At 71.0% G+C, this 227,618-nt stretch carries 205 protein-coding genes, 10 pseudogenes and 2 riboswitches (2 of these 217 running past the window's edge); of the genes and pseudogenes, 125 read left to right on the top strand and 90 right to left on the bottom strand.

Annotated elements, in window-relative coordinates; genetic code table 11:
* A protein-coding gene (locus SSP29_RS05825; RefSeq protein ID WP_089099358.1) for a hypothetical protein crosses the window boundary here: on the top strand, positions 1–659 show its 3' portion. The gene continues 619 nt to the left of window position 1, outside the view; the window shows 659 of its 1,278 coding nt (coding positions 620–1,278); its start codon lies off the left edge, out of view; the stop codon is at positions 657–659.
* Positions 660–974: 315 nt separating this feature from the next.
* Positions 975–1,514: a DoxX family protein gene (locus SSP29_RS05820; protein ID WP_089099357.1), complete on the top strand. Its 540-nt coding sequence runs from the start codon at positions 975–977 to the stop codon at positions 1,512–1,514.
* 39 nt (positions 1,515–1,553) lie between these two features.
* On the opposite strand, the gene SSP29_RS05815 is transcribed toward SSP29_RS05820, so the two are convergent.
* The gene (locus SSP29_RS05815; RefSeq protein WP_089099356.1) at positions 1,554–1,763 is read right to left on the bottom strand and encodes a hypothetical protein; all 210 of its coding nucleotides are present in this window, start codon (positions 1,761–1,763) and stop codon (positions 1,554–1,556) included.
* Complete coding sequence (locus tag SSP29_RS05810; RefSeq protein WP_089099355.1) at positions 1,750–3,174, bottom strand: PspC domain-containing protein; 1,425 nt, start codon at positions 3,172–3,174, stop codon at positions 1,750–1,752. The genes SSP29_RS05815 and SSP29_RS05810 overlap by 14 nt, the downstream gene beginning before the upstream one ends.
* A gap of 268 nt (positions 3,175–3,442) precedes the next feature.
* Here SSP29_RS05810 and SSP29_RS05805 point away from each other — a divergent pair, with 268 nt between their 5' ends.
* Together SSP29_RS05805 and SSP29_RS05800 are read left to right on the top strand one after the other, a co-directional pair.
* Positions 3,443–4,735, top strand: coding sequence for an ATP-binding protein (locus SSP29_RS05805; protein ID WP_089099823.1), 1,293 nt, complete (start codon positions 3,443–3,445; stop codon positions 4,733–4,735).
* A complete protein-coding gene (locus tag SSP29_RS05800; protein WP_089099354.1) occupies positions 4,732–5,469 on the top strand; it encodes a LuxR C-terminal-related transcriptional regulator in 738 nt (245 codons plus the stop codon). The genes SSP29_RS05805 and SSP29_RS05800 overlap by 4 nt, the downstream gene beginning before the upstream one ends.
* A gap of 68 nt (positions 5,470–5,537) precedes the next feature.
* Here SSP29_RS05800 and SSP29_RS05795 read toward each other — a convergent pair whose 3' ends face one another.
* Complete coding sequence (locus SSP29_RS05795) at positions 5,538–6,596, bottom strand: C40 family peptidase (RefSeq protein WP_089099353.1); 1,059 nt, start codon at positions 6,594–6,596, stop codon at positions 5,538–5,540.
* A 457-nt stretch (positions 6,597–7,053) separates the two neighbouring features.
* Here SSP29_RS05795 and SSP29_RS05790 point away from each other — a divergent pair, with 457 nt between their 5' ends.
* Complete coding sequence (locus SSP29_RS05790; protein WP_089099352.1) at positions 7,054–7,407, top strand: hypothetical protein; 354 nt, start codon at positions 7,054–7,056, stop codon at positions 7,405–7,407.
* A 12-nt stretch (positions 7,408–7,419) separates the two neighbouring features.
* Here the strand turns inward: SSP29_RS05790 and SSP29_RS05785 are convergent, their stop codons facing one another.
* The gene (locus SSP29_RS05785; protein WP_089099351.1) at positions 7,420–8,388 is read right to left on the bottom strand and encodes a tellurite resistance/C4-dicarboxylate transporter family protein; all 969 of its coding nucleotides are present in this window, start codon (positions 8,386–8,388) and stop codon (positions 7,420–7,422) included.
* Between the two features lie 317 nt (positions 8,389–8,705).
* Positions 8,706–9,863, bottom strand: coding sequence for a C40 family peptidase (locus tag SSP29_RS05780; RefSeq protein WP_089099350.1), 1,158 nt, complete (start codon positions 9,861–9,863; stop codon positions 8,706–8,708).
* 8 nt (positions 9,864–9,871) lie between these two features.
* Positions 9,872–10,031, bottom strand: a riboswitch (cyclic di-AMP (ydaO/yuaA leader).
* A gap of 327 nt (positions 10,032–10,358) precedes the next feature.
* Here SSP29_RS05780 and pcrA point away from each other — a divergent pair.
* Positions 10,359–12,851: a DNA helicase PcrA gene (pcrA, locus tag SSP29_RS05775; protein WP_089099349.1), complete on the top strand. Its 2,493-nt coding sequence runs from the start codon at positions 10,359–10,361 to the stop codon at positions 12,849–12,851.
* 42 nt (positions 12,852–12,893) lie between these two features.
* On the opposite strand, the gene SSP29_RS05770 is transcribed toward pcrA, so the two are convergent.
* Both SSP29_RS05770 and SSP29_RS05765 read right to left on the bottom strand, forming a co-directional pair.
* A complete protein-coding gene (locus SSP29_RS05770) occupies positions 12,894–14,345 on the bottom strand; it encodes a M23 family metallopeptidase (RefSeq protein ID WP_089099348.1) in 1,452 nt (483 codons plus the stop codon).
* A gap of 230 nt (positions 14,346–14,575) precedes the next feature.
* Positions 14,576–15,439 carry an esterase/lipase family protein gene (locus tag SSP29_RS05765; RefSeq protein ID WP_089099347.1) on the bottom strand — a complete coding sequence of 288 codons (864 nt, stop codon included), beginning with the start codon at positions 15,437–15,439 and terminating at the stop codon, positions 14,576–14,578.
* A gap of 325 nt (positions 15,440–15,764) precedes the next feature.
* Here SSP29_RS05765 and icmB point away from each other — a divergent pair, with 325 nt between their 5' ends.
* Positions 15,765–16,181, top strand: a complete 417-nt coding sequence (icmB, locus tag SSP29_RS05760) for a coenzyme B12-dependent isobutyryl CoA mutase small subunit (RefSeq protein ID WP_089099346.1) — start codon at positions 15,765–15,767, stop codon at positions 16,179–16,181.
* 139 nt (positions 16,182–16,320) lie between these two features.
* Here icmB and SSP29_RS05755 read toward each other — a convergent pair whose 3' ends face one another.
* Positions 16,321–17,913, bottom strand: a complete 1,593-nt coding sequence (locus SSP29_RS05755) for a DUF5691 domain-containing protein (RefSeq protein WP_089099345.1) — start codon at positions 17,911–17,913, stop codon at positions 16,321–16,323.
* A 94-nt stretch (positions 17,914–18,007) separates the two neighbouring features.
* Positions 18,008–19,363, bottom strand: coding sequence for an SWIM zinc finger family protein (locus SSP29_RS05750; protein ID WP_089099344.1), 1,356 nt, complete (start codon positions 19,361–19,363; stop codon positions 18,008–18,010).
* Between the two features lie 132 nt (positions 19,364–19,495).
* Here SSP29_RS05750 and SSP29_RS05745 point away from each other — a divergent pair, with 132 nt between their 5' ends.
* The 7 genes from SSP29_RS05745 to sucD all read left to right on the top strand — a co-directional run bounded on the left by SSP29_RS05745 (position 19,496) and on the right by sucD (position 28,397).
* On the top strand, positions 19,496–20,614 hold the full coding sequence (locus SSP29_RS05745; protein WP_089099343.1) for an ATP-binding protein: 1,119 nt from the start codon (positions 19,496–19,498) through the stop codon (positions 20,612–20,614).
* Entirely contained in the window at positions 20,611–23,133 is a 2,523-nt protein-coding gene (locus SSP29_RS05740) for a DUF5682 family protein (protein WP_089099342.1), read from the top strand. Before SSP29_RS05745 ends, SSP29_RS05740 begins: the two co-directional genes overlap by 4 nt.
* Entirely contained in the window at positions 23,130–24,320 is a 1,191-nt protein-coding gene (locus tag SSP29_RS05735) for a VWA domain-containing protein (RefSeq protein WP_089099341.1), read from the top strand. Before SSP29_RS05740 ends, SSP29_RS05735 begins: the two co-directional genes overlap by 4 nt.
* Before the next feature lie 239 nt (positions 24,321–24,559).
* Positions 24,560–25,369 (top strand): hypothetical protein, encoded by an 810-nt coding sequence (locus SSP29_RS05730; protein WP_145968855.1) that lies wholly within the window; start codon positions 24,560–24,562, stop codon positions 25,367–25,369.
* Between the two features lie 210 nt (positions 25,370–25,579).
* Positions 25,580–25,891 (top strand): hypothetical protein, encoded by a 312-nt coding sequence (locus SSP29_RS05725; protein ID WP_089099339.1) that lies wholly within the window; start codon positions 25,580–25,582, stop codon positions 25,889–25,891.
* A 412-nt stretch (positions 25,892–26,303) separates the two neighbouring features.
* Positions 26,304–27,485 (top strand): ADP-forming succinate--CoA ligase subunit beta, encoded by a 1,182-nt coding sequence (sucC, locus tag SSP29_RS05720; protein WP_089099338.1) that lies wholly within the window; start codon positions 26,304–26,306, stop codon positions 27,483–27,485.
* A 27-nt stretch (positions 27,486–27,512) separates the two neighbouring features.
* Positions 27,513–28,397, top strand: a complete 885-nt coding sequence (gene sucD, locus SSP29_RS05715; protein WP_089099337.1) for a succinate--CoA ligase subunit alpha — start codon at positions 27,513–27,515, stop codon at positions 28,395–28,397.
* 248 nt (positions 28,398–28,645) lie between these two features.
* On the opposite strand, the gene SSP29_RS05710 is transcribed toward sucD, so the two are convergent.
* A complete protein-coding gene (locus SSP29_RS05710; RefSeq protein WP_089099336.1) occupies positions 28,646–29,491 on the bottom strand; it encodes an RNA polymerase sigma factor in 846 nt (281 codons plus the stop codon).
* 96 nt (positions 29,492–29,587) lie between these two features.
* On the opposite strand from SSP29_RS05710, the gene SSP29_RS05705 reads away from it, so the two are divergent.
* Positions 29,588–31,312: a cell division protein PerM gene (locus SSP29_RS05705; protein WP_089099335.1), complete on the top strand. Its 1,725-nt coding sequence runs from the start codon at positions 29,588–29,590 to the stop codon at positions 31,310–31,312.
* Positions 31,313–31,328: 16 nt separating this feature from the next.
* On the opposite strand, the gene SSP29_RS05700 is transcribed toward SSP29_RS05705, so the two are convergent.
* Positions 31,329–32,072, bottom strand: a complete 744-nt coding sequence (locus tag SSP29_RS05700; RefSeq protein WP_089099334.1) for a hypothetical protein — start codon at positions 32,070–32,072, stop codon at positions 31,329–31,331.
* 402 nt (positions 32,073–32,474) lie between these two features.
* Here SSP29_RS05700 and purN point away from each other — a divergent pair, with 402 nt between their 5' ends.
* Together purN and purH are read left to right on the top strand one after the other, a co-directional pair.
* Positions 32,475–33,104 (top strand): phosphoribosylglycinamide formyltransferase, encoded by a 630-nt coding sequence (gene purN / locus SSP29_RS05695; protein WP_089099333.1) that lies wholly within the window; start codon positions 32,475–32,477, stop codon positions 33,102–33,104.
* Complete coding sequence (purH, locus tag SSP29_RS05690) at positions 33,101–34,672, top strand: bifunctional phosphoribosylaminoimidazolecarboxamide formyltransferase/IMP cyclohydrolase (protein WP_089099332.1); 1,572 nt, start codon at positions 33,101–33,103, stop codon at positions 34,670–34,672. Before purN ends, purH begins: the two co-directional genes overlap by 4 nt.
* A gap of 77 nt (positions 34,673–34,749) precedes the next feature.
* Here purH and SSP29_RS05685 read toward each other — a convergent pair whose 3' ends face one another.
* A complete protein-coding gene (locus SSP29_RS05685; protein WP_089099331.1) occupies positions 34,750–35,358 on the bottom strand; it encodes an RDD family protein in 609 nt (202 codons plus the stop codon).
* A gap of 229 nt (positions 35,359–35,587) precedes the next feature.
* On the opposite strand from SSP29_RS05685, the gene SSP29_RS05680 reads away from it, so the two are divergent.
* The 7 genes from SSP29_RS05680 (at position 35,588) to SSP29_RS05650 (ending at position 42,810) form a co-directional block, all read left to right on the top strand.
* Positions 35,588–36,442: a bifunctional methylenetetrahydrofolate dehydrogenase/methenyltetrahydrofolate cyclohydrolase gene (locus SSP29_RS05680; RefSeq protein WP_089099330.1), complete on the top strand. Its 855-nt coding sequence runs from the start codon at positions 35,588–35,590 to the stop codon at positions 36,440–36,442.
* Positions 36,432–36,860, top strand: a complete 429-nt coding sequence (locus tag SSP29_RS05675) for a DUF3017 domain-containing protein (protein ID WP_089099329.1) — start codon at positions 36,432–36,434, stop codon at positions 36,858–36,860. The genes SSP29_RS05680 and SSP29_RS05675 overlap by 11 nt, the downstream gene beginning before the upstream one ends.
* A gap of 508 nt (positions 36,861–37,368) precedes the next feature.
* Positions 37,369–38,532 (top strand): sensor histidine kinase, encoded by a 1,164-nt coding sequence (locus SSP29_RS05670; RefSeq protein WP_089099328.1) that lies wholly within the window; start codon positions 37,369–37,371, stop codon positions 38,530–38,532.
* Entirely contained in the window at positions 38,529–39,206 is a 678-nt protein-coding gene (locus tag SSP29_RS05665; protein WP_089099327.1) for a response regulator, read from the top strand. The genes SSP29_RS05670 and SSP29_RS05665 overlap by 4 nt, the downstream gene beginning before the upstream one ends.
* A 356-nt stretch (positions 39,207–39,562) precedes the next feature.
* Positions 39,563–40,033, top strand: coding sequence for a helix-turn-helix domain-containing protein (locus SSP29_RS05660; RefSeq protein ID WP_089099326.1), 471 nt, complete (start codon positions 39,563–39,565; stop codon positions 40,031–40,033).
* Positions 40,034–40,380: 347 nt separating this feature from the next.
* Positions 40,381–41,415 (top strand): helix-turn-helix domain-containing protein, encoded by a 1,035-nt coding sequence (locus tag SSP29_RS05655; protein WP_089099325.1) that lies wholly within the window; start codon positions 40,381–40,383, stop codon positions 41,413–41,415.
* A 405-nt stretch (positions 41,416–41,820) separates the two neighbouring features.
* The gene (locus SSP29_RS05650; protein WP_089099324.1) at positions 41,821–42,810 is read left to right on the top strand and encodes a malate dehydrogenase; all 990 of its coding nucleotides are present in this window, start codon (positions 41,821–41,823) and stop codon (positions 42,808–42,810) included.
* 66 nt (positions 42,811–42,876) lie between these two features.
* On the opposite strand, the gene SSP29_RS05645 is transcribed toward SSP29_RS05650, so the two are convergent.
* Positions 42,877–43,563 (bottom strand): siderophore-interacting protein, encoded by a 687-nt coding sequence (locus SSP29_RS05645; protein WP_089099323.1) that lies wholly within the window; start codon positions 43,561–43,563, stop codon positions 42,877–42,879.
* Between the two features lie 39 nt (positions 43,564–43,602).
* Positions 43,603–45,006 carry an MFS transporter gene (locus tag SSP29_RS05640; protein ID WP_089099322.1) on the bottom strand — a complete coding sequence of 468 codons (1,404 nt, stop codon included), beginning with the start codon at positions 45,004–45,006 and terminating at the stop codon, positions 43,603–43,605.
* Positions 45,007–45,107: 101 nt separating this feature from the next.
* Between SSP29_RS05640 and SSP29_RS05635 the strand changes: the two genes are divergently transcribed.
* The 9 genes and pseudogenes from SSP29_RS05635 to SSP29_RS05600 all read left to right on the top strand — a co-directional run bounded on the left by SSP29_RS05635 (position 45,108) and on the right by SSP29_RS05600 (position 55,547).
* Complete coding sequence (locus SSP29_RS05635; protein WP_089099321.1) at positions 45,108–46,031, top strand: LysR family transcriptional regulator; 924 nt, start codon at positions 45,108–45,110, stop codon at positions 46,029–46,031.
* Between the two features lie 52 nt (positions 46,032–46,083).
* Positions 46,084–46,644: a mycothiol transferase gene (locus SSP29_RS05630; protein WP_089099320.1), complete on the top strand. Its 561-nt coding sequence runs from the start codon at positions 46,084–46,086 to the stop codon at positions 46,642–46,644.
* A 207-nt stretch (positions 46,645–46,851) separates the two neighbouring features.
* Entirely contained in the window at positions 46,852–47,031 is a 180-nt protein-coding gene (locus SSP29_RS52455) for a hypothetical protein (protein WP_145968854.1), read from the top strand.
* Positions 47,032–47,053: 22 nt separating this feature from the next.
* Positions 47,054–47,764, top strand: coding sequence for a DUF2637 domain-containing protein (locus SSP29_RS05625; RefSeq protein WP_089099319.1), 711 nt, complete (start codon positions 47,054–47,056; stop codon positions 47,762–47,764).
* Positions 47,765–47,937: 173 nt separating this feature from the next.
* Positions 47,938–49,449, top strand: coding sequence for an aldehyde dehydrogenase family protein (locus SSP29_RS05620; protein WP_089099318.1), 1,512 nt, complete (start codon positions 47,938–47,940; stop codon positions 49,447–49,449).
* 80 nt (positions 49,450–49,529) lie between these two features.
* Positions 49,530–51,053, top strand: coding sequence for a GMC family oxidoreductase (locus SSP29_RS05615; RefSeq protein ID WP_089099317.1), 1,524 nt, complete (start codon positions 49,530–49,532; stop codon positions 51,051–51,053).
* Positions 51,053–52,102, top strand: a pseudogene (locus SSP29_RS55045) (quaternary amine ABC transporter ATP-binding protein); the annotation flags it as partial. The gene SSP29_RS05615 and the pseudogene SSP29_RS55045, both read left to right, overlap by 1 nt.
* 557 nt (positions 52,103–52,659) lie before the next feature.
* Entirely contained in the window at positions 52,660–54,594 is a 1,935-nt protein-coding gene (locus SSP29_RS05605) for an ABC transporter permease (protein ID WP_089099316.1), read from the top strand.
* A gap of 2 nt (positions 54,595–54,596) precedes the next feature.
* Positions 54,597–55,547 carry an ABC transporter substrate-binding protein gene (locus SSP29_RS05600; protein ID WP_089099315.1) on the top strand — a complete coding sequence of 317 codons (951 nt, stop codon included), beginning with the start codon at positions 54,597–54,599 and terminating at the stop codon, positions 55,545–55,547.
* Positions 55,548–55,640: 93 nt separating this feature from the next.
* Here the strand turns inward: SSP29_RS05600 and SSP29_RS05595 are convergent, their stop codons facing one another.
* Together SSP29_RS05595 and SSP29_RS05590 are read right to left on the bottom strand one after the other, a co-directional pair.
* On the bottom strand, positions 55,641–56,351 hold the full coding sequence (locus tag SSP29_RS05595; RefSeq protein ID WP_089099314.1) for an isocitrate lyase/PEP mutase family protein: 711 nt from the start codon (positions 56,349–56,351) through the stop codon (positions 55,641–55,643).
* Positions 56,348–56,845, bottom strand: a complete 498-nt coding sequence (locus SSP29_RS05590) for a carboxymuconolactone decarboxylase family protein (protein WP_089099313.1) — start codon at positions 56,843–56,845, stop codon at positions 56,348–56,350. The genes SSP29_RS05595 and SSP29_RS05590 overlap by 4 nt, the downstream gene beginning before the upstream one ends.
* 47 nt (positions 56,846–56,892) lie before the next feature.
* Here SSP29_RS05590 and pdxR point away from each other — a divergent pair, with 47 nt between their 5' ends.
* On the top strand, positions 56,893–58,329 hold the full coding sequence (pdxR, locus tag SSP29_RS05585) for a MocR-like pyridoxine biosynthesis transcription factor PdxR (RefSeq protein WP_089099312.1): 1,437 nt from the start codon (positions 56,893–56,895) through the stop codon (positions 58,327–58,329).
* 64 nt (positions 58,330–58,393) lie between these two features.
* The gene (locus SSP29_RS05580; protein WP_089099311.1) at positions 58,394–58,879 is read left to right on the top strand and encodes a carboxymuconolactone decarboxylase family protein; all 486 of its coding nucleotides are present in this window, start codon (positions 58,394–58,396) and stop codon (positions 58,877–58,879) included.
* 180 nt (positions 58,880–59,059) lie between these two features.
* On the opposite strand, the gene SSP29_RS05575 is transcribed toward SSP29_RS05580, so the two are convergent.
* From SSP29_RS05575 to SSP29_RS05550, 6 genes are read right to left on the bottom strand one after another with little or no spacing between them, the layout of a single operon-like run.
* Positions 59,060–59,854: an aminotransferase class IV gene (locus SSP29_RS05575; protein WP_089099310.1), complete on the bottom strand. Its 795-nt coding sequence runs from the start codon at positions 59,852–59,854 to the stop codon at positions 59,060–59,062.
* A 25-nt stretch (positions 59,855–59,879) separates the two neighbouring features.
* Positions 59,880–61,097 carry an FAD-dependent monooxygenase gene (locus SSP29_RS05570; protein WP_089099309.1) on the bottom strand — a complete coding sequence of 406 codons (1,218 nt, stop codon included), beginning with the start codon at positions 61,095–61,097 and terminating at the stop codon, positions 59,880–59,882.
* Positions 61,094–62,644, bottom strand: coding sequence for a class I adenylate-forming enzyme family protein (locus SSP29_RS05565; protein ID WP_089099308.1), 1,551 nt, complete (start codon positions 62,642–62,644; stop codon positions 61,094–61,096). Before SSP29_RS05565 ends, SSP29_RS05570 begins: the two co-directional genes overlap by 4 nt.
* 38 nt (positions 62,645–62,682) lie before the next feature.
* Positions 62,683–64,191, bottom strand: a complete 1,509-nt coding sequence (locus tag SSP29_RS05560; RefSeq protein WP_089099307.1) for a benzoate-CoA ligase family protein — start codon at positions 64,189–64,191, stop codon at positions 62,683–62,685.
* The gene (gene pabB, locus SSP29_RS05555) at positions 64,188–66,452 is read right to left on the bottom strand and encodes an aminodeoxychorismate synthase component I (protein ID WP_089099306.1); all 2,265 of its coding nucleotides are present in this window, start codon (positions 66,450–66,452) and stop codon (positions 64,188–64,190) included. Before pabB ends, SSP29_RS05560 begins: the two co-directional genes overlap by 4 nt.
* A gap of 30 nt (positions 66,453–66,482) precedes the next feature.
* Positions 66,483–67,070, bottom strand: coding sequence for a putative antibiotic biosynthesis monooxygenase (locus tag SSP29_RS05550; RefSeq protein ID WP_089099305.1), 588 nt, complete (start codon positions 67,068–67,070; stop codon positions 66,483–66,485).
* A gap of 207 nt (positions 67,071–67,277) precedes the next feature.
* Here SSP29_RS05550 and SSP29_RS05545 point away from each other — a divergent pair, with 207 nt between their 5' ends.
* A complete protein-coding gene (locus SSP29_RS05545) occupies positions 67,278–68,066 on the top strand; it encodes a DUF3050 domain-containing protein (RefSeq protein ID WP_089099304.1) in 789 nt (262 codons plus the stop codon).
* Between the two features lie 32 nt (positions 68,067–68,098).
* Here the strand turns inward: SSP29_RS05545 and SSP29_RS05540 are convergent, their stop codons facing one another.
* A complete protein-coding gene (locus SSP29_RS05540) occupies positions 68,099–68,968 on the bottom strand; it encodes an alpha/beta fold hydrolase (RefSeq protein WP_089099303.1) in 870 nt (289 codons plus the stop codon).
* A 144-nt stretch (positions 68,969–69,112) separates the two neighbouring features.
* Between SSP29_RS05540 and SSP29_RS05535 the strand changes: the two genes are divergently transcribed.
* On the top strand, positions 69,113–69,637 hold the full coding sequence (locus SSP29_RS05535) for a CGNR zinc finger domain-containing protein (protein ID WP_245883015.1): 525 nt from the start codon (positions 69,113–69,115) through the stop codon (positions 69,635–69,637).
* 30 nt (positions 69,638–69,667) lie between these two features.
* Here SSP29_RS05535 and SSP29_RS05530 read toward each other — a convergent pair whose 3' ends face one another.
* The gene (locus SSP29_RS05530) at positions 69,668–70,495 is read right to left on the bottom strand and encodes a DMT family transporter (RefSeq protein ID WP_089099302.1); all 828 of its coding nucleotides are present in this window, start codon (positions 70,493–70,495) and stop codon (positions 69,668–69,670) included.
* Positions 70,496–70,648: 153 nt separating this feature from the next.
* Positions 70,649–71,587 (bottom strand): annotated as a pseudogene (locus SSP29_RS05525) (hydrolase); the annotation flags it as partial.
* A gap of 312 nt (positions 71,588–71,899) precedes the next feature.
* On the opposite strand from SSP29_RS05525, the gene SSP29_RS05520 reads away from it, so the two are divergent.
* Positions 71,900–72,244: a hypothetical protein gene (locus SSP29_RS05520; RefSeq protein WP_089099300.1), complete on the top strand. Its 345-nt coding sequence runs from the start codon at positions 71,900–71,902 to the stop codon at positions 72,242–72,244.
* A gap of 139 nt (positions 72,245–72,383) precedes the next feature.
* Here SSP29_RS05520 and rocD read toward each other — a convergent pair whose 3' ends face one another.
* Positions 72,384–73,589, bottom strand: coding sequence for an ornithine--oxo-acid transaminase (gene rocD / locus SSP29_RS05515; RefSeq protein ID WP_089099299.1), 1,206 nt, complete (start codon positions 73,587–73,589; stop codon positions 72,384–72,386).
* Positions 73,590–73,693: 104 nt separating this feature from the next.
* A riboswitch (ZMP/ZTP riboswitch) is annotated at positions 73,694–73,784 on the top strand.
* A 32-nt stretch (positions 73,785–73,816) separates the two neighbouring features.
* Here rocD and SSP29_RS05510 point away from each other — a divergent pair.
* The 3 genes from SSP29_RS05510 to SSP29_RS05500 all read left to right on the top strand — a co-directional run bounded on the left by SSP29_RS05510 (position 73,817) and on the right by SSP29_RS05500 (position 77,140).
* On the top strand, positions 73,817–75,271 hold the full coding sequence (locus tag SSP29_RS05510) for a glycine hydroxymethyltransferase (protein WP_089099298.1): 1,455 nt from the start codon (positions 73,817–73,819) through the stop codon (positions 75,269–75,271).
* 146 nt (positions 75,272–75,417) lie between these two features.
* On the top strand, positions 75,418–76,431 hold the full coding sequence (gene trpS / locus SSP29_RS05505; protein WP_089099821.1) for a tryptophan--tRNA ligase: 1,014 nt from the start codon (positions 75,418–75,420) through the stop codon (positions 76,429–76,431).
* Between the two features lie 130 nt (positions 76,432–76,561).
* Complete coding sequence (locus SSP29_RS05500; RefSeq protein WP_089099297.1) at positions 76,562–77,140, top strand: 2'-5' RNA ligase family protein; 579 nt, start codon at positions 76,562–76,564, stop codon at positions 77,138–77,140.
* 96 nt (positions 77,141–77,236) lie between these two features.
* On the opposite strand, the gene dprE2 is transcribed toward SSP29_RS05500, so the two are convergent.
* Positions 77,237–77,992, bottom strand: a complete 756-nt coding sequence (gene dprE2, locus SSP29_RS05495; RefSeq protein ID WP_089099296.1) for a decaprenylphospho-beta-D-erythro-pentofuranosid-2-ulose 2-reductase — start codon at positions 77,990–77,992, stop codon at positions 77,237–77,239.
* A 37-nt stretch (positions 77,993–78,029) separates the two neighbouring features.
* Positions 78,030–79,421 (bottom strand): decaprenylphosphoryl-beta-D-ribose oxidase, encoded by a 1,392-nt coding sequence (gene dprE1, locus SSP29_RS05490; protein WP_089099295.1) that lies wholly within the window; start codon positions 79,419–79,421, stop codon positions 78,030–78,032.
* Between the two features lie 150 nt (positions 79,422–79,571).
* Here dprE1 and SSP29_RS05485 point away from each other — a divergent pair, with 150 nt between their 5' ends.
* The 4 genes from SSP29_RS05485 to SSP29_RS05470 are packed head-to-tail and all read left to right on the top strand — an operon-like array spanning position 79,572 to position 82,412.
* Positions 79,572–80,069: a phosphatase PAP2 family protein gene (locus SSP29_RS05485; protein ID WP_150133600.1), complete on the top strand. Its 498-nt coding sequence runs from the start codon at positions 79,572–79,574 to the stop codon at positions 80,067–80,069.
* A gap of 56 nt (positions 80,070–80,125) precedes the next feature.
* Positions 80,126–81,097: a decaprenyl-phosphate phosphoribosyltransferase gene (locus SSP29_RS05480; protein WP_438363780.1), complete on the top strand. Its 972-nt coding sequence runs from the start codon at positions 80,126–80,128 to the stop codon at positions 81,095–81,097.
* Positions 81,094–81,519 carry a GtrA family protein gene (locus tag SSP29_RS05475; protein WP_089099293.1) on the top strand — a complete coding sequence of 142 codons (426 nt, stop codon included), beginning with the start codon at positions 81,094–81,096 and terminating at the stop codon, positions 81,517–81,519. The genes SSP29_RS05480 and SSP29_RS05475 overlap by 4 nt, the downstream gene beginning before the upstream one ends.
* Positions 81,507–82,412: a YihY/virulence factor BrkB family protein gene (locus SSP29_RS05470; RefSeq protein ID WP_089099292.1), complete on the top strand. Its 906-nt coding sequence runs from the start codon at positions 81,507–81,509 to the stop codon at positions 82,410–82,412. Before SSP29_RS05475 ends, SSP29_RS05470 begins: the two co-directional genes overlap by 13 nt.
* Here SSP29_RS05470 and SSP29_RS05465 read toward each other — a convergent pair.
* Positions 82,360–83,622 carry a D-alanyl-D-alanine carboxypeptidase family protein gene (locus SSP29_RS05465; protein WP_368669232.1) on the bottom strand — a complete coding sequence of 421 codons (1,263 nt, stop codon included), beginning with the start codon at positions 83,620–83,622 and terminating at the stop codon, positions 82,360–82,362. The two genes, SSP29_RS05470 and SSP29_RS05465, sit on opposite strands and share 53 nt — an antisense overlap.
* A gap of 91 nt (positions 83,623–83,713) precedes the next feature.
* On the opposite strand from SSP29_RS05465, the gene SSP29_RS59560 reads away from it, so the two are divergent.
* The gene (locus SSP29_RS59560) at positions 83,714–83,953 is read left to right on the top strand and encodes an SCO4848 family membrane protein (RefSeq protein WP_089099820.1); all 240 of its coding nucleotides are present in this window, start codon (positions 83,714–83,716) and stop codon (positions 83,951–83,953) included.
* A gap of 28 nt (positions 83,954–83,981) precedes the next feature.
* Positions 83,982–84,868: pseudogene (locus tag SSP29_RS05455) on the top strand (metallophosphoesterase); the annotation flags it as partial.
* A 248-nt stretch (positions 84,869–85,116) separates the two neighbouring features.
* Here SSP29_RS05455 and SSP29_RS05450 read toward each other — a convergent pair.
* Entirely contained in the window at positions 85,117–85,677 is a 561-nt protein-coding gene (locus tag SSP29_RS05450) for an NAD(P)H-dependent oxidoreductase (protein ID WP_089099291.1), read from the bottom strand.
* A gap of 85 nt (positions 85,678–85,762) precedes the next feature.
* A complete protein-coding gene (locus SSP29_RS05445) occupies positions 85,763–86,533 on the bottom strand; it encodes an SDR family NAD(P)-dependent oxidoreductase (RefSeq protein ID WP_167449853.1) in 771 nt (256 codons plus the stop codon).
* 235 nt (positions 86,534–86,768) lie between these two features.
* On the opposite strand from SSP29_RS05445, the gene SSP29_RS05440 reads away from it, so the two are divergent.
* Positions 86,769–87,215, top strand: coding sequence for a winged helix-turn-helix transcriptional regulator (locus SSP29_RS05440; protein ID WP_089099289.1), 447 nt, complete (start codon positions 86,769–86,771; stop codon positions 87,213–87,215).
* Positions 87,216–87,367: 152 nt separating this feature from the next.
* Here the strand turns inward: SSP29_RS05440 and SSP29_RS05435 are convergent, their stop codons facing one another.
* Both SSP29_RS05435 and SSP29_RS05430 read right to left on the bottom strand, forming a co-directional pair.
* The gene (locus SSP29_RS05435) at positions 87,368–88,360 is read right to left on the bottom strand and encodes an aldo/keto reductase (RefSeq protein ID WP_089099288.1); all 993 of its coding nucleotides are present in this window, start codon (positions 88,358–88,360) and stop codon (positions 87,368–87,370) included.
* Entirely contained in the window at positions 88,357–88,752 is a 396-nt protein-coding gene (locus SSP29_RS05430) for a MerR family transcriptional regulator (RefSeq protein ID WP_150133596.1), read from the bottom strand. The genes SSP29_RS05435 and SSP29_RS05430 overlap by 4 nt, the downstream gene beginning before the upstream one ends.
* 722 nt (positions 88,753–89,474) lie before the next feature.
* On the opposite strand from SSP29_RS05430, the gene SSP29_RS05425 reads away from it, so the two are divergent.
* The 5 genes and pseudogenes from SSP29_RS05425 (at position 89,475) to SSP29_RS05395 (ending at position 95,027) form a co-directional block, all read left to right on the top strand.
* Positions 89,475–89,681: a hypothetical protein gene (locus SSP29_RS05425; RefSeq protein WP_089099286.1), complete on the top strand. Its 207-nt coding sequence runs from the start codon at positions 89,475–89,477 to the stop codon at positions 89,679–89,681.
* Between the two features lie 1,044 nt (positions 89,682–90,725).
* Complete coding sequence (locus tag SSP29_RS05415; RefSeq protein ID WP_089099284.1) at positions 90,726–91,727, top strand: chitinase; 1,002 nt, start codon at positions 90,726–90,728, stop codon at positions 91,725–91,727.
* A gap of 582 nt (positions 91,728–92,309) precedes the next feature.
* Positions 92,310–92,789: pseudogene (locus SSP29_RS05405) on the top strand (metallophosphoesterase); the annotation flags it as partial.
* Positions 92,790–93,010: 221 nt separating this feature from the next.
* Positions 93,011–94,567, top strand: coding sequence for an ABC transporter substrate-binding protein (locus SSP29_RS05400; protein ID WP_089099282.1), 1,557 nt, complete (start codon positions 93,011–93,013; stop codon positions 94,565–94,567).
* Between the two features lie 58 nt (positions 94,568–94,625).
* Positions 94,626–95,027: an ATP-binding protein gene (locus SSP29_RS05395; protein WP_089099281.1), complete on the top strand. Its 402-nt coding sequence runs from the start codon at positions 94,626–94,628 to the stop codon at positions 95,025–95,027.
* Between the two features lie 162 nt (positions 95,028–95,189).
* On the opposite strand, the gene SSP29_RS05390 is transcribed toward SSP29_RS05395, so the two are convergent.
* The gene (locus SSP29_RS05390) at positions 95,190–96,623 is read right to left on the bottom strand and encodes a sensor histidine kinase (RefSeq protein WP_089099280.1); all 1,434 of its coding nucleotides are present in this window, start codon (positions 96,621–96,623) and stop codon (positions 95,190–95,192) included.
* A complete protein-coding gene (locus SSP29_RS05385; RefSeq protein ID WP_089099279.1) occupies positions 96,620–97,309 on the bottom strand; it encodes a response regulator transcription factor in 690 nt (229 codons plus the stop codon). The genes SSP29_RS05390 and SSP29_RS05385 overlap by 4 nt, the downstream gene beginning before the upstream one ends.
* A gap of 175 nt (positions 97,310–97,484) precedes the next feature.
* On the opposite strand from SSP29_RS05385, the gene SSP29_RS05380 reads away from it, so the two are divergent.
* A complete protein-coding gene (locus SSP29_RS05380; RefSeq protein WP_089099817.1) occupies positions 97,485–99,893 on the top strand; it encodes an MMPL family transporter in 2,409 nt (802 codons plus the stop codon).
* Here the strand turns inward: SSP29_RS05380 and SSP29_RS05375 are convergent.
* From SSP29_RS05375 to SSP29_RS05355, 5 genes are all read right to left on the bottom strand, one after another.
* A complete protein-coding gene (locus tag SSP29_RS05375; protein WP_089099278.1) occupies positions 99,886–100,503 on the bottom strand; it encodes a Uma2 family endonuclease in 618 nt (205 codons plus the stop codon). The genes SSP29_RS05380 and SSP29_RS05375 overlap by 8 nt on opposite strands.
* Before the next feature lie 89 nt (positions 100,504–100,592).
* Positions 100,593–101,333, bottom strand: a complete 741-nt coding sequence (locus SSP29_RS05370) for a TetR family transcriptional regulator (RefSeq protein WP_089099277.1) — start codon at positions 101,331–101,333, stop codon at positions 100,593–100,595.
* 9 nt (positions 101,334–101,342) lie between these two features.
* Positions 101,343–101,837: a thiol-disulfide oxidoreductase DCC family protein gene (locus tag SSP29_RS55035; RefSeq protein WP_089099276.1), complete on the bottom strand. Its 495-nt coding sequence runs from the start codon at positions 101,835–101,837 to the stop codon at positions 101,343–101,345.
* Positions 101,834–102,241: a hypothetical protein gene (locus SSP29_RS55030; RefSeq protein WP_089099275.1), complete on the bottom strand. Its 408-nt coding sequence runs from the start codon at positions 102,239–102,241 to the stop codon at positions 101,834–101,836. The genes SSP29_RS55035 and SSP29_RS55030 overlap by 4 nt, the downstream gene beginning before the upstream one ends.
* Positions 102,242–102,335: 94 nt before the next feature.
* Positions 102,336–102,746, bottom strand: coding sequence for a VOC family protein (locus SSP29_RS05355; RefSeq protein ID WP_089099274.1), 411 nt, complete (start codon positions 102,744–102,746; stop codon positions 102,336–102,338).
* Positions 102,747–102,877: 131 nt separating this feature from the next.
* Between SSP29_RS05355 and SSP29_RS05350 the strand changes: the two genes are divergently transcribed.
* Complete coding sequence (locus SSP29_RS05350; RefSeq protein WP_089099273.1) at positions 102,878–103,318, top strand: hypothetical protein; 441 nt, start codon at positions 102,878–102,880, stop codon at positions 103,316–103,318.
* Between the two features lie 69 nt (positions 103,319–103,387).
* On the opposite strand, the gene SSP29_RS05345 is transcribed toward SSP29_RS05350, so the two are convergent.
* The 5 genes from SSP29_RS05345 to SSP29_RS55025 all read right to left on the bottom strand — a co-directional run bounded on the left by SSP29_RS05345 (position 103,388) and on the right by SSP29_RS55025 (position 107,562).
* Positions 103,388–104,152: a succinate dehydrogenase iron-sulfur subunit gene (locus SSP29_RS05345; RefSeq protein WP_089099272.1), complete on the bottom strand. Its 765-nt coding sequence runs from the start codon at positions 104,150–104,152 to the stop codon at positions 103,388–103,390.
* Entirely contained in the window at positions 104,152–105,906 is a 1,755-nt protein-coding gene (sdhA, locus tag SSP29_RS05340) for a succinate dehydrogenase flavoprotein subunit (RefSeq protein WP_089099271.1), read from the bottom strand. Before sdhA ends, SSP29_RS05345 begins: the two co-directional genes overlap by 1 nt.
* Positions 105,907–105,930: 24 nt before the next feature.
* Entirely contained in the window at positions 105,931–106,413 is a 483-nt protein-coding gene (locus SSP29_RS05335) for a succinate dehydrogenase hydrophobic membrane anchor subunit (protein WP_089099270.1), read from the bottom strand.
* 5 nt (positions 106,414–106,418) lie between these two features.
* Positions 106,419–106,799, bottom strand: a complete 381-nt coding sequence (sdhC, locus tag SSP29_RS05330) for a succinate dehydrogenase, cytochrome b556 subunit (RefSeq protein WP_071659649.1) — start codon at positions 106,797–106,799, stop codon at positions 106,419–106,421.
* A 190-nt stretch (positions 106,800–106,989) separates the two neighbouring features.
* Entirely contained in the window at positions 106,990–107,562 is a 573-nt protein-coding gene (locus SSP29_RS55025) for a 2-oxo-4-hydroxy-4-carboxy-5-ureidoimidazoline decarboxylase (protein WP_089099269.1), read from the bottom strand.
* A gap of 164 nt (positions 107,563–107,726) precedes the next feature.
* Between SSP29_RS55025 and SSP29_RS05320 the strand changes: the two genes are divergently transcribed.
* The 6 genes from SSP29_RS05320 to SSP29_RS05295 all read left to right on the top strand — a co-directional run bounded on the left by SSP29_RS05320 (position 107,727) and on the right by SSP29_RS05295 (position 113,599).
* Positions 107,727–109,391 (top strand): beta-N-acetylhexosaminidase, encoded by a 1,665-nt coding sequence (locus SSP29_RS05320; RefSeq protein WP_089099268.1) that lies wholly within the window; start codon positions 107,727–107,729, stop codon positions 109,389–109,391.
* Between the two features lie 106 nt (positions 109,392–109,497).
* A complete protein-coding gene (locus SSP29_RS05315; protein WP_089099267.1) occupies positions 109,498–110,262 on the top strand; it encodes a DUF4328 domain-containing protein in 765 nt (254 codons plus the stop codon).
* A 78-nt stretch (positions 110,263–110,340) separates the two neighbouring features.
* A complete protein-coding gene (locus tag SSP29_RS05310; RefSeq protein ID WP_089099266.1) occupies positions 110,341–110,826 on the top strand; it encodes a hypothetical protein in 486 nt (161 codons plus the stop codon).
* A gap of 88 nt (positions 110,827–110,914) precedes the next feature.
* Positions 110,915–111,508 carry a hypothetical protein gene (locus SSP29_RS05305; RefSeq protein WP_089099265.1) on the top strand — a complete coding sequence of 198 codons (594 nt, stop codon included), beginning with the start codon at positions 110,915–110,917 and terminating at the stop codon, positions 111,506–111,508.
* Between the two features lie 104 nt (positions 111,509–111,612).
* Positions 111,613–112,032, top strand: coding sequence for a hypothetical protein (locus tag SSP29_RS05300; RefSeq protein WP_150133590.1), 420 nt, complete (start codon positions 111,613–111,615; stop codon positions 112,030–112,032).
* A gap of 94 nt (positions 112,033–112,126) precedes the next feature.
* On the top strand, positions 112,127–113,599 hold the full coding sequence (locus SSP29_RS05295) for a DHA2 family efflux MFS transporter permease subunit (RefSeq protein ID WP_089099264.1): 1,473 nt from the start codon (positions 112,127–112,129) through the stop codon (positions 113,597–113,599).
* A 1-nt stretch (position 113,600) separates the two neighbouring features.
* Here the strand turns inward: SSP29_RS05295 and SSP29_RS05290 are convergent, their stop codons facing one another.
* Positions 113,601–115,865: a peptidoglycan recognition protein family protein gene (locus SSP29_RS05290; RefSeq protein ID WP_089099263.1), complete on the bottom strand. Its 2,265-nt coding sequence runs from the start codon at positions 115,863–115,865 to the stop codon at positions 113,601–113,603.
* 702 nt (positions 115,866–116,567) lie between these two features.
* Between SSP29_RS05290 and SSP29_RS05285 the strand changes: the two genes are divergently transcribed.
* From SSP29_RS05285 to SSP29_RS05275, 3 genes are all read left to right on the top strand, one after another.
* The gene (locus tag SSP29_RS05285) at positions 116,568–118,073 is read left to right on the top strand and encodes an AAA family ATPase (protein ID WP_089099262.1); all 1,506 of its coding nucleotides are present in this window, start codon (positions 116,568–116,570) and stop codon (positions 118,071–118,073) included.
* A 431-nt stretch (positions 118,074–118,504) separates the two neighbouring features.
* The gene (locus tag SSP29_RS05280) at positions 118,505–119,401 is read left to right on the top strand and encodes an S-4TM family putative pore-forming effector (RefSeq protein WP_089099261.1); all 897 of its coding nucleotides are present in this window, start codon (positions 118,505–118,507) and stop codon (positions 119,399–119,401) included.
* The gene (locus SSP29_RS05275) at positions 119,398–123,009 is read left to right on the top strand and encodes an AAA family ATPase (protein ID WP_089099260.1); all 3,612 of its coding nucleotides are present in this window, start codon (positions 119,398–119,400) and stop codon (positions 123,007–123,009) included. The genes SSP29_RS05280 and SSP29_RS05275 overlap by 4 nt, the downstream gene beginning before the upstream one ends.
* On the opposite strand, the gene SSP29_RS05270 is transcribed toward SSP29_RS05275, so the two are convergent.
* Positions 123,006–123,581, bottom strand: coding sequence for a helix-turn-helix domain-containing protein (locus SSP29_RS05270; protein ID WP_150133588.1), 576 nt, complete (start codon positions 123,579–123,581; stop codon positions 123,006–123,008). The two genes, SSP29_RS05275 and SSP29_RS05270, sit on opposite strands and share 4 nt — an antisense overlap.
* 210 nt (positions 123,582–123,791) lie before the next feature.
* Between SSP29_RS05270 and SSP29_RS52450 the strand changes: the two genes are divergently transcribed.
* From SSP29_RS52450 to SSP29_RS05260, 3 genes are all read left to right on the top strand, one after another.
* Positions 123,792–124,049, top strand: coding sequence for a hypothetical protein (locus tag SSP29_RS52450; RefSeq protein WP_145968852.1), 258 nt, complete (start codon positions 123,792–123,794; stop codon positions 124,047–124,049).
* A 723-nt stretch (positions 124,050–124,772) separates the two neighbouring features.
* Complete coding sequence (locus tag SSP29_RS05265) at positions 124,773–125,435, top strand: RNA polymerase sigma factor (RefSeq protein WP_089099258.1); 663 nt, start codon at positions 124,773–124,775, stop codon at positions 125,433–125,435.
* On the top strand, positions 125,435–126,514 hold the full coding sequence (locus tag SSP29_RS05260) for a hypothetical protein (RefSeq protein WP_089099257.1): 1,080 nt from the start codon (positions 125,435–125,437) through the stop codon (positions 126,512–126,514). The genes SSP29_RS05265 and SSP29_RS05260 overlap by 1 nt, the downstream gene beginning before the upstream one ends.
* 225 nt (positions 126,515–126,739) lie before the next feature.
* Here the strand turns inward: SSP29_RS05260 and SSP29_RS05255 are convergent, their stop codons facing one another.
* On the bottom strand, positions 126,740–127,579 hold the full coding sequence (locus SSP29_RS05255; RefSeq protein ID WP_089099256.1) for a L,D-transpeptidase family protein: 840 nt from the start codon (positions 127,577–127,579) through the stop codon (positions 126,740–126,742).
* A gap of 114 nt (positions 127,580–127,693) precedes the next feature.
* On the opposite strand from SSP29_RS05255, the gene SSP29_RS05250 reads away from it, so the two are divergent.
* Both SSP29_RS05250 and leuE read left to right on the top strand, forming a co-directional pair.
* Entirely contained in the window at positions 127,694–129,274 is a 1,581-nt protein-coding gene (locus tag SSP29_RS05250) for an acyl-CoA mutase large subunit family protein (protein WP_089099255.1), read from the top strand.
* 48 nt (positions 129,275–129,322) lie between these two features.
* On the top strand, positions 129,323–129,976 hold the full coding sequence (leuE, locus tag SSP29_RS05245) for a leucine efflux protein LeuE (protein WP_089099254.1): 654 nt from the start codon (positions 129,323–129,325) through the stop codon (positions 129,974–129,976).
* Positions 129,977–130,003: 27 nt separating this feature from the next.
* On the opposite strand, the gene SSP29_RS05240 is transcribed toward leuE, so the two are convergent.
* Positions 130,004–130,525: a PadR family transcriptional regulator gene (locus SSP29_RS05240; RefSeq protein ID WP_089099253.1), complete on the bottom strand. Its 522-nt coding sequence runs from the start codon at positions 130,523–130,525 to the stop codon at positions 130,004–130,006.
* Between the two features lie 115 nt (positions 130,526–130,640).
* On the opposite strand from SSP29_RS05240, the gene SSP29_RS05235 reads away from it, so the two are divergent.
* Both SSP29_RS05235 and SSP29_RS05230 read left to right on the top strand, forming a co-directional pair.
* Entirely contained in the window at positions 130,641–131,192 is a 552-nt protein-coding gene (locus SSP29_RS05235) for a hypothetical protein (RefSeq protein WP_089099252.1), read from the top strand.
* Between the two features lie 53 nt (positions 131,193–131,245).
* Positions 131,246–131,941, top strand: a complete 696-nt coding sequence (locus tag SSP29_RS05230; protein ID WP_089099251.1) for a TMEM175 family protein — start codon at positions 131,246–131,248, stop codon at positions 131,939–131,941.
* Between the two features lie 107 nt (positions 131,942–132,048).
* On the opposite strand, the gene SSP29_RS05225 is transcribed toward SSP29_RS05230, so the two are convergent.
* Positions 132,049–133,437, bottom strand: a complete 1,389-nt coding sequence (locus SSP29_RS05225; RefSeq protein WP_089099250.1) for an FAD-dependent monooxygenase — start codon at positions 133,435–133,437, stop codon at positions 132,049–132,051.
* A 71-nt stretch (positions 133,438–133,508) separates the two neighbouring features.
* On the opposite strand from SSP29_RS05225, the gene SSP29_RS05220 reads away from it, so the two are divergent.
* Positions 133,509–134,153 (top strand): TetR/AcrR family transcriptional regulator C-terminal domain-containing protein, encoded by a 645-nt coding sequence (locus tag SSP29_RS05220; RefSeq protein ID WP_089099249.1) that lies wholly within the window; start codon positions 133,509–133,511, stop codon positions 134,151–134,153.
* Between the two features lie 331 nt (positions 134,154–134,484).
* Here the strand turns inward: SSP29_RS05220 and SSP29_RS52445 are convergent, their stop codons facing one another.
* From SSP29_RS52445 to SSP29_RS61685, 3 genes are all read right to left on the bottom strand, one after another.
* Complete coding sequence (locus SSP29_RS52445) at positions 134,485–134,826, bottom strand: hypothetical protein (protein WP_145968851.1); 342 nt, start codon at positions 134,824–134,826, stop codon at positions 134,485–134,487.
* Positions 134,827–135,588: 762 nt separating this feature from the next.
* Positions 135,589–136,083: a zinc ribbon domain-containing protein gene (locus SSP29_RS61690; RefSeq protein WP_497589607.1), complete on the bottom strand. Its 495-nt coding sequence runs from the start codon at positions 136,081–136,083 to the stop codon at positions 135,589–135,591.
* A gap of 124 nt (positions 136,084–136,207) precedes the next feature.
* A complete protein-coding gene (locus tag SSP29_RS61685) occupies positions 136,208–136,567 on the bottom strand; it encodes a hypothetical protein (RefSeq protein ID WP_150133582.1) in 360 nt (119 codons plus the stop codon).
* Between SSP29_RS61685 and SSP29_RS61520 the strand changes: the two are divergent.
* The 3 pseudogenes from SSP29_RS61520 to tnpA all read left to right on the top strand — a co-directional run.
* A pseudogene (locus SSP29_RS61520) lies at positions 136,536–136,628 on the top strand (IS200/IS605 family transposase); the annotation flags it as partial. The gene SSP29_RS61685 and the pseudogene SSP29_RS61520 sit on opposite strands and share 32 nt — an antisense overlap.
* Positions 136,629–136,692: 64 nt before the next feature.
* Positions 136,693–137,752, top strand: a pseudogene (locus tag SSP29_RS61515) (IS630 family transposase).
* 37 nt (positions 137,753–137,789) lie between these two features.
* A pseudogene (gene tnpA / locus SSP29_RS55005) lies at positions 137,790–137,990 on the top strand (IS200/IS605 family transposase); the annotation flags it as partial.
* A 323-nt stretch (positions 137,991–138,313) separates the two neighbouring features.
* Here tnpA and SSP29_RS05190 read toward each other — a convergent pair.
* Complete coding sequence (locus SSP29_RS05190; protein WP_089099248.1) at positions 138,314–139,426, bottom strand: acyltransferase family protein; 1,113 nt, start codon at positions 139,424–139,426, stop codon at positions 138,314–138,316.
* A gap of 263 nt (positions 139,427–139,689) precedes the next feature.
* Between SSP29_RS05190 and SSP29_RS05185 the strand changes: the two genes are divergently transcribed.
* Both SSP29_RS05185 and SSP29_RS05180 read left to right on the top strand, forming a co-directional pair.
* On the top strand, positions 139,690–141,150 hold the full coding sequence (locus SSP29_RS05185) for a glycosyltransferase family 29 protein (RefSeq protein WP_089099247.1): 1,461 nt from the start codon (positions 139,690–139,692) through the stop codon (positions 141,148–141,150).
* Positions 141,147–143,465 carry a glycosyltransferase gene (locus SSP29_RS05180; RefSeq protein ID WP_089099246.1) on the top strand — a complete coding sequence of 773 codons (2,319 nt, stop codon included), beginning with the start codon at positions 141,147–141,149 and terminating at the stop codon, positions 143,463–143,465. The genes SSP29_RS05185 and SSP29_RS05180 overlap by 4 nt, the downstream gene beginning before the upstream one ends.
* Positions 143,466–143,593: 128 nt before the next feature.
* Here the strand turns inward: SSP29_RS05180 and SSP29_RS05175 are convergent, their stop codons facing one another.
* Both SSP29_RS05175 and SSP29_RS05170 read right to left on the bottom strand, forming a co-directional pair.
* Complete coding sequence (locus SSP29_RS05175) at positions 143,594–144,928, bottom strand: alpha-2,8-polysialyltransferase family protein (RefSeq protein ID WP_089099245.1); 1,335 nt, start codon at positions 144,926–144,928, stop codon at positions 143,594–143,596.
* A complete protein-coding gene (locus SSP29_RS05170; RefSeq protein ID WP_089099244.1) occupies positions 144,925–145,902 on the bottom strand; it encodes a glycosyltransferase family 2 protein in 978 nt (325 codons plus the stop codon). Before SSP29_RS05170 ends, SSP29_RS05175 begins: the two co-directional genes overlap by 4 nt.
* Before the next feature lie 198 nt (positions 145,903–146,100).
* Between SSP29_RS05170 and SSP29_RS05165 the strand changes: the two genes are divergently transcribed.
* The 4 genes from SSP29_RS05165 (at position 146,101) to SSP29_RS05150 (ending at position 150,901) form a co-directional block, all read left to right on the top strand.
* Positions 146,101–147,441: a DUF6716 putative glycosyltransferase gene (locus SSP29_RS05165; RefSeq protein WP_089099243.1), complete on the top strand. Its 1,341-nt coding sequence runs from the start codon at positions 146,101–146,103 to the stop codon at positions 147,439–147,441.
* Positions 147,442–147,509: 68 nt separating this feature from the next.
* Positions 147,510–148,772 carry an acylneuraminate cytidylyltransferase gene (locus SSP29_RS05160; protein WP_089099242.1) on the top strand — a complete coding sequence of 421 codons (1,263 nt, stop codon included), beginning with the start codon at positions 147,510–147,512 and terminating at the stop codon, positions 148,770–148,772.
* Positions 148,773–148,787: 15 nt separating this feature from the next.
* Positions 148,788–149,723, top strand: a complete 936-nt coding sequence (locus SSP29_RS05155) for an N-acetylneuraminate synthase family protein (RefSeq protein WP_089099241.1) — start codon at positions 148,788–148,790, stop codon at positions 149,721–149,723.
* Between the two features lie 38 nt (positions 149,724–149,761).
* The gene (locus SSP29_RS05150) at positions 149,762–150,901 is read left to right on the top strand and encodes a hypothetical protein (RefSeq protein ID WP_089099240.1); all 1,140 of its coding nucleotides are present in this window, start codon (positions 149,762–149,764) and stop codon (positions 150,899–150,901) included.
* Between the two features lie 145 nt (positions 150,902–151,046).
* On the opposite strand, the gene SSP29_RS05145 is transcribed toward SSP29_RS05150, so the two are convergent.
* The 3 genes from SSP29_RS05145 to SSP29_RS05135 form a co-directional block, all read right to left on the bottom strand.
* Positions 151,047–152,507 carry an aldehyde dehydrogenase family protein gene (locus tag SSP29_RS05145; protein WP_089099239.1) on the bottom strand — a complete coding sequence of 487 codons (1,461 nt, stop codon included), beginning with the start codon at positions 152,505–152,507 and terminating at the stop codon, positions 151,047–151,049.
* Positions 152,504–154,135 carry a thiamine pyrophosphate-dependent enzyme gene (locus tag SSP29_RS05140; protein WP_089099238.1) on the bottom strand — a complete coding sequence of 544 codons (1,632 nt, stop codon included), beginning with the start codon at positions 154,133–154,135 and terminating at the stop codon, positions 152,504–152,506. The genes SSP29_RS05145 and SSP29_RS05140 overlap by 4 nt, the downstream gene beginning before the upstream one ends.
* A gap of 89 nt (positions 154,136–154,224) precedes the next feature.
* Positions 154,225–155,712 carry an MFS transporter gene (locus SSP29_RS05135; protein ID WP_089099237.1) on the bottom strand — a complete coding sequence of 496 codons (1,488 nt, stop codon included), beginning with the start codon at positions 155,710–155,712 and terminating at the stop codon, positions 154,225–154,227.
* Between the two features lie 100 nt (positions 155,713–155,812).
* On the opposite strand from SSP29_RS05135, the gene SSP29_RS05130 reads away from it, so the two are divergent.
* On the top strand, positions 155,813–156,598 hold the full coding sequence (locus SSP29_RS05130; protein WP_089099236.1) for an IclR family transcriptional regulator: 786 nt from the start codon (positions 155,813–155,815) through the stop codon (positions 156,596–156,598).
* Between the two features lie 27 nt (positions 156,599–156,625).
* Here SSP29_RS05130 and SSP29_RS05125 read toward each other — a convergent pair whose 3' ends face one another.
* The 3 genes from SSP29_RS05125 to SSP29_RS05115 form a co-directional block, all read right to left on the bottom strand.
* Positions 156,626–157,615 (bottom strand): NAD(P)-dependent alcohol dehydrogenase, encoded by a 990-nt coding sequence (locus SSP29_RS05125; protein ID WP_089099235.1) that lies wholly within the window; start codon positions 157,613–157,615, stop codon positions 156,626–156,628.
* Positions 157,616–157,749: 134 nt separating this feature from the next.
* Positions 157,750–158,445, bottom strand: coding sequence for a TetR/AcrR family transcriptional regulator C-terminal domain-containing protein (locus SSP29_RS05120; RefSeq protein WP_089099815.1), 696 nt, complete (start codon positions 158,443–158,445; stop codon positions 157,750–157,752).
* A gap of 65 nt (positions 158,446–158,510) precedes the next feature.
* Positions 158,511–159,524, bottom strand: a complete 1,014-nt coding sequence (locus tag SSP29_RS05115) for an aldo/keto reductase (protein WP_089099234.1) — start codon at positions 159,522–159,524, stop codon at positions 158,511–158,513.
* Between the two features lie 87 nt (positions 159,525–159,611).
* Here SSP29_RS05115 and SSP29_RS05110 point away from each other — a divergent pair, with 87 nt between their 5' ends.
* From SSP29_RS05110 to SSP29_RS05085, 6 genes are all read left to right on the top strand, one after another.
* On the top strand, positions 159,612–160,505 hold the full coding sequence (locus tag SSP29_RS05110; RefSeq protein ID WP_089099233.1) for an AraC family transcriptional regulator: 894 nt from the start codon (positions 159,612–159,614) through the stop codon (positions 160,503–160,505).
* Positions 160,506–160,595: 90 nt separating this feature from the next.
* Positions 160,596–161,102: a carboxymuconolactone decarboxylase family protein gene (locus tag SSP29_RS05105; protein ID WP_089099232.1), complete on the top strand. Its 507-nt coding sequence runs from the start codon at positions 160,596–160,598 to the stop codon at positions 161,100–161,102.
* Between the two features lie 180 nt (positions 161,103–161,282).
* The gene (locus tag SSP29_RS05100; protein WP_245883014.1) at positions 161,283–162,416 is read left to right on the top strand and encodes an SPFH domain-containing protein; all 1,134 of its coding nucleotides are present in this window, start codon (positions 161,283–161,285) and stop codon (positions 162,414–162,416) included.
* A gap of 15 nt (positions 162,417–162,431) precedes the next feature.
* Positions 162,432–163,514 carry a TFIIB-type zinc ribbon-containing protein gene (locus SSP29_RS05095; RefSeq protein WP_089099230.1) on the top strand — a complete coding sequence of 361 codons (1,083 nt, stop codon included), beginning with the start codon at positions 162,432–162,434 and terminating at the stop codon, positions 163,512–163,514.
* Positions 163,515–163,578: 64 nt separating this feature from the next.
* Positions 163,579–164,430: an SCO6745 family protein gene (locus tag SSP29_RS05090; RefSeq protein ID WP_150133574.1), complete on the top strand. Its 852-nt coding sequence runs from the start codon at positions 163,579–163,581 to the stop codon at positions 164,428–164,430.
* Positions 164,431–164,551: 121 nt separating this feature from the next.
* Positions 164,552–164,869, top strand: coding sequence for a hypothetical protein (locus tag SSP29_RS05085; RefSeq protein ID WP_089099229.1), 318 nt, complete (start codon positions 164,552–164,554; stop codon positions 164,867–164,869).
* A gap of 111 nt (positions 164,870–164,980) precedes the next feature.
* Here the strand turns inward: SSP29_RS05085 and SSP29_RS05080 are convergent, their stop codons facing one another.
* On the bottom strand, positions 164,981–165,253 hold the full coding sequence (locus SSP29_RS05080) for a DUF397 domain-containing protein (protein ID WP_089099228.1): 273 nt from the start codon (positions 165,251–165,253) through the stop codon (positions 164,981–164,983).
* Positions 165,253–166,095: a helix-turn-helix domain-containing protein gene (locus tag SSP29_RS05075; RefSeq protein WP_089099227.1), complete on the bottom strand. Its 843-nt coding sequence runs from the start codon at positions 166,093–166,095 to the stop codon at positions 165,253–165,255. Before SSP29_RS05075 ends, SSP29_RS05080 begins: the two co-directional genes overlap by 1 nt.
* A gap of 193 nt (positions 166,096–166,288) precedes the next feature.
* Between SSP29_RS05075 and SSP29_RS05070 the strand changes: the two genes are divergently transcribed.
* The 3 genes and pseudogenes from SSP29_RS05070 to SSP29_RS05060 all read left to right on the top strand — a co-directional run bounded on the left by SSP29_RS05070 (position 166,289) and on the right by SSP29_RS05060 (position 168,212).
* A complete protein-coding gene (locus tag SSP29_RS05070) occupies positions 166,289–166,696 on the top strand; it encodes an ATP-binding protein (RefSeq protein ID WP_089099226.1) in 408 nt (135 codons plus the stop codon).
* Positions 166,696–167,028 (top strand): annotated as a pseudogene (locus tag SSP29_RS55000) (hypothetical protein); the annotation flags it as partial. The gene SSP29_RS05070 and the pseudogene SSP29_RS55000, both read left to right, overlap by 1 nt.
* A 95-nt stretch (positions 167,029–167,123) precedes the next feature.
* Complete coding sequence (locus tag SSP29_RS05060; protein ID WP_089099225.1) at positions 167,124–168,212, top strand: glutamate--cysteine ligase 2; 1,089 nt, start codon at positions 167,124–167,126, stop codon at positions 168,210–168,212.
* Positions 168,213–168,510: 298 nt separating this feature from the next.
* Here the strand turns inward: SSP29_RS05060 and SSP29_RS05055 are convergent, their stop codons facing one another.
* Positions 168,511–169,167: a class I SAM-dependent DNA methyltransferase gene (locus SSP29_RS05055; RefSeq protein ID WP_089099224.1), complete on the bottom strand. Its 657-nt coding sequence runs from the start codon at positions 169,165–169,167 to the stop codon at positions 168,511–168,513.
* A 271-nt stretch (positions 169,168–169,438) separates the two neighbouring features.
* Here SSP29_RS05055 and SSP29_RS05050 point away from each other — a divergent pair, with 271 nt between their 5' ends.
* The 9 genes from SSP29_RS05050 (at position 169,439) to SSP29_RS05010 (ending at position 180,223) form a co-directional block, all read left to right on the top strand.
* Positions 169,439–170,656 (top strand): M20 family metallopeptidase, encoded by a 1,218-nt coding sequence (locus SSP29_RS05050; RefSeq protein ID WP_089099223.1) that lies wholly within the window; start codon positions 169,439–169,441, stop codon positions 170,654–170,656.
* A 347-nt stretch (positions 170,657–171,003) separates the two neighbouring features.
* A complete protein-coding gene (locus SSP29_RS05045; protein WP_089099222.1) occupies positions 171,004–172,035 on the top strand; it encodes a BMP family lipoprotein in 1,032 nt (343 codons plus the stop codon).
* Positions 172,036–172,313: 278 nt separating this feature from the next.
* A complete protein-coding gene (locus SSP29_RS05040; protein WP_089099221.1) occupies positions 172,314–173,363 on the top strand; it encodes a BMP family lipoprotein in 1,050 nt (349 codons plus the stop codon).
* A gap of 329 nt (positions 173,364–173,692) precedes the next feature.
* Positions 173,693–175,411: an ABC transporter ATP-binding protein gene (locus SSP29_RS05035; RefSeq protein WP_089099220.1), complete on the top strand. Its 1,719-nt coding sequence runs from the start codon at positions 173,693–173,695 to the stop codon at positions 175,409–175,411.
* Positions 175,408–176,529, top strand: a complete 1,122-nt coding sequence (locus SSP29_RS05030; RefSeq protein ID WP_089099219.1) for an ABC transporter permease — start codon at positions 175,408–175,410, stop codon at positions 176,527–176,529. Before SSP29_RS05035 ends, SSP29_RS05030 begins: the two co-directional genes overlap by 4 nt.
* Entirely contained in the window at positions 176,529–177,791 is a 1,263-nt protein-coding gene (locus SSP29_RS05025) for an ABC transporter permease (RefSeq protein WP_089099218.1), read from the top strand. Before SSP29_RS05030 ends, SSP29_RS05025 begins: the two co-directional genes overlap by 1 nt.
* The gene (locus SSP29_RS05020) at positions 177,788–178,192 is read left to right on the top strand and encodes a cytidine deaminase (RefSeq protein ID WP_089099217.1); all 405 of its coding nucleotides are present in this window, start codon (positions 177,788–177,790) and stop codon (positions 178,190–178,192) included. Before SSP29_RS05025 ends, SSP29_RS05020 begins: the two co-directional genes overlap by 4 nt.
* A 73-nt stretch (positions 178,193–178,265) precedes the next feature.
* Positions 178,266–179,543, top strand: a complete 1,278-nt coding sequence (locus SSP29_RS05015) for a thymidine phosphorylase (RefSeq protein WP_089099813.1) — start codon at positions 178,266–178,268, stop codon at positions 179,541–179,543.
* A gap of 95 nt (positions 179,544–179,638) precedes the next feature.
* Positions 179,639–180,223: a Uma2 family endonuclease gene (locus SSP29_RS05010; protein ID WP_089099216.1), complete on the top strand. Its 585-nt coding sequence runs from the start codon at positions 179,639–179,641 to the stop codon at positions 180,221–180,223.
* A gap of 10 nt (positions 180,224–180,233) precedes the next feature.
* On the opposite strand, the pseudogene SSP29_RS05005 reads toward SSP29_RS05010, so the two are convergent.
* Positions 180,234–180,503, bottom strand: a pseudogene (locus SSP29_RS05005) (AEC family transporter); the annotation flags it as partial.
* 185 nt (positions 180,504–180,688) lie between these two features.
* Here SSP29_RS05005 and SSP29_RS05000 point away from each other — a divergent pair.
* Entirely contained in the window at positions 180,689–181,042 is a 354-nt protein-coding gene (locus SSP29_RS05000; protein ID WP_123060323.1) for an STAS domain-containing protein, read from the top strand.
* On the opposite strand, the gene SSP29_RS04995 is transcribed toward SSP29_RS05000, so the two are convergent.
* On the bottom strand, positions 180,926–181,939 hold the full coding sequence (locus SSP29_RS04995; protein WP_089099215.1) for a sigma-70 family RNA polymerase sigma factor: 1,014 nt from the start codon (positions 181,937–181,939) through the stop codon (positions 180,926–180,928). The two genes, SSP29_RS05000 and SSP29_RS04995, sit on opposite strands and share 117 nt — an antisense overlap.
* Positions 181,940–182,197: 258 nt before the next feature.
* Entirely contained in the window at positions 182,198–183,466 is a 1,269-nt protein-coding gene (locus SSP29_RS04990) for an MFS transporter (protein ID WP_089099214.1), read from the bottom strand.
* 63 nt (positions 183,467–183,529) lie between these two features.
* Between SSP29_RS04990 and SSP29_RS04985 the strand changes: the two genes are divergently transcribed.
* Positions 183,530–184,480, top strand: coding sequence for a LysR family transcriptional regulator (locus SSP29_RS04985; RefSeq protein WP_089099213.1), 951 nt, complete (start codon positions 183,530–183,532; stop codon positions 184,478–184,480).
* 228 nt (positions 184,481–184,708) lie between these two features.
* Here SSP29_RS04985 and SSP29_RS54990 read toward each other — a convergent pair whose 3' ends face one another.
* Positions 184,709–185,473 (bottom strand): prolyl oligopeptidase family serine peptidase, encoded by a 765-nt coding sequence (locus tag SSP29_RS54990; protein ID WP_089099212.1) that lies wholly within the window; start codon positions 185,471–185,473, stop codon positions 184,709–184,711.
* A gap of 123 nt (positions 185,474–185,596) precedes the next feature.
* Between SSP29_RS54990 and SSP29_RS54985 the strand changes: the two genes are divergently transcribed.
* Both SSP29_RS54985 and SSP29_RS04970 read left to right on the top strand, forming a co-directional pair.
* Entirely contained in the window at positions 185,597–186,754 is a 1,158-nt protein-coding gene (locus SSP29_RS54985; protein ID WP_089099211.1) for an adenosine deaminase, read from the top strand.
* 152 nt (positions 186,755–186,906) lie between these two features.
* Entirely contained in the window at positions 186,907–187,260 is a 354-nt protein-coding gene (locus SSP29_RS04970) for an ATP-binding protein (RefSeq protein WP_089099210.1), read from the top strand.
* 81 nt (positions 187,261–187,341) lie between these two features.
* Here SSP29_RS04970 and SSP29_RS04965 read toward each other — a convergent pair whose 3' ends face one another.
* The 5 genes from SSP29_RS04965 to afsQ1 all read right to left on the bottom strand — a co-directional run bounded on the left by SSP29_RS04965 (position 187,342) and on the right by afsQ1 (position 191,306).
* The gene (locus SSP29_RS04965) at positions 187,342–187,539 is read right to left on the bottom strand and encodes a PspC domain-containing protein (RefSeq protein ID WP_089099209.1); all 198 of its coding nucleotides are present in this window, start codon (positions 187,537–187,539) and stop codon (positions 187,342–187,344) included.
* Between the two features lie 95 nt (positions 187,540–187,634).
* Positions 187,635–188,186: a VanZ family protein gene (locus SSP29_RS04960; RefSeq protein WP_089099208.1), complete on the bottom strand. Its 552-nt coding sequence runs from the start codon at positions 188,184–188,186 to the stop codon at positions 187,635–187,637.
* 257 nt (positions 188,187–188,443) lie between these two features.
* A complete protein-coding gene (locus SSP29_RS04955; RefSeq protein WP_089099207.1) occupies positions 188,444–189,076 on the bottom strand; it encodes a hypothetical protein in 633 nt (210 codons plus the stop codon).
* Positions 189,076–190,632: an ATP-binding protein gene (locus tag SSP29_RS04950; RefSeq protein ID WP_089099206.1), complete on the bottom strand. Its 1,557-nt coding sequence runs from the start codon at positions 190,630–190,632 to the stop codon at positions 189,076–189,078. The genes SSP29_RS04955 and SSP29_RS04950 overlap by 1 nt, the downstream gene beginning before the upstream one ends.
* On the bottom strand, positions 190,629–191,306 hold the full coding sequence (afsQ1, locus tag SSP29_RS04945; protein WP_174855921.1) for a two-component system response regulator AfsQ1: 678 nt from the start codon (positions 191,304–191,306) through the stop codon (positions 190,629–190,631). The genes SSP29_RS04950 and afsQ1 overlap by 4 nt, the downstream gene beginning before the upstream one ends.
* 248 nt (positions 191,307–191,554) lie before the next feature.
* Here afsQ1 and SSP29_RS04940 point away from each other — a divergent pair, with 248 nt between their 5' ends.
* Complete coding sequence (locus SSP29_RS04940; RefSeq protein WP_089099204.1) at positions 191,555–192,292, top strand: SigE family RNA polymerase sigma factor; 738 nt, start codon at positions 191,555–191,557, stop codon at positions 192,290–192,292.
* 253 nt (positions 192,293–192,545) lie between these two features.
* Here the strand turns inward: SSP29_RS04940 and SSP29_RS04935 are convergent, their stop codons facing one another.
* Positions 192,546–193,184, bottom strand: coding sequence for a uridine kinase family protein (locus SSP29_RS04935; protein WP_150133563.1), 639 nt, complete (start codon positions 193,182–193,184; stop codon positions 192,546–192,548).
* 127 nt (positions 193,185–193,311) lie between these two features.
* Here SSP29_RS04935 and SSP29_RS04930 point away from each other — a divergent pair, with 127 nt between their 5' ends.
* Positions 193,312–193,713, top strand: a complete 402-nt coding sequence (locus tag SSP29_RS04930; protein ID WP_089099203.1) for a hypothetical protein — start codon at positions 193,312–193,314, stop codon at positions 193,711–193,713.
* A 101-nt stretch (positions 193,714–193,814) separates the two neighbouring features.
* Here the strand turns inward: SSP29_RS04930 and SSP29_RS04925 are convergent, their stop codons facing one another.
* From SSP29_RS04925 to deoC, 3 genes are read right to left on the bottom strand one after another with little or no spacing between them, the layout of a single operon-like run.
* Positions 193,815–194,720 carry an aldehyde dehydrogenase family protein gene (locus tag SSP29_RS04925; RefSeq protein ID WP_089099202.1) on the bottom strand — a complete coding sequence of 302 codons (906 nt, stop codon included), beginning with the start codon at positions 194,718–194,720 and terminating at the stop codon, positions 193,815–193,817.
* Positions 194,721–196,178 (bottom strand): aldehyde dehydrogenase family protein, encoded by a 1,458-nt coding sequence (locus SSP29_RS04920; protein WP_089099201.1) that lies wholly within the window; start codon positions 196,176–196,178, stop codon positions 194,721–194,723.
* A 20-nt stretch (positions 196,179–196,198) separates the two neighbouring features.
* On the bottom strand, positions 196,199–197,155 hold the full coding sequence (gene deoC / locus SSP29_RS04915) for a deoxyribose-phosphate aldolase (RefSeq protein WP_089099200.1): 957 nt from the start codon (positions 197,153–197,155) through the stop codon (positions 196,199–196,201).
* A gap of 216 nt (positions 197,156–197,371) precedes the next feature.
* Here deoC and SSP29_RS04910 point away from each other — a divergent pair, with 216 nt between their 5' ends.
* The 3 genes from SSP29_RS04910 to SSP29_RS04900 all read left to right on the top strand — a co-directional run bounded on the left by SSP29_RS04910 (position 197,372) and on the right by SSP29_RS04900 (position 199,556).
* Complete coding sequence (locus SSP29_RS04910) at positions 197,372–198,049, top strand: PH domain-containing protein (RefSeq protein WP_089099199.1); 678 nt, start codon at positions 197,372–197,374, stop codon at positions 198,047–198,049.
* 256 nt (positions 198,050–198,305) lie between these two features.
* Complete coding sequence (locus SSP29_RS54975; RefSeq protein ID WP_089099198.1) at positions 198,306–199,052, top strand: phosphotransferase family protein; 747 nt, start codon at positions 198,306–198,308, stop codon at positions 199,050–199,052.
* Between the two features lie 75 nt (positions 199,053–199,127).
* Positions 199,128–199,556: a DUF3592 domain-containing protein gene (locus SSP29_RS04900; protein ID WP_089099197.1), complete on the top strand. Its 429-nt coding sequence runs from the start codon at positions 199,128–199,130 to the stop codon at positions 199,554–199,556.
* A gap of 35 nt (positions 199,557–199,591) precedes the next feature.
* Here SSP29_RS04900 and SSP29_RS61680 read toward each other — a convergent pair.
* Positions 199,592–199,699 (bottom strand): annotated as a pseudogene (locus SSP29_RS61680) (Lrp/AsnC family transcriptional regulator); the annotation flags it as partial.
* Between the two features lie 148 nt (positions 199,700–199,847).
* Here SSP29_RS61680 and SSP29_RS04890 point away from each other — a divergent pair.
* On the top strand, positions 199,848–200,474 hold the full coding sequence (locus SSP29_RS04890) for a TetR/AcrR family transcriptional regulator (RefSeq protein ID WP_089099196.1): 627 nt from the start codon (positions 199,848–199,850) through the stop codon (positions 200,472–200,474).
* Here the strand turns inward: SSP29_RS04890 and SSP29_RS04885 are convergent.
* Positions 200,461–201,225, bottom strand: a complete 765-nt coding sequence (locus SSP29_RS04885) for an SDR family NAD(P)-dependent oxidoreductase (protein ID WP_150133559.1) — start codon at positions 201,223–201,225, stop codon at positions 200,461–200,463. The two genes, SSP29_RS04890 and SSP29_RS04885, sit on opposite strands and share 14 nt — an antisense overlap.
* Positions 201,226–201,341: 116 nt before the next feature.
* Positions 201,342–201,842, bottom strand: coding sequence for a hypothetical protein (locus tag SSP29_RS04880; protein ID WP_089099195.1), 501 nt, complete (start codon positions 201,840–201,842; stop codon positions 201,342–201,344).
* A 111-nt stretch (positions 201,843–201,953) separates the two neighbouring features.
* On the opposite strand from SSP29_RS04880, the gene SSP29_RS04875 reads away from it, so the two are divergent.
* Entirely contained in the window at positions 201,954–202,595 is a 642-nt protein-coding gene (locus SSP29_RS04875) for a nucleotidyltransferase domain-containing protein (protein ID WP_089099810.1), read from the top strand.
* A 21-nt stretch (positions 202,596–202,616) separates the two neighbouring features.
* On the opposite strand, the gene SSP29_RS04870 is transcribed toward SSP29_RS04875, so the two are convergent.
* Both SSP29_RS04870 and SSP29_RS04865 read right to left on the bottom strand, forming a co-directional pair.
* Positions 202,617–202,799: a DUF397 domain-containing protein gene (locus tag SSP29_RS04870; protein ID WP_089099194.1), complete on the bottom strand. Its 183-nt coding sequence runs from the start codon at positions 202,797–202,799 to the stop codon at positions 202,617–202,619.
* Between the two features lie 10 nt (positions 202,800–202,809).
* Entirely contained in the window at positions 202,810–203,661 is an 852-nt protein-coding gene (locus SSP29_RS04865; RefSeq protein ID WP_089099193.1) for a helix-turn-helix domain-containing protein, read from the bottom strand.
* Positions 203,662–203,896: 235 nt separating this feature from the next.
* On the opposite strand from SSP29_RS04865, the gene SSP29_RS04860 reads away from it, so the two are divergent.
* Positions 203,897–204,352 (top strand): ATP-binding protein, encoded by a 456-nt coding sequence (locus tag SSP29_RS04860; protein ID WP_089099192.1) that lies wholly within the window; start codon positions 203,897–203,899, stop codon positions 204,350–204,352.
* 58 nt (positions 204,353–204,410) lie between these two features.
* Here SSP29_RS04860 and SSP29_RS54965 read toward each other — a convergent pair whose 3' ends face one another.
* A complete protein-coding gene (locus SSP29_RS54965; protein ID WP_089099191.1) occupies positions 204,411–204,743 on the bottom strand; it encodes an ArsR/SmtB family transcription factor in 333 nt (110 codons plus the stop codon).
* A gap of 103 nt (positions 204,744–204,846) precedes the next feature.
* On the opposite strand from SSP29_RS54965, the gene SSP29_RS04850 reads away from it, so the two are divergent.
* The 11 genes from SSP29_RS04850 (at position 204,847) to SSP29_RS04800 (ending at position 218,993) form a co-directional block, all read left to right on the top strand.
* A complete protein-coding gene (locus SSP29_RS04850) occupies positions 204,847–205,821 on the top strand; it encodes a quinone oxidoreductase family protein (protein ID WP_089099190.1) in 975 nt (324 codons plus the stop codon).
* 319 nt (positions 205,822–206,140) lie between these two features.
* Positions 206,141–206,485, top strand: a complete 345-nt coding sequence (locus tag SSP29_RS04845; RefSeq protein ID WP_145968850.1) for a hypothetical protein — start codon at positions 206,141–206,143, stop codon at positions 206,483–206,485.
* A gap of 153 nt (positions 206,486–206,638) precedes the next feature.
* On the top strand, positions 206,639–207,688 hold the full coding sequence (pstC, locus tag SSP29_RS04840) for a phosphate ABC transporter permease subunit PstC (protein ID WP_245883013.1): 1,050 nt from the start codon (positions 206,639–206,641) through the stop codon (positions 207,686–207,688).
* Positions 207,689–207,750: 62 nt separating this feature from the next.
* Positions 207,751–209,049: a phosphate ABC transporter permease PstA gene (gene pstA, locus SSP29_RS04835; RefSeq protein WP_089099187.1), complete on the top strand. Its 1,299-nt coding sequence runs from the start codon at positions 207,751–207,753 to the stop codon at positions 209,047–209,049.
* Positions 209,046–210,752, top strand: a complete 1,707-nt coding sequence (gene pstS / locus SSP29_RS04830; RefSeq protein ID WP_218036893.1) for a phosphate ABC transporter substrate-binding protein PstS — start codon at positions 209,046–209,048, stop codon at positions 210,750–210,752. The genes pstA and pstS overlap by 4 nt, the downstream gene beginning before the upstream one ends.
* Positions 210,752–213,232 (top strand): hypothetical protein, encoded by a 2,481-nt coding sequence (locus SSP29_RS58330; protein WP_150133555.1) that lies wholly within the window; start codon positions 210,752–210,754, stop codon positions 213,230–213,232. The genes pstS and SSP29_RS58330 overlap by 1 nt, the downstream gene beginning before the upstream one ends.
* Before the next feature lie 245 nt (positions 213,233–213,477).
* A complete protein-coding gene (locus SSP29_RS04820) occupies positions 213,478–214,461 on the top strand; it encodes a substrate-binding domain-containing protein (protein ID WP_167449851.1) in 984 nt (327 codons plus the stop codon).
* Between the two features lie 104 nt (positions 214,462–214,565).
* Positions 214,566–216,242, top strand: coding sequence for an Ig-like domain repeat protein (locus SSP29_RS04815; RefSeq protein WP_089099184.1), 1,677 nt, complete (start codon positions 214,566–214,568; stop codon positions 216,240–216,242).
* A gap of 120 nt (positions 216,243–216,362) precedes the next feature.
* On the top strand, positions 216,363–217,325 hold the full coding sequence (locus tag SSP29_RS04810; RefSeq protein WP_089099183.1) for a sortase: 963 nt from the start codon (positions 216,363–216,365) through the stop codon (positions 217,323–217,325).
* A 34-nt stretch (positions 217,326–217,359) separates the two neighbouring features.
* The gene (locus SSP29_RS04805; protein ID WP_089099182.1) at positions 217,360–218,220 is read left to right on the top strand and encodes a phosphate ABC transporter ATP-binding protein; all 861 of its coding nucleotides are present in this window, start codon (positions 217,360–217,362) and stop codon (positions 218,218–218,220) included.
* 236 nt (positions 218,221–218,456) lie between these two features.
* Positions 218,457–218,993, top strand: a complete 537-nt coding sequence (locus SSP29_RS04800; protein ID WP_145968849.1) for a hypothetical protein — start codon at positions 218,457–218,459, stop codon at positions 218,991–218,993.
* 4 nt (positions 218,994–218,997) lie between these two features.
* Here SSP29_RS04800 and SSP29_RS04795 read toward each other — a convergent pair whose 3' ends face one another.
* From SSP29_RS04795 to SSP29_RS04780, 4 genes are all read right to left on the bottom strand, one after another.
* Positions 218,998–220,185 carry a putative hexosyltransferase gene (locus tag SSP29_RS04795; RefSeq protein ID WP_089099180.1) on the bottom strand — a complete coding sequence of 396 codons (1,188 nt, stop codon included), beginning with the start codon at positions 220,183–220,185 and terminating at the stop codon, positions 218,998–219,000.
* A gap of 234 nt (positions 220,186–220,419) precedes the next feature.
* Complete coding sequence (locus SSP29_RS04790; protein ID WP_089099179.1) at positions 220,420–222,051, bottom strand: phospho-sugar mutase; 1,632 nt, start codon at positions 222,049–222,051, stop codon at positions 220,420–220,422.
* A 353-nt stretch (positions 222,052–222,404) separates the two neighbouring features.
* Positions 222,405–223,229: a purine-nucleoside phosphorylase gene (locus tag SSP29_RS04785; protein WP_089099808.1), complete on the bottom strand. Its 825-nt coding sequence runs from the start codon at positions 223,227–223,229 to the stop codon at positions 222,405–222,407.
* Between the two features lie 143 nt (positions 223,230–223,372).
* Complete coding sequence (locus SSP29_RS04780; RefSeq protein ID WP_089099178.1) at positions 223,373–223,813, bottom strand: gamma-glutamylcyclotransferase family protein; 441 nt, start codon at positions 223,811–223,813, stop codon at positions 223,373–223,375.
* 96 nt (positions 223,814–223,909) lie between these two features.
* On the opposite strand from SSP29_RS04780, the gene SSP29_RS04775 reads away from it, so the two are divergent.
* Positions 223,910–225,358 carry an NAD(P)H-quinone dehydrogenase gene (locus tag SSP29_RS04775; protein WP_089099177.1) on the top strand — a complete coding sequence of 483 codons (1,449 nt, stop codon included), beginning with the start codon at positions 223,910–223,912 and terminating at the stop codon, positions 225,356–225,358.
* Positions 225,359–225,523: 165 nt separating this feature from the next.
* The gene (locus SSP29_RS04770; RefSeq protein WP_089099176.1) at positions 225,524–226,492 is read left to right on the top strand and encodes a DeoR/GlpR family DNA-binding transcription regulator; all 969 of its coding nucleotides are present in this window, start codon (positions 225,524–225,526) and stop codon (positions 226,490–226,492) included.
* 96 nt (positions 226,493–226,588) lie between these two features.
* On the opposite strand, the gene SSP29_RS04765 is transcribed toward SSP29_RS04770, so the two are convergent.
* On the bottom strand, positions 226,589–227,128 hold the full coding sequence (locus tag SSP29_RS04765) for a TetR/AcrR family transcriptional regulator (protein WP_089099175.1): 540 nt from the start codon (positions 227,126–227,128) through the stop codon (positions 226,589–226,591).
* A 71-nt stretch (positions 227,129–227,199) separates the two neighbouring features.
* On the bottom strand, positions 227,200–227,618 hold the 3' portion of the coding sequence (locus SSP29_RS04760; protein WP_089099174.1) for an acetyl/propionyl/methylcrotonyl-CoA carboxylase subunit alpha. The gene runs 1,354 nt beyond the window's last position; 419 of the gene's 1,773 nt are visible here — the last part of the coding sequence; its start codon lies off the right edge, out of view — the gene reads right to left on this strand; its stop codon occupies positions 227,200–227,202.

Raw genomic sequence — 227,618 nt, 5'->3', positions numbered from 1 at the left:
CCCGTGGCGCCGGTGCGGTGACCGTCCTCGCCGTGGTCTGCGGCATCGCGGTCCTGGTGCGCCGGGTGGTCGGCCTGCGCATCGTGGGCCAGCGTCTGCAGAAGGTGCGCGCCCACCGCCCCCGCGCCGCCGACCTGCTCACCGACGACGCCGGCCGCGGCACCTTCGCCGACATCCAGTACGTCGTCATCAGCGCCGTCGCCCTGCTCTTCGCCGCCGTACGGCTCGCCCGCCGCCCCGACCAGCTCCCCGACCTGCCCTGGGGCCTCGCGACGGTGGTCCTGATCTCCGCCGCGACCTACCTTGCCGGCAAGTACGCCGAGGGCGGCCGCCCGGTGATCCTCTCCGTCGTCCGGGCCCGCGAGGCCGGTGACCTGGACGCTCCGATCCGCACCGGCGACGACATCGAGATCCGCGGCACCGGCTTCGTCCCGCCCGGCGCCCAGACCGCCGACCGCCTCTCCCGCATGGTCGTCCGTATCGGCGCCGTCAACGTCCACGTCCCCCTGGTCCCCGTCACCGGCGGCTTCAGCAACCCCACGGACCACGTCCTCACCGTCCCGGTCCCGGCCGACGTGGAGCCCGGCTGGGTCGAGGTCCAGGTGGTGACGGCGGCCGGAGTGGCGACCAACCGGTGCGCGGTCGAGGTGACGGAGTGACCGGACCGGCCGACGAGCCGACGCCCTGTCGCGACTGAGCCGCCGACGACCCGACACCCCCCGTGAGTGGCTGAACCGCCGGGGGTGACGGATCGCCCGTCTCCGTCGTCCCCCCGTCACCTCTTCGGGCCTCCCGGACCGGAACCGGTCGAGTCCACTTCTGACCCTTCTTGCCCTCCTTTCTCCCCCTTCCCTGGTGTCTGGGTCCGGCCGAAATTCGGAAAAACGTCCGGGAGAGGGTTGAGCGGGCCGGGGTTGTCGTACGTATGGTCTGTTGAGGGGCCTGGGCACAGCGGCGAGAGGCGGCTACTGGCGATGACTCACGGCATTCGTTCGGACACGCACCCCCCGTATCTCGACGGCGACCGCGGACTGCGGGACACCGCCACCCGGTACGCCCTCCTTCCCTTGCGGATCTTCCTGGGCGTCACCTTCATCTACGCCGGCCTGGACAAGCTGACCGACAGCGCCTTCCTGAAATCCGGCGGGTCCGGGTCCATCGGCGACACCATGCGCGCGGTCCGTGACTCCGCCGCGATCCCGGCCCTGGTCGACCTGGCCCTGAAGAACCCCGTCGGCTTCGGCACCGCGATCGCCATCGGCGAGCTGGCCGTGGGCCTCGGCACCCTCTTCGGCCTCCTGGCCCGCCTGGCCGCGCTCGGCGGCGCGCTGATCTCGCTCAGCCTCTGGCTGACCATCAGCTGGGCCAACTCCCCGTACTACTACGGCAACGACCTCGCCTACCTGATGGCCTGGCTGCCCCTGGTCCTCGCCGGCGCCCCCTACCTCTCCCTGGACGCGATGCTCCGCGCCCGACGCCGACACCGCTCCGCACGGGCCTCACTGGGCCTCTAGGGCCTGTCGTTTGGATCATGCCGGCGTCCGGCTCGGCTCCTAGCTTTCCGGTGTACCGCGGCGCCTGCGTATCGCCCGGGTCAGGGCCGCGGTCACCCCTGCCAGGAAGAGGCCGGCCACCATCACCGGGATGACCGCGAACCACTCGGTGTCCCACCAGCCGCCCGCGTCTCCGGCGTAGGCGATCCCCGCCGCCGTCAGGAAGACACCGACGACCAGCCGTCCGGGCTGGAACTCATGCCGCAGCACGGGTCACCTCCACCTGTCCCGCGCCGACCTGGAGATCCAGGTCCAGCGTCCCCGCGTTCTTCGCTCCGCTCGTCGGCGGCAGCGTCACGTCCTTGTGCTTGCCCGGCTCCACGTCCACGTCCTTCTTGTCGTCCCCCGGCAACTGGATGTCGCCCACCCCCACGTCGATGCTCATCCGCACGGTCGCGTCCGTCGGCACGACGATCTTCAGCTGCCCGGCGCCCACCTCGGCCGATGTCGACACCGTCTGCCCCTCGGCGATGCGTATGTGTGTCAGGTCCAGCGTGGCCACGCCCGTCCCGAGGTCGTAGGCCGCCGACACCTCCGCCGCCGTGGCCGGGGTCCAGGACATCCGCCTCCAGTGGGTGCTGATGTCGGACGGCAGGGCCGTCGCGACCGCCAGCAGGGCCGCCGTGAGCAGTGCCAGGAACAGCGAGCCGGCCCCCGTGCGCCCCAGGAACGAGCTGAGTGCCGTCCCCAGCCCGAACACGATCAGCGCGCAGGCCAGACCGGTCTGCAGGCTGGTGCCCAGCGGGTGCGTGTCCCACGTCAGGCCCGTGCCCAGGCCGCCCGCCACCAGAGCGAACAGGAAGATCCAGCCGCCGATCCAGCGCGGTCCGCGCGGCTTCGGGGGCGGGCTCTGCCGGGCGCGGGTGTCCTGGCCGTGGACCCACGGGGTGCTCAGCCGGAAGTCGAGTCCCGGGGCGTCCCGGCCGCGGGCGTCGCCCGGGCCCCACAGATAGCCGGTACCTCCGACATGCGTGCCGTCCTTGACGATCGGGTCGCGCCACCACGAGGGGTACGAGATCTGGATCGGCGGTGCCTGGGCCTCCGGCGGGGCGTCGGCGACGGCCTGGGCGGACAGCGGGTCGGGGTCGGGGGCGCCGCGCCGCCGCGACCAGTACCCGGCACCGGCCAGCAGCAGGGAGAGGACGACGGCGAACGCCAGCACCTGGCCGTTCCCGATCATGGTCAGCAGCACCCCGCAGCCGATCAGCGCGAACAGCACGGCCGCCAGGGCCTGCCCGTCGACCCGGCCGGTCAGCAGCTTGCGGACCTCGTTCTCCTCGTCGTCCTCGTACGGCACGAAGAGCCAGGCGAAGCCGTAGAAGAGGAGGCCGATGCCGCCGGTCGCGGCCAGCACGGCCAGGGTGATGCGGAAGATCACCGGGTCCAGGTCGGTGTGGCGCCCGAGCCCCGCGCACACGCCCGCGATCATCTTGTGCCGGCGGTCGCGCCGGAACCGCGGGGAGGCCGCGTCGACGGCCTCCGCACCGGCGCCGGCGGCGCCGGCCCCCGTCGCGGCCGTCTCCGTCGCGGCGGGCGCGGCATCCGACGGCCCGGTGCCCGCAGCGGGCCGCGGGCCGGGGCCGGGTCCCGGACCCGTCGCGGCGTGCTCGTGATCAGTCATGAGTCAATGGTGACCGCCGGGCCGCCGCAGCGGCAGTCGGGATGACCCTGGCCGAACCCTGAAATCGGCCCCGAGGCCGGGCCGGGAAGCGTTCGAACGGCGCCGCGGCGACGGAGACCCGGGCCTGCGCCGCAGGAGAACCGGCAGGAGAACCGGCAGGAGGACGCGCAGGAGAACGAGGAGTCGGCGCGGGGAAACCGGAAGATCAGGGGAGTCTCGGGGGCCGACCCTGATGCTCCGCAACTCCGGGCGTGTGAACATCGATGGCATGCCGGAAGCCGCAGCAGTGCCCCTCGACGACCCGCGGCCGCCGCGCAAGCTCTACCGAAGCAGCGACGGCCGCTGGCTCGGCGGAGTGGCGCGGGGCCTCGCCGGGCATCTCGGCCTGCCCGTGGTCTGGGTGCGGCTCGTCTTCGTCGGCCTGTTCATGGCCAACGGCCTCGGCGCGCTGCTGTACGCCGCGTTCTGGTTCTTCGTACCCCTCGGCGTCGGCGGGGTCGGCGGCCAGAAGCCGCCGTCCCTGGTCGCCACCGAGACCTTGGCGGACGGCCGCCGCAGACTCGTCGCCCGCAAACCGGACCGGGGCCAGATCGTCGCCCTGCTCCTCATGGTCGTCGTGTCCATGGTGTTCGTGGGCAGTGTCAACCTGACCGGCGGCGCCAAGGCCTATCTCCTTCCCACGGTCCTGGTCGCAGCCGGTGTCGCCCTGGTCTGGCGCCAGGCGGACAACGCCCGCCGGGCCCGCTGGGTCGAGGTCGGCAGCCGGCGCCGTACGCTCACCCTGCTGCGCGCGGGCGTCGGTGTCCTGCTCGTCACCGCGGGCGTCTCGGGCGTCTTCGTCATGCAGGGCTCCGCCGCACACATCGGCGCGGTGCTCCAGGCGGCCCTCGCCGTGCTCGTCGGCATCACGCTGCTCGCCGGGCCGTATCTCGTGCGGATGACCCAGGACCTCTCCGAGGAGCGGCTGATGCGCATCCGCGCCCAGGAGCGCGCCGAGGTCGCCGCCCATGTCCACGACTCCGTGCTGCACACCCTCACCCTGATCCAGCGCAACGCGGAGAACGCGGGCGAGGTGCGCCGCCTCGCCCGTGCCCAGGAGCGCGACCTGCGCACCTGGCTCTACAAACCCGAGGGCACCGGCAAGGACGAGGCCGACGAGCCCACCACCCTCGCCGACGCGGTCCGGCGCAACGCGGCGGAGGTGGAGGACAAGCACGGCGTCCCCATCGAGGTGGTGGTGGTCGGCGACTGCCCGCTCGACGAACGGACGGGGGCGCAGATGCAGGCCGCGCGCGAGGCGATGGTCAACGCGGCCAAGTACGGTGGCGACGGCGGCGCCGTCCAGGTCTACGCCGAAGTCGAGGGCAGGACGGTCTTCGTGTCCGTCCGCGACCGTGGTCCCGGCTTCGACCTCGACTCGATACCCGCCGACCGCATGGGTGTCAGAGAATCGGTCATCGGCCGCATGGAGCGCCACGGCGGCACCGCACGGCTGCGGTCCGTGCCGGGCGGCGGCACGGAGGTCGAGCTGGAGATGGAGAGGGCGGAGAAGACGTCATGAGCGACGCGACCGAGGCGAACGGCCCGGCGAACGGCCCGGCGAACGGTCCGGCGGAAGGCGCGGACAAGGCCGGGCGTCGGGTGCGTGTGGTCCTCGTCGACGACCACCGGATGTTCCGGACGGGCGTCCAGGCCGAGATCGGCCAGACCGAGCAGACCGGCGTCGAGGTGGTCGGCGAGGCCGCCGACGTCGACCAGGCGGTCTCGGTGATCACCGCGACCCGGCCCGAGGTGGTCCTCCTCGACGTGCACCTGCCGGGCGGCGGCGGGGTCGAGGTGCTGCGCAGGTGCGCCCCGTTGATGGCGGACGCCGAGCAGCCGGTGCGCTTCCTCGCGCTGTCCGTCTCGGACGCGGCCGAGGACGTGATCGGCGTGATCCGGGGCGGTGCCCGCGGCTACGTCACCAAGACGATCACCGGCACCGACCTGGTCGACTCGATCTTCCGGGTCCAGGAGGGCGACGCCGTCTTCTCGCCACGGCTCGCGGGGTTCGTCCTGGACGCCTTCGCCTCCACCGACGCCCCGCCGGTCGACGAGGACCTCGACCGCCTCACCCAGCGCGAGCGCGAGGTCCTGCGCCTCATCGCGCGCGGCTACGCCTACAAGGAGATCGCCAAGCAGCTGTTCATCTCCGTCAAGACGGTCGAGTCCCATGTGTCGGCGGTCCTGCGGAAGCTGCAGCTGTCGAACCGGCACGAGCTGACCCGCTGGGCGACGGCGCGTCGCCTGGTCTGATGCGGGCCCCGAGGGGCCTGCGTTCACCGAGACCCGCCGGTGGCGGTGGCGGTGGCGGTGGCGGGGGCTCACACGACCCGTGTCGCCCCCGCGAACGGCATCTCGTCGATCGGGGCGATCCGCACCGGCGCCGACGGGTTGGGCGCGTGGATCATCTGGCCGTTGCCGATGTAGATGCCGACGTGGCTGATGCCGGAGTAGAAGAACACCAGGTCGCCCGGCTGGAGTTCGGAGCGGGAGACGCGGTGGCCGGCGTCGATCTGGGCATAGGTGGTGCGGGGGATGGAGACGCCGGCGGAGCGGTAGGCGGCCTGGGCGAGGCCCGAGCAGTCGAAGGCGTCGGGGCCGGTCGCGCCCCAGACGTAGGGGCTGCCGAGCTTCGAGTAGGCGTACGCGACGGCGGCCGCGGCACGGGAGTCGGGGGCGGCGACGCTGCCGGCGGTCAGGGGGGCGCGGCCGTCCGACGCCGAGCGTGAGGCGCGTCCGGTGCCGTCGTCCGCCGTGACCGCCGCCCGCTGCCCCGGCGGCAGCTGTGACAGCAGCTGCCGGGCCTCGCCGAGCTTGCCGTTGACGGCGGTCTTCTGCCGCTTCAGCTCGGCCTGCCGGGACCGCAGCGAGGTCAGCTCCACATGCGCCGTGCCGCGCAGCTGCTCGATCTCCCGCAGCTGCCGGCGCACCCGCGCCACCGCTCCGGCCTGCCGGTCGCCGACCCGCTCGGCGAGTGCCGCGTCGTCCAGGTACCGGTCGGGGTCGCTGGACAGCGCCAGCTGCCAGGCCGGATCGATGCCACCGTCGCGGTACTGCGCGGCCGCTGTCGAACCGAGCGCGTCCCGGGCGGAGTTGAGCTTCTCCTGCGCGCGGGCGGTCTCGTCCTGCAGCGACTTCAGTCGTCGCTCGGCCGTGTCGGCCTTGTCCTTCGCTCCGTCGTACTTCTGGGTGGCCGCCTCGGCCTCCTGGTACAGCTGGTCCACCTTGGCCTTCACCTGCGCCGGTGTCAGTTGCGGCTCGGCGTTTCCGATCCCTTCGAAAGCCGTCGCGGTGGCCGCGCCCGCCAGGGCGAGGGTGACGGCCGTGCGGGCCGTGTTGCCGCTGAGCGAGCGCTGTCGGGGCTTGCGGTGCGCTGCCACCTGGACTGTCCCGTCCTTTCGTACGACCGCCGTCCCGTCCGTCCGAACGCCGGGAGGGCGCCCGTACGGCCGCGGGGGAGTGCGGATTGCGCGTCCGGCGGCGGCCCGCACAGGGGGAACGGGCCGCCGCCGGACCTTCTCGGCGGAGGTGTCCGACTGCCGCCCCTGGCCCGGGCGGCGGTGGGGAGTCGGTCACCTGGGGGAGGACGCTAGGCCCGCGTGTGTCGGCTCGGTAACGCGATGCGCGGAATTGGCGTGACCGGATCGTTACCCGGTGAAATGTGACCGGGATTCCGGTCCGGAGCCGTCGGCTTCTCGGGGCGGGATGACCGAAGAGGCCGTTCCGGGGCTGACGGGGGACGCGGGGTGCTATGGGGTGCATATATGCGGTGCGGCGGGCGCCGAGGGAGGGGCCGGTGCCCGGTGCCCCGTACGGCCCTGATTAGGCTCCGGGGTCATGGGCGTACTCATCCATCTCTTTGTCGGCCTGCACATCATCGGCATCGCCGCGCTCCTCGGCGGCTTCCTCACCCAGATGAAGGCGATGGGCCAGGGCACGGCCCGGTTCGTCCCCGGGATGCTGCACGGCGCGTTCACCATGCTCGCGACCGGCGTGATCCTGGTCGGTCTCAACGAGGCCGACGACCACCACGTCAACACCATCAAGATCGGAGTGAAGCTCGCCCTGCTGATCGTGATCCTCGGGCTCGTCTACGTGAAACGGGACGACGAGAAGGTGGAGAAGGGCGTCTTCGGGCTGGTGGGGCTGCTCACGGTGGCGAACATCTTCATCGCCGTCCTGTGGACCTGATCCCCGGCGTCCTCAGCGGGTCTTCCTGAGGCCGGCACGGGCGGCCGCCGCCGCGCCGGCGGCCACCGTCAGCCAGGCCGCCACCGTGACCCACACCAGCACCCGCCCCGGCCACTTCAACCACGGGCCGCCGACGGCGGCCGCGACCGAGAGCGTCGCCGTCGCCGTCATCCCCATCGGGAACACCGTCGCCCAGCGGCGCACGTCGTAACGGAGCCGGGGCCACGCCGCCTCCGCGGCCAGCAGGACGACGTACCAGGCCAGGTCCAGGACCAGCAACGCCACCGTCACCGTGCGCAGGACACCGCGGTCGTCGTCGTTCCACAGGTACAGCCGCGCACTGTCTGCGGCCAGCAGACCCGCCCCGGCCAGCGCGGAGATCGCGAGCGCACCGCCCGCCACCCACTGGTCACCGGGCCCCTCGGCGATCTGCCGCCACTCGAACCGGGGCACGGCGAGCCCGTACATCGCCAGCCCCAGCCAGAAGAGGACCAGCGAGAGGTGGGCGAGCCACGCCGTCGTCACGGCCGCCGCCAGCGTCGCTCCCAGTACGGCCAGGCCCTGCGTGGCCACACAGGCCAGGAACACCGCGCCGGGCATCCGCGGCTTCCAGTGCCGCACGACGAGGACCAGCAGCGGCGGCCACAGCACCGCCGACAGCGCCAGCACAGCCTCGGCGAGGGTCTGCCACCCGAGCGCCGAGAACCGCGTCCCCAGCACCGTCGTCGCGGCCACGGCGGTGAGCGCGCCCGGCGTCCGCGCCTCCGCCGCCCACCGCCGGCGATCGAGCGCCAGCCGTACGACGAAGTCCGCGGCCAGCCCCGCCCACATCACGCAGGCCGGCACCAGCGTCACCCGGGACAGGGTCTCCGCCCCCGCCAGGTGCAGTCCCACCGACATGATGGCGGTGGCCATCACAGCCGCTCCGGCCGCCGGCGGACGCTGCGCCCACCAGGCGCGGAGGGGGGAAATACCGGACATGCCGCTGATGCTAGGGAGGGCCGACCGCAGCACGAACGGGCCACGCGCGCGTGCAGCCCGAAAAGCCCGCGGTCGCGGGACAGGGGCGCGAGCGCGCGCCGCTCGGGCTCGGTGAGGTGCGAGGGGGCGTGGCGAGAAGGGCGGGGGCGCGTATGGGGGGATGTGCTCGGTGGTGCTCAGAGTGCTGGGGGCGTGAGGGGAGTGGTCCGAGGCGCGTGAGGAGGGGGATGCGCGAGGTGGTGCTCGGATCGTTGGGGTGAGGGCAGGTGTGGGGGAGTGCTCGGGGGCGCCTGGAGGGGGGCGGGCATCCCCGTGGGTCAGGCCGGGCGTACCACGCTGTGGATGATCGACTCGCCGCCGTAGTAGATCGACTCCTCCCGGACGTACGCGCCGGGCTTGGGGGCGTGGATCATCATGCCGTTGCCGATGTAGATGCCTACGTGGCTGACGTCGTCGTAGAAGAAGACCAGGTCGCCGGGTCGGGCGTCGGCGAGGGAGACGGTGGTGCCGGCGTTCACCTGGTCGTAGGTGGTGCGCGGCAGGGAGACGCCCGCGGCCTTCCAGGCGGCCTGGGAGAGCCCGGAGCAGTCGTAGGAGCCGGGGCCGGTGGCGCCCCACACGTACGGCTTGCCGATCTGCGCGCGGGCGAAGGCGATGGCCTTGGCGGCCTTGGTGGCGTAGGCGGAGGAAGAACTGGAGGAGGAGCCGGAGGAGGAGCCGCTCGACGTCGAGGACGACGAGGACGACGAGGCCTCCTGGTCGGCGGCCGCGGCCTGCTGCTTCGCCAGCTCCGCCGCCTTGCGGGCCGCCGCTTCCTCCTGCTGCTTCTCGATCGCCGCCAGCCGGGCCTTCTCCGCGGCCGTCAGCTGCGACAGCAGCTCCCGCGCGGAGGCCAGCTTCGTCTGGACGGTGGTCTTCGCGGTCTTGAGGTCGTCCTGCGTCTCGGTGAGCGTTTCGAGGCTTCGGGCGGCCTCCTGACGCTTCTTCATGGTCGCGGACTGCTGTGTGACGTAGTCGTCGACCGCGTCCTTCTCGCGCGAGGTCAGCCGGCTCATCAGCTGCGTCTGGTCGAAGTAGTCCTGCGGAGTGTCCGCGAGCAGGAAGGTCGCCGTGTCGGGGGCGTCGGCCCCGGTCCGGTACTGGGCCGCGGCGAACGAACCCAGCTCCTCACGCGCTTTGTTCAGCCGGTCCGTGCGCTCGGCGACGTCGTCGAGCAGGGTGTCGACCTGCTTGCGCTGCTTGCCGGTGCGCTCCTTGGCCGCGTTGTACTTCTCGGTCGCCGACTCCGCCTGCCGGTAGAGGGCGTCGACCTTCTTCTCCACCTCCTCCAGGCTCGGCTTGCCGTCCGCGGAGGGTGCGGCCTCGGCCGTCTGGGAGAACAGGGCCACGGAGGTGAGGGCGGCGGTGGCCAGCGCGGGGGTGCGTATGCCCGCCGCGCGCGTTCCTGAGGGCCGGGACTTGCGGTGCGACGCCAACTGAGGCGACTCCTTCCAATGTTCCGCCTACCGAGTTAGCTGTCGGGTTCGGGCGGGTGGTTCGGAAGGGTTGCCCTACGGTCCGCTCCCCGGAGGGGAGTCGGAACCGATTCACCCCGGGATCGGTGTGGGTCCCCGGCTCCGGATGCGCGTCGGCGCCCCGGACTCGGCGGAGGCCGTGCGGCCCGGCGTTGTTCGCCGGTGGAGGTCGTACGGCCTGCCCGGCACGCTAACCAACTCGTGTGGCGTCTGTGAAGGTTGATGTGCGATATGCCCGATACATTTTCGTGACCTTGTTGTTGGGGCTTGTTCAGGTGGGGCTATCTGGGATGGTATGGGTGACTTGTCCGGAAGGGGGCCCGTGGTTCGCGGTGGGTGCTCGCGCGTCCGTGGTGTGCGTCGGCCTGCCGTGACGGAGTGGATCTGTCCGGTTACCCGGGCGAGTTTTCGGGGCGGCGGCCGGTTGTCGGTGGGGCGCCCTAGACTCGGAGAGCGATGAGCAGCCTCTTTGACGACAGCTTCCTGGCGAACCTCCAGGCCCCCCGCGGCCATGACGAGGAACCTCCGCCACCGCCCGAGGACGAGCACGCTCCGGAGCCGATTCCGGACGATCTGTTCGGCGGGAAGTTCGACGTGCCCCCGGACCGGGACGCCTACTACCGCGACGGCGCCGCCCGCCCGGCCCTGGACCCGGCCGCCCTCCTGGACGGGCTGAACGAGAACCAGCGGGCGGCCGTCGTGCACGCAGGCTCCCCGCTGCTCATCGTGGCCGGCGCCGGTTCCGGCAAGACCCGGGTGCTCACCCACCGCATCGCCCACCTGCTCGGCGCGCGCCAGGTGCACCCGGGCCAGATCCTCGCGATCACCTTCACCAACAAGGCCGCGGGCGAGATGAAGGAGCGGGTCGAGCACCTCGTCGGCCCGCGCGCCAACGCGATGTGGGTGATGACCTTCCACAGCGCGTGCGTGCGGATCCTCCGGCGGGAGAGCAAGAAGCTCGGCTTCACCTCCTCCTTCTCGATCTACGACGCGGCCGACTCCAAGCGCCTGATGGCCCTGGTCTGCCGCGACCTGGACCTCGACCCGAAGCGCTACCCGCCGAAGTCCTTCAGCGCCAAGATCAGCAACCTGAAGAACGAGCTGATCGACGAGGAGGACTTCGCCGCCCAGGCCACTGGGGGCACCTCCCAGACGGAGTCTGGGGGAGGCTTCGAGAAGACCCTCGCCCAGGCCTACGCCATGTACCAGTCGCGGCTGCGCGAGGCGAACGCCCTCGACTTCGACGACCTGATCATGACGACGGTCAACCTGCTGCGCGCCTTCCCGGACGTCGCCGAGCACTACCGCCGCCGCTTCCGGCACGTCCTGGTCGACGAGTACCAGGACACCAACCACGCCCAGTACGCCCTCGTACGCGAACTGGTCGGCACCGGCGAGCCTGACCTGCCCCCCGCCGAGCTCTGTGTCGTCGGTGACGCCGACCAGTCGATCTACGCCTTCCGGGGCGCGACGATCCGCAACATCCTCCAGTTCGAGGAGGACTACCCGAACGCGACGACGATCCTCCTTGAGCAGAACTACCGCTCCACACAGACGATCCTCTCCGCCGCCAACGCGGTCATCGAGCGCAACGAGTCCCGCCGCCCGAAGAACCTGTGGACCAATGCGGGCGCGGGCGCGCAGATCACCGGCTACGTCGCCGACACCGAGCACGACGAGGCGCAGTTCGTCGCCGAGGAGATAGACCGTCTGACGGACGCGGGCGAGGCGAAGGCCGGCGATGTCGCCGTCTTCTACCGCACCAACGCGCAGTCCCGTGTCTTCGAGGAGATCTTCATCCGCGTCGGCCTGCCCTACAAGGTCGTGGGCGGAGTCCGCTTCTATGAGCGCAAGGAGGTCCGGGACGTCCTGGCCTACCTGCGGGTGCTGGCCAACCCGGAGGACTCCGTCCCGCTCCGGCGCATCCTCAACGTCCCCAAGCGCGGTATCGGCGACCGCGCGGAGGCGATGATCGACGCCCTCGCCCAGCGCGAGAAGATCAGCTTCCCGCAGGCGCTCAAGCGCGTCGACGAGGCGTACGGCATGGCCGCGCGGTCGACGAACGCGGTCAAGCGGTTCAACACGCTGATGGAGGACCTCCGTACGGTCGTGGAGTCCGGCGCCGGACCGGCCACGGTTCTGGAGGCGATCTACGAACGCACCGGGTACCTGGCCGAGTTGCAGAACTCGACGGACCCGCAGGACGAGACCCGCATCGAGAACCTCCAGGAACTCGCCTCCGTGGCGCTGGAGTTCGAGCAGGACTCCGGCGAGGGCGAGGGCGAGCAGCCGGCCGGGCTCGCCGCCTTCCTGGAGCGGGTGGCCCTGGTCGCCGACTCCGACCAGATCCCCGACGAGGACGAGAACGGCGACGGCGTCATCACCCTGATGACCCTGCACACCGCCAAGGGCCTCGAATTCCCGGTGGTGTTCCTGACCGGCATGGAGGACGGCGTCTTCCCGCACATGCGCGCCCTCGGCCAGACCAAGGAACTGGAGGAGGAGCGGCGGCTCGCCTACGTCGGCATCACGCGCGCGCGGGAGCGGCTGTACCTCACCCGTTCGTCGATGCGCAGCGCCTGGGGCCAGCCGTCGTACAACCCGCCCTCGCGCTTCCTGGAGGAGATCCCGGGCGCGTATCTGGAGTGGAAGCGGACCGGGGCGATGGCGCCGGTCTCCGCCGGGCCCGCGGCGGGTGTGGCCGCCTCGCTCTCCTCGACCCGCTCGCGCTCCTCGGCCTCGGGTGCGTCCGGCTTCGCCACCCGGCGGAGCGCGGAGAAGCCGGTGGTCTCGGTGGCCGTCGGCGACCGCGTCACCCACGACCAGTTCGGCCTCGGCACGGTCGTCGCGGTGAAGGGCACGGGCGGGAACGCGGAGGCGACGATCGACTTCGGCGACGCCAAGCCGAAGCGGCTGCTGCTGCGGTACGCGCCGGTGGAGAAGCTGTAGTACCGGGCCCCGCTGCGGCGGGGCCCGCCGGTATCGGCCTGGTCAGGTCGGGTCGAGCCCGTGGCTGCGCAGCCACGGCAGCGGGTCTATGGCGGCGCCTCCGGCCGGCCTCACCTCGAAGTGCAGGTGCGGACCGGTCGAGTTGCCCGAGTTCCCGGAGTACGCGATCGGATCGCCGGCCTTCACGGTCGTACCGGCGGCGACACGGTACGACGAGAGGTGGCAGTACCACGTCTCCGTGCCGTCCTTCGCCGTCACGATCATCATGTTGCCGTAGGCGCTGTTCCACTTGGTGGAGACGACGCCGTCGGTCGCGGCCATCACCGTCGTGCCGTAGGAGACGGGGAAGTCGATGCCCGTGTGGACGGACATCCAGTTCACGCCGGCCTGGCCGAAGTAGGCGCTGAGCCCTCTCTGCGTGACCGGCAGCACGTACTTCGGGCGCAGCCGCTCCTTGCGGGCCGCCTCGGCCGCGGCCTTCTTCTTCTCGGACTCCTGCTGGGCCTTGAGGTCGATGCGCTCCTGCGTCCGGCTGGCCCGGTCGGCGAAGTCGTCGGCACCCGCCGAGAGCGTCCGCAGCTGGGCGTCCAGCTTGCTGTTGGCGGCGGACGGTTTCACCGACTGGGCGTCGGAGGCGGAGGCCGTGGTGTCCTTGCCGTCGTCGGTCAGGCTGCCGACGGAGGCGGCCGCGATCCCGGCGACCCCCATCACACACACCGAGGGCACGGCGACGGTCAGCAGCGCGGACCGCTTGGGAGGCGTACGGCGGCGGGAACGCGCCCCCGCGCGGGTCGTCGCCGACGGCGTGACCGGGGTGGCCGGGGTGACCTCTTCCTGGTCGTCCAGCAGTGGCGTTACTTCAGGCAGTTCGCCGGTCCCGGTCAGCTCCCCGTGGTCCGGGAAGTTCTCCGTGGACTCCTCGAACTCGCCGAGCTCCTCGTAGGGGAGCTGCTCGAACATCTGGGTCGCCGACTCGTCGGAGGAGCCGGCGGTCTGTACCGGGGTGCCGTCGGAGTTCCACTGCGTGGCGTCGTACACGCCGGTGTCGAACGCCTGGGTGCCCCACTCCCACTGCTGGGTCGCACCGGCCATGGCCGGCTGGTCGGGCTGGAGCCAGGCGTTCGCGTCCCAGTGGCCGCCGGTGTCGGCGACCGTCTCCTGCGCCGGTGCCGGGACGGTCCACGCGGTGCTGTCGTAGGCGCCGGAGTCGTAGGCGGCGTGGTGCTGGGCCGCGTACGGGTCGTAGTTCAGCGTCTGGCCGCCGGCCGTCTGCCACTGCGTGGCGTCGTACGCGCCGGAGGCCTGGCCCTCGCCCGGGAGGCTGCCGAAGAGCGGGTCGCTGTGGAACGAGGCGCCGGTGGCGGTGTGGTCGCCGTACGTGGTGAAGCCGCCGTACTGGGCTTCCTGGGTGCCGTACGGCGCGTAGTGCGCCGGATCGGCGTCGGAAGCCGGGGCCGGGGTGGTCATGGTCCCCGACGGGTGACGGTCGTTCACCAACTTCTCTTTCGCCTCGACAACAGGGGCTGCCAGAGCAGTGCGGCGACTGTACCCGGCGGTATACGGGCGCGACAATCTTCAACAGGTTTCGCTGTTTCGGGAAACGGGCATTCGGCCGTGTTTCGGGGGACGACGGGCGCGGGTTTGGCCTTGTGTTCGAGGAGTGTTCGAGCGAGGGTGGGGCCAAATGGGCTCTGCCGAACGGTCCTCGCCCGCCCGGTTCGCCCTCAGGCCACCGTCAGACCGCCCGCGATCCGCTCCTCCGCATGTGTTTCGTCGAGGGCCTGCCGTATGCCGGACGCGATCGCCGGGTGGACGGGCAGGGCGAGGTGACCGATCCCGGTCACCCGCACGTTCGTCGCCATGAGGTCCGGGTGGTCGATACGGGCCGTCTCCACCGGCTCCATCACCGAGTCGAGGTCGCTCCAGAAGCTCACGAACCGGGTACGGCAGCCGGGTGCGGGCCTGGTCAGCTCCTCGATCACCTCCGAACCGGGGCGCATCTGCCGCACGATCGGGTGCGCGTCCGCGAGCGGCACCACCCGGGTGCCGGAGTGCGGGGTGCCGAGCGTCACCAGGGTGCGGACGCGCAGGTCGCCGCCGAGGCGCTGGACGTAGTAGCGCGCGATCAGCCCGCCGAGGCTGTGCCCGACGATGTCGACCCGACCGCTGCCGGTGCGCTCGCAGATCTCCTCTATGTGCCGGCCGAGCAGTTCGGCGGCGGTGCGGATGTCGCAGGTCAGCGGCGAGTAGTTGAGCGACTCGACGCGCTGGCCGCCGTGCTGGGCGAGGGTGCGGCGCAGCAGGACGAAGACCGAGCGGTTGTCGATGAAGCCGTGCAGCAGCACGACCGGCGGAGCCGGCCGGACCGGCAGCCGGACCGTGCCGTCAGGCTCCGCGGACGGTGCCGGCGGTGCGGGCGGGCGGCGCTCCGGGGTGAGGCCCGTCGGGTAGAGCAGGAGATGCCCGGCCAGGATCGCGGCCTCCAGGGCGGTCGACTTCAGGAAGGCCAGCGACAGGCCGGTGAGACTGCTGGGCAGGAGGCGGCGGCAGAACGGAAGAAAAGGGTCCAGTACCTCGGTGACCTTCATCGGCCGACCTCCTGTCGGCACGCCGAGGACAGCTCCGTCCCCCGTGTGCCCTCATGGGGAGGCCGGGCGGAGGCGGCGGAGGTGGCCGAGTACGACGACTTGCCGCGTCGCGTGCCCGTACCGTCCCCGCGGACCACGCTGCGGCTCCCTGACGTGTCCCGCTGTGTGTGATTTCCCCCTCTGTAACCTCCGCGAAACTGCCGGTTGCGGGATGCTGGAGATAACGTTCGTTCACTCGAGACGGGTGGCGGAACGCGCCGAATGTGCGGTACTTCTCGGTACGGATGGATGTTGGCGTGTTCGTTGCATGGTCATGGAGGCAGTGATGGGTGTGGCAGCCGGCCCGATCCGTGTGGTGGTGGCCAAACCGGGGCTCGACGGCCACGACCGCGGAGCCAAGGTCATCGCGCGGGCGCTGCGCGACGCGGGCATGGAGGTCATCTACACCGGGCTCCACCAGACGCCGGAGCAGATCGTCGACACGGCCATCCAGGAGGACGCCGACGCCATCGGCCTCTCCATCCTCTCCGGCGCCCACAACACCCTGTTCGCCGCGGTCATCGACCTCCTCAAGCAGCGCGATGCCGAGGACATCCTCGTCTTCGGCGGCGGCATCATCCCCGAGGACGACATCGCCCCCCTCAAGGAGAAGGGCGTCGCCGCGATCTTCACGCCGGGGGCGACGATGGCGTCGATCGTGGAGTGGGTGCGGGAGAACGTCCGGCAGCCGACTGGGGCGTAGGCCGCGTTCGCGGGGTGCCGGCTTTGGGGGTGCGGGTCGGGTGTGGGCTGCGGCGCCGTCGTGGCTGGTCGCGCCCACGCGGCGGAGCCGCATATCGGCACAGCCCCGCGCCCCTTTCGGGGCGCCTCTCGGGCGCCCCTTACGGGGCGGGTGGGTTCAGCTCTGTGAGCATTGCTGCTCGTAGTCTCAGTGTTGTCACCAGGCGCTGGAACGCCTCCGCCCAGTAGCCGCCGGCTCCCGGTGACGCGTCCTCCCGTTCGTCCGGTACCGCCAGGAGCGCGTCCAGTCGGCCGGCTTCCGCGGGATCCAGGCAGCGCTCGGCCAGGCCCATCACCCCGCTGAAGCTCCAGGGGTAACTCCCCGCATCACGGGCGATGTTGAGGGCGTCCACCACGGACCGGCCGAGCGACGCCGACCACGGTACGGCGCACACGCCGAGCAGCTGGAACGCTTCTGACAGGCCGTGCGCCGCGATGAAGCCCGCCACCCAGCCGGCCCGCTCCGGGCCCTCCAGCGTGCCCAGCAGCTTGGCCCGCTCGGCGAGGGACACCGCGCCAGGACCGCCCGCCTCCGGTGCCGCCGGAACCCCGAGCAGCGCTCTCGCCCACTCGGCGTCCCGCTGCCGTACGGCGGCCCGGCACCAGGCCGCGTGCAGCTCGCCCTGCCAGCCGTCCGCCACCGGCAGCGCCACGATCTCCCCGGGCGTACGGCCGCCCAGCCGCGCCGGCCAGGTGGAGAGCGGGGTCGCCTCCACCAACTGCCCCAGCCACCACGACCGTTCCCCCCGCCCGGCCGGGGGTTTGGCCACCACCCCGTCGCGCTCCATCCCCGGGTCGCACTCCGGCGGTGCCTCCACCGCGATCGCCGGGCCGTCCCCGGTGTGGTCGACCGCCACGCACGATCCGGCCCGCGCCGCCATCCGCCCGGCGAGTGCCGAGCCTGGCAGCGCGGACAGCAGCTCCGCCGCCGTCGTCCGCACGTTACGGCTCCGGTCCGACAGCGCCTGCTCCAGGAACGGCTCGTCCCCGGCGGCCAGTCCCGAGCGCAGCGAGTCCAGGAACATCAGCCGGTCCTCGGCCCGCTCCGTCGCCCAGGTCCCGGCCAGCAGCTCGCGTGCCGCCTCGGGCGCCCGGGCCCGTAGCGCGGCCAGCAACGCGACCCGCTCGGCGAACAGCCCCTCCTGCCACAGCCGCTGTATCGCGTCGGTGTCCTCGGGGCCGGGCAGGTCCGCGCCGCCGCCCGGGGCCGCGCGCAGGGCGAACCGCCAGTCCTGGTTGAGCCGGGCCAGCCACAGGGCGCGCGGTCCGGCGAAGGCCAGCGCGGCGGGCCGCAGGTCGGTACGGCCCCGGGCCGCGTCCAGCAGTGCGGGCAGCGTCTGCGGGGGTGCGGCGAACCCGCGTGCGTTGGCCGCCGCGAGCCACTGCGGCAGCAGCTCCATCAGGTCGGGCGAGGTGCCCCGGCGGCTGCCGGCCGCGATGCCGGGACGGTCGGAGAGCAGCATCGCCAGCCGGCGGGCCGCGGCGGCCGGCAGCGCGGGACGCAGGTCCTCGGCGGCCGGTTCGGGGCGGGGCTCGGCCGGTGCCGGACGCAGCCCGGCCCGCCGTCGCACGGTCGCCACGGCCGCCTCGTCCAGCAGGGCCGCCGGAGCGTCCCGGCCCGGTCCGCCGGTCGCCGGCGGACGCCGGTCCGTGCCCAGCAGAGCCGTGGTGACGAGATCCTCCCAAGTGCTCACGGGGTTCCCCTTCCGTTTCCCTGAGTTCCGCGAGTTCCGCGAGCCGGTTCGGGTGCGGTGCGGTGGTGCCGGGTCGGTTCGGGTGCCGGCCGGGTCAGCACAGCGGTACCGCCTCGCCCGCTGTCTGAGGCCAGGCCGTCAGCGGGGTGAAGCCGCGGTGGCCGCACTCGCCGAAGACCGTGACCGGGGCGCCGCCCGAGAGCGCGGCCAGCCGCCACAGCCCCGGCCCCGAACGGGCGGCGGGAGCGAGCGGCAGCGCGGACTCGCCCTCGGCGTCCGCCAGTTGCCAGGAGTCGCCGTCCCGGACCGGCACCACCCGGGCCAGCGTCACCGGCACCGAATCCAGCCACGGGTCCTCGCGCAGCGCCTCCCCGTACCGGGCCACCGCCTGCGCCGTCGGCACGCCCGGCGGCCGTGTCGACAGGGGCGCGGGTGCGGCGAACCGCTCACCCAGCGCCGCCCGGTGCTGCCCCGCGCCCGGATAGGCGGACAGCTCCGCCTCCAGGGCGAGGCCGACCGGCAGCGCCAGCTCGGGGGCGCGGCCGGCCGCGCCGTAGGAGAGGAGCAGTGCCGTACGGCCCGAGTCGGCGCCGTGCAGCCAGATCCGGCGGGTCGTCAGCTTCGCGTCCGCCGTGTCGTACTGGGCGAGGACCAGCCAGCGGTCGCGCACCGGCGGGCCGTCCGCCGGGGCGGGCAGGCCGACACGGGAGCGGACCGTGGCCGCGAGGCCCGCCGGGAGCCGGTCCCGGCGCAGCCAGCCCTGGACGAGGAGGTGCAGCAGCGCACACTCCTCAAGGAGCCGCACCGGCCAGCCCGGACCCGAGCCCGGTATCGCCCCCAACTCCCGTACCCGTGCGGCCAGTCCGGGGGCCTGGGCGTCGACCATGCGGGCCGCCGTCTCCTCCCACAGTCCGTACCCCGCCTGTTCGGCCGCGGCCAGGCCGCCGCGCAGCAGGTCGGACAGGCGCTGCTCCAGCTCCGTGGCACCCGCCGTGACCCGCGCGGCCCGCTTCTCCGCCCGCCGCCGGGCCCCCTCCGGATCAGCGGCGGCCGGGGAACTCCCGCCGTCCGCCGGCCGTTTGTCCTCCGCGCGCCTGCGCCGGCCCGCGATCCACTGCTCGGCCCAGTCCGGCGGCTGCCGCACCGCCGGCACGGAGTCGTCCTCGCCCGCCCAGAGCAGGAGCAGTCCGAGGGCGTGCTTGCAGGGGAACTTCCGGCTCGGGCAACTGCACTTGTAGGCGGGACCCGCCGGGTCGGCGATGTCCACGATCGTCTGGTACGGCTTGCTGCCGCTGCCCTTGCACAGTCCCCATACCGTCCCCTCCTCACAACTCCCGGCCCCGGACCACGGCCCGGCCGCTCCGAGTTTGCTTCCCGCTTTGCGTGACGCGGCGTCAGGCGCCAAGGCCAGCACCTGGTCCGCACTCCAGCGCACCCCCTGCTGAGTCATGTCATCGAAGGTAGATCCCGCCACTGACAATCACCCCGACGAGCGTGTTTGTGCAGGTCAGAGCGATTGTCAGTGGCGTGGTGCACGGTGGACACCAGATCCGAACCGGCCGAGCTGGAGGGGGCCTCAGCCATGACTGTGTCCGTGGAACCGACCGACCCGACGACCATCGAGAGTGCGCTGCGACCGCACGCCGAGCACGCCTTCGCGGCCGAACTGGCGGCGCTGGCCGCGCAGGACGACCGGCCGCGCCCGGCCCGCTGGAAGATGTCGCCGTGGGCGGTCGCCACCTATCTGCTCGGCGGCACACTGCCGGACGGCACGGTGATCACACCGAAGTACGTCGGTCCGCGCCGCATCGTCGAGGTCGCCGTCACCACCCTCGCCACCGACCGCGCCCTGCTCCTGCTCGGCGTGCCCGGCACCGCCAAGACCTGGGTCTCCGAGCACCTGGCGGCCGCCGTCAGCGGCGACTCGACCCTGCTGGTGCAGGGCACGGCCGGCACCCCTGAGGAGGCCATCCGCTACGGCTGGAACTACGCGCAGCTGCTGGCCCACGGCCCGAGCCGGGACGCCCTCGTGCCGAGCCCGGTCATGCGGGCCATGGCGGAGGGGATGACGGCGAGAGTCGAGGAGCTGACCCGGATCCCCGCCGACGTGCAGGACACACTGATCACGATCCTGTCCGAGAAGACCCTGCCCGTTCCCGAGCTCGGCCAGGAGGTGCAGGCGGTCCGCGGCTTCAACCTGATCGCCACCGCCAACGACCGCGACCGGGGTGTCAACGACCTCTCCAGCGCCCTGCGCCGCCGCTTCAACACCGTGGTGCTGCCGCTGCCGGAGAGCCCGGACGCCGAGGTCGACATCGTCGCCCGCCGCGTCGACCAGCTCGGCCGCTCCCTGGACCTGCCGGCCGTGCCCGACGGCATCGAGGAGATCCGCCGGGTCGTCACCGTCTTCCGCGAGCTGCGCGACGGCGTCACCGCCGACGGCCGCACCAAGCTCAAGTCGCCGAGCGGCACGCTCTCCACGGCCGAGGCGATCTCCGTCGTCACGGGCGGCCTCGCCCTGGCGGCCCACTTCGGGGACGGCGTGCTGCGGGCCGGCGACGTCGCGGCCGGCATCCTCGGGGCCGTCGTCCGCGACCCGGCCGCCGACCGGGTCATCTGGCAGGAGTACCTGGAGACGGTCGTCCGCGAGCGGGACGGCTGGAAGGACTTCTACCGCGCCTGCCGAGAGGTGAGCGCATGAGCGACGACACGGCGTGGCGGCGGTCGCCCGGCCCCGGGCCGCTGCTGCTCGGGGTACGGCACCACGGGCCCGGCTCCGCGCGGGCGGTGCGGGCCGCGCTGGACGCCGCCCGGCCGCGGGCCGTGCTGATCGAGGGACCGCCCGAGGCCGACGCGCTCATCCCGCTGGCCGCCGACCCGGAGATGCGGCCACCGGTCGCGCTCCTCGCGCACGCCGTGGACGAGCCCGGCCGCTCCGCGTTCTGGCCGCTGGCCGACTTCAGCCCCGAGTGGGTGGCGGTCCGCTGGGCCCTGGAGCACGAGGTCCCGGCCCGCTTCATCGACCTGCCGGCCACGCACACGCTGGCCTGGGGGAGGGAGGAAGGGGAAGCGGTCGCGATCCCCGGCACAGAGCCCGACGAGCCCGGCGCCGGGCGGCAGGAGCCCGATGCAGCCGAAGAGCCCGACGGCAGGGGGCGGAAGCCCGACGCGGCAGACGAGTCGCCCACCGACCGGCAGTTGCGCGTCGACCCCCTCGCCGCCCTCGCCGAGGCCGCCGGTTACGACGATCCCGAGCGTTGGTGGGAGGACGTCGTCGAGCACCGGGGCGGGACCGGGGAGCGGGACGTGTTCGCGCCGTTCGCCGCGGTGGAGGAGGCGATGGGGGCGCTGCGGGAGACATACGGGGCCGGCGGCCGCGACCGGGATCCCGTGCGGGAGGCCCATATGCGCCAGCGACTGCGCGCCGCGCAGCGGGAGTTCGGGGAGCGGGTCGCGGTGGTGTGCGGGGCGTGGCACGTGCCGGCGCTGCGCGCGAAGACCACCGTCGCCGCCGACCGGGAGCTGCTGAAGGGGCTGCCCAAGGTCAGGACGGACATGACCTGGGTGCCGTGGACGAACCGCCGGCTGGCCCGGGCGAGCGGATACGGCGCCGGCGTCGACTCGCCGGGCTGGTACGGACATCTGTTCCGCGCCCCGGACCGGCCGGTGGAGCGGTGGCTCACCAAGGTGGCCGGACTGCTGCGCGAGGAGGACCGGATCGTCTCCTCGGCCCATGTCATCGAAGCGGTACGGCTGGCCGAGACGCTGGCCGTGATGCGCGGCCGCCCGCTGCCCGGCCTCGGCGAGACCACCGACGCGGTGCGGGCGGTGCTGTGCGAGGGCTCGGACGTCCCGCTGGCGCTGGTGCACGACCGGCTGGTGGTCGGGGACGTGCTGGGGGAGGTGCCGGAGGCGGCGCCCGCGGTGCCGTTGCAGCGGGACCTGGTCCGGGAGCAGCGCCGGCTCAGGCTCAAGCCGGAGGCGCTGGAGCGGGAGCTGGAGCTCGACCTGCGCAAGGACACCGACGCCGGGCGCAGCCGGCTGCTGCACCGGCTGCGGCTGCTCGGCATCGACTGGGGCGAGCCGGCCGAGTCACGGGGGAGCACGGGCACGTTCCGGGAGACGTGGCGGCTGCGCTGGGAGCCGGAGCTGTCGGTGCGGGTGGCCGAGGCCGGGGTGTGGGGGACGACCGTCGAGGGCGCGGCGACGGCCAGGGCCGAGGCCGACGCGGAGCACGCGAGTGCCCTCGCCGATGTCACGGGGCTCGCCGAGCACTGCCTGCTCGCCGGGTTGCCGGACGCACTGCCGGTGGTGATGCGGGCGCTCGCCGACCGGGCCGCGCTGGACACGGACGTCGGCCATCTCGCCCAGGCCCTGCCGGCCCTGGTCCGCTCCCTGCGCTACGGCGACGTCCGGGGCACCGACACCCGCGCGCTCGCCGAGGTCGCCGCGGGCCTCGCCGAGCGGGTCTTCGTCGGGCTCCCACCGGCCTGCGCCGCCCTCGACGCGGACGCGGCGGAGGAGATGCGGGGCCATGTGGACGCGGTGCACACGGCGGTGGGGCTGCTCGGCGAGACGGCGCCGCAGACGCAGACCGCGGCGGCATCGGCGGACGGCACCGGTGTCCTGTCCCCTTCCGGCCAGTCCCCTTCCGGCCACCGTGACCTGCGGCGCCGCTGGCGGGCCGTGCTGCGCACGCTGTCCGGGCGGGAGACCGTGCCCGGGGTGCTGCGCGGGCGGGCCGTGCGGATTCTGCTGGACGAGGGGGAGCTGGGGCCGGAGGAGGTGGCGCGGCTGATGGGGCTGGTGCTCTCGCCGGGGACCCCGCCGGCGGACGCGGCCGCCTGGATCGAGGGGTTCGTGGGCGGCAGCGGCGGGGGCGGGATGCTGCTGGTGCACGACGAGCGGCTGCTCGGCCTGGTCGACTCCTGGCTGACCGGGGTGCCGGCGGAGGCGTTCACGGACGTGCTGCCGCTGCTGCGGCGGACGTTCTCGGTGTACGAGCCGGGGGTGCGCCGGACGATCGGCGAACTGGTGCGCCGCGGGCCGGGGGAGCGGCTCCAGGGGGGAGCGGCGCAGACCGGCGGGACACCGGGCTTCGGTGCCGAGGCGGACGCCGGGCGCGCCGACGCCGTGCTGCCGGTGCTGCGCCTGCTGCTCGGCCTCGATGTGCTCGATGTACTCGATGCGGACAATGACCTTGTGGGGGCGGGGAGATGACCACGGACGTGACGGACACCGGCACCGGCGCCGAAACCGGCGGTCCCGCGCGGGAGCGGCTGCGGCGGTGGCGGCTGGTGCTCGGGGGCGAGGCCGCCGACGGCACCGGGTGCGCCCTGTCGGGCCGGGACGCGGCGATGGACGGGACGCTGGCCGCGCTGTACGGGAAAGGGGACAGACCGCAGTCGGGGCGGGAGCGTTCGGCGGGGCTCGGCGCGTCGGCGCCGTCGGTGGCGCGCTGGCTCGGGGACATCCGGACCTACTTCCCGTCCTCCGTCGTCCAGGTCATGCAGCGTGACGCCATCGACCGGCTGGGGCTGGCCTCGCTGCTGCTCGAACCGGAGATGCTGGAGGCGGTGGAGGCGGACGTGCACCTGGTCGGCACCCTGCTCTCGCTCAACAAGGCGATGCCGGAGACGACGAAGGAGACGGCACGGGCGGTCGTGCGCAAGGTCGTCGAGGACCTGGAGAAGCGGCTGGCCACCCGCACCCGGGCCACCCTCACCGGCGCCCTCGACCGCAGCGCCCGCATCAACCGGCCGCGCCACCACGACATCGACTGGAACCGCACCATCGCGGCCAACCTCAAGCACTACCTGCCGGAGTACCGGACGATCGTGCCGGAGCGGCTGATCGGGTACGGGCGGGCGTCGCAGTCGGTGAAGAAGGAGGTGGTGCTCTGCATCGACCAGTCCGGGTCGATGGCCGCGTCGGTGGTGTACGCCTCGGTGTTCGGGGCGGTGCTGGCGTCCATGCGGTCGATCGACACCCGGCTCGTCGTCTTCGACACCGCGGTGGTCGACCTCACCGACCAGCTGGACGACCCGGTGGACGTCCTGTTCGGCACCCAGCTCGGCGGCGGTACGGACATCAACCGGGCGCTGGCGTACTGCCAGTCGCAGATCACCCGGCCTGCGGAGACCGTCGTCGTTCTCATCAGCGACCTCTACGAGGGCGGGATACGGAACGAGATGCTGAAGCGGGTCGCGGCGATGAAGGCGTCGGGGGTGCAGTTCGTGGCGCTGCTGGCACTGTCGGACGAGGGGGCGCCGGCCTACGACCGGGAGCACGCGGCCGCGCTCGCGGCGCTGGGGGCACCGGCGTTCGCCTGCACGCCCGATCTCTTCCCCGAGGTGATGGCGGCGGCGATCGAGAAGCGGCCGATTCCGGTGCCGGACACCGTGTGATGCCGCGCCCGGGGGGGGGTGACTTGTCGACTCGGCGATGTCCGGCACCGGCCACCAAAACGGACATGACTGTCCATCGGTAACGGGGGCTTGCGCAACCTCGGGAGTCCCGTGCAAGGATCGAAGTCTCCACGGCTCTTTCACCGGCCTTCACGCCGTTGGGCCCCCTCTGCTCTGTTCCGCCGCACGGGAGGATCCTCCCCGTCTTGACCTCGCCAGCAGTTGTGTCCGGTGCCGTCGTGCGCGTGTTGCGCACGGCGCCGGAACGGCGTGCGCTGCAACTGGCGCTGCTGGTCGGCGGACTCCTCGCGCTCGGCTTCCTCTGCGGGCAGCAGGCGCAGGCGGCCGAGGGGGTGCCTTCGACTCCGTCGTTGACGTCGGTCGTGCCCCAGAAGGCGTCGCCGCGGGATGCGGTGACGCCCCATCGGGTGCCGGTGACGCCGGTGGTGGCCGGCGTCCACGAGGTCGTCCGGTCCGTGACCGACACGGTGGCCGCGACCGTGAACTCTCCCGTCACCTCGGCCCTGACCGAGACGCTCACCGAGACGGTGCGGCAGGTGACGGAGCTGCCCGTGGTTCTGGTGGTTCAGGTGCCGGAGCTTCCCGTCGTCTCCGAGCCACCGGTCGATTCGGCACCGACACCGGCACCGGTGACGTCGGCGCCCGGCCCCGCGCAGCCGCGGACGCCGGTCACGCACAACGCCGGGCACGGCAAGTCCCGCACGGAAAAGAAAGCGGCGGCGACCACCGTCGTGTCGTACGGGCCGCGGAGCACCGCCGTGGCCTTCGCGCCCGGCACGGCGGCACACACCGGCGGCCACCGTGCCGCCCGCGCCGCCGACGTTCCCACCCGCCCCGCGCCCACCGGAGACCCGGACGGCGCGCTGGGCAAGTCGGCGGTCGACGCCGGCCCCTCCCGGCACGGTGACGCGTACGCCGTGACCTTCACGGACCGGGTGCCGCTCAGGCTCGCGCCCGGTGCCGCCGCGCGTCTCGACGCGGCCGGGACCCCGGACAGATACCGGGACATCCCCCTGTTCCCCGGCTAGGACCGGCGACCCCCTTCCCCGCCACAGACCTGTCGCGCGGGGGCGGAACAGGTCTGCCCACCCGTCCGGACCCCGGAGGAACCCCTCCCTCGGCTCCTCCTCCGAGCCCCTTCCGGACGGCGATGTCCCCAGCCGCGCTTCCGGCACCCCCCGGAAGCCTCCCGGCTCCGCGTCCCGAACGCACCGGAGCCCCGAAGGACTGACGTACGTATGAACAAGAACATCCGCCGCTCCGTCTTCACACCCGCCGCCGGACCGGAGGCCGCCACCGGCCAGGCAGGCCGCACCGCCACCGCCGAGATCCGGGCCGCCGAGGCCATCTACGGCGCCCGGGCAGCCCGCGCGGCAAAGGCAAGGGAGAGGGAAAGGGCGAAGGAAAGGACGAGGGAGAGCACCGCCTCCCCGGCTGCCCCCGGGGACGGCGTCGACCACCTGTTCGGCCCCCTTCCCTCCTTCGTTCCCGAGGCCGTGAGCCCGGAGTGCGTCGGCGGTCCGCAGGACGCCGGGACGTACTCCGTCTGACTCCGGGGGGTGGTCGCCCGGACGGCCGAACGCCGTCGGTCCGGCCGGTCTGCCACCCCCCGGTACGGGCGGCCGGTCCCCGTGGGGCGGGGACCGGCCGCCCATCCCCGAGAGGGGCCTGAGGCCTCACCGGGCCAACCCCAGCCCGGTGAGGCCTCGCACATCGCACGCAAGACGGCACGCCGTGCCACGAGAACCCGGGATACCCGGCATCATGTGACAGGTATCACCGCTCAGGTGTGACTCCCGATTTAGAGACCCCCAGCGAGCGGCGATAATCTGCGAGACGGACATGCCGCGCGCTCGGACACCGTGTGCGCCCCCCTTGTGACACACGCGGACGTCACGTTGCCCTTCGCGGCACGCCCACGCATCCAACGAACCGCGAGATCACTGATAGGGACGGAAGCGCGTGGACCTGTTCGAGTACCAGGCGAGGGACCTCTTCGCCAAGCACGATGTACCGGTGCTGGCCGGTGAAGTCATCGACACGCCTGAGGCGGCGCGCGCGATCACCGAGCGGCTGGGCGGCAAGTCCGTCGTCAAGGCGCAGGTGAAGGTCGGTGGCCGCGGCAAGGCCGGTGGCGTCAAGCTGGCCGCCTCCGCGGACGAGGCCGTCGCCCGGGCGACGGACATCCTCGGCATGGACATCAAGGGCCACACGGTCCACAAGGTGATGATCGCCGAGACCGCCCCGGAGATCCTCGAGGAGTACTACGTCTCCTTCCTCCTCGACCGTGCCAACCGCACCTTCCTCTCCATCGCCTCCGTCGAGGGCGGCATGGAGATCGAGGAGGTGGCGGCCACCCGCCCCGACGCCGTGGCCCAGACCCCGATCGACGCGATCGACGGTGTGGACCTGGCCAAGGCCAAGGAGATCGTCGCCGCGGCGAAGTTCCCGGCCGAGGTCGCCGACAAGGTCGCCGACGTGCTGGTCACGCTGTGGGACACCTTCATCAAGGAGGACGCCCTCCTCGTCGAGGTGAACCCGCTGGCGAAGGTCGCCTCCGGTGACGTCATCGCCCTGGACGGCAAGGTGTCGCTGGACGACAACGCCGAGTTCCGCCACGCGGACTGGGCGGAGCTCCACGACAAGGCCGCGGCCAACCCGCTCGAGGCCGCCGCCAAGGAGAAGAACCTCAACTACGTCAAGCTCGACGGCGAGGTCGGCATCATCGGCAACGGCGCGGGTCTCGTCATGAGCACCCTGGACGTCGTGGCGTACGCCGGTGAGAAGCACGGCGGCGTCAAGCCCGCCAACTTCCTCGACATCGGCGGCGGCGCCTCCGCCCAGGTCATGGCCAACGGCCTGGAGATCATCCTCGGCGACCCCGACGTCAAGTCGGTCTTCGTCAACGTCTTCGGTGGCATCACCGCCTGCGACGAGGTCGCCAACGGCATCGTGCAGGCCCTGAAGCTTCTGGAGGACCGCGGCGAGGACGTCTCCAAGCCGCTCGTCGTCCGCCTCGACGGCAACAACGCCGAGCTGGGCCGCAAGATCCTCACCGACGCCAACCACCCGCTGGTGCAGCGCGTCGACACCATGGACGGCGCCGCCGACAAGGCCGCCGAGCTGGCAAACGCCGCCAAGTAAGCACTCAGGACGAGGACACAACACACCATGGCTATCTGGCTCAACAAGGACAGCAAGGTCATCGTCCAGGGCATGACCGGCGCCACGGGCATGAAGCACACCAAGCTCATGCTGGCCGACGGCACCAACGTCGTGGGCGGCGTGAACCCGCGCAAGGCGGGACAGAAGGTCGACTTCGACGGTACCGAGGTACCGGTCTTCGGCACGGTCAAGGAGGCCATCGAGGCCACCGGCGCCAACGTCTCCGTCATCTTCGTGCCGGAGAAGTTCACCAAGGACGCGGTCGTCGAGGCCATCGACGCCGAGATCCCGCTGGCCGTCGTGATCACCGAGGGCATCGCCGTGCACGACTCGGCGTCGTTCTGGGCGTACGCCGGCAAGAAGGGCAACAAGACCCGGATCATCGGCCCGAACTGCCCCGGCATCATCACCGTCGGCCAGTCCAACGTCGGCATCATCCCGGGCGACATCACCAAGCCGGGCCGTATCGGCCTGGTCTCGAAGTCCGGCACGCTGACGTACCAGATGATGTACGAGCTCCGGGACATCGGCTTCTCGACCGCCGTCGGCATCGGTGGCGACCCGATCATCGGCACCACGCACATCGACGCGCTCGCCGCGTTCGAGGCCGACCCCGACACCGACCTGATCGTGATGATCGGTGAGATCGGTGGCGACGCCGAGGAGCGGGCCGCCGACTTCATCGCGAAGAACGTGACCAAGCCGGTCGTCGGCTACGTCGCGGGCTTCACCGCGCCCGAGGGCAAGACGATGGGCCACGCCGGCGCCATCGTCTCCGGTTCGTCCGGTACCGCCCAGGCGAAGAAGGAGGCCCTGGAGGCCGCGGGCGTCAAGGTCGGCAAGACCCCGACCGAGACGGCGAAGCTGGCGCGCGAGATCCTCGCCGGCTGAACAACGCCATAGAGGTACGCCGGTAGGCCCGTCCCCGGGGTGGGGGCGGGCCTACCGACGTTTGCGCCGGCCACGCTGGATGGGTGCCTCCCCCAGAGGGGGGACCCCCAGCGCCCACCCGTGCCGCCTGGGGGCACCTCCCAGGCCCTTGAGGCACTGGGGGAGGCACGACTGCCCGCGGCTGAGGCGCCCCTTCAGGGGCGCGGGGAACTGCGCGACCAGCCCCCACCCACCCGCACCCGAACGCGCTACCTCGCCACCGGCACCAGTCTCTCCGGTCCGTTCTCGGCAGACTTCCGCAGCTTCGCCTGCAGTGACCGCTCCCCGGCGGACAGCGGTCCCAGTCCCACCTCCGCCGGGACCCCGCTGATCGCCTGGGCCGGACCGATCGGTGCCTCGTAGTGCGTCGGCGCCGTCCGCAACGTGAGGGTCGTCGCCGCGATGATCGCCGCCGTGAAGGCGAGCGCGGACCGGGTCCAGAAACGGGTCTGCCGTTCGGCGTAGGTCCGCACCGTGGGCGGCGGCTGGGCCGCCCGCAGCCGCTCCGTGGAGGCCAGTTCGGCGAGCCGGCGGTTCAGCGCGGCGGGGTCGGCGAGTTCCGGCACCCGGTCGGCGACCAGCCGCCGCGCGCGGGTCAGCCGGTTGGCCGCCGCCGGTGTGCTCGCCTCCGTCTCCGCCGCGGTCTCCGGCAGGTCGAGGCCGACGCCGTCGTACAACAGCAGCGTGCGGCGGTACGTCGACGGCAGTTTCAGCAGTGCCTCCAGGAGCGCGCGGTCGGCCGCGTCGGCCGGCGGGGGTTCGGGGTGGCGGTGGCGCAGGCGGAAGCGGTGCCAGGGGGAGAGCGCGCACTCGTGCGCCACCGCCCGCACCCAGCCGGCCGGGTCCCGGTCGCGGGCCACCTGCGGCCAGTTCTGCCAGGCGAGTTGGAAGGCCCGCTCGACCGCCTCCTGCGCCAGCTCCCGGCGGCCGGTGAGCAGGTAGGTCTGCCGTACCAGGGCCGGGGCGCAGAACGCGTAGAGCGCGTCGAAGGCCTGAGCGGGCGTCAGAGCGGTGGACGGTCCGGCCTCGTCGGTACGGGCAGAGCTCTGCGTCATCGGGCGCACCTCCCTATGAAAAAGCACATAAACATATATTGAGCGACACTTCGGCTGTTCGCCGGTTACGACGGGAAAGCGCGTGTCGTTGGGAGCATGGCGGTCGTGATTCGGATGACCGCCCGCCGACCGTCGTTGCCGTCCCGCCGACCGTCGTTGTCGCCTCTGCTCAGCCGATTGCGCGACCGTTCCCCAGGACTGGCCGCCGGCCTGGCGGCCGGCGCGCTCGCTGCCGGGCTCGGGCTGGGCGCGTTCGCCGTCCTGGCGATCGCGCTGTGGGTCAGCTCGCCGTACCCCGACAGCGGTCCGGGCGGCGCGCTGCACGTCGCGGCGGCGCTGTGGCTGCTCGCCCACGGCGTCGAACTGGTCCGCACCGACACGCTGTCGGCGGTACCGGCTCCCGTCGGGGTGACGCCGTTGCTGCTGCCCGCCCTGCCGGCGCTGCTGGTGTACCGGGGCGCGCGGGACGCGGTGGACGCGCCACACGGCGACGACGCCGGCGTACCGCCGCCGGTCCGCGCCCGTACCGCATGGACCGGGGTCGTCGTCGGCTACCTCGGCATCGGCGGCTGTGCCGCTCTCTACGCGTCCGGCGGCGAACTGCGGCCCCAGTGGGCATGGGTGGCGGTGTGTCTGCCGCTGCTCGCGACGGCCGCGGCGGGCGCCGGGGTGTGGACGGCATACGGCCGTCCGCGTGAACCACTGCTGACAATGGTGCCGGTGCTGCCCGCGGCGGCACGCCGGCTGCTGCTCGGGCACGACACGCGGGTGCGGTGGGGTACGGCCGTCCGCGCGTCCCTGGCCGGGACGGCCGTGTTCTTCGGGGGCGGCACGCTGCTGCTCGCGGTGTCACTGGTGGGGCACGGCGGCGCGGCCCGGTCGTCGTTCCTCCAGCTGACGGAGGGCTGGTCGGGCCGGTGCGCGGTCCTGCTCCTGTGCGTCTCGCTGATCCCGAACGCGGCGGTGTGGTCGGCGTCGTACGCCGCGGGCCCCGGCTTCGCGCTCGGCGCCGGGCATCTTGTGAACCCCCTGGCCTCGGATCCGGCACCGCTGCTCCCGCCCTTCCCGCTGCTGGCGGCGGTGCCGCAGCACGGTCCCGGAACTCCGGCGAACTGGCCGGCCGGGGTGGTGCCGGTGGCGGCCGGGGTGACGGTGGCGTGGTTCGTGGCGGCGAGGGCGGCCAGGCGGCGCTGGTCGGCCGGGCGCACGGCCAAGGTGGTGGCACTGGCGGCGCTGCTGTGCGCGCTGCTGCTCGCGGCGCTCGCCGAGCTGGCCGGCGGCCCGCTGGGCGTCGGCGCGCTCACCCGCTTCGGCCCGGTCTGGTGGCAGACGGGCATGGCGACCGGCGGCTGGCTGCTCGCGGTGGGCGTTCCGGGAGCCCTGGGGCTGCGGGCCTGGCGGAGGGAGGGCGCCGCCTCGCTCGCCGCATGGCTGGGCTTCGCGAGGAGAGAGCCGGGGGAGGAGCACACCGCCGAGAAGCGGAGGAAGCGGAGGAAGCAGGGGACACAGGGGAAGCAGGGAAAGCGAGGGGCGCAGAGCAAGCAGAGGAAGCAGGGGAGCCACCCGCCGTCGGCCGCGGCTCCGGCCTCGCTGTCGACCCCGACCCCGGCCTCGGCCCAGGTCGTGGTGGTCGGGCTGCCGCCCGATCAGGGCGACGGCGACAGGTCCGAGCGGTACGAGGCGCTGCCGGCCGAGCCGCACGAGGTGCTGCCCGGGGACCCGCTGCCCGGATTCTGGGAGGACGAGGCGGCCCGCAGGGCCCGCTGGACGGCGTTGCGGAAGCCGTCCGAACCGGCCGCCGAGGACACCGACGGCCCCTGACCCTCCGGTCGTGCCGTCAGCTGTTCCCGCTCCCCAGCACGTTGCGCAGCTCCTGCGGCAGCAGGTGGTCGCAGGACTGCTTGGCCTCGTTGGTGAGGGCGTCCGAGACACAGGTGTAGTAGTCGCGGTAGACCATCTGAGCCGTGAAGTTCGCCGCCACCAGGGCCAGCGCCAGGGACGCCGTGACCAGGCCGCTGATCGCCGCCGTCGTCTGGGGGCGGCCGGTGGTGGCCTCGTCGGGGGTGCGGGGCTTGGCGCGGAGCGCGCTGATGCCCCAGTAGACGGCCAGGACACCGAGCAGCAGCGCCACGTACGGCCAGCTGAAGAGCGCGAAGAGGAAGGCCCACATGCCGCACAGCAGGGCGTACCGCGCCCGCCGCTGGGCCGGGTCGGTCGGGTCCCAGCGCATGCCGGGGCCGCCGGGCCCGCCGGGCCCGCCCTGACCGCCGCCGCTCGGGCCGCCGTCGGGACGCTCGCCGAACCCGCCGGGCTGCCGGCCGGGCTGGCGGTCGCTCCACTGGCTGCCCCAGGGCGCCCCCTGATCGTCGTCACCGGCCGGGCGGCGCGGCCGCCAGGGCGTGTCCGGCGTGCCCTCCGGCGGCGGGGCGAAGGGGTTGTCGTCCTGCTGGTCGCCCTTCGGCCGGTCCGAGGGCGCGTCCGGCGGTGACGCCGGCCGCTCCCGTAGCAGCACGGCAGAACGCGTCCCCCCCAGTACCGACTGCGGGGGGAGCATACGAAGTCCCAGGCTGCGGTCCGGCATCAAGTGAGCGTCTTCCCCTAGATCAAGATGAACAGAACAGAGCTGATGGATCGACTGAATACGACTGGATACGGCTGGATACGAATGGATTCGGCTGGACAGGACTCGATACGGCTGGATACGGCGGCTGGCTGCGGGTGATCGGCACAGCAGCCGAAACGACTGCCTGTTCCGTGAACGCGCCGTATCCCGGACGCGTTCCCGCCTCGGTACCTCCCAGACGCTACCTTCCGGCCACGCCCCCGTCCCGTGGGGGCCGCCCGGTGTGCCGGTATCGTTGCTGACGGTCGGCCGCTTCGTAGACTTCCCCGTATCCCGGGGCGCGAAGCACTCGTACGAATGTACAAAGCGGGTACGAGTCCGGCCGCCGTACCGACGCTCCCCCGAGAAAGGGCCCCCACCGTGGCCGCCAAGCCCGTGGCCAAGCGCCTCGTCGTGCTGGTCTCCGGATCCGGCACCAACCTCCAGGCGCTCCTGGACGCGATCGCCGAGAACGGCGTCGAGGCCTACGGCGCCGAGGTCGTCGCCGTGGGCGCCGACCGTGCCGGCATCGAGGGGCTCGCGCGTGCCGAGCGGGCCGGGATCCCGACGTTCGTGACCAGGGTGAAGGACTTCGGGAACCGGGAGGAGTGGGACCGGGCGCTGGCCGACGCCGTGGCCGCCCACGCACCCGACCTCGTCGTCTCCGCCGGGTTCATGAAGATCGTCGGCAAGGAGTTCCTGGCGCGGTTCGGGGGGCGGACCGTCAACACGCATCCCGCCCTGCTGCCTAGTTTCCCCGGGGCCCACGGCGTACGGGACGCGCTCGCGTACGGCGCCAGGGTCACCGGCTGCACCGTCCACTTCGTCGACGACGGCGTCGACACCGGGCCGATCATCGCTCAGGGCGTGGTGGAGGTCCGGGACGAGGACGACGAGAGCGCTCTGCACGAGCGCATCAAGGACGTCGAGCGAAGGCTGCTCGTCGAGGTCGTGGGGCGGATCGCCCGCAACGGCTATCGCATTGAGGGACGAAAGGTAGTTATCCAGTGACCGCCACCGCCGAGAGCAACAAGCGGCCCATCCGGCGCGCGCTCGTCAGCGTCTACGACAAGACCGGGCTCGAAGAGCTCGCCCGCGGACTGCACGAGGCCGGTGTCGCGCTCGTCTCCACCGGCTCCACCGCCTCCCGTATCGCCGCCGCCGGCGTCCCCGTCACCAAGGTCGAGGAGCTCACCGGCTTCCCGGAGTGCCTGGACGGCCGGGTCAAGACCCTGCACCCCAGGGTGCACGCCGGCATCCTCGCCGACCTGCGCCTGGAGGACCATCGGCGGCAGCTCGAAGAGCTCGGCGTCGAGCCGTTCGACCTCGTGGTCAGCAACCTCTATCCGTTCCGCGAGACCGTCGCCTCCGGCGCCACGCCCGACGAGTGCGTCGAGCAGATCGACATCGGCGGCCCCTCCATGGTCCGCGCCGCCGCCAAGAACCACCCCTCGGTCGCGATCGTCACCAGCCCCGCGCGGTACGCCGACGTTCTCAAGGCCGTCGCCGAGGGCGGCTTCGACCTCGCCACCCGCAAGCGGCTCGCCGCCGAGGCCTTCCAGCACACCGCGTCGTACGACGTGGCGGTCGCGAGCTGGTTCGCCTCCGAGTACGCGCCCGTGGACGAGTCGCAGTTCCCCGACTTCCTCGGTGCCACCTGGGAGCGCGAGAACACCCTGCGCTACGGCGAGAACCCGCACCAGCCTGCCGCCCTCTACGTCGACGCCAGCGGTGGCGGCCTCGCCAAGGCCGAGCAGCTGCACGGCAAGGAGATGTCGTACAACAACTACACGGACACGGACGCCGCGCGTCGTGCCGCGTACGACCACGACGAGCCGTGCGTCGCGATCATCAAGCACGCCAACCCCTGTGGCATCGCGGTCGGTTCGGACGTCGCCGAGGCGCACCGCAAGGCGCACGCCTGTGACCCGCTGTCGGCGTTCGGCGGGGTCATCGCCGTCAACCGGCCGGTGAGCAAGGAGATGGCCGAGCAGGTCGCGGAGATCTTCACCGAGGTCATCGTCGCGCCCGACTACGAGGAGGGGGCTCTCGAGGCCCTCGCCAAGAAGAAGAACATCCGGGTGCTGAGGGCGCCGGGCGCCCCCGCCAACCCGGTCGAGGTCAAGCCCGTCGACGGCGGCGTCCTGCTCCAGGTCACCGACCGCCTCCAGGCCGACGGCGACGACCCGGCCAACTGGACCCTCGCGACCGGCGAGGCGCTCAGCCCGGAGGAACTGGCCGAGCTCGCGTTCGCCTGGAAGGCCTGCCGGGCCGTGAAGTCCAACGCCATCCTGCTCGCCAAGGACGGCGCCTCGGTCGGCGTCGGCATGGGCCAGGTCAACCGCGTCGACTCCTGCAAACTCGCCATCGCGCGGGCCGGTGAGGAGCGGGCGCGCGGTTCCTATGCCGCGTCGGACGCCTACTTCCCGTTCCCGGACAACATCGACGTCCTGAGCGCGGCCGGGATCAAGGCGATTGTGCAGCCCGGAGGATCGATCCGGGATGAACTCGTCGTCGAGGCCGCGAAGAAGGCGGGCGTGACGATGTACTTCACCGGCACGCGGCACTTCTTCCACTGAGCCGTCGCACGGAGAACGCAGACACCAGGGCCGTGTCCCCGACGCGGGGACACGGCCCTTGGAGTACCGGCGAACGCTCAGTTGCTGCGGATCACGATCGTGCCGCAGACCTTGTCGGCGAACGTCTGGCGCTTGGAGTCCCACGCCGGCCACAGCCAGCCCAGGTAGCAGGCGAGGCTGTCCAGGATGTGCGCGATACGGCGCACGAACGCCATGCCGACGCCGATCGGCTGGCCGGTGGCCTCCTTGACCAGGCGGATGCCCAGCGCCTTCTTCCCGACCGTCTGGCCGGTGCGGCCCTCCATGATCAGCTGCCAGATGGCGACACCGAGGACGGCGAGGAGGCCGATCGCCCGGATCGCCCCGTTGTTCCGGCCGACGATCACCAGGATGTACGGCACCAGGAAGACCAGACCGTCGACGATGGTGCCACCGAAGCGCTGACCCCAGTTCGCGTAGGGCGGAGTCGCGCCGTACCCCTGCTGCGGGTAGCCGTAGCCGCCCTGCTGGGGGTAGCCGGGCTGCTGCGGGTAGCCCGGCTGCTGGGGGTAGCCGTAGCCCTGCTGCGGCGGCACGCCCTGCGGGGCCTGCTGGTAGCCGGGCTGCTGCGGGTATCCGTAGCCGGGCTGACCCTGCTGCGGGTCCTGCGGCTGACCATAGGGGTTGTTGGGCGAGCCGAAACTCATGACGCGTTTCCTCCGTTGGACCTGCGGGGACGACGCGGACAAGGACGGAGGTACGTCATGATCTGAGCGGTTTGCCCCCCACCGGACCGCGATACTGCGCCGCTCATCGTTTAGTACGGGCGTGTTGTTGTCCACCCCGATTCGCGATGTGTTGTGCAAGTGCAACATCATTGATCATGACCGCACACCCGACTGGAACCGGGAGACCGGCATCCGCGAGGATGGAGCCATGACCGCCCAGATTCTCGATGGCAAGGCCACCGCAGCCGCGATCAAGTCCGATCTGACCGCCCGCGTGGCGGCGCTGAAGGAGAAGGGCGTCACGCCCGGCCTCGGCACGATCCTCGTCGGGGACGACCCCGGCAGCCAGAAGTACGTCGCCGGCAAGCACCGCGACTGCGCGCAGGTCGGCATCGCCTCCATCCAGCGCGAACTCCCGGCCACCGCGACCCAGGAGGAGATCGAGGCGGTCGTCCGCGAGCTCAACGACGACCCCGCCTGCACCGGCTACATCGTCCAGCTCCCGCTGCCCAAGGGCATCGACGAGAACCGCATCCTGGAACTGATGGACCCGCACAAGGACGCGGACGGCCTGCACCCGATGAACCTCGGCCGGCTGGTGCTCGGCGAGCCGGCGCCGCTGCCCTGCACCCCCAACGGCGTGCTCACCCTGCTGCGCCGCCACGGCGTCGAGATCAAGGGCGCCGAGGTCGTGGTCGTCGGCCGCGGCGTGACCATCGGGCGCCCGATGCCGCTGCTCCTCACCCGGCGCAGCGAGAACGCGACGGTCACGCAGTGCCACACCGGTACGCGCGATCTCGCCTCGCACCTCAAGCGCGCCGACATCATCGTCGCCGCCGCCGGTTCCCCGCACCTGATCCGTCCCGAGGACGTCAAGCCGGGCGCGGCCGTCCTCGACGTCGGCGTCTCCCGCAACGCCGAGGGCAAGATCGTCGGCGATGTGCACCCCGGGGTCGCCGAGGTCGCCGGATGGATCTCCCCGAACCCCGGCGGTGTCGGGCCGATGACCCGGGCCCAGCTGCTCGTCAACGTGGTCGAGGCGGCGGAGCGCAGTGTCGGCTGACGGCGGTCACGAGCGGGGCGCGGGGCGCCGGGCGACCCGGCGCTTCCCGCTGTTCACCCGGGACACGGCACGCCCCGAAGGGGGCGGCAGGGCCGCGTCGGGGGATCTGCCGGCGCCGGCCCGGCAGTGGCCGATGCTGGTCGTGCTGGCGGCCGTCGGGGTGGGGCTGCTGCTGACCTCGCTGGACCAGTTCCGGATCGGCGCGCTGCTGATCGGGGCGGCGCTGCTGGCCGGGGCGGTGATGCGGTGGATACTGCCGAGCGTGGGGATGCTCGCGGTCCGGTCGCGGTTCACGGACATCGCGACGTACGGGGTGCTGGGGCTGGCGATCGTGCTGCTGGCGTTGATGGCGCAGCCGAAGCCGTGGCTGGTCATCCCCTATCTGAAGGACACGCTGCATTTCACGATGAAGAGCTGAGGATTCGTTGTCGGCTGCGGGTGCGCTGTGGCCGTTCGCGCAGTTCCCCGCGCCCCTGTCGGGGCGCTGATGTCACCGGTGCTTGAAATGGGCCAGCCTCTTCCCCGGTGAGTGCGGGTGCGGGCTCGTGGGGCTGGGCGCGCCCACGCGGCGGTAGCCGCACATGCGACACAGCCCCGCGCCCCTGTCGGGGCGCTGATGTCACCGGTGCTTGAAATGGGCCAGCCTCTTCCCCGGTGAGTGCGGGTGCGGGCTCGTGGGGCTGGGCGCGCCCACGCGGCGGTAGCCGCACATGCGACACAGCCCCGCGCCCCTGTCGGGGCGCTGATGTCACCGGTGCTTGAAATGGGCCCGCACCTCCCCCGGTGGGTGCGGGCCTCCTCCCCCGGTTCGAAGGTAGGGGGCCGGCTTCGTCCGCGAATCCCACTCCCGGTTGAACCTCCTACAACTTCCGCGGTACGTCCGGCGATTGACTCGCCCTCCCCGGGCCCCGGGCTACGCTGCGGCGATGCGACTGCGGAACCCGCCCCCACTCGCCGTCGACACGCTGATCGCGTGCATGACGGTCGTGATGGCCGTGTTGCTGGGGCGGGAGTCGCCCACGCAGGGGTGGCCGCAGCCGGACGCGCGGGCGTATGCGCTGATCGGGCTGGCACAGCTGCCCGTCGCCCTGCGCGGGCGGTGGCCGGTCGCGGTCTTCGCCGTCATGCAGGGTGCCTCGATCGTCTACGTCAGCCTCGGCTTCTGGCCCGTGGTGTGCACCTTCGGCTCCATGCTGGCGCTGTACACGATCGCGTCGGTACGGCCGGTCCGGGTCGCCGTCGGCTGCGCGGCCTGCATGACCGGCATGTGGCTGTACGCGGGGATCGTCACCGACGACTCCTCGATGCCGTCGGTCGTCATGCAGGCACTGCTGTACTGCTCGGTGCTGGTCTGGTTCGGGCATCTCGCACAGCGGTCCGCCGCGCTCACCCGGCATCTGCGGGCCGAGCAGACCGAGCGGGCACGGCGGGCGGTGGTCGAGGAACGCGGGCGGATCGCACGGGAGTTGCACGACGTCGTCGCCCATCACATGTCGGTGATCTCCGTGCAGGCGGGGCTCGCCAGATTCGTCTTCGAGTCCGATCCGGCGAAGGCGCGCGGGGCGCTCGGCACCATCGCCGACACCAGCGGGGAGGCCCTGGACGAGCTGCGGCGCATGCTCCAGGTGCTCAGGGACGAGGATCCGCACGCCGCCGAGCGCGCTCCCATGCCGACCCTGGCGCGCCTGGTCGAGCTCGTCGAGAGGGTGCGGGCCGGCGGGCTGCCCGTCGAGTTCGTGGTCGAGGGGGACCCCCGGCCGCTGCCGCCCGGCGTGGAGCTGTGCGCCTACCGCGTCGTCCAGGAGGCGCTCACCAACGTCCTCAAGCACGCCGGCCGCGCCCACGCGCTCGTGCTGCTCCGGTACGGGACGAACGAGCTGACCGTGTCCGTCCGCGACGACGGAGAGGGGGTGAATCCGGACAGAGTGCGAACGGGCGCCGGACATGGCTTGATTGGCATGCGGGAGCGGGCCAAGCTCTACGGCGGGACGATCAGCGTCGGCCCACGCTCCGAGGGCGGCTTCGCGGTCGAGCTGACCCTGCCGACATCGGCCGCACTCGCACGGCGGGGGGACGACCGTACCGGATGACCAGAGTGCTCGTGGTCGACGACCAGTTCCTCATCCGCGCGGGCCTGGTGGGCCTGCTGGAGGCCGCCCCCGGGTTCGAGGTGGCCGGCGAGGCGGGGGACGGTGCGGAGGCGGTGCGGCTGGCCGCCGAGACCCGGCCCGACGTCGTCCTCATGGACATCCGGATGCCGGGGGTCAACGGCATCGAGGCCACCGAGCGCATCCTCGCCCGGGCGGAGGGCCCCGCACCCCGCATCCTCGTCCTCACCACCTTCGACCTTGACGAGTACGTGTACGGCGCGCTGCGCGCCGGCGCCTCCGGGTTTCTCCTCAAGGACTCCGGCCCCGAACGGCTGCTGGCCGCGGTCACCGCGGTGGCCGGCGGTGACGCCCTGTTCGCGCCCAGCGTCACCCGGCGCCTGGTCGAGGCCTTCGCCCACCGGCACGGCCCCGGCCCCGACGCCGGACCGCCGCCCGACCTCGACGTGCTGACCTCCCGCGAGGTCGAGGTCCTCAAGCTCACCGCGCGGGGGCTGTCCAACCTGGAGATCGCCGACCGCCTCTACATCAGCGAGGCGACCGTGAAGACGCACCTCAACCGCACCATGACCAAGCTCGACCTGGGCAGCCGGGCGCAGGCGGTGGTGGTGGCGTACGAGACGGGGCTGGTGACCCCGGGCGGACCGGCGAACTGACCGGCGACCCGCCCGGCGGGAAGCGTCCGACGTGATCTGACCGACGTGATCTGTCCGACCGGATCTGTCCGACCGGATCTGCCCGGCGGGACCTAACCGACCGGACCCGTCCGCCGGATCTGTCCGAAAGGCGGCCCGTCCCCTCCCCCGAGCAGGACGGACCGCCGTCCGGAATCAGCCTTCCCACCGTGCCGCGGCTGTTCAACGGCTGTCCGTCGGCGGTGGCAGAGATGTGACAGTTCCGCCACGGGCCGCCCGTACTGCCACAGCCTGCGGGAACCGTCGGGACGCCCGCCGTCGTCACCCGCTCTGAACTGGCAACAAACTGGCAACGAGGCAGGCCGTGGAGGTGTGTGATGGGCGGCTGGCAGCCGCTGCCGGAGGGGCTCCCGCCGGAGGTGCGGCACTTCGTGGAGCAGCTGCGGCTCCTCAAGGACGACACCGGTCTCAGCCTGGTCGCGCTGGGCGCCCGCACCGCGTACAGCAAGTCCTCCTGGCAGCGCTATCTCAACGCCGTGCAGCCGCCGCCCCGTCAGGCCGTCGTCGCACTGTGCCGGGTCGCGGGCCTGGCCGGCGCCGACGCCGAACGGCACGCCGTGCGCTGGGAACTCGCCGTCCAGGCCTGGCCGCGCCCCGCGACCGCGCCGGACCGCCCGGCGGGCGCGGGGGAGGCGGAGGGGTACGAGGACGACCCGACCCTCCCGTGGTGGGACCGGCCGGAGCCGGACCCGGCGCCCCGCCCGCACGGCCGACTGCTGCTGTACGCGGTCCTGCTGCTGCTCGTGCTGCTCCTGGTGGCGGTCGTCGGCGCCGTGGCTCTCGGGTGAGCTGAGCGCCCTGTGGCCTGCGAGGTCACGGCTGGATGACCGGTGTGTCGATGTGTTGACAAGTTCGCGGATATGTCACGAAGCCGACTCACAGCCGGGCTAACGTGTCCAATCTGGACGAGTCGGCGGCCCGTTGGACCGTACGGCGGCCGGCGTGCAACGGTGCATGCCGGACGGGTCGATGCTCCTGTGCGCCCCCTGCTCGGGGACTGTCCGCCGGGGCCGCCGCATCCCGGTGGGTAGCCAGAACGGGGACCCGGCGCGGGGCACCGCGCAGGGGGGAAACGCGGAGGAAGACACGGCACCGAACCGGGGGAAAGAGGACCGGGGGAAAGAGGGGGGAAGCAATGCCTCGTTGGAAAGCCCTGCCGGATGAACTCGATCCGCAGGTCAAGGAGTTCGCGACCCAGCTGCGGCGGCTCGTGGACCGCGGCGGGCTGAGCGTCGCGGCGCTGTCCGACCGCACCGGCTACGCCAAGACGTCCTGGGAGCGCTATCTCAACGGCCGTCTGCTGGCGCCCAAGGGCGCGGTCGTCGCGCTCGCCGAGGTCACCGACACCGATCCCGTCCACCTCACGACCATGTGGGAGCTGGCCGAACGGGCCTGGAGCCGTTCGGAGATGCGGCACGACATGACCATGGAGGCGATCCGGATCTCCCAGGCGCGGGCCGCGCTGGGGGAGTTCGGGGCGCCGCCGGCCACGTCCGCGACCGCCGCCGGCGGCAAGGCGCCGCGCCGGGCGGGCAGCGCCGTGGCGATGCCGGGGATCGCCGGGCCGGCGGGCGTCTCGCCCACCATCCCGCCCCAGCCGACGGCGCCCGACGCGAACCGCCGCGAGGGCACGGGCTCCCGCGGCCCGGCCGCGCCCCCGGCCCCGCCCGGCGGCGGCAGGCGGCGGCTGACGATGTTCCTCGCCGGGGTCGTCGGCGTGGTCGTGGTCATCGCCGCGGTCCTCTTCCTCACCGGAGGCGACGGCGGCGGGAAGAAGAACCAGGGCAACGGCGCCGCGGCCACCCCCTCCACCGGCACCAGCAGCCACCTCCCGGCCGGGGTGAAGTGCGCGGGCGCCGGGTGCACCGGCAAGGACGCGGAGGCCATGGGGTGCAGCGGCGACCTCGTGACCACCGCCAAGACCGTCGCGGTCGGCGCGACCACCCTGGAGGTCCGCTACAGCAGGACCTGCGGCGCCGCGTGGGGCCGTATCACCGGGGCCGCCCAGGGCGACTCGGTCCGGGTCACGGCCGGGACCACCACGGAGCGCGGCTCCATCACGGCCACCGGCGACACGATCGCGTACACGCCGATGGTGGCGGTGCGGGACGCGGCACAGGCGAAGGCGTGCGCGACGCTGGCCTCGGGGCAGCAGGGGTGCACGACGTAGAAAGCGTGACCAGAACAGCCCGTCCGGCGACCGAGGACGAGACCGAAGGCCGACAGCGGGGGGCGGGGGCGGCAGCCCCCGGACCTCGCGGCAACGCCGGCCGGCGAAGAAACCGGCGGAACACAGGAATGCCGGCCTCCTTCCTGGGCACGCGAGGTGTATCCCCCCACGGGAGTCCGGAAACCGGTACCCCCGAGTGGCGGCCGCCCTGTCCACCCTCTCCCGGACAGGCGGCCGCCTCTTTTGTGGGGTGAGCCACACGGACCCCTCGACCTCCGGCATCCTTGATGCGCGATAGCCTGACCGGTGGATCTCTTGATACCAAGAGATCGATCATTTGTACGTCCGCACCCCAGGGCACCCAGGGCAAGGACGCCCACCGCCAGCTGTCATACGGAGAACGCCATGACCCGCACTCCCGTGAACGTCACCGTCACCGGCGCGGCCGGCCAGATCGGTTACGCCCTGCTCTTCCGCATCGCCTCCGGCCAGCTGCTCGGCGCGGACGTGCCGGTCCGGCTCCGCCTCCTGGAGATCACCCCCGCGCTCAAGGCCGCCGAGGGCACCGCCATGGAGCTCGACGACTGCGCCTTCCCGCTCCTTGAGGGCATCGACATCTCCGACGACCCGAACGTCGCCTTCGACGGCGCCAACGTCGCCCTCCTGGTCGGCGCCCGCCCCCGCACCAAGGGCATGGAGCGCGGTGACCTCCTGGAGGCCAACGGCGGCATCTTCAAGCCGCAGGGCAAGGCCATCAACGACCACGCCGCGGACGACATCAAGGTCCTGGTCGTCGGCAACCCGGCCAACACCAACGCGCTGATCGCCCAGGCCGCCGCGCCGGACGTACCGGCCGAGCGCTTCACCGCGATGACCCGCCTCGACCACAACCGCGCGCTGACCCAGCTCGCGAAGAAGACGGGCTCGACGGTCGCCGACATCAAGCGCCTGACCATCTGGGGCAACCACTCCGCCACCCAGTACCCCGACATCTTCCACGCCACGGTCGCCGGCAAGAACGCCGCCGAGGTCGTGGGCGACGAGAAGTGGCTGGCCGAGGAGTTCATCCCGACCGTCGCCAAGCGCGGCGCGGCCATCATCGAGGCCCGCGGTGCCTCCTCCGCGGCCTCTGCCGCCAACGCCGCCGTCGACCACGTGCACACCTGGGTCAACGGCACCGCCGACGGCGACTGGACCTCCATGGGCATCCCGTCGGACGGTTCCTACGGCGTCCCGGAGGGCCTGATCTCCTCCTTCCCGGTCACCACCAAGGACGGCGTCTACGAGATCGTCCAGGGCCTGGAGATCAGCGAGTTCTCCCGCGCCCGCATCGACGCGTCGGTGCAGGAGCTGGCGGAGGAGCGCGACGCGGTCCGCGCCCTCGGCCTCATCTGAGCCCCCCGCACCCCACGGGCCCCGTTCCGGACTCCTCCGGAACGGGGCCCGTTGCCGTCTGCGGAGTCACTCCATCCCGCGCTTGCCCGGCGTCCAGAACGGCTTGGTGAGGACCGCACGCCGGTCCCATCCCGCCTCCTGGACCAGCACCTTCCGCACCGCCTGCACGGCCCGCGCCTCCCCGGCGACGTAGGCGACCCCGCCGGGTTCGGGAGCGAGCCGGCGTACCGCCTCCGGCAGCGAGGTCCCGGCCCTGAGCACCCAGTCGAGGCGCTCCGCGTGGGGGAGGGGCAGCCGGTCCGCGGCCGTCTCCGTCTCGACGCACCCGGAGATCCGGGCCTCCTCGGGCAGCGCCGCGAGCATCGCGCCGAAGGCGACCGCGGCCGTCTCGTCGCCGACGAAGACGTGGTGGGCGGCGTCGGGGCGCAGCGTGAAGGTGCCCTCGGGCCTGCGCAGCCGTACCGGCTCGCCCGCCTCGACGGTCCGGCCCCACCGGGCGCCCGGCCCGCCCTCGGAGTGGTCGAGGACGCACAACTCGACGACGCCGGAAGGGTCGTAGCGCCAGACCGAGTACGTCCGCAGGGTCAGGCCGGTGACCAGGACCCGGACCTGCTGGCCGGGCCGGACGTCGAGGCCGGCGAGCTGCTCGCCGTCGATGCGCAGGCGGCGCATGCGGGCGGTGATCTGCTCGGCCTCGGTGACGGTGCCGCGCAGGGTCAGCAGGTCGAGGACGGGGTTCAGGAGGGCGGGCATCGGGGGCTCCTCAACGGGCCGTAGTGTGCGGGGAGTTGCTCAGGCGTCGGTAGAACGCGATAGTACGCGTTCCGAGTTGGACGCGATAGAGCGTGTCGGGGTGCGGCGGCCGTAACCGGCCACCACGAGCGCCGTCGCCGCGAGGACCAGCAGCGCGACGGTACGCAGGGCCGGGCCCATCCCGGAGGCGAGGTCGCCGTGCGCGGACAGGATCGTGCCGGTGACCGCGACCCCGAGGGCCGCGCCGGTCTCGCGGGCCGTGGTGCCGAGCCCGGAGCCGAGGCCCGCCTGGTGGGGCGGGAGCGAGCTGACCACGCCGAGGGTGAGGGCGGGCATGGACAGACCGGTGCCCGCCGAGATGACCAGCAGCCAGCAGGCGTACGTCCAGTACGGCGTGGCCGCGTCGACGGTGGACGCGCCGAGCAGCCCGAGGCCGATCAGGGTGAGCCCGGCGCCGACGACCGCGCGCGGGTGGCCCGCCCAGCGGGCGGCGAGCCTCGGGACCAGGGCCATGCCGATCGTCAGCGGCATGATCGCGACGCCGGTGACGGCCGCGTCGTAGCCCTTGACGCCCTGCAGGTACTGCGAGTTGACGAAGAAGAGGGAGAAGAGGCCGAAGAAGCCGGCCGCCGTGCCGAGGGACGCCGAGCGCAGCCGGGCGGAGGCGAAGACGCGGGGGTCGAAGAGGGGGCGCGGCGAGCGCAGGGCGTGCGCGGTGAAGAGGGCGGTCAGTACGGCGCCCGCCGCGAAGGAGCCGAGGATGGGCGCCGACGTCCAGCCGTAGGTGGTGCCCTCGATGATGCCGAACAGCACCGCCACCAGGCCCGCCGTGAGGAGCAGAGTGCCGAGCGGGTCGAGGTTGCTGTGCGCGGAGCGTTCGGTGCGCGGGGTGACGACGGCGACGGCCAGGGCGAACAGCGCGGCCAGCGGGACCATGGCGGCGAACAGGGCCCGCCAGGACAGGAACTGGCCGACCAGGCCGCCGCCCAGGTTGCCGGCCGCGCCGCCCAGGCCCAGTGCCAGGGTCCAGGAGGCGAGGGCGCGGGCGCGCCGCTCGGGCGCGGACAGGTGGACCAGGATCGACAGGGTGGCCGGGGTGATCAGGGCGGCTCCGGCGCCGGACAGGCCGCGGCCCGCTATCAGTACGGCGGGGTCCGGCGCGAGTGCGCTGGTGGCCGCGCCCGCCGCGAACAGGGCGAGCCCCGCGAGCAGGGCGCCCTTGCGGCCGTACCGGTCGCCGAGCGCGCCGGCCGGGATGAGCAGGGCCGCGAAGGCGATGACATAGGCGTCGACGGTCCACAGGATCTCGCTGTGCGAGGGATGCAGGGCCGACGCGGCCAGTTCGGGGATGAGGAGGTTGATGGCGGCGACCATGCTCTGCGCGACCAGCACGCAGGCGCACAGCACGAGCAGGACAGGGCGTTTCAGGGCGTGCGCGGGCACGGCTCCTCCCGGGGAGCTGGTGGGTGGTGTGGGATGCCCTGTCACCGTAGGGTCGGCGCTGACCTGCTTTCCAGTGCAACCTTTGCAAGGGACGACTGCGTATGACGCAATCCACCGGTTCCCCCGGCAGCCTCGACCTGAATCTGCTGGTCGCGCTGGACGTCCTCCTCGAAGAGCAGAGCGTGCAGGGGGCCGCGCGGCGGCTGCATCTGTCCGAACCGGCCATGAGCCGTACCCTCGGCCGGATCCGCAGAGCCCTCGGCGACCCGGTGCTGGTGCGGGCCGGACGCGGGATGGTGCCGACCCCGCACGCACTGGCCGTGCGCGCCGAGGTGAGCGCGGTGGTGGAGCGGGCGCGGGCGCTGTTCGCGCCGGGCCGGGACACCGATCTGCGCACCGTCTCCCGGACGTTCACGATCATCGGCTCCGACGCGATCGCCGGCACCCAGGCCGCCACCCTCTTCGCCCGGGCCGCCGCGGAGGCGCCCGGCATCCGCATCCGCTTCCTCGCCGAGGCCCACGTGGACCTGCCGTACCTGCGGCAGGGCACGGCCGATCTGGAGGTCGGGGCGATCGACACCACCGCGCCCGAGGTGCGGGTGGAGCAGCTCCACGAGGACCGCATGCTCGGCGTCGTACGGTCCGGACACCCGCTGCTGGCCGGCGATCTGACGCCCGAGCGGTACGCGACCGCGGCCGGTCACCTGAACGTCTCGCGGCGCGGCAAGCTGCACGGCCCCGTCGACGCCGCGTTGGCCGAACTCGGCCTGGAACGCGATGTGGTGGGGACCGTCGGCACCTTCCCGGCCTCCCTCTTCGTGCTGCGCGACTCCGACCTGATCGGCCTGATCAGCTCCTGGGGAGTCCCGCTGGCCACCGCCCTGGGCCTCGCCACCTTCGAAGTCCCCCTGCCGCTGCCGCCGATCCCCCTCGGCCTGGCCTGGCACCCGCGCCACGACGCCGACCCCGCACACGCCTGGCTGCGGCGCTGCGTAAGGGAGTTGCTGGCCGCCAACGGGAACTGAACGACCAGCGGTTCGGGGGCCGTTGTCAGTGGCGGGTCGTAGCTTTAGGGGCATGACTGATGACACCCGGTCGGCCGTCTGGTGGGAACCGCCCGTCGCCGGAACGGAACTCGACACCCTGATCGGATCCCTGGAGCGGCAGCGGCGCACCTTCGCCTGGAAGAGCGAGGGGCTCGACGGGGCGGCGCTCGGACATCGGCTCGCGCCCTCCGCGCTCACCCTCGGCGGGCTGCTGAAGCACCTCGCCCTGGTGGAGGACCAGTACTTCACCGTGCGGCTGCTGGGCGAGAAGCTCCCCGCCCCGTGGGACGCGGTGGACTGGGACGCCGAGCCCGACTGGGAGTGGGGATCGGCCGCCGCCGACAGCCCCGAGGAGCTGTACGGGCTGTGGGAGGCGGCGGTGGCCCGGTCCCGGGCCGCGATACGGCGGGCGGCGGCCGACGGGGACGCCGGTGCCCTGATCGCGTACACCTCCCGCAGCGGCGCGCGGCCCAGCCTGCGCCGGCTGCTGGCCGACATGATCGAGGAGTACGCCCGGCACGTCGGACAGGCCGACCTGATCCGGGAGTCGATCGACGGACGCGTGGGAGAGGACCCGCCGGCCGACTTCTGACCTGCGGCGTCCTCCTCACCGGCTCCCGCGCCCCGGCCGCCGCACCGGTCAGATCGTCATTCATCTAATTCCGCTATTCACGGAGCGTGATCCCGCGCATATTCACAATTTATTCAATTGTAAATCGGTAGGTATTCTATAACTTCTCTTCCGGGTGACTAAATTCCCCCGAACGCTCCAACTCCCGCCCCGTGTGACGGTCGTTAGGTGACCGTGACGCGATTGGACTGGTGCGCAGCCGAAGATCATCCGACAACCGTGCTGCGTTGGCCCGGTGGTATGGATATCACCTCATGCTCGGACCTGCTCGATGATTTCCTGACGAGAATCAATGCGATGGAAAAAGAATATAGGCGGACCCTGGCGGATCTGTACGCAGCGTTCTGAGACAGGGTGCGGAGGTTAATCGATGGACGGGATTCAGCACGACCCGGGTCCGGGGTTCTACGACCACACCGGCTTCTACGACCATCCCGGTCTCTATGACCACGCCTGGGGTGTCCCGGAGTCGGACGTCGCACCGAACGACTGGGACCCGGTCGAGGAGCTGGCGCAGATACTGTCCGCACCGACCGCTGCGGCCGCGGCCCCCACCCTGGTGGACGTGCCGTCCCAGCGCCGGGGCAGCCGCCGGCGGGTCCGGCACGGCTCCCACCTGCTCGACGGCGGCCGGAGCGTCACCCACATCACGCTCCTGATCGTGGCGGTCTCACTGTGCGCGGTGTCCATGCTGGCCTGGTCCGTCTGCTACTCCTATGCGCAGCTGCGCGGCATCGCCTCGTCGGTGCTCCCCGGGGGGCTGGCGCGGTACTGGCCGCTGACGGTCTACGGCCCGTGGTTCGTGGCGGCGCTGTCCGTCCTGCGGGCCACCGCGCAGCGCCGGAGCGCGCGGCGGTCCTGGTGTGTCGTGCTGGTCGCCTCCGTCGTGGCGGTGGGGCTGTGCATCAGCCACTCCTCGCATGCACTGCTGTCCTTAGTGATCTTCGGGATTCCGCCCGTCACCGCCCTGGTCTGTTTCTGGGAGCTCGTGGGGCAGATCTCGACCAAGGGCCGGCCCCGGCACGCCATGCCCGCCGAATCGGCGAGCGCCGCGCCCTCATCTGAGCGCGGCCGCATGTGACCGCCCTTCGTAGGGTGTTTTGTTCCGTTCTGTCCGACTGTTCAGTGACGCCGCACACTTTCGGCCGACGATTGCGCATGCAATCCGAGGCCGAGGGCAGGCGTCGGCAGTCCCCGAGTGTGACCTGTATGTCACCCAGGGGCACCGAACAGGAACGGAAGGCAATACCGATCATGGCGGACAGCACGGCACGAGCGACCATTCATGCCGGAGGCGAGTGGCTGGCAGCCGCCTCCGGCGCAACGCGCGAGATCATCGACCCCGCGGACGGCCTGCCCTTCGCTGTGGTCGCCGAGGGCGACGAGAAGGACGCGGAGGCGGCGGTGGCCGCCGCCCGGCGCGCCTTCGACACCGGCGACTGGCCCCGGACCCCCGTCGCCGAGCGCGCCGCCCTGCTCCGCCGGGTGGCCGACCTCCTCGTACGCGATCGCGAACAGCTCGGGCTCCTGGAGAGCCGGGACGCGGGCAAGACCGCCGAGGAGGGCCGCGTCGACATCGACTGTGTCGCCGACGCCTTCCGCTACTTCGCCGACCTGGTGGCGGCGGAGGGCGCGGGCCGGGTGGTCGACGCGGGCTCGGCCGACATCCACAGTGTCGTCGTATCCGAACCGGTGGGCGTCTGCGCGTTGATCACGCCCTGGAACTACCCCCTCCTCCAGGCGAGTTGGAAGATCGCCCCGGCGCTCGCGGCCGGCAACACGTTCGTGGTCAAGCCGAGCGAGCTGACCCCGCTGACGACGGTCGCGCTGATCGGACTGCTGGCCGAGGCCGGGCTGCCCGCCGGGGCCGCCAACCTCGTCACCGGCCCCGGCCACACCGTCGGCGCCCGCCTCTGCGGGCACCCCGACGTCGACCTGGTCTCCTTCACCGGTGGCCTGGCCAGCGGGGTCAAGGTGGCGCAGGCGGCCGCCGTGTCGGTCAAGAAGGTCGCCCTCGAACTGGGCGGCAAGAACCCCAACGTCGTCTTCGCCGACGCCTGCGCCACGCAGGAGGGCTTCGACACCGCCGTGGACCAGGCCCTGAACGCCGCGTTCATCCACAGCGGCCAGGTCTGCTCGGCCGGCGCCCGGCTGATCGTCGAGGAGCCGGTGCGGGAGCGGTTCGTCGCCGAACTCGCCCGCCGGGCGGCCGGGATCCGGCTCGGCCGGGGCACCGCGGACGGCGTCGAGTGCGGCCCGCTCGTCTCCGCGCAGCAGCGCGCCAAGGTCGAGGCGTACGTGGCGTCGGCGCTGGCGGAGGGTGCGGTGCTGCGCGCGGGCGGCAAGCGCCCCGAACCGTCCGCCGACCGCCCCGCCACCGGCTACTTCTACGAGCCCACCGTCCTCGACCAGTGCCACCGCGAGATGAGGGCCGTACGCGAGGAGGTCTTCGGCCCGGTCCTCACCGTCGAGACGTTCCGCACCGAGGACGAGGCGGTCGCCCTCGCCAACGACACCGAGTACGGCCTCGCCGGCGCGGTGTGGAGCACGGATGCCGGGAAGGCCCGCCGGGTCGCGGGGCGGCTGCGGCACGGCACCGTCTGGATCAACGACTACCACCCCTACCTCCCGCAGGCGGAGTGGGGCGGCTTCGGAAAGAGCGGGACCGGCCGCGAGCTGGGGCCCGCCGGGCTCGCCGAGTACCGCGAGACCAAGCACGTCTACCAGAACCTCGCGCCGAGGCCGGTGCGCTGGTTCGCCGGCTGAGCCGCTCCGTAGCCCGTCCGAAGTCCATCCGACCGTCGGCGCGAGAAGCCTTCGCAGTAAGCCCTTTGGAGCACCCCCCCATGTCCCACCACACCTACGACTACGTCGTCATCGGCGGCGGAACCGCCGGTTCCGTCATAGCCTCCCGCCTCACCGAGAACCCGGACGTCACCGTCGCCGTCATCGAGGGCGGGCCCAGTGACGTGGGCCGCGACGACGTCCTCACCCTGCGCCGCTGGACGGGCCTGCTCGGCGGCGAGCTGGACTACGACTACCCGACCACCGAACAGCCGCGCGGCAACTCCCACATCCGGCACAGCCGCGCCCGGGTGCTGGGCGGCTGCTCCAGCCACAACACCCTCATCGCCTTCAAGCCGCTGCCCTCCGACTGGGACGAGTGGGAGGAAGCCGGCGCCAAGGGCTGGGGCGCGGTGCCGATGGAGGCCTACTACGCCCGCCTCCTCAACAACATCGTTCCGGTCCACGAGAAGGACCGGAACGCCGTCGCCCGCGACTTCGTCGACGCGGCCCAGGAGGCGCTGGGCGTCCCGCGCGTGGAGGGCTTCAACCGCAGGCCGTTCACCGAGGGCGTCGGCTTCTTCGACCTCGCCTACCACCCCGAGACCAACAAGCGGTCCAGCGCGTCGGTGGCCTACCTCCACCCGGTGCTGGACGAGCGCCCCAACCTGACGATCCTGCTGGAGACCTGGGCGTACCGGCTGGAGCTGGACGGCACCCGCGCCGAGGGCGTGCACGTCCGCACCAAGGACGGCGAGGAGCTGCTGATACGGGCCCGGAACGAGGTCGTCCTGTGCGCCGGCGCCGTCGACTCCCCGCGCCTGCTGCTCCATTCGGGCATAGGCCCGGCCCAGGACCTCGAAGCCCTCGGCATCCCGGTCGCGCACGACCTTCCGGGCGTCGGCGAGAACCTCCTCGACCACCCCGAGTCGGTGATCGTCTGGGAGACGCACGGCCCGATCCCGGAGAACTCCGCGATGGACTCCGACGCGGGTCTCTTCGTCCACCGCGACCCCGCACACGCGGGCCCTGACCTGATGTTCCACTTCTACCAGGTCCCGTTCACGGACAACCCCGAGCGCCTCGGCTACGAACGCCCCGCGCACGGCGTCTCGATGACCCCGAACATCCCCAAGCCCCGCAGCCGCGGCCGCCTCTGCCTGACCAGCGCCGACCCGTCCGTGAAGCCCGCGCTCGACTTCCGCTACTTCACCGACGAGGACGACTACGACGGCCGCACCCTCGTCGACGGCATCCGCATCGCCCGCGAGATCGCGAAGACCGAGCCGCTGGCGGGCTGGCTGAAGCGCGAGGTGTGCCCGGGCCCGGAGATCCTCGGCGACGCCGAGCTCAGCGAGTACGCCCGCAAGGTCGCCCACACGGTCTACCACCCGGCGGGCACCTGCCGGATGGGCGCGGCCGACGACCGACTGGCCGTGGTGGACCCGGAGTTGCGGATCCGCGGCCTGGACGGCATCCGGGTCGCCGACGCCTCTGTCTTCCCGGCCATGCCGGCGGTGAACCCGATGATCGGGGTGCTGATGGTCGGCGAGAAAGCCGTGGACCTGCTGAAGGGCGGTGCGTGATGAGTAGTACGACCCCTGTCTTCTCCGTCGGCGGCCTGTGGAAGGTCTTCGGCCCCAAGGCCGAACGCGTCCCGGCGGACCCCGGACTGACCGGCCTGCCCGCGGCCGAACTCCGCACCCGCACCGGCTGCACGGCCGCGGTCCGCGACGTCTCCTTCGACGTCCGCAAGGGCGAGGTCTTCGTGGTGATGGGCCTGTCCGGCTCCGGGAAGTCGACCCTGGTCCGCTGCCTGACCCGGCTCATCGAGCCGACGGCCGGCCGGATCGCCATCGACGGCGAGGACGTCCGGGCGATGGACAAGGGCCGGCTGCGGGAGCTGCGCCGGCACCGGGCCGCGATGGTCTTCCAGCACTTCGGGCTCCTCCCGCACCGCTCCGTGCTCGACAACGTGGCGTACGGCCTGGAGATCCAGGGCGTGCGCAGGTCCGAGCGGCGCGCGCGGGCCGCCGAGGTCGTCGCCAAGGTCGGCCTGGAGGGCATGGAGCAGCGCCGCCCCGGCCAGCTGTCCGGTGGCCAGCGGCAACGTGTCGGCCTCGCCCGGGCGTTGGCCGTCGACCCCGAGGTCCTCCTCTTCGACGAGCCGTTCAGCGCGCTGGATCCGCTGATCCGGCGGGACATGCAGGATGAGGTGGTCCGCCTGCACCGCGAGGAGGGCCGCACGATGGTCTTCATCACCCACGACCTCTCCGAGGCGCTGAAAATCGGCGACCGCATCGCCCTGATGCGGGACGGCCGGGTGGTCCAGCTGGGCACCCCGGAGGAGATCGTCGGCTCCCCGGCCGACGACTACGTCCGGGAGTTCGTCCGGGACGTGCCGCGCGAGCAGGTCCTGACGGTCCGCGCCGCCATGCGGGCGCCCGGGGGGATCGGGGAGACCGGTCCCGAGGTCAGCCCGGAAGCGACGGTCGCCGAGGCGATCGACGTGGTCGCGGCGGCCGGTGTCCCGGCGCGGGTCGTGGAGGACGACCGGTGCGTCGGCATGGTCGACGCGGACACGCTGCTCGGCGTGGTGGCGAAGGGGGGTACGGGCGCTACTTCGGCCGCGGGCGGTCGTGGGCCGGTCGCGCAGTTCCCCGCGCCCCTGGGTGGGGATGCGCAGCGTTCGCTGGAAGGTCCCGCAGCCGGGGGCGGTCCTTCGGCCGCGGGCGGTCGTGGGCCGGTCGCGCAGTTCCCCGCGCCCCTGGGTGGGGATGCGCAGCGTTCGCTGGAAGGTCCCGCAGCCGGGGGCGGTCCTTCGGCCGCGGGCGGTCGTGGGCCGGTCGCGCAGTTCCCCGCGCCCCTGGGTGGGGATGCGCAGCCCTCGCAGGAAGGCACCCCAGCCGCCGACACCGCCCGAGCCACGGGCGTCGCCGACACCGCCCGAGCCACGGGCGTCGCCGACACCGCCCCAGCCACGGGCGTCGCCGACACCGCCCGAGCCACGGGCGTCGCCGACACCGCCCGAGCCACGGGCGTCGCCGACACCGCCCCAGCCACGGGCGTCGCTGACACCGACTCAGCCGCGGGCAGTCGTGCCGCTGGGGCGGCACGGGTGGGCGCGGCGGCACCCCGCGGGCGCGGGCAAGTGAAACCCCCTGCCGCGCGCACCAGTCCGGAGGGCGTCTGATGGCAACGATCACTGTCCCGAGCCCTCGTCGAGTGGCGCTCCCCACCAGCCGAGCCGCCCGCAAGCTCCTCACCCTGGCCGTGGCCGCCGCGATCCTCGTCCCCCTCGCCAACTCCCGCGGGGCGTCCGCCGCCTGGCCCCACCACCTCACCGTCGGCCTCGCCTCCCCCCTCTCCTCCGCCAGCAACTGGGTCATCGACAACCGCGACACCCACCCCCTCTTCCTCTACTTCTTCGGCTACATCAGCAACGCCGTCGTCCTCACCGTCCGCGCCGTCTACCTCGCCCTCCTCGCCGCGGGCTGGCCCGGTGTCACCGTGCTCGCCGCCGCCGTCGCCCATCGCGTCGCGGGGACCAGGCTCGCCGTCGCAACGGCCGCCGCCTTCCTCGCCTGCGGTGCCCTCGGCATGTGGGTGCCGACGATGCAGACCCTCGCGCTGATGGTCGTGGCCGTGCTCGCGTCCGTCGCGGTCGGTTTCGTCCTCGGCCTCGGTGCCGGTCTCTCCGACCGGCTGCACCGCGCCCTGCGCCCGGTCCTCGACACCATGCAGGTGCTGCCCGCCTTCGCCTACCTCCTCCCCGTCGTCCTGGTCTTCGGCATCGGCGTCCCCGCGGCCGTCCTCGCCACCGTCGTCTACGCCGCCCCGCCCATGGCCCGGCTCACCGCCCTCGGCCTGCGCGGCGCCGACCCCGAAGTCCTGGAGGCCGTGGAGTCGTTGGGGGCCACGAGCCGGCAGCGACTGCTGACCGCCCGTCTTCCGCTGGCCCGCAGGGAACTCCTCCTCGGCCTCAACCAGACGATCATGATGGCGTTGTCGATGGCGGTCATCGCCTCCGTGATCGGCGCCGGCGGCCTCGGCGACCGCGTCTACCAGGCGCTCGCCTCGGTCGACGTCGGCGCGGCCCTCGCCGCCGGTATCCCGATCGTGCTCCTCGCGGTCGTCCTGGACCGCATCACCGCGGCGGCGGGCGACCGCGGCGACACCCGGCAGGCTCCCGTCGGCCTCCTGTACGCCCTCGCCGCCACCGTCGCCGTCGCGCTCGCCGCCCGGCTCCTCGGCCGCCTCGACTGGCCCGCCGCCTGGACCCTGGACTTCGCCGAACCGGTCAACCGCGCCGTCGACTGGATGACCGCCCACCTGTACTCGGGCGTGCCGGTCGTCGGCGGTACGGCGGACTGGGCGGGGCACTTCACCACCTGGGTCCTCGACCCTCTCCGGGACGGGCTGCAGTGGCTGCCCTGGTGGGCGGTGCTGCTGGTCGTCGCCGCCCTGGCCTGGCTGATCGGCACCTGGCGCACCGCGCTCACCGCCGTCCTCGCGATGGCCGCGATCGGCGTGCTGGGGGTGTGGGAGCCGGCGCTGGACACGCTGTCCCAGGTGCTCGCGGCTGTCGCCGTGACGCTCGTGCTCGGCTTCGCGACCGGCGTCGCCGCCGCCCGCAGCGACCGGGTAGAGCGCGCGCTGCGGCCCGTCCTGGACGTCTTCCAGACCATGCCGCAGTTCGTGTACCTGATCCCGGTCGTCGCGTTGTTCGGCGTCGGCCGGGCGCCCGCCGTGGCCGCCGCCGTCGTCTACGCGCTGCCGGCCGTCGTACGGATCACCGCGCAGGGGCTGCGCCAGGTGGACCCGGCCGCCCTGGAGTCCGCGCGCTCGCTCGGCGCGACCGGGCGCCAGCAGCTGTGGCAGGTCCAGCTCCCGCTCGCCCGGCCCGCGCTGCTGCTCGCCCTCAACCAGGGTGTGGTGCTCGTCCTCGCCGTCGTCATCATCGGCGGGCTGGTGGGCGGTGGCGCCCTCGGCTACGACGTCGCCCTCGGTCTCGCCCAGGGCGACCTGGCCACCGGGCTGGTCGCCGGTGCCGCCATCGTCTGCCTGGGGCTGATGCTCGACCGGGTCACCCAGCCCACGGAACGCCGTACGGGGAAGGGAGCGTGACCATGCGCCGCATCACGATCACGGCCGCCTCCGCACTGCTGGTCCTCGCGACCGGGTGCGGTGCCGCCGACATGACCAAGCAGGCCTCGCCGTTCGCCGACGCGCGGGGGGCGAAGACCGTGACCCTGTCCGTGCAGTCCTGGGTCGGCGCGCAGTCCGATGTCGCCGTCGCCCAGTACATCCTGGAGCACAAGCTGGGCTATCGCGTCGACACCGTGCAGGTCGACGAGGTACCCGCGTGGGACGCGCTCAGCCAGGGACGCGTCGACGCGATCCTGGAGGACTGGGGGCACCCGGACCAGGAGAAGCGGTACGTCGAGGAGAAGAAGACCATCAGCCGCGCGGGGGACCTCGGGGTCACCGGGCACATCGGGTGGTTCGTGCCGACCTATCTCGTCAGGCAGCACCCGGACATCACGGACTGGAAGAACCTGAACAAGTACGCCTCCCTCTTCCGCACCGCGGAGAGCGGCGGCAAGGGGCAGCTGCTCGACGGCTCGCCGTCGTACGTCACCAACGACAAGGCGCTGGTCAGCAACCTGAAGCTGGACTACCAGGTCGTCTTCGCCGGTTCCGAGGCCGCCCAGATCACCCAGATCAAGCAGTTCGCCAAGGAGAAGAAGCCCTTCCTGACGTACTGGTACGCGCCGCAGTGGCTGTTCAAGAAGGTGCCCATGACGGAGGTGCGGCTCCCGGCGTACCAGGAGGGCTGCGACGCCGACGCGGGCAAGGTCGCCTGCGCCTATCCGCACACCCCGCTGCAGAAGTACCTCAACACCGGCTTCGCGCACAGCGGCGGCCGGGCCGCGGCCTTCCTGAAGAAGTTCCGGTGGACGACCGAGGACCAGGACCAGGTCTCCCTGCTGATCGCCGACCGGAAGCTGAGCCCTCAGGAGGCCGCGAAGACGTGGGTGGAGAGCCATCCGTCGGTGTGGAAGAAGTGGCTCTCCTAGGCCAGGCCCTCCTGGACCAGGACCTGCTGGACCAGGACCTGCTGGACCAGGACCTGCTGGACCAGGACCTGCTGGACCAGGACCTGCTGGATCCTAGGCCAGTACCTGTTGGACCGACCGCAGTGCCAGCCGCAGCAGTCCCGGGCCGAACGTGATCCTCGTGGCGCCGAGTTCGCCGAGCTCGGCGGGCGCGGGGCTCGCGCCGTCCGGGCGGGCGTACATGTTCAGCGGGCCCTCGACACCGGAGCGGAGGAGGGGGAGTACGGCGGTCGGGGCCTCGATCGGGTAGACGCAGTCGGCGCCGGCCGCCACGTACAGCGCGGCCCGCTCGATCGTCCGGTCGGGGTCGGCGACCCCGCGTGCGAAGGTGTCGACGCGGGCGTTGAGGAAGAGCCGGTCACCGGCCGCCGAACGGACCTCGGCGAGCCACTCGGCGTGCTCGTGCGGGTCCTTGAGGACGCCCCCGGCGGAGTCCTCCAGGTTGCAGCCGACCGCCCCGGCCTCCAGCAGCCGCTCGACCAGCTCCTTCGGCGCCAGCCCGTAGCCGTCCTCCACGTCCGCGGACACCGGCACCTCAACGGCCCGCGTGATCCGCGCGACCGCCGCGAACATCTCCGCCGCCGGGGTCTCGCCGTCCGCGTACCCCAGACTCGCCGCGACCCCGGCGCTGGGCGTCGCCAGCGCCGGGAAACCGGCCGCCACCAGGGCCCGGGCGCTCGCCGCGTCCCACGGGCCGGGCAGGACCAGAGGGTCACCGGGCGGGCGCCCGTGATGCAGGGCCCGGAAGGCGTCGGCCTTGCTCACCCGTGCTGCCCCGGCGTGTAGTGCCCGGGGACCATCCGGGTCGTCACGGCGAACCGGTTCCAGGAGTTGATCACGATGATCGAGGCGATCAGCTGCGTCAGCTGCACCTCGTCGAACTGCTTGGCGGCCCGCTCGTAGACCTCGTCCGGCACGAAGCCGTCGGTCAGCACGGTGACCGCCTCGGTCAGCTCGATCGCCGCGATCTCCTGCTCGGTGTAGAAGTGCTTCGACTCCTCCCACGCGCTGAGCTGAACGATGCGCTGGATGCTCTCGCCCGCCGCGAGCGCGTCCTTGGTGTGCATGTCGAGGCAGTACGCACAGTGGTTGAGCTGCGAGGCGCGGATCTTCACCAGCTCGAACAGCTTGGCGTCCAGCCCCTTACGAGCGGCCCCGTCCAACCGGACCATCGCCTTGTAGACCTCGGGCGCGTGCTGGGCCCAGGGGAGGCGGGGGGTGTGCTCGGGGGCGTACTCGGCGTTTTCCTGATTGCTCATGATGCCGACACTAGGTGCCAGGCAGCCCAGGGGTATGGTCCATTTCCATGGAGAAAACGTGGGCCACTCGGGCTGCCCGGGCCACTCTGGGCATCGATCTCCACCTGGAGCCGGCCGCCGGTCCGGGCCTGCGCCGGGGCCTGACCGACGCCCTGCGCGAGGCCGTGCGCAGCGGCCGGCTGCTCCCCGGCACCCGGCTGCCCTCCTCCCGCTCGCTCGCCGCCGACCTGGCCATCGCCCGCAACACCGTCGCCGACGCCTATGCCGACCTGGTCGCCGAGGGCTGGCTCACCGCCCGGCAGGGCTCCGGCACCCGGGTCGCGACGGGCGTGGTGCCGGTGCGGCAGGCGGAGACCCCCGCGGGTACGTCCGCCCACCGGCCCGCCTACGACCTGCGGGCCGGCTTCCCCGACGTCTCCGCCTTCCCGCGCACCGAGTGGCTCAGGGCCGCCCGCCGCGCCCTCACCGCCGCACCCAACGAGGCCTTCGGCTACGGCGATCCACGCGGCCGCGCCGAACTGCGCACCGCGCTCGCCGCCTACCTCGCCCGCGCCCGGGGGGTCCGCGCCGACCCCGAACGCATCGTGATCTGCGCCGGGTTCGCACACGGCCTGAGCCTGCTCGGCCGGCTGCTGCGGGACCGCGGGGCGGACACGGTCGCCGTGGAGTCGTACGGCCTCGACGAGCACTGGCAGCTGCTGACGGCGGCCGGTCTCCGCCAGGTCCCGCTGCCCTTCGACGAACTCGGCACGGACACCCGGGAGTTGACCCAGGGGTCGGCCGCCGTACTGCTGACCCCCTCCCACCAGTTCCCGATGGGCGTACCGCTGCACCACGACCGGCGGGCGGCCGTCGTGGAGTGGGCGCGGCGCACCGGCGGCCTGGTCCTGGAGGACGACTACGACGGCGAGTTCCGCTACGACCGCCGGCCCGTCGGCGCCCTCCAGGGCCTCGCCCCCGACGAGGTGGTCTACCTGGGCACCGCCAGCAAGTCCCTGGCGCCGGGGCTGCGGCTGGCCTGGATGGTGCTGCCGCCGGCCGTGGCCCGGGAGGTCACGGCGGCCAAGGGCGGCGTGGACACCTGCGGGGCGCTGGACCAGCTGACGCTGGCCGAGTTCATCGTCTCCGGCGCCTACGACCGCCACGTCCGCGCGGCCCGCTCCCGCTACCGGCGGCGCCGGGACGCCCTCGTCCGGGCCCTCGCCGAGCGCGCCCCGGCGATCCGGGTCACCGGCATCGCGGCGGGCCTGCACGTTGTGCTGCGGCTGCCGCCCGGTACCCAACGCCGGGTGATCCGCGCCGCCGAGGCCCGAGGCCTCGCCGTCGAGGGACTCGTCCCGCGTCACCGCCACCCCGAGGCCGCCGTCGAGGCCCCGGACGCCCTCGTCCTCGGCTACGGCACCCCGCCCGACCACGCCTGGTCGGGAGCGCTGGACATCCTGTGCGCGGTGCTGTCCGACCCGGCTGTGACCGGCGTCGCCTGAATTCCCCGGCAACGGCTCCCGTGATCGGCCCCCGTAATTCAATTACGGAGGCTAGAGTCTTCTTATGAGCAATGGCGATCAGATTTCCCGCGTGGCCCTCAAGAAAATCACCCCGGACGTCTCCTCGGCCATGGGTTCCCTGCATGCCGCCGCCGTCGCCGCGGCCCAGGACGCCAAGGTCGAACCGGAAATCCTCGAACTCGTCAGAATACGCGCCTCCCAGCTGAACGGCTGCGCGTTCTGCCTCGACATGCACACGAAGGACGCTCGCGCGCAGGGCGAGACCGAGCAGCGCATCTACGCCCTGAACGCGTGGCGGGAGACCCCCTTCTTCACCGAACGGGAGCGTGCCGCACTGGCGTTGACCGAGGCGGTCACCCTTGTCGCCGACGGTCACGTACCGGACGACGTCTACGCGGAGGCCGCCGGGGTCTTCGACGAGGCCCAGCTGGCGGCGCTCGTCTGGGCGGCGACCGTCATCAACGCGTACAACCGGATCGCCATTGCGACGCGGATGGTGCCGGGGGCTTATCAGCCCAAGCGGAATTAAGGGGCGGGCCGAAAAGAAGAAACCTCATGTCCGGCCCGGCGAAATAATGCCGGGCCGGTTTTGATTGGCGTTGCGTTGGGCCGGTAGTTTTTCGGCTGCGGGTGCGTGGGGGCTGGTCGCGCCCACGCGGCGGAGCCGCATATCGATACAGCCCCGCGCCCCTAAAAGAAGGGGCGCTACTCAGCCGCTTCTCTCCAGAGGCTCCAGTGCCTCCCCGTCCAGCCACTCCCGCCACTCCGGCGCCCGTGCCGCCGCGCCGATCCCCGTCGGCCCTCCCACCCAACGCGTCACCGGTCTGAGCCCGTGCAGGGAGTTCACCAGCCACACCTCGCGGTCCGCCAGTTCGGCGAGGGTCCGTTCGCGGTGGGCTACGCGGATGCCGGTGCGCTCCGCGCGCTCCTGGATCAGGGCGAGGGTCACCCCGGGGAGCACCGGCAGCCGAGGCGGTGGCAGGCACAGGGTGTCGTTCTCCCACCAGAGGACGCTCGTGGTGGCCGCCTCAAGGACCACTCCGGACGGCCCCACCAGCACCGCCTCCTGGGCCCCCGCCTCGACCGCCCGCGCCCGCAGCCGGGCCAGGGTGTCCAGGTCGGGGCCCTTGCGGCGGGGCAGGATACGCGGGTCGGGCTGGCCGACCGCCCAGACCTCGACCTCCGAGCCGAGCGGCGGCGCGTGCCGCAGCCGCAACCTCACGTGGTGGGGCGTGAGCTCGACGCGGGGGAACCACTCGCCGGTGCGGGGCAGCGCGGCCGTCATGTCCCGCCAGAACTCCAGCAGCTGGTACGCCGGCGGCCCGTCGCACTCGCCGCAGGACCGCACGAAGCGGTCCCGGTGCCGGTCCAGGCCGCGCACCCTGCCGTCCCGCACCAGCCAGGAGTCCGCGACCAGCAGCGGTTCGTCCGCGTCCGCGACGGGCCGCAGCCCGGCACGCGGCGACCACGTCAGCAGGCCTTCGGCCACGGCCGGTGGTGTCATGACTCCTCCTTCTCCCTCGCCGCGCTCAGTATTTCCGGCCCGCCAGCGCCGGTGCCCCGCCCCGCGGTCCGTACGGCGCGTGCTCCAGCCAGGATCCGCAGGACGGCAGGACCGGTGCCAGCGCCGCCGCCGCGCGCTGCCGCAGCCGTACGATCCGCCGCCGGGGCCGCAGATGGTCCAGGGCGGCCCCCGCCGCCTCGCTGTTGAAAAGCGCGGCGGCCCGCCGTACCGCCGCGAAGTCCGCCACCGTGCCCTGCGCGACCGCATCTGCCGCCGCTGCCGCGACCGCATCTGCCGCCGCTGCCGCGACCGCATCTGCCGCCGCTGCCGCGTCGGCGATTCCGCTGTTCATGCCCCGCGCCCCGAAGGGCGGGAACAGATGCGCGGCCTCCCCGGCGAGCAGCACCCGCCGGTGCGGGTCGGTGAAGGAGGCCGCGACCTTGCGCAGGAAGCGGTACGTCGACACCCACAGGATCCGGTCCGCATACCCCTCGCCCACCACCCCGGGCAGCCAGCGGCGGACGGCGTCCTCGGTGCCGTACTCCTCCGTCCGGTCGTCCGCGTGGCACTGGAGGTCCACCTGGAAGCCCCCGGTGAACGGCACCCGCAGCACGGTGCGGCCGCCGACGGCGGGGTGCTCGTAGTGGAAGACCCGTTCGAGGGGCAGTTCGGCGCCCGGCCGGTCCGCCACGTCGACGACCACGTGGAAGCCCTCGCCGTGCGTGCCCTCCATGGGGATGCCGAGCCCGGCCCGGACGGCGGACCGGGCGCCGTCCGCCGCGATCACGTACCCGCACGTCAGCTCCCGGCCGTCCGCGCAGCTCAGCGACACGTCCGTGGCGGTGGTGCGGACGCCGATCACGCGCGCGTTCCACGCGAACTCCACGCCCGCCGCCGCGCACGCCTCCCGCAGGAACCGTTCGGTGTCCACCTGGCGCAGGCTGGTGAAGGGCGGCCGGCCGGACGGGGGCGGAAAGGTGCGGGAGTACACCTCCCGCCCCCGGTACAGGGTCCGTCGGGTGTGCCAGGTCCGGCCGTACGAGGTGATCTGCTCGGCGAGTCCCGGCCGCATCCCGTCGAGCAGCGCGAGGGTCTCGCGGTGCACGAACAGGGCCCGGCTGCCCGGCCGTTCGCGGTCCTCGGGGTCGGCTTCGAGGAGCAGCACCGGCAGTCCGTGCGCCCGCAGCGCGAGCGCCGCCGACAGGCCCACAGGACCGGCGCCGACCACGACGACCGGGGTCACGCGCGGACACCCGCCGCCAGCATCCGGGTGATCTCCACCCGCTTCACCTTCCAGGTCGCCGTCATCGGCAGCTCCTCGAACCGCCACTGCCGGGGCTCCGCCATCGCGGGCAGGTCGGCGGTCGCCTGCCGCCAGCGCTCCGGGTCCAGCGGCCGTTCCCCGCGCACGCACACCACCGGGACCGGCTCCCGGTCCGCGCCCGGCACGATGACCACCTCACGCAGCTCCTCCAGCCGGTCCATGAGGGTGTCCTCGACCTCCAGGTTGCTGTGCACGGAGTCGATCCGGTCGATCTCCCGGTCGATCAGGTACAGCGCGCCCAGCCGGTTCCGGTACCCCATGTCGCCCATCTGCCACCACTCGCCGTCCAGCTGCCGCTCGTACTGCTCGCGGGCGCCGAGGTAGGTGAGGATGCGGCCCCGGGTGCGGGCCTCGATCCGGCCGGGGGTGCCGGGCGCGGCCGGCAGGCCGTCGGGGCCGGTGACCCGCACGCGGGTGAAGCCGGGGATCCCGATGCCGACCCGCCGCCCGTCGGCGCGGGCCACGCTCCGCCGCGTGAACCACTGGAAGGCGACCGGCCCGGTCTCGCTCTGCCCGTACAACTGGAGCAGCCACGGGCTGCGGCGCTTCGAGGCGTCGAGCAGCCGTCGTACCGTGCGCGGGTGGATGGCGTCGAACGTCGAGCCGTACGACTTCACGCGCGACAGCGGGGCGCCGGGCGCTTCGGCCAGTTCCTCCCAGAGCACGAAGGTGTTGGGGTGGGTCTCGACGATGCCGGGGCGGTGCCGGGCCAGCATCGGGCCGACCTTCGCCGGGTCCGGGTCGGTGATCAGCAGCAGCGGGCTGCCGTAGTGCAGCAGCACGCCGAGCAGGTGGTAGAAGCGGGAGTGCACGAAGGACATGTGCAGGGCCGCGACCTCGCCGCGGGTGGGCCGGCCCATCGCCTGCTGCGGGACCAGGCGGTTCCACATGGTCTGCGGGCAGTGCACGGCGAGTTTGGGGACGCCGGTGGTGCCGGAGCTGTGGGTGATCAGGGCGGGTTCGCGCGGGTGCAGCCGGATCGCCGGCGGGACCTTGGCACCAGTGTGCTCGGTCAGGGACACCACGCCGGGCACGCTGTCCACGGTGAGCGTCTGCCGGACCAGGCCTCTGACCTCCAGGTCCGCCAGTTTCGCCCCGTCCGTGACCAGCCACGGCTGCTGCAGTCTGGTGAGCAGCTTGCCGATCGTCTCGCCGGCCAGCGCGGGGGAGAGCAGCACGGGCACCGCGCCGATCCGGGAGACCGCGCAGGTCAGCAGCACGATGTCGACGTTGTCGGTCTTGTGCACGACGACCTGCTCGGCGGGCCGCACCCCGGCTGCCCACAGCCGTGCCGACAACTCCTCGACCGCGTCGGCCAGTTCCGGGTAGCTGAGGCGGACGCCGAGGTCCGGGTGGGTGTCCAGGGGCCGGTCCAGGGTGACGAACACCCCGCCGTGCCGGTCGGCCGCCCGCCGGAAGAGCGGGCCGAGGTAGAACCCGCGGTCGCCGATGAGGGACTCCTGCATGGGGACGTTCCTTTCAGTCGGGTCGGTCGGGGCCGGGGTCACCACGCGCCCCGGCGGACCAGATGGCGGCGGAGCTTCCCGGTCGGGGTGCGGGGCAGGGAGGGCAGGAGGCTGACGCTGCGGGGGACCTTGAAGGCCGCCAGGTGCTCCCGGGCCAGCGCCAGCAGCTCGTCCTGGAGCCCGGTCGGCGCCGGGGTGGCGGCGGGGACGACGAAGGCCCGCAGCCGCCCGGTGCCGGTCGCGTCCGGGACCGCCGCCACCGCGACCTCGCGCACCGCCGGATGGGTGCGCAGCACGGCCTCCACCTCCAGCGGGGAGACGGTGATCCCGCCGACCATCTCCAGGTCGTCGGTGCGGCCCAGATGCCGGTAGGCGCCGTCGGGTTCGCGGACCGCCCGGTCACGGGTGTTCAGCCAGCCGCCGACCAGGGTGCGCGCGGTCTCCTCGGGCCGGTTGAGGTAGCCGGGCGTCACCGTCGGCCCGCGCACCCACAGCTCGCCCTCGTGGCCGTCCGGCACCGGACGCCCGTCACGGTCGCGCAGCTCCACCTCGAAGCCGGGGACGGGACGGCCGACGGTACCGGGGTGGTGGTGGCCGAGGCTGTTGGCGCAGAAGGCGTGCCCGGCCTCGGTGGAGCCGATCTGCTCAAGGACCGGCGCGCCCAGCAGCTCGGTGACCCGCTCCCCGAGCCCGTCCGGCAGGCCCTCGCCCGCCGACACGGCGGCCCGTACCGAGGCGAAGCACGCCCGGTGCCCGGTGCCCCGGTCGGCGACCAGCGCCGCGTACGCGGACGGCACCGAGTACAGCAGGGTCACCCGGTGCCGGGCGACCAGCTCGTCCACGGCGGCGGGCGCCGGGCGCCGGTCCACCAGGACCGCGCTCGACCCCGAGAACAGCGGGAAGACGAACGCGTTCCCGAAGCCGTAGGCGAAGTACAGCTTGGACACCGACAGGGTGACGTCGTCCGGGGTGACGCCGAGCAGCCGCCGCCCGATCAGGTCGTGGTACGCGGCCGGGTGGGCGTGGGTGTGGACGACACCCTTGGGGCGGCCGGTGGTGCCGGACGTGTACTGGACATACAGCGGGCTGTCCGCGTCGACCGGGTGCGCGGGCGCCGGTTCCGCGGCCGGGGCGAGTGCGAGGAACTGGTCGGCGCCGAGCCGGGGACGGTTGGCGAAACGGTCCTCCACGCCCGGTCCCGTCAGGCAGAGCACCGCCTCCGTGTCGGCGGCCATGAACGCGTGGTCGGCCGCGGGCAGTTCGGGGTTGACCAGGACGGCCACGGCACCGAGCCGGGCGACCGCGAGAAAGGCCACCACCCAGGCGATCCCGTCCGGCAGCGCGAGCACCACCCGGTCGCCGGGGGCCACCCCCTGCGCGGCGAGGACGGTGGCGGCCCGCGCCCCGAGGTCGTGCACCTCGCCGTGGGTCCAGGCGCGGTGGCCCTGGTGGAAGGCGGGACGGTCCTGCCAGCCGTGCCGCCCGGAGAGGTCGGCGACACGGGAGGCGAGGTTGGCGGTGGCGGTGAGGGCGGGTGCCTGGGTCATCGGGCGGCCTCCTCAACGGCGTCCGCCGCGGCCGGCGCCGTGTGCCCCCGCAGGGCCCGCATCTGCGCGGCCGTCTTCAGGAGCATCTCGTCGTACTCGGCGGCCGGGTCGGAGTCCAGGACGATCGCCCCGCCCGCGCCCAGCTGCATCCGGCCGCCCGCGATCACGGCCGTACGGATGACGATGTTCAGGTCCGCGCCGCCGCTGCACCCGAGGTAGCCGAGCGCCCCCGAGTACACGCCCCGGGCCTCGGTCTCCAGCGTGTCGATGATCTCCATCGTGCGCAGCTTCGGGGCGCCGGTCATCGACCCGCCCGGGAAGCAGGCGCGCACGCAGTCCACGGCGTCCGTCCCGGCCCGCAGCCGCCCGGTCACGGTGGAGACCAGCTGGTGCACGGTCGCGTACGACTCGGTGGCCATGAGGCGGGGGACCCGGACGGTTCCGGTACGGCAGACCCGGCCCAGGTCGTTGCGGAGCAGGTCGACGATCATCAGGTTCTCGGCACGGGTCTTGGCGTCCGTCGCCAGCGCGTCCCGCAGCCGCTCGTCCTCGAACGGCGTCGCCCCGCGCGGCGCGGTCCCCTTGACGGGCCTCGCCTCGGCCACCCCGTCCCGGGTGATCCGCAGGAACCGCTCCGGCGAGGAACCGGCCACGTCCAGGTCGCCGAAGCGCAGGAAGGCCGCGTACGGCGCCGGGTTGACGCGGCGCAGCTCCCGGTAGAAGGCGTACGGGTCGGGCGGGGCGGGCAGCCGGGCCGCGTCGGTCAGGCAGACCTCGTAGCTGGTGCCGGCCCGCAGCTCCCGCCCGCAGGTCTCGATGTCGGCGAGGTAGGCGGCCCGGTCGCGCACCAGCCACGGCTCGGCGGCCTCCAGGTCCGGCTCCCCGGCGGCGGGCGGGGCCTGCCGGGGCGCGGCCGGTGCCAGGAAACTGAGCTGGGCCAGCGTGTCCGCCAGCCAGTCCGCGGCCGCCCGCGCGGCCTGCGGGGTGTCCTCCGCCAGGCAGACCGCGTAGGTGACGTCCTCCTCGTGGTCCACGGCGATCAGCCGGTCGACGAACAGCCAGCAGGCGTCCGGGGTTTCGGCGCGATGCCGGTTCGGGGAGCCGCAGTCGGCCTTGGTCTCGTAGCCGAAGTAGCCGACATAGCCGCCGGTGAAGTCGAAGGGCAGCCCGTCCGCGTCCACCCGGCGGCTGCTCAACTGCCGTTTCAGATAGTCGAAGACGCTCGCGGACACCTTGCGCGCCGGCCGTCCGGCCCGCTCGACCGCACACCGTCCGGCCGTGACGTCGTACCGCACGAACTCGGCGAGCGGGCCGCTGTCGTCGCCCAGGAAGGAGAAGCGCGAGCGGCCCTCCTCGACGAGGGAGCTGTCCAGCCAGAACGCGCGGGGCGAGGCGGCGAAGAGGCGGGTGAAGGCGGCCTCCGTGTCGACGGCGCCGGCGACCTGGCGGGTGTGCAGGCGGTAGGCGGGCACGTCGCCGGGCCGCGGCCGGGGGATCGCCGTGCCGGTGCCGGTGCCGGTGCCGGAACCGGGCCGGGGCCCCGCCGTCCGGGCCGGGTGCCTCGAACGGGAGACGGCAGCCGGGACCCCGGACCCGGCCGCGCCCGCCGCGCCCGTCGCGGACCGCGGCCGGGGGATCGCCGCCTCGGCCGGCGGGACGGCGGTGTTCTTGGTACGTGCTCTGCGGGCCCGGCGGGCGGTCAGGTTGCGGAAGTTCACCAGCATGCGGTGGCCGTACTCGGTGAGCACCGACTCGGGGTGGAACTGCACGCCCCACAGCGGCCGTTCGCGGTGCCGCAGCCCCATCAGGACGCCGTCCTCGGCCCAGGCGGTGGCCTCCAGGGCGGCCGGCAGCGGCTCCTGCACCGCGAGGGAGTGGTAGCGGACGGCGGTGAAGTCCTGGGTCAGCCCCTCGAAGAGGTCCCGCCCGTCGTGCCGCACCCTGGTCAGGTGCCCGTGCCGCGGCTGCGGGGCGGGCACCACCCGGGCCCGCTCCCCGAGCGCGATGCCCTGGTGGCCCAGGCACACCCCGAGGACGGGGACCGTGGCCTCGGCGATCATCCGGGCGCTGATGCCGAAGTCACGGCCGTCGCCCGGATGCCCCGGCCCCGGAGACACCACCATGTTGTCGAACCCCGCGAGAGCGGGCGGCGCCGGCTCGTCATTGCGGATCACCACCGGTTCCTCGCCGTTGACCTCGGCGATCAGCTGGAACAGGTTGTAGGTGTACGAGTCGTAATTGTCGATGAGCAGGGTCTTCACCCGCCCACCTCCCTCGGGTCGTTCCCGGGCCTATGCGGCCCGTCGTTTGTGCCGCCCGCGCAGCGCCTGGAGCGGGGGATACAGCCATTTCTTGAAGAAACGCTGTAGTCGCGGCATGAGAATCCACGTGACAAGCGCTGTCACGCAGAGGCAGAGCACCAGAGTGCGAATGAGCGGATTGACGCCGCCGAGATAGGGCAGCACGATCAGGTTGAACATCAGGACCGGCGGAAACACCGCGCTCATGTTGATGAACCACAGTTTCCATTTCGCCGGCGGGGTCGGCGGCGGCGGTGCGGGCGGCGGCCCGGTCAGCGAGTCGAACCACGCCTTCGACCCCCGTACGCTACGACGTCCGGTGGGCCGGGCTATGCCGTCCGCGCGGATCTCCCACTCTCCGCGATCCGGGGAGTTCTCCCAGGCCAGCGCAGAGTCTTCGGTGGCGAAGCGATACACGACATGCCATTCCGCCTCCTGGTCGACTAGGACGCCGCCACCGAGGAACCCCGGCCGGCGGGCGCTCGCGCCCAGCATGGCCCACCCCCACGAATGGAAGTCGGCCTCGCGACCCGGCATCACGTGATAGGCCACGGTGACGGTGACGGGATTACTGGTCACGGTGTCCTTTACGGAATGGACACATGTCGCGTTCAAAGATTCAACGAGTTTTTTGTGTCCGGATCGTAACTCTTTATAGCGCTTTCTATGGGCTTGCCGTGGTCTGCCGTCGGCTACTTCTGGTAACTCCTCCGTAATTCCGGAAAGTGCTTGCCGGGTCGGCCGTGAAAGTTGCACGATCGCCGTCCCAGAACGAAGGAGGACGCCATGTCGAGGTACGTCTGGAATTTGACCGATGAGGGTCGACAGGCAATCGATCAAGCGCGTTCCGTGATCGAATCGGCGCGAAAAGAAGTGACCGCGCACCCGCTTTACCAGCGAATATCCGACCGGGAAGGCCTGGCCGCCTTCATGGCCCACCACGTGTTCGCGGTCTGGGACTTCATGTCCCTGCTCAAGTCGCTCCAGCGGGAGCTGACCTGCGTAGACGTCCCCTGGGTGCCCCGCGGCTCCGCGGTGGCCCGCCGGCTCATCAACGACATCGTGCTGGTCGAGGAGAGCGACGCCCTGAACGGCGGCTTCACCAGCCACTTCGAGCTGTACCGCGCGGCCATGACCGAGGCCGCGGCCGACACCGCCCCCGTCGACACCTTCGTCGCGCTTCTCGCCGAGGGCCACGACGTGCCGGCGGCCCTGCGGGTGGCCCGGGTCCCCGCCCCGGCGGCCGAGTTCGTGCGCACGACCTTCGGCATCATCGCCGACCGCCCGCTGCACTGCCGGGCCGCCGCCTTCGCCTTCTCCCGCGAGGACCTGATCCCGGACATGTTCGACCAGGTCGTCAGGGAGGAGGGCACCGACCGCTTCCCGCTCTTCCGGGACTACCTCGCCCGCCACATCGAGGTCGACGGCGAGGAGCACACCCCCATGGCCCTCCAGATGGTCGCCGACCTGTGCGGCACCGACGACCGGCGCTGGCACGAGGCCACCGAGACCGTCCTCGTCGCCCTGGAGGCCAGGTCCCGGCTGTGGGACGGGATCGTGACGGCCATGGGGTGAGTGCGCGCGGGGGCGGGGCCGCGCTCCGGGTGTCAGGCGAGGGCGCGGCCGAGGAAGTCGCGGATGTGCCCGGTGATGGTGCCGAGGTGGCTCTCCAGGGCGAAGTGGCCGGTGTCGAGGAGGTGGATCTCGGCGTCGGGCAGGTCCTGGCGGAACGCCTCCGCGCCCTCGGGGCCGAAGATCCCGTCGCCCGCGCCCCAGACCGCCAGCAGCGGGACCTGGGAGTCGCGGAAGTACTGATGGACCCGCGGGTAGAGGTCCACGTTGGCGGGGTAGTCGCGGAAGAGCCCGAGCTGGACCTCGTCGTTGCCCGGGCGGTCAAGCAGTGCCTGGTCATGAACCCAGTTGTCGGGGCTGACCAGGGTCGGGTCGGCGACTCCGTTGAGGTACTGCCAGCGGGTGCTCTCGACGCTCAGCGCGCCCCGCATCGGCGCCTCCGTCTCCGGCCCCGGGTTCGCGGCGTAGGCGAAGACGGCGGTCCAGAACGGCTTGACGAACCCCTCTTCGTAGGCGTTGCCGTTCTGCGTGATGATCGCGCTGACGCGGTCCGGTGCCCGGAGGGCGAGCCGCCAGCCGATGGGGGCGCCGTAGTCCTGCACGTACATGGCGAACCGGTCGACAGCCAGGTGCCGGAGCAGGCCGGAGGTGACGTCGGTGAGGGCGTTGAAGGTGTAGGGGAAGTCCCGCAGGGCGGGCATCGCGGACTGGCCGAACCCGATGTGGTCGGGGGCGATCACGTGATAGCGGTCGGCGAGCGCCGGGACGAGGCCGCGGAACATGTGCGAGCTGGTCGGGAAGCCGTGCAGGAGGACGACCACGGGTGCCTTCGGGTCGCCGGCCTCCCGGTAGAAGACCTCCAGGCCGTCGACGGTGGCGGTGCGGTGGTGGACTGCGATCTCCATCTTCCTAACCCTTCTGTCGATCCTGGGCGGTTATATATCCAGTCGAGCACGCCGTGTCTAACCTGTCAAGGCGGGTGAAGAGGTTAGGTGCGAGGCGGCTCGTGTAACCTGTCAAATGAATCGATACGGTTAGGAGGGGTGACGGTGGCCGACCCCGAACAGCGGGACCAGCAGGAGGCGTTGCTGCTGGAGCTCCTCAACAGCACGCCGGTGGTCAACGGCGTCGCCGAGGACCGGCTGGCGGACCCGGGGGAGGCCCGGTCCTGGCAGCGGGCGCACGGCGGCAGCGGAACCGCGGCCGAACTGCGCACTCTCGTGGCCGCTCGCGACGCCCTTCAGGAGGTGGTGCGCGGTACCCGGCCCGCCACTTCGCTGGCGCCGCTGCTGGAAGACGTCGTCTCCCGCCCGCGCCTCTCGCCGTCGGGGGTCTCATGGCAGCTGGACGCACCCGCGGAACGCCGGATGGCGGCGGCGGCGATCATGGCGTGGAGCGCGGTGCAGGAGACGATGCCCGGCCGGCTGCGGCCGTGCGCCAACCCGGAGTGCCGGCTGTTCCTCGTCGACCGCAGCAGGACCAACAAGGCCCGCTGGTGTTCGATGGCCGTGTGCGGCAACCGCATGAAGGCGAGACGCCACTACCAGCGCACCCGTGACGCCGTGGCCGACTGACGCCCCGGCGGCCTGGACGCGGCCGACCGCTCACCCTTCCTCGGCCGTGACCGGCGCCTCCCCGAACCGGCCCAGCGCCAGCGCCCCCGCCACCGCCACCGCGAAACCGAGCACCGCGAGCCAGGCCAGCCCTTCGCGCGTGCGGTCCCCGAGCCACACCACCCCCACCGCCGCCGGGCCGAGCGTCTCGCCGATGACCATGCCGGCCGTCGCCGTGGTCACCGAGCCCCGCTGGAGGGCCGAGGTCAGCAGCATGAAGGCGCCGCCGCCCCCGATCAGCAGCGCATAGGTCGCGGGGTTGGCGAGCAGCTCGGCCGGCCGCAGCGTGTCGATCAGCCGCACCGACACCTCCACCACCCCGAACCCGAACCCCGCCCCGAGGCCCAGGACCAGCGCCCGCCCCCTCCCGGTCAGCCGCCCGCCGGCCAGGCCGAGGAGCAGTACCCCCACGGCCGTCCCCAGCATCACCCACTTCAACGTCATGGTCCCGGCCCGGTCCCCCTCCGGCCCCGACGCCAGCCCCAGCATCGCGAGCCCCGCGCACACCACTCCCACCGCGGCCCACTCCATCCCGCTCAGCCGCACCCGCAGCAGCCGCGCCGCGACCACCGCCGTCACGGCGAGGCTCGACGCCAGGGCCGCGCTCACCGCGTAGATGGGGAGCGACCGCAGCGCGAGGATCTGGAACACGAACCCGAGCCCGTCCAGCCCCAGCCCGACGACATACCGCCACTGCCGCACGGCCCGCAGCAGCAGCGCGGCCTCCCCGCCGGCGCCGTCACCGGCCGCGCGCGCGGCCATCGCCTGCAGGACCGTCGCCGTACCGAAGCAGATCGCGGCCGCGAGGGCACACACCATTCCGAAGAGCACAAAGGGACTGTAGGCGAGGGGAGCATGCGGTGATCGGGAGGGGAGTAAGAGAAGCGGGCCCGGGGCGACCCCGGACCCGCTCCTTCCCTTTGTGCCCCCGTGCCCCCGTGCCCGTGGGCCCCTCGGCCCTCTCGGACGTCAGCTCGCGCCGGCCAGCCAGGCGGTGGCGTTGAGGGCGAGGGCGGCGTTGGTGGCGCCGGTGTCGTTCCAGCCGTCGTACAGCGTGTTGCCGGACTGGCCGGTGCCGTCGTCGATCGGGGAGCTGTCGCCCCAGAACGCGACCCGCCCGCTGCCGAACGTCGACGTCAGGAAGAAGGCTCCGGTGTTCCCGGAGTAACCGCTGCGGTACACCAGGCCCTTGACGGCGGAGTTGTCGGAGGGCTTGAGCGTCGCCGTCGTCCCGTTGGCGATCAGGCTCTTGGTGACGGTTCCGAAGCCGCCGTGCAGCACCGCGTTGCTGCTGTCGCTGATGGCGGCCGGGTAGCCGGAGCTGATGTTCAGCGAGTCGATGGAGAAGCCGAACGGGTCGGTCGAGTCCACGCTGTTGTTGGTCATCAGGTCGTTGAGGATCTCGACCGCGTCGTACCCGTCGCTGTTGCGGTCGGCCCCGGTGTGGTCGGAGATCATGAACAGCCCGCCGCCGGCCTTCACGAAGTTCATGATCGCGGTCTTCTCGGCGGTCGTGAACAGCGTGTTCGGCTCCGGCAGCACGAGCGCGTTGAACTTCGACAGGTCGGTGGTCGACGAACCCCCGTAGGTGAGGGCACTGGTCGCGGTCTTCAGGCTGTAGTTGCCGGTCTTCTGCAGGGCGATGCCCCACGACGACAGCGCGCCCGTCCAGTCCTTGTCGGAGGACGGGGAGGAGTTCTGGGAGAGCGGGTCGGGCTTGCTGGTGGAGATGATCCAGTCCGCGTTGCCGGCCTCCTCGGCGTGGCCGTCGTCGAACAGGACCTTGTAGGTGGTGGCCGCGTGGGCGGGGGTCGCGGCGCTGGTGGCCTGGACGGCGGCACCGGCGGTGAGCAGGCCGAGCACGGCCAGGGCCGTGGTGAGTTTGCGGCGCGGGATGGCGAAGCCGGGCATCTGTCATTCCTCCATCGGTGGGGGGTGCGAGAGGGATGGCGGTGCGGGTGGTGCGTCACGAGTCGTTCTGCGCGCGTAGAGAGAAACGCGGTTCTGCGGGGTAGGACTTGTTCTGCGCGCGTAGAGTCCGAAGTTGATCGTTCACCTGAGGACAGCTGGACGGTACCGGCGGGACGCGGTGCGCCGACAGGATCCCCGCGGCTTCACATGATTTTCTTACCTGGACATGACAAGTCGGCGGCTTCCGGCGGTGGCTCGAAACCGCTCGTCTAAGCTGTCGCCGGACATCGCACCGCACGGGGGAGCGCGAACATGGCAGACGCACGCCGGCAACTGCGCTCGGGCACGGTCGTCCTCGGCGGTATGGGCCTGCTGGCCGCCGCCCTGACCGCCTGCTCCTCCGACCCCGACAAGCGCTGCGTCGACCGCGACAGCTACACCGCCGCCAAGGGCTACCAGGTCGTCTCCGACAAGAACTGCACCTCCGTCAAGTCCGCCGTCAATGCGGGCTACTACTACGGCGGCAAGAAGAAGGGCGGCTGGGTCGGCGGCGGCTCCTTCACCAAGCCGCGCAGCGGTTCGGGCGGCTCCGCCGGTGGTGGCCACAGCGTCAAGCGGGGCGGCTTCGGCGGCGGCCACGGCAGCTCCGGCGGCTGACCGCGCCGTGGAACGCCGTACGACCGAACCCCGCCCCGACTGGCAGCGGACCGTCGAGGAGCAGGGGCTGATCTACCCCCTCACCCGCCACCCCGACGGCACCCACCGGCCCGCAGCCGACTACGCACCGGTCCGCCCGCTACGCGCTCAGCACCTCCCACAACTGCTCCACCCCCCACTCCAGATCCTCCTCCTCCACCACCAGCGGCGGAGCCACCCGCACCGTCACCCCGTGCGTGTCCTTCACCAGCACCCCCCGCTCCATCAGCCGCTCCGAGACCGCCCGCCCCGACCCCACCTCCGGATCCACGTCCACCCCCGCCCACAGCCCCCGCCCCCGCACCGCCGTCACCTGCCCGCTCCCGGTCATCTCCGCCAGCCGCCGGTGCAGCAGCTCCCCCAGCTCGGCCGCCCGCTCCTGGAACTCCCCGGTCCGCAGCATCGCGATCACCTCCAGTGCCACCGCGCAGGCCAGTGGATTCCCCCCGAAGGTCGAGCCGTGCTCCCCGGGCCGGAACACCCCGAGCACCTCCGCGCTCGCCACCACCGCCGACACCGGCAGCACCCCGCCCCCGAGCGCCTTCCCGAGCACGTACACATCCGGTACGACCCCCTCGTGCTCGCACGCGAACGTCCGTCCGGTCCGGCCCAGCCCCGACTGGATCTCGTCGGCGACGAACAGCACGTTCCGCTCCCGGGTCAGCTCCCGAACCCCCGCCAGATAGCCCGCCGGCGGCACGATGACCCCCGACTCGCCCTGGATCGGCTCCAGCAGCACCGCGACGGTGTTCTCGGTCACCGCGCCGCGCATCGCGGTCAGGTCGCCGTACGGCACGATCTCGAACCCCGGGGTGTACGGCCCGAAGTCCGCCCGCGCCTCCGGATCCGTGGAGAAGCTGATCACGGTCGTCGTACGCCCGTGGAAGTTCCCGCCCGCCACCACGACCTTCGCCATCTCCGCCGGTACGCCCTTGACCCGGTACCCCCACTTCCGGGCGGTCTTCACCGCCGTCTCCACGGCCTCCACCCCCGTGTTCATCGGCAGCACCATCTCCATCCCGCACAGCTCGGCCAGCTGGGTGCAGAACGCGGCGAACCGGTCGTGGTGGAAGGCCCGGGACGTCAGTGTCACCCGCTCCAGCTGCGCCTTCGCCGCGGCGACCAGACGCGGGTGGCCGTGCCCGAAGTTCAGCGCCGAGTAGCCGGCCAGGAAGTCCAGGTACCGGCGGCCCCCGACGTCCGTCATCCAGGCGCCGTCGGCCGTCGCGATCACCACCGGCAGCGGGTGGTAGTTGTGCGCGCTGTGCGCGTCGGCGGCGGCGATGAGGGCTTCCGCAGTGGTCACGGCGACTCCAGGGGACGCGGTGGGAATGCCCCCTTTCCTACCCTCTGCTCCTGCCCGACTGGTGGACGCCACGGCCCTCGGGCCCGGCGTGCCCGGTAATGTGATCCACGGGCCGTGACTGGCGCGCTGGGATGGGACCGACCATCGGGGAGCGGCCCGCGTCGTGACCGAGTGCCGTGCGCCTGGGCCGAACCGTGAATGCCGAACGCCATGTCCGGAGGTCCCGAATGTCTGACACGTCTGCGCCCCTGTCCACCGAGTCCAAGGCCTACCGCGCCGCCCTCGACGTGATCCGCGCGGTCGAGCCGCGCGTCGCGGACGCCATCGGCCAGGAGGTCGCCGACCAGCGCGAGATGCTCAAGCTGATCGCCTCCGAGAACTACGCCTCCCCGGCGACCCTGCTCGCGATGGGCAACTGGTTCAGCGACAAGTACGCCGAGGGCACCGTCGGCCGCCGCTTCTACGCCGGCTGCCGCAACGTCGACACCGTCGAGGCGCTCGCCGCCGAGCACGCCCGCGAGCTGTTCGGCGCGCAGCACGCCTACGTCCAGCCGCACTCCGGCATCGACGCCAACCTGGTCGCCTTCTGGGCCGTCCTCGCCGACCGCGTCGAGGTCCCCTTCCTGGCGAAGGCCGGCGCCCGCCAGGTCAACGACCTCTCCGAGGCCGACTGGGCCGAGCTGCGCCAGGCCTTCGGCAACCAGCGGATGCTCGGCATGTCCCTGGACGCGGGCGGCCACCTCACCCACGGCTTCCGCCCCAACATCTCCGGCAAGATGTTCGACCAGCGCTCCTACGGCACCGACCCGGCCACCGGCCTGATCGACTACGACGCGCTGCGCGCCCAGGCCCGTGACTTCAAGCCGCTGATCCTCGTCGCGGGCTACTCGGCGTACCCCCGGCTGGTGAACTTCCGGATCATGCGGGAGATCGCCGACGAGGTCGGCGCGACCCTCATGGTCGACATGGCGCACTTCGCGGGCCTGGTCGCCGGCAAGGTCCTGACCGGCGACTTCGATCCGGTCCCGCACGCCCAGATCGTGACCACGACCACCCACAAGTCGCTGCGCGGCCCGCGCGGCGGCATGGTCCTGTGCGACGACTCCCTCAAGGACCAGGTCGACCGCGGCTGCCCGATGGTCCTCGGCGGCCCCCTCCCGCACGTCATGGCCGCCAAGGCCGTCGCCCTCTCCGAGGCCCGGCAGCCCGCCTTCCAGGACTACGCCCAGCGCATCGTCGACAACTCGCGCGCGCTGGCCGAGGGCCTGATGCGCCGGGGCGCCACCCTGGTCACCGGCGGCACCGACAACCACCTCAACCTGATCGACGTCGAGACGTCGTACGGCCTCACCGGCCGCCAGGCCGAGACCGCCCTCCTCGACTCCGGCATCGTCACCAACCGCAACGCGATCCCCGCCGACCCGAACGGTGCCTGGTACACCTCCGGCATCCGCATCGGCACCCCGGCGCTCACCACCCGTGGCCTCGGTACGGCCGAGATGGACGAGGTCGCAGGCCTGATCGACCGCGTCCTGACGGCGACCGAGCCGGGCACCACGAAGTCGGGCGCCGCGTCGAAGGCCTCCCACGTCCTGGACGAGAAGGTCTCGACGGAGATCGCCCAGCGCGCGACGGACCTGGTCGCCGGCTTCCCGCTGTACCCGGAGATCGACCTCGGCTGATCGACACCGGTCAGGGGCAGCGCCCCTGAAAGGGGCGCGGGGAACTGCGCGACAAGCCCCCACCGGGCCCGCAGTCCCCCGCGCTCCGAAACCACCCCACCCCTCACGGGCCGACCACCCCCTCCCCCTCTGAGAGAATGGTGAACATGGCCTCTGACCGACCCCGCGTGCTCTCCGGCATCCAGCCCACCGCCGGCTCGTTCCACCTGGGCAACTACCTCGGCGCCGTCCGCCAGTGGGTAGCCCTCCAGGAGTCCCACGACGCCTTCTACATGGTCGTGGACCTGCACGCGATCACGGTCCCGCAGGACCCCGCGGACCTGCGCGCCAACACCCGGCTCGCCACCGCCCAGCTGCTCGCGGCCGGCCTGGACCCGGACCGCTGCACCCTCTTCGTGCAGAGCCATGTCCCCGAGCACGCCCAGCTCGCCTGGGTCATGAACTGCCTCACCGGCTTCGGCGAGGCCAGCCGGATGACCCAGTTCAAGGACAAGGCGGCCAAGCAGGGCGCGGACCGCGCGAGCGTCGGCCTGTTCACGTACCCCATCCTCCAGGTCGCCGACATCCTGCTCTACCAGGCCAACGAGGTCCCCGTCGGCGAGGACCAGCGCCAGCACGTCGAGCTCACCCGCGACCTCGCCGAGCGCTTCAACGGCCGCTTCGGCGCGACCTTCACCATCCCGAAGCCGTACATCCTCAAGGAGACGGCGAAGATCTACGACCTCCAGGACCCGTCGATCAAGATGAGCAAGTCGGCGTCCACGCCGAAGGGCCTCATCAACCTCCTCGACGACCCGAAGGCGACCGCGAAGAAGGTCAAGAGCGCGGTCACCGACACGGAGACGGTGATCCGCTACGACGCCGAGAACAAGCCGGGCGTCTCCAACCTCCTCACCATCCACTCCACCCTCACCGGCAAGTCGATCGCCGAGCTGGAGCAGGAGTACGAGGGCAAGATGTACGGCGCGCTCAAGACGGACCTCGCCGAGATCATGGTCGACTTCGTCACCCCGTTCCGGGAGCGCACCCAGCAGTACCTGGACGACTCGGAGACCCTCGACTCGATCCTGGCCAAGGGCGCGGAGAAGGCCCGTGCCGTCGCGGCCGAGACCCTGGCCCAGGCCTACGACAGGGTCGGTTTCCTGCCCGCCAAGCACTGAGCGAAGCGAAGCGCTGCACATCACTTCGGCCACGGCTGCCCGCGAGGCGGCCGTGGCCGTACAGTCGATAGCCGGACGCCCGGGTACGAACCCGACATGCGTCCGCCCACCACGACCGACGGGAGATGACGTGGGGACCGTAACGATCGGCGTGTCGATCGCGGTCCCGGAGCCTCATGGCAGCCTGCTCCAGGAGCGGCGCGCGGGCTTCGGCGACGCCGCGGCCCACGGCATCCCCACGCACGTCACGCTGTTGCCTCCGGCGGAGATCGCCGAAGGGTCGCTGGCCGCTGTGGAAGCCCACCTGAGCGAGGTCGCCGCGGTCGGCCGGCCGTTCCCGATGCGGCTGTGCGGTACGGGTACGTTCCGGCCGCTGTCGCCGGTGGTCTATGTCAGGGTCGTCCGGGGGGCCGAGGACTGTGCCTGGCTCCAGGCACGGGTGCGGGACGAGGCGGGGCCGCTCGCCAGGGAACTGCAGTTCCCGTACCACCCGCATGTGACTGTCGCTCATGGGATCGACGAGGCCGCGATGGACCGGGCGTTCGCCGAGCTTGCGGACTACGAGGCCGAGTGGCCCTGTACCGGGTTCGCGTTGTACGAGCAGGGTGCGGACGGTGTGTGGCGGAAGCTGCGTGACTACGTCTTCGGGGGCTCTGTTGTTCCGCCTCAGGTGGGGCATGTGGAGCGGGGGAGCATCGCCAGTCGGTAGCTGCGGGTCGTGTGTGGTTGCTCGCGCAGTTCCTCCCCCAGCCTTCGGCCGGGGGTACCCCCAGCGCCCCTGACGGGGCGCCACAGCTGGCCGGAACTAGATCGGCAGCCTTCTGAAGACCGACCGCGGCGCGTGCCTCAGCGCCGACATGACCACCCTCAACGCCCCCGGCACCCACACCACCTCCGAGCGCCTGCGCAGCCCCACCTCGATCGCCGTCGCGACCGCCTCCGGGGTGGTGGCGAGCGGGGCTTCCTCCAGGCCTCTGGTCATCTTCGACCGCACGAACCCCGGCCGTACGACCATGACGTGCACGCCCGTGCCGTGCAGGGCGTCGCCCAGCCCCTGGGTGAACGCGTCCAGGCCCGCCTTGCTGGAGCCGTAGATGAAGTTGGAGCGGCGGGCGCGTTCACCGGCGACCGAGGAGAGGACGACCAGGGAGCCGTGGCCCTGCGCCTGCAAGGCCCTCGCGCTGACCAGGCCCGCCGAGACGGCGCCGGTGTAGTTGGTCTGGGCGACGCGCACGGCGTTCACCGGTTCGCGTTCGTCGGTCGCCTGGTCGCCGAGGATGCCGAAGGCGAGCAGGACCAGGTCGACGTCGCCGTTGGCGAAGACCTTGCCGAGGGCCGTCTCGTGGGACTCGGGGTCGAGCGCGTCGAAGGGGACGGTGTGGACGTCGGGTCCGAGGGCGCGCAGCTGCTCGGCGGCCTGTTCGAGGGCGGGGGAGGGGCGGCCGGCCAGCCAGACCGTGCGGGTGCGGCGGGCGATCAGCCGGCGCGCGGTGGCCAGCGCGATCTCCGACGTACCGCCGAGGACGAGCAGGGACTGGGGCATTCCGAAGGCGTCCTTCACTGCGACTCCTGAGGTCTGGAGGAGGTCTGGAGGAGGTCTAGAGACCGAGACGGCGGGACAGGTCGGAGACGAAGACTCCGCGTGGGTCCAGCTCCGCGCGCAGGGCGCGGAAGTCGGGGAGCCGTGGGTACATCGCGGTGAGCAGGTCGGGGCGGAGCCGGGCGTCCTTGGCGAGGTAGACGCGGCCGCCGGCGCCCGCGACCTCCTCGTCCAGTTCGTCGAGGAAGGCGGAGAGGCCGGGCAGCGCGGCGGGGATGTCGAGGGCGAGGGTCCAGCCGGGCACCGGGAAGGAGAGCCAGCCGGGGTCGGCGTCGCCGAAGCGTTTGAGGACGGCGAGGAAGGACGGGCAGCGGCGTTCGGAGATCCGGGCCACGATCCGGCGCAGGGCGGCCTCCTGGCCGTGTCCGACGGCGAACTGGTACTGGACGAAGCCGGCCCGGCCGTAGACGCGGTTCCAGTGCGGGACGCCGTCCAGGGGGTGGAAGAAGGATGAGATGCGCTGGAGTTGGCCGACGCGGGCGCGGGGCGCCTTGCGGTACCAGAGCTCGTTGAAGAGGCCTACGGTGGTGCGGCCCAGGAGACCGTCGGGGACGTGGGCGGGGGCGGGTGGGAGGGTGCGGGGGCGGAAGGCGAGGGGGGCGCGCCCGGCGCGGGTGCCCTTGCCGAGCGCTTCCCGGGGCGCGTGGTCGCCGCGGGTGAGCACCGCGCGCCCGGTCGCCGCCCCGCGCGCCAGCAGGTCGATCCAGGCGACCGAGTAGCGGTAGCGGTGGTCGGTGGCGGTCAGACGGGCCATTAGGTCGTCGAGGTCGGTGGCGCGTTCGGTGTCGACGGACATGTACGACGTCTCGACGGGGAGGAGGCGGACGGTCGCCGTGAGGATCACTCCGGTCAGACCCATGCCGCCGGCCGTCGCGTCGAACAGCGGGGTGCCGCGGCTCACCGTGCGGACCTGGCCGTCGGCGGTGAGGAGTTCGAAGGACAGCACGTGACGGGAGAACGATCCCGAGACATGGTGGTTCTTGCCGTGGATGTCGGCGCCGATCGCGCCGCCCACCGTCACCTGCCGGGTCCCCGGGGTCACCGGGACGAACCAGCCGAGCGGCAGCAGCACCTCCATCAGGCGGTGCAACGAGACCCCGGCGTCGCACAGCACGGTGCCGCCGTCCGCGTCGATGGCGTGGATGCGGTCGAGGCCCGTCATGTCGAGCACGGCACCGCCGGCGTTCTGCGCCGCGTCGCCGTAGGCCCGCCCGAGGCCCCGCGCGATACCGCCGCGCGCCCCGCAGGTCCGGATCGCGTTCGCCGCCTCCTGATAGGTCCGGGGGCGGATCAGGCGGGCGGCGGTGGGGGCGGTGCGGCCCCAGCCGGTGACGGCGACGGTGGTCTCGGGCGCGGCGGGACCTGCGGGCCCTTCAGGCTTTCCAGGCATAGGGACGACCGTATCGCTGCCGTATGGGTGTTATGCGAGCTATAGGTTATTGGTTACGGAAGATCACCTGACTCCCCGAAACGGGTGATTATCGGAATGTCGCTCAATATGGTCGTAGCTTTGGCGGGGTGAAGGTGAACAGTGAGTCCAATGGACGACATGGACCACCGGATCCTCTCCGCACTGCACGCCTGCGGCGCCGATCCACGCGTCGCGTCGGCCGCGCGCGGTCTCTCCCTCGCCGGTGAGCACGGCGCGCTCTGGCTCGCGGCGGGCCTCGCCGGTGCCGCCGTGGACGGCGCGCGGCGCGGCGCCTGGTTGCGCGGCACGGCGCTCGTCGCGGGCGCGCACCTGGGCAGCATGGGCGTCAAACGGGTCGTGCGCCGGGCGCGCCCCGCGCATGTCCGGCCCCGGATGCGCACCGCGGGCGGGCACTCCTTCCCCAGCTCGCACGCCACCTCCGCCGCGGCCGCCGCCGTCGCCTTCGGGGCGCTCGGCGTGCCCGCCCTCGGGCCCCTCGCTGCCGCCATGTGCCTGTCCCGGCTGGTCGTCGGCGTGCACTTCCCGACGGACGTGGCGGCGGGCGCGGCCCTGGGGGCGCTCACGGCCCGCGCCGGGGCGCGCTGGATGAGCGGAGGCGTGGCGTGACCGAGACCGCACAGGCCGCAGCCGAGGGCGTTGCCGAGACGGCGCAAGGGAAGGGGCTGGCCGAGGGCGTTGCTGAAACGACTCTGCACGAGCAGCGCGCCCGCACCGCACGGCCGCCCGCGCCGCCCCGGGCCCCCGTCACCCTCCCCGGCGTCCTGCGCGGCCTGCTGAAGACCACCCGCCCCAAGCAGTGGGTCAAGAACACCCTCGTCATCGCCGCCCCGGCCGCCGCCGGCCGGCTCTTCTCGATGCCCTCGCTCCTCCGCCTCGGCCTGACCTTCGCCCTCTTCACGGCCTGCGCCGCCGCCGTCTACCTGATCAACGACGCCCGGGACGCCGAGGCCGACCGCGCCCACCCCGTCAAGTGCCGCCGCCCGGTCGCCGCCGGTCAGGTCCCGGTCCCCGTCGCCTACGCCGTGGGCGGCGTCCTCGCGGTCCTGGGCCCGCTGCTCGCGGCCCGGCTGACCCCGCCGCTCGTCCCCGTCCTGCTGACCGCCTACCTGGGCATGCAACTGGCGTACTGCGTAGCCCTGAAGCACGTCCTCGTCGTCGACCTCGTCGTCGTCACCACCGGCTTCCTGATGCGGGCGATGATCGGCGGGGTCGCCCTGGGCATCCCGCTGTCCCGCTGGTTCCTGATCACCACCGGCTTCGGCGCGCTCTTCATGGTGGCGGCCAAGCGCTACTCCGAGGCCGTGCAGATGGCCGGGAAGGCGGGCGCCACGCGCGCGCTGCTCACCGAGTACACCACCGGCTACCTCCGCTTCGTCTGGCAGCTGGCCGCCGGAGTCGCCGTCCTCGCCTACTGCCTGTGGGCCCTGGAGGGCCACCGCGGGCCCGCCGCCGGCCTGCTGCCCTGGCGCCAGCTGTCCATGGTCGCCTTCATCCTGGCGATCCTGCGGTACGCCGTCTTCGCCGACCGGGGCACCGCCGGCGAACCCGAGGACGTCGTCCTGGGCGACCGCGCCCTCGCCCTGATCGGCCTGGCCTGGCTGGCGATGTACGGCCTCGCCGTGGCGCACTGGTGAGCACGGACCGGCGCGAGCTGATCGGCTTCGCCGCCGTCGGTCTGCTCGCCTACACCGCCGACCTCGGCCTCTTCAGCTGGCTGCGCGGTCCGGCCGCCCTCGACCCGCTCACCGCCAAGTCCCTGTCCTTCGTGGCGGGCTGCACGGTCGCCTACCTCGGCAACGCCTGCGGCACCTACCGTCACGCGCGTGCAACCGGGGTGCGCCCCTACGCCGTCTTCGTCGCCGTGAACCTCGCCGGCGCCCTGGTCCAGCTGATCTGCCTCGCGGTCAGCCACTACGGACTCGGGCTCACCTCGCAGCGCGCCGACACCGTCTCCGGCACGGTCGTCGGGATGGCGCTGGCCACGATCCTGCGCTTCTGGGGTACCCGTACATTGGTGTTCCGCGGAGGGGGCAGAGTCGGATCATGGACTGGCTGAGAAGACTCCCCGTCGTCGGCCCGCTCGTGGGCTGGCTCATGACCACGCACGTGTGGCGGTCGTACGAGCGGCTCGACCGGGTGAAGTGGTCCCGGCTGGCGGCCGCCATGACCTTCATCAGCTTCATCTCGATCTTCCCGCTGCTGACCGTGGGCGCCGCGATCGGGGCTGCCACGCTCAGCGAGTCGCGGCAGCAGGACCTCCAGAAGAAGATCGCCGACCAGGTGCCCGGCATCTCCGACCAGCTGGACATCCACTCCCTGGTCCAGAACGCCGGCACGGTCGGCCTGATCGCCGGCGCCGTCCTGCTGTTCACCGGCATCAACTGGGTCGGCCAGATGCGGGACTGCCTGCGCGCGGTGTGGCAGCTGCCCGACAAGGACCAGAACCCGATCCTCGCCAAGGCCAAGGACGGCGTGATCCTGATCGGCTTCGGCGGCGCCGTGCTCGTCACGATCGCCGTGTCCACGATCGCCTCGGCGGCGGTCGGCTGGGCCGCCGGGCAGCTCGGCATAGCCCAACACAGCTGGGGCAGCCTCCTGCTCCGTGTCGCCGCGTTCGTCGTCGCCGTGACGGCCGACTTCCTGCTCCTGCTCTACGTCCTCACCCTGCTGCCCGGCGTAGAACCGCCGCGCCGCCGCCTGCTGGTCGCGGCCCTGATCGGCGCCGTCGGTTTCGAACTCCTCAAGCTCCTGCTCAGCGGCTACATCCAGGGCGTCGCCGGGAAGAGCATGTACGGCGCGTTCGGCGTCCCGGTGGCCCTGCTGCTGTGGATCAACTTCACGGCCAGGATCGTCCTGTACTGCGCCGCCTGGACGGCGGAGGAGAGCAGCACCGAGTTCAGGGACGAGTCCGTCGGCGCACCAGATCCGGCAGCGGCCAACGGCGGTTGACCAGGAACGCCGCGCCCAGCAGCAGCACCAGCGCCCCGCCCGTGATCGCCAGCGCGACCCCGATCCCGCCGGAGCCGTTGGCGGAGGAGGCGGCCACCGGCTTCGAGCTCGCGCCGTCGTCCTTCCCGACGGCGGTGGCCCGCGGCGTGGCACTGGAGCCCACGGCCCCCTTGGGCGGCACCAGCTCACCCACCGGAGTCACCTTGCCGGCCGCCTGGAAACCCCAGTCGAACAGCCTGGCGGTCTCCTTGTAGACCTCGTTGTGCTCCTTCTTCTCCGGGTTCATCACGGTGACCAGCAGCACCCTGCCGTCGCGCTCGGCGACCCCGGTGAAGGTGGCGCCCGCGTTGGTGGTGTTGCCGTTCTTCACGCCCGCGATGCCCTGGTACACCGGGATGTCGGTGTCACCGCTCAGCAGCCGGTTGGTGTTCTGGATCTCGAAGGACCCACGGACCGACTTGCCCTTCGCGTTCTTCGTCGTGTCGCCCGGGAAACTGGCCCGCACGGTCGAGCAGTACTCCCGGAAGTCCTTCTTCTGCAGTCCGGAACGCGCGAACAGCGACAGGTCGTACGCCGACGACACCTGCCCCGGCTGGTCGTACCCGTCCGGAGTCACCACATGGGTGTCCAGCGCCTGGAGCTCGTCGGCGTGGTCTTGCATGTCCCGGACGGTCTGCTCGACCCCGCCGTTCATCGCGGACAGCACATGCACGGCGTCGTTGCCGGAGCGCAGGAACACGCCGAGCCAGAGGTCGTGGACCGTGTAGGTCTGGCCCTCCTTTATCCCGACCATGCTGGAACCGGCGCCGATGCCCGCGAGGTCGGCCGACACCACCTGGTGCGGGGTCGACTTCGGGAACCGGGGCAGCACGGTGTCCGCGAAGAGCATCTTCAGGGTGCTCGCCGGGGGCAGCCGCCAGTGCGCGTTGTGCGCGGCGAGCACCTCGCCCGACTCGGCGTCGGAGACGATCCAGGAGCGCCCCGTGATGTCCTTCGGCAGCACCGGCACCCCGGCGGCCAGGTTCACCTGGGTACCGGGGTGCCCCAGCCGGGTACCGCCCACCGTCGACATGTCCGCCGGGGGAGTGGCCGACGGAGTCGTCGAGGGGGTCGGCGCGGCGAGCGCGGCCGGCGCGGTGAGCGACAGGGACATCAGGGCGGCGGAGGTGACCAGCAGAACACGGCTGGCCTTCGGCTTCGGAGCGGGCACGGACGAGAACGTACCTGCCCCGGAGGGCGAAGTCCCGTCACCGACCCCACCCCGGAACCGGAACCGGACAGGGGACAGAGATACTGAACGCATGAAGCTCAGCCGTCCGGTCTCCTGGTTCCTGCTCGTGTTCGGGGTGTGGAGCTGGTTCATCTGGATCACTTTCGTCAAGAACCTCGTCAAGGACGGCAGCGGACTGGCCTTCGACAACGGCCATCCCACGGCGTACTTCTGGATCCACCTGACGCTCGCCGTCGTGTCCTTCGTATTGGGGACGGTCATCGGGGTCATCGGGTTGCGCGGAGTCCGCGCACTGCGCCGCACGTCATAGCAACGGCAGAGGAAGAGGAGACGGCAGGGTGATCATCGTCTTCGGGTTTCTCGCCCTGGCCGTGGTGACGGCTCTGTACTGGTACCTGTGGCGCCGCCTGGTGCGCGACACGACCACGGGGTGGGGCCTGCCGCGCCAACTGGGCACCACATTGTTCGTCGTCGGCCCGGTCCTGATGTTCGCGGCCCTGTTCGCAGAGGTGGGCCACGCCCCGTTCGTGCTCCAGCGCGCCCTCGCCTGGCCCGGCTTCCTGTGGATGGTCCTGTCCCTGTACCTGCTGCTGGCGGTGGTCGCGGGGGAGGCGGTACGACCGCTGCTGACCCGCATCCTGCAACGCCGTGCAGCGGGGCGCCCCGAACCGGAGCACGCCGAATCAGAGCGCCCCGAACGTGAGCGCCCCGAAAGGGGCGCGGGGCTGTATTCGATTTGCGGCCACCGCCGCGTGGGCGCGACCAGCCCAGACGGCGAGCAACTGTCCCCACAAACCGAACCACACCTGAAACAACTCACCCGCACCCAAAATCCCACCTCCACCCCCACCCCGGCTCCCTCCCGCTGCCTCTTCGTCTCCCGCGTCGTCGGCGGCGCAGCCGCAACCGCCGCCACAGCCACCGTCGGCTACGGCACCTACGGCGTCCTCCGCGGCCCGCGCGTGAAACGCGTCACCGTTCCCCTGGCCAAACTCCCCCGCGCCGCCCACGGTTACCGCGTCGCCGTCGTGAGCGACATCCACCTGGGCCCCATCCTCGGCCGCGGCTTCGCGCAGCGGGTCGTCGACACGATCAACGCCACCCAGCCCGACCTGATCGCGGTGGTCGGCGACCTCGTCGACGGCAGCGTGAAGGACCTCGGCCCCGCGGCCGCCCCCCTGGCAAGCTGTCGGCACGCCACGGCAGCTACTTCGTCACCGGGAACCAAGCTTAAGAATACTGCGCAGCCCCACCCCCAACTATGGGGCGGGGCTGGAGAGTTGCCTGGTTGGTGCGGCGTTTGGCCATCGGTGCGGAGAGGGGACTGCTGAGGAACTGCTAGCCCCCAGCGGTCGTACGCGTTCCCTCGCCGCCCGTGTGCCCTGTGTACGTATCACGCCGGGTGGAAGGCCGTCCCCGCCTTCCACCCGGCACCGGAACGCCTCCGCTCGAAGCGTGCCGGGGACAAGGGGCTCAGGACGAGGGGGCCTCGATGCCGGCGGCGAGGGCGCTGAGCACCTGCCTGAGCCGTGCGACGGCTTCGGTGTCGTCGGCGGGGTGGGTCTCGGCGAAGCGGGTCACCGAGCCGGGTATCGCGAGTTTGGCGTCCTCCAGGACGGTGGCGCCGGCGATACCGGCGGACTTGCGGGCGTCGTCCTGGGCCCACACGCCGCCGTACTGACCGAAGGCGGTGCCGACGACGGCGGTCGGCGAACCAGTCAGGGCGCCGGCGCCGAACGGGCGGGACAGCCAGTCGATGGCGTTCTTCAGCACGGCGGGCATGGTGCCGTTGTACTCGGGGGTGACGAGCAGGAAGGCGTCGGCGCGCGCGGCGGTCTCGCGCAGGCGAGTAGCAGCGGCGGGGCGGTGCTCGTCGGTGTCGATGTCCTCGTTGTAGAAGGGCACCTCGGCCAGGCCCTCGTAAAGGGTGACCTCGACGCCCTCCGGGGCGTGCTTGGCGGCGGCCTCGGCGAGCTGGCGGTTGTGCGAGCCGGAGCGCAGGCTTCCGACGAGGGCGAGGATGTGGACGGACATGGGTTCTCCAGACGTGGGAATGCCGAGGGGGACAAACAGGTATCGCGCGAAGGGTGCGGATCTCGGTGCGCGGCGGCGGGCGTCGCTACTCGCGCATGGTCACGCCGCCGTCCACCGACAGGATCTGGCCGGTGATCCAGCTGGCCTCCGCGGACAGCAGGAAGACGATCATGGAGGCCAGGTCCTCGGGCTCGCCGAGCCGGGGGAGCGCGGTCTTCTCCAGCAGGGCCTCGCGGACCTCGGGGGGCGTGCCGGTGCGGACGTTCTCGGTGAGGACGACCCCGGGGGCTACGGCGTTGACCCGGATGTTCTTCCGGCCCCACTCATGCGCGGTGTGACGGGTGAGCGCGTGCAGGGCGATCTTGGACGAGGCGTACGCGGTGAGCCATGCCTCGCGCTGCCATGCCGCCAGGGAGGAGACGTTGACGATCGAGCCGCCGCCCGCGGCGACCAGCGCGGGCAGGCTCTCGCGGATCACGAGTCCGGTGCCGGTGACGTTGATCCGCATCATGTCGGCCCACACCTCGGGGTCCATGGTGTCCACGCCCTGGTCGCGGGCCATGAGGTCCGCGCTGACGGCGGCGGCGACGTTGGCGACGCCGTCGAGCCGGCCGAAGTGGTCGGTGGTCCGGGCGACCAGGGAGGCGATGGAAGCCTCGTCCCGGAGATCGAACGGGACGGTGAGCAGCCGGTCGGCGGCGTCCGCCGCCTGGGCGCGGGTCCGCGCGAGCTTGTCGGGATTGGTGCCGGCCGCGGTCACCCGGGCGCCTTCGGCCAGCAGCCGCCGCACGGTGACCGCGCCGATGCCGGATCCGCCGCCGGTGACGATGAAGACCTTGTCCTTGAGCCCTTCCATGGCTGGGCACATCCTTTTCGCTAGTGGGGGTGCGGCGCTGGTGCGGCAGGCGTGAACAGTGCCGGAGCGACGGGGCGGGAATACGCTGGAAGTGCCCGGCGGTTGCCGCCCTGTGCGCAGAGCGACCGCTTTGACCAGTGCTTTGGCACCTGGCGCGGAGCCCACTGTGCAGGAATGCGGCGAACGTTACAAAAGGCATGTCTATGTTCCCGAGGAACATCGGAAGGGCGTCTCCATGAGTGACGACGAGAGCCGGGTGGCTTCCGCCGGGACGCGGGCGAACGTACTGCGCCTCTCGGGCCCGTGCGCGCGCTGGGACGAGCGGGACGCGGACTTCATCCGCGAGACCCTCGACCTGGTGGGCGACAAGTGGAGCATGCTGGTCATCGGCGCTCTGGCCGCCGGCGACGCCCGCTACTCGGACCTCGACACCGAGATCCCCGCCGTTTCCCGGCGCATGCTCACCCTCACCCTCAAGCGCCTCCAGCGCAGCGGGCTGGTCGACCGTACCGCCCATGCGGAGGTGCCGCCCCGCGTCGAGTACTCCCTCACCGGCCTCGGCGCTTCCCTGCTCTCGGCCGTTGAATACCTGGCCGCCTGGAGCTCGGAACATCACACCGAGATCCGACGCCACCAGGACACGTACGACAGGAGCGCCACAGAAGGCAGGCGACCGGCGTGAGGCGGAGTGGATCCCGACCCATGCGTTGCCGGTGCAGCTCAAGCGCCAGGCCATTCGCCGCGGTGTCTTCAAGTCGGGGACGCCCGAGTTTCAGACAAGCCCTGTGAGGGATCCCGGCTCACGCGAGCCGGGCCCCTTCGAACGGGCGTGGACTACCGGTTGATGCGGCTCATGTCGGCGTACCGGTCGCCGACCGGCGCCGCTACCTCGGACAGCTGCTCCAGCTGCTCGGCCGAGAGCACCAGTTCGTCCGCCACCACGTTCTGCTCCAGGTTGGCGACCCGGCGCGTACCGGGTATGGGCGCGATGTCGTCGCCCTGCGCGAGCAGCCACGCGAGCGCAACCTGGGCGGGCGTCGCGCCGAGCTGCCTGGCGACGTCGTCCACCTGCTCCACGATCCGGATGTTCGCCTCCAGGTTGTCCTCCTCGAAGCGCGGGTTGGACCGGCGCCAGTCTTCGGCGTCGAGCTGGTCGAGCGAGCGGATCGTGCCGGTGAGAAAACCACGGCCGAGCGGCGAGTAGGGCACGAAGCCGATGCCGAGCTCGCGCACGGTGGGGAGCACTTCGGCCTCGGGGTCGCGCGTCCACAGCGAGTACTCGGTCTGCAGGGCGGCCACGGGGTGCACGGCGTGCGCACGCCGGATGGTGGCGGGCGCCGCCTCCGACAGCCCGTAGTGGCGGATCTTGCCTTCCGCGATCAGCTCGGAGAGCGTCCCGACCGTGTCCTCGATCGGCGTCTCCGGGTCTATCCGGTGCTGGTAGTAGAGGTCGATGTAGTCGGTGTTCAGACGTCGCAGCGAGCCCTCGACCGCCCGCCGCACATTCTCGGGGGTGCCGTTCAGCCCGAGGACCGGCAGCCCGTTCTCCTCGGGCACGAGGTGGTTGATCTGACCGAACTTGGTGGCGATGACCACCTCGTCCCGGTGGCCGGCGAACGCCTTGGCGAGCAGTTCCTCGTTCGTGTACGGACCGTAGATCTCGGCCGTGTCGAAATAGGTGACGCCCAGCTCCATGGCGCGATGGATCGTGGCGATCGACCCGGACTCGTCGGTGCCGGCGCCGGTGTAGCCCCCGGACATACCCATGCAGCCGAGGCCCAGACGCGAGACTTCGAGCGCCTCGGATCCCAGGGTGATCTTCTTCATGCGGACAGCCTTTCCTGATAAATGCCGATCTTGTGATTGATGGCGGCGAGGCTCGCCGTCACCTCTTCGAGCTGGCGCTCGACGTTCATCCGGTGGACGAGCAGCAGGTCGAGCCGTTCCGCGGTGCTGTCGTCGCCCTGGCGGGCGAGTTCGACGTATTCGCGGATCTTGGCGATGGGCATCGAGGTCATGCGCAGCTTGGTGAGAAAGGTGACCCAGTTGAGGTCGGCCTCGGTGTACCGGCGATGCGTCGACGACGCCCGGTCGACGGGCGCGAACATGAGCCCTTCGCGCTCGTAGTAGCGCAGCGTGTGCGTCGAGAGTCCAGTGCGTTCGGCGACGTCGGAAATCGACATCGTGCCCGCGTGCTCGCCCCCTGCTGATTCGGTCATATCAGCCACCGTAGGACTTAAACCACGCTCTAAGTCAATCGGTCTGTATTAGGAACATCAAAGTCACTGTGGCGCCATCGAGGGAGCCGTGCCGCGTCCACCGAATCCGCCATCGACCTCTTGTTTTGGCGGCGACGCCCGGCTTCCGCGATGGCGGATTGTGAGGGTGGGTCGCCAATGAGGAGCAGGGGATTCCTGCCGTTCTGTCGAACAATGATTCGACGCCTCGTTTGCGGAGCAGATCCCGGATGCCCGCAACCCAGAGTCACCTCGGCGCCGGCCGACCGGGCATCGGCATCTCCAGCCGTTCGGCGGGAAGTCGGCTCGACCGGTGCATGCCCCCGAGCTTCTTCGGCGGGGGCTTGAGCGTCTCGGGCCGACGGCACACCGCGGCGAAGGGCCTCGGGAAGTTCTGGAGCCACCGACGGTCAGATCCCGACCGGGAACCAGGCTTAAGAATACTCGCGGTCCTCACCCCCCAACTAGGTGTCACAACTGAGGAGTTGGCTGTTCAGTGCTGCTTGCGGGGCCGGTATTTTGACCGCTCGTACCGTCTGGCTCAACTCTCCGGGCTTGGGCATGGTTCGCGCCCGTTGCTTGGGTCTGGTGGCGGTCGGTCGTAGGCACGGAGGGGCTGCTGCACTTCACTGCTGCACGGCACCCCGGGAAGGTCTGCCTGGACGGGACAGCATGACGGCCGGCGCTTGCGTGATCATGAGCAAATGGAATCGTGGACGATCAAACACTTCTCGCAGGCCAACCCAGCGGGAACCGGGCAGGATGACGTGCCTGCGCTGCTCCGTAGAGTCGCAGACTCGATCGAAAGCCTTGGCTTGGTTCAGGTTCAGGATCTCGTCATGCATACGGAGATCACTGCGGACGGCGATCGGCCGAGTCTTACGGTCTACTTCCACGACGCCGAAGACTGATCCGGGCTGTACACGGACGCTTTGCATGTCGTCCGCTTCCTTATCAGGTCGATCACCCGGGATTACCGACGTCGACCAACCGGGCCAGAGCCTCGGCCGATCGTCTACTGGAGTCTGACGTCGACCACTGCTGTTCGCGCTTGTTGGTGTCAGCCACTTGGTGTCAGCCGACGCGCGCAGTCTTGACAAGCGCGGCCATTTTCTCCGCCCTGCCGGGGACCGCCCCCGTCATCTCCGGCGACTCCTGTGAGAATGCCGCGACGGTGACGCCAGTCATGAGGCGGGGGGAGGAGGAACGGCGTGCTTCTCTGTGGGGTGCTCACACTGATCGCGGGCGGCGCTTTCATCGTGGTGGCCTGTGGCTATCGAGGCGTGGACATCTGGGTGTGGGACTGGGCAGACGTGACCTTTTCACCGCGTTACAGGACGCGATGGGGGTCGCCCTGGAAGAGCCTTGAACGCATGAGACTGCAGCTCGGATTCATGGGAGTCGCGTTGGTGATCCTCGGACTGGTGACCGTGACGCGCTGAGAGCGCGGTAGCGGTCGACCCTCTGCTTTTCGTCCGCGCGTCAGGCTTACCGCCGCCTGCTCGCCCTCCTCTTCCTCGACCCACCACCTCCCCCAGCTCCCATCCCGTCCGCCGTCGACCCACACACCGTGGAGCGGGCGTGGTTCATGGCGTCCAGGTGGAGCGCGCCACTGTACGAACGCCCTGTACGCCATTGGCCCAGGGCGCGCTCACCCGACGCGACAGCCAGGCCCTCGGACTGCCCACCACCAGCCCACCAGCCCGAAACGTCTGCCACCTGCGCTGACGAGCCGTCACGAAGATCGAGGCCAATGCGCACTTGCCTCAACGAGGCGGCGATCAGCACTCGTTGCCGGGGCGGTCGGCTACGGAAATTTCTACGGCAGGCTTGACCGCGGCATTGGTCTAGGCCTTACCTTGGTGACGCTCGCCACTGTTCACGTGAACAGAACTTGTTCATCTACGTGAACTCTCTCCCTCGTCAGCTCGTGCCGCGCTGCATCTGGAGGACCCATGCGTCGAATCAGCCGATACGTGCTGGGCATTGCCGCCACGCTCAGCACTACGGTCGCTGTCCTTGCCGCCCCGGCATCTGCCGCCCCGGCCGTAGCCAACCCGGGCCCTGGCTTCCCTGCTCGGTACTCGGCGCCTTACGCGGAAACATGGAACTCCCCGTCGGCGCTCGCCAACGCCCGCAACGCCACGGGGCAGAAGTACTTCACCCTGGCCTTTGTCATCGCCGGGAGCGGCTGCACCGCAACCTTCAACGGTGACACGTCCATCACCGACGCCTCCTGGACCTCCGCCATCAACTCGCTGCGCGCGGCGGGCGGAGACGTCATCGTTTCCTTCGGAGGTGCTTCAGGGACGGAACTGGGTGCTGCCTGTACCTCGGTCTCCTCTCTCAAGGCCCAGTACAAGCGGGTGGTGGACAACCTCAACCTCACCCGCATCGACCTCGACATCGAAGGCTCGACACTCGACAACACCGCTGCCAACGACCGGCGGAACAAGGCTCTCGCGCAATTGCAGAGCGATTACGCGGCAGCGGGACGCCATCTCGACGTCCAATACACGCTCCCCGTCAATCCCACCGGCCTGGAGCAGAACTCCATCTCGCTGCTCAACAATGCGAAGAGCAACGGGCTGACCGTGAACCTCGTCAACATCATGACGATGGACTACGGATCGGCCATGGACATGGGCAAGGCCGCAACCGATGCGGCAACTGCTCTGCACACCCAGCTCGGCAAGATCTGGACGACCAAGACCTCCGCGCAGCTGTGGGCCATGGAGGGAAACACTCCGATGATCGGGGTCAACGACACCCAGTCCGAAGTGTTCTCCACCGCCAACGCGTCCACGCTCGCCAACTTCGCAGCCTCCAAGGGCATCCAGGAGCTCTCCTTCTGGTCGTTGGGCCGGGACAAGGCCTGCTCGTCCAACGGGCAGCTCTCCGACAGCTGCAGTGGCACCTCCCAGAGCTCCTACCAGTTCACCCGCACCCTCCGATGACCCGCGGCTCACCAGCCCCTCAGAAGCCGTATCTCAACCGACCTTGGAACGTGTGGGGCGAACGGAGTTCCTGGTCGCGTGATCTTCCGGCGGTACGCGCATGAAAGCAGGGCCTCCTGGCAGCTCGGGGGTGCAACCCCATTCCGAGCGGTTCCCGGAGGCCCTGTTGTCGTTCTTGTATGCGCCTGAGCCCGCCTGTCTCAACTCGCCCGCTGTGTCATGCGATTGCCCCTCGTCGCACGGATCTGCCGTACGTGTCCTTTGTGTGTGCTACCCATTGGTGCTTGGGCGTTCAGCCCGTGCCAGGGGAAGGGCAGCCGACCGCGCAAGATGGCTACAGCTCCTGACCCGAAGGTTACGAGCCATGCGATGGCAATACGGATCCAGTCGATAATGTCCGCCAACGCCTCGCCGTCGCTCGCGGACGGTGCACCGCCGTCCAGGAGCCTGAGCGCCCCCGCCCGAGGCCGGCTCTGTCGTCCGGTAACCCGTCCGTATGGTCTGGGCGGGCACGCAGGGCTGCGTACCTGCTGGGCTGGCGGCACACCGTGGCGAAGGGCCTCAGGAAGGTTTCGAACCGTCGGCGGTCAGTTCCCGACCGGGAACCACGAGTACTTCTCCGGCGCCCGGCAGTGGGTCGAGGAGGTCCGCACCCTCGGCCTGCACCCCCTGGAGAACGCCCGCATCGAACTGGCCGGGTTCGACCTCGCCGGAGTGAACGACATCGCCGGCGAAAGCACAGGCCAGGGCCCGGATTTCGACCGTGCCCTGGCCGGCCGCGACCCGGCCCGCGCCTGCGTGCTCCTCGCCCATCAGCCCGTCCAGATCCACGAGGCCGTCCGTCACCACGTCGACCTCCAGCTCTCCGGCCACACCCACGGCGGCCAGCTCTGGCCGGGCAACTTCATCGCGGCGGCGGCCAACCCGACCGTCGCCGGTCTGGACCGCTACGGCGACACCCAGTTGTACGTCTCCCGGGGCGCCGGCGCCTGGGGTCCGCCCACCCGGGTGGGCGCCCCGTCGGACATCACGGTCATCGAACTGGCGTCGAAACAGGCCTGACCGAAACCGCCTCGCACTCCGCTCGCACTCGCTGTGGAGGAGCTGTGAAATCCGGCGGAAACAAGCCCTCGGTAAGTTCTTCCTCATCTAGTCAGATCACTCTTCCCCCACATGAAACACCTGTGATTAGGTGAGCCGCGTCACTTAGGGGAGTGGCATTTGCGGAGGGCCTGGGTAGGGCCTGGAGCGGACCCGTGCTGGTCCTGGGGAGGGCACCAACCATGCGATCTGTTCGCATGCGGATTCTCGTGACACTTGTCGTCCTGGCGGTCGTGGGAATCGGCGGCTGGCAGTTGCTGCCGTCGCAGCAGAACAAGAACAAGACGATCACCGTCGGCACGACCGACGCCGTCACCTCGCTCGACCCGGCCGGCGCCTACGACGCCGGTTCCTGGGCGCTGTTCAACAATGTCTTCCAGACACTGCTGACCTTCGAGCCCAGCGGTGTCCAGCCGGTCCCGGACGCCGCCAAGAGCTGTGACTTCACGGACTCCGGCCTCCGGACGTACCGCTGCGTGATGCGCGACGGGATCACCTTCCCGAGCGGCAGGGAGATGACCGCCGAGGACGTGAAGTACTCCTTCGACCGGGTCAAGAAGATCAACTCCGATGTCGGCCCGGCTTCCCTGCTCTCGACGCTCGGCTCGGTGACCGCCTCCGGCAAGACCGTCACCTTCCACCTGTCGTCCCCGGACGCGACGTTCCCGTTCAAGGTGGCCACCGGCGCCGGCGCGATCGTCGACAAGGACAAGTACCCGGCGGACAAGCTGCGCACCGACAACTCGGTGGACGGCACCGGCCCCTACACCCTGACGTCGTACACGAAGGACAAGCAGGCCATCCTGCGGCCCAACGGCGACTACAAGGGTGAGCTGAGCGGCACCGGCCGCCCCATCGAGCTGGACTACTACGCCGACTCGGCCAAGCTCGCCAGCGCGTACAAGGCCAAGCAGATCGACGTGGCGACCCGGACGCTGCCGCCCGGCATGGTCTCCAAGCTCTCGCCGAGCGACCCCAACCAGCGCGTCCTGAAGGCGGACAGCTCCGAGACCCGCAACCTGTACCTGAACACCCGCAAGAGCTCGCCCCTGCACGACGTACTGGTCCGCCGGGCCCTCGCCTGGCTGATCAACCGCGAGGACCTGGCCTCGACCGTGTACGACGGCACGGTGTCGCCGCTGTACTCGCTGATCCCGGCCGGCCTCACCGGCCACACCACGTCCTTCTTCGACACCTACCCGACCCAGAGCGTCGCCAAGGCGAAGGCGCTGCTGGAGGAGGCCGGCGTCAGCACCCCCGTCACCTTCTCCTTCGGCTACGGCATCGGCCACGGCGCGGGAGCCGAGGAGGCGGCCGCACTGAAGGAGCAGCTGGAGGCGGGCGGCCTGTTCAAGGTCGACGTCAAGGGATACGAGTGGACCGACTTCCAGAAGTCGTGGGCCCAGGGGAAGATGGACGCCTGGGCCGTCGGCTGGGTCGCCGACTACCCCGACCCGGACACCTTCGGCGCCTCTCTGGTCGGCAGCGATTCGGTGATGAGCACCGGCTACAGCAACAAGGCCGTCGACAACCTCCTCCAGAACAGCCAGCAGTACGCCGACCGCAGCCGGGCCGAGCAGGACTTCCGCAACGTCCAGACGGACGTGGCGAACGACGTCCCGCTGATCCCGCTGTGGCAGCGCACGGACTACGTCCTCAGCAGCGAGGACGTGGGTGGAGCCCAGTACCTCACGGACAGTACGGGCATCTTCCGCCTATGGAGTCTGAGCTGGATCTGACGGGCTGACACCCTGCGCGCACCAGGTGACTCAGGTGCGCGCGGGGTGAGGAGCAGACGTGCTGAGACGCAACGCCTTCCGGCTCCCCCGGCACCCGGCGTCCATCGGCCTGGCCCGGCACCGGGTCCGGGACCATCTGGCCGCGTGGGGGCACGGCCCGGACACCCCGGCGGTCGGCGACGCCCTGCTCCTCGTCTCCGAACTCGCCACCAACGTCGTTCGCCACGGCCCCCTGCTGGAGCGGGAGTTCGAGGTGGCGGTGACGGCCCTGGCGGACGGCTCCTGCCTGATAGAGGTCTCGGACGAGGGCCGCGTCGAGCCCAGGCTGCGCCTCGTGAGAGAGGACGACGAGACGGGCCGGGGCCTGCACCTGGTGGAGACGATCGCGGCGGCGTGGGGGGTGTGGAGCAGAGGGAGTCACGGCAAGACCGTCTGGGCGCTGGTCTTGGCCGACCCGTAGTGCAGCGGCCCGTAAGGGGCGCGGAGTGTATCGATGTGCGGCTGCGGCGCCGTCGTGGTTGCTCGCGCAGTTCCCCGCGCCCCTAAAGGGGCGCGGGGCTGTGTCGATTTGCGGCTGCCGCCGCGTGGGCGCGACCAGCCCCCACCCACCCGCACCCGAAACTCAGCCACAACGCAACGTCACCGTCACCGCCAGCCCCTCCCCAGGAGAAGTCCGCACACACACCTCACCCCCATGCGCCTCCACCACCCCCTGCACGATCGCCATCCCCAGCCCGCTCCCCTCCGCACTCCCCACCCGGAAGAACCGGTCGAAGATCCGCCCCGCGTCCTCCTTCCCGAGCCCCGGCCCCTCGTCGGCCACACACACCCGCACCACCCCGTCCGACCGCTCCACCCCCAACCGCACGGCCGCCTCCACCGGAGTGTGCGCACGGACGTTGGCCATCAGGTTCCCCAGCACCTGCCGCAGCCCCGACTCGTCGGCCCGCACCAGCACCGCCCCGTCGGCCTCCACGGCCACCGGCCGACCCGGCTGCTGCGCCCGCAGGTCCTCCGCCGCGTCCCGCACCAGCCGGCTCACGTCGACGTTCCGGAACCGGATCTCCGGCCGCTGGTCGAGCCGCGCGAGCAGCAGCAGCTCGTCCACAAGGCGGCCCATCCGGTCCACTTCCCCGTGCATCCGGCCCCAGGCCCGCCGCCGCTCCCCGGGCTCGCTCAGCATCCCCTTCTCGTACAGCTGGAGATAGCCGCGGATGGCGGCGAGCGGGGTGCGCAGCTCGTGCGAGGCGTCGCCGACGAACCGGCGCAGCTGGGCCGCGCTGTGCTCGCGGGTCCGGTAGGCCGTCTCCACCTGGTGCAGCATGGCGTTGAGGGCGAGCCGCAGCTGTTCGACCTCCTCCGTCGGATGCTGGCTGGAGGGCACCCGCCGGGTCAGGTCGCCCTCGGCGATCGCCGACGACGTCTCCACCATGTCCTCCAGCGGCAGCAGCCGTTGCCGCACGCTGTACATGGTCAGGCAGCACAGCAGTGCGAGCAGCAGCGAGCCGACCGCGAAGTCGAGCTTGAGCGCCTTGGCGATGCCCTTGTGCAGCAGTTCGGTCGAGGTGGCCAGCAGGATGTAGGGGCCGTCGGCGAGCCGGGTCGCCGTCACCCGGTAGGACGCGCCGTGCACGTCGATGTCGTGCGGGTCGGGTGCGGCGGCGAGGGCGCGCGGGTCGGACACGGCGGCGGCGAGGGAGCGCTGGGCCTCGGTCGGCTTCATGTCGAAGAGGGAGATCGCGTCGCCCTTGGTGTCGATGACCGCGAAGATCGAGTCCGGTGTCGGGTCGGACTCGGTGGGGATGATCCGGTCGCGGATCACACCGAGCGCGCTCAGCGAGTCGACCTGCCGCAGCGTCAGTCCCGAACTCCCCAGTGACGTACGCATCTTCAGCAGCTCGGAGTCCACCTGGTCGAGCAGGTACAGCCGCATGCCCATGATGCTCACGGTGGTCGCCACCACGATGCCGACGGCGAGCAGCCCCACGTTGGCCAGGGTGAGCTTGCCGCGCAGCGAGTGCAGTCCGTGCCGGTGCCGGCGTTTGCCGAGGCTCATGTCAGGCCGTATCCGACACCCCGCCGGGTGGTGATCACCGGCGCTCCCAGGGCGTCGAGCTTGCGCCGCAGATAGCTGATGTAGGTCTCCACGACGGTCGACTCGGACGGTATGTGCTCGTACTGCCAGACGTGCTTGAGCAACTGCTCCTTCGGCACGATCCGGCCGCCGTTGCGCACCAGGAAGCGCAGCAGCGCGTACTCGGTCGGGGTCAGCTCGACCGTGCGGCCGGCGCGGTGCACCGAGTACGTCGCCTCGTCCAGCTCCAGGTCGCCGTAGCGCAGCGGCGGGCGCTGCTGGATGACGTCCGCCGGGCGGGTGCGGCGCAGCACGGCGCCGATCCGGGCGACGACCTCGTCGATGTTGAACGGCTTGGTGATGTAGTCGTCGCCGTAGCCGAGCGCCCCGACTATCTCGGCGGGCGCGTCCCGCGCGGTCAGGAACACCAGCGCCAGGTCCGGCCGCCGGGCACGCAGTTCCCGCCCCAACGCCCGCCCGTCGCCGTCCGGCAGCATCACGTCGAGCAGGGCCGCGTCCGGCCGGGTGCGCTCGGCCAGTGCGAGGGCGTCCCGGACCGTGCCGGCCGTCATCACCTCGAACCGGTGGTAGCGCAGGGCGATGGCGAGGACGTCCGCGATGCTCGGCTCGTCCTCCACGATCAGCACGGTGCTGCCTGGAGCCGTCATGCCCCCAGTATCGGCGCCGCCACCGACAGCGGGGGGCGCGCAGCTTTGGAGTTCCTTGAGAGTCATGCGCGCCCCGTGTCCCGGCGCGCCGCCCGCTGCCGATCCTGTTGCCCAGGACCTGGGGGACCAACCGACCGAAGTGATCTACGACAAGGAGCTGTTGAGCGTGACGGCATTGGCACGGTGGTGCTATCGGCACCGGCTGGTGGTCCTGTTGGTGTGGGTGGGGGCACTCCTCGGCCTGGGCTTCTCGGCCTCGGCGGCGGGCACGAACTACGCGAACGTGTTCTCCCTCCCCGACACGGACTCCAAGAGCGCGTACGACCTGATGGAGAAGGCCTTCCCGAACACCTCCGGTGACACGGACACCGTGGTGTGGAAGGTAGACAGCGGCTCGGTGACGGACAAGGCGGTCCAGGGCCGCGTCCAGCCGGCCCTCGACAAGATCGCGAAGCTGCCCGGCGTGGGCGCGGTCACCAGCCCCTACGCCGGCGCCCGGGGGTCGGCGCAGATCAGCAAGGACGGCACGATCGCCTACGCCCAGCTGACCTTCACCAAGCGGGCGAACGAGATACCCAAGGAGCAGGTGCAGAAGGTCCTCGACACCGCGCAGGCCGCCGAACGGTCCGGTCTGCAGGTGGAGCTGGGCGGCCAGGCCATCCAGCGCGTCCAGGAGCCGCCGCAGGGCCTCTCCGAGATGGTCGGCATCATCGCGGCGGCCGTCGTCCTCTTCCTGGCCTTCGGCTCCTTCTTCGCGATGACCCTGCCCATCGCGATCGCCGTCTTCGGCGTCGGCATGGGCCTGTTCTCCACCCAGTTGCTCAGCCACACCACCGACATCCCCGACATCGCCCCGCTGCTGGCCTCCCTGATCGGCCTCGGCGTCGGCATCGACTACGCGCTGTTCATCGTCACCCGGCACCGGCGCGGCATCCTGCGCGGCATGGACCCGGAGGAGTCGGCGGTCACCGCACTCAACACCTCCGGCCGGGCGGTGCTGTTCGCGGGCGGCACGGTCTGCATAGCCCTGGCCGGCATGCTGGTCACGAGGCTGCGCTTCCTGGACGGCGTGGTCATCGGCACGTCCCTCACGGTCGTGCTGAGCGTCCTCGCGGCCACCACCCTCCTCCCGGCCCTCCTCGGCTTCCTCGGCCCGCGCGTCCTCAGCCGCCGCCAGCGCCGCCGGCTGGCCGCCGAGGGCCCGGAGCCGGAGAAGGCGAGCGGACTCGCGGCCCGCTGGTCGGCGAACGTGCAGAAGCGCCCGCGCCGCATCGCGGCGATCGCGGTGGTCGTCATGGCCGTGCTGGCCATCCCGGTCCTCTCCCTCCGCCTCGGCGCCACCGACCAGGGCAACGACGACGCGTCCACGACCACCAGGAAGGCCTACGACCTGCTCGCCGAGGGCTTCGGCCCCGGCTTCAACGGCCCCCTCCAGGTGGTCAGCGTCGGCGGCGACACGGCGAAGCTGGTCCAGGGCCTGCAGTCGACCCCGGGCGTCGCCCAGGTGGCCGAGCTGCCCCCGTCCCAGGGCGTCACCGTCATCCAGGTCGTCCCGACCACCTCCCCGCAGTCCAAGGAGACGGACGACCTCATCGACACCCTGCGCGACAAGGTGATCCCGCAGGCGGGCGCGGAGGCCCACGTGGGCGGGGTGACGGCGGTGTCCAAGGACTTCGCCTCCGTCACCGGCGACCGCCTGCCCCTCTTCATCGCCACGATCATCGCCCTGGGCTTCCTGCTCCTCCTGGTCGCCTTCCGCTCCCTGGTCGTCCCGCTGACGGCCGCCCTGATGAACCTGATCGCGGCGGCGGCCTCCTTCGGCGTCCTGGTGGCGGTCTTCCAGTGGGGCTGGGGCCTGGACCTGCTGGGCCTCGGCAAGGAGGGACCGATCAACGCGTTCCTCCCGGTCATCATGCTCTCCCTGCTCTTCGGCCTCTCCATGGACTACCAGGTGTTCCTGGTGAGCCGGATGCACGAGGAGTGGGTGCACACGAAGGACAACGCACGGGCGGTCCGGGTCGGCCTCGCGGAGACCAGCCGCGTCATCAACAGCGCGGCCCTGATCATGGTCTGCGTCTTCCTGGCCTTCGTCCTGAGCGGCGACTCGGGCGCGGCGACGGCGGGCGTGGGCCTGGCGGCCGCGGTCGCCCTGGACGCCTTCATCCTCCGTACGGCCCTGGTCCCGGCGGCGATGCACCTGCTGGGCAACTCCAACTGGTGGCTGCCGGCCTGGCTGGACAAGCGGCTCCCGCACCTGGCGGTGGAACCGCAGGAGACGGCTTCTCCGGAGCCGACCGAGCCCACCGGCCCGGCCACGGTGATCCACGGCTTCGTCCGCACGACGGACGGCGACCCGGTGGAGGAGGCGTCGGTGACCCTGATGTCCAAGGGAGGCCGCCAACTGGACCGGGTGACGTCCCTCGCGGACGGCTCCTACATCGTGTCGGTACCGGCGCCGGGCGCGTATCTGCTGGCGGTGACGTCATCGACGCACGGCTCGAAGGCCCGGCAGGTGACGGTGGCGGAGGGGCCGGTGGTGTACGACGTGGAACTCGCCGAGGGTGAGGTGGACGCGGTCAATTGACCTTGGGCTGCCCGGCTTTGAGGATCTGATCAACGTCGAGGGTGACCTTGGCGCCGATGGAGTCGGGCAGAGTGACGACCTCGCCGGGGGCGTGCACGCGGCGGTTCGCGTACTCGTCTCCGGTGGGATCGGTCATCACGTGGAGACGCTGGTGTTTGCGGTCGACGACCACGTACACGGGGACCTTGGCCTCGGCATACGCGGAGACCTTGGTCAGAAGATCCCCCGCCCACTGGGTCGAGGTGACTTCCAGAACCAGCCGGAAGCAGACGGCCTCGTAGCAGTTGAGCTTGACCAGGTGATCATCGAAGTCGTTGTCGACCACGGCCAGGTCGGGAACAGCGAATTGCGGGTTCTCCTGCTCGGGCAGCCAGAGGCCGACGCCTTGAACCACGCTCGTCTCTTCTTCATCGAGGCCTGCCGCGATGAACGGGCGCATGAGCTTCGTCAGGGCGCGGGCATGTGCGCCGTCCGGGGGCGGGGACACGATGATCTGGTCTCCGATGATCTCGACGCGATAGCCCGGCATCCGGTCCATGATGTCGATGGCCACGGCCAAGAGCGTCCTCGGACGACCCTCGTGTGGCATCTCGACAGGTACAGCGGACATCACATGCCTCCTGTGGCTGGTGTCGAGACCATCATCGTAGGCAGCTGAGCCCCCCGCTGTCCCGTTCGACCCCCTTCACCCGAAAGTGATCACTTGCCCTTCGCCTTGACCGCGGGGTCGGGCAGTACCCGCGTCATCCCCGGCAGGAAGTCCGTGAACAGTTCGTGGACCTCAAGCACCAGCGGCCGCAGCACCCGGAACCGCGCGAGCGACACCCCACGGGCCGTCAGCCGCGCGCCCCGCTCGGCCAGCCGATAGCTCCGCTCGCGCCCCTCGGTCCGGTCGAAGATCCAGTACAGCACCAGCCCCATCTGCGAGAGCCACATCAACTCCGGAAGCACGTCCCGCAGTTCAGGGGCGACCTTCGTCTTCGCGCCCGCCAGCACCTCCCGGTGCACGCGGATCGCCTCCTCGCGCGCGTGCTCGCTCTCCGGGGAGAAGGGGCTGAGCGGGCTGTCGGGGTCGGCGGCGTTCTTGAAGAAGTGGACCGCGAACTCGTGGTACGGCCGGGCGATGTCCAGCCACACCTTGAGCACCCCCGCGAGCCTCGCCTCCAGGTCGGTCTCCTTGTCCAGGACCTCGCGGACCGCCACCCGGTGTTCGGCGGCGAGCTGGTCGTAGAAGCCCTGGATCAGGTGTTCCTTGCCGGCGAAGTAGTAGTACGCGTTGCCGACGGAGACCCCGGCCTCGGTGGCGATCGCCCGCATCGTGGTCTTCTCGTAGCCCCGCTCCCGGAACAGCCGCATCGCCGTCTCCAGGATCAGCGCGCGGGTCTGCTCGGACTTGCTCTGGGCACCGGCCTCGACGGGACCGTCGTTCTTCGCGGACACGGACAGAGCCTAACCAGTGGTGCAGACGCCGCCGTCACAGCCCGGAGGGGAGTAGATCCACCCGATACCGGGTTCGTACGCCCACCCGTCCTCCCGGCGGAAGGTCTTCCCGGTCCCCAGCCCGCCCCGCCACCAGGCTGCCGCGAGTACCGCGCCCCGTGCCAGCCGGGCCCCGGCCGGTGTGCTCAGCCGGTGGGCCAGCGGCCGCTGCTCTCGCAGGGCCCACAGCACGACGATCCACGCGGCGGTGTCCCGGTACACCTGCCCGCCGTCGCCGACGACGGTGACCTCGTCGAGGGTGGCGGAGTGGTCGAGTCCGGGGAACCGGGTCCGGGCCTCGTCCGAGCCGGCGGGCACGAGGGTGAGCGGCACCAGCTGCGGCTGGCGCCCGAGCCAGTCGCGCAGGTGGGTGCAGAGGGTGCACTCCGCGTCGTAGAGGACGGTGAGCCCGCGGACCGGGACGCGCACGGCGCCCCGGTCCACCGTTGCCGGCACGGCGCTCACGCCCCGGCCGCCGGTGCGGTCCAGCCCTGCGGCGGGACCGGCGGGAACTGCTCCTTCTCCATGATTCCGCGCCGCCGTATCCGGTTCAGCACGTACACGTTGCCGAGGTGCATCACGCCGAGCACCAGCAGCACCACCCCGAGCTTGGCGGACAGCGCCTCGAAGATGCCCCGGGTGTCCTCGACCGTGTCGCTGGTGTGCAGGTAGAGCGCGACGAAGCCCAGGTTGACGAGGTAGAAGCCGACCACCAGCAGGTGGTTGACGGCGTCGGCGAGCTGCTCGTTCCCGTGCAGGACGTCGGAGAGGAAGATCCGCCCGTTGCGGCTGAGCGTGCGGGCCACCCAGATGGTCAGACCGATGCTGACGATCAGGTAGATGACGTAGGCGATGACGGTACGGTCCATGCCCCACCCCTTCTTGAACGCGTTCAAAAAGCTGACAGGGATGACTGTAGACCTGCTTTTGAACACGTTCAACTCGGTTGTGGGGTGATCCCGTTCACGCTCGCCGCGCCAGCTCCGGCCGTTTGCTGTAGTCCGTGAAGCCGAGGATGTTCCCCCAGGGATCGGCGACCTCGACGGTCCAGCCGGTGGCCACGGAGAACGGCTCGTCGAGGACGGCGATCCCGGCCTCCTTGAACCGCTCGGCCGCGGCCCGCGCGTCCGGCACCTCCAGCCATACGCGCGGCGACGCCCACACCGCCGGCCGGTGCCCCAGCCCCTCCTCGGCGCGCAACAGGATCCCGGGCGTCTCGCCCCCGACCTTCAGCAGGGCGATCCCGCCCTCGTCGAACCGGAACCCGACCGTGAACCCGGCCCGCTCGTAGAAGGCGACGGCATCCGCGAGCCTCCCGACGGGCATCACGACGTTGTCGAACCCGAGCAGTTCGTACGACTCGTCATCTGACATGCGATCAGATTAGGAGTGGAGATGACCGTTGCCGGGCGGGCTGACCGTCGGGTCACTCAATGGGCCGAGAAGGGGGCCGCCGCGTCGGTACGCTGAGCCGTCGTCGGTGCCGGGCGAGCGAGGGGGCGGGGATGGCTCCGGGAGCAGAGGCCTTCCACGGCGAGGCGCGGGCGGCTTTCGCCGAGGTCGCGCGGCGGCTGGGCCTGGACGGGCCGGGCGGCGGGGAAGGGGACCGGTATCTCGCCGTCGCGACCTACGCCGGCTCGGGAGTGACCTACAAGGCGGTCCTCGGCCTGTGGCAGGGGGACGTCGAGATCCACGTCTGCCGCACGACCCCGCTGACCGAGTGCAAGGTCGGCATCGAGGGGCTGGCGGTCACGGCAGGCGTCGTGGACCGCCGTGGCGGGGTCTCCTTCGGCGCCCGCAGCCTCCGCCGGCTGCGCAGGTCCCTGGCCGGCCAGGTCCGTTACGTCGAACTCGTGCACCCCCTGGTCTCCGGCGACCCGGACCGGGCCCTGTCGCTGATGCGCGCGGCGGGCGCCCGGGAATGGCGCAGACCGGCCGTGAGCTGACTCCGGGTACGGCGAAGGCCCCGTTCCCTTCGCGGGAACGGGGCCTTGGCCGTCGTGGCGGAGCGGAGCTCAGAAGCGGCGCGTGATCAGCGCTCGCTTCACCTCCTGGATCGCCTTGGTGACCTCGATACCGCGCGGGCAGGCGTCCGTGCAGTTGAAGGTCGTGCGGCAGCGCCAGACGCCGTCGCGGTCGTTCAGGATCTCCAGGCGCTGCTCGGCGGCCTCGTCACGCGAGTCGAAGATGAAGCGGTGCGCGTTGACGATGGCGGCCGGACCGAAGTACTGGCCGTCGTTCCAGAAGACCGGGCAGGAGGACGTGCAGGCCGCGCAGAGGATGCACTTCGTCGTGTCGTCGAAGCGCTCGCGGTCCTCGGCCGACTGCAGACGCTCGCGCGTCGGCTCGTTCGTCTCCTTGGTGATCAGGAACGGCATCACGTCCCGGTACGCCTGGAAGAACGGCTCCATGTCCACGACCAGGTCCTTCAGGACCGTGAGGCCCTTGATGGGCTCGACCGTGATCGGCTTCTCGGGGTTGATGTCCTTGATCAGCGTCTTGCAGGCGAGACGGTTCTTGCCGTTGATCCGCATGGCGTCCGAGCCGCAGATGCCGTGGGCGCAGGAGCGGCGGAAGGTCAGCGTGCCGTCGACATCCCACTTGATCTTGTGGAGGCCGTCGAGGACGCGCTCCTTCGGGTCGATCTCCAGCTGGAAGTCTTCCCAGACGGCGTCCGCGGAGACCTCCGGGTTGAAGCGGCGGACCCGGAAGGTGACCGTGATGAGGTGGTCCGAGGCCGCGGCCTCCGCCTCCACCTTGTCCAGAACGGGAGTTGCCATCAGTACTTACGCTCCATCGGCTGGTAGCGGGTCTGGACGACCGGCTTGTAATCGAGACGGATGGACTCGGCGCCGTCGTCGCCCACCTCGCGGTACGCCATGGTGTGGCGCATGAAGTTGACGTCGTCGCGGTTGGGGTAGTCCTCGCGGTAGTGACCGCCGCGGGACTCCTTGCGGGCCAGCGCGGAGACCGCCATGACCTCGGCGAGGTCGAGCAGGTTGCCCAGCTCGATGGCCTCCAGCAGGTCCGTGTTGAACCGCCTGCCCTTGTCCTGGATCGAGACGTTCTTGTAGCGCTCGCGCAGCTCCGCGATCTTCTCGACCGCCGTCTTGATCGTCTGCTCGGTACGGAACACCATGACGTTGGCGTCCATGGTCTCCTGCAGCTCCCTGCGGAGCGTGCCGACCCGCTCGTTGCCCGTCGAGGTGCGCAGCCGCTCGATCTGGGAGACGACGAACTCGGCCGGGTTCTCCGGGAGTTCGACGAAGCCGACGGTGTGCGCGTATTCGGCGGCCGCGATGCCCGCCCGGCGGCCGAACACGTTGATGTCCAGGAGCGAGTTGGTGCCGAGGCGGTTGGCGCCGTGCACCGAGACGCAGGCGACCTCGCCGGCGGCGTACAGACCGGGGACGACGGTCGTGTTGTCGCTCAGCACCTCACCCTCGACGTTGGTCGGGATGCCGCCCATGGCGTAGTGCGCGGTGGGCTGGATCGGGATCGGGTCCGTGTACGGCTCGATGCCGAGGTAGGTGCGCGCGAACTCGGTGATGTCCGGGAGCTTCGCGTCCAGCTGCTCCGGCGGAAGGTGCGTGAGGTCGAGGTAGACGTGGTCGCCCTCGGGACCGCAGCCGCGGCCCTCACGGATCTCCGTGTAGATGGAGCGGGACACGACGTCACGGGACGCGAGGTCCTTCATGACCGGCGCGTACTTCTCCATGAAGCGCTCGCCGTCCTTGTTGCGGAGGATGCCGCCCTCACCGCGGGCGCCCTCCGTCAGCAGGATGCCCATGCGCCAGATGCCGGTCGGGTGGAACTGGAAGAACTCCATGTCCTCCAGCGGCAGGCCGCGACGGTAGACCGCCGCCTGGCCGTCGCCCGTCAGCGTGTGCGCGTTCGACGTCACCTTGAAGAACTTGCCGGTGCCGCCGGAGGCGTAGATGACGGCCTTCGCCTGGAAGATGTGGATCTCACCGGTGGCGAGCTCGTAGGCGACCACACCGGCCGACTTCTTGACGCCGTCTTCCTCGGTGATCAGCTGGTCCAGGACGTAGAACTCGTTGAAGAACTCCACGCCCTCCTTCACGCAGTTCTGGTACAGCGTCTGGAGGATCATGTGGCCGGTGCGGTCGGCCGCGTAGCAGGACCGGCGGACCGGCGCCTCGCCGTGGTTGCGGGAGTGACCGCCGAACCGGCGCTGGTCGATCGTCCCGTTGGGCGTCCGGTTGAACGGCAGGCCCATCTTCTCCAGGTCGAGGACGGCGTCGATGGCCTCCTTCGCCAGGATCTCGGCGGCGTCCTGGTCGACCAGGTAGTCACCGCCCTTGACCGTGTCGAAGGTGTGCCACTCCCAGTTGTCCTCCTCCACGTTGGCGAGCGCGGCGGCCATACCGCCCTGCGCGGCGCCCGTGTGGGAGCGGGTGGGGTAGAGCTTGGTCAGGACCGCGGTGCGGCTGCGCTTCGTGGACTCGATGGCCGCGCGCATGCCCGCGCCGCCGGCGCCGACGATGACGGTGTCGTACTTGTGGATCTTCATGTCGTTAGTACCTCAGCCCCGTGCCTAGCGGATGTTCGGGTCGAAGGTGAAGATCACCAGCGAGCCCAGCAGGATGGTGAACACCGTGGCCGTGTAGAGCAGGCCCTTGAGCCACAGCCGGGTGTTCGCGCGCTCCGCGTAGTCGTTGATGATCGTGCGCAGGCCGTTCGCGCCGTGCAGCATCGCGAGCCAGAGCATCAGCAGGTCCCAGACCTGCCAGAAGGGGCTCGCCCAGCGGCCGGCCACGAACGCGAAGCCGATCTTGGACACGCCGCCGTCGAGCACCAGCTGGATCAGCAGGTGGCCGAGGACCAGGACGACCAGCACGACACCGGACAGGCGCATGAACAGCCAGGCGGCCATCTCGAAGTTGCCCCGGGTGGACCGCGGGGTCTTCGTGGTGCGCTTGCGCGGGGCCTCGATGAGGGGGGCCGGGTTGTCCACGTTGAAGAGGGGAGCGCCCTCGACGGGGCCTACGCCGGATGCGGTGGTTTCAGTGGTCGACATCTGCGTCAGCTCCCGAACAGGACACGAGCGGCGTGGCCGAGAACGGGGTAAACGGCCCCGGCCATCAGGACGACCCAGACACCGACGACCGTCCAGAGCATCTGCTTCTGGTAGCGCGGGCCCTTCGACCAGAAGTCGACGGCGATGACGCGCAGGCCGTTGAGGGCGTGGAAGAGGATGGCGGCCACGAGGCCGTACTCCAGCAGTGCGACGATCGGCGTCTTGTACGTGGCTACGACCTTGTCGTAGTCCTCGGGGGAGACGCGGACGAGAGCGGTGTCCAGCACGTGAACGAACAGGAAGAAGAAAATGAGGACGCCGGTGACTCGGTGAGCCACCCAGGACCACATTCCTTCCCGGCCGCGGTACAGCGTTCCAGCCGGCACGGAAGTCCCTCCGGGAGCGGGGATTGGGGCCGCGCCGGCTTGTGCTGTCGGTCGGGCCCGGCCGGGTACGGTCCACCGGCCCCCAGCATCGTAGCGATGCGCCGGCGCTGGGCTTACGCCGGGCCTACCGGTGTGATCAAAGTGGCACGCGTATGGGTTAGCCGGGCGGCATCTGGGGTGGGGTGTCCTGTTATTTGCCGGGTGCGGGCCGTGCGTGGCTGGTCGCGCCCCGCGGCGGAGCCGCTGATGGACACTGCCCCGCGCCCCTTAGGTGGGACATCAGCCGTCCGCTTGCAAGGCGGCGGAGTTCCTCGGCCGCGATGACCCGTTCTTCCTCCGGATCGTTTGTCAAACGTGACCGGATGCCTTCCAGGACGCGGTCCAGGGACTCGGCGGGCGGCATGTCGCCCAGGTAGATGACGAAGACGTGTCCGAACTTGGCCTCGTAGGCCGCGTGGGCCGCCGTCAGGGCCGTGTGGGCCGCCGAGTACGTGTCCTCGGGCAGCTCCGGGAGGCACTCGCCGGTCAAGGCCTCCGACAGGTCCGCCGGGGACAGGTCGTACGCCGCCTCGTCCGCCGCCGCGAGGAGGGACTCCACGTCGGGGTAGGGGCGGTGGTCGGCGATGCGGCGGGACCAGCGCAGGCTGTGCAGGCAGTGCAGGAGCAGCGCGTCGGCCTCGTCGTCGGGAGCGGCGTTGAAGACGTCGAGCGGGGTGGGGAGGTGGGGCAGGCGGTGGGCGGGCAGCGTGGGTCCTCGCGTCACATGCGGCGTGGCAGGGGATGCTGTGAGAGCTGTGAGAGATGTGTCGTTGACGTTATCGAGGACGTTCACGAGGTGTCCGTCGGTTGCCTGAATTTCACCCGAACGGGAGAGTTTCGGATTGGGTCGGTGACGGCTGCGCGGCTGATGCGTCGTAAGTTGTAGCTGTGAGCCAGCACAGGCGCAGGCCGTCGACACGGCAGGTCGTGCGGAGACGGGCGGTGTTGGTCGCCGCGGCCTTCGTGGGGACCGTCGCGCTCGGCACGGGCATCGGCGTATGGGCCTCCTCGGGCGGCGGTGACGGCAGCAGCGCCGGAGCGGCCCGGCAGCCCTCCGGCAGCGCACCGGCGGCCTCCTCCGCGGCGCACTCCGGGGCGGCGACCCCCACTCCCACGCCCACCTACCCCCTCTCCCAGGCCCCCCGCACCATCCCCGCCGTCCGCTCCCACGCCGCCGCCCGTGGCCCCGGCTGGCGTCCGCAGCAGGGCGGCCGGGTCGTGGTGAGCAACGCGGCGCTGGCCGACGAGGGGCGGCTGACCGCGGGCGAGCTGGGGCTCTCGTACGCCGGGCAGAAGGGCGCGAACGAGGACGTCAGGCCCGGCGACCTGCGGCTCGACCTCGGCGGCACGGGGGACCCGGAGTCGTACACCATGACCGTGCGCGGCGGGTCGGTGCGGATCAGCGGGCCCGGTGACGCGGGCGTCTTCTACGGCACCCGGACGCTGAAGCAGGAGGTGCACGGCGGCGGTACGGCCCCGGAGGGGGTCGTACGGGACCAGCCGGCCAAGCCGCAGCGCGGGTTCATGCTGGACATCGCCCGCAAACCGTTCACCGCGGGCTGGATAGAGTCCCGGATACGAGAACTCGGCGACCTGAAGTTCAACCAGTTCGGGCTGCACTTCTCCGACGACCAGGGCTTCCGGATCGAGTCCGGCACCCACCCCGAGATCGTCTCCAGGGACCACCTGACCAAGGCACAGGTGAAGGAGATCGTCGCGGTCGCCGCGAGCCGGCACATCCAGGTCGTGCCGGAGATCGACTCGCCGGGACACCTCGGTGCCGTCCTCGCCGCCCACCCGGAGCTGCAGCTGCGCAACGCGCAGGGCGTGGCCACCAGGGGCGCCGTCGACATCTCCAAGGACGCCTCGGCGAAGCTCGTCGACGACCTGCTCAACGAGTACGCCGACCTGTTCCCCGGCTCCTACTGGAACCTCGGCGGCGACGAGTACCAGGCGCTGACCGTCGCGAACCCGCAGGCCTCCTACCCGCAGCTCGCGGCCGCCGCCCGGCAGGCGTACGGCGCCTCGGGCACCGTCGCCGACCTCACCACCGGCTGGCTGAACGCCCGCGCGGTCACCGTCCGAGCCCACGAGCGGACCATGCGGGCCTGGAACGACGGCTTCCTGAGGGGCACCTCCGTGCAGCCCGCCCCGGACCTCCAGGTCGCCTACTGGACCGGCAAGGAGAACGGCGCCCGGCAGCCCGTGGAGTACCTGAGGGCGGGCCGCAAGGTGCTCAACTACAACGACGAGTACCTGTACTACGTCCTCGGCGAGCCCAACACCTTCGTCTATCCGACCGGACAGCGGATCTACGAGCAGTGGATCCCGCGCGTGCTGCGCGGCACCACCGCCGTCGCCGCGCGGTACGAACCCCAGGTCCTCGGCGGCTCCTTCGCCGTCTGGTGCGACCTCGCGGGCTCCCAGACCCAGGACCAGGTCGCGGCCGGCATCCGCATGCCGCTGCGGGCCACGATCCAGAAGCTGTGGGACCCGGGCACTCCGACGATGTCCTGGACGGACTTCAGGAACCTCGCGAACAAGCTGGGCTGATCCCGAGATCGCGGTGGACGTACGGCGGTGACGGGCCGTATGTTCCGCATTCCGCGCGCGGGCCTGGGGAGGGTTCCGTGCCCTTCTGCGTCCCGGGGGACCCGTCTTGATCTGCGCCCGCTGCCACCACTTCGCCGCCGCTCCCGGCGCCGCCCTGTGCCATCGCTGCCTGGGCGACTCGCCGGAACCGGCCCCGGTCTTCGGCAGCACGCCGGGCCTGTGGCTGCGCTCGCCCGTGGGCCTCGGCTGGGCCGCCGCCGTCCTGCTCGGGGTGGTCGTCGCCGCCGACCTGTTCGCCGTCTGGGCGGACTTCCTGAAGTACGACGTCATGGGCGACCTCATGGACGGCGAGACCGGTTCCGGGGTGTTCCTGCGGGCCGACCGTGCCGACCGGCTGGTCCGCCTCGCCGCCGGTGCCCATTCCGTCTCGATAGTCGCCTGCGTGATCGTGTACCTGTGCTGGTTCCGGCGGGTGCGGGCCAACGCCCAGGTGTTCGACCCGCTCCGGCAGAGCATGTCGCCGGGCTGGGCGATCGGCGGCTGGTTCGTGCCGGTCGCGAGCCTGTGGTTCCCGCGCCGGATCACCCTCGACATCTGGGACGCCAGCAGCCCGTGGGGGACGACCCGTTCGCACGCGCTGGTCAACGCCTGGTGGACCTTGTGGCTGCTCTCGCTGCTCGTCGGCCGCATGAGCAGCCTCGACTCCGGCGACGACCTGGGCGTGGCCTGGGACCATGCCGTCACCGGGGAGATGCTCGTCGCGGACGCCCTCGACATCGCCGCCGCCGTCCTCGCGATCCTCGTCGTGGTGCGACTGACCCGGATGCAGCACGAGAAGGCGATGGCGGGCGCCGTTCCGGCCGCGCTCTGACGCACCGTCGCACGCGTCTGGTGGACCCCCGTACGCCCGTGGTGTATTCGGCACGGGACTACCGAGTGGGGGACGGACATGGGCTACTGGGGGTATTTCGTCGTCGGCCGGGGCGAACCGGCGTCCGGCGGGGGCATCCTGCGGACCTCGGCCCCCGGCGGCTGGCACCTGTGGCAGTACGACAGCCCCGACGCCGACGTCGGCAGCATGAACGCCCTCGCCGCGCGCACCGGTGCGCCCGCGCTGTTCGGCTATGTGATGGACGGCGCCTGCGTGGTCGTCGAGGCGGCGGCGCCGGAGAGCGGCGGCTGGACCACCTGCCTGGGCCGGGCGGCCGCGGCCCGCCTCCTGGCGGTCGACGAGCAGGGACTCTCCCTGGACGACTACTTCCTCGAACCCCGCGACGCCGCCGACCGCGCCGTAGCCTGGGCCGCCGAGGCCGGGCACACCGTCGGCGCCGACGCGCTCCTCGCCGTACTGACCGCCGACCCCGACCCGGACGCGCCGTTGGCCGAAAACCCTTTATTCGGACTCCTCCGGGTCCTGGGTGTCCTGCCCGTGTGACACTGCCGTACCGTCGCACGCAGTTAGGGAAAGTACGGGCTCCGGGCAAATGGGCGCCTTGGTATGTACCGATTCTGGGAGGCGTGGGATGAGCCTGGTGGAGCTGATCGCTCAGGCCGATGAACGCGGACTGGCCGCCAGCGGGTTGGCCTGTTTGGATCGGTGCGTGCCCTTGCTGGGCGGGGACGACCTGGTGCTGCGGCCGCTGTGGGCGAGCCTCGCCGACGGTTCCGACTGGAGCGAGGGCCTGGAGAAGGCGCGCGGCTCGCTCGGCACCGGCGAGGCGACCGGCGAAGGGATCGGCAAGGGGGGCGGCGAGGGGACCGGCGAGAACGCCGACGAGGCCGAGATGCTCGCCCGGCGGATGCTCGCCGCCGCGCCCGCGTCGCAGGAGGCCGCCGGCATCCGCCTGTGGGCCGACGCCTGTTCCGTCGCCTCGCTGCAGATCCACCGGCTCCTCGACCCCGCCGAGGACAGGGCACCCTCGGTGGACAGCCGCCGGGAGGGCGGCACCGAGGGCATGTCCCCGCTGGTCGCCGCCGAACTGCGCCGCCAGGTCACGGTCCTCGAACTGCTCGCGGGGCACGGCGCGGCCGGGCTGCGCCGCGCGCTGGACATATCCACCGAGGGCCGCCGGGTGCTGCGCGCGGTGGTGTCGCGGCGGGCCCGCGGGCTCGGGTGAACCATTCGTGAGGGCGGTGCGCGGGTCCTGCGCCGGTTGCCGGAACACCCCCGGATCCGGGTGACGAAACCGCCGCCTGCCTCGCTCTTCCCTGTGTGACCTATGTGACCCGTGCGACAGCCCACCATGTGACACCCCGCCAGGGGACCGCGCAGCAGCAGACCAGGCCGCACGCCGCCGCCAGACCGGCCCGGTGGGCGGCGGACGCGGTGGCGATGATGCGCGAAGGCGCCCGGGTCCGGCTCGACTACTCGGCGCAGAGCCTGTGGCGGGTCGACCGGGTGATCGAGGAGATACGCCGGGAGGGCGCGCCGTACGACGCCGTGCGGGAGACGCTGCGCGGTCTCGGGGCCTACGCCGGTGAGGTGATCGTCCGTCACACCGGCGCCGAGTGGTGGGCGTCCGGCGGCGACCACTGGATCCGCACCCCCGACGGCCGGCTCTGGGACCCGATCGACGAGGCCCGGCGGTGCTACGGCGGCCACGGCTCGCTGCGGCTGCTGTGCCGGGACGCCCTGGGGTAACGGGAGGGGCCGGGGCGGCGGGAGGCTCGGCAAAAAAACCGAAATAGGAGACGCGGGCGTTCCCAAGTGGTCGGTGGGGGAGCACGATTGGCCCATGGCCGACAACCGACGCTGGTGGGCCCTCGTCGTCATCGCACTGGCCCAGCTGATGGTCGTGCTCGACATGACCATCGTCAACATCGCGCTCCCCTCCGCCCAGGTCGCCCTGCACATGTCCGACGGCAACCGGCAATGGGTGATCACCTCCTACACCCTCGCCTTCGGCGGACTGCTGCTGCTCGGCGGCCGGATCGCCGACCTCGCCGGCCGCAGGGTCGCGTTCATGACCGGCCTGGTCGGCTTCGCGGCCGCCTCCGCGCTCGGCGGGGCCGCGGTGAACCAGGGGATGCTGTTCGGGGCGCGGGCCCTGCAGGGCGTGTTCGCCGCACTGCTCGCCCCGGCCGCGCTGTCGCTGCTCGCGACGACGTTCACCGACCCGAAGGACCGCGGGAAGGCGTTCGGCATCTTCGGCGCCATCATCGGCGCGGGCGCCGCGGTCGGGCTGCTCGCGGGCGGCTTCCTCACCCAGTACCTGGACTGGCGCTGGTGCCTGTACGTCAACGTGCCGATCGCCCTGGTGGCCTTCGCCGGCGCCTGGGTCCTGCTGCCCGGCGGCGGCCGCCATCCCGACGCCCGCCTCGACGTCCCCGGCGCCCTGCTCGGCTCGGCCGGCATGCTCGCCCTGGTCTACGGCTTCTCCGAGGCGGAGTCCCGGAGCTGGACCGACGGCCTGGTCCTGGCGCTGCTGATCGGCGGGGTCGCGCTGCTCGGCCTCTTCGGTTTCTGGCAGACCCGCGCCCCGGTCCCGCTGCTCCCGATGACCGTCGTACGGGACCGGCAGCGCATCGGCGCGTTCCTCACCGTGCTGCTGGTGACCGTCGGCATGTTCGGCGTCTTCCTCTTCCTGACGTACTACATGCAACGCGTCCTCGGCTACTCGCCCGTGAAGACCGGCGTCGCCTATCTCCCCCTCACCGTCGGCATGGTCACCGGCTCCACCCAGGTCGCCGCCCGGCTGCTGAACCGGGTCCCGCCCCGCGTGCTGATCGTGCCCGGACTGCTGCTGGCCGCCGGCGCGCTGGCGCTGATAGCCCAGGTCGGGGTCGAGCCGGCGTACGCCTCGCACATCCTGCCCGGCATGCTGATGCTCGGCCTCGGCATGGGCACGGCGATGATGACCTCCGTCTCCCTGGCCACCGGCAACGTCGCCCCACGGGACTCGGGCGCGGCCTCGGCCACCTTCAACACCGCCCAGCAGGTGGGCGGTTCGATCGGCACGGCACTCCTCAACACCATCGCCGCGAGCGTCACCACCCGGTACGCCACTGCGCACGCCGCGACCATCCCGGACCGGACGCTGCTGGCGGCGAAGGCCGCGGTGCACGGCTTCAACGTGGCCACCTGGTGGGCGATGGCCGCGCTGCTGCTGGGCGCCCTGATCGCCGGCGTGGTCGTGAACGCGGACCGGGCGCCCGTCCCGCAAACCGCGCAGGAGCGGACGCCCGAACCGGTGGACTCGGCCACCTGAGCTACTTGATGTAGACCAGGCCGTCCGTCGTGACCGTCGGGCGGCCGCTGGTGCCGACCACGACGATCTTCACGGTGTGCTTGGCGCTGCTCGACCAGGTCTTGGTCCAGATTGCCTGGCGGTACGAGGTGGTCGAGGACTTCAGGTCGACGGTCGTGACCTTGGTGCCGTCGACGTACACGTACGCCTGACCCGACGTGGACGCCCGTGAGACCACCCAGGACGCGGACCGGCCGGTGAAGGTCCAGCTCAGGCTCGCGCCCTTGGACGTGCTGGAGTACGACTTGCCGCCCAGGTAGTTGGTGGACGAACGGGCCGTCCAGGTACCGGACCTGACGGCCGAGGTCTCCTGCAGGATCACCGGCGTGAAGGACGGGGACGAGGTACGGGTGTTGCCCGCGTAGTCGTACGCCTTCATCGACCAGGTGGCGGCCGAGCCGGACTTGGCGGTGCGGCTGGAGCCGGTCGTGGTCGGGCCGAAGGTGGCCGTGGTCGGGGAGAGCAGGCTCACCGACTTCAGGGCCGCGTCGTCGGCGGCCTTCCAGCCGAGGGTGACCGGGACGGCGGTGGTGCTGACCGTGCCGGTGCGCAGGGAGAGCTTCGGCGCGGTGGTGAAGGTGGGCGCGGTGGTGTCGGTGACGACGGTCAGCGCGGCGGTCGTCGTGTTCCTGCCCGACTGGTGCACGGCCCGTACGGCGACGGTGTGGCTGCCCGCGCCGAGCGTGGCGCTCGCCGAGGTGGCCGTGCCGGAGGCGGTGGCGGCGGCCTTGCCGTCCACCAGCACCTCGAACTTCGAGATCAGCGAACCCGGCGTGGTGGTCGACCACTTCGCGGTGATCGTGCCCTTTGTGTAGTACGTCGAGCCGGACAGGGCCGCGCCGGACAGCGAGGTGAGCTTCAGGTCCTGCACCGGGCCGGCCGCCCAGGCGCGGATCGTGGGCAGCTGGGGGTAGAGGGAGTTGCCGGGGCACTGGGTGTTGTAGCCGTCGCGGTGACCGGAGATCCGGTTGAACGTGTACGCGGTACCCGAAGTGAAGCTGGTGCCGAAGAAGTTCGTCTGGGTCGCGCCCGCCGTGAGCTTGACGGTGCCGGCGGGGTCGGCGCCGTACTGCCCGAGCTTCCAGGCGGCGATCCGGGCGACCGATTCCAGGGCCGCGTCCGTGGCGCCGGCGTCGGTGTAGTCACCGAGCACCGCGATACCGGCCGACTCCCGGTTCCAGCCGTAGGTGTGCGCGCCGAGCACCGGCTTGTCGACACCGCCCTTGCGGCCCTCGAAGATCGTGCCGCACTTGTCGACCAGGAAGTTGTAGCCGATGTCGTTCCAGTGCTCGGTCTGCGTGTGGTACGCGTAGATGGCCCGGACGATCGCCGGGGATTCCGAGCACGTGTAGTCGTTGGTGCCGTCCGTGTGGTGGACGAAGACGGCCTTCACGTCGGCGTTGTAGTCCGACGGGTCCGGGCTCAGCGACTCGTCGGCGCCCCAGCCGGCGCGGGAGACGATCGGCGGCTCGGGGACGGTGGACGGCGGCGCGCTGGGCGTGGTGGCCGACGGGCTCGCGGACGCGCTCTGCGAAGCCGACGACGAGGGGGACGCGGACGCGGAGGCCGAGTCGCTCGGTGCCGCCGACGCGCTGTCACTCGGGGAAGCCGGGGCGGAGGCCGTCACGGACTCGCCGGGCGAGGCGGAGTCGGCGGGCGACGCGCTGTCGGCGGGCGACGCGCTGTCGCTCGGGGTGCCCTCCGCCACGTACGCGGCCGGTTCGGCCTTCGTCTCCGCGGCGGTCGCCACCCCGGGGTCGACCAGGTTCACCTGGAGCCCCTTGGGCAGACCGGTGCTGGTGGAGCCGTCCTGGTGGACGACCTGGACCTGGACACCGTCGGAGGGGCCGACCCACAGCGGCTCGGACGCGCCGCGCGCGTCGGGCCCGGCCTCCGGGTCCTCCAGCGGGTCGGCCGCCTCCAGGTCCTGCCAGGCGGTCCACTCCCCGGTGCCGACGCTCCGGGTGCGCACCTGGGCCGTGCCGTGCAGCCGCTTCGTCGACCCCGTCCAGGACACACCGAGCAACGAGAACTGCTCGGTGTCCGTACGCGGCAGCTCCCGCTCGCCAATCGCACCGCCCTTCAGCGCCAGGTCGTAGATCTTCACCGGCCGCTTGGCCCGCCCCTCGGCGCCGTGGCCGGCGGACGGGCTGGCGACGGCGTACGTCACCACACCCCCGCCGCCCAGGACCACCGCACCGAGCGTCAGCCACGCCCGTCGCTTCATGCTCAACGGCCTGTACGCACGCTTTGCGCGTGGACTCACTCGTCCCCACCCCTAGAAAGACACTCATGACTGTCGGACCTGTCACACCTGTCGCACAGGTGACCCGTAGACACAGCGTCCGGTCCTGACCAAACGTCACTCACCGAGGGCGGCCGACGTGAAAGCGGCCAGGCGCGGAATCCGTGCGCATGGGCCGGCTCGCCGTGGCTCCGGCCGCAGGGGTCTCGGGCAGTGAGAGGGACCACACGCCGGGCCGAACCATGGCCCAGTACGGCAAGCGCTCAGCCGCAGGGGCCCGCAAGCCGGCGTCCGGGGCGGCTTGGGGCAACGTGCTGGACAAGATCAGATGAAGCGTTCGGCCCGCTGGTCGCGCGCTGGTCGCGAGGGTCCCGAAATCCGCGCAAAACCCCAGATCGGAGCGGTAGAACCGAAGCAACGGCCGGGGCCGCCACCCCTGGCCCGACCAGGCAATAAAGGCCCTTTGACCTGGCACTTTCCTGTCTGGGGGCAGGGTCTCATCTACTGCCGGGATTGGCCCTCATCTGGGTGTTCCTGACTGTTCCTGACTGCTGTTGGTCACGCGTTGGTCATGCGGCAAACCATCGTGTGTTGGTGGGCAGGTGTAAATCCAGTATCCCGATTTTTGTCGAAGTACACTTAGACATAATCCGTCGCAGTCGATGTGTATGTGTAGGAGGGCGAGTGAAGGTGAGCCTGCTGACCAAGCCGGACGACGTGGTCGACCGGAGCCGGGAGTGGGATCTCCTCGCGGAGTTCCTGACCGATCCGGATCCGGCGATGCGGCTCGGCATCGTGTCGGGGCGGCGGCGACATGGGAAGTCGTACCTTCTGCAGGCCCTGTCCGAGCGGGTCGGTGGCCTGTACGTCACAGCGGTGCGGGAGGAGGGACGGCTGCCCGCGATCCAGCGGTTCAGTGACGCGGTCGCCGTCCATGCCGGCCTGAGGCCGGGAAGCCTGCGTCTGACCGACTGGCGTGACGTCCTCTCCAACGCCCTTGATGTGACCGCCCGTTCGTCCCACCCGCTCTTGGTGATCGACGAGTTGCCGTACTTGCTCCAGCACTCACCTGAAATCCCGGGGCTGCTGCAGCAGCTCTATGACGAGCGCCAGCGGGGTGCCCGGCCTGGTGCCGGGTCGGGGCCGCGGCTGATCCTGTGCGGCTCCGCGATGAGCGTCATGCACGAACTGCTTTCGGGGACCAAGCCGCTGCGAGGACGTGCCGTGGTCGATCTGCGGCTGGGTGCCTTCGACTACCGGGACAGCCGGGCCTTCTGGCAGATCACCGACCCCCTGACCGCGCTGAAGGTGCACGCGGTCCTGGGTGGAGCCCCCGGCTACCGGCCGGTGGCTGCCCGGCCGCATCCGGACGACGGCTTCGACGCTTGGCTCACCCGGACGCTGCTGGATCCGGGGCGGGCGGTGTACTCGCGTACCGAGACCGAGTACCTGCTGCGTGAGGACCCGAGGATCACGCAGCACACGCTGTACTACGACATCCTCACCGCGATCGCGAACGGGGCCAGCACACCCAGCAAGATCGGTGCCGCCCTGGAGCGCCCCCGCAACGCCGTCGCTCACCCGCTCGGAGTGCTCGAATCCACCGGCTACATCCGGCGGGAACAGGACATCCTCCGCTCCAGGCACCCCGTCATCACCCTCGCCGACCCCGTCATCCGCTTCAACCAGCTCATCACCCTCCCGCAGGCCGCCGCCGTGGAGCAGGGCTTCGCCGAGCAGGTGTGGCAGCAGGCCGCTCCGACCTTCAACTCCAAGATTCTCGGGCCGCACTTCGAGGACTTGGCCCGCGACTTCACCCGTCGTTACGCCCACACCGTGCTGCCCGGTGGGCTGCCCGGCCCTGTCGGCACCACGGAGGTTGCCGACCAGGCCGCCCGGACGAAGCACGAGGTCGATGTCATCGCCCTTGCCGCTGGTGAGCGCCCGCAGGCTCCCCGCGCCAGGATCGCGCTGTTGGGCGAGGCCAAGGCGACGGCCGCCCGGCGAGGGAGCGGTGACCTGGAGCGCCTGGAACGTATCCGTGGGCTGCTCGGGGACCAGGGATACGACATCACGGCCACCACCCTGGCCTTGTACTCGCTGCACGGCTTCTACCCCGACCTGGTCGAGCTCGCCGATCGTCGTGACGATCTGCTTCTGATCGATCTCCCCGCCCTCTACGGCGGCTGACACCAAGAACGGCCGGTCTTCGAACCAGGCGGGCGCGAGTGTCTGCAGGTAGGCGGTCGGGGGCCTGACGACATGCGGCGCTCGGGTCGAAGCCCGCCGAGCCACCAGTGGAACTTCGTCATGCGGGACTACGTACAACGGCTGTCGGAGCGCTTCTGGCCTTTCGGACCACCTGCCTTTGCTTCTTGAGCCGAAGGGTTCCAGATTCCGCGCGCAAGCGGCGTGAATCATCCACCCGGGACCTGGCACATGCCGCTTTCTTCTCTGACAGGGGTCGACCGGTGCGGAAGGAATTCGCCGTCGTGCACGGAGGCGTCACCGAGACGGCCAGGTGCGGGCACACAGTCAGTTACCGGGGCCAACTGACTGTATCGCCAGGGCTACCAGACGTGTGAAACTCGCTATCTGGATCTGCACACGGGGGAGGGACGTTGACGAGTAGCCATCCCATCGCGGACCAGCAGGAGAGTGCCGCGGCCATGCGCTTACTCAAAGCCATCGCCGTGGCTCACCTCCGCAACCAGCGGGCGCAGACTCTGAGCTTGGGCGTCTCGATCGCCTTGGCTGTCGCCGGCCTGCTGACCGGCTCGGGTTCGCGGTACGGCACCGCCATTACCCTCGGTGGCACTCTCTGGGCCGCGCTTTACGTGGGAGTGATGGCCCCCTGGGCCGAGCGATACCTCCGGATCGCTGCGACTCTTCAGGAGATGTTCGACGCCGACGTGCTCGGCCTGCCGTGGAACAGCGTGGCGGTCGGTAACCGGATCGGCGACGACGAGGTGAGCCGACTCAGTCGGCGATTTCGCGGTGGCGAGGACCGGCTGAGGGGCTACTACCTCGTAGTGGACGCCGCCGAGCCCTACGACGTGCTCTTCTGCCTGGAACAGAATCTGGCGTGGGGATCCCGGATTCGGCTTCGCTTCGCCCAACTGATGCTCGGTGTGCTGGTGGTGTGGTCCACGGCGGGTGTCCTGCTTTCCTTCGCCACCGGAGCGTCGGTAAGCCGCCTGGTCACCGGATGGTTCGTGCCCTCGCTCGGCCTGCTGCTCCTGTGCCTGGAGATGTACCGCACTCAGATGGCGAGCATTCAGGAGCGGCTGCGCGTCCTGGGGCTGGTGCGTGCGGTCATCGACGACCCCGCGTCCCCAGTGATCGCCACTCAGGCCGCGCTGACCTGCTTTGCCCGCCAGGTACAGGACACGCTCTACCAGATGCGGAGGCTGCAGCCGCGTCTGCCGGCCTGGTACTTCCGGCGCTACCACGACCAGGACAAGGGCGATTTCCAGATCAGGATGCAGGAACTGGCAACGAGGTTCCCCCGGTCATGACCGCCTTGGAAGAACTGACTCGCGAGTTCGGAAGCGCTGCCGTCGCGTCGGCCATCGTCGAGTCGCTGTTCGACAGCGGCTTGGAGATCCAGAGCCGCAGCGTCAGGACACTGCGTCGCGGCCACACCGGAGCGCGGCTTGCGAAGGCTGTGTTGGCCAACGTCGAGCAGCCGCGCAGACCGCGGTGGTGCGTGATCAAATATTGTCCGCCGGTGCAGGTGAGCCGCCGACGGGAAAGCCGACTCCATTCTGCGGCCCTGCGGGCGGAGCCCCGAGAATTCGGCGAGGGACATCTCACTGGTATCGCCTTTCCACCAGTCACCTGTCCTCAGGGTGTCCTCGTCATCGGCCAGTCCAAGGCTGACGGCATTCCGCTGGGGACGGTGGAACTCGACCAACTCGCGGACGCCTGCGAGACGATCTGGCGCGAAATGCTCTTCACGTGGACCGGTGACCGGTACGACTACAGACAGTCGACTGTGGCCGAGCTGCTGAAGTGTGAACTGGGCGACAGCTTCGGAACCGACGGGTGGCTACGCCGCTGGGCGCAACAGCGCGGCCTGCTGGCGCCCGCCTTCCTGAAACTGCCGGACGAGCAAACGCCGCTGCCCAACCCGTGGCGACTGTTCACCGAGGACACACCCGAGGCACAGAGAGAGATCGACTATCTGGTCGGCCGCACGCATGGCGACCTGCACGGGGACAACATCCTCGTACCCGAGCGCAACAAGATCGTCGATCCGGCCCGCTTCCGGCTGATCGACCTTGCCACCTACGACCCACAGGCACCGCTGAGCCGCGATCTCGCGACCCTGCTGATCTCGCTCTGCTGGCACCAGATCGGGGCGTCCTCTCCGGACAGCCGGTCGACGTTTCTGGCCTATCTGGAGGGCGACCAGCGCGACAAGCGCCTCAATGACGGCATGCCGGGCAAAGTGCGAAAGATCATTGATGCGCTTCGGGAGCCCGCACTCCAATTCGTCGAGGATATGAGCTGGGATTCGGAGCAGTGGTTCGGACAGGTGAAGGTGTCCCTGCTTGCCCAGGCGATGCTGCACAGCGCATACGAGACCGGCCCGCCGGACGCTCGTCGCTGGTGCGCGCGGTTGGCCGGCCGGCTCACCCGGGCTCTGCTCGGGCCGATGGACCCGCAGGCAGCCCTGTCGAAGCACTTCGACGCGGGAGAGGACCTCAAGGCGACTGGCATGGTGGCGCCACCGACAACCGGTCGGCCGACGCCGGGCAGATCCCTCTTCGTCGACCGCACAGATCAGCGAAGTCGTCTTCGAGCGGCCTTGGACGACCAGGTCACCTCCGTCATCGTGGTCAGCGGTCCGCCCGGGATAGGCAAGACGGCACTGGTGCGCGAGGTGCTCACCGAGTTGCGCTGGGCCGATCCGGACGAGGAGTCCTCGGCTGTACGGTGGCACGACGCCACACCGTACGGTGAAATCGGTGTACCGACCCTCGTCAAGGACATCGAACCGCCCGGGTCGGGCCAGATAGCCGGCCGCTATGCACGGGCACGCCTGGAGATCGCTCTGGACGTCCTTGAGGAAACGGGCGGCATCCGGCCGGTGATCGTGCTCGACTCGGCGGAAAACCTCCTCAAGGACAGGCATGTCCTGCGCGACTCGGAGCTCGACCTGGCACTGGAAGCTGTCCAACGTCGACCGCACCCCCTCGTCAAGGTCGTCTTCGTGACGCAGCACGTGCCCGAAGCGACATCGGGCGTGGCGTGGACGGAGGAAGCGTGCCGGATCAGCCTGGGGGGACTTGAGGCACCGTCGCTGCGGGAGTACTTCGCCGTACTTGATCCGAGCAACAAGTACGGCCTGGCCGCCCTGCCGGAGGACGATCTGCGCCGCGTTCACGGCCGCCTGGCCGGTAACCCGCGGCTTGCCGAACTGCTCCATGCGGCCCTGAGCAGCAATCCGACCTGGCTACCGGTCCGTGAGATCGGAGCATGGCTGTCGTCCATGTCGGCGAGCGAGGTGCATCAGCGCCTGGTGCACAAGCTCGTCGACCATCTTCCCGCTGAACAACAGCGGGCGGCAGAGGGTTTGGCAGCGCTCGGTGTCCCGGCCGACACCGAGGCCGTCATCGGCGTCCTGGAGACGTACCTGCCGGGGCCGCGAATCGAGCCGGCCCTGCGAGCGCTCGTAGCGGCCGGACTCGTCCTGGAGCGGCGGGACGGCCGCAGGTACCTGCGAAAGAGCGAGATCGGGGCGATCCTCGGTCGCCTGGCCGGAGATGATCGGTGGGCGGACGAAGGCGAGCCTCCGACGCGGCGCGAACTCCTCGCGCGAGCGGCCGCGGTGTTGCGCAACATGCAGAAGGACGAAGACGATGTCCACGGCATGGTCGATCTGGACATGCACTTCGCGCGCGTCGACCTCTGGCTCCGGGCCGGAATGTACCAAGAGGCACACAGCGTCATCGACTCGATGGATGCTCTGGTACGTCACTGGGGCAGCGGGGCCGAGCTGCGTACCCAGCGGGAAGCTCTACGTGGCCGACTCGGCGACGATCGACAGAGCGCGATGATGAACCTGGCCGCACTGGGGGACATCTACTCGTACAGCGGCGAATTCTCCTCTGCCCAGTCGGTCTACACGGACGCGCTTGCCATCGCCAAGGGAGACCAGAATCGCGAGGCGATACGCAAAATCCACATAAACATGGGCTACATGTTCTGGGAACACGGCCACCTCGCGGAGGCTGAGGAGCGCTATGGGTGGGCGTTGGGGCTGGCCGGCGAGGACGACGACGATGACGGCGACCGTGCCGCGGCATTGACCGGACTGGCCGAGTGCAGACAGCGGCAGGGCGACTACCGACACGCGATCATGGATGCTCTCTCGGCTTTCGAGGCAGCCTGCGAGGCTGATCCCGAAGCGGCGTACGATGTCGCGCTGCGCCTGGCCAAGTGGTACGCCGATCTGGACAGAATTCCGGACGCCTTGACGATGCTGGCCAGGTGCGATGAGCTGGTCGCGGCCCGCCCCAATCCCTTGAGACAGGCAAAGCTGCTCAGTTTGAAGGCCGAGCTGTACATCTACCGGGACAGGTACGGAGAGGCGCGATCGGCGGCTGAGCGGGCAATCGACATCGCGCGCAGCCGCCGAGATCCGGTCACCCTGAGACGGGCGCTCACCGTATTGGCACTCACCTATATGCACATGAGAGATTTTCCGGCCGCCCGAAAGGAGATCGAGGAGTCGGCCCGCTATCGGGTGGCGGGCAAGGAAATCTCGGATCTCGCTTTGCGGGGGATCATCGCGCACCGCTGCGGTTCCCCGGGCACCGCGAGGGATCTCTTCCACCAACTCCGCGACGAGACGAACAATCGCACCAGGGCGGATGCGAACGACCTGGTCGCATGGGACTTCACGGGTATCGCCCAGTGTTATTCGGTCCTCGTCGACGGTGAGGAACCTGAGAGGGCGCTGGAGGCGTTTCGCCGGGCACGCCCGGAGTCGGCTGAGGAAACGCCCGGACTGGACGACCTGCTGAGGTTCATGGTAGAGACCCTGGCCAAGGGTGACCCGCGCCTTGAGCCAGTACTTACGGAACTGGCACGCATGCGACCAGGTCGTGCCGGCTAGTTCTCGAACCAGCCTTTGTCGTATGCCAACATGACGGCCTCCAGGCGGGTACTGACACCGATTTTCTGGTAAAGCGCGCGGAGCAGCCGATACATCGCTCGCTCCGAGTAGCCGGCCTCCAAGGCCAGCCGGGCCACGGTCCAACCGTCCGAGAGTTGGCGCAACCAGGCGATCTGCTCCGCGGAGGGAGCCGGGCCGCGTGGTGTCCGGCCGCCCCTGCCGGTCACCAGGAGGTCGGCCACATCGGCCGGCATGACAGCCTCGCCGGCAAGGGTTGCCGATACCGTCCGTTGCAACGTCGACGCCGTCGCCTCGCGCGCCGCCACCGATCGGGCACCGGCTCGCATGGCACGCACGCCCAGTGACGCATCGTCAGCGGGCGACAGTGCGACAACAAGTGGGCGGGGCCGCAGACGGCAGAGAGTGGTCAGGCGGTCCAGGTCCTCTGCGGAGCGGAGGGTCAGCAGCACCACCCCGCCCGGACGTTCGCGCACCCAGGCTTCGGCGTTCGCAGGCTCCTCCACCAGGTGCCCCAGGTTCGACAACGACGCTGCGACGCCATGCCGGAACATCGGCAAGGGGTCTAGGACCGCGACATGAACGGTTGCCGTGGCCTGCCCCTCCCTGTGACCGCCGCGCTACCGGCCGGAACGCAGCCGACAGCTTAGGGCCGGGCAGGAACCCGCCAGCGGGCAGTCATGGTTGCGCACGATCAGTCGTGGACCTGCACCGCTCCGTCCGCCTAGCGTCAGATCAACCGACGACGCTTGGGGGAGGCGTGCGTGGTCTACTTCGACGATTCTGGTAATCGAATCTATCGGCGCATCCGGCGCCGCATCCCACCAGCCGAGGGCGGACCGGACGACGCCAAGACCCGATACATCCGCCAGGTCGCTGAGGACAACCCCGGGTCCACGCCCGACGAGGTGTACGCAGAGATCTATTACGTCCGGCGTCGTCACGACATCCCCAGGGACATGGTGCGCAAAGTCCTCGCCAAGCCTCGCCCTAAACGCTCGCTGTGGCCCTTCGGCCGTTGACGATGGCTTGGGGCCCGACGGTTTCCGATGCGGAGCGGTAAGCGGTCGTGAGTCCGATGTCCAATCCGGCGGCGAGCCGCGCGTAGGCGTCACCACATCGCAGGTGCGGCAGGGAGAGCAGGGCCGGACGCGCGACGGAAAGCCGCCACTACCGCACTCCGATTCCCTCCTGCCGGGCGGTCAGTCGTCCTGTCGGGAACCCGTCTGCCAGGGAGCTTCGTCGTTGCGCAGAACGACCCAGCTCACGATGAGTCCCTCAGTTTTGGGAAAGGCTCACTGGTCGGACCGGGCTGTGGCCCAGCACGACGACCGCCGAACCGAAGGGGCCCGAGAGCCGGCATCCGGGATATTCCGGCGCTTCGTGCTGGATAGGAGTACGTGAGGCGTCCGGCCGGTTGGCTACGCGTTGGCCACGGATGCCACGCACCGTCGCAGGTCAGAGCCCCGAAACCGAAGCAACGGCCGGGGCCGCCACCCCCCACAGGAGAGGCCCCGGCCGTCGCGCGGCACGGACCGCGCGGCGGCCCGTACTCTGTTCAGCGCCATGACTGCGTTTTCTGTCACACCCCACGGCGTCACGAGTTAGTTGCACTTTGTACGGGCGTGGACGGCGAGCGGTTTCAGGTCGTAACGTGCCTTTCGCGTCGAGCGCGATTGAATGACCACTGCAACGATCGGCGGCTGCGTCGTAGCCGCGACCGACCACTTACTGAGGAACCACGGGTGCTGGGGGACGACGCGGAGTTGACCGCCGCGGTACGTGCGGCACAGGACGGGGACGAGACCGCGTTCCGCGTCGTCTACCGCGCGGTGCAGCCCCGCCTGCTCGGATACGTCCGCACGCTGGTCGGCGATCCGGACGCCGAGGACGTCGCCTCCGAGGCCTGGCTGCAGATAGCCCGCGACCTCGACCGGTTCAGCGGTGACGCGGACCGGTTCCGCGGCTGGGCCGCCCGGATCGCCCGCAACCGCGCCCTCGACCACATACGGATGCGCGGCCGCCGCCCCGCGATCGGCGGCGACGAGACGGAACTGGCCGGCTGGGCCGCAGACTCGGACACCGCCGGCGAGGCCATCGAGGCGCTGACCACCGACTCCACCCTCTCCCTCATCGCCCGGCTGCCGCAGGACCAGGCCGAGGCGGTCGTCCTCAGGGTCGTCATGGGGCTCGACGCCAAGACCGCCGCCGAGACCCTCGGCAAACGCGCAGGCGCCGTCCGTACGGCCGCCCACCGCGGCCTGAAGAGACTCGCGGAACTGCTCGGTGCCGACCCGGAGAAGGCGGGCATCCTCGAAGCGCTTCCGCCCCAGCGAGAACCGAATGAACGTGCGGTGACGTCCGCGAGTGTGACGCATACGCGTTCGCGGACGCAGAAGGACATGTGATGGCCGACGAGCAGTACAAGTGGCTGAACCGGGTGACGGCGGAACGTCTGCTGCGCGGTGAGTCGCTCGAAGCCGTCGATGCCTCCGCCCGTGACCAGGCAGAACGCCTCGCCAGGACGCTCGGCGCGCTCCCCGCACGGGCCACGCCGGACACCGCCGAACTCCCCGGTGAGGAAGCCGCGTTGGCTGCCTTCCGCAAAGCGCGCGAAGCCGCCGAGGACGCACGGACCGCCGCGGCCGTGCGGGCCGGTGCGGCAGCGCGGCCGGCGAAGGGCGGGCGGGACGCCGACGCGGACCTCTTCCGCATCGGCGCCGGTTCCCGGTCGCCCCGGGTCCCGGGCTGGGCCCGCCCCGCACGGCTCGGCCTCGCCGCCGCGCTGACCGCCGGCATGCTCGGCGGGGTGGCGGTGGCCGCCGGCACCGGAGTGCTGCCGACGCCGTTCGACGACAACCATCCCGGACCGGCCGCCTCGGTCTCGGCCGCCGGCACCCCGGCACGCCCGGGAGGCTCGTCCTCGCCCGAGTCCCTGCTCGGCGGCGAGACCGGCACACCCTCCTCCGGTACCGCGTCCGGCGGCTCCGGGCAGACCTCGCCCACCCCGTCCGGCAAGCCGAAGACCAGGAACACCGGCTCGCCCGGCCTCTCGGTCGGCGGCTGGAGCGGTGCGCTGACGTCCTGCCGCGCGATCCAGAACGGCAGGACCCTGGGCGCCGACCGCAAGCTCGCCCTGGAAGGCCTGGCGGGCGGCGCCGGCCGGGTCGACAAGTTCTGCAAGGCCGTCCTCGGCACCGGACCGAACGGCAAGGGCGACGTCTCCGGCGACGGCAAGGGCGACGGCAACAGCCAGGGCGGCCAGAACGACGGCCAGGGCGGCAACAACGGCCAGGGCGGCGACGAGGGCTGGCCCGGCAGTGGCAGTGGCACTGGCAGTGGCACTGGCAGTGGCACCGGCGCGGGCGGCGGCAAGGGCAACGACCCGCGCCAGAACGGCGCGGCCACACCCGCCCCCACCTCCTTCGTGCCCCTGCTGCCGAACCAGCCCGTCACCTCGCCCAGCCCCACGTACAGCGCACTTTGACCTTTACGCACCGCTGTGACCTGCGATTTTGGAAGTCGCTGAACTTTTTTCCCGCAGGGTGTGACGTTTTCGGCGGCGACGGCGCAGTACTGAGTGAGCCGACTGGTCATCGGCCGTCGCACAGAGCCGGGGTTCCCCCCGTACCCGTGGCTCGTGCATCGGCGCGGGCGGGACACGTTCCCCCGGTCCCGCCCGCGCCCCGTACGTCCTTCGCAGGTCACCCGCTCACCAGTAGACGACGACCTTGTCGCCGCTGCGCACCTGTGCGAACAGATCCGCGATCGCCGCCTCGTCCCGCACGTTGACGCACCCGTGCGAGCCGCCCGCGTAGCCCCGGGCCGCGAAGTCGTAGGAGTAGTGCACCGCCTGGCCGCCGCTGAAGAACATCGCGTACGGCATCGAGGAGTGGTAGAGCGTCGACACGTGGTGGCGGGACTTCCAGTAGACGTGGAACACACCCTCACGGGTCGGGGTGTACTGCGCCCCGAACCGCACCGACATCGTCGACACCGTGCGCCCGTCGATCATCCAGCGCAGCGTCCTGCTGGTCTTGCTGATGCACAGCACCCGCCCGGTCAGGCACCGCGGATCGGGCGCGGCGGCCGGCTGCCCGCCCATCAGGTACAGCTCCCACTTGCCCGGCTTGTGCGTCATCCGCACCAGCCGCCGCCAGGTCACGGCGTCGGTCTCACCCGTCTGCGGCAGCCCGCGCTTGCCCTGGAAGCCCTTGACGGCCTGGGCCGTGAGGTCGTCGTAGGTCCCCGTCGGCCCGTCGAACAGCCAGGCGACCTGGCGCAGCCGGGCCTGGAGCTCACGGACGCCGGTGCCGGTGTCGCCGCGGGTGAAGACGATGTGCGGCGGGACGGTCTCGACGGGGGACGGGGTCGGGGTGGGGGTGCCGGCGGTTGTCCTGCCGGCCGTCCCGCCGGGCGCCGTGCTGTGCGGGAGGTCGATGTGGACGGGCGAGCGCCCTTTGGCGTCCCCGCCGCCCGGCGGCTGCACGGTGCACCCGCACAGCACGGTCAGTGCGGCGGCCAGGATCCCTGCGTACCCCGAGACCTTCATGCCGAGGATGCTTCCCCGCGTGACCGCCGCCGAACTAGGGGGCATGGTGGGAACTGGCAGATGTACCGGGATAGTGCCGTATCGGCGTACTGGCTTACAGCGGAGGTCACCCACATGGTCCGTGAGTCGGAGTCCGGACTGCCCGTCGAGCCGGTCTACGGCCCCGAGGACCTGGCGGGCTGGGACCCGGCCGGGAAACTCGGCGACCCGGGGGCCTACCCCTTCACCCGGGGCGTCTACCCGACGATGTACACCGGCCGCCCCTGGACCATGCGCCAGTACGCCGGTTTCGGTACGGCCGCGGAGTCCAACGCCCGCTACCGGCAGCTCATCGCGCACGGCACCACCGGCCTCTCCGTCGCCTTCGACCTGCCCACCCAGATGGGCCACGACTCCGACGCGCCCCTCGCGCACGGCGAGGTCGGCAAGGTGGGCGTGGCGATCGACTCGGTCGACGACATGCGGGTGCTGTTCGGCGGGATCCCGCTGGACCGGGTCTCCACGTCGATGACGATCAACGCCCCGGCGGCCGTGCTGTTGCTGCTGTACCAGCTGGTGGCGGAGGAGCAGGGCGTCGGCGCGGACCGGCTGACCGGCACGATCCAGAACGACGTCCTGAAGGAGTACATCGCGCGCGGCACGTACATCTTCCCGCCGAAGCCCTCCCTGCGGCTGACCGCGGACATCTTCAGGTACTGCCGGGCGGAGATGCCCAGGTGGAACACCATCTCCATCTCCGGCTACCACATGGCCGAGGCCGGGGCGTCCCCCGCACAGGAGATCGCCTTCACACTCGCCGACGGCATCGAGTACGTGCGCACGGCGGTCGCGGCCGGCATGGACGTCGACGGCTTCGCACCCCGGCTGTCCTTCTTCTTCGTGGCCCGTACGACCCTCCTGGAGGAGGTCGCCAAGTTCCGTGCGGCGCGCCGGATCTGGGCACGGGTGATGCGCGAGGAGTTCGGCGCGCGGGACCCCAGGTCGCTGATGCTCCGCTTCCACACCCAGACCGCGGGGGTCCAGCTGACGGCCCAGCAGCCGGAGGCGAACCTGGTCCGGGTGGCCGTGCAGGCCCTGGCCGCGGTCCTCGGCGGCACCCAGTCCCTGCACACCAACTCCTTCGACGAGGCGATCGCCCTGCCGACGGACAAGAGCGCGCGGCTGGCGCTGCGCACCCAGCAGGTACTGGCGTACGAGACCGACGTGACGGCGACCGTGGACCCCTTCGCGGGTTCGTACGCCGTGGAGCGGATGACGGACGACCTGGAGGAGGCGGCCGTCGGGCTGATGCGGCAGGTCGAGGACCTGGGCGGCGCGGTGGCGGCGATCGAGCACGGTTTCCAGAAGGCCGAGATCGAACGCAACGCCTACCGCATCGCCCAGGAGACGGACGCCGGCGACCGGGTGGTGGTCGGCGTCAACCGCTTCCGGCTCGACGAGGAGGAACCGTACGAGCCGCTCCGCGTCGACCCGGCCATCGAGGCCCGGCAGATCGAACGCCTCGCGCGGTTGCGCGCCGACCGCGACCGGGCGGCCGTCGCCTCGGCCCTCACGGCCCTGAAGAAGGCCGCCGAGGGCGACGACAACGTCCTTCCTCCGATGAAGGAGGCGCTGCGGGCGCGGGCGACGGTGGGGGAGGTGTGCAACGCGCTGCGGGAGGTGTGGGGGGTGTACGTCCCGACGGACGCCTTCTGACGAACGGCACCCGGGGCGTTGTCGGACCCGCGTGCGAGACTACTTCTCATGTTCGGCGTCATCGATCTCCCCACCTATCTGGCAGGACTCGTCCTGATCGTCCTGCTGCCCGGCCCCAACTCCCTGTACGTGCTGTCCGTCGCCGCCCGGCAGGGGATCCGCGCCGGATACACCGCCGCCGCGGGCGTGTGGTGCGGGGACACCGTGCTGATGACGCTGTCCGCGGCCGGGGTCGCCTCGTTGCTCAAGGCCAACGCCGTGCTGTTCGGGATCGTGAAGTACGCGGGCGCCGGCTATCTCACCTGGCTGGCGATAGGGATGCTGCGGGCGGCCTGGTCGATGTGGCGGTCGCGGAAGGAGCAGGCGGCCGGGCAGGAGGCGCCGGTCGCCGCGCCGGCGCAGGAGCGCCCCTACCGCCGCGCCCTGGTGATCAGCCTCTTCAACCCGAAGGCGATCCTGTTCTTCATCGCCTTCTTCGTGCAGTTCGTCGACCCGGGGTACGCCTATCCGGCCGTGTCCTTCGTCGTCCTCGGCGCCTTCGCCCAGCTGGCCAGCTTCCTCTACCTCAGCGCCCTGATATTCAGCGGCACCAGGCTGGCCGACGCGTTCCGCCGCCGCAAGCGGATGTCGGCGACGGCCACTTCGGCGGCCGGGGTGCTGTTCCTCGGGTTCGCGGTGAAGCTGACGCTGGCCAGCGCCTGAGCCGACGGGCGGCCCCGGGCGCCGGGGTCACAGGTGTTCGGTGAGCCGTTCCGCGGCCCAGTCGGCCCAATCCGCAGAGGTCGTCGACCCGCGCAGGCCGTATTCGAGGATCAGCCAGCCGCAGATCTGCACCGGGTCGCCGACCCATTCGACGTTGTCCCGCACGGCTTCCAGCGCGGCGAGGCGCTCGCGGTTGATGCGGGCGAAGTTCTCCAGGTAGTCGACGCCCTCCTCGCGGCTGAGCGTCCACAGGAAGAAGACCCGCAGCAGGGCGGCGCTGCGGAAGGCGAAGTCGGTGCCGGGTTCGGTGAGCCAGCCGCGCAGTTCCGCGCGCCCGGCGTCGGTGATGCCGTACTCGCGGCGCTGCCGTGCGCCGGTCCCGGTGACCTCGATCAGCCCCTTCTCGCTGAGCTTCGCCAACTCGCCGTAGACCTGGCTCTTCTGGGCGGGCCACACGGCGGACAGGCCCGACTCGAACCGCTTGAGCAGGTCGTATCCACTGGCGGGCTGCTCGGCCAGGAGACCGAGGAGTGCGTGGGGCAAGCTCATGACCTCACCCTACCTTTCCGGAATTCACCCGTCACGGCTGGACAGAGCAAGATCGACCGGCCATTCTTGGACCGTCCAACATTGGACTCTCGGTCTGTCCCGAAGGAGACACCCGGTGAATTACGTCCGCGGTTTCGCGCCCTGGCTGTGTTACGCGGCCCTGAGCCCGGTCGACTGGCGACTGGGCACGAGCGCCGCCGCCCTGGCCGCGCTGTATCTGCTCTCCCGGCAGCTCCGCGCCCGCACGGTCGACCTTCTGGGGGCCGCCACCTGCGGGTTCTTCGTGGTCATGGCCGGTATCGCACTGGCCGATCCCGGCACCGGCCTCCAGCACTGGATCTGCGCCCTGGCGAACGCCACCCTGGCGGCCACGGCCCTGGCCTCCCTCGCCGTCCGCCGCCCGTTCACCCTGACCTTCGCCCGGGCCGAGGTGCCCCGGGAGTTCTGGGACTCCCCCCGGTTCCTCAGGGTCAACATGGTGCTGACCGCCATCTGGGCGGCCGGGTTCACCCTCGGCGCGCTCGCCTGTGCCGCCGTCGTCGGCTACGACCACTCCGCGACGGTGCCGCTCGTCACCGCCCAGATCCTGGCGTTCGTCCTCCCCTTCGCCGTCGGCGGCCGGTACGCGGCACGGGCCAGGGAGGGCGCCGCGCAGGCCCTGGCCTGACGTCCACAGCTCCGCACGCTCCTGTACGGCTCTACACGAGGAAGCAGTCGAACATGCCCGACACCCGCGCGCAGCACACCGCCGGGCCCCAGCACCGGACCGAGAACACCGAGGAGGACCCCGGCCCCGGAGGCCGGCCGGCCAGTCCGGAGCGGCTGATCTACTTCTCGGACGCCGTGGTGGCCATCGCCATCACCCTGCTCGCCCTGGAACTGCCGGTCCCCACCGGGGAGGTCCACGGCAACTCCGGCGTCCTGCACTTCCTGCGCGAGCACCTCGCGGAGTACACCGCGTTCCTGGTCAGCTTCTGGGCCGTCGCCATCCACTGGATGATCCATCAGCGCCTGTTCCGGTACGCGACCGGACTCTCGGGCGGTGCCATCCGGTGGAACCTGCTGTGGCTGCTCGCGATCGTCCTCATGCCGTTCACGACGAAGCTGCTGACCAGTGAGGCCGACGCGTACCAGGTCCAGCTCATCGTGTACGCGGCCAACCAGGTCCTGGCCTGCCTGTTCTTCCGGCTGGCCTTCGCGGACCTGCGCAGGTCGGGCCTGCTCAGCGCCTCCGACTCGTCGGAGGCCGTGTCGAACACCCTGGGCTGGCTGACCGCGATGATGCTGGCCTTCCTCATCTCCATACCGGTCGCGCTGGTCACCCACTGGGCGTCCCTGTGCTGGGCTCTGCTCCCTGTCATAAGGATCGGCCTGCGGGGCCTCCGGCGAAGTCCGGGGTTGGGCAGCGCCCCGTAAGGGGCGCGGGGCCCTGTCCGATATGCGGCTACCGCCGCGTGGGCGCGACCAGCCACCACGGCGCCGCAGGCGCGAGACGACCCGATGCGGCCCTCCCAGCGGAGCGCTTAGGCGGGGTCGAAGACCCCCGTGCGCGCCGCGTACGTCCGCAGCCCCTCGGCCGTCTCGCCCGCCCAGCCCACATAGCCGTCCGGGCGGACCAGGAACACACCCGGGCCGTACGACTCCGGTGCCCGCAGGCTGCGGATGTCGGCCACCGGTTCCGGTGTCAGCAGGGTCCAGTGCGGCCCCCGGAAGGCGTCGAACATCCGCACCCCGTCCGCGTTCCGCCCGTCCGGTGCGCGGTCGCCCGCCCGTACCGGACCCGGGTGCGCCCGGGTCTCCTCCGTCAGCGAGGACTCCCGGTAGCCGAGCGCCAGCTGGACCGTCGCCCCGCCCCGCCGTACCTCGCCGTGGTGGACGCTCGTCGAGAGGCCCAGCATGGCGGCGGCGTTGGGGCGGCGCTCCTCCTCATAGGTGTCGAGGAGAGCTTCCGGGGCCCTGCCGGCGAGGACCGCGGCCAGCTTCCAGCCGAGGTTGTAGGCGTCCTGGACGCTGGTGTTCAGGCCCTGGCCGCCGGCCGGGGAGTGGACATGGGCCGCGTCTCCGGCCAGGAAGACCCGGCCCGCCCGGAACCGGTCGGCCAGTGCGGCGCGGGGGCGGAAGTCGGAGGCCCAGCGCACCTCGGTGATGTCCGCCGCGTCGAGGTGGCTGTACGTCGTCACCAGCCGGCGCAGACCCTCCAGGGACAGGTCGATCCGCGTGCCCTCGGGCAGCCGGGCGCCCAGCTGGAAGTCGTCGGTCCCGGCCAGCGGGCACAGCGCCACACCGCAGCCGTCGTCGCCGACGAAGGTGTGCCAGTGGTCGCGGTCGAGGCCCCGCACCCGCAGGTCGGCCACCAGGAAGGGGCTCGGGTCGACCGACTCGCCGGTCATCCCGACGCCCACCGCACGCCGTACGGTCGAACGGCCGCCGTCCGCCGCCACCACGTACCGCGCGCGAACCGCCGTACCGTCGGCGAAACCGGCCGTCACGCCCTGCGCGTCCTGCTCCAGACCCGTCAGCGCGCGCCCGAACCCGACCCGGCCGCCCAGCTCCCGCAGCCGCGCGTACAGCACCTCCTGGGTGCGCCACTGCGCGACCATCAGCGGTTCGGTGTACGGCGCCCCTTCGTCCGCCGGCACCGGGTCGAACATCGGCTTCGTCTCGACGGGCTCGCCGTTCTTCCAGAGCAGCGTGGGCGGGTAGGGGCCGCCGGCCGCGCGCATCGCGTCGAGCACGCCGAGGTCGTCGTAGACCTCCTGGGTGCGGGGCTGGATCCCCTTGCCGCGCGAGCCGGGGAACAGCTTCCCGCCCGCCTCCACGACCAGCGCGTCCACCCCGCGCCGGGCGAGGTCGATACCGAGGGCGAGCCCGGTGGGCCCGGCGCCGACGACCAGTACATCTACCGAATCCATCACATTTCCCCTTAACGTTGTTAAGTGCCGTTGACGACAAGGCTGCACTTAACGCTGTTAAGCTGTCAAGCGTGAGTACGGAACGACGCGCCCCCCTCGACCGCCGCCGGGTCGCCGACACGGCCCTGCGCCTGCTCAACGAGGTCGGCCTGGAGGGACTGACCCTCCGGGCCATCGCCAAGGAGCTGGACGTCAAGGCCCCGGCCCTCTACTGGCACTTCAAGGACAAGCAGGCGCTGCTCGACGAGATGGCGACGGAGATGTACCGCCGCATGGTCGCGGGCACCCGGCTCGACCTCGCCGGCACCTGGCAGGACGGGCTGCGCACGGCGGGCCGGAGGCTGCGCACCGCCCTGCTCGGCTACCGCGACGGCGCCAGGGTCTACAGCGGCTCACGCTTCACGGGCATCGACCACGCCCCGGAGCAGGAGGCGTACCTGCGCATCATGACGGAGGCCGGCTTCACCCTCGCCCAGGCGGCCCAGGCGGGCATGACGACGAACGCCTACACCATCGGCTTCGTGACCGAGGAACAGGGCGTCGAACCCCTCCCGGGCCAACGCCGGGAGGGCTACGACGTGGACGAACGAGCCCGCATCCTGGCCGACTTCCCCTTGTCGGCAGCAGCGGGCCGAGAACTCTTCACCGACTACGACCGCCAGTTCGAGGAAGGGCTGGAGTTGGTGATTGCGGGGATCGGGGTCCGGTACCTGTAGCGCCCTGGTCGGGGCCGGGCGGTCCTCAGGGACTTCCCCGGCTGAGACCGACGTGAGGTCCTGGTTGTGGAACTCGGGGATTCGATTCCGCCGACGTGCGGGCTCGCGTCGAACGTGGCTACTTTCGAGACCAGTGTCGGAACTCGGAGCCGACTCCAGTGTGGCGCGCGGAGCAGTGCTGCGAACCGGGAGCAGCGAACACGGCAGTCTTGCGGATCTTCAAGCGTGGAGAACTCAGCAATCCACAAGTGCCGTGCTCACCCGTCCGGCATCGCCCCGGTCCTGCACGATCAAATCAGCCGGACGTCACTTTCTTCGTGGGCGCTGAGGGTTAGCAGGGGAAGTACCAGCCGCTCCAGACATTCGTAGAGTAATTGTCCGTGTTGCACCACAGGTTGTGGCTCTCGACGAGAAAGTAGACGGTCTTCTGGGAAGAGTCTTCGTCCCACCCGTAGAGCTCAACCGCTGTGCCATTACCGGGCATTTCTTTCCATCCGCCTGCGCCGGACCATGTGTGCCAGATGCTTCCGGACGGCGCTACGCCGAAGCATTCGTCCGGCCCGTACTTCCAGTCGATCTTCGTAAAGCCCCACTCGTTGAAATTTCCCGTGTAGCCGAAGCATGTTCCGGATACCGACGCGGCGGCAGAAGCCGGCGAGACGGCAAGAGTCATGGCTCCCAGAATTCCCGCTGAGACAGCAGCTGCAGCGATGGTGCGACGTACCTTGGACAAAATCTCTCCTTGTGGTCGCTGTAACGCGCCGCCCGAAAATGGCGCGCTTAAGTCGATATTATGAGGAGATGATCTCGGTATCGAGTGAATTTTGAGCCACTCGGGAGTCAGGGTGGATGCCTCATTGCGAGGGAGGCTCGGAGCGTGGAATTAGTGGACCTGTCATCCTCTGTCTTCCTTCGCGTTGAGTGCTCCCGACTTGAATCGTGAGGAGTCGGAAATTTCGACACACGGTAACGTGTTCGATCTCACGTGGCCGCAATTTTCGCATGGAGGACTATTGTGATGTTTCTGCTGGCTTAGGATAGCCTCGCATTTTGCGTCGCCCGGAGAGTCATGCGAGGTAACGGGCATCCGCGCAATGAGGGCCTGGATGCTGCTGGCGGCGCGCGCCGTGCTGGCGTGATCAGGCATCCCAAGTGTGGCGAACTTCGTGATCACAAGGGTCCGTGCGCGCTCCACATTCCGGGCCGATTCGACGGCGCCTGATCAAACCGGATCGGCGACTCTCCGGAGCTCTGTGTGGAGGCGCCGGGCGATCCGCTCGTCGCGACTGTTCATGCCGATGCGTGGTTCTTTCCCTTCCTGAGCCCTCATTGTCCGTTTCGGCTCCTCCGCATCGTCTTCGGCTACGCCGTGAAATTCACGGACCGGGAATGCGGGTGGGAGCTGCCTCATCGCCTGCAGAATGGCCCGTGATGATCACCAGCGATGGCAGGGTCGGAGGCTCGGGTGCGGGTGTCGGCTCCTCCGGGATGTCCGCGGCGTAGCGGGGCAGTTGGACTCCGCTGCCCGCATGGCCTTCGGCTTCAGCTGTATGGTCCGGTGCCTCGCCGTGTCCTCCATGCTCAGATGGCAGTCGGTTTCGGTCTGCATTGTCGAGTTGGGCCCCATGTGTGTCGGCCGGTGCGGTGATCGCGCTCTTCCCCATCTGACGCTTTGCGGGCGCCTGACGACTGCCCTCCCGGCAGCCGGGATGAGCACATGGCCCATCCGGTACAGGTGCAAGATGTTCCGTGCGGCGTTGCGGTCGGCATTGCCGGACCAGCCGCAGTCTTCGTTCTTGCATACGAACACAGCCTGGTACTCCCTGCTGCCCGGTGTGGTGAAGCCGCACATCGAGCAGCGCCGGGAAGTACCGGGAGCGGAAACCTTGTGCAGGGTGCCGCCGTGGCGGGCGGCCTTGTACGTCAGCATCGTCACCGTGCGTCCCCACGCCTCTTGGCTGACGGAGCGGTTGAGAGCGGACTTCTGCGCGACGTTCTTCCTCGGGTTCTCTACGGTGCCTCTGGCACTCTTGACCATGTTGGGGATGTCCAGTTCATCCACCACGATCCCGCTGTACGCGCGGGCGAGTTCGGTGGGTGGTCCGGTGCTGCCAGTCACTCGCCCTGCGTTTGGCTGTCGCGTGGAGGCTTGCCATCTGGTCGTAGGTCCGCTTCAGCCGGGTGGAGGTTTTCCGGCCCGGCTTGCGGAAGCTCTTGCGGTGCGCAGCCCGCTGCTTCAGGCGGAGCAGCTTGGCCTTCTCGTCGGGGTTCAGCCAATCGTCCCGGTCGGCCGTGCCGTTCGGGAGCCGTGCGGGGCGGCCGTGATTCTGATGGTCGCCGTCGGACAGGGCGAGAGGGACGTTGACTCCGGCGTCGATGACGGACGGGATACTGACGCGCTGCGAAGAGATCATGAGGGAGGTCTGCGAGGGCTTTGAGGCCGAACTGAAGCAATTCAACGGCGAAGAGGACTACTGGCCTTCAAAGCGTGGTGTCGGCAGGGGCTGACGGCTCGTGATCCCTGCGGTATGCCGACTGCATGAGGTATGCGCAGGGAGGCGGACTGACCGACGAGCGGCGGGCTTTCCGCGAGAAGCTGAGGATGGTGGCTGCCGATTGGTTCGTCCAGGGCGACGAGAACGCGGTTATCGCGCGCGACCTGCGGGTCAGCATTCGGTCGGTGCAACGCTGGCGCAGGGCCTGGTCCCAGGGCGGGCCGAGAGCTTTGACCTCCAAGGGGCCGGCCTCGTTGCCCATACTCAGTGACGAGTTGTTCGTCGTGCTGGAGGCGGAGCTGCTCAAGGGGCCGGTGGCGCACGGCTGGCCGGACCAGACTTGGACCCTGTCACGGATCAAGACGCTCATCGGGCGCCGGTTCCACAAGAGCTACACCATCCAGGGCCTCGCTGCCCTGCTCAAACGTCACGACTGGTCCTGCCAGGTCCCCGCCCGCCGTGCAGTGGAACGCAATGAGACGGCGGTGGCCGGGTAGGTGAAGGAGCCCTGGCCGCAGGTGAAAGGACCGTGGCGGCGCTCGGCGCCTGGCTCGTCTTCGAGGACGAGGTCGGCTTCTCGATGACGCCGCCGACCGCCCGTACCTGGTCCCGCCGCGGCCGCACTCCCGTCGTGCGCGTGCGGGGCCGCTCCCGCCGACGCTTGTCCGTCGCCGCCCTGGCCTGCTACAAACCCGGCCGTCGCTCCCGGCTGATCTATCGGCCCTGCCCGGACGCTCGGCCCGACGGACGCAAGAGCTTCTCCTGGAAGGACTACCGCGACCTGGTCCAGACCGCGCACCAGCAGCTCGGCGGCCCGATCGTGCTGGGCTGGGACAACTTGAACACCCGACAGCCGGGACGCGCCGCTACATCGCCGAACGGGACTGGCTCACCGTCTACCAACTCCCGCCCTACGCACCCGACCTGAACCCGGGCGAGGGCATCTGGTCGGTACTGCGGCGCACCACCACGGTCAACCGCGCGTTCGCAGACCCGCATGACCTGATCACCGTCGTCCGGCGGGCCTTACGCCAGCTCCAGTACCGCCACGACGTTCTCGACGGCTGCCTCACCGGCACCGGACTGGCGCCCGCCCCACCATGACGACATCACGCATTCAAGGTCAGTATGTCCACCTGCTGTGCACTACCCGCCCAAAGTCCAGCTCTCCAAGCTGGTCAACTCGCTCAAGGGCGTCTCCTCCCGCTACCTGCGGCAGGAGTACGACGCTCACGTCCGCCGCTACCTGTGGGGTGGCCACTTCTGATCCGGCTCCTACTTCGCCGGAAGCTGTGGCGAGGCGGCGCTGACCGTTGTTCGCCAATACATCGAGAACCAGCAGCGCCCGTGCGACGGCTGTCGTGGGCGCGGGGCAACGGCGCGGATCCGTGCTGGCAGTCGGGGGCAGAACAGTCCTGAGACGTGCCTCACCTCCACCCTGAAGGCCGGGGCGCTGCCCAGGATCAAAGGCAGACCCCGACCTCAAGCAGGTCGCCCCGCGTTCCGGCGGCTTCCTGGCGGCTCAGGAAGCCTGTGAGAACCCTGCGGAACTCCTGTGCACAACAGGGCTCTACGGTGCCTGCCCGCCCTGCATCTCCGAAACCAACGGAGAGGTGAACGACGGGCCAACTTCCCAAAGTGAACGAGAGGTGAATCAGAAGCGAATCACGACGTCCGCAGGGCCCTTTTCAGTCTTGGCCCGAACGGTGTCTCCACGAACCGGTGGATCAGCCAGGCCAGTCCGAGCATCCCGCACACCGTGATCAACAGCGTCGGCCATGGCGGAATTCCCCACCCCCGGTGCAGCACCCGGATCACGAACCATCCGATGTGTTCGTGGACCAGGTAGAAGGGGTAGGTCAGCGCCCCGGCCGTGGTCAGCCAGGGCCAGGCCGCCCGTCGTGTCCAGCCCGCCGCCACCGCCGCGACCGCGGCGTACGCCAGGGTGACGACGAGCATCACGACGTACGGGTTCCGGGGGGCGCCCGGGTGCCACAGCCCCTCGGTGGCGGTGCGCAGCCCGAGGATCCAGGAGAGCGCCACGATGCCCCAGGGCAGCAGCCGGCCGCCGAAGCGGTGCACGAGGTAGAGGGCCAGGCCGCCGACGAAGTACGGGGCGTACCGGGGCATCACGACCAGCTCGGTCCACGACCCGTCGCCGGCCGCGGTGGACAGGACGGCGGCCAGGGTCCACACCGAGCAGAACAGCACCACCCTGCGGTAGGTGACGCCCGGCAGGACGACCGTCAGCGCGAACAGGGCGTAGAAGCGGACCTCCACCCAGAGCGTCCAGCAGACGCCCAGGACGCGGGGTGCGCCCATCGGCTGTTGCAGCATCGTCAGGTTGACCAGGAACTCGTCGGGGCGCACGGCGCGGACGACGGCCGGCAGTACCAGGGACGCGCCGGTGACCAGCACCAGGGCGACCCAGTAGGCGGGGTAGAGGCGGGCGACGCGGGAGCGGAAGAAGTCGCCGAGGGGGCGGCCCCAGCTGCTCATGCAGATGACGAAGCCGCTGATGACGAAGAAGAACTCGACGCCGAGGCAGCCGTAGGCGGCCGGCCGGGACAGGGTCGGGAAGACGTGGTCGGGGTTCTGGTGCCAGGACGCGGAGACGACTCCGCCGCGTCCGGCGTAGTGGTAGAGGCAGACCATCAGGGCGGCGGCGAGCCGCAGTCCGTCGAGGGCGAGAAGTCGGCTACGGGGGTGTCCGGGTGGGGCCGGGACGACCGGGGTCTTCGCAGGCGGGGGCGCCAGTGTGGGGGTCGCGAGTGACATGGTCCGGGACCCCTACCCGGGTCCGGGAGGTTAATCATCCGATCTGTTCGTGAAGTCCCCGGGATGTGGGAAGCCCAATACCGTCACCTGGGGGAATCATAGGAAGTGTGCGGTGAACCTGCTAACCATTCTCTTACCCGTCGGTGTTCGTTAACCATATGGTCGTTTTGGCTTCCTAGTTTCTCCATCCATCCCCCCTGGTGCGGGTCACCTCACCACACACAGCCATTACACAAGTTTTGCTTGGCAAAATCAGGAGAGCTATGACGAGGGTCCAGAACAGGCGGGCACCTGCGCGCGGAGGGGAGCTGGACGACTGCCTGCACGCCTGCGCCGTGCACAGCGGCAAAGTGGTCGGCAGCCTCGACCGCCGTCGCGCGGAGCTGGCGGAGCAGCTGCGCAAGCTGCTGGTGGTCGTCGCCACGGAGGGCACGACCACACCCGCTCCTGCCTCGGCCGGCGGTGCGACGGCGCTTCTGAAGCGCGCCGTCAAGGGCGCGGCGAGTCCCTCGGGCGGGATCAACAACGACCTGCTGGACGCTCTGCTCGCGGTCGCCAACAAGGCCCTGGAGTGCGGTTACAACGACGAGCTGAACCTCGCCCTGGTGATCAGCGACACCGTCCTCGCCCAGCGCAAGAACTCCCGCGCCGGCTGGCGGCTGCGCGCCCGCATCCTGGAGGGCCTCGGCGAGGAGCGCGAGGCCGTCGAGGCCTACGAGCGCTACCTCGAACTCACCACCGACGACGGCTTCGGCGTCGCCAACCGGGTCTCGGGCATGCGCCGCGCCGCCGAACGCGAAGGCGAACTGCTCGGCCTCCTGAAGCGTCAGGTACCCGACGCCGCGGACCACGTCCGCGCGCCCTCCACCGCCACCTGGGCCGAGGGCCTCGCCCTGCAGGCCGCCGGCGACTGGCGGGCCGCCGAGCCCCGCCTGGTCGGCGCGCTGCTCGCCCTCGCCGAGGACGAGGCACCGGTGAACGACCGCCAGGAGCTGCTCAGCCAGTACCTGGACCTGCGCCTCGCCGAGGGCAACGACGCCGGTCTCGCGGAGGCCGTCGCGCTCTACGCCGAGCAGCGCCGGATCCGGATGCGCGGCCCGGTCGCCAACCCGACCGTCGACGGCGTGCAGTGGATCAGCCTCGGCGAGTTCCGCAACCAGATCGCCGGCAAGTCGGTCTGCCTGATCGCCAACTCGGGCCGAGTGGGCGCCGGCGGCATCGGCAAGCAGATCGACGACTACGACCTGGTCGTGCGCTTCAACTCGTACAAGATCGACCCGAAGCACACCGGCAGCCGCACCGACATCCACGTCAGCATCCACAAGCACGCCTTCAACTGGGAGAAGCCGGTGACCACCCGGCTGATCTTCGGCGGCGTCTCGGGCGACTGGAAGCACTCGCTGCGCAACAAGCTGGTGCCCGGCGCGCAGAAGTACCTCGGCGACGAGTCGCTGCGCTGGCCGATGCGCAACATCGGGCAGATCAGCACCGACACCTGGTCGGGCATCCCGACGTCCGGCTTCAACATGCTGTGGCTGCTGGACTTCCTGGACGTCAGCCCGACCCTGGACCTGATCGGCTTCGACTTCTACGAGAGCGGCGCCTACCGCGTGCAGGAGGCCATGAAGCTGGCCATCACCTCCGTGCACGAATACACCAGCGAGAAGGATTGGGTCATGCAGCGGGCCCAGAGCGTGACCGACATGAGGATCTCCCTGCGATGACGACCACCTTCACCCCGGCGGTGCCCAACACCGACGCGAGCGCCCTCACCAAGAAGCGCCGGATAGCCTTCGCGTCCTACGTGGACGAGAACTACCTGCCCGGCTTCCTGGTCCTGCTGCGCAGCCTCGCCCTGTCCAACCCGGGCGTCTGCGAGGACTTCGTCGTGCTCTACGACGACCTGCGCCCGGCCTCCATCGCCAAGATCCGCGCCCTGCACCCCCGGATCGTGCTGCAGCGGGTCAACGACACGCACTACGACTCGTACGTCAAGGGCGACCAGGACAACTACCTGGTCCGCAAGGCGTACTTCATCCTCGACATCTTCCGGCTGCGCGACTACGACACGGTCATCACCCTGGACACCGACATGGTCGTCCTCGGCGGCCTCGGCGAGCTCCTGGAGCTGCGCGAGGGTCTCGCGGCCGTGCCCCAGTTCTTCTACGGGCAGCACAAGCTGAACTCCGGCCTTCTGGTGATCCAGAAGGAGTACCTGTCCGACGAGTTCTGCGCGAAGATCGACAAGACCGGCCGCAGCGGCGACTACGAGCTGGACAAGCACGACCAGGGCATCCTGAACGCCGTCCTGGACGGCGACTTCGTCCGCCTCGACGCCAAGTACAACTTCGTCAAGCGGCGGCTCTCCGGCGACCTCCCGGTCCCCGAGGAGACGAAGATCCTGCACTTCACCGGGCGGCACAAGCCCTGGCAGGGCGGCGAGTCCGGCTATGCGCAGGCCGAGGACCGCTGGCGCGAGTTCGAGCTGACCGACGCGGAGTTCCACGCGGCCTACTTCGCCGCCCCCGGCGGCCTCCACCACGACCTGGTGGTCCACTTCGGCACCCCGCACGTCAAGCGCACCGGTGACGTCGAGATCGCCCGCAAGGTGGCCGCCGCGCACATCGCAGGCGGCGACTACCAGGACGCCGTCGACGTCATGAGCAGCGTGCACATCCCGCTGGACGAGGCCTGGCCGCACGAGGTGCTCGGCCACGCCCTGATGAGCGTCTCCCGCTACGACGAGGCCAAGACCCAGCTGCTGCTCGCCAGCGCCGCCCCCAACCGGGCCGCGACCGCCTTCGCGCGGCTCGCCCAGATGGCCTGGGTGCACGGCGACAACACCGAGGCCCTCAGGTACGCCACCGCCGGCCTCACCGTGGACCCCACGCACCGCTCCAGCCGCCTGTGGGCGCAGCGCGCGGCCGCCGTCCCCTCCCAGGAGCAGGGCAGCGCCGAGGACCAGCTGGCGCACGTCGCGTTCTACATGGACCGGCAGGGCAACGCGGGCGACAAGCTGCTCCCGGAGACCGTCCGGCTCGGCTTCGGCCCGGACACCACCTCCCGGCGCTGGCACTCCGTGCACGCCCACCGCTACTTCGACAAGGCCGCCCTGGAGCGCGTCAACGCCCGCCGCGGTCTGGTCATCGGCGGCGGCGGTCTGTTCATCCCGGACACCATGCCCAACGGCAACAGCGCGTGGCAGTGGAACGTCCCGGACGAGCACCTGCGCGCCATCGACGTCCCGATCATGGTCTACGCGGTCGGCTTCAACGCCTTCGACGGCCAGTCCTACCGGGCCAACCGGTTCAACGAGAGCCTGCGGCTGCTGGTCGAGAAGTCCTCCTTCTTCGGCCTGCGCAACCACGGCTCCATCGCCAAGGTCCGCGGCATGCTTCCGCCGGAGCTCCAGGACAAGGTCGTCTTCCAGCCCTGTCCCACCACGGTCATGCGCCAGCTGGTGGTCGGCTGGACCGACCCGGCGTACCGCGAGGACACGGTGATGCTCAACGCGGCCTACGACCGCGCGGGGCTGCGCTTCGGCCACGACTACGCGCACTTCCTCGCCGAGATGGCCAAGGCCGTCCGCAAGATCGGCGAGCACACCGAGGTCAAGTGCGTCGCGCACTCCCTCGACGACGAGAAGATCGCCTTCGACCTGCGCCGCGAGCACGGCATCTCGCTCCCGGTGATCCCGATGTACGACTTCTCCAACGACGAGATCCGCGAGACGTACGCCAAGACCCGCCTGGTCATCGGCATGCGCGGGCACGCCGGCATGATCCCGTTCGGGGTCGGCACGCCGATCATCTCGCTGATCTCGCACCCGAAGATGGCGTACTTCCTGAACGACATCGAGCGGCCCGAGTGGGGCGTCTCGGTGCACGAGCGGGACCTCGGCGACATCCTCACCGAGCGCGCGGTCGGCATCCTCGACAACCACAGCCGCACCGTCGCCGACGTGCACGACCGCCAGCAGCAGCTGTGGAAGGTCACCGAGGAGAACGCCGCCACGATCAAGAAGATCCTGGGCAGGTGACACCGAAGGGGCGGGCCCGGAGATCCGGACCCGCCCCATCGAGAAGCGGCACGTCAGCGCCCCGTTAGGGGCGCGGGGAACTGCGCGACCAGCCACAACGGCGCCGCAGACGACACACTGCCGAGCGCTCAGCGGCGCACGCCCCTGCGTAGGTTGCGCGCCTTGCGGGCCATCCGGCGGACGGTCGCGTTGCGCAGCGGGAACGTGAGCTGGGACGGCACCCCGCCGGGCATGCCGAGCGAGGTCAGGCGCTTGCGCTTGAAGTAGCGGATGGTTGTGTCGTTCAGGTGCTTGGTCAGGTAGCGCTCGGTCTCGGCGCGCAGCTGCGGGTAGATCTTCGGCTGCATCGCGAAGCCGACCGCGCGGATCAGCTCGCCGAGGGCCTCGACGCTCATCCGCGGGCGCTGTGCCTCGACCGCCTTGCGGTCGGTGAGCTGGGGGATCAGCGCGTCGACGACGGTGACCGGCACGCGGTTGCTGTTCTCGTACGGGGTGAGCTTGTCGAGGAGGGTGTCGGTGCCGACGCAGGCGGTCGGCAGGCCGTACAGCGCGGACGCGGTGAGCAGCGCCGTGGAGAAGCAGCCGACGACCAGGGCGGGACGCATCCGCTGGTAGAGCACCTCGGCGAGGACCGTGGTGTCCAGGACGGTGAGGTCGACCTTGAGCTTCTCGGCCTCCTGCTCCAGGGTGCGGGCGAACCGGGCCGGGGCGGAAGGGTGCGGCTTGAACACGACCTTGGTGTGGCCGAGTTCGACGGCGCCCTTGAGCATCCTGACGTGCAGGTTCTCCTCCTGCTCGGGGGAGAGGATGCCGAGTGCGGAGAGGTACTGGCCGAGCAGCAGGGCCGGTTCCTCGATCTGCGGCAGCTCGTCGCCGCTGGGCGCGAGTTCGGCGAGCACCTTGGTGAACGCGGGGGTCGGCACGACCTCGCCGGGGACGCCGAACTCGGTGAGCAGCATGGGCTGCAGGCCGGGCACCAGGTCGAGGTGGAGGACCCGGTCGACGCGGGTGCCGACCAGCGGGTCGATCTTGTTGCGGGTCGGGCCGTAGCTCATCAGGCCGTCGGCGTAGACCGTGACCGGGGCGCCGGTGAAGATCTGGGTGAGGCTGAGCGAGGGGTTGACCTGGATCGACTCGACGGCGAACTCGACGTCGTCGTCGCCCAGCTGCCACTCGTGGCGCAGGAAGCGTTCCCACAGCGGGAAGTCGTCCATGCGCGGGGCCCAGCCGCCGGGGTGGAACGGGAAGATCGTCTCGTTGTACGAGATCACCTCGTCGAAGCGGTCGCGCAGCCGCTCGAAGCCGGGCGACTCGTCCAGGCCCGGGGTGGTCTCCGGGGTCGCCGCGTTGTTGCAGACCAGCAGGATGCGCCGGTCGGCCGGGCGGAAGGCGCCGGAGTCCAGGGCGGCGGCCAGGGTGGCGGTGCCGTAGAGGGTGGACGCCTGGAAGATCTGGGTGGTCACGCGGCGGCTCCCGCGGGGGCGGGACGGCGGCGCAGCCGGCGCAGCTTGGTGGCGCGCTGGAGGTCCATGGAGTCCAGGGCCTCGTCCAGCACGTCCTGCGGCATGCGCCGCAGTGCGGCCGCGCTCATGGATTTCAGCTTCTTCGCCACCGCGGGCTCGAACCTTTCGATGGATCCCAGGTGATGGGAAATGATGGCGCAATACGTACGGACGGCCTTCGGCAGGAGTTCCTTCGCGTCGGCGTCCTGTGCGGTTTCCTCGATCACCTGGTCGAACGCGCGAATGAAATCGAGCTGACGGACGTCGCCGATCTGCGTGAGTGACGAGGCTACGCCACGCCGGTAGAAGACGCCGAGCAGGTTCACCGCGGCGAAGGACTCGGCCTCCCGGTGCAGCTTCCAGATCCACGGCCGGTCCTCGGCCGTGCGCAGCCCGTCCGTGAAATGCACGAGCCCCTTGTCCACCAGTCGGCGGTGGTAGACGCCCGCCCAGGCGTAGGCGTAGTCGACGGAGGTGGACCGGTCGGCGGGCAGGATGGCGTCCCGCGGGTTCATCACGACGTTCCGGCGGCCGACCGGCACCCGGGTCACGGTCCGGGCCCGCGCGGTGCACTGCACATGGTCGGTACGGACGAAGTCGCAGTTCAGCGACTCGATGGCGTCGACGAGCTGAGGGTAGTAGCCCGGTGCCAGCCAGTCGTCGCCGTCCAGGAAGGTCACGTACTCGCCGCGCGCTTTGTCGATGCCGGTGTTGCGCGCGGTGGCCAGCCCCCCGTTCTGCTCGTGTCTGACATGGACCGCGCCTGGGAGCTCGCGCTCGGCTCGCGCGAGAATCTCTGGTGTCCCGTCGGTCGAGCAGTCGTCGACGAGAATGAATTCGAAGTCCTCACGCGCGTTCGCGCGCAGGCTCCTCAGGGTGTCGGGCGCGTATTGCTGCACGTTGTAGAACGGCACGATGACGGAGAGCTTGACCACGTGGAGGACGTTAGGCGGACGCCCGTCATCCGTCTTGGCCGTCTCCTTGATTCGAGGTGAACGACACGTGGCGAAGCTGTGAACCGGCTGAATTTGAGGGCTTATCCCGAGCTGATTCGCCATCCGGCGATGTGTTGTTAACCTTTTGTTGGATTCGGGTTCGGGAGTTCCTCGGAATGGCTTCCTAGCGTCTTCGACGTGCCAGCAAGTGCAACGAAGTCCCTGCGGGTGGCCGTCCTGGCGGATTCCGATACTCGGTGGAAGTGGGGGGCGCTCACCGCGAAGCGCCTGATTCCCAACGAAAGCGACAATTCGGACGTCCGGCTCGACGGTTACCTTCTGCGCGGCCGTGCCACCCCCACCGCCCGCCAGCTCCAGGAAGTCGGCGTCCACGCGGACTCGCTCCGCGAAGTGACGGCCGTCGAGTTCCTGAGAGACATGGAACAGCAGTCGTACGACATCCTCGTCCTCTCCCTCGTCGGCGGCGGGACGCAGGCCATGCTGCACGGGCTGCGCAGCGCCTGGGCCGGCCGGGAGAAGCGGCCCGTCGTCGTCACCGGCTACGTCGGCGTCGTCTACGAGAAGCTCGCCGACGGCCTGCTGCTGCGGCACGGCGCGGACCTCGTCCTCGCCAACTCCCGTCAGGACGCCGATCGTTTCCGGGCGGTGTACGACGGGGTCGGCGCCGACTCCTCGTCGGTGACCGAGGTCGCGCTGCCGTTCCTCGGCGGGGCGCCCTACGAAGGCGAACACGACCCCTACACCGTGGTCTTCGCCGCCCAGCCCTCGGTCCCCGACAGCCGCAAGGACCGTACCTACCTGCTCAACCGGCTGATCCAGCACGCCCGCAAGCACCCCGAGCGGGAAGTGCTGCTCAAGCTGCGCTCCAAGCCCGGCGAGCACACCACCCACATCGAGGAACTGCCGTACCAGAAGCTGGTCCAGGGCAAGGACGTGCCCGCCAACTTCCGGCTGGTCTACGGCCACATGGGCGAGGTGCTCGACCGCACCGACCTCCTGGTCACGATGAGCTCGACGGCCGCCCTGGAGTCCCTGCACCGCCGGATCCCGACCGTGGTCCTCACCGACCTCGGCATCCGCGAGGCGCTCGGCAACCACCACTTCGTCGGCTCCGGCTGCCTCGCCTCCTGGGACCAGCTCGACGCCGGACACCGCCCGGTGCCCGACGCCGAGTGGGTCTCACGGCAGGGCGTCGCCGCTGGGGGTACCCCCTCTGGGGGAGGCAGCTATGAGAGGGCCTTCGACGCGGCCCGCGAACGCATCGCGAAGCTGCTCGGACGGCCCGGCGGGCTGCCGCCCCTGAACCCGTACTACACACCCGAGACCGCGTCCGGTTACCTGCCCGGCATCCTGGCCCGCCACCACCTCGGCCCCGACGGCGCCCCGCTCCCGGGCGCGCCCGCCGCCGACAAGGCCCCGGGCCCCGTCCGCCAGATCGTGCGCCGGGCCGCACGCGGCGCCTACCGCCACGGCGTCCAGCGGGTGGCCCCCGTGATCCGACGAATGGGAGAGCTGTGAGCGACCGGATCCCGCACCAGGCGCAGTCAGAGCCGTCTGCGCCAGTGTCTGCCGAAGGAACAGAGCCGATGTCCCACCCCGAAGCGACCGCACTGCCCCGCGTCCTCGCCGTGATCCCCGCCCGCGGCGGCTCCAAGGGCGTGCCCGCCAAGAACCTCGCCCCGGTCGGCGGCGTCCCGCTGGTCGCCCGCGCGGTCCGCGAGTGCGTCGCCTCCCGCCTGGTCACCGACGTGGTCGTCTCCACCGACGACCAGGCGATCGCCGCGGCCGCCCGGTCCGCCGGCGCCGAGGTCGTGCTGCGCCCCGCCGCCATCGCCGGCGACACCGCCACCTCCGAGGCCGCCGTCCTGCACGCCATGGACGCCCACGAGGCGCTGCACGGCGCCACGGTCGACGTGGTCCTCCTCGTGCAGTGCACCAGCCCGTTCATCGTCCGCGAGGACATCGACGGGGTGGCCGGCGCGATCGTCCAGAACGGCGCCGACACGGCCCTGACCGTGGCCCCCTTCCACGGCTTCGTCTGGCGCGACGAGGTGCACGCCCCGGTGCCGGTGCCGGCTGTGGGTGACGCCGACGAGGCCTCCGCCAGCGGCGGCTTCGGCGTCAACCACGACAAGTCGTTCCGCCCGCGCCGCCAGGACCGCCCCCAGGACTTCCTGGAGACCGGCGCCGCCTACGCGATGCGCGCCGACGGCTTCCGCGAGCACCAGCACCGCTTCTTCGGCCACACCGAGCTGGTGCGGACCGACCCCGCGCGCGTCCTGGAGATCGACGACCCGCACGAGCTGGCCCGCGCCCGCGCCCTGGCCCCGCTCTTCGACGCGGACCGCCCCGGCGCGCTCCCGACCGCCGACGACGTCGACGCGGTCGTACTGGACTTCGACGGCACCCAGACCGACGACCGGGTGCTGATCGACGCCGATGGAAAGGAGTTCGTCTCCGTGCACCGCGGCGACGGACTCGGCATCGCCGCCCTGCGCAAGAGCGGGCTGAAGATGCTGATCCTCTCCACGGAGCAGAACCCGGTCGTCGCCGCCCGGGCCCGGAAGCTACAGATTCCGGTCCTGCACGGCATCGACCGAAAGGACCTCGCCCTCAAGCAGTGGTGCGAGGAGCAGGGCATCGCTCCCGAGCGCGTGCTCTACGTCGGAAACGACGTCAATGACCTCCCGTGCTTCGCCGTCGCCGGCTGGCCCGTGGCGGTCGCGAGCGCCCACGACGTCGTACGCGGCGCCGCACGCGCGGTCACCACCCTCCCCGGCGGTGACGGCGCGATCCGAGAGATCGCCAGCTGGATCCTCGGCCCCTCTCTCGATTCCCTCCCGAAGTAAGGAAACCCCACAGTCATGAGCAACTCCCGTCTGCGCACGTTCGGTTCCCGTGAGGTCGGTCCCGGCCAGCCCGTCTACATCTGCGGCGAGATCGGCATCAACCACAACGGTGAGCTGGAGAACGCCTTCAAGCTGATCGACGTGGCCGCCGAGGCCGGCTGCGACGCCGTCAAGTTCCAGAAGCGCACCCCGGAGATCTGCACCCCGCGCGACCAGTGGGACATCGAGCGCGACACCCCCTGGGGCCGCATGACCTACATCGACTACCGCCACCGCGTGGAGTTCGGTGAGGACGAGTACCGCCAGATCGACGAGTACTGCAAGAGCAAGAACATCGCCTGGTTCGCCTCCCCGTGGGACACCGAGGCCGTCGCCTTCCTGGAGAAGTTCGACGTCCCCGCCCACAAGGTCGCCTCCGCGTCCCTCACGGACGACGAGCTCCTCAAGGCGCTGCGCGCCACCGGCCGCTCGGTCATCCTCTCCACCGGCATGTCCACCCCGAAGCAGATCCGCCACGCGGTCGAGGTCCTCGGCTCGGACAACATCCTGCTCTGCCACGCCACGTCGACGTACCCCGCGAAGGCCGAGGAGCTCAACCTCCGCGTGATCAACACGCTGGAGAAGGAGTACCCGAACGTCCCGATCGGCTACTCCGGCCACGAGACCGGCCTGCAGACCACCCTCGCCGCGGTCGCCCTCGGCGCCACCTTCGTCGAGCGCCACATCACCCTCGACCGCGCCATGTGGGGCTCCGACCAGGCCGCCTCCGTCGAGCCGCAGGGCCTGACCCGCCTGGTCCGCGACATCCGCACCATCTCGGCCTCCCTGGGCGACGGCGTCAAGAAGGTCTACGACTCCGAGCTCGGCCCGATGAAGAAGCTGCGCCGCGTCACCGGCGTCGTCGCCGAGGCGGAGATCGCCGCGGCCGCCGGCGAGCCGGTCCAGGTCTGACACCTCTGTTGTTACGACGACGGGACGGTCGTACGTCGATGAGCCCCCGCGCCGGGAACACCGGCCCCCACACACTCGCGTTCGTCGAGAGTCCGGTGCAGCTGCTGAACGTGCTGGAGTGGGCGCATGTCCACGCCCTGCGCGGGTCGGCGGACCCGATGCCGGCCGTACCCGGCCAGGTACGGCGCACGGCATCCGGCATATCAGCACCCGGCGCGGAACTCACGATCGTCGTCCTGTCCCCGACGGACCCCATGACCCGGGGCCAGCTGCGCCGCATGGCCGACCTGGCCCGGGACGAGGGATACCGGGTCCGCTGGGAGGAGGCACGGGGCGGCACCACCGCCCCCTTCCAGACGATCGGCGGCCTGGCGGGCTCGCTGCGCCGGGCCGACCGCATCGTGATGGGAGACCCGTTCTCCCGCTACGTACAACTGCTCCTGACCATCACCCGCGCCCGCGACCTGGTCGTGGTCGACGACGGCACGGCGACGATGGAGTTCGTCGCCCAGCTGGCGCGCGGCGAACGCCTGGTCCGCTGGCACCGCAAGGGCGGCCGCCCGGGCGCCAGGGACCTGCTGTTCGCCCCGGTCTCCTCCTCCGCCCGCCGCCGTCTGACGCCCAGCGCCCGCCGCCGGGTGGAGGTCTTCTCCTCCATGCCGATGACGGAGACGCCGGCGGGGGTGACGGTCACCGCGAACGACTTCGGCTGGACCCGCGCCCGCTTCGGCCCGCCGCGCATCACCAAGGGCGCCGACATGGTCGGTACCTCCCTGGTGGAGACGGGCGTCGTGGACGGCGACCGCTACCTGGAGGCCGTCCAGACCCTGGCCAAGACCCACGGCGCGACCCGCTACTTCGCCCACCGCCGCGAGAGCACGGAGAAACTCCACCGCCTGGCGGCCGAGACGGGCCTGGAGATAGTCCGCCCGGACCTCCCCCTGGAACTGATCGCCCGCCGCGGCCCCATCGGCCGCACGATCCTGAGCTTCCCGTCGACCGTCGTCCACACCCTGCCCCTGGCCCTGGCGGGCACGGGCGTCCGGGTGGCCGTCTGCGACATCGACCCGACCTGGCTGACGGAGACCGCGTCACCGCGGGCGCAGGGCTTCCTGTCGGGCGTCACGGGCACGGCGAAGGACGTCCACCGGCTGGCGGCGGTGGTCGGCCCGGCCTGAGCGGGGCAGGCGAAGTCCGCTGCGGTTCCGCAGCGCCCCAAAGGGGCGCGGGGCTGTATCCATATGCGGCTCCGCCGCGTGGGCGCGACCAGCCACGACGGCGCCGCAGACGGCACATCGCGGCACTTCCAGCGGAGCGCTTCGCTCAGAAGGGGTAGTGGGCGTGCTGGGTGGCGATGGTCACCCAGCGGGTGTTGGAGAACGCCTCGATGCCCCAGCGCCCGCCGAAGCGGCCGTAACCGGAGGCCTGTACGCCGCCGAACGGGGCCTGTGGCTCGTCGGCGACGGACTGGTCGTTGATGTGCACGATGCCGGTGCGGACACGCCGGGCCACGGCCAGTCCATGGGTGGCGTTCTCGGTGATGATGCCGCAGGTCAGACCCTGGTTCGTGGCGTTGGCGAGGGCCACGGCCGTGTCGTCGTCGGGGAAGCTCTCGATGACGCAGACCGGGCCGAAGACCTCCGCGTGATAGAGGTCCGCGGCCTCGGGTACGTCGGTGAGCACGGTCGCCGGGTGCAGCGCGCCCACCGGTTCCCCGCCGCCGGCCAGCACCGTGGCCCCCTTCGCCACCGCGTCCCCGACCAGCCTCGCCACCCGGTGCGCGGAACGCGCGCTGACCAGCGGGCCGACCACGGTTCCCGGATCGCCCGGGTCGCCCGCCCGCAGCGAGGCGGCCTTCGCGGTGAACCTGCGGGAGAACGCGTCCGCCAGTGACTCGTGGACCAGGATGCGGTCGCCGGACATGCAGATCTGCCCGGAGTTCATGAACACGCTGAACGCGACCGCGTCGACCGCGTAGTCCACGTCCGCGTCCGCCAGCACGATCACCGCGTTCTTGCCGCCCAGCTCCAGCACGGCGGGCTTGAGATGGCGGGCCGCGTGACCGCCGATGATCCGGCCCACCTCGGTGGAGCCGGTGAAGTTCACCGCCCGCACCCGCGGGTCGGCGATGAGCACCTCGGCGATCTCGGGCGCGTCCTCGCGGGCGTTGGTGACCACGTTGAGCACGCCGTCGGGCAGCCCGGCCGCCCGCAGCACGTCGGCCACCAGCAGTCCGCAGGCGATCGGCGCGTCCTCACTCGGTTTCACCACCACCGTGTTCCCGGCCGCCAGCGGCGCCGCCACCGCCCGGATGCCGAGGATGACCGGCGCGTTCCACGGCGCGAACGCGGCGACCACGCCCAGCGGTTCGCGCACCGCGAGGCCCAGCGCACCCTGCTCCTGGGCGCTCAGCACCTCCCCGCGCGGGGCGGTGACCGCGGCCGCCGCCTCACGCAGGATGTTCGCGCCGAGCGCGACGTTGAAGTAGGCCCAGGGGCGGGTGCCGCCGGCCTCGTCCGCCATCAGTCCGGCCACCTCCTCGGCCCGTGCGTCCAGCAGGTCGGCGGCCCTGAGGAAGATCGCCCGGCGGGCGAAGGGCGCGAGCGCCGCCCACTCGGCGAACGCCGCGTCGGCGGCGTCCACGGCCCGCCGTACGTCCTCCGGCCCGGCGGCGGCGACGGTCGCGTACACCTCGCCGGTGTACGGGTTGATGTCCTCCTCGGTACGGCCGGACGCGGCGGGCACGTCCTTGCCGCCGATGAACAGGTCACGGGCGATGGTCATGAGAGCTCCTTGGGGGCGAGGCGGGAGTCGGGTGCGAGCGGCCGGTCGGGACGCACGGCCACTTCCAGCAGGAGTGGTTCGGTGCGGTGCGCCAGGTCCGGCAGCAGGGCGTCGAGTTCGGCGAGCAGGGCGGGACCGTCGGTCACCCGGCGGGCCGGGCAGCCCAGTGAGCGGGCCAGTCCGCAGACGCTGATCTCCTCGAAGGCCGGCCAGGGCGGCTTGCCGCCGTGCCGGTCGGCGAGCTGGTCCATGACCGCGTAGCGGCCGTTGGCCAGTACGACGAAGAGTGCGCCGACGCCGTAGTGGGCCGCCGTCCACAGAGACTGGATCTGGTAGAGCGAGGATCCGTCGCCGACGACCGCGACCACCGGCCGCTCCGGAGCGGCCATGCGGACCCCGATCGCGGCGGGCAGCGCGAAGCCGAGCCCGCCCTGCGCCGCGCTGAGGAAGCCGAGCGGCTGCCGGGCCGGTACGAGCGCGTGCAGGTCGGGGCGGCTGGACGGGGTCTCCTCCACCAGGACGGTGTGCGGTGGCAGCCGTTCGGCGAGGGCGGCCAGGACCTGGGGGGCGCGCAGGTCCTCGCCCGCGCGCGGCGGGCGGGGCGCGGCCGGCCGGTCAAGGACCGGCGGCCGGGCCTCGGAGCGGGCCCGCACACCGGCGGCCAGCTCTCCGCAGAACGCCGGCAGCGGCGTGACGACGGCCAGGTCGACGGGCGCGCGCTGTGCCTCGGCCGGGTCGTCGGTCACGATCGCCAGCCGCGTCCCGGCGCCGGCCAGGGGTCCGTCCTCGTACAGGTTCTGGCGCAGCACCGGAGCGCCGACGGCCAGCACCAGGTCGTACGGGAAGAGCGTGGCGCGCAGCCGCCCGCGTTCGGCGGGCAGATGCCCGGCGAACAGCGGGTGGTCCTGCGGGAAGCCGGCGCGCGCCCCGAACGGCTCCTGCCACACCGGGCAGCGCAGCCGTTCGGCCAGCGCGGTGAGCGCCCGCCAGGTCGCCGCGTCGTCCGCGCCGGCTCCGACGACGAGCGCGGGACTGGCGGCCGCGTCCAGCAGGGCGGCCACCTCCCGGACCGTGCCGGCGTCGGCGCCGGTGGCCTGCCGCAGCGCGCTCGGGGCGGGCACCGGGAGGCCGTCCGCCGGCTGCGCCCAGTCGTCCATCGGCACCACCACCAGCGCCGGGCCCCGCCCGATGCGCGCCGCGTGGGCCGCCCGGCCGATCGCGCCGGGTACGTCCTGGGCGCGCGCCGGTGTCTCCACCCGTACCGGATAGTCACCGGCCAGTCCCGCCAGCCGCCCGGCGAGGAAGGGCTCCTGGGCGAGGTGGCGGCGGTCCTGCTGGCCGACCAGTACCACCAGCGGCGCCCGGTTCTCCCGGGCGGTGGCCAGGGCGCCGACGGCGTTGCCCAGTCCGGCCGTGGTGTGCAGCAGGACCAGGGCGGGCTCCTGGCGGGCGATGGCCCAGCCGGTGGCGGCGCCGACCACCGACCCCTCGTGCAGGGCCAGGACGAAGTGCAGGTCGTCCGGCAGGTCGGTGAGCAGCGCCACCTCGGTCGAACCCGGGTTGGCGAAGAGGGTGGTGAGGCCGTGCAGGCGCAGGACGTCGAAGGCGGCGTCTCGCACAGTTCGCATGGTGGGGGGTTCCTCTTTCGTGACGGGGTTTCGGGCGCCGGGACCGGGATCTCCGGCGCCGTGACACGGGTTTCCGGACGGGTCGGCCATCAGGTCGGCGTACCGCCGCCGCGGCGCGGGTCGCGTACCGGTATCAGCAGGCAGAACCCGGCGACGATGATCGCGGCGTCCAGCCACACCGCCGCCGTCCAGCCACCGGTCTGGTCGCGCAGCACCCCGCCGACGGCGGGCGACAGCACGGCGCCCGTCTCCCCGATGAGGTTCTGCATGCCGAAGGCCGAACCGCGCAGCCGCGGCGGGGCGAGCTCGGCGGTGAGGGCGTGTCCGATGGGCTGCAGCGCGTTGAAGAACAGGCTCGCGGTGAACAGCAGCACCCCCATGACCAGCAGCGACGGCTTGCCGGCGGCGGCGAGGTACCAGGCGAACACCACGGTGAGCACGGCCTGTATGCCGGTGAAGGACAGCAGCATGGGCTTGCGGCCCCAGCCGCGGCGTACCGCGAGATCCGAGAGCCAGCCGCCGGTCGGGAAGCCGAGGATGCCGGCGCCCGCGTTGAAACCCGCGGTCAGCGCGGCGTTGGCGAAGGAGGAGTGGGCGGCGCCCGCGACGATCGACACCGACCAGAAGCTCAAGAACCACAGGTTCCACAGCACCGCGATGTACGAGAGGTAGATCAGGAAGAGGCTGCGGTTCTTCAGGACCGGCCCGAGTTCCTCGCCCTTGCGGGCCAGGGCGAACAGCACCACGCCGACGGCGAGGACGACCTCCAGCACGGCGATCCACAGATCCGAAAGACCGGCCCGGGTGCCCAGCAGGTAGACGGCCATGATCAGGGCGAGGGAGACCGCGGAGTATCCGGCCAGGTGCAGCGTGGCGCGCCCCACCACGCGGGCGCTCAGGTCCCTGCGGAACCGCCAGGCGAGGGCGGCGGCCGCCAGCAGGGTGGCGGTGCCGAGGATGTAGAAGGTCATCCGCCAGGCGTCGACGTCGGGCAGCCACAGCTTGCCCAGGTCGATGAAGTCCGGCGTGAAGACGGTGGCGATGGTGATGCCGAGGGCCAGACCGGTGATGACCACGCCCAGGCCGAGGCTGCGCTGGCGTTCCGGGGTCGTCTCGGTGATGACCGTGCGGTCGTTGGAGTAGTAGGCGCCTTCCCCGAGGCCGGTGACGACGCGTACGACGATGAACGTCACGAGTCCGCCGATGAGCCCGGTGACCAGGGTGGCGATACCGGCCCAGACGAGGCTGACCACGATCAGGGTCCGGTGGCCGTACCGGTCGCCCAGGTAGCCGCCGGGGAACTGGGTGAGCATGTAGCCGGCGAAGAACAGGCCGCCGATCAGACCGCCCAGCGCGTAGGGGCGGTCGGCGTCGGCGAGGAAGCCGACGTTGTTGTCGATCATCCAGGTGACGACAGGTCCGGTGACGGAGCGGTCGGCCGCGCTCACCGTCCAGCCGAGCATCAGCAGCAGCCACAGGCTGTGCCAGGGCCTGATCCTCCGGCCGGGTGCGTCGACGGCTCGGTCCGGCTCGGCCGGCGCCACGGGGGGTGGGGTGTCTGCGGTTTCGGACTGCATGGCGGCTCTCCAGGGCGGGCGGGGACGGTCGGTGCCTTTCGTGGGCCTACCGTAGGAAGTACTCCCACCTTGCGGAACAATGCCGACTAGTATTTCTGCTATGCCGAAAAGCGACTCTGCGTCAGACACGTCCGCCCGGGACCCCTACGGCGCCGCCTCCGTGGCCAACGCCCTGCGCACGCTGCTGTTTCTGCGCGGGCGCGAGTCCGTGCGGCTCACGGACGTCAGCGATCACCTGGGCATCGCGCGTTCGACGGCACACCGCCTGCTGTCCACCCTGCGCACGCACGGCTTCGTGGAGCAGGAGCTAGGTGGAAAGCGGTACCGGCTCGGTCCCGCGCTGCTCGCGCTGGCGCGCGGCATGGTCGACGAACGGGCGCTGATCCGGGTCGCGCGCCCGCATCTGGAGGCGCTGCGCGAGGCCACCCAGGAGACGGCCAACCTGCTCGTCCTCGACGGGCCCGACGCCTTCTTCCTCGACGGGGCGGAAGGTCCGCGCACGCTGCGGGTCGCCGCGCGCACGGGTGACCATCTGGCGGCGTACGGTGCGGCCGGAGGCAAGGCGCTGCTCGCCGAACTGCCCCCCGAGACGGTACGGATGCGCTACCCGCAGGGCCTCAGCCGCCTCACCCCCCGCACTCTCCCCGACCTCGAAGCCCTCCTGGCCGACCTGGCCGTCAGCCGGGCCCGGGGATACGCCCTCAACTTCGACGAGAGCGTCGCCGAGGTGCATGCGATCGGCATGCCGGTCCGTGACCCGGCCGGAGTGTGCGTGGCCGCGGTCACCGTCTCGGCGCCGGGCACCCGGCTCGGGCACGCCGACATCGAGGGACTTCTTCCGCCGCTGCGCGCGGCCGCCGCCGGCATCGCCACCGACCTGGGGTGATGCCCGCGGCGCAGGCCGCCGGCGTCCTCACGCCACGGTGATCACGGCCTTGCCGCGGCCGTGGCCCTGTTCCACGTGCCGGACGCCCGCGGCCGTTTCGGCCAGCGGGTACGTCCGGTCGACCACCGGGGTGACCCGGCCGGCCTCGATGAGCGCGGTCACGGCGAGCAGGTCCTGGTGCACCGGCCCGTCCGGGACCGTGGGGACGAGCGGCCGCAGTCGCTGCCGGACGAACGGGTCGGTCGCGACGACCCGCAGCAGTGAGCCCATCGCCCCGAAGACGTGACCGGGCGAGCCGCCGCCGTTGGCCACCAGCGTTCCGCGCGGGGTGAGGGCCCGGCGGAGCCGGCCGAGCGGGCGGCCGCCCACGTTGTCGAGGATCAGGTCGTAGCGCTCGCCCCGGCCGGTGAAGTCCTCCCGCGTGTAATCGACGACGTGCGCCGCGCCCAGCGAGCGCACCAGTTCGGCGTTGCGCGCACTGCACACGCCGGTGACCTCGGCGCCGAGGTCCGCGGCGATCTGCACGGCGAAGGTGCCGATGCCACCGCCGGCCCCGTTGACCAGCACCCGCTGCCCGGCCCGCGCCCGGCCCACGGTGCGGATCCCGCGCAGCGCGGTCACCGCCGCCATCGGCACGGCCGCGGCTTCCTCGAAGGTGAGCCCGGCGGGTTTCGGCACCAGCAGGCCGGGGGTGGTGCACGCGAACTCGGCGAAGGCACCCGGGCAGAAGCCCAGCACCTCGTCGCCGGGCCGCACTCCGTCCACACCGGCACCGACCGCCACCACCTCCCCGGCTGCGTCGATCCCGGCCACCAGGGACTTCGGCCGGGTCAGCCCCACGCCCCCCAGCAGCCGGGCGACGTACGGGTCGCCGCGCAGCAGATGCCAGTCGTACGGGTTGACGGCCGCTGCCCGCACCCGCACCAGCACCTGTCCCGGACCGGCCTGCGGCGCCTCGATCTCCGCCGGCCGCAGCACCTCCGGCGGCCCGAACCGCTCCTGCACGATCGCCTTCATCGGGATCTCCCCCCTGTGGTGTACGGCGTACACCCCCTTGAGGGCAAGGTAGGTGTACGCCGTACACCCGTCAAGGGACGGGGATCGGGATCGGGTGCGGGTTCAACGGGATCGGGTGCGGGTCCGAAAGGCGTTCAGGAAGCGTTCCGGAGCAGCCGCTCAAGGCCGTCGAGCGTCAGGTCCAGGGCGAACTCGAACTCGAACTGGTCGTCGCAGCCGGAGCCGACGACCGACTCCGGGTCGTGGGCGACCGCCATGGCCAGTTCGGCGAGGTGCGGGAAGCGCGCGGCCATCTCCTCGGCCGGCAGCGCATCCGTGTCCGGGGCCCGCCCGGGCCTGTCCTCGAACAGCTCCTGCGAGAAGCCAAGCAGCCGGCTGCCCATCACATGCAGGGCGTGATGGACCAGGCCGATCGGGAACCCGCCGCCCCGGAAGATCCCGACCATCGAGTCCAGGTACTCCAGCAGGGCCGGGGTCGGGGTGGCCCGCGCCTTCATCCGGGCCTCGATGACCTCGGGCGCCCACGGGTGGCGCAGCAGCATCCGGCGGGCCGACAGCACGCGGCGACGGACGGCCGACTTCCAGTCGGTGCCCTCGGCCGGCGGATCGATCTCCCCGACGAGGACGTCGATCATGCCGTCCAGCAGCTCGTTCTTGCTGGTCACGTGCTTGTACAGCGCCATGGGGACGACACCGAGCGCCTGCGCGATCCTGCGCATGCTGAGCGCGTCCACGCCCCCTTCGTCGGCGAGGGCGACGGCCGCGCCCAGCACCCTTGTCCGGCTCAGCGGCACCCGCGGCTGCGCGACGGCACCAGCCTGCGTGGCCATCTCGACCAACCCCTCTCACCGGCCCTCCGGTGAATCTACAGGGCCTGCCGAACGCTTCGGCCCGATCAGTGCCAGGCAGGCATGACCGCGGCCGGGTAGCGGGAACCGGCCGCTCCCCGCGGCAGGATCTCCTGGATCCGGGCGAGGTCCCCGGGCGTGAGGGTGACGTCCGCCGCGGCCACGTTCTCCTCCAGCCGCCGCGGGCTGCGGGTGCCCGGGATCGGCACGATGTCGTCGCCCTGCGCGAGCAGCCAGGCCAGCGCCAGCTGGGTGACGGTGCTGCCCTTGGTCTCCGCGAGAGCGGTCAGCTCCTGGACCGCGGCGACGTTCTTCTCGTAGTTGCCGGGCCGCCAGCGCTCGTCCAGGGTGTGCCGCATGTCGTCGGCGTCGTACTCCGCGGCCGGCTTGACGGCGCCGGTGAGGAAGCCGCGCCCGAGCGGGGAGTACGGCACGAAACCGATGCCCAGTTCCCGGACCACGGGCAGCACCTCGGCCTCCACGGCCCGTTCGAACACCGAGTACTCGGTCTGGAGCACCGAGACGGGGTGGACGGCATGGGCGCGGCGGATGGTCTCGGGCCCGGCCTCGCTCAGCCCGAAGTAGCGGACCTTGCCTTCGGCGATCAGCTCGCCGACCGTGCCCGCCACGTCCTCGATGGGGACGTCCGGGTCCACGCGGTGCTGGTACAGCACGTCGATACGGTCCGTGCCCAGGTGCCGCAGGCTGCTCTCGGTCACCTCCCGGATGTGCTCGGGACGGCTGTCCAGCGCGTGTCCGATCCGGGTGGGGTCGGAGAGGTCGAAGCCGAACTTGGTGGCGATCAGGATCTCGTCGCGGAAGCCCTTCACCGCGCGCCCCAGCAACTGCTCGTTGCTGCCGGTACCGAGGCCGTACAGCTCGGCCGTGTCGAAGAGGGTGACCCCGAGCTCGTGGGCCCGGTGGAGGGTGGCGATGCTGCTCCGCTCGTCCGGGGTGCCGTACGCCATCGTCATGCCCATGGTGCCGAGACCGATCGCCCCGGCTGTGAGGCCCTGGGTGCCGAGGGTGCGCCGGGGAAGGTGTGTGGTGTGCTCTGCCATGCCGTCGACGCTAGGCAGGCGACGCCCGGGAAACATGGGCCACTGCTCGCATAGAATTGCCTGATCCTCTCAGGAGCGGAGTGCGCTGTGCTGGACCGACTCGTCGAGGCCATCGACCGGCACTGTGTGGCGTCGGGCACGGACACCGCGGTTCCCCGGCTCTCCCTGGCCGCGGTCGACGAGCCCGTCGAGCCCGCCCATCTCCTCTACGAACCGGCGATCTGCTTCGTCGCCGACGGCACGAAACGCACCACTGCGGGCGAGCTGGTCCGGGTCGCCCGCCCCGGCGAGATGCTGCTCACCACCATCGACCTGCCCGTCACCGCCGACCTGGAGCAGGTGCCGTACCGGTCCGCGTCCCTGCGTCTGGACGGCGAGGCGTTCGCAGAACTGCTGGTGGAGCTGGACGAGACGGGCCCGTCCGCCCCGGCGGCCGGCTCCGCGCACGTCACCGCGCCGATGTCCCCCGAACTCGCCGACGCGGTCACCCGCTGGGTCGAGCTCCTCGACACCCCCGACGACATCCGCCCCCTCGCCGCCCGCGTCGAGAGCGAGATCCTCTACCGGCTGCTGCGCAGCTCCCTCGGCCCCGTCCTGCGCCAGTGGTCGCTGGCCGACTCCACCACGACCCGGGTGCGCGAGGTGGCCCGGTGGATCCGCGCCCGGTACGCGGAGCCGCTCAGCATCGACGAGATCGCCGCGGCGGCGCACATGAGTGCCGCGAGCCTGCACCGGCACTTCAAGGCGGCCACCGGCATGAGCCCGCTCAGGTACCAGAAGCACCTGCGCCTCCAGGAGGCCCGGCGCCGCCTGGCCGCCGGCGACGCCACAGCGGCCCAGATCGCCCAGGCCGTCGGCTATGTCAGCCCCACCCAGTTCAACCGCGAGTACCGCACCGCCTACGGCCTCCCGCCCGTCCAGGACGCGGCCCGCCTGCGCGCCGGACTCGCCCGGACCGGCCCCGCGCCGACGCGACTGTGACCGCGCTCACGCCACTCGTCGTCACATCTCCCTCCCGGGGTCCGTCAGTGCAGTGACAGCGACACCGAAGCGCTCACTGAGGAGACGGCGATGGAAGCACGTTCGATCACGGCAGAGGTTCCGACGGCCCCGCGGATGTCCGACGATCCCGCACAGCTCGTCCCCGAGTTGGCGGACGTGTCGGCGGCGCTGTTCCGGGCCGCCGGCAACGGCTCGGTACCGCGCCCGACGATCGGCCTGGTCCAGCTGCGGGCCGGTCAGATCGTCGGCAGCACGTACCTGACGGTCCTGCACACGGGGTTCCTGCGGAAGGCGGGGGAGTCGGAGGAACGGATCACGTCGGTGGCGTCGTGGCAGGACTCGCCGTACTTCACGGTCGCGGAACGGGCGGCGCTGGCCCTGACGGAGGCGGTGCTCCAGCCCCCGGCGGACGGCGAGCGGGTCCCCGACGAGCTGTACGCACAGGCGGCCGAGGTGTACGAGCCGAAAGCCCTCGCCACGCTGATGTTCGTGATCGGCCAGGTCAACTTCTTCATCCCGATCGCCCTGATCGCCAAGCCGGTACCGGGGCGGGCGTTCAACGCGCCGTGGAGGTGACGACCTCGCCTCCCGGGCGGCGCAGGGCGGAGCATGTGCGTTTCCGGCCCATGGCTCGGGCTGACCGTATTGGGCATACTGTCGGCTGATCGTTTGATCGCCGTGTGGTCGCCGTCCCGGGGCCGGCCGGAAAGCGGTGGTCTCCGGAAGCGCGCGGAGTGGGGGATTGTCGTGGGGCTGATGGACCGCATCCGCGGTGAGTTCATCGACATCATCGAGTGGACCGACGACGGCCGGGACACCATCGTGTGGCGCTTTCCGCGCTACGGCAACGAGATCAAGATGGGTGCCCGGCTGGTGGTGCGCGAGTCGCAGGTGGCCGTCTTCGTCAACGAGGGCCGGCTGGCCGATGTCTACCAGCCCGGCACGTACACCCTCTCGACCCAGAACATGCCGGTCCTGTCCACCCTGAAGGGCTGGAAGCACGGCTTCGAGTCGCCGTTCAAGGCCGAGGTCTACTTCGTCACCACCCGGCAGTTCACCGACTTCAAGTGGGGCACCCAGAACCCGGTGATCCTGCGGGACGCCGAGTTCGGCATGGTCCGGGTCCGTGCCTTCGGCACCTTCGCCGCCCAGGTGGTGGACGCCGCCGCGCTGCTGCGCGAACTCGTCGGCACCGACCCGCAGTTCCGCACCGAGGAGGTCGGCGAGCACCTGCGGCAGCTGATCGTCTCCAAGCTGGGCTCGGCCTTGGGCGCGGCCGGCGTGCCGCTCCTTGACCTCGCCGCCCGGCAGGACGGCATCGGGCAGCAGCTGGCCAAGGCGCTGACCCTGGAGCTGTCCGCCACCGGCATCGCCATCCCCCGGTTCTACATCGAGAACATCAGCGTCCCGCCGGAGGTCGAGGCGGCGATCGACACCCGCTCCCGGATGGCGATCACCGGCAACCTGGACGACTACGCCAAGCTGCAGGCGGCCGACGCGATCCCGCTCGCCGCCGCCAACCCCGGCACCGGCGGTGACGCGGTGGGGCTGGGCGTGGGCATGGCGCTGGGCCAGCGGATCGTGCAGAGCACGTCCGGAGCGGCGGCCGCCCCGGCAGCGCAGGCCCCGGCGCAGCCCGCTCCCGCTCCCGCCCCCTCCGACGTGCCGCCGCCGCTGCCCACCGCTCCGCGCTGGTTCATCGCGGTCGGCGGACAGCAGCAGGGCCCGTACGACGAGAGCGCGCTGGCCGGGCAGGTGGCGGCCGGCAACCTGACCCGCACCACGCTGGTCTGGCGCAGCGGGCAGGCCGCCTGGCAGCCCGCGGACCAGGTCCCGGAGCTGGCCCCGCTGCTCGCCGACGTCCCGCCGCCGCTGCCCCCGCAGGGCTGAGATCGGAGAAGTGAGTTGACGGATCAGGACGTCGTGCCGGCGCCCGACCGGGCGTTCCAGTGCGAGGCGTGCGGCGGGGTCAGCGAGTACGCGCCCGGGACGTACGCGCTGCGCTGCCCGTACTGCAAGCACGAGCAGGACATCACGCCGGTACCGCGGCAGGTGACCGAGCACCCGATCGAGGAGCTGGCCGCGCTGCCCCGCCGGACGGCCGCGCCGGACCGGGTGAAGGTGTACACCTGCCCCGGCTGCCACGCGGTCACCGAGAGCGACACGCTCAGCGACAAGTGCCAGTTCTGCGCCACTCCGCTGGTCTCGGACGCCTCCGGCACCGAGCGGGTGGTGCCCGAGGCCGTACTGCCCTTCGGCGTGGGCCGCGAGCAGGCCCGCGAGGCGCTGGCGAAGTGGACCAAGTCCCGCTGGTTCGCGCCCGACGTGCTGAAGAAGGTCACCGAGGCGGAGACCTTCCGGGGCAGCTACCTGCCGCACTGGACGTACGACGCGCAGACCACCACCCAGTACACCGGCGAGCGCGGCGAGCACTACTGGGTCGAGGAGGAGGACTCCGAGGGCAACAAGCGGCAGGTGCGGCACACCCGCTGGCACCACACGTCCGGGACGGTCGGCCGGTTCTTCGACGACGTGCTGGTGCCCGGCAGCGGTCAGGTCCCGGTGAAGCAACTGGACAAGCTGACCCCCTGGCCGCTGGAGGAGACGGTTCCCTACCAGGAGGAGTACCTGGCGGGCTTCCGCACCGTCCGGTACGACGTCGAGCCGGAGGCCGGCCTGGAGGCGGCGAAGGCGCGGATGGCACCGGTGATCCGCGCCGACTGCAAGCGGGACATCGGCGGCGACGAGCAGCGGGTGCACTCGGTCTCCACCTTCTACAGCGACCTCACCTACAAGCTGGTGCTGCTGCCGGTCTGGTTCCTGACCTATGTCCACGCCGGCAAGGCGTGGCCGGTGATGGTCAACGCCCGTACCGGCGAGGTCATCGGCGAACGGCCGTACAGCGCGCTGAAGATCACCCTGGCGTCGGTGGCCGCCGCGCTGCTGATCGCCCTGGTGGTGCTGCTCGTGGTGATGCTGCGCAACTAGGGCGCCGATGAGTTTCGGTGTGCCGGACGGTCCGAGTCGGCACACCTGACAAAGGGAGAACCCGATGGGCAAGACGCGCTTGCATCCGATGACTCACATCGCCCGTCGCATGTTCGAGCTCCTGGAGCCGATCTGCCTGGTCACCTACATGGCCGACGAGTGCAACGAGGAGCTGGCCGCACTCGGCCACCGCACCTACTGGGACGGCTACTTCGCCAGCCGCGCCGCACCACTGGGACGGGTGCCGGCCCAGGTCGTGCACGCAGCCTTCTACAACTTCGCCGACGGGGAAGCCGCACGGCACATCCCCAGCGCCTGGGAGACAATCCCGCCCGAGGCCTCCGTCGCCGCGCGGGAGCGGGGCAGCGCGGCCTCCCTACGGCGCATCCTCGGCGACGAGCTGGCCGACTCCCCGGGCCTGGTGCGCGCCGCAGACCTGACCACCAAGGCCGCGACGAGCGCCCCCACCGAAGGCCGGGTGATGTACGCGGGCATGCGCACCCTTGAGGTGCCCAGCGACCCCGTCGCCCGGCTGTGGCATTCCGCGACCATGCTGCGCGAGCACCGCGGCGACGGGCACATCGCTGCTCTCGTCGGCGCGCGCATCGGCGGCACGGAGGCCCACGTGCTCTCCGCTCTGGAACAGGGCATCCACCCACCGGAGTCGTTCGGACGCATCCATCACCTGCCGAAAGAGCGCCTGGCCGCGGTCATGGACGGCATGCGCGAACGCGGACTCGTCGACACCGACGGCCACTTCACCGACGCCGGCCGCGCGACCAGACAACGCATCGAAACCCTCACCGACGAACTCGCCACTCCGCCCTACGAGGCACTGTCCCCCGCCGAACTCGACGAACTGATCACCGAGCTCGAACCCATCACCGCGACCCTGGCGGCCACAGGCTCGCAGTGACACGCAGACATTGCCACAGATCTTCGTGATCAGAGAAGGCACAGGACACCGACGACCCTACGGAGGACACGGGTTTCCACACCCGCCCGTCCTGCGTGGGTGATCAGCGCAGAATCGTCGGATGGATGACTACCGGGATCCGCCGTCGTTCGAGGTCGACCGCGCGCTGACCCAGCTCACCCGCTCCCGGGCGCTCGACGGTGTGCGCGGCGTCGCGCTCGGCCAGTTCACAGGCTTCGAGCGCGACGCCGACGATCCGACGCTGGGCGGATGGGGCATCCACGATGTCCTACGCGACCGACTGGCCGCACTCGGTGTTCCAGTTCTGGGCGGGCTTCCCGCCGGGCACGGCAAGAACCCCCCGACGATCCCCCTTAGTACCCAGGCGACGATCGACGCAGCCACGGGAACACTGACCGTCCTCTCGGCCGTCGTCTAGGGGCTGCGTGTTGTGAAGGTGCTGGTCACAGCCACTCGTTGAGGACTTGCGGCCAGCACGGTCGCCTCGTAGCGGACGGCGAGCTTGTCATATCTCGTGGCCACGACCCGGTTACCCGACCAATGGCGAGGCATCGCCACCCGCCACGAGAAGACAGCCACCATCCAGCGATGATCCAATCGAAACCGCCCAGGGGTGCGGTACGACCTTGAGGGCTTCGACGAAGGGGGCGAAGGACGCGGGCGGGAAGGTGAGGGTGCCGGCGGAGGGGTCCTTGGAGTCGCGGATGGATATGCGGGTGGGGGAGTTCGCTGTCTCCACGCAGGAGTCGCCGTCGCCGAAGCTTGAGTAGGACGACTTCTGCCAACGGTCGGGGTCGGGCATCACAGTTCCTTCGCCACGCGGTTGATCAAGTCTCGTGACTTGTCGGGGTTGAGCGACGCGGCTTCCAGCTTACGGAGAAGTGTTCGAAGGGCGGTGAGTTGGCCGTCGGAGTCGATGTAGGCGGCGCCGTTCGGCCCGTCCCGCACGACGGTGTCCAGCTTGGATACGGCGCCGCCCGCGTACAGCATGGCGCTCGCGGCGCCCGCGAACCCCTCCTCGGCAAAGGGGATGACCCGCACGGTCACGTTCTCCGCCTCGGAGGCTTCTAGTACCTCGCTCAGCTGGGATCGCGAGGCTGCGCGGTCGCCGACCATGATGCGCAGTGCCGCCTCATGGATGATGGCGTCGAACGGTGCGCCGTCGAGGACCGCCCTGCGGCGCAGCCGGTGCTGCACACGCAACTCCAGCTCCTTCGGCGGTAGTTCCGGGACGCGGTAGGCGTACACGGCGCGGGCGTAGTCCTCCGTCTGGAGCAGGCCGGGGATGTACAGGAACTGTGCCTCTCGCAGGAACGTGGCGTGGTGTTCCAGTTCGGCGAGATCGAGGAAGGGTGCCGGCAGCAGGTCCCGGTACTCCTCCCACCAGCCCCGTGTGCGGTCCTTCGTCATGGCCGCCAGAGCTTCGATCAACTCGTCGTCCGTGCAGGAGTAGTTGGCGGCGAGAAGCCGAAGCCGTCTCTCGCTCACTCCGGCGAGGCCGGACTCGATCTGGCTGATCTGCGGTGCGTTCACCCCGAGCAGTGCGGCGGCCTCCCGCGAGGTAAGGCCCGCCGCGTCCCGCAACCGGCGCAGTTCGACCGCCAGGCGTAGCTGGCGTGCCGTTGGCTCGATCCTCTTCGCCACCGCCTGGGCCTCCCAACACGCCGTCGAGCGCGACTCTTTCGGGGTCAGATTACGCGACCGGCTTGCGGGATCGAAATGTTGCCCCCTACCGTCGGTGACGTAATGCACACGCTGCGGAAGTGCACCGCACCGTTGCCGTGCGGCGATGCCACCCTGCGTGAAATCCCCTTCATCTGACCGGAGTTGATGACGCATGCCCGAGACCTGGGACTACACGCTCTACATCCCCAACGACCTCAGAGCGGTGACGATCTGCCGTCGCACCCTGCGTCTGATCCTGACGATGCACGGGTTGATCGGCCTCGCCGACACTGCAGAACTGCTCGCTGCGGAGCTGGTCTCCAATGCCGTACGGCATACGAAGGGGCCGGCCGCGCTGAGGGTCCGGCGTTCCCCGGAGGGTGTGGTGTGGATCGGGGCGTGGGATGCGGATCCGGTGCCTCCGGAGCCGCCGGGGTCGTTGGAGGCGGTGGCGGACGTTGGCGAGGCGGGGCGGGGGTTGGGGCTGGTGGTGGCGTGTGCGGACTGCTGGGGCTGGCAGCCGTCGGCTCGGTTCGGGGAGCGGGGCAAGTTCGTGTGGTGTGAGTTGGGGGTGGCGTGATGGTGGGGTCGTCGCATGAGGCGTTGCACCGGATCTTCCAGAAGGAGCCGGGGTTGCTGACCAAGGCGTTACAGCGGGCGGCGATGAACGTGGATCTGACGGAGATCGAGCCGGTCGAGCGGCGGGTGGACACGTTGTTGCGGGCGGAGACGGACGAGGGGACGTATCTCCTGGTCGTCGAGTCGCAGGGGCAGCCGGACGACCGTAAGCGGGGGAGCTGGCCGTACTACCTGTCCTACCTCTACGAGAAGTACCGGTGTGAGCCGGTGCTGATCGTGACCACGCAGAGCCGTGCGACGGCGAAGTGGGCGGCGCAGCCGATCCAGCTCGGGCGGGCGCGGAGGCAGGTGTCTCATGGCGCCGTCTGGGAAGTCGGTGGGTACAGCCTGCCGCGTATGGTCGCGGCGTGGACGGAGGGCGGCCTCAGGTGCGTACCGTCGGAGTGGAGGAAGAGCTTCTGCTCGTCGACCCGGTGACCGGCGAGCCCAAGGCGTCGGCCGCGGCCGTGCTGGCGCGGGCCTCGCTGGCCGATCCCGGGCAGGACGTGTTCGAGAAGGAGCTCTACGGGCAGATGCTGGAGTTCGCCACCCAGCCGCAGTCGGACATGGCCGAGCTGGGGGAGGAGATCATCCGGTGTCGTAAGGAGGCCGCCCGGCTCGCCGGGGAGCTCGGGTGTGCCGTCGTCGCGCTTGCCTCTTCGCCGCTGCCCGTCAGCCCCTCCATCAGCGTGAACCCGCGCTACCAGTGGCTGGCCGGGCAGTACGGCATCGCCACCCGGGACCAGCTGGTGTGCGGATGCCATGTGCACGTTGCCGTGGAGTCCGACGAGGAGGGGGTGGCGGTGCTCGACCGCATGCGGCCGTGGCTGCCGGTGCTCGTCGCGATCAGCGCCAACTCGCCCTTCTGGCAGGGCAGCGACACCGGGTACGCCAGCTATCGCAGCCGGGTGTGGTCGCGCTGGCCGTCGGCCGGTCCGGTGGAGCTCTTCCGGTCCGCCGAGCGCTACCACCGGCTGGTGGCGGACATGGTGGCCACCGGCGTCATCCTGGACGAGGGGATGGTCTACTTCGACGCCCGGCTGGCCCGGCGCTATCCGACCGTGGAGATCCGGGTCGCGGATGTGTGCCTGCGTGCCCGGACCGCCGTCCTCGTGGCCACCCTCGCCCGTGCGCTGGTGGAGACCGCCGGGAGGGAGTGGCGGGGCGGGCGCGAACCCGTCGATCACGGGGTGGGGCTGCAGCGGCTGGCCGCCTGGCAGGCCGCTCGGTCGGGGCTCGGCGGGGAGCTGCTGGATCCCGGCACACTGCGGCCCCGGGCGGCACCCGCCGTACTGGACGCACTGCTCGCGCACACCGGGGACGCCCTCGCCGGCAGCGGTGACCTTGCGGCCGTGGAGGAGGGCGTCGAGCGGCTGCTGCGGTGCGGCAACGGCGCCGAGGAGCAGCGGGAGCTGCTGGCGGGCACCGGGAGCCTCCGGGACGTCGTCACCGGGTGCGTGCAGCGCACCCAGGAATGACGCGCCCCGCGCCTCGCCCCCGCATCTCGCCTCGCCCCCGCGCCTCGCCTCGCCCCCGCATCTCGCCTCGCCCCCGCATCTCGCCTCGCCCCCGCATCTCGCCTCGCCCCCGCGCCTCGCCTCGCCCCCGCGCCTCGCCTCGCCCCCGCATCTCGCCTCGCCCCCGCATCTCGCCTCGCCCCCGCGCCTCGCCTCGCCCCCGCATCTCGCCTCGCCCCCGCATCTCGCCTCGCCCCCGCATCTCGCCTCGCCCCCGCATCTCGCCTCGCCCCCGCGCCTCGCCTCGCCCGGCGCGCGCTCAGCCCGGCTTGCGGGCCAGGACGAATGCGCGGGGCCACTTCTCCGACTCCACCGGCTCCCGGATCAGGGTCGCCGCCACGTCCAGGCCGGCCTTGGCGAGCATGTCGCCGACCGCGTACGCGGGGCGCCAGTAGTAGCGCAGGTCGATCTCGTGGCCGAAGCGTTCGGTGAGGTGGAGGCTGGGTGTCTCGCCCTTCTGGAAGGCCAGCAGGACGTGGCCGCCGGGGACCAGGGCGCGGTGGAAGCCGGCGAAGGTCGCCGGGAGGTGGTCGTCCGGGACGTGGATGATCGAGTAGAGGGCGAGGATGCCGCCGAGGGTCTCGTCGGGCAGCTCCAGGGACGTCATGGAGCCCCGGTGGAAGCGCACGGCGGGGTGGGCCTCCCGGGCCAGGGTGATCATGGCGGGGGAGAGGTCGATGCCGAAGGCCGGGACTCCCAGGTCGTTGAGGTGGGCCGTGATGTCGCCGGGGCCGCTGCCCAGGTCGGCCACCGGGGCGCTGCTGTTCGCCTTCACCAGCGTGGCGAAGGCGGAAATCATGGACATGTCCACCGGCCGTTCGGGGAGGCCGGGGAAGGCTGCGGTGTAGTCCTTGGCGATCGTGTCGTAGGACGTACGGGTGGTCTGTATGAAGTCGGGCGTCTCCGAGTCCGTCACGGTCGCGCACGCTACCGGGCGGGCGTGGCCCGCGTGGCGAAGTCGCGGTTGCGGCTCGGTCCCGGCTCGGTCCCGTTTCGGTAGGTGGACAGGACCGGCGTGATCGTCGCCGGGCGTGGTATGCGTGGAAGAGGAAACATAGGTGTTACCCAACCACGTCCGAGGTCATGCGTCCGCGGTCAGATTTTCTTCCCCTAACGGGCTGAACTTTTGTTGATCTCGGGTCAGTTGACCCTTCGGGCGTCCTACCCTTCAGAGGGTGAACCAATTGATGTCCACAGAGACCGAGGCCGACCTTCCCGGGGATGTGCTCCCCGGCGTGCTCAGCGAGGAACTGCACGCCGAACTCGTCGCCTTCCGCCGCGACCTGCACATGCACCCCGAGCTAGGGAACCAGGAGTTCCGCACCACGGCCGCCATCAAGGAACGGCTGGAAAAGGCCGGTCTCCGGCCGCGCGTCCTCCCGTCGGGGACCGGACTCATCTGTGACATCGGGCCGGTCGGGGACGGGCTTCCGGTGCTCGCCCTGCGCGCCGACATCGACGCCCTGCCCATCCCGGACATGAAGACCGAGTGCTCGTACCGGTCCACCGTGCCGGACCGGGCGCACGCCTGTGGGCATGACGTGCATACGACGGTGGTGCTGGGCGCCGGACTGGTCCTTGCCGACCTGCACGCGCGCGGGCAGCTGCCGCGGCCCGTACGGCTGCTCTTCCAGCCCGCCGAGGAGGTGCTGCCCGGCGGTGCCGCCGACGCCATCGAGGCCGGGGTGCTGGACGGGGTGGGGCGGATCATCGCCGTGCACTGCGACCCCCGGGTGGACGTGGGGCGGATCGGGCTCAGGACCGGTGCCATCACCAGCGCCTGCGACCGGATCGAGGTGTCCCTGGACGGGCCCGGCGGCCACACCGCGCGCCCGCATCTGACGACCGACCTGGTCACCGCCGCCGCCCGGGTCGCCGTCGACGTGCCCGCGCTCATCGGGCGGCGCGTGGACACCCGCAGCGGGCTCGCCGTGACCTGGGGCCGGATCGAGTGCGGGCACGCGCCCAACGTGATCCCCCAGCACGCCGAGCTGTCCGGGACCGTGCGCTGCCTGGACCTGGAGGCCTGGCGGACGGCGCCGGACGTCGTGCACGCGGCGATCGACGAGATCGCGACCCTGCACCGGGCCAAGTCCGAGATCAACTACGTGCGCGGGGTGCCGCCGGTCGTCAACGACCCGGTGATCACCGAGCTGCTGCGGGACGCGATGACCGCCCGGCGCGGCACCGAGTCCATCGAGACCACCGAGCAGAGCCTCGGCGGCGAGGACTTCTCCTGGTACCTGGAGCACGTGCCGGGCGCGCTGGCGCGGCTCGGGGTGCGCACGCCGGGCGAGCGGACCGCGCGCGATCTGCACCAGGGTGACTTCGACGCCGACGAGCGGGCCATCACCGTCGGGGTGGAGCTGTTCACGGCCGCCGCCCTGATCGACTCGACCATGTAGTCGTACCGACGGAAGTCGTATCAGACGGCGGGAGAAACGGTCAGCTTGCCGCATCCGCCGCCGTACTGCCCGCAGGGGGCGAAGGGGTGCCCGGTCGGTGCCCTTTCGCCCTCTTGTGTCACCCCGCCGTAACCGTTGGTCTCCACTTGTAACCCGGAGTCGGCACGGTTCGATAACGGCCCGGAGAAACCCCGTTCCCCTCCCCTTCTACGCGCGTTACTGTGCGCCGAAATCGCCACCGAGGGTGGACGGTTGGGGAAGCGGACCGATGACGGTGCCGTGGGGACGAAGGGGTGCTTGCTGTGCGTTATATCTCGGGTCGGAAAACTCGGTTCTCCCAAGCTGCGGTGACCGTTGCCGTCATCGCCCTCGCGGCCGCCGGATGCGGCAAGTCCAGCTCGGACAGTGGTGCCACCAGCACCAACTCGTCCGGCAAGTACAACGGCAAGGGCATCGGCCTCGCCTACGACATCGGCGGCAAGGGCGACCAGTCCTTCAACGACGCCGCCTACGCCGGCTTCCAGAAGGCCGAGAAGGACTTCGGCATCGCCGGCCGGGACATCGAGCCGCAGGACGGCGAGTCCGACGCCGACAAGGTGCAGCGCCTCGACACGCTCGCCAAGGCCGGCTACAACCCGATCATCGGGGTCGGCTACTCCTACGCGCCCGCCGTCAAGGAGGTCGCGGCCAAGTACCCCAAGATCACCTTCGGCATCATCGACGACAACGAGGTGACGGCGAGCAACGTCGTCGACATGGTCTTCGCGGCGGAGCAGTCGTCGTACCTCGCGGGTGTGGCCGCGGCGTCCGCCACCAAGAAGGACCACATCGGCTTCATCGGCGGCGTCGACATCCCGCTCATCCACACCTTCGAGGCGGGCTTCGACCAGGGCGCCAAGTCGGTCAACCCCAAGATCAAGATCGAGTCGCAGTACCTGACCCAGACGGCCCAGGAGGGCGGCTTCTCCAGCCCCGACAAGGGCAAGGCCGCCGCGCAGGGGCAGATCGACGCCGGTGCCGACGTCATCTACCACGCGGCCGGTCTCTCCGGCCAGGGCGTGATCGAGGCCGCCTCCACCGCCAAGGTGTGGGCGATCGGTGTCGACTCCGACCAGTACAGCCAGAGCGCGCTCGCGAAGTACAAGGACTACATCCTCGGCTCCGCACTGAAGAACGTCGGCGGCGCCGTGTACGACCTGGTGAAGTCGGTCCACGAGGGCAAGCCGGAGAGCGGTGTCGTCAACGGCACCCTCAAGACCGGTGGCGTCGGCTTCGCGGACACCAACCCCAAGTACAAGGCCATGACCAAGGTCGTCGCCGCGGTGGAGAAGGCCAAGCAGGACATCATCGACGGCAAGGTCACCGTCAACACCAAGTAATGCGACATATATATACGGCCGGGTGATCACCCGGCCGTATACGGACGGCCGGACAGCGGCCGAAGGGCGGCCGGAGGAACGGCCGCCTGCGCTCCCTTGCAGTTCCCGCGCCCCTTGCCTACCGCAAGGGGCGTACTGCTGTGCGTAGCCCTGGCCGTGACTGTGGCCACAGCTAGATAACGGACCGGACATTGGGGGTTTTCCGTCTGGTCTACGCGCGTTACGCTGCCGCGGAACCAGCGCCTGGTTTGGGCGCTTGCACGAAGGAGTCTCGTTCCATGCGCCGGGTGTCCCGTATTGCCGTTGCAGGCGTTGCAACCGCAGCCCTCGCCGTCACCGTTTCAGCGTGCGGCAGCTCGTCCAGCTCGTCCACCGGCAAGGGGGGCGCGTCCAAGGGCGTCGGCCTCGCGTACGACGTCGGTGGCAAGGGCGACCAGTCCTTCAACGACGCCGCCTACGCCGGCTTCCAGAAGGCCAACAAGGAGTTCGGCGTCACCGGCCGGGACATCGAGCCGCAGGACGGCGAGTCGGACGCGGACAAGGTGCAGCGGCTGGAGACCCTGGCCAAGTCCGGCTACAACCCGGTCATAGGCGTCGGCTTCGCCTACGCGCCCGCCGTCAAGGAGGCCGCCGCGAAGTTCCCGAAGGTCAGCTTCGGCATCATCGACGACAACGAGGACCAGGCGAGCAACGTCGCCGACATGGTCTTCCACGAGGAGCAGTCCTCGTACCTGGCCGGCGTCACCGCCGCGCTGACCACCAAGTCGAACACCGTCGGCTTCATCGGCGGCGTGGACGTCCCGCTGATCCACAAGTTCGAGGCGGGCTTCGAGCAGGGCGTCAAGGACACCAAGAAGAACGTCACGGTCAAGGCCCAGTACCTGACCCAGACCGCGGCCGAGGGCGGCTTCTCCAGCCCCGACAAGGGCGAGGCCGCCGCGGAGGGCCAGATCGGCGCGGGCGCGGACGTGGTCTACGCCGCCGCCGGCCTCTCCGGCCAGGGCGTCATCAAGGCCGCCGCCGCGCACAAGGTGTGGGCGATCGGCGTCGACTCCGACCAGTACAACCAGGCCGCGCTGTCGAAGTACAAGAACTACATCCTGACCTCGGCCCTCAAGAACGTCGAGGGTGCGGTGTACGACCTCGCCAAGTCCGTGATCAAGGACAAGAAGCCGCTGTCCGGTGACATTCGCGGCTCCCTGACCAACGGCGGCGTCGGCCTGGCCGACTCCAACCCGGTCTTCAAGAACAACGCCACCCTGCAGGCCGCGCTCAAGAAGGCCGAGGCCGGCATCAAGGACGGCTCCATCACGGTCAAGACCTCCTGACCCAGGGGTCACATGGCCTTGTCGTAGGCATGGTCAAAAGAACGCTGTAATGGCAGCGTTACGGCCACGGAACGGGGTGCGGGAAGGATGTTCTTCCCGCGCCCCCTGCCATGATCCGGGGACCCGGACGGGGCCCCGGCGCGGATCCGAGAGTTCGGTCAGGAATCTCGGGTACGGGTCCGGGGGATCGGCGGCAGGGGCAACCCCCGTTCGCGCGGCAGAATGCTCGGAACGGATCGAGAGTCGAAAAAGCTCGGTCAGGTCCGGGCACTATTTAAAGCAGGGGCGCTACGCGCGTAGAGCGACCCCTTTCTCTAGGAGAGTGCGCCATCGACGCGTCCAGCAGCCCTCCGCTCACCGCAGAGACGACAGCCGCGGTCGAGCTGGCGGGGATCACCAAGCGATTCCCGGGTGTCGTAGCCAACCACGACATCCACCTGTCCGTCCGCAAGGGCACCGTGCATGCCCTGGTCGGCGAGAACGGTGCCGGCAAGTCGACCCTGATGAAGATCCTCTACGGCATGCAGAAGCCGGACGAGGGCACCATCGCGATCGACGGCGAGCAGGTCTCCTTCTCGTCCCCGGCCGACGCCATCGCGCGCGGCATCGGCATGGTCCACCAGCACTTCATGCTGGCGGACAACCTGACGGTCCTCGAGAACGTCGTGCTGGGCAGCGAGAAGCTGTACGGCATCGGCGGCAACGCGAGGAAGAAGATCGCCGAGATCTCCGACCGCTACGGCCTCGGCATCCGCCCGGACGTCCTGGTCGAGGACCTCGGCGTCGCCGACCGGCAGCGCGTGGAGATCCTCAAGGTCCTCTTCCGCGGCGCCAAGACCCTGATCCTCGACGAGCCCACCGCCGTCCTCGTCCCGCAGGAGGTCGACGCACTCTTCGACAACCTGCGCGAGCTGAAGTCCGAGGGCCTGTCGGTCATCTTCATCTCCCACAAGCTCGGCGAGGTGCTGTCCGTCGCCGACGACATCACCGTCATCCGCCGCGGTACGACGGTCGGGACCGCGATCCCCTCCGAGACCACCCCCCGCCAGCTCGCCGAGCTGATGGTCGGCAGCGAGCTGCCCACGCCGGAGACCGCCGAGTCCACGGTCACCGACAAGCCCGTGGTCACCGTCAAGAACCTCACCGTCTACGCCGGCGGCGGCATCGCCTCCCTCGGCGAGGTCGGCGCGCAGCCAGAGACCGCGACCGTCGGCTCGTCCGGTGCCGCGCCGGGTGCCGACGTGCTCACCGAGGCCACCACCCCCGGCGCCGCCAAGCGCGTCCTCGACGACGTCTCCTTCACCATCCACGCCGGCGAGGTCATGGGCATCGCCGGTGTCGAGGGCAACGGCCAGACCGAGCTGATCGACGCGCTGATCGGCACCAAGCACGCCGACTCCGGCGCGATCGAGTTCCTCGGCGAGGACATCACCGGCTGGCAGACCCGCAAGCGCCGCGAGTCCGGCGTCGGCTACATCCCCGAGGACCGGCACCGCCAGGGCCTGCTCCTGGAGTCCCCGCTCTGGGAGAACCGCATCCTCGGCCACGTCACCGAGAAGCCCAACGCCAAGGGCTTCTGGCTGGACATCAAGGGCGCCCAGGCCGACACCCGCCGGATCGTCGAGGAGTTCGACGTCCGCACCCCCGGCATCGACGTCACCGCCGCCTCCCTCTCCGGCGGCAACCAGCAGAAGCTGATCGTCGGCCGCGAGATGAGCCACAACCCCAAGTTCCTGATCGCCGCCCACCCCACCCGCGGTGTGGACGTCGGCGCCCAGGCGCAGATCTGGGACCGCATCCGGGAGGCCCGCCGCGAGGGCCTGGCCGTGCTGCTGATCTCCGCCGACCTGGACGAGCTGATCGGCCTGTCGGACACCCTGCGCGTGATCTACGACGGAAAGCTGGTCGCGGACGCCGACCCGGCCACCATCACCCCGGAGGAGCTGGGCTCCGCCATGACGGGTGCCGCGTCCGGCCACCTGGAACATGTAGACACCGCCCCAGAAGGACACGAAGGCGCCGCTGGTCCGGAGGACGAGGCCCGATGAAGAAGTTCGACAAGGAGCGGGTGCTCCTCGCGGTGGCCGGCCCGGTCATCGCGCTCGTCCTGGCGATCGCCCTGACCTCGATCGTCCTGCTGGCCTCGAACCGCAACCCGTTCGAGCCGTACGTGCTGATGCTCCAGCAGCTGCCGTACTCGGACATCCAGGTCCTGATCATCAACCAGGCGGCGATGTACTACATCGCGGCCATCGCGGTCGCCCTCGGCTTCCGGATGAACCTGTTCAACATCGGCGTCGACGGCCAGTACCGCCTCGCCGCCGTGATGACGGCCGTGGTCGGCGCCAACGTGGGCCTGCCCGCCTTCCTGCAGATCCCGATGCTGCTCCTGGTCGCCATGCTCACCGGCGCCTTCTGGGCCGGTATCGCGGGCGTCCTCAAGGTCACCCGGGGGGTCAGCGAGGTCGTCGCCACGATCATGCTGAACGCCATCGCCACCAGCGTCATCGGCTACATCACCCTCGCCAACGTGTGGGGCGTCCAGGTCGGCAACAACATGACGACCGGCGTGATGAAGAAGTCCGGCTGGTTCCCGGGCATCAACCTGGGCTCCGACGTCGGCGAGATCTACGGCATGGTCTTCGTCGCCATCGCCCTCGGCATCGGCTACTGGGTCGTCCTCAACCGCACCCGCTTCGGCTTCGACCTGCGCGCCACCGGCGCCTCCGAGTCCGCCGCGGCCGCCTCCGGCGTCGACGCCAAGCGCATGGTCCTGGTCTCCATGCTGATCTCCGGCGCCGTCTCCGGCCTCGCGGGCCTCCCGCTGCTGCTCGGCGACTCGCACACCTACAGCCTCGACTTCCCGGCCGGCCTCGGCTTCACCGCCATCGGCATCGCCCTGCTCGGCCGCAACAACCCGGGCGGCATCGCCTTCGCCGCCCTGCTGTGGGCCTTCCTCGACAAGGCCTCGCCCGCCCTCGACTACGCGACCCCGGTGGCGTACGAGAAGGAGATCGCCACGATCATGCAGGGCCTGATCGTCTTCTCCGTCGTCATCTCCTACGAAGCCGTACGGCAGTGGGGTCTGCGCCGCCAGCAGCGCCAGGTCGGCGCGGAGCTCGCCGCGGCCGCCGCCCAGAACACCAAGAAGGAGGTGGCGGCCTGATGTCCACCGCGACCATCGCCAAGCCGCAGGCGAAGCAGCCCGGCAAGGGCGGCCGCCGAATGTCGCTCCCGGTACTCCTGCTGGTCATCGCCGGCGTACTGATCCTGACCTCGGCCGTGCGCCTGATCACCGGCGCCGACGGCATCACCTCGACCGGCCAGATGTCCACCGCGCTGCGCCTCGCCGTCCCGATCGGCCTCGCCGGTCTCGGCGGTCTGTGGGCCGAGCGCGCGGGCGTCGTCAACATCGGCCTCGAAGGCATGATGATCCTCGGCACCTGGTTCGGTGCCTGGGCCGGCTACCAGTGGGGTCCCTGGGTCGGTGTGGTCTTCGGCATCCTCGGCGGCGCGCTCGGCGCCCTGCTGCACGCCGTCGCCACCGTCACCTTCAACGTCAACCACATCGTCTCCGGTGTGGCCCTGAACATCCTCGCCCTGGGCGCCACCCGCTACCTCTCCAAGTTCACCTTCGAGAACACCGAGGGCGGCTCCTCCAAGCAGTCCCCGCCGATCGACTCACTCGGCACGTTCAGCGTCCCCGGCCTGTCCGACTGGCTGAACACGCTCAACGAGAAGCACTGGTTCCTGATCTCGGACATCGGCGGCCTGGTCGGCGGCCTGCTGACCGACCTGTCCCCGCTGACGGTCGTCGCCGTCGCCCTCGTCCCGATCACGTGGTGGGTCCTGTGGCGCACCGCCTTCGGCCTGCGCCTGCGCTCCTGCGGCGAGAACCCGGTCGCGGCCGAGTCCCTCGGCGTCAACGTCTACAAGTACAAGTACATCGCGGTGCTCATCAGCGGTGGCTTCGCGGGCCTGGGCGGCGCCTTCCTCTCCATCGTCGCCTCCAACGTGTACCTCGACGGCCAGACGGCCGGCCGCGGTTACATCGGTCTCGCCGCGATGATCTTCGGCAACTGGATGCCGGGCGGCCTCGCCCTCGGCGCGGGCCTGTTCGGCTACACCGACAGCCTCAACCTGCGCGGCGGCACGGTGAACGTCCACGCGCTGATCCTGCTGATCGCGATCCTGCTGGTGTTCGGCGCCGCCTACCTGGCCTGGCGCAAGAAGTACGTCCCGGCAATCATCACGATCGTCATCTCGGTCCTGATGTTCATCTGGTACGCCTCCACCAACGAGGTCCCGCGCCAGCTCGTGACGGCGACCCCCTACATCGTCACCCTCCTCGTCCTCTCGCTGTCCGCGCAGTCCCTGCGGATGCCGAAGGCGGACGGCCTGCCGTACCGGAAGGGACAGGGCAAGTGACCACCGCGGCCGCCGGCTTCGACTGGGAGTCCCTGCGCACGGAGGCCCGCGAGGCCATGTCCCACGCGTACGCCCCGTACTCCGGCTTCCCGGTCGGGGTCGCCGCCCTGGTGGACGACGGCCGCACGGTCTCCGGCTGCAACGTGGAGAACGCGTCGTACGGCCTCGGCCTGTGCGCCGAGTGCGGACTGGTCTCCGAGCTCCAGCGCACGGGCGGCGGCCGCCTCACGCACTTCACCTGCGTGGACGGCACGGGCGGACTGCTCGTCCCGTGCGGCCGGTGCCGCCAGCTGCTCTACGAGTTCGGCGGCCCGGACCTCCTCCTGGACACCCCGGAGGGCGTCCTGCCCCTCTCCGAGATGCTGCCCCAGGCCTTCGGCCCGGCCCATCTCACCAAGTAACTCCCGTACGGCCCCTCCGCGTTCGGAGGGGCCGTACGCTTCGCACTTCTTCGAAGGGAACGCCATGGCCACCATGGACGCCATCTCCGTCATCCGCACCAAGCGGGACCGCGGTGAGCTCAGCGACGAGCAGATCGACTGGGTCATCGACGCGTACACGCGCGCCGAGGTCGCCGACGAACAGATGTCGTCGCTCGCGATGGCCATCCTCCTCAACGGCATGAACCGCCGTGAGATCGCCCGCTGGACCGCGGCGATGATCGCGTCCGGCGAGCGCATGGACTTCTCCTCCCTGTCCCGCCCGACGGCCGACAAGCACTCCACGGGCGGCGTGGGCGACAAGATCACCCTCCCGCTCGCGCCCCTCGTCGCCGCCTGCGGCGCGGCCGTCCCCCAGCTCTCCGGCCGCGGCCTCGGCCACACCGGAGGCACCCTGGACAAGCTGGAGTCGATCCCCGGCTGGCGCGCCCTGCTCTCCAACGAGGAGATGCTGAACGTCCTCGACACCACCGGCGCGGTGATCTGCGCGGCGGGCGACGGCCTGGCCCCCGCCGACAAGAAGCTCTACGCGCTCCGCGACGTCACCGGCACGGTCGAGGCGATTCCCCTGATCGCCTCCTCGATCATGTCGAAGAAGATCGCCGAGGGCACCGGCTCCCTGGTCCTGGACGTGAAGGTCGGCACCGGCGCCTTCATGAAGACCATCGAGGACGCCCGCGAGCTCGCCTCGACCATGGTGGGCCTCGGCACCGACCACGGCGTGAAGACGGTCGCGCTCCTCACGGACATGTCCACCCCCCTCGGCCTCACGGCCGGCAACGCCCTGGAGGTCCGCGAGTCGGTGGAGGTCCTGGCCGGCGGCGGCCCCGCGGACGTGGTGGAGCTGACGATCGCCCTGGCGCGCGAAATGCTGGACGCGGCGGGCGTCCGGGACGCCGACCCGGCGAAGGCGCTGGCCGACGGCTCGGCGATGGACGTCTGGCGCCGGATGATCGCGGCCCAGGGCGGCGACCCGGACGCCGTGCTCCCGGTGGCGAAGGAACAGCACGTGATCAAGGCGCCGTCGTCCGGCGTCCTGACCCGCCTCGACGCCTACGGCATCGGCGTCGCCGCCTGGCGCCTGGGCGCGGGGCGCGCCCGCAAGGAGGACCCGGTGCAGGCCGGCGCGGGCGTCGAACTCCACGCCAAGCCCGGCGACACGGTGACGGCGGGCCAGCCCCTCCTCACCCTGCACACGGACACCCCGGAACGCTTCGAGTACGCGCTCCAGGCGGTCGAGGGGTCGTACGACATCGGGGCGCCGGGTACGGCGTTCACGGCGTCGCCCGTCGTACTGGAACGTATCGCCTGACCAGGGGATTGCTCGATCGAGTGAACGGGACCGGTGGACCTGCACCGGTCCCGTTCGGCATGCTGGGATCGGTGACGCACCGATAGGAGACCGCCGTGAGCGCACTCACCATCAGCCAGGACCCCGACCAGAACTGGGACGACCTCGTCCGGTACTGGGAGGAGATGGAATGGCCCGAGGGCAGCAAGGTGGAGATCATCGAGGGGATCATCACCGTGTCACCTGCTCCCGCCGTCCGCCACAACGTGATCGCGGCACGTATCCAGCGTCGCCTCTACTCAGTGATCCCGGAGGAGTGGGAGGTCTTCCAGACCTTGGCGATCTCCGTGCCGTCCCGGCTCGGCATGCTCATCCCGGACCTGGTGGTGACCCAACTGCCGGAGCACCCCGAGGCGGAGTCCCACATCCCGGCCGCGCCGGCCGAGTTGGTCGTCGAGGTGACCTCCAAGTCCAACGCCCGCCACGACCGCGTCAGCAAGCCTTCCGCCTATGCCACCGCGGGCATTCCGCTCTACCTCCTCATCGACCGCTGGGCCCCAGGCGGCCCCACCGCGACGCTCTACGGTGAGCCGAAAGGTGATGTCTACCGGGTCCTCAGCGCGGTCAAGTTCGGCGACCCCCTCAAGCTGCCGGAGCCGTTCGACCTCACGATCGACACTGCCGAGTTCCCCGCCGACTGACCCCCGCCACGCCGATCGTCGTACGTCCCACGCCCCAGTGCCGTACGACGCCCACCGCCGCTGCCGTGCTCAGGGCCGTCACCAGGAGGCGGCTGGAGAAGATCACCGCCAGGTCGGCCTTCGCGAGGGTGGTGAAGAGCAGGGCGGGGGAGGCGACGTGGAAGGCGAGCTTCGTGAGGACCTCGCGGCCGTTCGCCCTCAGGTGGCCGCCGCGGCCGAGGACGTAGCCGACGGCGATGACGATCGCGATCACCGCGAAGCCGCTCAGCACCCCCTGCACGGGACCCCCTTACGGGGGAGGAGACCGTAGGGCGTACCGGGCGCTGCTGATCCGTGGGGCATGCAGCCAACCCTCTGGGTCGGTCAGGTGCAGGTCAACGGTGTGATGCTTGTGATCTGCGCGACCGTGCGGGAGCACGCCGTATCTACCGATGAGTTATCAGGGCGTCACCGGTCTACCGCCTCGTGGATGCCGTGACCCCCGCCGTGCTCGTGCTGTCGGGCCCCGCCGCCAGGGACGAGGTGCCGGGGCTGTGCGACGACGTGTGCGAGCTGCTGGCGGTCACCGGCGCTGGAGTCGTCGTCTGCGACGTGGCCGGTCTCGGACCGCCGGGCCTGGCCGCCGTCGACCTGCTGGCCCGGCTGGAGCTGGCGGCCCGGAGGGCAGGAGGGCGGATACGACTCCGCGACCCCGACCCCGCCCTACGCTCCCTCCTCCGTTTCGTCGGCCTTCACCTCCAGGTGGAGGGGGAGATCGAAGAGCGGGAACCAGCGCTTGGTGTCCAGGAAGAAGTGGAACCCGGTCAGCCGGCCGTCTGAGATCTCCAGGACCTGGACGGACCAGGGGCTCCAGCCGCCGGTGTCCGGGTCGGGCTTGTACTGGGCGAACCCGGGCAGGCCGTTGACCTGGACCGGGAACAACCGCGAGCCCTCGCAGGCGGAGCCGATGGTGATCATGAAGCCGGTGATGTCGTCGTGACCAGTGAGCCACAGGTCGAACGGCGGCATCGTCATGACGGCGTCCTCGTGGAGCAGCGCCGTGAGCGCCGTCATGTCGTAGCCCTCGAAGGCGGCGACATAGCGCTCCAGGAGCTTCTGCTGCTCCTCGTCTAGCGGGTCGGAGACCTCGGCGCCGGCGCCCGACTGCCGCTGCTCGGCCAGCGTGGCCCGGGCCCGCTGCAACGCGCTGTTGACCGACGCGACCGAGGTGTCGAGCAGCTCCGCCACCTCGGTCGCCCGCCAGGCCAGCACCTCGCGCAGGATCAGCACCACCCGCTGTTTGGGCGGCAGCTGCTGGAGCGCGGCCATGAAGGCCAGCCGGATCGACTCCTTGGCCACGGCCGCCTCCGCCGGGTCGTCCACCGTCGGCAGCACGCGCGCGTCCGGCACCGGCTCCAGCCAGGTGTTGTCGGGCCGGGGGGAGAGCGCCGCCCGGGCGAGCGGCGTCGACTCGCTCAGGTCCATCGGCCGGGCCCGCTTGCTGCCCGCGCTGAGCATGTCCAGGCACACGTTCGTCGCGATCCGGTACAGCCACGACCGCAGGCTGGAACGGCCCTCGAACTTCTCGTAGCTCCGCCAGGCCCGCACCAGGGTGTCCTGCACCGCGTCCTCGGCCTCGAAGGACGAGCCGAGCATGCGGTAGCAGTACCCGGTCAGCTCGGTCCGGTACTTCTCCAGTGCGACGTCCAGCTCCGCCGTCGCCGTGCCGTCGGTCATCTTTCGTCCACCCACCCCTGTGGCCGTTCCTGTCCGCGCGCCGTTGCGCTCCAGCACTTCGGAAGGTATCGCAGGGGACTGACAATGGCGTCCGGAGTGGGGAAACGTGCAGGTGAGGGATGGGGAGCGCCTAAGGGGGTGGGGGGTGCGGTTCACGGCGGGTGCGGCTGTGTCGTGGTTGATCGCGCCCACGCGGCGGTAGCCGCATATCCAATACAGCCCCGCGCCCCTGACGGGGCGCTTCAGCGAGGGCGCTGATCAGTGAGCGTTGGCCAGGACCTGCCTGCGCGCCGCCACCGAGCCCAGGACAGTGATCGTCACCACGCCCAGGATCGCGAGCAGTCCCACGCCGACCGTCCCCGCCCAGCCCTCCGCGTGGAAGGCCAGCGCGCCGACCGTGCTGCCCGCGCTGGAGCCGATGTAGTACGCGGACTGGTAGAGGGCCGAGGCCTGGGCCCTGCCGTGGGTGGCCGCCTTGCTGACCGCCGAGGAGGCCACCGCGTGGCCCGCGAAGAAGCCCGCGGTGATCAGGACGAGGCCCAGCAGGACCAGGGGGAGCGAGTCGGCCAGGGAGATCAGGAGGCCGGTGGCCGTCGTGCCGCCGGCCAGGTAGAGGGATCCGCGGCGGCCGAGCCGGCCGACCAGGCGGCCCGCCGTCGACGCCGACACCGTGCCGACCAGGTACACCAGGAAGATCGAGCCGATGACGCCCTGGGGGAGCGAGAAGGGCTCCTCGGTCAGTCGGTAGCCGATCACCGTGTAGACGCCGCCGAACACGGTCATGAACAGCGCGCCGATCGCGTACAGGCGGCGCAGCAGCGGGTCGGCCAGGTGGTCGCGGACCGTGCCGAGCAGCCGGCGCGGGTGCAGCGAGCCCGCCTTGAAGTGCCGCGGGGCGGGGAGGAGGAGGCGGAAGGCCACCGCGCAGCCGACGGCGATCACGCCGATGACGCCCACGGCGACCCGCCAGCCCCACTCCTGCGCGACCCAGCCGGTGATGACCCGGCCGCTCATCCCGCCGACGCTGTTGCCCGCGACGAACAGGCCGATGGCCGTGACCAGCGCCTTCGGGCGGACCTCCTCCGCCAGATACGCGGTCGCCGACGCCGGCAGGCCGGCCAGCGCCGCGCCCTGGACGCCGCGCAGCACCACCAGTACGCCGAGGGACGGCGCGAAGGGGACCAGCAGCCCGACGGTCACCGCCACCGCCAGCGAGGCCGTCATGACCGTACGACGCCCGAAGCGCTCGGAGAGCGCGCTCATCGGGATGACGAACAGCGCCAGGCCCCCGGTCGCCGCCGCCACCGTCCAGCTCGCGTCGCTCGCGGACACGCCGTAGCCGTCCGAGATCAGCGGGAGCAGGGCCTGCGTGGAGTAGAGGAGGGCGAAGGTCGCGACACCGGCGAGGAAGAGCGCGAAGCTCATCCGGCGGTAGCCGGGACCGCCCGGGGTCAGACGCGAGTCGGAGGCGGGGACGGACGGGACGGCGTCCACGACGGCGGACGCCCCGGTACTGGCGGGAGACATGCTTCGAACGTACGGACCCCCACGCTGATCCGTCCAATGCATGGAATCGCCATAATCGTTCCCATGGAGCATCAGCAGAGGTCAGCGGGGCGCCTGTCGCCGTACAGTGACACAGAAGACATGACGATGTTGCTCGCGCCCCGCCTCGCGTACTTCGCCGGCGTGGCCCGCACGGAGCATGTCACCAGGGCCGCCCAGGAGCTCGACGTCCCTCAGTCCACCCTGTCCCGCGCGATGGTCCGCCTGGAACAGGACCTGGGCGTCGACCTCTTTACCCGGCACGGCCGCACCGTCTCCCTCACCCCCGCCGGCCGCACCTTCCTCACCTCGGTCGAACGCGCCCTCGGCGAGGTGCAGCGTGCCGCCGACGAGGTACGCGCCGACGCCGACCCCACGACGGGCAAGGTCGCCTTCGGATTCCTGCACACCATGGGCGCGGAGACCGTACCCGGCCTCCTCCAGGCCTTCCGCGTCGACCATCCCCGCATCCGCTTCAGCCTCGTCCAGAACTACGGCGAGGCGATGATCGAGAAGCTGCGGGCGGGCGAGCTGGACCTGTGTCTGACCTCCCCGGTACCGGACGCCCCGGACCTGGCCGCCCGCCGCCTCGACGAACAGAAGCTGCGCCTGGTGGTGCCCGCGGATCATCCGCTGGCCGGCCGCAGGCGCGTCCGCCTCGCCGAGGCGGCCGACGAGACCTTCGTGACCCTGGAACCGGGCTACGGCCTGCGCCGCATCACGGACGACGTGTGCAGGGAGGCGGGCTTCAAGCCGAGGATCGCCTTCGAGGGAGAGGAAGCGGAGACGTTGAGGGGCCTGGTCGCGGCCGGGCTGGGGGTCGCGTTGCTCCCCCCACCCGCCTTTCCCCGCCCGGGAGTCGTGGAACTGACGGTCACGGCCCCAAGAGCGGCCAGAGAAATCGGCGTGGCCTGGCTGGAGGGCCACCCGGACACGCCCCCAGTGGCCGCCTTCAAGAAGTTCCTGCTTTCAAGGCGCGGGAGTCTCCTTCCCTAGGGCCTGTCTGACAATTCCCGTCTGCCTCGCGACGCCATGCACGCACTCTCGCCGCACCGGGCGCAGACCCAAGTACGTCCAGTACGAGGGCCTACCCCCGGCACGCCGAGAGCACGCACCTGACGCCGCGAGGCCGCCCTCCGGGCGACGACGGGAATTGTCAGACAGGCCCTAGGGGCGCGGGGAACTGCGCAAAACCACCTACAACCCGCACCCCGTAACCGGACATCAGCCCCTACGAAGCGACCGGCCGAAGTCCGCGGCAAGTGGCATCCGCAACCCGATCGGCGGCGGCGCAGCCAACGCGTCCTCCACCGGCCGCGACACCGCCCGCCCGTACAGCGCCCCCATGACGAAGTCCGAAGCGAGAGCGAGGACTTCGTCCCGGTGCTGATGCAACCCGTGGCCGTCCGAGTGCACCTCGAACCGGCACACCTCCCGATTCGCCTTCTTCGCCCGCGCCGCCAGCCGGAACGACAGCTCCGGGTCGGTCCGTTCGTCGTTCGTGCCGTGCACGATCAACACCCGCCGCCCCACCAGCTGGCGAACCGGTTCCTCGGGCGCCGCCACGTCCGCCTCGGGCAGCCAGGGGGCGATGGAGACAACGGAGTTGACGGCCTCGTGCCCGCCCGCGTGCAGCGCGGCCCGCCCGCCCATCCCGACGCCGAGCAGGCACACCGGCACATCGCCGTAGCGCCGTACCACCTCGTCCGCCGCCCAGGTCGCGTCCCCCGCGAGATGTGCCTCGCTGCCGTTCCAGCCGCGATAGCGGTAGTGGACGACGTGCGCGGCCAGCCCCTCGCCGCGGCCGTCGCGGGCGAGCCGGCGGCCGAGCGCGCGGACGAGGGCCGTCGCCCATACGAGGGACGGCTTGCGCGCGGAGACCTCCTCCCCGCCGGGGAGGAGCAGGACCGCTCCGGTCGCCGTCGTCGGTTCCTGGCCGACTGCCCTGCTCAGGCTGGCCGTTCGGGCCGGCGTCGCTTGCTGTGCCATGACAGAACAGTGTCAGAAGAGGCGGTGTACGCGACCCGTGCGTGCGGTCACCATTGCGTATCGACGGAAACGGGAATCTCCGAGTACCGAGCGATCTACGCGCGTAGGAGTTACAGTGCGGAAATGACGAGCCAGAGCACCGCGAACATCCCGACGCCGGACCAGATCCGCCGGGCGCCGAAGGTTCTGCTGCACGACCACCTCGACGGCGGCCTGCGTCCGGGCACCGTCGCCGACCTCGCCCGGGAGACCGGGTACTCCGGCCTCCCCGAGGCCGACCCGGACAAGCTCGGCATCTGGTTCCGCGAGGCCGCCGACTCCGGTTCGCTGGAGCGGTACCTGGAGACGTTCTCGCACACCGTCGGTGTCATGCAGACCCGGGACGCCCTCGTCCGGGTCGCCCGCGAGTGCGCCGAGGACCTCGCCGAGGACGGCGTCGTCTACGCCGAGGTGCGGTACGCCCCCGAGCAGCACCTGGAGCAGGGCCTCTCCCTCGAAGAGGTCGTCGAGGCCGTCAACGAGGGCTTCCGGCAGGGCGAGGCCCTGGCCCGGGAGAACGGCCGGCGGATCCGGGTCGGCGCCCTGCTCACCGCCATGCGGCACGCGGCCCGCTCCCTGGAGATCGCCGAGCTCGCCAACCGCTACCGGGACCTGGGCGTGGTGGGCTTCGACATCGCCGGGGCGGAGGCGGGCTACCCGCCCACCCGGCACCTCGACGCCTTCGAGTACCTCAAGCGGGAGAACAACCACTTCACCATCCACGCCGGCGAGGCCTTCGGGCTGCCGTCCATCTGGCAGGCGCTCCAGTGGTGCGGTGCCGACCGGCTCGGCCACGGGGTGCGGATCATCGACGACATCCAGGTCCACGAGGACGGCACGGTCAAGCTCGGCCGGCTGGCGTCGTACGTCCGCGACAAGCGGATCCCGCTGGAGCTGTGCCCCAGCTCCAACCTCCAGACCGGGGCCGCCGACTCCTATGCCGGGCATCCGATCGGACTGCTGCGCCGGCTGCACTTCCGGGCCACCGTGAACACCGACAACCGGCTGATGTCCGGGACCAGCATGACCCGGGAATTCGAGCACCTCGTCGAGGCGTTCGGTTACACGCTCGAAGACCTGCAGTGGTTCTCCGTCAATGCGATGAAATCAGCGTTCATTCCTTTCGATGAACGGCTTGCCATGATCAATGACGTCGTCAAGCCCGGTTATGCGGAGCTGAAATCCGAATGGCTGTTCCGGCAGACCGCCTCCACCAGCGGTTCTGCCGATCCGGAGGGCTGATCGGCAATCCGGGCGGGGAACGGAATGCGGACGGACCTTCACCGTCCGTCCGCATTTCGGTGTTTGCGGCGGGCGGCCCGGCATGTTTACGGTCGAGGACCGCTCAGCGCGTTATCGATCCCCGTCACCGCATTCCAAGGACGCATTTAACGATGAAGCAGTCTGCTGCCAAGACCCTCGGTGTCGCCGCCCTCGGTGCCGCCTTCGCCGCCGTCGGCGCGGGCGCGGCCAACGCGGCCCCGGCCGTCCCGGACGCCTCGCAGGCCCTGGGCACCGTCACCAAGACGCTGCCGGCCGAGAACGTCGCCAAGGCCCTGCCGGGTGCCGGCGGGGCCCTCGCGCAGGGGCAGACCGCCCTGGGTGCCGGCCTGACCGCCGTCCAGCCCGCCGTCGAGCAGGTCCTCGCCGACGGCCCGGCCAAGCCCGTCGCCGGCCGCCTCGGCGGACTGCCGGTCCAGGGCCTGCCCACGCACGGCCTGCCGATCAACGGGATTCCGCTCGGCTGACCTCTCCCCGGTCGATCGGACCGCCGTTGGGGCGCCCCGGTGTCTACCGGAGCGCCCCAACGGCTTTTTCGTACCAGGGGATTACCAGGCCGTGGCCTTCTCCTCGGAGGGGAGGAGGATCCACAGCGCTATGTAGAGCAGGAACTGCGGGCCCGGCAGCAGGCAGGACAGCAGGAAGATCACCCGCATCGTGGTCGCGGAGGTGCCGAAGCGCCGGGCCAGCGCGGCGCACACTCCGCCGATCATGCGGCCATGGGTGGGGCGGGCGAGGCTGGACATCTGCGGCTCCTTCGTGAGCGTCCGGTGCGAGGCGGCCCGTGCGGCCCCTCGTCTGGCCTCCACACTACGGAGACGAACCGGGTCGAAGCGTCGCTCTACGGGGCGATCCCGACCCTGGGAATCGTCGGGGTACGACCCTGAGCCGCTTCCTCCTGGGGGAGGGCGGCCGGCCGCCGCCGCTCACCCCGCCGACGGAGCCGGGCGCGGGCCGCCGGAACCACCGCCAGATGCGCGACGACGACGCCGGCCGTGTTGAGGAGTATCGAGTCGACGTCCACCACACGGCCGGGCACCCCGGTCTGCAGCAGGGCTATGCCCAGCGAGATCATGGCGCCCGCGGCGGCCGAACTGATCAGGGAGGCGAGCGGGGAGACCCGGAGTTTCCCGTGCGTCATCGGCAGCAGCACACCCAGCGGGGCCAGCAGCGCGAGACCCTCGCCGATCCGGTGCGCCGCCTCGCGCCAGCCCAGCGCCAGGTCGGCACGGATACCGGCGAAGGGGTGCAGGTTCGCGGGCATCACCCAGGGCACGTCCAGCGGCCGCAGCATCAGCCAGGCGACGAACACGAGATGTGCGACAAGGAGGACACCCCCTGCCACACGGACGCGGATCGCGGCGCTGCCGCCGATGGAGCCTTGACGCTGCACGCCCCCCAAGACGCGCCCGCGCACACGATCGGTTCCGGATGCGAGAGTGAGGCCTCAAACACACACCCCTGACGAACCGCCCCTGACGAACCGCCCCTGACGAACCGTCCCTATCGAGGCGCCCCAGGAGACGCGCCCCAAAGGGGCGCGGGGCTGTATCAATATGCGGCTCCGCCGCGTGGGCGCGAGCAACCACCCACAACCCGCACTCGCCCCACACCCTTGAGCGGCGCCCCCTCAGGCGCCCAGAACACCCCTCACCCAGAAGCCACCTCAGTGGACGGCGGCCGATTCCCACTCGGCGCATTACGCACGGCGTCTGTGCACTCGTACCGCCGCAACGCCTCCCTCCCCGGCCCGCCCAGGATCACCGACCCGTCCCCCTCCGCGGCCGCCGAGTCGGACAGCGTGCACACGATCTGGGCGAGCGCGTACGACGTCAGCTGCGGCGGCGACGTACTCAGCCGCAGCGTGTCGTCGGGATCCCCGGCCCGAGGCCCCCAGACGCTCATCCCGCCCCGCACGGACGTCGTGTAGCCGGCCTCCTTCTCGGCGGCCGACGGCGTCTCGGCGAGCTGGTCGAGCAGCCCCTGGGCGACTGTCACCCGCCGCTTGGCGTCCGCCGAACCGTCGGGGACGCGCACCTCCCGGTCGACGGTCACCAGTGAGGAACCGCACAGCAGGAACACCTGCACCGGCACCCCGTGCTCGTCCTGCGCCGACAGATCCGGCTGGGTCATCGAGCACGGCACCCGCGAGGGCGCCCCGCCGAAGTCGGTCGGCACCTCGGTGGCCCGGATCCCGCACCCGGAGAGCGCGAGCGCGAGCCCGGCGACGGCCAGCACCGGCCCGCCCCGCCGTCGTACCGCCCGGAGTCCTCGTACCTGCATCAGGCGCCCTTCTCCCCGGAGTCGTTGCTCTCCTCCGCCAGCTGTGAGGCGTCCCGGGGCAGCCGGAGCGTGAACACCGCGCCGCCCTCCGGGGAGTTCGCGGCGGTGATCGAGCCGCCGTGGATGCGGGCGTTCTCCGTCGCGATGGACAGGCCCAGGCCGCTGCCCTCGGAGCGCGGCCGGGAGGCGCTGGCCTTGTAGAACCGGTCGAAGACATGCGGGAGCACGTCCTCCGGGATCCCCGGACCGTGGTCCCGTACGGCGATGACCAGTACCTCTGCGTCGATCCGCACCGACACCCGCACCGGCGAACCGCCGTGCTTGAGCGCGTTGCCGATCAGGTTGGCGAGGATGACGTCGAGGCGGCGCGGGTCGAGGCGGGCGTGGACGCCGCGCTCGGCGTCCAGATCCACCGCGTCCAGCCACGCGCGGGCGTCGATGCAGGCGGTGATCTGGTCGGCGATGTCGACGTCGTCCAGGACCAGACGGGCCGTGCCGGCGTCGAAGCGGGTGACCTCCATCAGGTTCTCGACGAGGTCGTTGAGGCGGCGCGTCTCGCTGACGACCAGGCGGACGGCGGGCTCGATCATCGGGTCCACCGAGCCGGACTCCGCCTCCAGTTCCTCCTCCAGGATCTCCGTCACGGCGGTGATCGCGGTGAGCGGAGTACGCAGTTCATGGCTCATGTCCGCGACGAACCGCCGTGACGCGTCGTCCCGCGCGGCCATGTCGTCGACGCGTTTCTCCAGCGCCTCGGCCGCGTCGTTGAACGTCCGGGACAGATCCGCGAGTTCGTCCGTCCCCGACACCCGCAGCCGGGTGTCCAGCTTGCCCTCGCCGAGCCGCCGCGCGGCGACTCCCAGCCGGTGCACCGGCTTCAGCACGGTCGTGGCGGCGGCCTGCGCCAGCAGCGCCGAGCCGATCAGCGCCAGCCCGGTCGCGATCCCCAGCGACCACGCCAGCGAGTTGAGGTCCTTCGCCTCCGGCTCCAGGGACTTCATCATGTAGCCGGTCGGCCCGCCGCCGATCAGCCGCGTCCCGGCGACGAGATACGGCGTGCCGTGGTCGACGACCCGCTGCCAGTACAGGTGGTACGTCGCCTTGTTGCTGTCCGTCACCTTCTGCTGCTTGTCGACGGCCTTCCGCAGCGACGTCGGCACGTCGTCGAGCGCGAACGCGCTGAGCCCGTCCGAACTGCCGTACACCGTCTTGCCGTTGGTGTCGTCGCCGACCAGCAGCACGCTGAACCGCTGGCTGCTGTTGGCCATCTGCCCGGCCGTGCGCTGGAGTTCGTCCTGCGTCGGATGCACGGGCAGCGCGCCGGCCCGGTTCTGCATCTCCTGCTGGAAGTCGCGCAGCACCGCGTCCTGGGTACGGGTGAGCACGGCCTCGCGGTTGAGCCAGTACGCGATGCCGGACGCGGACACGGCGGCGGTCAGCGCGACGAGCCCGAAGACGACGACGAGCCGGAGCCGCAGACTGGTGAAGCGCAGCCGGGACATGGCTCCCTTGCGATCCGCGGCCCAGCCGCGGAGACCCCCTTGCCGGTCCGTCACTGAGGGGCGTCCAGGCGGTAGCCGACACCGCGCACGGTACGGATCAGGGTCGGGGACGAGGGCACGTCCTCCACCTTGGCGCGCAGCCGCTGCACACACGCGTCCACGAGCCGCGAGTCACCGAGGTAGTCGTGCTCCCAGACCAGCCGCAGCAACTGCTGCCGGGACAGCGCCTGCCCCGGCCGCCGGCTCAGTTCGAGCAGCAGCCGCAGCTCGGTGGGCGTCAGCTGGAGGTCCTCGCCGTTCTTCGTCACGGTCATCGCGGACCGGTCGATGACGACGTTGCCGTAGGTCGCCGAGTCGCTGGACTCCCGCTCCCCACGGCGCAGCACGGCCCGGATCCGGGCGTCGAGCACCCGGCCCTGGACGGGTTTGACGACATAGTCGTCGGCCCCGGACTCCAGCCCGACCACCACGTCGATGTCGTCACTGCGCGCGGTCAGCAGAATGATCGGCAACTGGTCCGTGCGCCGGATCCGCCGGCACACCTCGAACCCGTCGATGCCGGGCAGCATGACATCGAGGACGATCAGATCGGGCCGCTGCTCACGCAACAGCTTCAGACCGTCCTCACCGGTCGCAGCGGTGGCCACCCGGTGTCCCTGGCGCGTCAGTGAGAGCTCCAGGGCCGTACGGATGGCGTCGTCGTCCTCGATCAGCAACAGGGAAGGCACGGGCTCATTCTGGCCCATGCAGGGCCCGTCGTACGACCTGTGCGGCCCGCAGCTCTCCGCAAACCTCTGTAGCGCCACCGCCTGTGCATGGTCTGTGGACGCTCTGTGCCGGACCCCTGTGACAGGTCTGTGACAGTCGGCGGATACGGCCGTGAAGGTGGCCCGGCAGAGTTCTCGGCACAGGCAACCGCGCAAGCGGACGGCCTGGGCAAGCCGAACTACCGGAAGTCCACGACGGGGGGCGCGAGATGAACACGCTGATCAGCCACAGCACCAGCGCAGTGATCACGCGTCTGCACGACGTGAACCGGGGTTCCGAGAAGTCCGGTGCCGTGAGCGGGCGGGGGTGCGCTCGCGGCACCGGACGTCAGCACACCGGCTACATGACGGTGGTTGACAGCTTCACGGGGGAAGCACACGGGGGATCCGCGTACGGGGAGGACACGGGGGAGCGCCGCTCGCTGACCGAGGCGGAGTTCACCGCCTACGTCCAGGAGCGCCGCGCCTCCCTGTACGCGACCGCCTACCACCTGACCGGTGACCGCTACGAGGCCGAGGACCTGCTGCAGAGCGCGCTGTTCTCGACGTACCGGGCATGGGACCGCATCAGCGACAAGGCGGCCGTGGGCGGTTACCTGCGACGCACGATGACCAACCTGCACATCAGCGCCTGGCGGCGCCGCAAGCTCAACGAGTACCCGACCGAGGAACTGCCGGAGACGCCCGGCGACACGGACGCGATGAGCGGCACCGAGCTGCGCGCGGTCCTGTGGCAGGCGCTCGCCCGGCTCCCCGAACTCCAGCGCACCATGCTGGTCCTGCGCTACTACGAGGGCCGCACGGACCCGGAGATCGCGGAGATCCTCGACATCAGTGTCGGCACGGTGAAGTCCAGCATCTGGCGGTCGCTCCGCCGGCTGCGCGAGGACGAGGTCCTCAGCTTCGGCCGTGACGAGGAGAACGCCTTCGGGGAGCTTGTCGCCTGAGGGTAAGGGGATCCGGGGGGATCCTGACGGGGGAAACCGGGGGAAACGGGGGACCTGGGGGAGGGTCCGGGGGGACCCACGGGAAACACGGGGGAAAGCGGGTCCGGGGGGACCTGGGGGAAGCACGGGGGAGCTCCGCCACGGGGGACACGGGGGTGTTCGGCGGAGCGACGGGGGAAGCGGGACTGGAGGGCCGGGGGGTCCATCCAGTCCCGCTTTCTTCGTTCGCCGCGACGGTCGGGCGACCAGGCGGTCAGGCGGCCGGTGTCCGGTCCTGGGTCTGCCGGCCCACCGCGGCCGCCGCCATCCGGCCCAGCGCCTCGTCCCGGTCGCACGGGTACGCGCCCAGGGACACCTGGCGGGCCACGATCGTGCGCTCCGCCCGCATCAGCCGCCAGCCGCGCCGCAGCAGGAACGGCACCGACTTGCGGCCCTCCTTGAGATCGCGCAGGAAACGGCGGCGGAACGTCTTCACCGGACCCCGGCTCAGGCAGAGCGCATCGGCCAGGAGCCCCAGCTCGCGGCAGCGGTCCACGATCTCGGCGGCGAAGATGCCCTCGGCGATGAACAGGGGGGTGCGGCCGATGTCCAGTGTCTCGGCGCCGGTGCGGGCGCTCAGTGCTATGTCATATACCGGTACGGGCGTCGACCCCGTCGCGCACAGCCGCCCGATCGCCTCGACCGCGACCTCCGCGTCCCAGGACTCCGGATGGTCCCAGTCGATGTCCGAACTCCCCGCCACCAACGGCAGAGTCGGGTCGTCGCCCTCCTTGTAGAAGTCGTCGAGGCGCAGGACGGGGAGCCCGGAACGGGCTGCGACGAGTGACTTGCCCGAGCCCGAAGGGCCGCACAGCAGCACGACGCGGGCGGGGGACGGGGGATGAATGCTCACGGAACACCAGTTTGACGTATGGGGAGCCTCCTGCCGACCCCGCGGGTCGGCTTTGGAGCGTGAGTCACACCTCAACTACCCTGTGCGCCGACACGATTACCCTGCGCACCAGAAGGTGGCACCAGTGATGCCCCGACACGCGTCCTCCCCGACCCCGACCGCCCGGCGCGCCCTGGCCGCCCTCGCCACGGCAGGTGTGGCGCTCGGCGCGGGCGCCGCGACGGCCGCCGCGGACACCCGGCCCGTGGTGGACGTGGTGCGGACCCGGCCCACCTCGCTCGGCCAGATCGACCCGCAGGCGGGCATGCAGGCACTGGGCGGCGTACTGCCGTACGTCACGGGCCCGGTGACGGGTCTGAAGCCCAACCCGCTCGCGGGCACGGGTGTCGACCCGCTGGACAACGGGGTGGGGACGCAGCTGGCCGACTTCAAGCCGCTGACGTCGAAGATGCTGACGGGGCCGCTGGCGCAGGCGCCGTCGATCGGCTCGATTCCGGTGGTGGGCCAGCTGCTGGGCTCGGTGCACTGAGCGCCCCGTAAGGGGCGCGGGCCGTGGTCGATATGCGGCTGGCGCCGCGTGGGCGCGACCGGCCACGAACGGCCCGCAGTTCCCCACCCGGAGGGAGTGGATCAGTACGAAGACCCCGACGCGCCCAGCGAGCCCGTCGGATGCCACACCGTCTTCGTCTCCAGGAACGCCGTCAGGCGGTCGAGGCCCGGTGTCGCCGTCCAGTCGTCCACAGGCTGTGGACGGAGGACGCGCTTCAGATTGTCGGCCGCCGCGATCTCCAGCTCCTTCGCCAGCACCTCGTCGGCGCCCGCGAGGTCGATCGCGTTGACGTCCTGGTGCGCGGCCAGCGGCGCCGCGATCTCCGCGGTACGGCCGGAGAGGACGTTGACGACTCCGCCGGGGACGTCGGAGGTGGCGAGCACCTCGGCGAGGGAGAGGGCCGGGAGCGGCGCCTTCTCGCTCGCGACGACGACGGCCGTGTTGCCGGTGGCGATCACGGGCGCGACCACCGACACCAGGCCCAGGAACGACGACTCCTGGGGGGCGACGACCGCCACCACACCCGTCGGCTCCGGCGTCGAGAGGTTGAAGAACGGGCCCGCGACCGGGTTGCCGCCGCCGACCACCTGGGCGATCTTGTCGGTCCAGCCCGCGTACCAGACCCAGCGGTCGACGGTCGCGTCCACGACGGCGGCGGCCTTGGACTTGCCGAGGCCCTCGGCGTCCGCGACCTCGCGCACGAACTGGTCCCGACGGCCCTCCAGCATCTCCGCGACGCGGTAGAGGACCTGGCCGCGGTTGTAGGCCGTGGCCCCGGACCAGCCGCCGAACGCCTTGCGCGCGGCGACGACCGCGTCCCGGGCGTCCTTACGGCTGGCCTGCGGTGCGTTGGCCAGCCACTTGCCCTTCGAGTCGGTCACCTCGTACACCCGGCCGCTCTCGGAACGCGGGAACTTCCCGCCGACGTACAGCTTGTAGGTCTTGAAGACAGTCAGGCGCTCATTGGTGCGGTCAACTGTGCTCATTTATCGCTTGCCCTCCGGGCTCGACGGGGCGAGGTATGCCTCCAGGCCGTGGCGACCGCCCTCGCGGCCGAAGCCCGACTCCTTGTACCCGCCGAACGGCGAGGTGGGGTCGAACTTGTTGAACGTGTTGGACCAGACGACGCCGGCGCGCAGCTTGCCCGCGACCGCCAGGATCCTCGACCCCTTCTCGGTCCAGATGCCGGCGGAGAGGCCGTACTGCGTGTTGTTGGCCTTCGCCACCGCCTCGTCCGGGGTGCGGAAGGTCAGGACCGAAAGGACCGGGCCGAAGATCTCGTCGCGGGCGATGGTGTGCGCCTGGGTGACGTTCGTGAAGAGAGTCGGGGCGAACCAGTAGCCGGAGGACGGGAGTTCGCAGGCCGGGGACCAGCGCTCGGCGCCCTCCGCCTCGCCCTGGTCGGCGAGCGTGGTGATCCGGGCCAGCTGCTCGGCGGAGTTGATCGCGCCGATGTCCGTGTTCTTGTCCAGCGGGTCGCCGAGCCGGAGCGTCGACAGCCGGCGCTTCAGGGAGTCGAGCAGCTCGTCGTGGATCGACTCCTGGACGAGGAGCCGGGAGCCCGCGCAGCAGACCTGGCCCTGGTTGAAGAAGATCCCGGTGACGATGCCTTCGACGGCCTGGTCGATCGGGGCGTCGTCGAAGACGATGTTGGCGCCCTTGCCGCCCAGCTCCAGGGTGACCTTCTTGCGGGTGCCCGCGACCGTGCGCGCGATCTCCTTGCCGACGGCGGTGGAGCCGGTGAAGGCGACCTTGTCGACGTCGGGGTGCGCGACGAGCGCGGCGCCCGCGTCGCCGTAGCCGGGGAGGATGTTGACGACGCCCTTGGGCAGGCCCGCCTGGCGGCAGATGTCCGCGAAGAAGAGCGCGGAGAGGGGGGTCGTCTCGGCGGGCTTGAGGACCACCGTGTTGCCGGTGGCCAGCGCCGGGGCGATCTTCCACGCCAGCATCAGGAGCGGGAAGTTCCACGGGATGACCTGGCCGGCCACGCCGAGCGGCCGCGGGTTCGCGCCGAAGCCGGCGTGGTCGAGCTTGTCGGCCCAGCCCGCGTAGTAGAAGAAGTGCGCGGCGACCAGGGGCAGGTCGGCGTCGCGGGTCTCCTTGATCGGCTTGCCGTTGTCCAGGGTCTCCAGGACGGCCAGCTCACGGCTGCGCTCCTGGATGATCCGGGCGATCCGGAAGAGGTACTTGGCGCGCTCGGAGCCCGGCAGCGCGGACCACTTCTCGAAGGCCTTGCGGGCGGCCTTCACGGCGCGCTCGACGTCCTCGGCGCCGGCCCGGGCGACCTCGGACAGCACCTCCTCGGTGCTCGGGCTGACCGTCTTGAAGACCTTGCCGTCGGCGGCCTCCGTGAACTCGCCGTCGATGAAGAGGCCGTAGGAGGGCGCGATGTCGACGACGGAGCGGGACTCGGGCGCCGGTGCGTACTCGAATGCGGTGGTCATCTTTTCCTTGGCCATGGTGATCAGTCCACCGTCACGTAGTCGGGGCCGGAGTAGCGGCCGGTGGCCAGCTTCTGACGCTGCATCAGCAGGTCGTTCAGGAGCGAGGAGGCGCCGAAGCGGAACCAGTGGTTGTCCAGCCAGTCCGCGCCCGCGGTCTCGTTCACCAGGACGAGGAACTTGATCGCGTCCTTGCTGGTCCGGATGCCGCCGGCGGGCTTGACGCCGACCTGGACGCCGGTCTGCGCCCGGAAGTCGCGCACGGCCTCCAGCATGAGGAGGGTGTTCGCCGGGGTGGCGTTGACGGCGACCTTGCCGGTCGACGTCTTGATGAAGTCGGCGCCCGCGAGCATGCCCAGCCAGGACGCCCGCCGGATGTTGTCGTACGTCGACAGCTCGCCGGTCTCGAAGATGACCTTCAGGCGGGCGGCGCCCGAGGCCTCCTTCACGGCGGTGATCTCTTCGTACACCTTCATGTAGTTGCCGGCGAGGAACGCGCCGCGGTCGATGACCATGTCGATCTCGTCGGCGCCGGCGCTCACGGCGTCGCGCACGTCGGCGAGCTTGACGTCGAGCGCCGCGCGGCCGGCCGGGAAGGCGGTGGCCACGGACGCGACCTTGACGGACGAGCCGGCGACGGCCTCCTTGGCGACGGCCACCATGTCGGGATAGACGCAGACGGCGGCCGTGGCGGGCGTCGTACGGTCCGTCGGGTCCGGGTGGACCGCCTTGGCGCCGAGCGCCCGGACCTTGCCCGGGGTGTCCGCGCCTTCCAGCGTCGTCAGGTCGACCATCGAGATGGCGAGGTCGATGGCGTACGCCTTCGCGGTGGTCTTGATGGAACGGGTGCCGAGGGAGGCGGCACGCGCCTCCAGGCCGACCGCGTCGACGCCGGGCAGCCCGTGGAGGAAGCGGCGCAGCGTGCTGTGGGACGCGGTGACGTCAGCAAGTGCGTGGGGTGCGGTGGTGGGCATGGTCACCAGCCGAGCATATCTACGCGCGTAGCGGCTGTACACCCCGAGGGAACGGTTCTTCTTGAGGCGGGGGATCTGCCCTGCCTCAAGGGGCGCCGGGGGTACCCCCGGCCGAAGGGCTGGGGGGGGAACCGCGCGGGCAACCATATTCGACCCGCACTCGCACACATTCGATGATGCCCCCACGGCGCCGATGCGAACGTCTGGGGCAGAATCGGCGCTATGACCACGCCCCTCGTCAAGGACCGCATCTACCGATCGCCCCAGGCGCTGATCGGCGGCGTACTGCTCCTCGCCATCGTCGGCTGGCTCGGCATCGACGCGCTGTTCCGGGGACACGGCCGTACCCCCTGGCTGGCCCTCGCCGCGCTCATCCTCCTCGTGCCGCTGGTCGTCGCCTTCACCCTGCGCCCCGCGGTGTTCGCGGGCGAGGACCGGCTGCGGGTGCGGAACCCGTTCCGGGTGATCACGCTGCCATGGGGGGAGATCGCCTCCCTGCGGTCCGGTTACTCGAACGAGGTGATCGCCAAGTCCGGTGCGAAGTACCAGCTGTGGGCGATCCCGGTGTCCCTGCGGAACCGCAAGAAGGCGGCGCGCCGGACGGCGAAGGCACAGGCGGACGCGCAGCGCGGGCGGCCGGGGGGCGCCGGGCGCGGGCTCGGCGGGTTCGGCGGGTTCGGTGCGTCCGGGGGGTTCGGGGGGCATGTCGAGCCCGAGCACGCGAGCGGGCCGATGCGCGCGGAGACCGACAAGGTCATGGACGACCTGCGGGAGATGCTGGAGAGCAGGGGGCCGGCGGAGTCGGCGCAGGGTGAGATCACGGTGCGGTGGGCGTACGAGGTGGCCGCGCCGGCGGTGGCGGGGGCGGTGTTGCTGGCGATTCTGCTGGCGGTGGGGTAGGCCGAAGGGGGGGCCGAGGGAGTGCGGGTGGTCGCCCGGGTGCGGCCCGGTGGGGGCCGTTCGCGCCCGCGCGGCGGAGCCGTACATGTCACAGCTCCGCGCCCCTGGGGGTTGCCGGTGCCGTGTGCCGGAGAGGTCCGGGCGCTTCAGGCCTCCTGACAGAAGTGGTGGGCTCGACCTGGGACCTGGCCGGCCGCGTAATCGCCCGCGGCAAACCCGGCGACGTCGGCGATCGTCCCCGGGATACTGGTCGCCCATGGATGAGGTCGAAGTCGTCGTCGCCCATTCCGAGCGCGCGACTCTGCGCGTCGGTGACGTGTTCCTGAAGGTGGACGCCGATCAGGCGCGCATCGACGTCGAGGTCGAGGTGATGTCCCTTGCGCCGGTCCCGACCCCTGAGGTCCTGTGGCGCAAGCCGCCCGTGCTCGCGCTCGCCGCACTCCCGGGGACGACGCTCGGGCGCCTCGGCGGGCCGTCGACCGGGTCGCCGACGGCGTGGGCCGCGGCGGGCGCCGCCATCCGGAAGCTGCACGACGCGCCCCTGCCGCCCCGGACGGGCCGGGCCGGCCGGAGCGTCGCCGCACTGGCGGCGGAACTCGACGACGAGTGCGAGCTGCTCGTGGCGAACGGCCTCCTGCCCGCCGGCCTGGTCACCCGCAACCGACAGGTCGCCGAGGCCGCGCTCCGGCCGTGGACTGCGGCGTTCACGCACGGCGACCTGCAGATCGCGCACGTCTTCGTCGACGGCGACGAGGTCACGGGCATCATCGACTGGTCCGAGGCGGGCCAGGGCGATGCCCTGTACGACCTCGCCACCTTCACGCTCGGCCACGAGGAGCACCTCGACGACGTCGTCGCCGGCTATGGCACCGACATCGACCTCGACGTGATCCACGCGTGGTGGTCGTTGCGCAGCCTGCTGATAGTTCGCTGGCTGGCCGAGCACGGCTTCGACCCGTTCGCGCCGGGCTGTGAGGTCGACGTGCTGAGATCCCGGATGTGAGACTGCGCGGGCCCGGTGCGGGGCGAAAGCGCGAGGCGGCACACGACTCGGCATGCCGAGGCCTAGGGTTCTCGTATGGGGGAGTTCATAGTGGAGGCGCTGCTCAGCGCGGTGTTCGCCGGCGCCACCGTTGCCGTAGGGCGCGATGCCCGGCGAGTTCACGGAGTTCGTCGGCGTGGGATCCGGACGACCGGCATCGTCATCGACATCCGGGAGACGACGGACGGCGACGGGGACGCGCAGCTGTACCCCCAGGTCCGCTACACGCTCCCGGACGGCCGAAAGGTCACGGGTGAGGGCGGAGGACACGCGATACGCAGCCCACTGTCAGAGGGCGACGGAGTAGAGCTTCTGTACCGGCCGGAGGATCCCGAGCGGATCATCCTGATCGCCTACGACAGACACATGAACATCTGGGTCTACGGTGGGCTGTCCCTGCTCCTGGGAGCCATGGCACTGCTCTGTGCACTCTCGGCGGTTGTCTCCCTGTCGCAGTCCGCCTGAGCGGGTTCCCGCGGGGCCGCCCTGCGTGCCGGCCGTCAGTCGTCGGTCTTGATCTTCTTCATGGCGAGGTGGGACCCGACGCGCAGGATGCCGGGGAGGCCGGTGAGTTTGCCGGTGAGGAAGGTGTTGTACGCCGCGTCGTCGGCGACGGCGACGCCGACGTTGGCGCCGCAACAACGCCCTGCTGAGCATCATCGGCGGCACCGTCGTCAGCGTGGCCCTGGCCGGCACCCTCTTCGCCGGCTGAGCCCATAGAGTGGACTGTACGGTCCACTGTGCGGAGGTCGGGCGATGCGGGGCAGGGAACTGACGGCCAAGGGGAAGGCCACCCGGGGCCGGATCGTCGCGGGGGCCGCCGGGGTGCTGCGGGAACGGGGGGTCGGCTCGGTGACCCTCGACGACGTCATGGCGCGGACCGGCACCAGCAAGAGCCAGCTCTTCCACTACTTCCCGGACGGCAAGGACGGACTGCTGCTCGCCGTCGCGCGGTTCGAGGCGGAGCAGGTGCTGGAGGACCAGCAGCCGTATCTCGGCCGCCTCGCATCCTGGGAGGACTGGGAACGGTGGCGGGACGCCGTGATCGCCCGCTACGAGGCGCAGGGCGACACCTGCCCGCTCGGGTCGCTGTTCCTCCAGGTCGGGCGGTCGACGCCGGGTGCGCGGGCGATCGTGGTCGAGCTGATGCGGAAGTGGCAGGAGAGCCTGGCGGCGGGCATCCGCGCGGTGCAGGCGAACGTCGGTCCCGGGACCGACGTGGACGTCGACGCACGGGCCGCCGCCCTGCTCGCCGCGATCCAGGGCGGGGTGTCCATCCTCCTGTCGACGGGGCGGTCCGCCCATCTGCGGGCCGCCCTCGACCAGGGGATCGCGGACCTGCGGCGCGACCTGGAGCCGGCCGGGGCGGCTAGGCCGCGATGACGGCAGCGGTCGTGCGGCCGCCGTCCACGTCGAGCACGATGCCGTGCACGAACGACGACTCGTCGGCCGCCAGATACACCGCCGCGCTCGCGATCTCGTCCGGCGTGCCCATCCGGCCCGCCGGCGTCCCCTTCATCATGACCTCGGCGAGGCTGGCGTCCTCGGCGTCCGCCGCCAGCACCACACCCGGCGAGATCGCGTTCACCCGTACCCCCCGCGGCCCGAACTCCGCGGCCCAGGCGCGGGTCAGCGTCTCCACGGCCCCCTTGGTGGAGCTGTAGAGCGCGCCGACGGGGATGCCGAGGCGCGCGATCCAGGACCCCAGATTGACGATCGCCCCGCCGCCGGCCTCCGCCATGGCGGGCGCGACGGCCGCCGTCAGGAAGAACGGGGCCTTGACGTTGACCGCGTAGACCTGGTCGAAGGTCTTCTCGTCGGTGGCGGTGGTCGCGTCGCCGGGATAGATGCCCGCGTTGTTGACGAGGACGTCGATACGGCCGCCCAGGACCCGCGTCGCCTCTTCGGCGAGCGCCCGCGAGGCGGCGGCGCTGCCGTCCAGGTCGGCCCGCACGAAGTCGGCACGGCCGCCGCGGGAACGGATCCCCTCGACCACCTCCGCCCCACGCACGCCACTACGCCCCGAGACGACGACATGCGCCCCCTCGGCGGCAAAGGCCTCCGCGATCGCCCGCCCGATGTTGCTGGTCGCACCGGTCACCAGCGCGGTCCTGCCCGTCAGCCGCATGGTCATGATCAACCCTCCGTGTCACTCGCTGTCCCCGTCGGACGCGGCCCACTGTGCGCCCGGGAAAATGGACTAGCAAGTCCAGAAAACGGGGAGCTCGAATCCGGCGGGCGTCTCCGGCCTCACGGCAGTAGGCGGCTCGGACGGCCGATTCCCGCCAGAGTCGGGTCGGCGTCGACGTCCTCGCCGTGATCCCTGGTCAGCGCGGCCAGCAGCTCGGGGTCGGAGTAGACCTCGGCGGTGTGCTGCCAGGCGATGAGCAACTGGGCGACGGAGGCACTGTTGCCGACCGAGTCGGCGGCGCGCATGGTGTCGACCAGTTCGACGGCGAAGGCGTGGAGATCGGGCTCGGGCAGGAAGCGGACCCAGGGGAAGGCGTCCGGCAGTATGTCGAGAAGCAGTTCCATGCTGCCGGGTTCCCGGCGCGCCATCGCGGCCAGCATCCGGGTGGCCGCGGACACCACGGTCTGGTCCTGCTCGGCTCGCGCGGCGGTGGTGAGAACCAGGTCCTCACCGTCTCTGCGGTGCAGGAGCAGTCTCGGTGAATCCTGGAGCCGGGCGAGTGTCTGCTTGTTCTTGTTCACCAGCTCGGAGAAGTTCACGGCTGCGCTCTCGGCACTCATGACTTTGAAACTACTTCGAAACTCGCTCGGGCGCCATCGCACGTACGAGTGATCACGCCGCCGTCGATCCGGCATGGAGGATCTTGTGATGCGCGGCGGTACGTTGTGCTGATGCCTGATTCCCTGCCACCCGGCGGTGCCGTTCTCGACGCTGACGAACTGACCGCCCGCTGGGCGGACCCGTGGCGGCCGGAACAGGTCGCGGCCCGCTTGGGTGGGGTCGGCGTGCCCTGGTGTGTTGCGGCCGGGTGGGCTCTGGACCTTTTCCGTGGCGGGCAGTCGAGGCCCCACGGCGATCTGGAGATCGCCATTCCTGCGGCCGGGTTCGCGGAGGTGCGGGACCGCTTCCCCGAGTACGTGTTTGACGCGGTGGGCTCGGGACGGGTCTGGGAAAGGGCAGAAGACGAGGTGCTCGCGGCAACGCACCAGACGTGGCTGCGGGATCCGGCGAGCGGGCGGTTCCTCTTCGACGTCTTCCGCGAGCCGCACGAGGGCGGGACATGGATCTGCCGACGGGACGAAAGCCTGCGGCTGCCGTACGCCGCGGTCATCGACAGGAGTGCGGACGGCGTCCCCTACCTTGTCCCGGAGCTGGTGCTGTTGTTCAAGGCGAAGGAGACACGGCCCAAGGACCACGCCGACTTCGACGGGGTGCTGCCGCTGCTGAGCCGGACACGGCGCGAAGCTCTCAACGGGTGGCTGACGCGCATACATCCCGGACACCCCTGGCTGGTGAGGCTGGCCATGCAGTGACGAGGACCAACTGCCCCGCGCTCAGCGGCCCGGTTGCGCCGTGTACGAGACGAAGTCCGCCCAGGCGGTGGGCCGGAGGGTGAGGTGAGGGCCGGAGGGGTATTTGGAGTCGCGTATGTGGATCGTGGTCGGGGTGGGGGCTATCTCGACGCACGAGGATGCTTCCTCGCTGTAGGTGGACTTCTGCCAGGTGAGTTCTGTCATGGCTCGGCTCTCAGGTGTCCTGTGCGATGCGGTGGATGAGGTCGCGGGAATCCTCGGGCTCCAGGGTGGACTCCTGCATGCGGTCGAGGATGAGTCGGTACTTGGCCAACTGTGCTGCCGAGTCAACGAGTTCGCTGCCGTGGGCGGCGTCGAGCTGCGCCGTGTCCAGGGCGGGGACGGGGCCGTAGGCGTAGTCGAGCCCGTGGCCCACCGTGGGGAACGCGGTGCCGTCGAACGGGATCACCCGGACAGTGACGTGCGGGAGTTCGCTCATCTTCGCCAAGTGGTCCAACTGGGCTCGGGCTACGTCCCGGCCACCGAATCGCATGCGCAGAGCGGCCTCGTGAATGATCGCCGTGTACGGGGTCGGTCGCTCGCGGTGGAGGGCGGCCTGGCGCTTGATGCGATGGGAGATGCGGTACTCGATCTCGTGCGGTCGCAACTCGGGGACCACCTGGCGGAACAGTGTGCGGGCCTGCTCCGGGGTCTGGAGCAGGCCAGGGATGTTGATGACCTGGGCCACTCGCAGGGCGACGGCGTGGTGCTCCATCTCCGCAAGGTCCAGTGAGTGAGGCGGCAGAGTGCCCCGGTACTCCTCCCACCAGCCGCGGTCCCGGTGGCCCGCCATGGCCACGAGTGCGTCGATCAGGGCCGAGTCTGTACAGCTGTAGTTGTCGGCGAGTGTGCGGACACGCTGTTCGCTGAGGCCGAAGCGGCCCGTCTCGATGTTGCTGATGCGTGCCTGGTTCGCGCCGATCATCTCGCCGGCTTCCCGGGCGGTGAGACCCGTTTTCTCGCGGAGCTTGCGCAGCTCGGCGCCCAGGCGCAGCTGCCGTGCCGTGGGTGTCTGCCGTGGCGGCATGTTCTTCCGCTCCTTCGCCTTGCTTCGTACACGGTCACCCACAGGAGTGCAGCGTCGCATGTATCGGCAGATTTCGTAGAAACCATTCTACGGCTACCGCTACGGTGAAACCCGAGCCGCTCAACTCCCGCCCCATAAGCCGGAAGCGCACCGCGCCGCCCTGTCCGCGCGCGGCACTGCCACCGCCCGGTCGGATTGTCGAGGGAACCGAGTCCTCCCACCGTAGGAGCCGTTCATGGTCACCGTAGCCCCGCACGACACCTGGGTGTACGCCCTCCGCCTGCCCCATGACCCCCGCGCCGCACGTGTCGCACGTATGACCGTACGGTCCGTGTTGGACAGTCACGGCAGAGGTGAAGTCCTTGATGCTGTACAGCTGTTGACGTCCGAACTCGTCGCCAATGCCTACCTGTACAGCGGCGGACCCGTTTCGCTGCGCCTCACCGCGCTCGCGGACGGGCGGCTGCGGGTCGGGGTCTGGGACAGTCATCCGCATGTCCCCGCCCCTTTCGGCGAACCGCCCTGGAATCGGGTGCCGCCCGTGCCGGCGGACGCTGAGAGCGGGCGTGGGCTGTGTCTGGTGACGGAGTACGCCGACCGATGGGGTGGCCTGGCGCTGGGGGACGGCCCCCTGAAGTGCGGCGCCGGGAAGCTGCTCTGGTTCGAGGTGGGCGGGAAGGGGAGCCCGTGACGGAGTGTCTCGTGTGCGGCGTCGAGGGTCGGGGATCGCCAGGTCCTCTCGCCAGGCCCTACAGGTGCGGCTCCGGTCGCAGGACGAGGTCGAGCAGTCCCGGGAAGCGCGCCTCGAACTCCGCTCGCCGCAGGCGGTTGACCCGGCGCGGCCCCTCGTCCCGCTGTTCGACGAGGCCGGCCGCCCGCAGTACGGAGAAGTGGTGGCTGAGGGCGGCCTTGCCGACGGGCACGTCGAAGCTGCCGCAGCTGCGGGACCACTCGGCGTCGGCGGCCAGCTCCCTGACGAGCGTGAGGCGTACAGGGTCGGCGAGCGCGGCGAGCGCGGTGAGGACGGGTACCTCGTCGGGGTGGGTGTGCTCGGGGGCGGCCCGATGGCTCGTGCCGGCCATGCCGTCCTCCTCACTGCCGTGTTCTGCTTGCCGAGTGTTCGATGAAAACCATACACTCCCGAGTGTTCGATTCATGTTGAACACTCGCTGAGGGGTGTGTGCCATGCGCGCGGTCGAGTTGCAGGAATACGGCGGTCCTGAGGTCCTGAAGGCGGTGGCGGCGGACGTCCCCGAGCCGGGCCCGGGTGAGGTGAGCATCGACGTGGCGTACGCGGGCGTGAACTTCGCCGACCTCAAGGCACGTTCGGAGGGCTACCGCGTGCCGGGCCTGCCGTTCCGCCCGGGACTGGAGGTCTCGGGCCGGGTCAGGGCCCTCGGCGCCGGCGTCACGGACCTCGCCGTCGGCCAGGAGGTGGCCGCGCTGACACAGGGCGGCGCCTACGCGGACGTGGCCGTGACGGAGGCGGCGACGGTCTTCGCGCTGCCGGCAGGGGCGGACCTGCGCACCGGAGCCACGCTCCCGTCCGTCCTGCCGACGGCATACGCCCTCGTCCACACCGTCGGGCGCCTCCAGCCCGGCGAGACCGTCCTCGTGCAGGGTGCGGCGGGCGGGGTCGGCACGGCGGCCGGGCAACTGGCGAAGGCGGCGGGCGCGGCCGCGGTGTACGGCGTGGTGTCGAGCGCGGCGAAGGCGGCGTATGCGCGGGACCACGGCTACGACGAGGTCTTCGTCGGCGACTTCGAGGAGCCGGTCCAGGAGGCCACCGGCGGCCGGGGCGTCGACCTGGCCCTCGACCCCGTCGGCGGCAGGACGCTGCGCGCGAGCCTGTCGTCCCTGGCCCGCTTCGGCCGCCTGGTCTCCTACGGCAACGCGAGCGGCGAACCGGCCTGGACGGCGGGCCAGCCGGAGCTGTATCCGCGGGGCCTGTCGGTCGCCGGTTTCTCCATCCTGACGCTCGCCCAGACGGCGCCGGACGTGCTGCGGGAGCTGTCCGCCCGGGCCTTCGCGAAGGCGGTGGACGGCACGGTGACCCTGCCGGTCACGGCCGAGTTCGCGCTGGAGGAGGCGGCGGAGGCGCACCGCCTGATGGGCGCCCGGACGAGCACGGGGAAGCTCCTGTTGCGGGTCGCGGGCTAGCGGGCCAACGGAAGCTGCTCCGGTTCGAAGTCGGCGGTCGGCGGAGCCGTTTGTGGTGACGCCCCAATTGGCAACGTTGTCCCGGTCCGGGTGGGAGCGCTTTCTCTGTGTCTTGCCTACGGGTTACCTAGGGGATACCTCTACATGAAGCGTGGCCGCGGCAGTCAGTTTTGTCCGGGCGTTGCCACCCGCGCCTCAGTAGATTGCTGCTGCCGCCCCAGAGTGCCGTACCTGCGGATTTTACTAACCGATTGGGCGGCGGGGGTGGGACATGGAGCGGTCCGAGAGGGCGGCAAGACCTGCCGCCGGGGCAGCGGGCATGAGATGCCAGGTGGACATCGACGGGCAGGGCAGGTTCGGCTGGCGTCTGGTGGCGCCGAACGGCAGATCGGTGGCGGTCTCGCTCACCTCGCACGACAGCCATGCCCGATGTCGTGCCGCGTTTCATCGCATGTGCGCGTTGCACTCCCGTACCGGGGGCGGGGTGCAGCACGGTTCCGACGGCGGCGGCTGGGTGTGGGTGGTCTGGGACGACTCCGGCCGCCATCTGGCGGGCTCGGCGCGGACGTACGAGAGGCATGCCACCTGCCGTGCGTCCTACGACCGGTTCCGCGCGACGATCGCCGAACTGGTATATGCCGGGCCCGAGTTATGGGGCGAGTAGGCAAGGGCTGATCCCTCAGGTCAACCGGGGCGGCAGAGGCCCTGGTCGGGGGTGAGGCATGCCCGTGCGGCCGGGGCCGATGTTGCCCTTAGGGAACCCGTAGTTCACACCTCGGGATGTGCATGTCAACCGATGGCACGGAGTGTCGGGACCGTGCCTTCGCTGAGAAGAACCAGACAGCCGCAGCCCGTGATCGCGGGCGTCGGCTCCACCGACGCCGGAGACCCCGACGTACGGAGACGCCTGTACGCCGATCCCGGGCTGCCCGACCGGGTGTTCCGCGCGGTGCTGCGCTCCGGCGGCGGTCTCGTGCTGGCCGTGATGCTGCTCGTCGGCGGCTTCCTGCTCTACCGGGCCTGGCTGGCGCTGGACAAGGCCGGCTGGTCGTTTCTGACCACCGCCGACTGGGAGCCCGGCAGCGGGAAGTTCGGCATCGCGGCCGTCATCGTCGGGACCATCCTGATCGCGACCGTCGCGGTGTTCGTGGCCGTGCCCCTGGCCACCGGCGCCGCGCTGTACATCTCCGAGTACGCCTCGCCGCGGCTGCGCCGGACGCTGATCAGCGTCGTCGACCTGATGGCCGCCGTACCGTCCGTGGTCTACGGCCTGTGGGGCGTCTTCTTCCTCCAGGACAAGGTCCTGCCGATCGCCCGCTGGATCTCCGCCTACTTCGGCTGGATCCCCGTCTTCGACGTGCAGGGCGCCGACCCGAACGACCCGCTCGCGCCCGAGAGCATCTACACGTCCTCGACGTTCATCGCGGGACTGGTCGTCGGCATGATGATCGCGCCCATCATCTGCTCGATCATGCGCGAGGTCTTCTCGCAGGCGCCCGCCGGTGAGCGCGAGGGCGCCTACGCGCTCGGCGCCACCCGCTGGGGCATGATCCGCAGCGTGGTGCTGCCCTTCGGGCGCGGCGGGATGATCGGCGGCACGATGCTCGGGCTCGGCCGCGCGCTGGGCGAGACGATCGCCGTCTTCATGATCATCTCGGTGACCTTCCAGGTCCAGTGGCACATCCTGCAGTCCGGTACCAGCTCGGTCTCCTCGCTGATCGCCCTGCGCTACGGCGAGGCCGGCGAGTTCAGCATGTCCGCGCTGATGGCGGCCGGCTTCTCGCTGTTCGTCATGACGCTGATCGTCAACTTCGCCGCCTCGTCCATCGTCGCCCGCTCCCGCTCGGGCGCGACGAGCGACGCCTGAGCACCCACGGCGCCCGCACGTCCCCTACGCCACACAGGTACGCCACACAGGAATGAGCGACCATGACCGTTGCCCCTGAAGCGCCCGGCGCGCGTCAGGCGACCGGACGCCCGGGCACCACGCTGCCGGGCCCGTCCCGCGGCGCCGGCCCGGCCGGTGAGCGCCGCCGCGCCCTGACGCAGCTGCACGCCACCGACGTGTACGCCATGGTCGGAGCCGCCACCGCCGCGCTGTCGATCACCTGGCTGCTGTTCCACTGGCTGCTCCCGTTCAACGGCGCCGTCGGCTTCGTCGTCATCGCGTACGGCCTCTTCCTGCTGATGTACGCCCTGCTGGTCTCCTTCGACGAGGACGGGCCCGCGATCGTCGACCGGATCGCGGCGGCGATCGTGCGGTCGATGGGTCTGCTGCTCGTCGTGATCCTCGCGTTCGTCGTCTGCTACGCGCTCATCCAGGGCCGCAAGGCGCTGGTGCACCTGAACTTCTTCACCCAGAGCATGGAGCTGGCCGGCCCGCTGCAGCCGCTCAGCGTGGGCGGCGCCCTGCACGCGGCGGCCGGCACCCTGATCATGATCACGATCGCGCTGCTGATCACCGTGCCGGCCGGACTGGTCTGCGCGGTGTTCCTCAACGAGGTGCCCGGCGCCTACGCCCGGTTCGTGCGCACCATCGTCGAGGCGATGACGGCGTTGCCGTCGGTCGTCGCCGGCCTGTTCATCTACGCGACCGTGATCCTCGGCCTGGGCCTGGACCAGTCCGGTCTCGCCGCCGGGCTCGCCCTCTCGGTGATGATGCTGCCGATCATCATCAGGGCCGCGGACGTCGTCATCCGGCTGGTCCCCGGCACCCTGCGCGAGGCCAGCTACGCGATGGGGACGAGCCGCTGGCGCACGGTCTGGCACGTGGTCCTGCCGACCTGCCGCTCGGGTCTGACCACCGCCGTGATCCTCGGCACCGCGCGCGGCATCGGCGAGACCTCCCCGGTCCTGCTGACCGCCGGCTTCACCAACGAGCTCAACCTCAACCCGTTCCACGACCCGATGGTCTCCCTGCCGCTGGTCACCTTCGAGTTCGTCAAGTCGCCCGAGCCGAACATGATCTCGCGCGGTTTCGGTACGGCGGCCCTGCTCATGGCGCTGGTGCTGCTGCTGTTCGTCGCCGCCCGCATCCTCGGCGGCCGCGGCCCCGGCCACCTCACGCGCCGCCAGGAACACCGGCGCGTCCTCGCGTCCCGGCGTGACGCGCGTCGATTCGCCGAGCGTGTCCCGGGTCCGGCCGCGGCACCTGCCCCGGCCGAGGCCCCGGCCCCTGTCTCCGCCCCGCACTCCACCGTCCGTACCGAAAACGGGAGTTCGTCGTGAAACCCGCCACTCGTTTCCGTCTGGCGGCCACCGTGCTGTCACTGCTGTGCGCCCTGCTCGCCGTCCAACCGCCGCCCGCCGCGGCCGCCTCCTACGCCAAGATCACCGGCTCCGGTTCGACCTGGAGCTCCAACGCCGTCCAGCAGTGGGTCCGCAACGTCAAGGCCAACTACGGTATGACGGTCAACTTCACGGCCAACGGCTCCTCCCAGGGCCGTGAGCAGTTCAAGAACAACACCGTGGACTTCGCGGTCTCGGAGATCCCCTACGGCCTCAAGGAACAGGGCGTCACGGACACGCCGCCGAGCCGCGGCTACGCCTACATGCCGATCGTGGCCGGCGGTACGGCGTTCATGTACAACCTCAAGATCAACGGCAAGATGGTGACCAACCTCCGGCTGTCCGGGGACGTCGTCACCAAGATCTTCACCGGGAAGATCACCCGCTGGAACGACCCCGCGATCGCCGCGGACAACCCGGGCCTGAACATGCCGGCCCGCGCCATCGTCCCGGTCGTCCGCTCCGACGGCTCCGGTACCAGCGCCCAGTTCACGATGTGGATGTCGAAGCAGTACGGCTCCCTGTGGGCCGACTACTGCTCCCGCACCGGACGCGGCAGCGGCAACTGCGGCATGACCTCCAACTACCCGCTGCTCAGCGGCTCCACGATGATCGCCAAGTCCGGCTCGCTCGGCGTCTCCGGCCATGTCCGCCAGCCCTCCGGAGAGGGCGCCATCACCTACGTCGAGTACTCCTACGCCAAGAACACCGGCTTCCCGGTGGCCAAGGTGCTCAACAAGGACGGCTACTACGTCGAGCCGACCGCCGCGAGCGTCGCGGTGGCCCTGACCAAGGCCGGGATCAACGAGAACAAGGCGTCGGTCAACTACCTCACCCAGATCCTCGACGGCGTCTACACCAACGCCGACGCCCGCACCTACCCGCTGTCCAGCTACAGCTACATGATCCTGCCGACGAAGGTGGAGTCCGGCTTCACCGCGGCCAAGGGCAACTCGCTGGGCACGTTCGGCCGTTACTTCCTGTGCGACGGGCAGCAGCAGGCGGACGACCTCGGCTACTCGCCGCTGCCGAAGAACCTCGTCCAGGCGGGCTTCGACCAGCTCCGCAAGGTTCCGGGCGCACCCACCAGCAGCATCAACATCAACACCTGCCGCAACCCCACCTTCTCCGGCGGGGTCAACACCCTGATCAAGAACGCCCCCTACCCCAAGTCCTGCGACAAGAAGGGGCCGACGCAGTGCACCACCGGCACGGCCGGAGCGGCGGGCACCGACACCCCGGTGAAGCAGGGCGCGACCGGCGGTAGCTCCTCGGGCGGCTCCGGTTCGTCGACCGGCGGCTCGTCGACCGGCGGTTCCTCGGCCACGGGCGGCAGCGGCACCGGTGGCACGGACACCAATGGCGACGGAACGCCCGACGCGAGCGCGAGCGCCGCGTCCGGCGGCACCTCGGGGGCGAGCATCGACCCCGACACCGGCGAGGTGGTCAGCGGCGACGGGACGGGCACCGGTGATGCGAACGTGGCCGCCAATCCCGTCGCCCTCGCCTCCGACAACAGCCTCGGGATGCGCGGCGCCCTGATGGCACTCTCCGCCGTCCTGCTGGTCGCGGTCGTCGTCGGGCCGCCACTCACCGCGCGGCTGCTCGCCGGACGTTCGCGCCGTCGCAAGGGGGAGCTGTGATGAGAAGACGGCTGACGCCACGGATGTCTCCCGGCCGGCGCCGGGTGACCGCGGGAGTGGGCTGCCTGCTGTCCGCGCTGGTGCTGGCGGTGCTGCCGCTGCCCAAGGGGGCGGATCAGGCGCAGGCGGCCACCACGGAGAGTTCCGCGGTCACCAAGAGCGGGGCGAAGGGGGTGTACGGCGACGACTTCTCCGATCTGAAGGTCACCGTGCACCAGACGAAGAACCTGTCCGGTCAGGCCGTGCGGGTGACCTGGACGGGCGGGAAGCCGGCCACCGACACGTCGGGGACGAACTCTCTGTCGATCATGCAGTGCTGGGGGGACGAGGAGTCCGGGCCGGACCGTACCCAGTGCGAGTACGGCCTGTCGTCGGGCTCGCAGCCGGGCGGCCAGCGGTTTGTGTATCTGACCGGGAACGGCTCCGTGAGCGATCCGCTGGAGACCGGTTCGGCGACTCCGGTCGACAAGAACGGCACCCACTACGTGCCGTTCCGGCCGGTGGCGGGACAGGGGGACGCCACTGCCGGCGGCACCGACACCACGTACTTCACCTCGGAGGACACGAACGCGGTCCCGTACGTGCCGAACGACGGGGACGGCGGCGGGGACGTGGCGTTCGAAGTGAAGTCGGCAGTGGAGCAGCCCGCCCTGGGGTGCGGTGCCCGCAAGACGTCGTCGGGTGAGATCCAGCCGTGCTGGCTGGTGGCCGTGCCCCGCGGCACGCACGACCCGGACGGAACAGCGCACCAGCCGAGCAACCAGCTCGCGTCCTCGCTCAGCCAGTCGACCTGGGACCAGCGCATTGTCTTCAGGCTGGGCTTCGCCCCGGTCACGGACAACTGCGACCCCGACAAGCCCGAGCGCGGAATCATGGGGTCGGAACTGGCCACCGATGCCATCACGTCGTGGCAGAGCGCGCTGTGCAAGACCGGAACCTACCGGTTCAACTTCACCCAGTCCGGTGAGGGGCAGGCCAGGGACGCCGTGACCTCGGGTGACTCGGCGGCGGGACTCGCCATGACGGTGGATCCGGTGGAGCCGGTCGACGGGGCGCCACAGGTGGTCCATGCCCCCGTCGTGGTCACGGGGCTGACCATCGGGTTTGTCTGGATGTACGACACCTCGACCAGCAGCCTGCCGCTGACGGAACTCAAGCTCGACCAGAGGCTGCTGGCCAAGGTACTCACGCAGTCCTATCCCTACAGCGTGATCATGCCGCAGGAAGGTGCTCCCGACTACCTGTCCGGCAACCCCTTGTCCATTGTCCAGGACCCTGAATTCCTCAAGCTGAATCCCGGTCTTGCCGGCCAGGCGGCCGTCAACAGCCCATTGGGTCTGGCGGTTACCGTGGACAACACCGACTCCGCCCGCCTGGTATGGAAGTACATATTGGCCAACAGCGACGCCAAGGACTTTGTCGAGGGGAAGTCCGATCCCTGGGGGATGAAGATCAACCCTGCGTACAAGGACGGGGTGATATCGGATTCCCTGGACTTCTTCCCCAAGGCGGATCTCACGCCCACGCAGGTGGACTGCACCGCCGGCAAAGTGACGCGCACCGCGCAGGACGTGGTCCCTTATGTCAATGACATGCATGACGGGTCGCTGAAGGTACGCCGTGGTTCCATCGGAACCGCATATACGTGTGCGACCGGCGATCCGCTGCCGAGACTGTCGGCGGAAGCCCGTCCGATTCCCACGAAACAGCGCCAGTTCGGCATCGTCGATAACGCGTCCGCCATGCGTTACCAGCTGGGTGCCGCTGCCCTGCCCAACGCTGACGGGGACTACGTCAAGCCGACCAGCGCCTCCCTGCTCAAAGCGGTCGCCGAGATGCCCGAGTCGGACGTGGCCGGTGTCAAGGCGCCGGACCCCGCGAAGATGAAGGACGGCGCCTACCCGCTGACCGCCGTGGTCTACGCGGCGGCCTCGCTGGACCAGGCCAAGGACGCCCGGCAGGACTACGCCAAGGTGATGCGCTACGCGGCCGGCGCGGGGCAGACCCAGGGCACCGCGAAGGGTGAACTGCCGTACGGCTACGCGCCGTTGCCCACCGCCATGCGTACGCAGGCGAAGCAGGCCGCCGACCAGCTGGAGAAGGGCGCGCCGGACGCCGACTCGTCGTCCGGCGGCACGTCCGGAGGCGGCGACGACCTGAGCGGCACCGGCAGCGGCGGCGCGGCGGGCGGCAGCGCGGCCGGCGGCGGCTCCACCGGGACGTCGGGCGCCGCGGCCGGTGGTGCCGGTACGTCGGACACCGCCCAGCCCTCCACCGCCCCGAGCGAGACCGACCCGGCCAAGCAGAACGTGGCCCAGTCCGGCGGCTACACCCCGTCGGAGGTCCTCGGGCTGATCCGCTGGGTGCTGCTCGGGGTCCTCGTCGCTGGCGGAGCAGCGGCCCTCGCGGGGCCGGTGATGCTGCGGCTGTCGGTGCGCAGGACGGCCCCGACGGATTTCCAGGGAGGGGAACTCGAATAATCGCCGGATTTCCATTGGCGGGGCGTATTCGGGCCCCGGGGGATCCGCATACCGCCGGGTGAGTTCCCTTGGATTCACCTAGGCAATGGATTCGTAACCTGATGACCGGCTGGAATTAGTGGCCGGGGATGCGGGTCTGCGGAATTGTTCTGCGTGGCCGGCCGACGGGTCGGTGGTGAAAAAAAAAGAATCCGGATTTGCTTGCACGTCCATTGCTTGATCCGTTTCAACGGAGGAGAAATCAAGTGAACGTCAAGTCCCGCGTGCGTATCGGTGCCGCTGTCGGTGCGGTTGCCCTGGGCCTGGGTGCCCTGGCCGCTCCCGCCGCCTACGCCGACCCGACCTCGGCCACCGACTACCGTCAGCTGGCCGGTGTCGGCTCCGACACGACCCAGGACGTGATGAACGCTCTGGGCAACGCGATCACGAACGGCAGCGGCAAGGTCATCGCCTCGTGGAACGCCACGGGCACCAGCCCGATCACGACCAAGGCCAGCGGCAGCTGCACGATCACCCGCCCCGACGGCTCCGGCGCCGGCATCACCGCGCTGAACACCGCCCTGGACGGCAGCACCGGCTGTGTGGACTTCGCCCGTTCCTCGCGTGGCCCGAACAACACCACCACCACGGACCTGACCTTCATCCCGTACGCCAAGGACGCGGTGTCCTGGGTGAAGCAGGACGGCAGCGCGCTGCCCGACGACCTGACGACCGCCCAGCTCAAGGCCATCTACGAGTGCACCCTGACCTCGCTCAACGGTGTCACCCTCACCCCGATCCTGCCGCAGTCGGCCTCGGGTACCCGCGCCTTCTTCCTCAGCTCCATCGGCGTGACGACCCCCGGCTCCTGCGTCACCTCGGACTCCACCATTCAGGAGAACAACGGCTCGGTCGTCGACAGCGCGGGCGACATCTTCCCGTACTCCGTGGCCCAGTACACCGCCCAGGAGACCTCCGTGGTGGACGACCGCCGCGGTGACGCCGTGCTCGGCTCGGTGAACGGCGTCGTTCCGCGGAACGAGGACGACCTGTCGCTGAACCTCTCCTTCCCCTACCTGCGGAACGTCTACAACGTCGTCCCGACCGCCAAGCTGTCGGACTCGCTGATCACGGACACCTTCGTGGGCACCGGCTCGAAGGTCTGCACGAACACCAGCATCATCACCGACTACGGCTTCGGCACCCTCGGCAGCGACTGCGGCAGCACGACCCTCAAGGGCGAGAGCTGATCACCGTCCCATAGCCGCACAACGGCCGGGCACCCCATGGGTGTCCGGCCCTGTCGGCGTATTCGTCCACCACCCGGACCCAGACCCCGCGGGGGGACCACCACATGAATCACCGTCTCGCACAACTCAGATCACCGGTAGCGCTGCTGACCGGCATCGCCCTGCTGTGCGCCGCCCTGGCCGGGGTCCTCGCCTTCTCGGGCCGGGCCCACGCCGCCACCCAGCTCGGCAAGTTCACGCTCACACCCACCACGGGCAGCATCTCGACCTACCCCATGGTCACGTCGGTGACGACGACCGCCGGCTGCCCGGACGACACCGTCGGCAAGGCGGCCATCCTCAAGGTGTTCAACCCCACGAGCGACACCACGCAGGCCACCCTCGGCCAGGGCGCCACCAAGATCGTGGCCGGTACGGCTCCCTTCACGATGAACGTGACGACCCTGGCCGCCGCGAAGAGCCTGGAGGCGCGGCTGCGCACGTGGATCCCCGACGGATCCCTCGACGGCACGTACACCCTGGGTCTGGGCTGCGGCGGCGGTACCGACGTCCCGGTCTTCCTCGCCAAGGTCCGGGTCACGGGCGACACCTGGTCCCTGCTCGAACAGCAGGCCACGACGCTCGCGGTGGGCGCGGCCTCCGGCGTCGCCGTGGGCGGCGACCTCAAGCTCACCGCCACGGTGTCGCCCTCGACGGCAGCCGGCTCCGTGGAGTTCAAGAACGGTGACACGTCGCTCGGCACCGCGCAGGTCACCAACGGCACGGCCGAACTCACGGTCAAGGCACCCGCGATCGGCGGCCCGCTGCCCTTCAGCGCCGTGTTCACCCCCACCGATGCCGACTCCTACTCCAGTGCCGAGGCCAGTGGGACCGCGAACATCGACTACGTCGTCTCCGCCAAGGACGCCGACGGCACCGCCCTCGGCGACAAGCCGACCCTGTCCGTCGGCCAGAAGGTGAAGGTCACCGTCAAGGGGTTCACCCCGGCGGCCGCCGCACACGTGACCCTCACCAACTCCACCGCGACCTTCGCGGACGTGACAGCGAACGCCGACGGCGCCGTCGCGGACTACGCGTTCACCGTGCCCAACGCCCTGACCAACGGCGACCACACCCTGAACTTCTCCGAGAAGTCGGGCATCTACGCCGCCTTCGACTTCGTCAGCACCGACGAGGTCTCCGCCAGCCCCTCCCCCTCGGACAACCCCGACCTCACCGTCACCGACGAGGACGGCAACACCCTCGGCGCCGACCCGAACCTCGAAGCCGGGCAGAAGGTGAAGATCACCGCCCGTGGATACACCGCGAGCGCCGCGGTCAAGGTCACCCTCGTCGACAGCGAATCGACGTTCGACGACGCCAAGGCGAACGCCGACGGCACCGTGGAGAACTACGCGTTCACGGTCCCGAAGGACATCGCGGACGGCGACCACACGCTCACCCTCGCCGAGGACAAGACCGACGGGCACAGCGTCGACTTCGCCTTCACGACCGGCTCCGGCGACTCCAGCGAGTCCCCCGAGCCCAGCGCGTCCGCGTCGGACTCCAGCGGCACGGACACGGGCGGCACCGGCAGCGGCGGTTCGGACACCGGTGGTTCGACCGGTGGTGACAGCGGCGGCTCCGGCAGCGGCGGCGGCTCCATGGCCTCGACCGGCGCCCAGGTCGGCGCGATCGGCCTGGCCTCCCTCGCGTTCCTGGCCGCCGGCGGTGCGCTCGTGCTCCACATGCGCCGCAAGGGCCTGCTGACCTTCGGCGGTGACACCCCGCAGCACCACTGACCGACCGGGCGGCCGACCCGGCCGACGGGACGGCCCGGGGGCGCGCGCCGACGCGCCTGCGGGCCCGCCCCGTCCCCACAGCAAGCCGTAGAACACCCTCCGCTTCGAGGAGCGCAGCCCGTGACCACCCTCGCCCCGCCGCCGGCCGGCGCGTCGGCGCCCGCCGACGGACCGCCCGACCCGCCACCGCCCCCGCCGACCACCGAGCCGCGCCGGCAGACCCCACGGCCCCCCGCCCGCCCCGGGCTCGCGCTCGCCGGGGCGGCCCTGTGCGTTCTCGCCGCCGTGCTCCTCGGCTTCGCCGCGAACCTCACGATCGTCGGCCACCTCCAGCACGCCCGCGACCAGCAGACCGCCTACGACGAGCTGCGCAAGGAACTCGCCCTGGGCACCGCCCCGGTGGGCCAGCGGGACTACGAGGGCAAGCTGCTGAAGCCGGGCGCGCCCGTCGCCCTGCTGCGCATCCCCGCCCTCGGCTTCAAGGAGGTCGTCGCCGAGGGGACCACCTCCGAGGTGCTGATGGCGGGCCCCGGCCACCGCCGGGACACCCCGCTGCCCGGCCAGGCCGGCACCGCGGTCGTCATGGGTCGCCAGTGGGGATACGGCAGCCCGTTCCACGACCTGCACCGGCTGCCCGTCGGCAGCCGCATCGAGATCACCACCGGCCAGGGCAAGGCGGTCTACGAGGTCACCGGCATCCGCCAGGCCGGCGACGCACTGCCCGCCCCGGTCGCCGAGGGGCAGGGCCGGCTGACCCTCATCACCGCGACCGGGGCGCCGTACACCCCGAGCGGGGTCCTCCGGGTCGACGCCAAGCTGGTCACGGCCGTGCAGCCCAACCCGCCGCGGGACCTGCGGGCGGGCTGGATCGCCGACTCCGAACAGGCCCTCGGCACCGACTCCGGTGCCTGGCTCGGCGTCTTCCTGTGGACCCAGGGCCTGCTGCTCGCCTCGCTGCTCGCGGTGGTCTCCTTCCGCGTCTGGGGCCGCTGGCAGACCTGGATCTGCGCGGGCCCGCTGCTGCTCGCGCTGGGCCTCGCCGACTCCCAGTCCATCACGGCACTGCTGCCGAACCTGCTCTGAACCCCCGGCCTTCGCAAGGAAGTTGACCAACCGTATGTCCGAGAACACCGATCTTGTCGACACCGTCGTCCAGCCGCCCGTCGAGAGCGGCCAGGACGGCGGCCCTCGCTTCGGCGACGGCCCCGCCACCCTGCGCGCCGACGGCGTCTCCGCCTGGTTCGGCGACCACAAGGTCCTCGACCGGGTCTCGCTCACCATGCCCGCGCGCCAGGTCACCGCGCTCATCGGCCCCTCCGGCTGCGGCAAGTCGACCTTCCTGCGCATCCTCAACCGGATGCATGAGCTCATCGGCTCGGCCTCGCTGGCCGGCCGCGTGCTCCTCGACGAGGTGGACATCTACGATCGCGGCCGGCGCATCACCCACGCCCGCCGCGAGATCGGCATGGTCTTCCAGAAGCCCAACCCCTTCCCGGCCATGTCGATCTACGACAACGTCGTCGCCGGCCTCAAGCTCAACGCCATCAGGGCGAGCCGCGACGGCAAGGACGGCCTGGTCGAGGAGTGCCTCACCAAGGCGGGCCTGTGGAAGGAGGTCAGGGACCGGCTCCGGCAGCCCGGCGGCGCGCTCTCCGGCGGCCAGCAGCAGCGGCTGTGCATCGCGCGGTCGCTCGCCGTACGGCCGCGGGTGCTGCTGATGGACGAGCCGTGCTCGGCGCTCGACCCGACGTCCACCCGCCGTATCGAGGAGACCATCCACGACCTCAAGGACGAGGTGACGATCGTCATCGTCACCCACAACATGCAGCAGGCCGCCCGCGTCTCCGACAACTGCGCCTTCTTCCTCGCCTCGCACGGCACGCCCGGTGTGATCGTCGAGCACGGTGACACCCACGCGATGTTCAACTCGCCCCAGGACGAGAGGACTTCGGACTACGTGAACGGACGTTTCGGGTGACGGGGCGGCGGCGGCCGGGGGCCGGCCGGGTCGCCGGGGTGCCGGTGGCGGTCGTGGCGGCGGTGCTGGTCGCCGGATGCGGCCCCGGGGAGAGGGCAGGGGCGGGGGCGCGGGTCCCGGACACCGCGGACCGGGTGTCCGCGGACTCGGCGCCGGTGACGCGGTCCCCGTCTCCGTCGCCTTCGTCGCCGGCCCCCTCGGTGTCCGCCTCCGCACCGGGCTCCCTCGCTCCGCCCGTGCGTCGTGGCCCGCGGCCCGGGACGTCCCGTGCCTCCGCGAGCGCGGGCGGCCGGGTGCCGGGGCCGGATCTGTCCCGTCGGGTGCCGGTCACGTCGTCCCGGCGTCCGACCGCCTCCGCGTCCGCGTCCGCGCCGCCGAAGGCAGTCACGGGTGCGGCCGGCCGGGCGGGCGGCACCACCATCCGGATCGGCGCCTGGTCCGCGGGCGTGATCCGCGGCGGGCAGGAGGAGGTGGACGCCTGCGAGGACGCCGTGCAGTGGGCGGGTCCCACCATCGGCACCGAGGACGGCTACGAGATGCGGACCGTCGTGATCGTCGGTCACGACTACTGCGGCTTCGACCTGTTCGCCACCCTCCGTGTCGGCACCCGGGTCACGATCGGCACCCCGCGCGGCACCTGGTCGTACACCGTGTACGCCAACTACGTCACCCCGGGCCGCGGCGCGCCGGCCGCCGGGCTCTACTGGGGCGACCTCACCCTGCAGTCGTGCGTGGGGCCGGACACGGGGTTCAGCTACCTCGTGCGGGACTGACCGCTCACGGTGCGCTCGGCCACACCAGCAGCATGTACGCCCCGCAGTACGCCGAGCCCGCGACGGCCGTCGTCAGGACGAGTACACGTACGCGTGTCGAGGCGCGGGCGAGGTGGCCGGCCACCGGGAGCAGCAACGGGAAGCCGGGGAGGAGGAAGCGGGCGCGGGGGAAGTAGACGCCGCCGCTGGCCGCCACGATCAGCAGCAGGACCGCGCTGAACACCAGGAGCGGGAGCGGCTGCCGGTCCGCCGCCGAGAGTCCGAACAGGACGACGGAGACCAGCATCGTCAGGCTCACCACCACCAGGAACAGCTCGGGGCGCGAGACCTGCCCGAACAGGTGCCGCAGCCAGCGCAGGGTCTCCGCGCCGCCGTCCAGCTCGTTGTGCCACATCCGCTGTACGGCGAAGTAGCCGTCCCAGCGGCCCAGTCTGACGCCCACCCAGCCGACGTACGCGCACCAGCCGAGAGGGGCGGTCAGCGCCGCCGTCAGGGCGCGGGCCGAGAAGCGGTAGCGGAGGGAGAGCAGCGCGGCGACCGTCACGGCGGCGGCCACGGCGATGCCCGTCGGTCGGGTCAGTCCGGCCAGTACCGAGCCGGCCGCCGCGTACAGCCAGCGCTCGGTCAGCACCGCGTACAGCGTCCAGGCGGCGAACGCCGTGAACAGGGACTCCGTGTAGCCCATCCACTGGACCAGGCCCACCGGGTACGCCGCCCACAGCACGGTGAGCAGCACCCCGACGCGGCGGCCGGCCAGCCGGTCGCCCACCGCGAACACGCCCCAGGCGGCGATCAGGGACGCCAGCCAGGCGAGCGCCAGGCCGGTACTGGCCCGGGTGCCCGGCGTCAGGACCGCGACCGCTTTGACCAGGAGCGGATACAGGGGGAAGAACGCCAGGTTGTTGTGGTCGTAGGCGGTGCCGAGTGCGTGGGCGTACCCGTGGTCCGCGATGCCCAGGTACCAGCGGGAGTCCCACTGCGTCGCCAGCATCGGCCACACCCCGTGGTGCCGCCGGTGCGCCCACACGGCGAGGAACACCAGTCCGGTGAGCCGTACGGCGAGGTACGCGGCGAGTGCGGGAGCCGCCCGGCGCAGGGCGTGCCGGGGGGCGGCGGTCGCGGCGGGGTGGTGGGGTCGTCGGGTGCCCGGGATGTGCCCGCGGGGGGCGGTGTCGGGGGCGGTCGAGGACACGGCGGCGGCTCCAGTACGACGGCTGCTTCGGCGGGTGTTACCCGTTCACCGTTTCCCGGCCGCCCGGGCGGTGCGCGGAGCCCGCGTCAACTGCCGCCGGTAAATCACCCGATGGGGTGCTAGGGGCCCGTACATGGGTCAACGCGGACGGTACGGTCCGGTCGGTATTCGCCGCCCGAGGGGTTGGGCGTGGAGCAGGCCGGGGGCGCCCGCCGCGTGGGCGCCCCCGGGGTGTCAGATACCGGCTGCCGCGGACAGGTCCCGCTTGATGGCCGTGAGCAGGTCGGCTGCGGTGGCGCGGGCCGTGGGGAGGCCGGCGTGCGTCGACACGGGGACGACCACCTCCAGGTAGCACTTCAGCTTGGGCTCGGTGCCGCTGGGGCGGACGATCACCCGGGCGCCGGTGAGGGTGTAGCGGAGGCCGTCGGTGGGGGGCAGGCTCTCGGTGCCCTGGGTGAGGTCCTCGGCCCTGGTGACGGGGAGGCCCGCGAGGTCGGCGGGGGGCTGCTCGCGGAGGCGCTGCATCGCGTCGGCGATGAGGGAGAGGTCCTGGACGCGGACCGAGAGCTGGTCGGTGGCGTGCAGGCCGTGCTCCACGGCGAGGTCGTCGAGGAGGTCGAGGAGGGTGCGGCCCTCCTCCTTGAGGACCGAGGCCAGCTCGGTGATCAGGAGCGCGGCGGTGATGCCGTCCTTGTCGCGGACGCCGTCGGGGTCGACGCAGTAGCCGAGGGCCTCCTCGTAGCCGTAGCGCAGGCCGTCGACGCGGGCGATCCACTTGAAGCCGGTGAGGGTCTCCTCGTACGGCAGGCCGGCCTTCTCGGCGATGCGGCCGAGGAGGGAGGAGGAGACGATCGACTCGGCGAAGACGCCGGTGGCGCCGCGGCGGACCAGGTGGGCGGCGAGGAGGGAGCCGACCTCGTCGCCGCGGAGCATGCGCCAGGTGCCGTTGTCCTTGACGGCCGCGGCACAGCGGTCGGCGTCCGGGTCGTTCGCGATGATCAAGTCGGGGTCCGTCTCGCGGGCCTTCGCGAAGGCGAGGTCCATCGCGCCGGGCTCTTCCGGGTTGGGGAAGGCGACGGTCGGGAAGTCGGGGTCCGGGTCGGCCTGTTCGCTGACGAGGGCGGGGGCGGGGAAGCCGGCGCGGGCGAAGGCGGCGAGGAGGGTGTCCTTGCCGACGCCGTGCATGGCCGTGTAGACCGTGCGGGCGGTGCGGGGGGAGCCGGGGGCCAGGACGGCGTCGGTACGGGCCAGGTAGGCGTCCAGGACGGTGTCGTCGAGGGTTTCCCAGCCGGTGTCGGGGCGGGGGACTTCGTGGAGGGTGGTGATTGCCTGGATTTCGGCGGCGATCTCCGCGTCGGCGGGCGGGACGATCTGGGAGCCGTCGCCCAGGTAGACCTTGTAGCCGTTGTCGCGGGGCGGGTTGTGGCTGGCGGTGACCTCCACGCCGGCGACCGCGCCCAGGTGCCGTATGGCGAACGCCAGGACCGGGGTGGGGAGGGGGCGGGGGAGTACGACGGCCCGGAGGCCGGCGCCGGTCATCACGGCGGCGGTGTCGCGGGCGAAGTCGGCGGACTTGTGGCGGGCGTCGTAGCCGATCACTACGGTGCCGGTGGCCTGGCCGTGGTTTTTCAGGTAGGCGGCGAGGCCGGCGGCGGCTCGGACGACGACGGAGCGGTTCATGCGCATCGGGCCGGCGCCGAGCTCGCCGCGCAGGCCGGCGGTGCCGAACTGGAGGGTGCCGCTGAAGCGGGCCGACAGTTCGGTGAGGTCACCGGCCTCGATGAGCTTGGCGAGCTCGTCGCGGGTTTCCGGGTCGGGGTCCTCGGCCAGCCAGGTCCTGGCTCGGGCGATGAGATCGTCTTGCACGGTCGTCGTCCAACCTCTCGTGGTGTGCCTGCGGCGCCTGTGCTGCTTCGGTGGGGGTGCGCGTAGCGCCTACGGGTGGTGGTGGGTCGGGGCCGGGGCGGGGAGTCTCCGTCCTCGGGCCGGCGGTGGTGCATCTCGGATGGCGCGGGCCGACGAACGCCGGCCGCTGCGGGCGGAAACTCCCCGCCCCGTCCCCTTGCGATCACTTGCGACGGACGGCAGTCGCAGCCTCCCGTCCCGATCCTGGCATGGGGTGACTGCAGCGCCCCGAAAGGGGCGCGGGGAACTGCGCGACCAGCCGCGACGGACCCGCGGGCGCACTCGGGCCGCAGGTGGCAACCCGGATGGCGTTCTCAGAGCCTGCCCAGTACCTGCGCCAGCAGCTCGCCCATCCGTGCCGCCGAGTCGCGGCCCGCCTGGAGGACCTCCTCGTGGTTGAGGGGCTCGCCCGTCATGCCCGCGGCGAGGTTCGTCACCAGGGAGATACCCAGGACCTCGGCGCCCGCCTCGCGCGCAGCGATCGCTTCGAGGACAGTCGACATGCCCACCAGGTCCGCGCCGATGACGCGGGCCATCCGGATCTCGGCCGGGGTCTCGTAGTGCGGGCCGGGGAACTGCGCGTAGACGCCCTCTTCGAGGCTGGGGTCGATCTCCTTGCACAGGGCGCGCAGGCGGGGGGAGTAGAGGTCGGTGAGGTCGACGAAGTTGGCGCCGATGATGGGGGAGGTCGCCGTCAGGTTGATGTGGTCGCTGATGAGGACCGGCTGGCCGGGGCGCATGCCCTCGCGCAGGCCGCCGCAGCCGTTGGTGAGGATGATCGTCTTGCAGCCGGCGGCCACGGCGGTGCGGACGCCGTGTGCGACGGAGGCGACGCCCCGGCCCTCGTAGTAGTGCGTGCGGCCCAGGAAGACCAGCGCGCGCTTGTCACCGGAGGAGTACGAGCGGATCTTGCCGCCGTGTCCCTCCACGGCCGGCGGCGGGAAGCCGGGCAGCTCGGTGACCTGGAACTCGGCGTCGGGGGCGCCCAGGGCGTCGACGGCCGGAGCCCAGCCGGAGCCCATCACGAGGGCGACGTCGTGGGTCTCGGCGCCCGTGAGCTCGCGCAGGCGAGCGGCGGCCGCGTCGGCGGCGGCGTGGGGGTCGCCCTGGATGTCGTCCGGAAGAAGAGATGCGTTCACGCGCATGAGAGTAGCTGGTCTGGGCCTACGCGCGTAGATGACGGAGCTCATGGGATTGCGATCGTTGTCTTGTCGTTTCCGATCAGGGGTGTGACGCGGGTAACTTTTGGGTGGGCTGTGGGTGGTCTGTGGGGCTTGGGATCTCAGCAGGGGCGCTTGCGGAGTTCCATCACGTAGTCGTGGGGGGCACCCGCGGACTCGGCCGCGTCGGCGATCTCACCCAGGTAGCGGGCGGAGGGCAGGCCGCCCTCGTAGCCGTTGAGGACGTAGAGCCAGGCGCTCTCCTCGCCCTCCAGGGTGTGCACGCGGACCCGGGCGCGGCGGTAGATGCCCATGGCGACGCCCTCCCAGCGGTCCATGGACTCCTCGTCCATCGGGGCGATGTCGTACAGGCCGACGAAGACCTGGGAGACGGGGTCCTCGACGATCGTCGCCAGGGAGCCCTCCCAGCCCATCTGCTCGCCGCCGAAGGTCAGCCGCCATCCGTTCAGCCAGCCGGTGGCGCGCAGGGGGGAGTGGGGGGCGCGGCGGGACATCAGCCGCGCGTCGAGATTGCCGGCGTACGCGGCGTAGAGCGACGACATGGAGAGAGGGTACGGCAGGCGTCACGGGTGTCACTCCCGTCCCGGGAAGCGCCGGGCGCGGCCCCCGGGCATTAGCACCTTGAAGCGTGCGGGACAATGGAGTACGTGACTCGGATCGTGATCATCGGTGGCGGACCCGGCGGCTATGAAGCGGCGCTGGTGGCCGCGCAGCTCGGCGCGGAGGTGACCGTCGTCGACTGCGACGGTCTGGGCGGAGCGTCGGTGCTGACCGACTGCGTGCCGTCGAAGACCCTTATCGCTACGGCCGAGGTCATGACGACCTTTGATTCGTCGTACGAAGAGCTGGGGATCATCGTCGCCGACGACACCCCGCCGCTGGAGCAGGCGGCACGGGTGGTGGGGGTCGACCTGGGGAAGGTCAACCGGCGTGTGAAGCGGCTTGCCCTTGCCCAGTCGCACGACATCACGGCCTCGGTGACGCGCGCCGGTGCGCGGGTCATGCGGGGACGGGGGCGGCTGGAGGGCATGCAGGCGCTCGACGGGTCCCGGAAGGTCGTGGTCGCGGCTGCGGACGGGAGTGAGGAGACGCTTGTCGCGGATGCGGTGCTGATCGCGACCGGAGGGCATCCGCGTGAGGTGCCCGACGCCCAGCCCGACGGCGAGCGCATTCTGAACTGGACCCAGGTCTATGACCTCACCGAGCTGCCCGAGGAGCTCATCGTGGTCGGGTCCGGTGTGACCGGTGCCGAGTTCGCGGGCGCCTACCAGGCGCTGGGGTCGAGGGTCACGCTGGTGTCGTCGCGGGACCGCGTGCTGCCGGGTGAGGACCCGGACGCGGCCGCCGTTCTGGAGGACGTCTTCCGGCGCCGTGGCATGAACGTCATGGCGCGGTCGCGGGCCGCCGCCGCCAAGCGGGTCGGGGACCGGGTGGAGGTGACGCTGGCCGACGGCCGGGTGATCAGCGGTTCGCACTGTCTGATGGCCGTCGGTGCCATTCCGAACAGCGCGGGGCTGGGGCTGGAGGAGGCCGGCGTCAAGCTGCGCGACTCCGGGCACATCTGGACCGACAAGGTGTCGCGGACGACGGCTCCGGGGGTGTACGCCGCCGGTGACGTCACGGGCGTGTTCGCCCTGGCGTCGGTGGCCGCCATGCAGGGGCGTATCGCGATGTACCACTTCCTGGGCGACGCGGTGGCTCCGCTGAACCTGAAGACGGTGTCGTCGAATGTCTTCACCGATCCGGAGATCGCGACGGTGGGGTACACGCAGGCGGACGTGGATGCCGGGAAGATCGACGCCCGGGTGGTGAAGCTGCCCCTGCTGCGCAACCCGCGCGCGAAGATGCAGGGCATCCGGGACGGCTTCGTGAAGATGTTCTGCCGGCCGGGGACCGGGATCGTGGTGGGCGGTGTGGTGGTTTCGCCGCGGGCCTCGGAACTGATCCATCCGATCTCGATCGCCGTCGACAACAATCTGACGGTCGAACAGATCGCGAACGCGTTCACCGTCTACCCCTCTCTTTCGGGGTCGATCGCCGAGGTGGCGCGGCAGCTGCACACGCGGAAGACCGGCAGCGAGCTCTGACGGCCGGAACCGACTCCCCGCTGGTCACGGGGAGTTGCCGGTCATGCGTGCGGCATAGGCGGGATGGATAGCCCTATACCACTCCCGACCCTACTGTGCGAACAACTTCTGCTATTCGGCGCAAACTGCTGAAAGCAGACGGTCGTTGGGGTTACTGTCAGTTTCGTGTTCGCTGCAGAACGTCGCCAATTGATCCTCGAAATGGTGCGAGCGAACGGGGCCGTGTCGCTCCGTGAGCTCGCCCGCGTCGTCCAGACCTCCGAAGTGACCGTACGGCGGGACGTGCGCGCACTGGAGGCAGAAGGACTCCTCGACCGCCGGCACGGCGGTGCGGTACTGCCGGGCGGGTTCACGCGGGAGTCCGGCTTTCCGCAGAAGTCTCATCTCGCGACCGCCGAGAAGACGGCCATCGCCGATCTCGCCGCGGGCCTCGTCGAAGAGGGCGAGGCCATCGTGGTCGGGGCGGGTACCACCACGCAGGAGCTCGCCCGCCGGCTGGCGAGAGTGCCCGGCCTCACCGTCGTCACCAACTCGCTGCTGGTGGCACAGGCCCTGGCCCATGCCAACCGGGTCGAGGTCGTGATGACCGGCGGTACCCTGCGGGGCTCCAACTACGCGCTCGTCGGCTCCGGTGCGGAGCAGTCCCTCCAGGGGCTGCGCGTCTCGAAGGCCTTCCTGTCCGGGAGCGGCCTGACGGCCGAGCGGGGGCTGTCCACGTCCAACATGCTGTCGGCTTCCGTCGACCGGGCGCTGGTGCAGGCCGCCGCGGAGGTCGTGATCCTCGCCGACCACACCAAGCTCGGTACGGACACCATGTTCCAGACCGTGCCGACCGATGTCATCACCCGGCTGGTCACGGACGAGCCGCCGGCCCACGACGACCGTGCGGTCACCGAGCTGCAGGCCCTTGCCGATCAGGGGGTGCAGATCGCCGTGGCCGGGGCGTCGGGGAACCCGGGGGGTGACCAGGTCCCGGCGCGCCAGCAGCATCAGCAACAGCGCCGGGACGTCGCCCTGCCGGGGCCGCGGCGGAGTCAGGGGCCGGGGGCGGGGTTGCGGTCGGCGTCGATGCTGGGCGCGGAGCCGCCGACGGGGGCTGAGCGGGGGCGGGTTGCTGATATGCGGCGCAGGTGAGGGGCTTGAGTGCCTAGGCGCCGTAGGGGTGCATATGAATGGGCGGGTGCGGGTTGTATGTGGTTGCTCGCGCCGTTCCCCGCGCCCCTAGGGGGGTTAGTGCTTCAGTCCGTTCAGAGTCAAGGTCAGCAATCTGTCCGCCAAGTGCGGGTCTCCCGGGGATTCCTCCGCTGCCAGGGCGATGGCGTGGGTGAGTTGGAGGAGGTCGGTGATCTGTACGTCTTCTCGTACGGTGCCTTGCTCCTGAGCGCGGGTCAGCAAGGCCTCGCCCGCCTCGCGCATCGGGGTGCCGCAGCGGGACAGGGCCGAGTCCGGCGACGCTGACATCAGGGCCCTCGACAGGCCCCGGTACGCCGCCGCGTGGACGACCACCTCGTGGAGCCAGGTCAGCAGGGCCTGGCACGGGTTGGGAGCGGTCCGCAACTCGCGGGCCCTGGCCAGGAGTTCGTTCACCGCGTCCTCGAAGACCGCGCTCATCAGGGCGTGCCGGTTCGGGAAGTGGCGGTAGAGGGTGCCGATGCCCACGCCCGCCCGGCGGGCGACGTCCTCCAGGGAGGCGTCCGTGCCGTGCTCGGCGAAGACGGTGCGGGCCTCGGCGAGCAGCCGGTCGTGGTTGCGGCGGGCGTCGGCGCGCATGGGCCGTTCCGGAAGGTCGGACGCCCGGCGAACGCGGTGACGTTCGCCGGGCGATGCCGTACGGGGTGTCGTCAGTCCTTGATCTCGCAGATCACGGCGCCGGAGGTGAGGGACGCGCCGACCTCGGCGGCGAGGCCCTTGACGGTGCCGGCCTTGTGCGCGTTCAGCGGCTGCTCCATCTTCATGGCCTCCAGGACGACGATCAGGTCGCCCTCCTTGACCTCCTGGCCCTCCTCGACCGCGACCTTGACGATCGTGCCCTGCATCGGCGAGGCGAGGGTGTCGCCGGAGGCGACCGGGCCGGACTTCTTGGCGGCGCGGCGCTTCGGCTTGGCGCCCGCGGCGAGGCCGGTGCGGGCCAGGGTCATGCCCAGGGACGCCGGGAGCGAGACCTCAAGGCGCTTGCCGCCGACCTCGACGACGACCGTCTCGCGGCCGGCCTCCTCCTCGGCCTCGGCGTCGGCCGGGGCGGCGAAGGGCTTGATCTCGT

This window comes from Streptomyces hyaluromycini (assembly GCF_002217755.1).
In the GTDB taxonomy this organism is placed as follows: Bacteria; Actinomycetota; Actinomycetes; order Streptomycetales; family Streptomycetaceae; genus Streptomyces; species Streptomyces hyaluromycini.
This window is presented reverse-complemented; position numbering and strand designations above follow the sequence as displayed.

Coding starts and splice junctions, on each gene's coding strand:
- SSP29_RS05290 (WP_089099263.1), bottom strand. CDS start 115,865: ATGAAGCGACGGGCGTGGCTGACGCTCGGTGCGGTGGTCCTGGGCGGC.
- leuE (WP_089099254.1), top strand. CDS start 129,323: ATGTTCGGCGTCATCGATCTCCCCACCTATCTGGCAGGACTCGTCCTG.
- SSP29_RS05725 (WP_089099339.1), top strand. CDS start 25,580: ATGAACAAGAACATCCGCCGCTCCGTCTTCACACCCGCCGCCGGACCG.
- SSP29_RS05115 (WP_089099234.1), bottom strand. CDS start 159,524: ATGGCAGAGCACACCACACACCTTCCCCGGCGCACCCTCGGCACCCAG.
- SSP29_RS05255 (WP_089099256.1), bottom strand. CDS start 127,579: ATGAAGGTCTCGGGGTACGCAGGGATCCTGGCCGCCGCACTGACCGTG.
- SSP29_RS05800 (WP_089099354.1), top strand. CDS start 4,732: ATGAGCGACGCGACCGAGGCGAACGGCCCGGCGAACGGCCCGGCGAAC.
- SSP29_RS05655 (WP_089099325.1), top strand. CDS start 40,381: ATGCCTCGTTGGAAAGCCCTGCCGGATGAACTCGATCCGCAGGTCAAG.
- dprE1 (WP_089099295.1), bottom strand. CDS start 79,421: ATGCCTGGAAAGCCTGAAGGGCCCGCAGGTCCCGCCGCGCCCGAGACC.
- SSP29_RS04990 (WP_089099214.1), bottom strand. CDS start 183,466: ATGTCTCCCGCCAGTACCGGGGCGTCCGCCGTCGTGGACGCCGTCCCG.
- SSP29_RS05440 (WP_089099289.1), top strand. CDS start 86,769: ATGAGTGACGACGAGAGCCGGGTGGCTTCCGCCGGGACGCGGGCGAAC.
- sdhA (WP_089099271.1), bottom strand. CDS start 105,906: ATGAAGATCCACAAGTACGACACCGTCATCGTCGGCGCCGGCGGCGCG.
- SSP29_RS05385 (WP_089099279.1), bottom strand. CDS start 97,309: ATGACGGCTCCAGGCAGCACCGTGCTGATCGTGGAGGACGAGCCGAGC.
- SSP29_RS05450 (WP_089099291.1), bottom strand. CDS start 85,677: ATGTCCGTCCACATCCTCGCCCTCGTCGGAAGCCTGCGCTCCGGCTCG.
- SSP29_RS04925 (WP_089099202.1), bottom strand. CDS start 194,720: ATGAGCACAGTTGACCGCACCAATGAGCGCCTGACTGTCTTCAAGACC.
- SSP29_RS04805 (WP_089099182.1), top strand. CDS start 217,360: ATGTCCGAGAACACCGATCTTGTCGACACCGTCGTCCAGCCGCCCGTC.
- SSP29_RS04870 (WP_089099194.1), bottom strand. CDS start 202,799: ATGACAGAACTCACCTGGCAGAAGTCCACCTACAGCGAGGAAGCATCC.
- SSP29_RS05040 (WP_089099221.1), top strand. CDS start 172,314: ATGCGCCGGGTGTCCCGTATTGCCGTTGCAGGCGTTGCAACCGCAGCC.
- SSP29_RS05750 (WP_089099344.1), bottom strand. CDS start 19,363: ATGACTCAGCAGGGGGTGCGCTGGAGTGCGGACCAGGTGCTGGCCTTG.
- SSP29_RS05015 (WP_089099813.1), top strand. CDS start 178,266: ATGGACGCCATCTCCGTCATCCGCACCAAGCGGGACCGCGGTGAGCTC.
- SSP29_RS04885 (WP_150133559.1), bottom strand. CDS start 201,225: ATGACCATGCGGCTGACGGGCAGGACCGCGCTGGTGACCGGTGCGACC.
- SSP29_RS05350 (WP_089099273.1), top strand. CDS start 102,878: ATGGCTCCGGGAGCAGAGGCCTTCCACGGCGAGGCGCGGGCGGCTTTC.
- SSP29_RS05435 (WP_089099288.1), bottom strand. CDS start 88,360: ATGAAGAAGATCACCCTGGGATCCGAGGCGCTCGAAGTCTCGCGTCTG.
- SSP29_RS05625 (WP_089099319.1), top strand. CDS start 47,054: ATGGACGGGATTCAGCACGACCCGGGTCCGGGGTTCTACGACCACACC.
- SSP29_RS05270 (WP_150133588.1), bottom strand. CDS start 123,581: ATGTTCCGGCATGGCGTCGCAGCGTCGTTGTCGAACCTGGGGCACCTG.
- SSP29_RS52445 (WP_145968851.1), bottom strand. CDS start 134,826: ATGACTCTTGCCGTCTCGCCGGCTTCTGCCGCCGCGTCGGTATCCGGA.
- pdxR (WP_089099312.1), top strand. CDS start 56,893: ATGGAGAAAACGTGGGCCACTCGGGCTGCCCGGGCCACTCTGGGCATC.
- SSP29_RS05080 (WP_089099228.1), bottom strand. CDS start 165,253: ATGCCCGACCCCGACCGTTGGCAGAAGTCGTCCTACTCAAGCTTCGGC.
- SSP29_RS05635 (WP_089099321.1), top strand. CDS start 45,108: ATGACGCAATCCACCGGTTCCCCCGGCAGCCTCGACCTGAATCTGCTG.
- SSP29_RS54975 (WP_089099198.1), top strand. CDS start 198,306: ATGGATGAGGTCGAAGTCGTCGTCGCCCATTCCGAGCGCGCGACTCTG.
- icmB (WP_089099346.1), top strand. CDS start 15,765: ATGGGTGTGGCAGCCGGCCCGATCCGTGTGGTGGTGGCCAAACCGGGG.
- SSP29_RS05140 (WP_089099238.1), bottom strand. CDS start 154,135: ATGCGAACTGTGCGAGACGCCGCCTTCGACGTCCTGCGCCTGCACGGC.
- SSP29_RS05130 (WP_089099236.1), top strand. CDS start 155,813: ATGCCGAAAAGCGACTCTGCGTCAGACACGTCCGCCCGGGACCCCTAC.
- SSP29_RS05295 (WP_089099264.1), top strand. CDS start 112,127: ATGGCCGACAACCGACGCTGGTGGGCCCTCGTCGTCATCGCACTGGCC.
- SSP29_RS05735 (WP_089099341.1), top strand. CDS start 23,130: ATGACCACGGACGTGACGGACACCGGCACCGGCGCCGAAACCGGCGGT.
- SSP29_RS04890 (WP_089099196.1), top strand. CDS start 199,848: ATGCGGGGCAGGGAACTGACGGCCAAGGGGAAGGCCACCCGGGGCCGG.
- SSP29_RS05120 (WP_089099815.1), bottom strand. CDS start 158,445: ATGGCCACGCAGGCTGGTGCCGTCGCGCAGCCGCGGGTGCCGCTGAGC.
- SSP29_RS05150 (WP_089099240.1), top strand. CDS start 149,762: ATGAGCCCCCGCGCCGGGAACACCGGCCCCCACACACTCGCGTTCGTC.
- SSP29_RS05810 (WP_089099355.1), bottom strand. CDS start 3,174: ATGACTGATCACGAGCACGCCGCGACGGGTCCGGGACCCGGCCCCGGC.
- SSP29_RS05530 (WP_089099302.1), bottom strand. CDS start 70,495: ATGGTGTGTGCCCTCGCGGCCGCGATCTGCTTCGGTACGGCGACGGTC.
- SSP29_RS05630 (WP_089099320.1), top strand. CDS start 46,084: ATGACTGATGACACCCGGTCGGCCGTCTGGTGGGAACCGCCCGTCGCC.
- SSP29_RS04920 (WP_089099201.1), bottom strand. CDS start 196,178: ATGACCACCGCATTCGAGTACGCACCGGCGCCCGAGTCCCGCTCCGTC.
- SSP29_RS04765 (WP_089099175.1), bottom strand. CDS start 227,128: ATGCGCGCCGACGCCCGCCGCAACCACGACCGGCTGCTCGCCGAGGCC.
- SSP29_RS05275 (WP_089099260.1), top strand. CDS start 119,398: ATGACCGCCTTGGAAGAACTGACTCGCGAGTTCGGAAGCGCTGCCGTC.
- SSP29_RS05560 (WP_089099307.1), bottom strand. CDS start 64,191: ATGACCCAGGCACCCGCCCTCACCGCCACCGCCAACCTCGCCTCCCGT.
- SSP29_RS05580 (WP_089099311.1), top strand. CDS start 58,394: ATGAGCAATGGCGATCAGATTTCCCGCGTGGCCCTCAAGAAAATCACC.
- SSP29_RS05670 (WP_089099328.1), top strand. CDS start 37,369: ATGCGACTGCGGAACCCGCCCCCACTCGCCGTCGACACGCTGATCGCG.
- pstA (WP_089099187.1), top strand. CDS start 207,751: ATGACCGTTGCCCCTGAAGCGCCCGGCGCGCGTCAGGCGACCGGACGC.
- SSP29_RS58330 (WP_150133555.1), top strand. CDS start 210,752: ATGAGAAGACGGCTGACGCCACGGATGTCTCCCGGCCGGCGCCGGGTG.
- SSP29_RS04875 (WP_089099810.1), top strand. CDS start 201,954: ATGCCTGATTCCCTGCCACCCGGCGGTGCCGTTCTCGACGCTGACGAA.
- SSP29_RS05105 (WP_089099232.1), top strand. CDS start 160,596: ATGGAAGCACGTTCGATCACGGCAGAGGTTCCGACGGCCCCGCGGATG.
- SSP29_RS05650 (WP_089099324.1), top strand. CDS start 41,821: ATGACCCGCACTCCCGTGAACGTCACCGTCACCGGCGCGGCCGGCCAG.
- SSP29_RS05390 (WP_089099280.1), bottom strand. CDS start 96,623: ATGAGCCTCGGCAAACGCCGGCACCGGCACGGACTGCACTCGCTGCGC.
- SSP29_RS05135 (WP_089099237.1), bottom strand. CDS start 155,712: ATGCAGTCCGAAACCGCAGACACCCCACCCCCCGTGGCGCCGGCCGAG.
- SSP29_RS05225 (WP_089099250.1), bottom strand. CDS start 133,437: ATGGATTCGGTAGATGTACTGGTCGTCGGCGCCGGGCCCACCGGGCTC.
- SSP29_RS05180 (WP_089099246.1), top strand. CDS start 141,147: ATGACGACCACCTTCACCCCGGCGGTGCCCAACACCGACGCGAGCGCC.
- SSP29_RS05660 (WP_089099326.1), top strand. CDS start 39,563: ATGGGCGGCTGGCAGCCGCTGCCGGAGGGGCTCCCGCCGGAGGTGCGG.
- SSP29_RS05260 (WP_089099257.1), top strand. CDS start 125,435: ATGGCCGACGAGCAGTACAAGTGGCTGAACCGGGTGACGGCGGAACGT.
- SSP29_RS04910 (WP_089099199.1), top strand. CDS start 197,372: ATGACCACGCCCCTCGTCAAGGACCGCATCTACCGATCGCCCCAGGCG.
- SSP29_RS05025 (WP_089099218.1), top strand. CDS start 176,529: ATGTCCACCGCGACCATCGCCAAGCCGCAGGCGAAGCAGCCCGGCAAG.
- SSP29_RS05185 (WP_089099247.1), top strand. CDS start 139,690: ATGACGAGGGTCCAGAACAGGCGGGCACCTGCGCGCGGAGGGGAGCTG.
- SSP29_RS05430 (WP_150133596.1), bottom strand. CDS start 88,752: ATGACCGAATCAGCAGGGGGCGAGCACGCGGGCACGATGTCGATTTCC.
- SSP29_RS05375 (WP_089099278.1), bottom strand. CDS start 100,503: ATGTCCGCTGTACCTGTCGAGATGCCACACGAGGGTCGTCCGAGGACG.
- SSP29_RS05145 (WP_089099239.1), bottom strand. CDS start 152,507: ATGACCATCGCCCGTGACCTGTTCATCGGCGGCAAGGACGTGCCCGCC.
- SSP29_RS55030 (WP_089099275.1), bottom strand. CDS start 102,241: ATGGACCGTACCGTCATCGCCTACGTCATCTACCTGATCGTCAGCATC.
- SSP29_RS05355 (WP_089099274.1), bottom strand. CDS start 102,746: ATGTCAGATGACGAGTCGTACGAACTGCTCGGGTTCGACAACGTCGTG.
- SSP29_RS05335 (WP_089099270.1), bottom strand. CDS start 106,413: ATGTCGACCACTGAAACCACCGCATCCGGCGTAGGCCCCGTCGAGGGC.
- SSP29_RS05190 (WP_089099248.1), bottom strand. CDS start 139,426: ATGTCACTCGCGACCCCCACACTGGCGCCCCCGCCTGCGAAGACCCCG.
- SSP29_RS05540 (WP_089099303.1), bottom strand. CDS start 68,968: ATGGAGATCGCAGTCCACCACCGCACCGCCACCGTCGACGGCCTGGAG.
- SSP29_RS05305 (WP_089099265.1), top strand. CDS start 110,915: ATGAGCCTGGTGGAGCTGATCGCTCAGGCCGATGAACGCGGACTGGCC.
- SSP29_RS04900 (WP_089099197.1), top strand. CDS start 199,128: ATGGGGGAGTTCATAGTGGAGGCGCTGCTCAGCGCGGTGTTCGCCGGC.
- SSP29_RS05645 (WP_089099323.1), bottom strand. CDS start 43,563: ATGCCCGCCCTCCTGAACCCCGTCCTCGACCTGCTGACCCTGCGCGGC.
- SSP29_RS05665 (WP_089099327.1), top strand. CDS start 38,529: ATGACCAGAGTGCTCGTGGTCGACGACCAGTTCCTCATCCGCGCGGGC.
- SSP29_RS05620 (WP_089099318.1), top strand. CDS start 47,938: ATGGCGGACAGCACGGCACGAGCGACCATTCATGCCGGAGGCGAGTGG.
- SSP29_RS04955 (WP_089099207.1), bottom strand. CDS start 189,076: ATGCAGGTACGAGGACTCCGGGCGGTACGACGGCGGGGCGGGCCGGTG.
- SSP29_RS05680 (WP_089099330.1), top strand. CDS start 35,588: ATGACCGCCCAGATTCTCGATGGCAAGGCCACCGCAGCCGCGATCAAG.
- SSP29_RS05705 (WP_089099335.1), top strand. CDS start 29,588: ATGGCGGTCGTGATTCGGATGACCGCCCGCCGACCGTCGTTGCCGTCC.
- SSP29_RS04845 (WP_145968850.1), top strand. CDS start 206,141: ATGAGATGCCAGGTGGACATCGACGGGCAGGGCAGGTTCGGCTGGCGT.
- SSP29_RS04995 (WP_089099215.1), bottom strand. CDS start 181,939: ATGACCGACGGCACGGCGACGGCGGAGCTGGACGTCGCACTGGAGAAG.
- SSP29_RS05050 (WP_089099223.1), top strand. CDS start 169,439: ATGTCCACAGAGACCGAGGCCGACCTTCCCGGGGATGTGCTCCCCGGC.
- SSP29_RS05070 (WP_089099226.1), top strand. CDS start 166,289: ATGCCCGAGACCTGGGACTACACGCTCTACATCCCCAACGACCTCAGA.
- SSP29_RS04780 (WP_089099178.1), bottom strand. CDS start 223,813: ATGTCGTCGCTCTACGCCGCGTACGCCGGCAATCTCGACGCGCGGCTG.
- SSP29_RS59560 (WP_089099820.1), top strand. CDS start 83,714: ATGAAGCTCAGCCGTCCGGTCTCCTGGTTCCTGCTCGTGTTCGGGGTG.
- SSP29_RS05790 (WP_089099352.1), top strand. CDS start 7,054: ATGGGCGTACTCATCCATCTCTTTGTCGGCCTGCACATCATCGGCATC.
- SSP29_RS04850 (WP_089099190.1), top strand. CDS start 204,847: ATGCGCGCGGTCGAGTTGCAGGAATACGGCGGTCCTGAGGTCCTGAAG.
- SSP29_RS05100 (WP_245883014.1), top strand. CDS start 161,283: ATGGACCGCATCCGCGGTGAGTTCATCGACATCATCGAGTGGACCGAC.
- SSP29_RS54985 (WP_089099211.1), top strand. CDS start 185,597: ATGACGAGCCAGAGCACCGCGAACATCCCGACGCCGGACCAGATCCGC.
- SSP29_RS05090 (WP_150133574.1), top strand. CDS start 163,579: ATGGGCAAGACGCGCTTGCATCCGATGACTCACATCGCCCGTCGCATG.
- SSP29_RS05125 (WP_089099235.1), bottom strand. CDS start 157,615: ATGAAGGCGATCGTGCAGGAGCGGTTCGGGCCGCCGGAGGTGCTGCGG.
- SSP29_RS05745 (WP_089099343.1), top strand. CDS start 19,496: ATGACTGTGTCCGTGGAACCGACCGACCCGACGACCATCGAGAGTGCG.
- SSP29_RS04775 (WP_089099177.1), top strand. CDS start 223,910: ATGGAGTACGTGACTCGGATCGTGATCATCGGTGGCGGACCCGGCGGC.
- SSP29_RS04985 (WP_089099213.1), top strand. CDS start 183,530: ATGGAGCATCAGCAGAGGTCAGCGGGGCGCCTGTCGCCGTACAGTGAC.
- SSP29_RS05030 (WP_089099219.1), top strand. CDS start 175,408: ATGAAGAAGTTCGACAAGGAGCGGGTGCTCCTCGCGGTGGCCGGCCCG.
- SSP29_RS05400 (WP_089099282.1), top strand. CDS start 93,011: ATGCGATCTGTTCGCATGCGGATTCTCGTGACACTTGTCGTCCTGGCG.
- SSP29_RS05485 (WP_150133600.1), top strand. CDS start 79,572: ATGGACGACATGGACCACCGGATCCTCTCCGCACTGCACGCCTGCGGC.
- SSP29_RS05740 (WP_089099342.1), top strand. CDS start 20,611: ATGAGCGACGACACGGCGTGGCGGCGGTCGCCCGGCCCCGGGCCGCTG.
- SSP29_RS05805 (WP_089099823.1), top strand. CDS start 3,443: ATGCCGGAAGCCGCAGCAGTGCCCCTCGACGACCCGCGGCCGCCGCGC.
- SSP29_RS05085 (WP_089099229.1), top strand. CDS start 164,552: ATGGATGACTACCGGGATCCGCCGTCGTTCGAGGTCGACCGCGCGCTG.
- SSP29_RS05765 (WP_089099347.1), bottom strand. CDS start 15,439: ATGAAGGTCACCGAGGTACTGGACCCTTTTCTTCCGTTCTGCCGCCGC.
- SSP29_RS05575 (WP_089099310.1), bottom strand. CDS start 59,854: ATGACACCACCGGCCGTGGCCGAAGGCCTGCTGACGTGGTCGCCGCGT.
- sucD (WP_089099337.1), top strand. CDS start 27,513: ATGGCTATCTGGCTCAACAAGGACAGCAAGGTCATCGTCCAGGGCATG.
- SSP29_RS05160 (WP_089099242.1), top strand. CDS start 147,510: ATGTCCCACCCCGAAGCGACCGCACTGCCCCGCGTCCTCGCCGTGATC.
- SSP29_RS05685 (WP_089099331.1), bottom strand. CDS start 35,358: ATGAGTTTCGGCTCGCCCAACAACCCCTATGGTCAGCCGCAGGACCCG.
- SSP29_RS61690 (WP_497589607.1), bottom strand. CDS start 136,083: ATGCTGACGTACAAGGCCGCCCGCCACGGCGGCACCCTGCACAAGGTT.
- SSP29_RS05510 (WP_089099298.1), top strand. CDS start 73,817: ATGTCTGACACGTCTGCGCCCCTGTCCACCGAGTCCAAGGCCTACCGC.
- SSP29_RS05785 (WP_089099351.1), bottom strand. CDS start 8,388: ATGTCCGGTATTTCCCCCCTCCGCGCCTGGTGGGCGCAGCGTCCGCCG.
- SSP29_RS05155 (WP_089099241.1), top strand. CDS start 148,788: ATGAGCAACTCCCGTCTGCGCACGTTCGGTTCCCGTGAGGTCGGTCCC.
- SSP29_RS05590 (WP_089099313.1), bottom strand. CDS start 56,845: ATGAGCAATCAGGAAAACGCCGAGTACGCCCCCGAGCACACCCCCCGC.
- pcrA (WP_089099349.1), top strand. CDS start 10,359: ATGAGCAGCCTCTTTGACGACAGCTTCCTGGCGAACCTCCAGGCCCCC.
- SSP29_RS04965 (WP_089099209.1), bottom strand. CDS start 187,539: ATGTCCAGCCTCGCCCGCCCCACCCATGGCCGCATGATCGGCGGAGTG.
- trpS (WP_089099821.1), top strand. CDS start 75,418: ATGGCCTCTGACCGACCCCGCGTGCTCTCCGGCATCCAGCCCACCGCC.
- SSP29_RS04880 (WP_089099195.1), bottom strand. CDS start 201,842: ATGAGTGCCGAGAGCGCAGCCGTGAACTTCTCCGAGCTGGTGAACAAG.
- SSP29_RS04970 (WP_089099210.1), top strand. CDS start 186,907: ATGAAGCAGTCTGCTGCCAAGACCCTCGGTGTCGCCGCCCTCGGTGCC.
- SSP29_RS54990 (WP_089099212.1), bottom strand. CDS start 185,473: ATGGCACAGCAAGCGACGCCGGCCCGAACGGCCAGCCTGAGCAGGGCA.
- SSP29_RS05445 (WP_167449853.1), bottom strand. CDS start 86,533: ATGGAAGGGCTCAAGGACAAGGTCTTCATCGTCACCGGCGGCGGATCC.
- SSP29_RS05615 (WP_089099317.1), top strand. CDS start 49,530: ATGTCCCACCACACCTACGACTACGTCGTCATCGGCGGCGGAACCGCC.
- SSP29_RS04940 (WP_089099204.1), top strand. CDS start 191,555: ATGAACACGCTGATCAGCCACAGCACCAGCGCAGTGATCACGCGTCTG.
- SSP29_RS05425 (WP_089099286.1), top strand. CDS start 89,475: ATGGAATCGTGGACGATCAAACACTTCTCGCAGGCCAACCCAGCGGGA.
- SSP29_RS54965 (WP_089099191.1), bottom strand. CDS start 204,743: ATGGCCGGCACGAGCCATCGGGCCGCCCCCGAGCACACCCACCCCGAC.
- SSP29_RS04865 (WP_089099193.1), bottom strand. CDS start 203,661: ATGCCGCCACGGCAGACACCCACGGCACGGCAGCTGCGCCTGGGCGCC.
- SSP29_RS05310 (WP_089099266.1), top strand. CDS start 110,341: ATGGGCTACTGGGGGTATTTCGTCGTCGGCCGGGGCGAACCGGCGTCC.
- SSP29_RS05345 (WP_089099272.1), bottom strand. CDS start 104,152: ATGGCAACTCCCGTTCTGGACAAGGTGGAGGCGGAGGCCGCGGCCTCG.
- SSP29_RS04815 (WP_089099184.1), top strand. CDS start 214,566: ATGAATCACCGTCTCGCACAACTCAGATCACCGGTAGCGCTGCTGACC.
- SSP29_RS05520 (WP_089099300.1), top strand. CDS start 71,900: ATGGCAGACGCACGCCGGCAACTGCGCTCGGGCACGGTCGTCCTCGGC.
- SSP29_RS61685 (WP_150133582.1), bottom strand. CDS start 136,567: ATGATCTCTTCGCAGCGCGTCAGTATCCCGTCCGTCATCGACGCCGGA.
- SSP29_RS05240 (WP_089099253.1), bottom strand. CDS start 130,525: ATGAGCTTGCCCCACGCACTCCTCGGTCTCCTGGCCGAGCAGCCCGCC.
- SSP29_RS05250 (WP_089099255.1), top strand. CDS start 127,694: ATGGTCCGTGAGTCGGAGTCCGGACTGCCCGTCGAGCCGGTCTACGGC.
- SSP29_RS05545 (WP_089099304.1), top strand. CDS start 67,278: ATGTCGAGGTACGTCTGGAATTTGACCGATGAGGGTCGACAGGCAATC.
- SSP29_RS04860 (WP_089099192.1), top strand. CDS start 203,897: ATGGTCACCGTAGCCCCGCACGACACCTGGGTGTACGCCCTCCGCCTG.
- SSP29_RS05470 (WP_089099292.1), top strand. CDS start 81,507: ATGGACTGGCTGAGAAGACTCCCCGTCGTCGGCCCGCTCGTGGGCTGG.
- SSP29_RS04930 (WP_089099203.1), top strand. CDS start 193,312: ATGCCCCGACACGCGTCCTCCCCGACCCCGACCGCCCGGCGCGCCCTG.
- SSP29_RS05600 (WP_089099315.1), top strand. CDS start 54,597: ATGCGCCGCATCACGATCACGGCCGCCTCCGCACTGCTGGTCCTCGCG.
- SSP29_RS05820 (WP_089099357.1), top strand. CDS start 975: ATGACTCACGGCATTCGTTCGGACACGCACCCCCCGTATCTCGACGGC.
- SSP29_RS05710 (WP_089099336.1), bottom strand. CDS start 29,491: ATGACGCAGAGCTCTGCCCGTACCGACGAGGCCGGACCGTCCACCGCT.
- SSP29_RS05230 (WP_089099251.1), top strand. CDS start 131,246: ATGCCCGACACCCGCGCGCAGCACACCGCCGGGCCCCAGCACCGGACC.
- SSP29_RS05605 (WP_089099316.1), top strand. CDS start 52,660: ATGGCAACGATCACTGTCCCGAGCCCTCGTCGAGTGGCGCTCCCCACC.
- SSP29_RS05565 (WP_089099308.1), bottom strand. CDS start 62,644: ATGCAGGAGTCCCTCATCGGCGACCGCGGGTTCTACCTCGGCCCGCTC.
- SSP29_RS05415 (WP_089099284.1), top strand. CDS start 90,726: ATGCGTCGAATCAGCCGATACGTGCTGGGCATTGCCGCCACGCTCAGC.
- SSP29_RS05700 (WP_089099334.1), bottom strand. CDS start 32,072: ATGCCGGACCGCAGCCTGGGACTTCGTATGCTCCCCCCGCAGTCGGTA.